This is a genomic window from Streptococcus sp. SV2 (assembly GCF_030440175.1).
Taxonomy (GTDB): domain Bacteria; phylum Bacillota; class Bacilli; order Lactobacillales; family Streptococcaceae; genus Streptococcus; species Streptococcus raffinosi.
This window is the reverse complement of record NZ_JAQFJQ010000004.1, coordinates 1-183,947: the sequence shown is the minus strand read 5'-3', so window position 1 is coordinate 183,947 and position 183,947 is coordinate 1. Positions and strand designations below refer to the sequence as shown.

General features: G+C 40.5%; 176 protein-coding genes, 2 tRNA genes, 1 rRNA gene and 4 pseudogenes. 148 read left to right on the top strand and 35 right to left on the bottom strand.

Going from position 1 to position 183,947, the window contains the following annotated elements; translation table 11 throughout:
* The first annotated feature begins 6 nt into the window (after positions 1–6).
* From rrf to PCY14_RS04010, 4 genes are all read left to right on the top strand, one after another.
* Positions 7–122: ribosomal RNA gene (gene rrf / locus PCY14_RS04025) — 5S ribosomal RNA — on the top strand.
* A gap of 5 nt (positions 123–127) precedes the next feature.
* A tRNA-Asn gene (locus tag PCY14_RS04020) sits at positions 128–201 on the top strand.
* 114 nt (positions 202–315) lie between these two features.
* Entirely contained in the window at positions 316–651 is a 336-nt protein-coding gene (gene traF / locus PCY14_RS04015; protein WP_008535651.1) for a conjugal transfer protein TraF, read from the top strand.
* A 24-nt stretch (positions 652–675) separates the two neighbouring features.
* Positions 676–1,089 (top strand): thioesterase family protein, encoded by a 414-nt coding sequence (locus tag PCY14_RS04010; RefSeq protein ID WP_021146522.1) that lies wholly within the window; start codon positions 676–678, stop codon positions 1,087–1,089.
* Between the two features lie 103 nt (positions 1,090–1,192).
* Here the strand turns inward: PCY14_RS04010 and PCY14_RS04005 are convergent, their stop codons facing one another.
* Positions 1,193–1,975 carry a protein-ADP-ribose hydrolase gene (locus PCY14_RS04005; RefSeq protein WP_008535650.1) on the bottom strand — a complete coding sequence of 261 codons (783 nt, stop codon included), beginning with the start codon at positions 1,973–1,975 and terminating at the stop codon, positions 1,193–1,195.
* Between the two features lie 195 nt (positions 1,976–2,170).
* Between PCY14_RS04005 and trxA the strand changes: the two genes are divergently transcribed.
* From trxA to rsmA, 5 genes are all read left to right on the top strand, one after another.
* Positions 2,171–2,485: a thioredoxin gene (trxA, locus tag PCY14_RS04000; protein WP_002889340.1), complete on the top strand. Its 315-nt coding sequence runs from the start codon at positions 2,171–2,173 to the stop codon at positions 2,483–2,485.
* Between the two features lie 63 nt (positions 2,486–2,548).
* On the top strand, positions 2,549–2,980 hold the full coding sequence (locus PCY14_RS03995) for a CoA-binding protein (RefSeq protein WP_021146520.1): 432 nt from the start codon (positions 2,549–2,551) through the stop codon (positions 2,978–2,980).
* Between the two features lie 52 nt (positions 2,981–3,032).
* The gene (locus tag PCY14_RS03990; protein ID WP_021146519.1) at positions 3,033–3,809 is read left to right on the top strand and encodes a TatD family hydrolase; all 777 of its coding nucleotides are present in this window, start codon (positions 3,033–3,035) and stop codon (positions 3,807–3,809) included.
* Positions 3,802–4,362: a ribonuclease M5 gene (rnmV, locus tag PCY14_RS03985; RefSeq protein ID WP_021146518.1), complete on the top strand. Its 561-nt coding sequence runs from the start codon at positions 3,802–3,804 to the stop codon at positions 4,360–4,362. Before PCY14_RS03990 ends, rnmV begins: the two co-directional genes overlap by 8 nt.
* A gap of 144 nt (positions 4,363–4,506) precedes the next feature.
* On the top strand, positions 4,507–5,379 hold the full coding sequence (gene rsmA / locus PCY14_RS03980; protein ID WP_021146517.1) for a 16S rRNA (adenine(1518)-N(6)/adenine(1519)-N(6))-dimethyltransferase RsmA: 873 nt from the start codon (positions 4,507–4,509) through the stop codon (positions 5,377–5,379).
* Between the two features lie 50 nt (positions 5,380–5,429).
* Here the strand turns inward: rsmA and PCY14_RS03975 are convergent.
* Positions 5,430–5,512, bottom strand: a tRNA-Leu gene (locus PCY14_RS03975).
* Between the two features lie 136 nt (positions 5,513–5,648).
* Here PCY14_RS03975 and rsgA point away from each other — a divergent pair.
* The 15 genes from rsgA to PCY14_RS03900 all read left to right on the top strand — a co-directional run bounded on the left by rsgA (position 5,649) and on the right by PCY14_RS03900 (position 20,625).
* Positions 5,649–6,521: a ribosome small subunit-dependent GTPase A gene (rsgA, locus tag PCY14_RS03970; RefSeq protein WP_021152599.1), complete on the top strand. Its 873-nt coding sequence runs from the start codon at positions 5,649–5,651 to the stop codon at positions 6,519–6,521.
* A 7-nt stretch (positions 6,522–6,528) separates the two neighbouring features.
* Positions 6,529–7,188 carry a ribulose-phosphate 3-epimerase gene (gene rpe, locus PCY14_RS03965; protein WP_002889333.1) on the top strand — a complete coding sequence of 220 codons (660 nt, stop codon included), beginning with the start codon at positions 6,529–6,531 and terminating at the stop codon, positions 7,186–7,188.
* Positions 7,181–7,813: a thiamine diphosphokinase gene (locus tag PCY14_RS03960; RefSeq protein ID WP_021146515.1), complete on the top strand. Its 633-nt coding sequence runs from the start codon at positions 7,181–7,183 to the stop codon at positions 7,811–7,813. Before rpe ends, PCY14_RS03960 begins: the two co-directional genes overlap by 8 nt.
* 1 nt (position 7,814) lies before the next feature.
* Entirely contained in the window at positions 7,815–9,089 is a 1,275-nt protein-coding gene (gene rmuC, locus PCY14_RS03955; protein WP_164376173.1) for a DNA recombination protein RmuC, read from the top strand.
* Complete coding sequence (locus PCY14_RS03950) at positions 9,079–10,020, top strand: 3'-5' exoribonuclease YhaM family protein (protein WP_021146512.1); 942 nt, start codon at positions 9,079–9,081, stop codon at positions 10,018–10,020. Before rmuC ends, PCY14_RS03950 begins: the two co-directional genes overlap by 11 nt.
* Before the next feature lie 92 nt (positions 10,021–10,112).
* A complete protein-coding gene (gene purR / locus PCY14_RS03945) occupies positions 10,113–10,928 on the top strand; it encodes a pur operon repressor (protein ID WP_008535638.1) in 816 nt (271 codons plus the stop codon).
* A gap of 226 nt (positions 10,929–11,154) precedes the next feature.
* Complete coding sequence (gene rpsL / locus PCY14_RS03940) at positions 11,155–11,568, top strand: 30S ribosomal protein S12 (RefSeq protein WP_002884809.1); 414 nt, start codon at positions 11,155–11,157, stop codon at positions 11,566–11,568.
* Positions 11,569–11,586: 18 nt separating this feature from the next.
* Positions 11,587–12,057 carry a 30S ribosomal protein S7 gene (gene rpsG, locus PCY14_RS03935; RefSeq protein ID WP_002884746.1) on the top strand — a complete coding sequence of 157 codons (471 nt, stop codon included), beginning with the start codon at positions 11,587–11,589 and terminating at the stop codon, positions 12,055–12,057.
* A 270-nt stretch (positions 12,058–12,327) separates the two neighbouring features.
* Positions 12,328–14,409, top strand: coding sequence for an elongation factor G (gene fusA / locus PCY14_RS03930; RefSeq protein ID WP_021152596.1), 2,082 nt, complete (start codon positions 12,328–12,330; stop codon positions 14,407–14,409).
* Positions 14,410–14,597: 188 nt separating this feature from the next.
* A complete protein-coding gene (gene gap / locus PCY14_RS03925) occupies positions 14,598–15,611 on the top strand; it encodes a type I glyceraldehyde-3-phosphate dehydrogenase (RefSeq protein WP_008535634.1) in 1,014 nt (337 codons plus the stop codon).
* Between the two features lie 422 nt (positions 15,612–16,033).
* Entirely contained in the window at positions 16,034–17,233 is a 1,200-nt protein-coding gene (pgk, locus tag PCY14_RS03920) for a phosphoglycerate kinase (protein ID WP_021146509.1), read from the top strand.
* Between the two features lie 131 nt (positions 17,234–17,364).
* Positions 17,365–17,868, top strand: a complete 504-nt coding sequence (locus PCY14_RS03915; protein ID WP_164376172.1) for an aromatic acid exporter family protein — start codon at positions 17,365–17,367, stop codon at positions 17,866–17,868.
* 173 nt (positions 17,869–18,041) lie between these two features.
* Positions 18,042–18,416: a MerR family transcriptional regulator gene (locus PCY14_RS03910; RefSeq protein WP_002889321.1), complete on the top strand. Its 375-nt coding sequence runs from the start codon at positions 18,042–18,044 to the stop codon at positions 18,414–18,416.
* Between the two features lie 50 nt (positions 18,417–18,466).
* Entirely contained in the window at positions 18,467–19,810 is a 1,344-nt protein-coding gene (glnA, locus tag PCY14_RS03905; RefSeq protein ID WP_002889319.1) for a type I glutamate--ammonia ligase, read from the top strand.
* Between the two features lie 179 nt (positions 19,811–19,989).
* Positions 19,990–20,625, top strand: coding sequence for a CHAP domain-containing protein (locus tag PCY14_RS03900; RefSeq protein ID WP_021146507.1), 636 nt, complete (start codon positions 19,990–19,992; stop codon positions 20,623–20,625).
* A gap of 101 nt (positions 20,626–20,726) precedes the next feature.
* On the opposite strand, the gene PCY14_RS03895 is transcribed toward PCY14_RS03900, so the two are convergent.
* Together PCY14_RS03895 and PCY14_RS03890 are read right to left on the bottom strand one after the other, a co-directional pair.
* Positions 20,727–22,409 (bottom strand): ribonuclease J, encoded by a 1,683-nt coding sequence (locus PCY14_RS03895; RefSeq protein ID WP_002889315.1) that lies wholly within the window; start codon positions 22,407–22,409, stop codon positions 20,727–20,729.
* Positions 22,410–22,413: 4 nt separating this feature from the next.
* Positions 22,414–22,644 (bottom strand): DNA-dependent RNA polymerase subunit epsilon, encoded by a 231-nt coding sequence (locus PCY14_RS03890; RefSeq protein WP_002889311.1) that lies wholly within the window; start codon positions 22,642–22,644, stop codon positions 22,414–22,416.
* 260 nt (positions 22,645–22,904) lie between these two features.
* On the opposite strand from PCY14_RS03890, the gene tsaB reads away from it, so the two are divergent.
* From tsaB to PCY14_RS03865, 5 genes are read left to right on the top strand one after another with little or no spacing between them, the layout of a single operon-like run.
* Positions 22,905–23,591 (top strand): tRNA (adenosine(37)-N6)-threonylcarbamoyltransferase complex dimerization subunit type 1 TsaB, encoded by a 687-nt coding sequence (gene tsaB, locus PCY14_RS03885; protein ID WP_021146506.1) that lies wholly within the window; start codon positions 22,905–22,907, stop codon positions 23,589–23,591.
* Positions 23,551–24,006: a ribosomal protein S18-alanine N-acetyltransferase gene (gene rimI / locus PCY14_RS03880; RefSeq protein WP_042767138.1), complete on the top strand. Its 456-nt coding sequence runs from the start codon at positions 23,551–23,553 to the stop codon at positions 24,004–24,006. Before tsaB ends, rimI begins: the two co-directional genes overlap by 41 nt.
* Positions 24,006–25,019, top strand: coding sequence for a tRNA (adenosine(37)-N6)-threonylcarbamoyltransferase complex transferase subunit TsaD (gene tsaD, locus PCY14_RS03875; RefSeq protein ID WP_021146504.1), 1,014 nt, complete (start codon positions 24,006–24,008; stop codon positions 25,017–25,019). Before rimI ends, tsaD begins: the two co-directional genes overlap by 1 nt.
* A gap of 50 nt (positions 25,020–25,069) precedes the next feature.
* Entirely contained in the window at positions 25,070–25,762 is a 693-nt protein-coding gene (locus tag PCY14_RS03870; RefSeq protein WP_164376171.1) for an AzlC family ABC transporter permease, read from the top strand.
* Positions 25,749–26,075 (top strand): AzlD domain-containing protein, encoded by a 327-nt coding sequence (locus PCY14_RS03865; RefSeq protein WP_002889303.1) that lies wholly within the window; start codon positions 25,749–25,751, stop codon positions 26,073–26,075. Before PCY14_RS03870 ends, PCY14_RS03865 begins: the two co-directional genes overlap by 14 nt.
* A gap of 54 nt (positions 26,076–26,129) precedes the next feature.
* On the opposite strand, the gene PCY14_RS03860 is transcribed toward PCY14_RS03865, so the two are convergent.
* From PCY14_RS03860 to rnhC, 3 genes are all read right to left on the bottom strand, one after another.
* On the bottom strand, positions 26,130–28,634 hold the full coding sequence (locus tag PCY14_RS03860; protein ID WP_293930110.1) for an ATP-dependent RecD-like DNA helicase: 2,505 nt from the start codon (positions 28,632–28,634) through the stop codon (positions 26,130–26,132).
* A gap of 61 nt (positions 28,635–28,695) precedes the next feature.
* A complete protein-coding gene (lepB, locus tag PCY14_RS03855; RefSeq protein WP_143566901.1) occupies positions 28,696–29,319 on the bottom strand; it encodes a signal peptidase I in 624 nt (207 codons plus the stop codon).
* 18 nt (positions 29,320–29,337) lie between these two features.
* Positions 29,338–30,228 (bottom strand): ribonuclease HIII, encoded by an 891-nt coding sequence (rnhC, locus tag PCY14_RS03850; RefSeq protein ID WP_042767137.1) that lies wholly within the window; start codon positions 30,226–30,228, stop codon positions 29,338–29,340.
* A gap of 319 nt (positions 30,229–30,547) precedes the next feature.
* Here rnhC and PCY14_RS03845 point away from each other — a divergent pair, with 319 nt between their 5' ends.
* Both PCY14_RS03845 and PCY14_RS03840 read left to right on the top strand, forming a co-directional pair.
* The gene (locus PCY14_RS03845; RefSeq protein WP_002889294.1) at positions 30,548–30,859 is read left to right on the top strand and encodes a hypothetical protein; all 312 of its coding nucleotides are present in this window, start codon (positions 30,548–30,550) and stop codon (positions 30,857–30,859) included.
* Positions 30,856–31,398 carry a CvpA family protein gene (locus tag PCY14_RS03840; RefSeq protein ID WP_008535618.1) on the top strand — a complete coding sequence of 181 codons (543 nt, stop codon included), beginning with the start codon at positions 30,856–30,858 and terminating at the stop codon, positions 31,396–31,398. The genes PCY14_RS03845 and PCY14_RS03840 overlap by 4 nt, the downstream gene beginning before the upstream one ends.
* A gap of 101 nt (positions 31,399–31,499) precedes the next feature.
* Here the strand turns inward: PCY14_RS03840 and PCY14_RS03835 are convergent, their stop codons facing one another.
* Complete coding sequence (locus tag PCY14_RS03835) at positions 31,500–33,848, bottom strand: endonuclease MutS2 (RefSeq protein WP_060933684.1); 2,349 nt, start codon at positions 33,846–33,848, stop codon at positions 31,500–31,502.
* A gap of 207 nt (positions 33,849–34,055) precedes the next feature.
* Between PCY14_RS03835 and polA the strand changes: the two genes are divergently transcribed.
* From polA to PCY14_RS03820, 3 genes are all read left to right on the top strand, one after another.
* On the top strand, positions 34,056–36,695 hold the full coding sequence (gene polA / locus PCY14_RS03830) for a DNA polymerase I (RefSeq protein ID WP_301363178.1): 2,640 nt from the start codon (positions 34,056–34,058) through the stop codon (positions 36,693–36,695).
* Between the two features lie 416 nt (positions 36,696–37,111).
* Complete coding sequence (locus tag PCY14_RS03825) at positions 37,112–38,209, top strand: DUF6287 domain-containing protein (protein WP_021146497.1); 1,098 nt, start codon at positions 37,112–37,114, stop codon at positions 38,207–38,209.
* Positions 38,210–38,478: 269 nt separating this feature from the next.
* Positions 38,479–38,679 (top strand): Blp family class II bacteriocin, encoded by a 201-nt coding sequence (locus tag PCY14_RS03820; protein WP_021143608.1) that lies wholly within the window; start codon positions 38,479–38,481, stop codon positions 38,677–38,679.
* A 143-nt stretch (positions 38,680–38,822) separates the two neighbouring features.
* On the opposite strand, the gene mutY is transcribed toward PCY14_RS03820, so the two are convergent.
* Positions 38,823–39,974 (bottom strand): A/G-specific adenine glycosylase, encoded by a 1,152-nt coding sequence (gene mutY / locus PCY14_RS03815; RefSeq protein ID WP_021146495.1) that lies wholly within the window; start codon positions 39,972–39,974, stop codon positions 38,823–38,825.
* Positions 39,975–41,124: 1,150 nt separating this feature from the next.
* On the opposite strand from mutY, the gene rpsF reads away from it, so the two are divergent.
* From rpsF to rpsR, 3 genes are read left to right on the top strand one after another with little or no spacing between them, the layout of a single operon-like run.
* Positions 41,125–41,415, top strand: a complete 291-nt coding sequence (rpsF, locus tag PCY14_RS03810; RefSeq protein WP_002884188.1) for a 30S ribosomal protein S6 — start codon at positions 41,125–41,127, stop codon at positions 41,413–41,415.
* Positions 41,416–41,436: 21 nt separating this feature from the next.
* On the top strand, positions 41,437–41,955 hold the full coding sequence (locus tag PCY14_RS03805) for a single-stranded DNA-binding protein (RefSeq protein ID WP_002889274.1): 519 nt from the start codon (positions 41,437–41,439) through the stop codon (positions 41,953–41,955).
* 41 nt (positions 41,956–41,996) lie between these two features.
* Positions 41,997–42,236, top strand: a complete 240-nt coding sequence (rpsR, locus tag PCY14_RS03800; protein ID WP_000068664.1) for a 30S ribosomal protein S18 — start codon at positions 41,997–41,999, stop codon at positions 42,234–42,236.
* Positions 42,237–42,391: 155 nt separating this feature from the next.
* Here rpsR and PCY14_RS03795 read toward each other — a convergent pair whose 3' ends face one another.
* The 3 genes from PCY14_RS03795 to PCY14_RS03785 form a co-directional block, all read right to left on the bottom strand.
* Positions 42,392–43,276 (bottom strand): DUF4300 family protein, encoded by an 885-nt coding sequence (locus PCY14_RS03795; protein WP_021152576.1) that lies wholly within the window; start codon positions 43,274–43,276, stop codon positions 42,392–42,394.
* 111 nt (positions 43,277–43,387) lie between these two features.
* Entirely contained in the window at positions 43,388–44,059 is a 672-nt protein-coding gene (locus PCY14_RS03790) for a DUF1129 domain-containing protein (protein ID WP_002889271.1), read from the bottom strand.
* 69 nt (positions 44,060–44,128) lie between these two features.
* The gene (locus tag PCY14_RS03785) at positions 44,129–45,073 is read right to left on the bottom strand and encodes a magnesium transporter CorA family protein (protein WP_021152575.1); all 945 of its coding nucleotides are present in this window, start codon (positions 45,071–45,073) and stop codon (positions 44,129–44,131) included.
* A gap of 303 nt (positions 45,074–45,376) precedes the next feature.
* On the opposite strand from PCY14_RS03785, the gene uvrA reads away from it, so the two are divergent.
* From uvrA to nusB, 9 genes are all read left to right on the top strand, one after another.
* Entirely contained in the window at positions 45,377–48,202 is a 2,826-nt protein-coding gene (gene uvrA, locus PCY14_RS03780; protein WP_301363177.1) for an excinuclease ABC subunit UvrA, read from the top strand.
* A gap of 95 nt (positions 48,203–48,297) precedes the next feature.
* Entirely contained in the window at positions 48,298–48,540 is a 243-nt protein-coding gene (locus tag PCY14_RS03775) for a DUF3923 family protein (RefSeq protein ID WP_301363176.1), read from the top strand.
* 241 nt (positions 48,541–48,781) lie between these two features.
* Positions 48,782–48,982 carry a hypothetical protein gene (locus PCY14_RS03770; RefSeq protein WP_021146487.1) on the top strand — a complete coding sequence of 67 codons (201 nt, stop codon included), beginning with the start codon at positions 48,782–48,784 and terminating at the stop codon, positions 48,980–48,982.
* Positions 48,983–49,251: 269 nt separating this feature from the next.
* A complete protein-coding gene (locus PCY14_RS03765; RefSeq protein ID WP_021146486.1) occupies positions 49,252–50,112 on the top strand; it encodes a thioredoxin family protein in 861 nt (286 codons plus the stop codon).
* 213 nt (positions 50,113–50,325) lie between these two features.
* Positions 50,326–51,387, top strand: coding sequence for a Xaa-Pro peptidase family protein (locus PCY14_RS03760; protein WP_021152567.1), 1,062 nt, complete (start codon positions 50,326–50,328; stop codon positions 51,385–51,387).
* Positions 51,388–51,405: 18 nt separating this feature from the next.
* Positions 51,406–51,861, top strand: coding sequence for a deaminase (locus PCY14_RS03755; protein ID WP_008535587.1), 456 nt, complete (start codon positions 51,406–51,408; stop codon positions 51,859–51,861).
* A gap of 115 nt (positions 51,862–51,976) precedes the next feature.
* A complete protein-coding gene (efp, locus tag PCY14_RS03750; RefSeq protein WP_002889261.1) occupies positions 51,977–52,537 on the top strand; it encodes an elongation factor P in 561 nt (186 codons plus the stop codon).
* A gap of 70 nt (positions 52,538–52,607) precedes the next feature.
* The gene (locus tag PCY14_RS03745) at positions 52,608–52,997 is read left to right on the top strand and encodes an Asp23/Gls24 family envelope stress response protein (protein ID WP_008535586.1); all 390 of its coding nucleotides are present in this window, start codon (positions 52,608–52,610) and stop codon (positions 52,995–52,997) included.
* Entirely contained in the window at positions 52,990–53,424 is a 435-nt protein-coding gene (gene nusB, locus PCY14_RS03740) for a transcription antitermination factor NusB (RefSeq protein WP_002889259.1), read from the top strand. The genes PCY14_RS03745 and nusB overlap by 8 nt, the downstream gene beginning before the upstream one ends.
* A 91-nt stretch (positions 53,425–53,515) precedes the next feature.
* Here nusB and PCY14_RS03735 read toward each other — a convergent pair whose 3' ends face one another.
* Complete coding sequence (locus PCY14_RS03735) at positions 53,516–54,481, bottom strand: LacI family DNA-binding transcriptional regulator (RefSeq protein WP_021146484.1); 966 nt, start codon at positions 54,479–54,481, stop codon at positions 53,516–53,518.
* Positions 54,482–54,489: 8 nt separating this feature from the next.
* Positions 54,490–55,932, bottom strand: coding sequence for a sucrose-6-phosphate hydrolase (locus tag PCY14_RS03730; protein ID WP_060933679.1), 1,443 nt, complete (start codon positions 55,930–55,932; stop codon positions 54,490–54,492).
* Positions 55,933–56,120: 188 nt separating this feature from the next.
* Here PCY14_RS03730 and PCY14_RS03725 point away from each other — a divergent pair, with 188 nt between their 5' ends.
* The 13 genes from PCY14_RS03725 (at position 56,121) to PCY14_RS03665 (ending at position 70,805) form a co-directional block, all read left to right on the top strand.
* Positions 56,121–58,022: a sucrose-specific PTS transporter subunit IIBC gene (locus PCY14_RS03725; protein WP_021152565.1), complete on the top strand. Its 1,902-nt coding sequence runs from the start codon at positions 56,121–56,123 to the stop codon at positions 58,020–58,022.
* Positions 58,023–58,197: 175 nt separating this feature from the next.
* Positions 58,198–59,091: a fructokinase ScrK gene (gene scrK / locus PCY14_RS03720; protein ID WP_021146481.1), complete on the top strand. Its 894-nt coding sequence runs from the start codon at positions 58,198–58,200 to the stop codon at positions 59,089–59,091.
* Positions 59,092–59,325: 234 nt separating this feature from the next.
* The gene (locus PCY14_RS03715; RefSeq protein WP_021146480.1) at positions 59,326–59,676 is read left to right on the top strand and encodes a hypothetical protein; all 351 of its coding nucleotides are present in this window, start codon (positions 59,326–59,328) and stop codon (positions 59,674–59,676) included.
* Positions 59,677–59,853: 177 nt separating this feature from the next.
* A complete protein-coding gene (secA, locus tag PCY14_RS03710; protein ID WP_008535577.1) occupies positions 59,854–62,403 on the top strand; it encodes a preprotein translocase subunit SecA in 2,550 nt (849 codons plus the stop codon).
* A 23-nt stretch (positions 62,404–62,426) separates the two neighbouring features.
* A complete protein-coding gene (locus tag PCY14_RS03705; protein ID WP_002889248.1) occupies positions 62,427–63,461 on the top strand; it encodes a 3-deoxy-7-phosphoheptulonate synthase in 1,035 nt (344 codons plus the stop codon).
* Between the two features lie 81 nt (positions 63,462–63,542).
* Positions 63,543–64,568, top strand: coding sequence for a 3-deoxy-7-phosphoheptulonate synthase (locus PCY14_RS03700; protein WP_021152564.1), 1,026 nt, complete (start codon positions 63,543–63,545; stop codon positions 64,566–64,568).
* 9 nt (positions 64,569–64,577) lie between these two features.
* Complete coding sequence (acpS, locus tag PCY14_RS03695) at positions 64,578–64,931, top strand: holo-ACP synthase (protein ID WP_008535572.1); 354 nt, start codon at positions 64,578–64,580, stop codon at positions 64,929–64,931.
* A 27-nt stretch (positions 64,932–64,958) separates the two neighbouring features.
* Positions 64,959–66,062 carry an alanine racemase gene (alr, locus tag PCY14_RS03690; RefSeq protein WP_021152563.1) on the top strand — a complete coding sequence of 368 codons (1,104 nt, stop codon included), beginning with the start codon at positions 64,959–64,961 and terminating at the stop codon, positions 66,060–66,062.
* 124 nt (positions 66,063–66,186) lie between these two features.
* Positions 66,187–68,205 carry an ATP-dependent DNA helicase RecG gene (recG, locus tag PCY14_RS03685; RefSeq protein ID WP_042772006.1) on the top strand — a complete coding sequence of 673 codons (2,019 nt, stop codon included), beginning with the start codon at positions 66,187–66,189 and terminating at the stop codon, positions 68,203–68,205.
* Positions 68,206–68,504: 299 nt separating this feature from the next.
* Positions 68,505–68,723, top strand: a complete 219-nt coding sequence (locus PCY14_RS03680) for a hypothetical protein (RefSeq protein WP_021146474.1) — start codon at positions 68,505–68,507, stop codon at positions 68,721–68,723.
* A gap of 620 nt (positions 68,724–69,343) precedes the next feature.
* A complete protein-coding gene (locus PCY14_RS03675; RefSeq protein ID WP_021152561.1) occupies positions 69,344–69,781 on the top strand; it encodes a hypothetical protein in 438 nt (145 codons plus the stop codon).
* Positions 69,782–69,974: 193 nt separating this feature from the next.
* Positions 69,975–70,583 carry a DUF2975 domain-containing protein gene (locus PCY14_RS03670; RefSeq protein ID WP_021152560.1) on the top strand — a complete coding sequence of 203 codons (609 nt, stop codon included), beginning with the start codon at positions 69,975–69,977 and terminating at the stop codon, positions 70,581–70,583.
* Positions 70,584–70,592: 9 nt separating this feature from the next.
* Positions 70,593–70,805 carry a helix-turn-helix transcriptional regulator gene (locus PCY14_RS03665; protein ID WP_002889236.1) on the top strand — a complete coding sequence of 71 codons (213 nt, stop codon included), beginning with the start codon at positions 70,593–70,595 and terminating at the stop codon, positions 70,803–70,805.
* Positions 70,806–70,855: 50 nt separating this feature from the next.
* Here the strand turns inward: PCY14_RS03665 and PCY14_RS03660 are convergent, their stop codons facing one another.
* Both PCY14_RS03660 and PCY14_RS03655 read right to left on the bottom strand, forming a co-directional pair.
* Positions 70,856–70,999 (bottom strand): hypothetical protein, encoded by a 144-nt coding sequence (locus PCY14_RS03660; protein ID WP_192805709.1) that lies wholly within the window; start codon positions 70,997–70,999, stop codon positions 70,856–70,858.
* Positions 71,000–71,002: 3 nt separating this feature from the next.
* Positions 71,003–71,971: an asparaginase gene (locus tag PCY14_RS03655; protein ID WP_164376166.1), complete on the bottom strand. Its 969-nt coding sequence runs from the start codon at positions 71,969–71,971 to the stop codon at positions 71,003–71,005.
* A gap of 72 nt (positions 71,972–72,043) precedes the next feature.
* Between PCY14_RS03655 and PCY14_RS03650 the strand changes: the two genes are divergently transcribed.
* The 15 genes from PCY14_RS03650 to addA all read left to right on the top strand — a co-directional run bounded on the left by PCY14_RS03650 (position 72,044) and on the right by addA (position 94,471).
* Positions 72,044–73,429 carry a Cof-type HAD-IIB family hydrolase gene (locus PCY14_RS03650; protein ID WP_008535564.1) on the top strand — a complete coding sequence of 462 codons (1,386 nt, stop codon included), beginning with the start codon at positions 72,044–72,046 and terminating at the stop codon, positions 73,427–73,429.
* Between the two features lie 192 nt (positions 73,430–73,621).
* Positions 73,622–74,779 carry a DUF6574 domain-containing protein gene (locus PCY14_RS03645; protein ID WP_021152557.1) on the top strand — a complete coding sequence of 386 codons (1,158 nt, stop codon included), beginning with the start codon at positions 73,622–73,624 and terminating at the stop codon, positions 74,777–74,779.
* Between the two features lie 49 nt (positions 74,780–74,828).
* Positions 74,829–76,559 (top strand): zinc ribbon domain-containing protein, encoded by a 1,731-nt coding sequence (locus tag PCY14_RS03640; protein WP_021152556.1) that lies wholly within the window; start codon positions 74,829–74,831, stop codon positions 76,557–76,559.
* 218 nt (positions 76,560–76,777) lie between these two features.
* Positions 76,778–77,224: a LytTR family DNA-binding domain-containing protein gene (locus tag PCY14_RS03635; protein ID WP_008535556.1), complete on the top strand. Its 447-nt coding sequence runs from the start codon at positions 76,778–76,780 to the stop codon at positions 77,222–77,224.
* Positions 77,225–77,228: 4 nt separating this feature from the next.
* Positions 77,229–77,924, top strand: coding sequence for a hypothetical protein (locus PCY14_RS03630; protein ID WP_164376179.1), 696 nt, complete (start codon positions 77,229–77,231; stop codon positions 77,922–77,924).
* A 345-nt stretch (positions 77,925–78,269) separates the two neighbouring features.
* Positions 78,270–79,868, top strand: coding sequence for an Hsp70 family protein (locus PCY14_RS03625; protein WP_301363175.1), 1,599 nt, complete (start codon positions 78,270–78,272; stop codon positions 79,866–79,868).
* Positions 79,865–80,377: a hypothetical protein gene (locus tag PCY14_RS03620; protein ID WP_021152553.1), complete on the top strand. Its 513-nt coding sequence runs from the start codon at positions 79,865–79,867 to the stop codon at positions 80,375–80,377. The genes PCY14_RS03625 and PCY14_RS03620 overlap by 4 nt, the downstream gene beginning before the upstream one ends.
* A 9-nt stretch (positions 80,378–80,386) precedes the next feature.
* Positions 80,387–81,172, top strand: coding sequence for an ATP-binding cassette domain-containing protein (locus tag PCY14_RS03615; RefSeq protein ID WP_008535543.1), 786 nt, complete (start codon positions 80,387–80,389; stop codon positions 81,170–81,172).
* Positions 81,173–81,180: 8 nt separating this feature from the next.
* Complete coding sequence (locus PCY14_RS03610) at positions 81,181–81,996, top strand: ABC transporter permease (RefSeq protein ID WP_060933673.1); 816 nt, start codon at positions 81,181–81,183, stop codon at positions 81,994–81,996.
* Positions 81,997–82,257, top strand: a complete 261-nt coding sequence (locus PCY14_RS03605) for a hypothetical protein (protein WP_301363174.1) — start codon at positions 81,997–81,999, stop codon at positions 82,255–82,257. It begins immediately after the preceding gene.
* A 9-nt stretch (positions 82,258–82,266) separates the two neighbouring features.
* Complete coding sequence (locus PCY14_RS03600) at positions 82,267–84,024, top strand: DUF6287 domain-containing protein (protein WP_301363173.1); 1,758 nt, start codon at positions 82,267–82,269, stop codon at positions 84,022–84,024.
* Positions 84,025–84,536: 512 nt separating this feature from the next.
* Positions 84,537–85,847 (top strand): hypothetical protein, encoded by a 1,311-nt coding sequence (locus PCY14_RS03595; RefSeq protein WP_301363172.1) that lies wholly within the window; start codon positions 84,537–84,539, stop codon positions 85,845–85,847.
* A 36-nt stretch (positions 85,848–85,883) separates the two neighbouring features.
* Positions 85,884–87,257 carry a GHKL domain-containing protein gene (locus tag PCY14_RS03590; protein WP_042772003.1) on the top strand — a complete coding sequence of 458 codons (1,374 nt, stop codon included), beginning with the start codon at positions 85,884–85,886 and terminating at the stop codon, positions 87,255–87,257.
* 250 nt (positions 87,258–87,507) lie between these two features.
* Entirely contained in the window at positions 87,508–90,828 is a 3,321-nt protein-coding gene (gene rexB / locus PCY14_RS03585) for an ATP-dependent nuclease subunit B (protein ID WP_021152547.1), read from the top strand.
* Positions 90,818–94,471 (top strand): helicase-exonuclease AddAB subunit AddA, encoded by a 3,654-nt coding sequence (gene addA, locus PCY14_RS03580; protein WP_301363171.1) that lies wholly within the window; start codon positions 90,818–90,820, stop codon positions 94,469–94,471. Before rexB ends, addA begins: the two co-directional genes overlap by 11 nt.
* A 354-nt stretch (positions 94,472–94,825) precedes the next feature.
* On the opposite strand, the gene PCY14_RS03575 is transcribed toward addA, so the two are convergent.
* Positions 94,826–95,557: a DUF554 domain-containing protein gene (locus PCY14_RS03575; RefSeq protein ID WP_021143649.1), complete on the bottom strand. Its 732-nt coding sequence runs from the start codon at positions 95,555–95,557 to the stop codon at positions 94,826–94,828.
* A gap of 273 nt (positions 95,558–95,830) precedes the next feature.
* Between PCY14_RS03575 and PCY14_RS03570 the strand changes: the two genes are divergently transcribed.
* From PCY14_RS03570 to PCY14_RS03510, 13 genes are all read left to right on the top strand, one after another.
* On the top strand, positions 95,831–96,562 hold the full coding sequence (locus PCY14_RS03570; protein WP_021152545.1) for an ABC transporter ATP-binding protein: 732 nt from the start codon (positions 95,831–95,833) through the stop codon (positions 96,560–96,562).
* A gap of 2 nt (positions 96,563–96,564) precedes the next feature.
* Positions 96,565–98,154 carry an ABC transporter permease gene (locus PCY14_RS03565; protein WP_164376159.1) on the top strand — a complete coding sequence of 530 codons (1,590 nt, stop codon included), beginning with the start codon at positions 96,565–96,567 and terminating at the stop codon, positions 98,152–98,154.
* 117 nt (positions 98,155–98,271) lie between these two features.
* The gene (proB, locus tag PCY14_RS03560) at positions 98,272–99,075 is read left to right on the top strand and encodes a glutamate 5-kinase (protein WP_008535530.1); all 804 of its coding nucleotides are present in this window, start codon (positions 98,272–98,274) and stop codon (positions 99,073–99,075) included.
* 1 nt (position 99,076) lies between these two features.
* On the top strand, positions 99,077–100,327 hold the full coding sequence (locus PCY14_RS03555) for a glutamate-5-semialdehyde dehydrogenase (RefSeq protein ID WP_021152543.1): 1,251 nt from the start codon (positions 99,077–99,079) through the stop codon (positions 100,325–100,327).
* A gap of 94 nt (positions 100,328–100,421) precedes the next feature.
* Positions 100,422–100,814 (top strand): DUF805 domain-containing protein, encoded by a 393-nt coding sequence (locus PCY14_RS03550; protein WP_164376157.1) that lies wholly within the window; start codon positions 100,422–100,424, stop codon positions 100,812–100,814.
* 99 nt (positions 100,815–100,913) lie between these two features.
* Entirely contained in the window at positions 100,914–101,312 is a 399-nt protein-coding gene (locus PCY14_RS03545) for a DUF805 domain-containing protein (protein ID WP_301363170.1), read from the top strand.
* Positions 101,313–101,453: 141 nt separating this feature from the next.
* The gene (locus PCY14_RS03540; protein WP_021146435.1) at positions 101,454–101,882 is read left to right on the top strand and encodes a hypothetical protein; all 429 of its coding nucleotides are present in this window, start codon (positions 101,454–101,456) and stop codon (positions 101,880–101,882) included.
* Positions 101,883–101,892: 10 nt separating this feature from the next.
* Positions 101,893–102,921 (top strand): hypothetical protein, encoded by a 1,029-nt coding sequence (locus PCY14_RS03535; protein ID WP_060933666.1) that lies wholly within the window; start codon positions 101,893–101,895, stop codon positions 102,919–102,921.
* A 114-nt stretch (positions 102,922–103,035) separates the two neighbouring features.
* Entirely contained in the window at positions 103,036–103,986 is a 951-nt protein-coding gene (gene rsmH / locus PCY14_RS03530) for a 16S rRNA (cytosine(1402)-N(4))-methyltransferase RsmH (protein ID WP_008535524.1), read from the top strand.
* Positions 103,987–103,988: 2 nt separating this feature from the next.
* Complete coding sequence (ftsL, locus tag PCY14_RS03525; RefSeq protein ID WP_008535523.1) at positions 103,989–104,309, top strand: cell division protein FtsL; 321 nt, start codon at positions 103,989–103,991, stop codon at positions 104,307–104,309.
* A gap of 3 nt (positions 104,310–104,312) precedes the next feature.
* Positions 104,313–106,580 carry a penicillin-binding protein PBP2X gene (gene pbp2X / locus PCY14_RS03520; protein WP_042767125.1) on the top strand — a complete coding sequence of 756 codons (2,268 nt, stop codon included), beginning with the start codon at positions 104,313–104,315 and terminating at the stop codon, positions 106,578–106,580.
* Position 106,581: 1 nt separating this feature from the next.
* The gene (gene mraY / locus PCY14_RS03515; RefSeq protein ID WP_021152537.1) at positions 106,582–107,604 is read left to right on the top strand and encodes a phospho-N-acetylmuramoyl-pentapeptide-transferase; all 1,023 of its coding nucleotides are present in this window, start codon (positions 106,582–106,584) and stop codon (positions 107,602–107,604) included.
* A 73-nt stretch (positions 107,605–107,677) separates the two neighbouring features.
* Entirely contained in the window at positions 107,678–109,021 is a 1,344-nt protein-coding gene (locus tag PCY14_RS03510; RefSeq protein WP_008535518.1) for a DEAD/DEAH box helicase, read from the top strand.
* A gap of 363 nt (positions 109,022–109,384) precedes the next feature.
* Here the strand turns inward: PCY14_RS03510 and PCY14_RS03505 are convergent.
* The 3 genes and pseudogenes from PCY14_RS03505 to PCY14_RS03495 form a co-directional block, all read right to left on the bottom strand.
* Positions 109,385–110,131 (bottom strand): annotated as a pseudogene (locus PCY14_RS03505) (XRE family transcriptional regulator); the annotation flags it as partial.
* 43 nt (positions 110,132–110,174) lie between these two features.
* Positions 110,175–110,513 carry a Cd(II)/Zn(II)-sensing metalloregulatory transcriptional regulator CadX gene (cadX, locus tag PCY14_RS03500; RefSeq protein ID WP_037612666.1) on the bottom strand — a complete coding sequence of 113 codons (339 nt, stop codon included), beginning with the start codon at positions 110,511–110,513 and terminating at the stop codon, positions 110,175–110,177.
* Between the two features lie 11 nt (positions 110,514–110,524).
* Positions 110,525–111,139 (bottom strand): CadD family cadmium resistance transporter, encoded by a 615-nt coding sequence (locus PCY14_RS03495; RefSeq protein WP_301363168.1) that lies wholly within the window; start codon positions 111,137–111,139, stop codon positions 110,525–110,527.
* A gap of 28 nt (positions 111,140–111,167) precedes the next feature.
* On the opposite strand from PCY14_RS03495, the gene PCY14_RS03490 reads away from it, so the two are divergent.
* Complete coding sequence (locus tag PCY14_RS03490; RefSeq protein ID WP_301363166.1) at positions 111,168–111,353, top strand: FanG protein; 186 nt, start codon at positions 111,168–111,170, stop codon at positions 111,351–111,353.
* A 408-nt stretch (positions 111,354–111,761) separates the two neighbouring features.
* Here the strand turns inward: PCY14_RS03490 and PCY14_RS03485 are convergent, their stop codons facing one another.
* Positions 111,762–112,880, bottom strand: coding sequence for a Fic family protein (locus PCY14_RS03485; protein WP_021152672.1), 1,119 nt, complete (start codon positions 112,878–112,880; stop codon positions 111,762–111,764).
* Between the two features lie 20 nt (positions 112,881–112,900).
* The gene (locus PCY14_RS03480) at positions 112,901–113,821 is read right to left on the bottom strand and encodes a helix-turn-helix domain-containing protein (RefSeq protein ID WP_301363165.1); all 921 of its coding nucleotides are present in this window, start codon (positions 113,819–113,821) and stop codon (positions 112,901–112,903) included.
* 534 nt (positions 113,822–114,355) lie between these two features.
* On the opposite strand from PCY14_RS03480, the gene PCY14_RS03475 reads away from it, so the two are divergent.
* The 5 genes from PCY14_RS03475 (at position 114,356) to PCY14_RS03455 (ending at position 118,356) form a co-directional block, all read left to right on the top strand.
* Entirely contained in the window at positions 114,356–114,811 is a 456-nt protein-coding gene (locus PCY14_RS03475) for a hypothetical protein (protein ID WP_021146624.1), read from the top strand.
* Positions 114,812–115,085: 274 nt separating this feature from the next.
* Complete coding sequence (locus PCY14_RS03470; RefSeq protein WP_002887471.1) at positions 115,086–115,517, top strand: hypothetical protein; 432 nt, start codon at positions 115,086–115,088, stop codon at positions 115,515–115,517.
* Between the two features lie 2 nt (positions 115,518–115,519).
* Positions 115,520–116,548, top strand: a complete 1,029-nt coding sequence (locus PCY14_RS03465; RefSeq protein ID WP_301363164.1) for a replication initiation factor domain-containing protein — start codon at positions 115,520–115,522, stop codon at positions 116,546–116,548.
* Between the two features lie 65 nt (positions 116,549–116,613).
* Positions 116,614–116,862, top strand: coding sequence for a hypothetical protein (locus PCY14_RS03460; protein ID WP_014632502.1), 249 nt, complete (start codon positions 116,614–116,616; stop codon positions 116,860–116,862).
* A 9-nt stretch (positions 116,863–116,871) separates the two neighbouring features.
* Entirely contained in the window at positions 116,872–118,356 is a 1,485-nt protein-coding gene (locus PCY14_RS03455) for a site-specific integrase (RefSeq protein ID WP_002887476.1), read from the top strand.
* Between the two features lie 94 nt (positions 118,357–118,450).
* Here PCY14_RS03455 and PCY14_RS03450 read toward each other — a convergent pair whose 3' ends face one another.
* Both PCY14_RS03450 and PCY14_RS03445 read right to left on the bottom strand, forming a co-directional pair.
* Positions 118,451–119,758, bottom strand: a complete 1,308-nt coding sequence (locus PCY14_RS03450; protein WP_021152667.1) for an FtsX-like permease family protein — start codon at positions 119,756–119,758, stop codon at positions 118,451–118,453.
* A 3-nt stretch (positions 119,759–119,761) separates the two neighbouring features.
* A complete protein-coding gene (locus PCY14_RS03445) occupies positions 119,762–120,502 on the bottom strand; it encodes an ABC transporter ATP-binding protein (protein ID WP_002887480.1) in 741 nt (246 codons plus the stop codon).
* A 358-nt stretch (positions 120,503–120,860) separates the two neighbouring features.
* Here PCY14_RS03445 and PCY14_RS03440 point away from each other — a divergent pair, with 358 nt between their 5' ends.
* The 11 genes from PCY14_RS03440 to PCY14_RS09870 all read left to right on the top strand — a co-directional run bounded on the left by PCY14_RS03440 (position 120,861) and on the right by PCY14_RS09870 (position 131,055).
* The gene (locus PCY14_RS03440) at positions 120,861–121,091 is read left to right on the top strand and encodes a hypothetical protein (protein WP_021152533.1); all 231 of its coding nucleotides are present in this window, start codon (positions 120,861–120,863) and stop codon (positions 121,089–121,091) included.
* Between the two features lie 270 nt (positions 121,092–121,361).
* A complete protein-coding gene (locus PCY14_RS03435; RefSeq protein ID WP_021146426.1) occupies positions 121,362–122,735 on the top strand; it encodes a bifunctional UDP-sugar hydrolase/5'-nucleotidase in 1,374 nt (457 codons plus the stop codon).
* Between the two features lie 29 nt (positions 122,736–122,764).
* Positions 122,765–123,493, top strand: a complete 729-nt coding sequence (locus tag PCY14_RS03430) for a YutD family protein (RefSeq protein ID WP_021152532.1) — start codon at positions 122,765–122,767, stop codon at positions 123,491–123,493.
* A 63-nt stretch (positions 123,494–123,556) separates the two neighbouring features.
* A complete protein-coding gene (gene rlmN, locus PCY14_RS03425; RefSeq protein WP_301363179.1) occupies positions 123,557–124,666 on the top strand; it encodes a 23S rRNA (adenine(2503)-C(2))-methyltransferase RlmN in 1,110 nt (369 codons plus the stop codon).
* 1 nt (position 124,667) lies between these two features.
* Complete coding sequence (locus tag PCY14_RS03420; RefSeq protein WP_037599119.1) at positions 124,668–125,195, top strand: VanZ family protein; 528 nt, start codon at positions 124,668–124,670, stop codon at positions 125,193–125,195.
* A 159-nt stretch (positions 125,196–125,354) separates the two neighbouring features.
* Positions 125,355–125,744, top strand: coding sequence for a hypothetical protein (locus PCY14_RS03415; RefSeq protein ID WP_293936996.1), 390 nt, complete (start codon positions 125,355–125,357; stop codon positions 125,742–125,744).
* Between the two features lie 49 nt (positions 125,745–125,793).
* On the top strand, positions 125,794–127,551 hold the full coding sequence (locus tag PCY14_RS03410) for an ABC transporter transmembrane domain-containing protein (RefSeq protein ID WP_301363163.1): 1,758 nt from the start codon (positions 125,794–125,796) through the stop codon (positions 127,549–127,551).
* The gene (locus PCY14_RS03405) at positions 127,544–129,289 is read left to right on the top strand and encodes an ABC transporter ATP-binding protein (protein ID WP_301363162.1); all 1,746 of its coding nucleotides are present in this window, start codon (positions 127,544–127,546) and stop codon (positions 129,287–129,289) included. Before PCY14_RS03410 ends, PCY14_RS03405 begins: the two co-directional genes overlap by 8 nt.
* A gap of 159 nt (positions 129,290–129,448) precedes the next feature.
* Entirely contained in the window at positions 129,449–129,679 is a 231-nt protein-coding gene (locus tag PCY14_RS03400; protein WP_037611928.1) for a bacteriocin class II family protein, read from the top strand.
* 477 nt (positions 129,680–130,156) lie between these two features.
* Positions 130,157–130,324: a hypothetical protein gene (locus PCY14_RS03395; RefSeq protein WP_021146418.1), complete on the top strand. Its 168-nt coding sequence runs from the start codon at positions 130,157–130,159 to the stop codon at positions 130,322–130,324.
* Between the two features lie 329 nt (positions 130,325–130,653).
* Complete coding sequence (locus PCY14_RS09870; RefSeq protein WP_134981453.1) at positions 130,654–131,055, top strand: hypothetical protein; 402 nt, start codon at positions 130,654–130,656, stop codon at positions 131,053–131,055.
* Positions 131,056–131,141: 86 nt separating this feature from the next.
* Here the strand turns inward: PCY14_RS09870 and PCY14_RS03390 are convergent, their stop codons facing one another.
* On the bottom strand, positions 131,142–131,891 hold the full coding sequence (locus PCY14_RS03390; protein ID WP_013991120.1) for a sensor histidine kinase: 750 nt from the start codon (positions 131,889–131,891) through the stop codon (positions 131,142–131,144).
* Positions 131,892–132,472: 581 nt separating this feature from the next.
* Positions 132,473–133,213 (bottom strand): response regulator transcription factor, encoded by a 741-nt coding sequence (locus PCY14_RS03385; RefSeq protein ID WP_013991119.1) that lies wholly within the window; start codon positions 133,211–133,213, stop codon positions 132,473–132,475.
* 258 nt (positions 133,214–133,471) lie between these two features.
* Between PCY14_RS03385 and PCY14_RS03380 the strand changes: the two are divergent.
* The 8 genes and pseudogenes from PCY14_RS03380 to PCY14_RS03345 form a co-directional block, all read left to right on the top strand.
* Positions 133,472–133,537 (top strand): annotated as a pseudogene (locus PCY14_RS03380) (ComC/BlpC family leader-containing pheromone/bacteriocin); the annotation flags it as partial.
* A gap of 8 nt (positions 133,538–133,545) precedes the next feature.
* Positions 133,546–133,938, top strand: a complete 393-nt coding sequence (locus PCY14_RS03375) for a hypothetical protein (RefSeq protein ID WP_003094909.1) — start codon at positions 133,546–133,548, stop codon at positions 133,936–133,938.
* 28 nt (positions 133,939–133,966) lie between these two features.
* Complete coding sequence (locus tag PCY14_RS03370; RefSeq protein ID WP_134981449.1) at positions 133,967–134,131, top strand: bacteriocin transporter; 165 nt, start codon at positions 133,967–133,969, stop codon at positions 134,129–134,131.
* A 277-nt stretch (positions 134,132–134,408) separates the two neighbouring features.
* Complete coding sequence (locus PCY14_RS03365; protein ID WP_002951792.1) at positions 134,409–134,663, top strand: Blp family class II bacteriocin; 255 nt, start codon at positions 134,409–134,411, stop codon at positions 134,661–134,663.
* Between the two features lie 201 nt (positions 134,664–134,864).
* Positions 134,865–135,053, top strand: coding sequence for a hypothetical protein (locus tag PCY14_RS03360; RefSeq protein ID WP_008535499.1), 189 nt, complete (start codon positions 134,865–134,867; stop codon positions 135,051–135,053).
* A 152-nt stretch (positions 135,054–135,205) separates the two neighbouring features.
* A complete protein-coding gene (locus tag PCY14_RS03355; RefSeq protein WP_021146415.1) occupies positions 135,206–135,466 on the top strand; it encodes a hypothetical protein in 261 nt (86 codons plus the stop codon).
* Positions 135,467–135,483: 17 nt separating this feature from the next.
* Positions 135,484–135,882, top strand: a complete 399-nt coding sequence (locus PCY14_RS03350) for a hypothetical protein (RefSeq protein WP_293937585.1) — start codon at positions 135,484–135,486, stop codon at positions 135,880–135,882.
* A gap of 712 nt (positions 135,883–136,594) precedes the next feature.
* A complete protein-coding gene (locus PCY14_RS03345) occupies positions 136,595–136,762 on the top strand; it encodes a hypothetical protein (protein WP_021146414.1) in 168 nt (55 codons plus the stop codon).
* Between the two features lie 864 nt (positions 136,763–137,626).
* Here PCY14_RS03345 and PCY14_RS03340 read toward each other — a convergent pair.
* Positions 137,627–139,894, bottom strand: a complete 2,268-nt coding sequence (locus PCY14_RS03340; protein WP_021146413.1) for a Xaa-Pro dipeptidyl-peptidase — start codon at positions 139,892–139,894, stop codon at positions 137,627–137,629.
* A gap of 123 nt (positions 139,895–140,017) precedes the next feature.
* On the opposite strand from PCY14_RS03340, the gene gla reads away from it, so the two are divergent.
* Entirely contained in the window at positions 140,018–140,884 is an 867-nt protein-coding gene (gla, locus tag PCY14_RS03335) for an aquaglyceroporin Gla (RefSeq protein ID WP_021146412.1), read from the top strand.
* Positions 140,885–140,972: 88 nt separating this feature from the next.
* Here gla and PCY14_RS03330 read toward each other — a convergent pair whose 3' ends face one another.
* Complete coding sequence (locus tag PCY14_RS03330) at positions 140,973–141,644, bottom strand: CPBP family intramembrane glutamic endopeptidase (RefSeq protein WP_204322908.1); 672 nt, start codon at positions 141,642–141,644, stop codon at positions 140,973–140,975.
* Positions 141,645–141,817: 173 nt separating this feature from the next.
* On the opposite strand from PCY14_RS03330, the gene PCY14_RS03325 reads away from it, so the two are divergent.
* The 3 genes from PCY14_RS03325 (at position 141,818) to PCY14_RS03315 (ending at position 144,178) form a co-directional block, all read left to right on the top strand.
* On the top strand, positions 141,818–142,573 hold the full coding sequence (locus PCY14_RS03325; protein ID WP_293937096.1) for a CppA family protein: 756 nt from the start codon (positions 141,818–141,820) through the stop codon (positions 142,571–142,573).
* Positions 142,573–143,520 carry a serine hydrolase domain-containing protein gene (locus tag PCY14_RS03320; protein ID WP_293923555.1) on the top strand — a complete coding sequence of 316 codons (948 nt, stop codon included), beginning with the start codon at positions 142,573–142,575 and terminating at the stop codon, positions 143,518–143,520. The genes PCY14_RS03325 and PCY14_RS03320 overlap by 1 nt, the downstream gene beginning before the upstream one ends.
* An 85-nt stretch (positions 143,521–143,605) precedes the next feature.
* On the top strand, positions 143,606–144,178 hold the full coding sequence (locus PCY14_RS03315) for a hypothetical protein (protein WP_239499717.1): 573 nt from the start codon (positions 143,606–143,608) through the stop codon (positions 144,176–144,178).
* Positions 144,179–144,194: 16 nt separating this feature from the next.
* Here the strand turns inward: PCY14_RS03315 and PCY14_RS03310 are convergent, their stop codons facing one another.
* The 3 genes from PCY14_RS03310 to pflB all read right to left on the bottom strand — a co-directional run bounded on the left by PCY14_RS03310 (position 144,195) and on the right by pflB (position 148,104).
* Complete coding sequence (locus tag PCY14_RS03310; RefSeq protein WP_021146407.1) at positions 144,195–144,647, bottom strand: GNAT family N-acetyltransferase; 453 nt, start codon at positions 144,645–144,647, stop codon at positions 144,195–144,197.
* Positions 144,648–144,738: 91 nt separating this feature from the next.
* Positions 144,739–145,521 (bottom strand): carbonic anhydrase, encoded by a 783-nt coding sequence (locus PCY14_RS03305; protein WP_021146406.1) that lies wholly within the window; start codon positions 145,519–145,521, stop codon positions 144,739–144,741.
* 270 nt (positions 145,522–145,791) lie between these two features.
* Positions 145,792–148,104, bottom strand: coding sequence for a formate C-acetyltransferase (pflB, locus tag PCY14_RS03300; protein ID WP_293937092.1), 2,313 nt, complete (start codon positions 148,102–148,104; stop codon positions 145,792–145,794).
* 267 nt (positions 148,105–148,371) lie between these two features.
* On the opposite strand from pflB, the gene dinB reads away from it, so the two are divergent.
* From dinB to PCY14_RS03225, 15 genes and pseudogenes are all read left to right on the top strand, one after another.
* Positions 148,372–149,481, top strand: a complete 1,110-nt coding sequence (gene dinB / locus PCY14_RS03295; RefSeq protein ID WP_021146403.1) for a DNA polymerase IV — start codon at positions 148,372–148,374, stop codon at positions 149,479–149,481.
* 100 nt (positions 149,482–149,581) lie between these two features.
* The gene (locus tag PCY14_RS03290) at positions 149,582–150,472 is read left to right on the top strand and encodes a hypothetical protein (protein WP_021146402.1); all 891 of its coding nucleotides are present in this window, start codon (positions 149,582–149,584) and stop codon (positions 150,470–150,472) included.
* 248 nt (positions 150,473–150,720) lie between these two features.
* Positions 150,721–151,503, top strand: a complete 783-nt coding sequence (locus PCY14_RS03285; protein WP_021146401.1) for a tetratricopeptide repeat protein — start codon at positions 150,721–150,723, stop codon at positions 151,501–151,503.
* A gap of 171 nt (positions 151,504–151,674) precedes the next feature.
* Positions 151,675–152,505, top strand: a complete 831-nt coding sequence (locus PCY14_RS03280) for a transporter substrate-binding domain-containing protein (RefSeq protein WP_037609049.1) — start codon at positions 151,675–151,677, stop codon at positions 152,503–152,505.
* Between the two features lie 596 nt (positions 152,506–153,101).
* Positions 153,102–153,848, top strand: coding sequence for an amino acid ABC transporter permease (locus PCY14_RS03275; protein WP_134954306.1), 747 nt, complete (start codon positions 153,102–153,104; stop codon positions 153,846–153,848).
* Complete coding sequence (locus PCY14_RS03270; RefSeq protein WP_021152498.1) at positions 153,848–154,591, top strand: amino acid ABC transporter ATP-binding protein; 744 nt, start codon at positions 153,848–153,850, stop codon at positions 154,589–154,591. The genes PCY14_RS03275 and PCY14_RS03270 overlap by 1 nt, the downstream gene beginning before the upstream one ends.
* 214 nt (positions 154,592–154,805) lie before the next feature.
* Positions 154,806–155,030, top strand: coding sequence for a DUF4059 family protein (locus PCY14_RS03265; protein ID WP_002888207.1), 225 nt, complete (start codon positions 154,806–154,808; stop codon positions 155,028–155,030).
* Positions 155,031–155,095: 65 nt separating this feature from the next.
* Positions 155,096–156,016, top strand: coding sequence for a thioredoxin-disulfide reductase (gene trxB / locus PCY14_RS03260; RefSeq protein ID WP_021146396.1), 921 nt, complete (start codon positions 155,096–155,098; stop codon positions 156,014–156,016).
* A 149-nt stretch (positions 156,017–156,165) separates the two neighbouring features.
* Positions 156,166–156,705, top strand: coding sequence for a 16S rRNA (guanine(966)-N(2))-methyltransferase RsmD (gene rsmD, locus PCY14_RS03255; RefSeq protein ID WP_021146395.1), 540 nt, complete (start codon positions 156,166–156,168; stop codon positions 156,703–156,705).
* 31 nt (positions 156,706–156,736) lie between these two features.
* Entirely contained in the window at positions 156,737–157,234 is a 498-nt protein-coding gene (gene coaD, locus PCY14_RS03250; protein WP_021146394.1) for a pantetheine-phosphate adenylyltransferase, read from the top strand.
* Between the two features lie 16 nt (positions 157,235–157,250).
* Positions 157,251–158,288 (top strand): SepM family pheromone-processing serine protease, encoded by a 1,038-nt coding sequence (locus PCY14_RS03245; protein WP_051176080.1) that lies wholly within the window; start codon positions 157,251–157,253, stop codon positions 158,286–158,288.
* An 85-nt stretch (positions 158,289–158,373) separates the two neighbouring features.
* Positions 158,374–159,318: a TIGR01212 family radical SAM protein gene (locus tag PCY14_RS03240; RefSeq protein WP_021152496.1), complete on the top strand. Its 945-nt coding sequence runs from the start codon at positions 158,374–158,376 to the stop codon at positions 159,316–159,318.
* Complete coding sequence (locus PCY14_RS03235) at positions 159,315–159,863, top strand: class I SAM-dependent methyltransferase (RefSeq protein WP_021146391.1); 549 nt, start codon at positions 159,315–159,317, stop codon at positions 159,861–159,863. The genes PCY14_RS03240 and PCY14_RS03235 overlap by 4 nt, the downstream gene beginning before the upstream one ends.
* Positions 159,860–160,102 (top strand): hypothetical protein, encoded by a 243-nt coding sequence (locus PCY14_RS03230; protein ID WP_021146390.1) that lies wholly within the window; start codon positions 159,860–159,862, stop codon positions 160,100–160,102. Before PCY14_RS03235 ends, PCY14_RS03230 begins: the two co-directional genes overlap by 4 nt.
* An 8-nt stretch (positions 160,103–160,110) precedes the next feature.
* Positions 160,111–162,178, top strand: a pseudogene (locus tag PCY14_RS03225) (cation:proton antiporter).
* Between the two features lie 32 nt (positions 162,179–162,210).
* On the opposite strand, the pseudogene PCY14_RS03220 reads toward PCY14_RS03225, so the two are convergent.
* Together PCY14_RS03220 and PCY14_RS03215 are read right to left on the bottom strand one after the other, a co-directional pair.
* A pseudogene (locus PCY14_RS03220) lies at positions 162,211–162,530 on the bottom strand (hypothetical protein).
* 340 nt (positions 162,531–162,870) lie between these two features.
* A complete protein-coding gene (locus PCY14_RS03215; protein ID WP_293941298.1) occupies positions 162,871–163,653 on the bottom strand; it encodes an ABC transporter ATP-binding protein in 783 nt (260 codons plus the stop codon).
* A 110-nt stretch (positions 163,654–163,763) separates the two neighbouring features.
* On the opposite strand from PCY14_RS03215, the gene PCY14_RS03210 reads away from it, so the two are divergent.
* The 4 genes from PCY14_RS03210 (at position 163,764) to PCY14_RS03195 (ending at position 168,456) form a co-directional block, all read left to right on the top strand.
* Complete coding sequence (locus PCY14_RS03210; RefSeq protein WP_301363159.1) at positions 163,764–165,095, top strand: hemolysin family protein; 1,332 nt, start codon at positions 163,764–163,766, stop codon at positions 165,093–165,095.
* 351 nt (positions 165,096–165,446) lie between these two features.
* Entirely contained in the window at positions 165,447–166,181 is a 735-nt protein-coding gene (locus PCY14_RS03205) for an LPXTG cell wall anchor domain-containing protein (protein ID WP_021146383.1), read from the top strand.
* A 441-nt stretch (positions 166,182–166,622) separates the two neighbouring features.
* Complete coding sequence (gene pflA / locus PCY14_RS03200; RefSeq protein WP_021146382.1) at positions 166,623–167,423, top strand: pyruvate formate-lyase-activating protein; 801 nt, start codon at positions 166,623–166,625, stop codon at positions 167,421–167,423.
* A gap of 280 nt (positions 167,424–167,703) precedes the next feature.
* Positions 167,704–168,456: a hypothetical protein gene (locus PCY14_RS03195; protein ID WP_021146381.1), complete on the top strand. Its 753-nt coding sequence runs from the start codon at positions 167,704–167,706 to the stop codon at positions 168,454–168,456.
* An 81-nt stretch (positions 168,457–168,537) separates the two neighbouring features.
* Here PCY14_RS03195 and PCY14_RS03190 read toward each other — a convergent pair whose 3' ends face one another.
* The gene (locus tag PCY14_RS03190) at positions 168,538–168,990 is read right to left on the bottom strand and encodes a universal stress protein (protein ID WP_002891687.1); all 453 of its coding nucleotides are present in this window, start codon (positions 168,988–168,990) and stop codon (positions 168,538–168,540) included.
* A 359-nt stretch (positions 168,991–169,349) separates the two neighbouring features.
* On the opposite strand from PCY14_RS03190, the gene PCY14_RS03185 reads away from it, so the two are divergent.
* The 13 genes from PCY14_RS03185 to gatB all read left to right on the top strand — a co-directional run bounded on the left by PCY14_RS03185 (position 169,350) and on the right by gatB (position 183,754).
* On the top strand, positions 169,350–170,564 hold the full coding sequence (locus PCY14_RS03185; protein ID WP_002884715.1) for a pyridoxal phosphate-dependent aminotransferase: 1,215 nt from the start codon (positions 169,350–169,352) through the stop codon (positions 170,562–170,564).
* 266 nt (positions 170,565–170,830) lie between these two features.
* Positions 170,831–171,616, top strand: a complete 786-nt coding sequence (gene codY / locus PCY14_RS03180) for a GTP-sensing pleiotropic transcriptional regulator CodY (RefSeq protein WP_002884784.1) — start codon at positions 170,831–170,833, stop codon at positions 171,614–171,616.
* A 66-nt stretch (positions 171,617–171,682) separates the two neighbouring features.
* Entirely contained in the window at positions 171,683–172,234 is a 552-nt protein-coding gene (locus PCY14_RS03175) for a cysteine hydrolase family protein (protein WP_070476179.1), read from the top strand.
* A gap of 121 nt (positions 172,235–172,355) precedes the next feature.
* On the top strand, positions 172,356–173,204 hold the full coding sequence (locus PCY14_RS03170) for a MetQ/NlpA family ABC transporter substrate-binding protein (RefSeq protein WP_070476176.1): 849 nt from the start codon (positions 172,356–172,358) through the stop codon (positions 173,202–173,204).
* A gap of 11 nt (positions 173,205–173,215) precedes the next feature.
* Positions 173,216–173,725, top strand: coding sequence for a peptide-methionine (S)-S-oxide reductase MsrA (gene msrA / locus PCY14_RS03165; protein ID WP_070476173.1), 510 nt, complete (start codon positions 173,216–173,218; stop codon positions 173,723–173,725).
* Between the two features lie 150 nt (positions 173,726–173,875).
* Complete coding sequence (locus PCY14_RS03160; RefSeq protein WP_070476170.1) at positions 173,876–175,315, top strand: 6-phospho-beta-glucosidase; 1,440 nt, start codon at positions 173,876–173,878, stop codon at positions 175,313–175,315.
* 194 nt (positions 175,316–175,509) lie between these two features.
* A complete protein-coding gene (locus PCY14_RS03155) occupies positions 175,510–176,718 on the top strand; it encodes a glycosyltransferase (protein ID WP_301363158.1) in 1,209 nt (402 codons plus the stop codon).
* Between the two features lie 3 nt (positions 176,719–176,721).
* Entirely contained in the window at positions 176,722–177,603 is an 882-nt protein-coding gene (locus PCY14_RS03150; protein WP_021147408.1) for a glycosyltransferase family 2 protein, read from the top strand.
* Between the two features lie 49 nt (positions 177,604–177,652).
* Positions 177,653–178,951, top strand: a complete 1,299-nt coding sequence (locus tag PCY14_RS03145; protein ID WP_301363157.1) for an accessory Sec system glycosyltransferase GtfB — start codon at positions 177,653–177,655, stop codon at positions 178,949–178,951.
* Entirely contained in the window at positions 178,932–180,404 is a 1,473-nt protein-coding gene (locus PCY14_RS03140) for a glycosyltransferase (protein ID WP_301363156.1), read from the top strand. The genes PCY14_RS03145 and PCY14_RS03140 overlap by 20 nt, the downstream gene beginning before the upstream one ends.
* A gap of 139 nt (positions 180,405–180,543) precedes the next feature.
* Entirely contained in the window at positions 180,544–180,846 is a 303-nt protein-coding gene (gatC, locus tag PCY14_RS03135; RefSeq protein WP_002884769.1) for an Asp-tRNA(Asn)/Glu-tRNA(Gln) amidotransferase subunit GatC, read from the top strand.
* Positions 180,846–182,312 (top strand): Asp-tRNA(Asn)/Glu-tRNA(Gln) amidotransferase subunit GatA, encoded by a 1,467-nt coding sequence (gene gatA, locus PCY14_RS03130; protein WP_064523870.1) that lies wholly within the window; start codon positions 180,846–180,848, stop codon positions 182,310–182,312. The genes gatC and gatA overlap by 1 nt, the downstream gene beginning before the upstream one ends.
* Entirely contained in the window at positions 182,312–183,754 is a 1,443-nt protein-coding gene (gene gatB / locus PCY14_RS03125; protein ID WP_014713787.1) for an Asp-tRNA(Asn)/Glu-tRNA(Gln) amidotransferase subunit GatB, read from the top strand. The genes gatA and gatB overlap by 1 nt, the downstream gene beginning before the upstream one ends.
* Positions 183,755–183,851: 97 nt before the next feature.
* Here gatB and PCY14_RS03120 read toward each other — a convergent pair.
* A partial coding sequence (locus tag PCY14_RS03120) for an IS3 family transposase (RefSeq protein WP_227248006.1) occupies positions 183,852–183,947 on the bottom strand: 96 nt, incomplete at its 5' end.

The following is a 183,947-nucleotide window of genomic DNA, read 5'->3' as shown; positions in this document are numbered from 1 at the left end:
TCAGAGTTAAGTGACGATAGCCTAGGAGATACACCTGTTCCCATGCCGAACACAGCAGTTAAGCCCTAGAACGCCTGAAGTAGTTGGGGGTTGCCCCCTGTTAGATATGGTAGTCGCTTAGCATTTATCCGCCATAGCTCAGTTGGTAGTAGCGCATGACTGTTAATCATGATGTCGTAGGTTCGAGTCCTACTGGCGGAGTATAGTACTTGTGGTCAGACTTTGTCTGACCTTTTTTGTTTTCAATTTATTTACTTGTTTATTAGGTCGAATTCAGCTATCATAGGACTATACTTTTATTTGTGAGGTGTCATTATGTCTATTTTTGCTTCGGATTTTACTCCAGCTTCAGTGTCTTTAGTTAAAGAGAAAATTGCTTCTGGAGAAAAGTTCATTTTATTTATTGGTAGACCTTCTTGTCCTTATTGTCAACGTTTTGAACCTAAATTATCGAATGTTGCTCATAGTTCTAATTTTAATATTTTCTACGTTAATAGTGAAAATGAGGAAGAACTTGAGGAAATTCAAGGGTTACGTAATCGATATGGTATTGCAACTGTTCCGGCACTTTTTGTATCAGAAAATGGTTCTGTCAAGGTCGTTTGTGATTCTTCACTTTCTGAAGAAGATATTTTGGATTTTATTTCCTAATTTTTAATGTATTGGGAGGTTCTTATGTTTATTTATAAACACGAGGTCCAGTATTATGAAACGGATAGAATGGGTATTACTCATCATTCTAATTATGTTCGATGGATGGAGGAGGCTAGAACATTATTTCTTAGGGAAATTGGTTGGCCTTATGAAAGAATAGAAGAGGAAGGAATAATTTCTCCGGTTACTTCTCTGTCTTGTGAATATAAAGCTACTTCGACTTTTGCGGATGAGATCTCTATAGAGATTACTGTTAAAGGAGTTAAATCTGCAAGACTTTCTTTTGAATATCGTATGCTAAATCAAGATGGGACTATTGTTTGTACTGCTGTTTCTGAACATAGCTTTATGTCTAAAGAAGGTAAGTTTGTTAATCTAAAACGAGATTATCCAATATTCTTTGATTTGTTAAAAGAACAGTCTGAGTTAAAATAAAAAAGTGAAGTAAGACAATTGTTTTAAATGATTGTCTTGCCTCACTGGCTGTTTTAAGTTTACCTGTTTAATACTTAAGGTTAGAATTTTTATTCTAACCTTTTTATTTTGTAAGGAGTTCTTGATAAATACTTAAATTATCATCATCAAATACATTAAAAATAACTTTTTTAACGGTTGTAGAGTCTTTTATAAAGTCTTTAACAGTCTGAATTGCAATTGTCGCAGCCTTTTGTTTTGGAAAATTAAAGTCTCCTGTTGAGATGCATGGAATTGCGATGGACTCAATGTTATTTTTTTCAGCTAGTGCCAATACAGATAGATAGCATTTAGCTAAAAGATCTTCATCAATTTGTGTTGGTTGGTTTTCTATCTTTGGGCCTACTGTGTGTATAACGAATGCAGAAGGAAGATTGTAAGCTGGCGTAATTTTAGCCATTCCTACTGGTTCCTCATATCCTTGCTCTAAAATGAGTTCGTAACAAGATTGGCGAAGCTGTACTCCTGCATAAGTGTGGATAGCATTATCAACACAATCATGAAGTGGCTTCATGCAACCCAGTAAGGTCTTATTTGCAGCATTTACGATAGCATCTACTTCGAGTTTTGTGATATCACCTTTCCAGATGTAAATTTGGTCATCTTGAGGAATTGGACGGAGTGTGTTGAGTTGTACAATTCCACGTTCTCCTTTTCTAACTTGTAGGTAAAGGTCTTGGATGGTCAAGAATTGTGTTGACGCTGCCATTGGTTTACGTGTATTAAAGAGTGCTCTTAGAAGTCTTTGCTTTTTCTCGAGCTCTTCTGGAACAATCAAATCATGTAATTCTAGATTTTCTTTTTTGAGTTCACCTATGAGATAGGTAATCATTGCATCTTTATCCATATGTACTCTTTTCTATTTTTTATAGTGTTTTTATTATTATACATCCAAGCTATGTTGTGGGCAAGCGATGTCTATGATAGGCAATGACTAATATTTGATATGAATTTTTTATGTCTGTATCAAATTCTTGCAATGCTCTGTAGAATCATATAGAATAGGTCTACAAATGTTTACTATATCTAGGAGGATAATGAAATGACGCAAGTAGTAACAGATGCTACCTTTGAAAAAGAGACAGCTGAGGGTCTGGTTTTGATTGATTTCTGGGCAACTTGGTGTGGGCCTTGTTTGATGCAGGCCCCTATTCTTGAACAGCTTTCTGAAGAGGTTTCAGAGGACGAACTCAAGATTGTCAAAATTGATGTTGATGAGAATCCAGAAACAGCTCAAAAGTTTGGAATTATGTCTATTCCAACTTTGCTCTTCAAAAAAGATGGTGAAGTTGTTAAGCAGGTTGCAGGTGTACATACGAAAGATCAAATTAAGGCCATCGTTGCTGAGCTTGGTTAAGTAATCGACGAAATCCCGTTCAGGGATTTTTATTTTAGTTAATTGAAATAGGAGGAGATTCTTATGACTTACACATTTCAAAATCCTAGTGAAGAGGTTATCGATTCTTATTTGAAATCGGCCAAAACGATTGCCATTGTTGGTTTGTCTCATAGAAAAGAAACAGCAGCCTACCAAGTTGCGCATTTTTTAAAAACTGCCGGCTATCGTATTGTACCGGTTAATCCGAAGCTTGAGGGGCAAGAAATTCTTGGAGAGCATGTCTATGGTCAACTAAAGGATATTCCGTTTTCGGTCGATATTGTTGATGTTTTTCGACGTAGTGAGTTTTTGCCAGATGTTGCCTCTGATTTCCTTGAAGCGGATGCCAAAGTTTTTTGGAGTCAGATTGGTATTGAAAATGAAGAAGCTGAAATCATGCTACGTCAGGCAGGACACCAGGATATTGTAATGAATCGCTGTACAAAGATAGAATATATGCGACTCTTTGTTTAATAAATGAAAGGATGAGTGAGCTAAGCTCGCTCCTTTTTGTTATAATAGACCTATGATTAAAATTTTTGATACGCATACCCATCTTAATGTGGATAATTTTGCAGGAAAAGAACAAGAAGAAATAGATTTTGCAGCGGAACTTGGTGTTACTAAAATGAATATTGTTGGTTTTGATAAACCGACAATTGATAAGTCTTTAGAACTTTCAGAGCAATATGATCAACTCTATAGTACGATTGGATGGCATCCTACAGAAGCGGGGTCCTATTCTCAGGAAATTGAGGATATGATTGTATCACAATTGGATAATCCGAAAGTAGTGGCACTTGGTGAAATTGGATTGGACTACTATTGGATGGAAGATCCTAAAGAGGTTCAGATTGAGGTCTTTAAGCGTCAAATAGGCTTATCAAAGAAATATAATTTACCTTTTGTTGTCCATACACGAGATGCACTTGAAGATACTTACGATGTCATTAAAGAAGTTGGAGTTGGTCCCCGTGGTGGTATTATGCACTCGTACTCAGGATCCTTAGAAATGGCTCAAAAATTTGTTGATCTTGGAATGATGATTTCCTTTTCAGGTGTTGTTACCTTTAAAAAAGCATTGGATGTCCAAGAAGCTGCTCAGAAATTGCCTTTAGATAGGATTCTGGTTGAAACGGATGCACCTTATTTGGCACCTGTTCCGAAACGTGGTCGTGAGAATCGTACCGGCTATACACGTTACGTAGTAGACAAGATTGCTGAGCTTCGTGGATTAACAAGTGAAGAAGTTGCAAGAGCTACTTATGACAATGCAATGAGGATTTTTGGGCTTAATGACTAAAATAAAAATTCAAGAAGTCATCGTTGTAGAGGGTAAGGATGATACGGCAAACTTGAGACGTTTTTATGAGGTGGACACCTATGAAACTAGAGGTTCTGCTATTAATGAAGATGACTTAGAGCGTATTGATAAGCTTAATGACTTACGTGGTGTTATTGTTTTTACTGATCCGGATTATAATGGAGAACGTATCCGTAAAATCATTATGGGAGCTGTCCCAACGGCCAAGCATGCTTTTTTAAATCGTGGTGAAGCTGTTCCCAAATCCAAGACAAAGGGGCGTTCTCTAGGGGTTGAGCATGCTAGTTTCGAGGATCTTCAAAAAGCTTTGGCAGGAGTCCTAGGTAGTTATGATGATGATAATCAGTTTGATATTAGGAAATCAGATCTTATGCGTTTAGGACTAGTAATGGGAGCAGACAGTCGAAAACGTCGAGAATATTTGGGAGAAACGCTTCGTATTGGTTATTGCAATGGAAAGCAGCTTTTAAAACGTTTGGAATTATTTGGAATTACATTAGAGGAGCTTGAAGAGGCTATGGCCCGTTACTAGAATATATCGGTGTTCTGATTAGGCAGGTGACTGCTGAGGTTGAATTTGAAATAGTTATTCCAGTTAATGAACTGTAAAAGTATCAACCTTATTTTTTGGCTCGAGTAAGCAGAATCGTAATATAACAATAAGAAGAGAGAAGAAATGAGAATTGCAGATTATAGCGTGACCAAGGCTGTTCTTGAGCGTCACGGCTTTACCTTTAAGAAGTCTTTTGGACAGAACTTTTTAACAGATACAAATATTTTACAAAAGATAGTAGATACGGCAGAGATTGATAAAAATGTCAATGTTATCGAAATTGGACCTGGTATCGGAGCATTAACTGAGTTTTTGGCTGAAAATGCTGCAGAGGTTATGGCTTTTGAAATCGATGAGCGTTTGGTTCCAATTTTGGAAGATACACTACGTGACCATGATAATATTAAAGTGATTAACGAAGATGTTCTCAAGGCAGATTTACAGACACGTGTCAAAGAATTTAAAAATCCAAACCTACCAATTAAGGTCGTAGCCAACCTACCATACTATATTACGACACCAATTTTAATGCATTTGATTGAGAGTAAGATTCCTTTTGCAGAATTTGTTGTTATGATGCAAAAAGAGGTTGCTGACCGTATTTCTGCAGAGCCCAATACCAAGGCCTATGGTTCGTTATCAATCGCTGTTCAGTATTATATGACTGCTAAGGTGGCATTTGTTGTCCCACGTACAGTTTTTGTACCAGCACCTAATGTTGACTCGGCTATTTTGAAGATGACGCGTCGTGAGCAACCTCTGGTTGAAGTTAAAGACGAAGATTTCTTTTTCCGTGTATCGAAGATTAGCTTTGTGCATCGTCGTAAGACACTTTGGAATAATTTGACAAGTCATTTTGGTAAATCTGAAGAAGTCAAAACTAAACTTGAGCAGGCTTTGGGAAATGCAAATATAAAGCCTTCTATTCGTGGAGAGGCTCTATCTATACCTGATTTTGCCCGTTTATCTGATGCTTTGAGCGAAGCAGGTTTATAGCTTAAAAATCCCACTGAACATAAATGTCAGCGGAATTTTCTGTACAATGATGCGGAGAAAGGGATTTGAACCCTCACGCTCGTAAGAGCACATGCGCCTGAAGCATGCGTGTCTGCCATTCCACCACCTCCGCAGATGTTATGCTTATTATACTGCAAATTAGTAAAAATGCAAGGAGCCCAAAGGAATTGAGCTCCTTACTTGTTTTGGGTCAGATATGCTTGCAGTTTTGTGGTATAATAAGGCTATTAAACGAATGAGGAGTTCACTTGCAAGGAAGAATTATCAAAGCGCTGGCAGGTTTCTATTATGTAGAGCATGATGGTGTTGTATACCAGACGCGTGCACGAGGAAATTTTAGAAAAAAAGGGCAGACGCCTTACGTTGGAGATTTTGTTGAATTTTCAGCGGAGGAAAATTCAGAAGGCTATATTCTTAAAATTGGGCAACGCATTAATAGTTTAGTGCGTCCACCTATTGTCAATATTGATCAGGCTGTGGTTATTATGTCTGCTAAGGAACCAGATTTTAATAGTAATCTTTTGGACCGTTTTTTGGTCTTATTAGAACACAAACATATAAAACCTGTAATCTATATTTCTAAAATGGATTTGATTGAAGATGATTCGGAAATGAAGGAGATTCAAAAAAAGTACCAAAAAATTGGTTTTGATTTCGTTTTCACTTTGGAAGAACTCTTACCTCTCTTGGCCCATAAAGTTACCGTATTTATGGGGCAGACAGGTGTGGGTAAATCAACTTTATTGAACCGTATTGCTCCTGAGTTGAAGCTAGAAACGGGTGAAATTTCCGACAGTCTGGGGCGTGGACGTCACACAACAAGAGCTGTGAGTCTTTATGATGTGCATGGTGGGAAAATTGCAGATACACCTGGATTTTCTTCCTTAGATTATGAAGTGGATAATGCAGAAGATTTGAGTGAATCTTTTCCAGAAATTCGTCAAGCCAGTCATGGTTGTAAGTTTCGATCTTGTACCCATACGCACGAGCCTTCTTGCGCTGTTAAAGATGAGGTGGAGAATGGACGAATCTGGCAAGTGCGTTATGATAATTACCTTCAATTTTTGAGTGAAATTGAAAACCGTCGCGAAACATATAAAAAAACTATCAAAAGAAAGTAGGTCTCTCATGTCATATAAAATTGCTCCTTCTATCCTAGCTGCTGATTACGCTAATTTTGCTTCAGAATTGGCTCGTGTTGATGCATCGGGTGCAGAATATGTTCACATTGATATTATGGACGGTCAGTTTGTTCCTAATATTAGTTGGGGAGCAGATGTGGTTGCTAGTATGCGTAAACACAGCAAGTTAGTTTTTGATTGTCACCTTATGGTTGTTGATCCTGAGCGTTATGTGGATGCCTATGCACAAGCTGGTGCAGATATCATGACGATTCATGTTGAAGCGACTAAACATATTCATGGTGCTCTTCAGAAGATAAAGGCTGCTGGTATGAAAGCAGGTGCTGTGATTAATCCAGGAACCCCAGTTGAGGCACTTATTCCTGTGCTTGATTTAGTGGATCAAGTGCTCATCATGACTGTAAATCCAGGCTTTGGCGGTCAAGCTTTCATTCCAGAAATGATGTCTAAAGTGGAACGTGTTGTCGAACTTCGCCAAAAAGGTGGCTATTCATTTGATATTGAGGTTGATGGTGGTGTAGATAATAAGACGATTGCTGCATGTGCCAAGGCAGGAGCTAACGTATTTGTAGCAGGTTCTTATCTCTTTAAGAATCCTGATTTAACTGCTCAAGTTCAAACACTTCGTGATGCTATCGATGCCTAAAGTAGCTTTGTTTGTCGGTGGTGAGCTAGATTGGTTCACTACCGATTTTGATTATTTTGTTGGAGTGGACCGTGCTTGTTTGTACTTATTGGAGTGGGGGTTACCTCTTGACTTGGCTGTAGGGGATTTTGATTCTGTCTCCGAGTCAGAATTAAACGTCATTCAATCGATAGCTAAATCTTGTAAGAAGGCTCCCGCTGAGAAGGATGACACGGACACTGAGTTAGCTTTAAAATTGATTTTTCAAGCTTTCCCTGAAGCTGAAGTAACTATTTTTGGTGCATTTGGTGGTAGATTGGACCATATGTTGTCAAATGTATTTCTGGCTAGTGATCCTGAACTAGCTCCCTTTATGAGTCGTATCTGTTTGAGAGATAAGCAAAATAAGGTTACTTATTGTCCAGAAGGAAAACATGATATTTTTCCTGAACCAGGGATGACTTACGTTTCTTTCTTACAAGAAGGAACTGGGGAATTGACGATTTTGGGCGCAAAGTACGAATTAACTGATAGGAATTATTTTCAAAAGAAAAACTATTCTAGTAATGAATTCCTTGATGGCCCCATTCATGTTGTAGTTCCAAATGGATACGTGATTGTCATTCAGACTAAAGATAGGAGTTAGTATGATTTACCTGCTTACACTTTTGACCTTGTTAAGTTTAGGAATTCTTGTTGTTCTTTTATTGAAAAATGCGGAGTTAAAGGGTCAGATTAATAAGAGTCTGGAGGGAAATGCAGATAATCTTTCAGATCAACTGTCTTTTCAGTTAGAAAGCTTTGCCAAGGCAAACCAACTTGAAACAACAAGGCAATTGAATCAATTGCAGAAAGAACTCTATCGACAATTAACGGATATCAGAGAAGTTTTACACCAAAACTTGTCTGATAATCGAGATCGCTCTGACCAGCGCCTAGAGCAAATAAACCAGAGCTTGACGAAGGCCGTTAAAGAAATGCAGGATTCCAATGAGAAACGTTTGGAACAAATGCGTCAGACAGTTGAAGAGAAACTTGAGCAAACATTACAGACACGATTACAAGCTTCCTTTGAGACGGTGTCAAGACAGCTGGAGTCTGTTAACCAAGGTCTGGGGGAAATGAAAAATGTTGCTAGGGATGTTGGAAGTCTCAATAAGGTCCTTTCAAATACAAAAACACGTGGTATTATGGGAGAACTTCAATTAGGACAAATTATTGAAGATATATTGACTGCTAATCAATACGAGAGAGAGTTTCCGACAGTGTCGGGTTCAACTGAGCGAGTTGAATATGCGGTTAAGATGCCAGGAAACCACAAGGACGAATATATCTATCTGCCTATTGACTCTAAGTTTCCTCTTGAAGACTACTATCGCTTGGAAGATGCTTATGAGTCCGGAAATAAAGAGCAAATCGAGAATCATCGTAAATCACTTTTGGCTAGCATTAAGCGATTTGCTAAGGATATTAACAAGAAGTATCTTAATCCACCTGAAACCACAAATTTTGGTATATTATTTTTGCCGACGGAAGGGCTTTATGCTGAGGTCGTACGTCAACCCTCATTCTTTGACGCTCTTCGTCGTGAGGAGAATATTGTTATTGCCGGGCCATCAACATTGTCTGCACTATTGAATTCATTGTCAGTAGGATTCAGGACCTTGAACATTCAAAAAAATGCGGATGATATCAGTAAGATTTTAGGCAACGTCAAACTGGAGTTCGGTAAGTTTGGAGATATGCTTGCCAAGGCTCAAAAACAATTAAATACAGCCAGTAAAACTGTTGATAGTCTGCTCAATACAAGAAGCAGGGCTATTGTTAGAGCTCTTGATACCATTGAAACCTACCAAGATAGTGCGACACAAAGTTTGTTAGATCTACCACAATTAGAAAATGAGGACAAGCATGAAAATTAATCAAATGAAAAAAGACGAGTATTTTGAAGGCTTTTATCTGATTAAGCGTGCAGAAGTACGTAAGACAAGGGCTGGTAAAGACTATATTGCCTTTACCTTCCAAGATGATTCTGGTGAAATTTCGGGAAATCTTTGGGATGCTCAGCCTTATAATGTTGAGGAATTTACAGCTGGTAAGGTAGTTCATATGGAAGGACGTCGAGAGGTTTATAATAATACTCCTCAGGTAAATCAAATTACTTTACGTTTGCCTGCATTTGGAGAACCAAATGATCCAGCTGATTTTAAGGAAAAACCACCGGTAAATCCGTCTGAAGTGCGTGAGTATCTTGAACAGATGATTTTCAAAATAGAGGAAGCTACATGGCAACGTGTGGTCCGTGCTCTTTATCGAAAGTATAACAAGGAGTTTTTTAGTTTTCCTGCTGCTAAAACAAATCACCATGCTTTTGAAAGTGGGTTGGCCTATCATACAGCTACAATGGTTCGTTTAGCAGACAGTATTGGGGATGTTTATCCGGAACTAAATAAGAGTCTGCTCTTTGCGGGAATCATGCTCCATGATTTGGCTAAAGTTATTGAATTGACTGGTCCGGAAAATACAGAGTATACTGTTCGAGGTAACTTGATTGGGCATATCGCCTTGATTGATGAAGAAATTACCAAGGTTCTCATGGAACTTAACATTGATGATACACGTGAGGATGTTGTTGTTTTACGTCATGTCATTTTAAGTCACCACGGACAATTAGAATACGGAAGCCCAGTTCGTCCTCGTATCATGGAAGCGGAGGTTATCCATATGATTGATAATCTTGATGCTAGTATGATGATGATGATGACAGCTCTTAACCTAGTTGGACCTGGAGAAATGACTAATCGTCTCTTTGCTATGGACAATCGTTCCTTCTATAAACCAAAATTTGATTAAAATCGAAAGTAAACGAGCATTAAGGCAAAAATGTTCGTTTTTTAATGTGTTATGGTATAATAGTAAAAAAGTACAGAAATTATAGGTGATTTATGAAATTAAAACGAAGTGAGCGCATGGTAGTGATTTCAAACTACCTGATTAATAATCCCTATCAGTTGACAAGTCTTAATACCTTTGCAGAGCGTTATGAAGCTGCAAAATCTTCAATCTCAGAAGATATTGCAATCATTAAGAAAGCTTTTGAAGAGAGTCAGATAGGTGAAATTGAAACAGTAACAGGGGCCTCTGGTGGTGTTATGTTTACACCAACCATTTCCGATGAAGATGCAAGAAGTTTAGTCGAAGGTCTCTGTGAGAGACTTTCTGAGAGTGATCGTATCCTACCGGGTGGGTATCTCTATTTGTCTGATTTATTGAGTACGCCTTCTATTTTGAAGAATGTTGGACGTATTATTGCTAGCGCATTTAAGGGTCAAAAGATTGATGCTGTTATGACTGTTGCAACAAAAGGTGTTCCTTTGGCAAATGCAGTAGCAGATGTCCTAAACATTCCCTTTGTTATTGTACGTCGTGATTTGAAAATCACAGAAGGCTCTACCGTCTCAGTGAACTATGTCAGCGGATCAAGTGACCGTATTGAAAAAATGTTTCTATCAAAACGTAGCTTGAAACCCAATAGTCGTGTGCTTATTGTTGACGATTTTCTTAAGGGTGGCGGCACCATTACCGGTATGATTAGCTTACTTTCAGAATTTGATAGTGAATTAGTGGGTGTAGCTGTATTTGCAGAGAATGCCAAAGGCGACCGAGATATTCATGAATACAAATCATTGCTTACTGTATCTGATATCGATGTAAAATCGCAAAAAGTAGAAGTTGAAGTAGGTAATATTTTCGATAAATAAAAAACTTAAAAGGTAATTCCTAATCTAATGCTTAGGAATTTTCTTTTTGGCAAGAAATTCTTGACAAGGTTCCTCAAAAAATGGTATTATATTAGACGGTACTTTTTACTTTTGGTCTCTCAAAAGTGTACAGAGACGTGCTGACATAAGTTGCAAAAGTACACCCAGATATGGGCTGTCACCAAGTGCCATATCAACCAAAAATAAAAAACACAGGAGAATGTAGATGCCTACAATTAACCAATTGGTTCGTAAACCACGTCAATCAAAAGTTGTTAAATCTAAATCACCAGCTTTGAACGTTGGTTACAATAGCCACAAAAAAGTTCAAACTAATGTATCTTCACCACAAAAACGTGGTGTTGCAACACGTGTTGGAACAATGACACCTAAAAAACCTAACTCAGCCCTTCGTAAATTCGCTCGTGTACGTTTGAGCAACCTTATCGAAGTTACTGCTTACATCCCAGGTATTGGACACAACCTCCAAGAACACAGCGTTGTTCTTATCCGTGGTGGACGTGTAAAAGACCTTCCAGGGGTACGTTACCACATCGTCCGTGGTGCACTTGATACTGCAGGTGTAGCTGATCGTAAACAAAGCCGTTCTAAATACGGTGCTAAACGTCCTAAAGGATAAGAAGGGAGATAAGATAAAATGAGTCGTAAAAATAGAGCGCCTAAACGCGAAGTATTGGCAGATCCATTGTACAATTCAAAAATCGTTACACGTCTTATCAACCGTGTAATGCTTGACGGTAAACGTGGTACTGCTGCAACAATCGTATACGATGCTTTCGAACAAATCAAAGAAGCAACTGGAAACGATGCTCTTGAAGTATTTGAAACAGCTATGGACAACATCATGCCTGTACTTGAAGTACGTGCACGTCGTGTCGGTGGTTCAAACTACCAAGTCCCAGTTGAAGTTCGTCCAGAACGTCGTACAACACTTGGCCTACGTTGGTTGGTTAACGCATCACGTGCGCGTGGTGAACACACTATGAAAGACCGCCTTGCTAAAGAAATTATGGATGCTGCAAACAACACTGGTGCATCAGTTAAGAAACGTGAAGATACTCACAAAATGGCTGAAGCTAACCGTGCCTTTGCTCACTTCCGCTGGTAAGAATAAGATACTGAGGGCGTTAAAAAAGCGATTGAAAATTAGGAAGCTTGACGTAGAATCAAAGATTCTAGGAAAGCTTATCTATTTTCCAAGCTTTTAGCCTGGGTTCAATTGAGCTCGGGTAGCTCTTGAGTTCTTTTTCAACTCATCTGCGAGTTGAAAGCAACAAATCAAAGACCAATGAGAACGGGTAGGTCCTGCCTATCCGTTTTTTGACAATAATGTTATAATAAATAAGTAAACTAAAATTTTTATAGGAGAATAAACCTAATGGCACGCGAATTTTCACTTGCAAAAACTCGTAATATCGGTATCATGGCCCACGTCGATGCCGGTAAAACAACTACAACAGAGCGTATCCTTTACTACACTGGTAAAATTCACAAAATCGGTGAAACTCACGAAGGTGCATCACAAATGGACTGGATGGAGCAAGAACAAGAACGTGGTATCACAATCACTTCTGCCGCTACAACAGCGCAATGGGATGGTCACCGTGTTAATATCATCGATACACCAGGACACGTGGACTTCACTATCGAAGTACAACGTTCACTCCGTGTATTGGATGGTGCCGTAACCGTTCTTGACTCACAATCAGGTGTAGAACCTCAAACTGAAACAGTTTGGCGTCAAGCAACTGAGTATGGTGTTCCACGTATCGTATTTGCCAACAAGATGGATAAAATCGGTGCTGACTTCCTTTACTCAGTAAGCACACTTCACGATCGTCTTCAAGCGAACGCTCACCCAATTCAATTGCCAATCGGTGCTGAAGATGATTTCCGTGGTATCATTGACTTGATTAAGATGAAGGCTGAAATCTATACTAACGACCTTGGTACAGATATTCTTGAAGAAGATATCCCAGCTGAATACGTTGATCAAGCTAACGAATACCGTGAAAAATTGATTGAAGCTGTAGCTGAAACTGACGAAGATTTGATGATGAAATACCTTGAAGGTGAAGAAATCACAAATGAAGAATTGAAAGCAGCTATCCGTCGTGCAACAATCAATGTTGAATTCTTCCCAGTTCTTTGTGGTTCTGCCTTCAAGAACAAAGGTGTTCAATTGATGCTTGATGCAGTTATTGATTACCTTCCAAGCCCACTTGATATTCCAGCAATCAAAGGTGTTAACCCAGATACTGACGAAGAAGAAACTCGTCCAGCATCTGATGATGAGCCATTTGCAGCTCTTGCCTTCAAGATTATGACTGACCCATTCGTAGGTCGTTTGACATTCATCCGTGTTTACTCAGGTGTCCTTCAATCTGGTTCATATGTAATGAACACTTCTAAGGGTAAACGTGAACGTATCGGACGTATCCTTCAAATGCACGCTAACAGCCGTCACGAAATTGAACAAGTTTATGCTGGTGATATCGCCGCAGCTATCGGTTTGAAAGATACAACAACTGGTGACTCATTGACTGATGAAAAAGCAAAAATCATTCTTGAATCAATCGAAGTTCCAGAACCAGTTATCCAATTGATGGTTGAACCTAAGACTAAAGCTGACCAAGATAAGATGGGTATCGGTCTTCAAAAACTTGCTGAAGAAGATCCAACATTCCGTGTTGAAACAAACCCTGAAACAGGTGAAACAGTTATCTCTGGTATGGGTGAACTTCACCTTGACGTCCTTGTTGACCGTTTGAAACGTGAACACAAAGTTGAAGCCAATGTTGGTGCTCCACAGGTATCATACCGTGAAACATTCCGTGCAGCTACACAAGCACGTGGATTCTTCAAACGCCAATCAGGTGGTAAAGGTCAATTTGGTGACGTTTGGATTGAATTTACTCCAAACGAAGAAGGTAAAGGTTTCGAATTCGAAAATGCTATTGTCGGTGGTGTGGTTCCACGTGAATTCATCCCTGCAGTAGAAAAAGGATTGGAAGAATCTATGGCTAACGGTGTCCTTGCTGGATACCCAATGGTTGACATCAAAGCTAAGCTTTACGATGGTTCATACCACGATGTCGATTCATCTGAAACTGCCTTCAAGATCGCTGCATCTCTCGCACTTAAAGAAGCTGCTAAGACTGCACAACCAACTATCCTTGAACCAATGATGCTTGTAACAATCACAGTTCCTGAAGAAAACCTTGGTGATGTTATGGGTCACGTTACAGCTCGTCGTGGACGTGTTGATGGTATGGAAGCACACGGTAATAGCCAAATCGTTCGTGCATATGTTCCACTTGCTGAAATGTTCGGTTATGCAACAACACTTCGTTCTGCAACTCAAGGACGTGGTACATTCATGATGGTATTTGACCACTATGAAGATGTTCCTAAATCAGTTCAAGAAGAAATCATCAAGAAAAACTCTGGTGAAGCTTAATTAGCACATATAAAAGTTAAGGTACTTATGAAAGTAAGTGCCTTTTCTATTTGCAATTTTTTGAAAAAAATTATATAATATGACTGTTGAAAGGTTAGATTGAAAGCGCTCAAGTTAATCTTTTCACAATAGGGAGAGCTTGCTCTCAAAATTATATTTATTTGATTTTCATAAGGAGGAAATCACTAATGGTAGTTAAAGTTGGTATTAACGGTTTCGGTCGTATTGGTCGTCTTGCTTTCCGTCGTATCCAAAACGTAGAAGGTGTTGAAGTTACTCGCATCAATGACCTTACAGATCCTACAATGCTTGCACATTTGTTGAAATATGACACAACTCAAGGTCGTTTCAACGGAACTGTTGAAGTAAAAGAAGGTGGATTTGAAGTTAACGGTAAATTCGTTAAAGTTTCTGCTGAACGTGATCCAGAACAAATTGACTGGGCTAGTGACGGTGTAGAAATCGTTCTTGAAGCAACTGGTTTCTTTGCAACTAAAGCAGCTGCTGAAAAACACTTGCACGCTAACGGTGGTGCTAAGAAAGTTGTTATCACTGCTCCTGGTGGAAGCGATGTTAAAACAATCGTATTCAACACTAACCACGATACACTTGATGGTACTGAAACAGTTATTTCAGGTGCTTCATGTACAACTAACTGTTTGGCACCAATGGCTAAAGCATTGCAAGATAACTTTGGTATTAAACAAGGTTTGATGACTACTATCCACGCTTACACTGGAGACCAAATGATTCTTGATGGACCACACCGTAAAGGTGATTTGCGTCGTGCTCGTGCTGGTGCTGCTAACATCGTTCCTAACTCAACTGGTGCTGCTAAAGCTATCGGTTTGGTTATCCCTGAATTGAACGGTAAACTTGACGGTGCTGCTCAACGTGTTCCAGTTCCAACAGGTTCTGTAACTGAATTGGTTTCAGTCCTTAACAAAGAAGTAACTGTTGATGAAGTTAACGCAGCAATGAAAGCAGCTGCTAACGAATCTTACGGTTACACTGAAGATCCAATCGTATCTTCTGACGTTGTTGGTATGTCATTCGGTTCATTGTTTGACGCAACTCAAACTAAAGTTCAAACTGTTGATGGACATCAATTGGTTAAAACTGTGTCATGGTACGACAATGAAATGTCATACACTTCACAACTTGTACGTACTCTTGAATACTTCGCAAAAATTGCTAAATAATTCAATAGTATATTAAGAAGGGCTTAGGCTCTTCTTTTTTGTACAGAAAATAATGGCTCTTTTGAAGCAAGTTAAAAAGCGTTTCAAAAACTGCAATGGCAAATTGCAAACTGGCTAATAGGATTAAACGTGTCCATAGTGAGACTGAGGTTTGGTTAATGTAGGAAAATAGTGTTTGTTTAAAAGTAAGAAAGAAGAAAAGAGGATTAAGTGTAAGTTTGAGGATTATATTAAAATCGTGATTAGCTTCTTTCTGAATTTTATTTAGTAGTTTTTTCATTACTATTCTACCTTTCTATTTTGATTATATGATAGATGTACTTGTACTAGTAATAAGCTAGAAATCCTTCTGATTTTGCTATCTCTTTTAGGTATTTTGTGATATAATGAAAACGTATTAAAAAATTAAGGAGTCTGATCAAATGGCTAAATTGACTGTTAAAGATGTTGACTTGAAAGGGAAAAAAGTTCTCGTTCGTGTTGACTTCAACGTTCCTGTAAAAGACGGTGTGATCACTAATGATAACCGTATCACTGCTGCTCTTCCAACAATCAAGTATATCCTTGAACAAGGTGGGCGTGCAATCCTCTTCTCTCACCTTGGACGTGTAAAAGAAGAAGCTGATAAAGAAGGTAAATCACTTGCTCCTGTAGCTGCTGACTTGGCTGCTAAATTGGGTCAAGAAGTGAAATTTATCCCAGGTGTTACACGTGGTGCTGAATTGGAAGCAGCTGTTAACGCTCTTGAAGATGGACAAGTTCTCTTGGTTGAAAACACTCGTTTCGAAGATGTTGATGGCAAGAAAGAATCTAAAAACGATCCTGAACTTGGTAAATACTGGGCATCACTTGGGGATGGCATCTTCGTAAACGATGCATTCGGTACAGCTCACCGTGCACACGCATCAAACGTTGGTATTTCAGCAAACGTTGATAAAGCTGTTGCTGGTTTCCTTCTTGAAAACGAAATTGCTTACATCAAAGAAGCAGTTGAAACTCCAGAACGTCCATTCGTAGCAATCCTTGGTGGATCTAAAGTATCTGACAAGATTGGTGTTATCGAAAACCTTCTTGCTAAAGCTGATAAAGTCCTTATCGGTGGTGGTATGACTTACACATTCTATAAAGCACAAGGTATCGAAATTGGTAACTCACTTGTAGAAGAAGACAAACTTGATGTTGCTAAAGCTCTTCTTGAAAAATCAAATGGTAAATTGATATTGCCAGTTGACTCAAAAGAAGCTAATGCATTTGCTGACTACACTGAAGTGAAAGACACTGAAGGTGAAGCAGTAGATCCAGGATTCCTTGGACTTGATATCGGTCCTAAATCAATTGCTGAATTCGATAAAGCCTTGACTGGTGCGAAAACAGTTGTATGGAACGGTCCTATGGGTGTATTTGAAAACCCTGACTTCCAAGCTGGTACAATCGGTGTGATGGATGCTATTGTGAAACAACCAGGTGTTAAATCAATCATCGGTGGTGGTGACTCAGCAGCAGCTGCCATCAACCTTGGACGTGCAGATAAATTCTCATGGATCTCTACTGGTGGTGGTGCATCTATGGAACTCCTTGAAGGTAAAGAACTTCCAGGATTGGCTGCTCTTACTGATAAATAATCTAATTAGAATGAAAAGAGTTGGGTAACCAACTCTTTTTACGTTGTCATTTTAAAAATATTTAGTGAAGAATATGTAATCAAAATCATTTAGAATAGCCAAAAGTTTCATAATCATGTTAAAATAGTTGAATGGGATTGAAATTTGAACCGAAAAAATTTAAATTTGGTATGCGTACACTGAAGACGGGGATTGCTGTCTTTCTTGTTTTAGGCTTGTTTTCTGCTTTAGGATGGGAAGGGCTTCAGATTGGTTGTTTAACTGCTGTCTTCAGCCTTCGTGAAAACTTTGATAGAAGTATTCAATTTGGGAAGTCACGTATTTTTGCAAACACGGTTGGAGGTCTGCTGTCTCTTTTATTTTATTTTGTGAATATGTTGTTTGATCATTCGGTTTGGGTGACATTGATATTGATTCCAATTTTAACCATGTTAACTATTGTGATTAATGTGTCTTTCAATAATTCCTCTGGTGTTATTGGAGGAGTTGCGGCACTGCTAATTATTACCTTATCTATCCCACCTAATGATACTTTTGTTTATGTTATTGCCCGGGTTTTTGAGACCTTTTGTGGTGTTTTTATTGCTATCCTCGTGAACTATGATTATAATTGGCTGATTAAATACCTAAAATAAGAATAATAGAGTTCTCAGGGGCTCTATTTTTCTGTTTTCAATGACAAAACTCCACAATTTAAGTAAATAAATGACGAAATGTTCGGGAATTACTCATTATGTTAGAAAAAGTAACATAAACGGTTGACATGTAGAAATATTCAGAATATAATTGTTAGGAAAGGAGGATAATCATGGCAAGAGAAAAAGAACTGAGACGTTCCTTGGCTGTTTTTCCGATTGGAACAGTTATGAAGTTGACAGATTTAACTGCTCGTCAAATTCGTTACTATGAAGATCAAGGGTTGATTCAACCTGAGCGTACAGCAGGAAATCGTCGTATGTACTCACTGAATGATATGGACCGTTTGTTGGAAATCAAAGATTTTTTAGATGATGGTTATAATATTGCAGCGATTAAACGTGAATACGAAGAACGTGAAGTTCGTGCACAACAAAAACAAGTGACCTTAACGGATGCAGATGTTCGACGTATTTTGCATGATGAACTCCTCCAGCAAGGCCGTTTTACGACCCCGTCACAACAATTTGGTAACTTGCGTATCTAATTACGCCTTGAACTTTTATTTTTTGGTTTTTTATAAAGGAGACCCCTATTATGGCAATCACAGCAGCTGATATTCGTCGCGAAGTCAAAGAAAAGAATGTTACTTTCTTGCGTTTAATGTTCTCTGATATCCTTGGAGTTATGAAGAATGTTGAAATTCCTGCGACAGATGAACAGTTGGATAAGGTACTTTCAAATAAAGCAATGTTTGATGGTTCATCAATTGAGGGATTCGTTCGTATCAATGAATCTGATATGTATCTTTACCCAGATCTTGATACTTGGACAGTTTTCCCTTGGGGTGATGAAAATGGTGCAGTGGCAGGTCTTATTTGTGATATTTATACTTCTGCAGGAGAACCATTTGCAGGTGATCCACGTGGTAACTTGAAAAAGGCATTGCGTCATATGGAAGAAGTGGGTTACAAATCATTTAACCTTGGACCAGAACCAGAATTCTTCCTTTTCAAATTGGATGAACTAGGCAATCCTACACTTGAAGTAAACGATAAAGGTGGTTATTTCGACCTTGCTCCAACTGACCTTGCAGATAATACACGCCGTGAAATTGTTAACGTTTTGACAGAAATGGGCTTTGAAGTTGAAGCTTCTCACCATGAAGTAGCAGTTGGTCAACATGAAATTGATTTCAAATATGCTGATGTTTTGAAAGCATGTGATAATATTCAAATGTTTAAGCTAGTTGTTAAGACAATTGCTCGTAAACATGGTCTCTATGCTACATTTATGGCGAAACCTAAATACGGTATTGCTGGTAGTGGTATGCACTGTAATATGTCTCTCTTCACTGATGAAGGAAATGCTTTCTTCGATCCAGAAGATCCACGTGGTATGCAATTATCTCAAGATGCCTATTACTTCCTTGGTGGATTGATGAAACACGCCTATAACTATACTGCCATTATTAACCCAACGGTTAACTCTTATAAACGTTTGGTTCCAGGTTACGAAGCTCCTGTATATATTGCATGGGCAGGTAGCAACCGTTCACCATTAATCCGCGTTCCTGCTTCTCGTGGTATGGGTACACGTTTGGAATTGCGCTCAGTAGACCCAATGGCAAACCCATACTTGGCACTTGCTGTTCTTTTGGAAGCAGGTCTTGATGGTATTATTAACAAGATTGAAGCACCAGAGCCAGTTGAAACAAACATTTATTCAATGTCTCCTGAAGAACGTAAAGAAGCTGGTATCATTGATTTGCCATCAACACTTCGCAACGCTCTTAAAGCCTTGGAAACAGATGAAGTGGTTCGTCAAGCTTTGGGTAATCATATCTATACAAACTTCCTTGACGCGAAACGTATGGAATGGGCAAGTTACGCAACCTTCGTTTCACAATGGGAAATTGATAATTATTTGGATATTTACTAATAATATTTCTTTGAAAACCAGGTTTTCCTGGTTTTCTTTTTGATTAATTAAGTTCTTGGACAAATTACGTACTTTTAACAGACTTGTTTATTTTTGTTATATTTCTTTACTCTTCCTTAATCGCATTAAAATATGAGAGTGTTACACTTATTCCATATTAATCTTATTCAGGGGGAATTATGAAAACTACAAAAAAAGCTGCTCTGGCAGCAGCTTCAAGTGCATTATTACTAGGTCTTACAGTCGCACAAACAGCCAAGGCTGATGCTTATACAATTCAAAATGGAGATTCGTTCTTTGGAATTGCCAGTCAGTATGGGGTAGACCCTTATCAATTAGCAGCTGAGAACGGTATGACTATCTGGTCAACTATTGTTCCTGGTGAAACTCTGGACGTTTCTGGGGCAACTGCTACTGTAGCAGATACAGAGGCAACTGAAACTTCTTCAGAGGTTACAGCTTCTGATTCAGACGCTACCTGGAATCGTTATCCAGTTGGTCAATGTACATGGGGTGTTAAAGAAGTTGCTCCATGGGCAAGTAACTGGTGGGGTAATGGTGGTGATTGGGCAGGAAGCGCTGCTAGCCAAGGTTATGCTGTAGGTTCGACACCTGCTGCTGGATCAATTGTATGTTGGACTGATGGTGGCTATGGACACGTTGGATATGTCACACAAGTCGGTCAAGATGGACAAATTCAAATCTTGGAATCTAACTATAACAATCAGCAACACATCGATAACTATCGTGGTTGGTTTGACCCACAAAATTCAACAACACCAGGTTCAGTATCTTACATTTATCCAGGTGCATAAGAAGAAGCGCTCATTGCGGCGCTTTTTTACTTGAGAAGAGTTGTACACTGGGTGAAATTAGAGCCGAAAAAATATGGTAGCGACAAAGCTACCATATTTTTTTATTTATCAGGAGTGAGAATCATTGGGATGATGATAGGCTCACGCTCTGTTTTTTCGTATAGGAATGGTCGTAACGCATTGACGATAGCTCCGTTAACGGATTGTATGCTAGCATCCTTATTTTTAAGGGCGATACGAATAGCATTAAATAGAATACGTTGGCTTTCACGAATGAGATCGCCTGATTCACGCATGTAGATAAAACCACGGCTAAGGATGTCTGGACCAGCCAAAATCATCTTAGATTTGAAATCAACAGTTGCTACGGCAAGGACAACCCCATCTTCTGAAAGATCTCGGCGGTCACGTAGGACTGCAGCTCCAATATCACCGACACCATTACCATCTACATAGATGTCTTGGGCATTGAAGTGACCTGCACGACGAGCAGAGTCTTTAGTTAGGGCAAGAACATCACCGTTTTCCATGATAAAGATATTATCTTTAGGAATATCACAGTCAATTGCAAGTCCTGCGTGGACTTTCTGCATACGGTATTCACCGTGAACAGGCATAAAGAATTTTGGTTTGATCAAACGAAGCATCAGTTTTTGCTCTTGTTGACCACCGTGTCCAGAGGTATGGATGTTGTTAATCTTACCATGGATGACATCTACACCAGCTTCTTGGATAGTATTAATCAAACGGTTAACGCTGGTTGTGTTTCCTGGAATAGGGCTAGATGAGAAGATGACAGTATCACCAGGTTGTAGTGTCACTTGTCGGTGCATACCATTAGCGATACGTGCTAGGGCTGCCATAGGTTCTCCTTGAGAACCGGTACACATGATAAGAATCTCACTAGCATGATAATTCTTCATCTCACTAGGATCGATGATAGTTCCTTTTGGAACCTTGATATAACCTAGCTCTACACCATTAACAATGGCTTTTTCCATAGAGCGTCCAAAGACAACAATCTTACGACCGGTTTTTACAGCGGCCTCAGCAGCTTGTTGAAGACGGAAAATGTTAGAGGCAAATGAAGCGAAGATAATACGTCCATGAATGCCTTCAATGATTTTCATGATGGATTGGCCAACCACCTTCTCAGAATTAGTGAAAGTTGGTACTTCGGCATTGGTTGAGTCGGAGAGGAGGCAAAGGACGCCTTCTTCACCAAGAGCAGCCATGCGATGAAGGTCTGCTGGTTCACCAACTGGAGTGAAGTCGAACTTAAAGTCACCGGTACAAACGACTTTACCTTGAGGTGTATGGATGACAATTCCGAGCGGCTCTGGAATAGAGTGAGTCGTACGGAAGAAAGTTACGCTAAGATTTTTGAAAGTAAGCTCTGTATTAGCATTAATTTCGTAGAGTTGTGCGTCACGAAGTAGTCCGTGTTCTTCCAATTTTCCTTTGATGAGGGCGAGGGCAAGCGGCCCTGCGTAGATTGGGATATTTGCCTGCTTAAGAAGGAAGGGGATACCACCGATATGGTCTTCGTGACCGTGAGTAATGACAAGAGCCTTGACACGGTCAACGTTTTCAACGATGTAAGAATAGTCTGGGATGACATAGTCAATACCGAGAAGATCATCCTCAGGGAATTTAATACCTGCATCGACGATGATAATCTCATCTTGGTATTCAATACCGTAGGTGTTCTTACCGATTTCTCCCAAACCACCAATCGCATAAACCCCAACTTCTTCAGGTTTTAGATTGATTTTTGATGTCATGGTCTTAGAACTCCGTTACTTCAAACACGCCTGTTTCCTTTTCGTATTCAAGAGCTTTTTCTGAAAGAAGCTCGATGTATTCGATGTTGTAGGCGGTGTTATTTTCAATAATTTGACGAGCTTGGATACGGCCTGCAAGCTCATTTTCTGCATCAATATCTAAGTAGAGTGATTTTGTCTGTTCACGGCGTGGGTTACGCTCTTTAGTTTCTTGGTAAAAAACTTTATAAATCATGGTTTTCCTTTCTTTACAAAAGGCTCTGCCATTCTATAAAAAAACCGGTCAAGTCAATCATTCAGGGATTCACTTGACGTTATGATATTCACTTTTATGAGTAATAGCTAGTAGCCTTGATTCGTTTGCAATTACTATTATTGTACCATAAGATAGGGGCTAGATAAAGAAAATGGCGGAAAAAGTTGGAAAATGTTCGTTTATGGGAAGTAGAGACTTGTGTTATAATAGAGAAGCATAAAAGGAAGCAAGGAAAAAAGATGAAAATATTAGCATTTGATACTTCTAGTACGGCTTTGTCAGTAGCTTTGTTGGAAGATGAGAACCTAGTGGCAGAGTCAACTGTGACGGTAAAAAAGAACCACAGCATTAGTTTGATGCCGACTATTGATTTTTTGGTTGCTCAGGCAGGATGGCAGCCAGCTGATTTAGAACGTATAGTAGTTGCCCAGGGTCCTGGATCCTATACAGGGCTTCGTGTGGCTGTCGCAACTGCCAAGACTTTGGCCTATGCTCTTGGTATTGATTTGGTGGGAGTTTCAAGTCTACAGGCCCTGACGGACCTTACGGCTGATGGCATTGTGATTCCTATTATGGATGCCCGTCGTAACAATGTCTACGTTGGCTTTTATGAAAATGGTCAAGCCATCGTTTCTGACCATCATGCCGCTTTTGCAGATGTTTTAGAGCAGGCTAAAGCTTATGAGAAGGTAACATTTGTCGGTGAAGTGGCTAATTTTGTGGATCAGATTAAGGAAAATCTTCCAAATGCAACTGTTTTGTCAAGCCTTCCATCAGCTCAGTTAATTGGTCGTTTAGGTTTGTATTTGCCTTCTGTTGATGTGGATGCTTTTGTTCCACATTACTTGAAGCGGGTTGAGGCAGAGGAGAATTGGCTCAAGACGCATGAGGAGACTAATCGTGACAACTACATCAAGCGCGTCTAGATTGAGTAGCCAAGAGCAAGCTCAACTGATTTATCAGATTTTGTCGGATGTTTATGACAAGTCTCCTTGGACGATAGAACAAGTGGCAGCAGACTTGGCTTTAGATACTACGGAATATTTCTATGTGTATGATCAGGAAGAAGTTGTTGGTTTTTTAGCTCTTCAAAATTTGGTGGGTGAGCTTGAGGTGACCAATATCGCCGTTTTAAAAGCTTATCAAGGGCGTGGTTATGCTAGTCAGTTGATGAAGCATTTGGAAGATCGTAGTGAGCCAATCTTTCTTGAAGTTAGGGCTTCAAATCAAGTCGCTCAGGCACTTTATAGAAAATTTGGTTTTGAAAATCTAGGAATTCGAAAAAATTATTATCATGAGCCTCAAGAGGATGCGGTTATCATGAGGCGAGAGGAAGTCTAATGGCAGATAGATATATTTTGGCAGTGGAGAGCTCGTGTGACGAGACTTCAGTTGCCGTTTTGAAAAATGAAAAGGAACTTTTAAGTAATATTATTGCCAGTCAGGTGGAAAGCCATAAACGTTTTGGTGGTGTTGTTCCTGAGGTGGCTAGTCGTCACCATGTGGAAGTGGTGACTCTTTGTATTAAGGATGCCCTTTCAGATGCGGGCATTAGTGCTGAACAACTAGATGCTGTAGCGGTAACCTATGGTCCAGGTTTGGTCGGGGCACTTTTAGTTGGCATGGCAGCGGCTAAGGCCTTTGCTTGGGCTCATGGTTTGCCTTTGATTCCAGTTAATCATATGGCTGGGCATCTGATGGCGGCGCGTGAGGTTCAAGAGTTAGAATATCCCCTCTTAGCACTTTTGGTGTCTGGGGGACATACAGAGTTGGTTTATGTGTCAGAACCGGGAAATTACAAGATTGTTGGTGAGACACGTGATGATGCAGTTGGTGAGGCCTATGACAAGGTCGGGCGTGTGATGGGCTTGACCTATCCAGCCGGACGTGAAATTGATGAATTGGCTCATAAAGGGAAAGATGTTTATGATTTTCCACGTGCTATGATTAAAGAAGAAAACTTGGAATTTTCATTTTCAGGTTTGAAGTCAGCCTTTATCAATTTACATCACAATGCAGAGCAAAAGGGAGAAGTTCTAGTCAAAGAAGACCTTTGTGCTTCCTTCCAAGCAGCTGTTTTGGATATTCTCCTAGCTAAGACCAAGAAAGCCTTGGACCGTTATTCTGTCAAGACATTTGTTGTGGCTGGTGGCGTAGCAGCTAATCAGGGATTACGTGAACGTTTGGCTGAAGAAATCACAGATGTGGATGTAGTCATCCCACCTTTACGTCTCTGTGGTGATAATGCTGGCATGATTGCCTTAGCAGCAGCTATTGAATGTGATAAGAAACATTTTTCTGATTTGGACTTGAATGCTAAGCCAAGTCTAGCTTTTGAAGGATTTGAAGAATAAGAAGAACCTCTTACTAGTCTGGTAAGAGGTTCCTTTAGAAAGGATTGTGTGTGTCTGACTTTCGTTTGGGTGTGAAAGCCGCAGTACCCACAGCTCTAGGTTATGTGGCTATTGGCCTTGCCTTTGGTGTGGTAGCAGCGGCTTCGGGACTATCAGCTCTTGAAGTTGGTCTTATGTGTGCCTTGGTTTACGGTGGTTCGGCTCAATTTGCCATGTGTGCCTTAGTGGTTGCAGGGGCCAGCCTGGGTGAGTTAACCTTGACTGTTTTCTTGGTTAATTTGCGTAACATGTTGATGAGTTTACATGCAACGACGATTTTTACAAAAACAAGTCTCTGGAATCAGCTGGGAATTGGTAGTCTGATTACGGATGAAAGTTACGGAGTCTTGTTGGGAGAATATGTGCATCATAAAGATATTTCCGCTAACTGGATGCATGGTAACAATATTTTCAGTTATCTGGTTTGGATTGTATTATCAGTAATTGGTTGCTTGATTGGTTCAATGATTCCTAATCCTGAGCTTTTTGGCTTGGATTTTGCCTTAATTGCTATGTTTATCGGCTTGTTAAGTAGCCAGATTGATGCCTTGTTAGGGGAAGGTGTGCGTAAGCTACTCTTGATTCTACTATCTATTGCGGTGACTTATCTGAGCTTTAGTATCATCTTATCAGAATCTTTGGCAGTTCTAGTGGCAACTTTGATTGGATGTAGTGTGGGGGTGATGTGTGATGGCCGTCAATAAGTTTATTCTCATTGCTATTCTACTTGGGTTTGTGGTCAGCTGGGTTCCTCGTGTTCTTCCCTTTGTCTTGGTTAAATACAAGGGCTTACCAGATATTATTGTTCGATTTTTGCACTATCTACCAGTTTCTATTCTCTTTGCCCTGATTCTCTCAAGCCTCATGACTGAGAAAATCGGTCACTTGCCGCAGTTTAAGTGGATGGAAATACTGGCTACGGTGCCAACGGTAATTGTAGCATTTAAGAGTAAGAATCTCCTCTATGCTGTGATCGTTGGTATTGTGTCCATGGCCCTGATTCGATTAGTATTTTAATAAATGAAAAGACTTGGAGTTGCTCTCAGTGAGACGCTTTCCAAGTCTTTTTCTTTAGTTGCTGTTAAAAAAGGCTGCAATATCATCTTCGCTGAGACCAATCATTGGGTCAATAGTGGCCCAATTGTCTTCAGTTAAACGATAGTTTTCTACTATTTGCACAGGTTTGTTAACAGACTTATCCACAGCTTGTGAATAAGTGTTGATAAGAGTTGTATCTGTATTGACATCTTCTGAGAATCCTTTATTTTCAAGGGTTTCTGAGGGGTCAGCCTTTTTCGTTTTTGTTTGATTGGAGGCGTCTTTTGCCTCGTTTTTAACAATCTTTTCGACAGACTTATCCACAACTTGTGTATAAGTTTGTTCAAATCGTTGGATGAGGTAGGTATTGCGTTTGGCGTCTTCGTTGTGAACGGCATAATCGAAGGCTGCAATTTCCCCTAACATGACTAGCTTACTCTTGGCGCGTGTGATAGCGGTGTAGATGAGGTTACGCTGTAGCATACGTCCACTTTGGCGTGTGATGGGAAGGATAACGACAGGGAACTCACTTCCTTGGGATTTATGGATTGACATGGCATAGGCCAGGGTAATTTTATGCCACTCGTTGCGAGGATAGATAACCTCATTACCATCAAAGGACATGTAAATTTCGTCCTGCTTGCTTTCAGTGTATTTACCGGGAATCAGGTCGGTAATGATACCGATATCACCATTGAAGACATTGAGTTCTGTATCATTAACCAGATGGAGAATCTTGTCATTCTTACGGAAGAATATGTCATTAAAGGCAAATTGATTGGCCTTTTCTTGGGGGTTGAGTAGGTCCTGCATAATGGTATTGAGATTGTTGATACCAGCCTGTCCTCGGTACATGGGGGCTAGAATCTGCACATCCTGAGCAGCAATCCCGCTCTTTATAGCGGCTGAGACAATTTTAGGAACCATCTGTGGAATATGATTGGCATTGGCTTCAAAGTAAGAGCGATCTGCCTTTTTCTCTGTGAAATCAGCAGGTAGTTGGCCTTGACGCATTTGACTAGCCAAGGTAACGATGGTGGAATCTTCGGATTGCCTGAAAATTTTGGTCAGCGAAACCTTAGGAATCTCATTAATTTGTAAGAGATTAGCCAAGACCTGACCAGGGCCTACGGAAGGTAGCTGGTCTTGGTCACCCACAATGATAACCTGAGTAGAGTCCGCAATGCTCTCAAAGAGTTGATTGGCCAACCAAGTATCAACCATAGAGAACTCGTCAATAATAATCAAATCGCAATCAAGGTAGTCCTCTAAGGTCTTGAAATCATCCTCGCTATTGAGGCCTAAATGTCTATGGATAGTGGCGCTAGGAAGATTGGTTAGTTCCTTCATCCGACGCGCAGCCCGTCCCGTTGGTGCTGCTAAAATAATGGGTAAATCAGTTTTTTTGAGATCTAAACCATGAAGGTCAGCATAGGTTTTAATAATTCCGTTGATGACAGTTGTTTTTCCTGTTCCAGGACCACCCGTCAGGATGAAGACCTTGCTTTGTAGTGCTTTAATAATGGCATCTTTCTGAACCTTGTCATAAGTAATACCAAGGTCCTCTTCCACTTCTTCAAGGCTTGCAAGGATTTTGTCTTCAGTACTGATGTTAGGCTGGTCTTTTATGATACGACTCAGGTGGGTATAAATGCCCTGTTCCGCAAAATATAGGGTATTATCAAAGATTTTAGTCTCTATATTTTGAACCTTGTCTTCTTGGATGAGGTTGGTTAATTGGTGAGCAACCAAGGCAGGGTCAAGCTCAATCTGGCGGGCACCCTCCAAAAGGGTAATCGTCCTTTCAAGCAAAGCCTTGGCTTCGATGTAGGTGTCCCCCTCTTCCATACAGGCCTCTAGCAGGCAATGTATTAGGGCGGCTCGTAGACGTTCAGGGGCATCGCTAGCAATCCCCAGACGTTCAGCCAACTGATCGGCCATTTTAAAGCCAATACCCTGAACTTCCTCTACTAAGAGATAGGGATGTTCTTCGATGAGGCTGAGCGATTCTTCCTTGTATTGATTGAAAATTTGTGAAGCAGCCTTTGGTGTCAGTCCATAGCTGGAAAGCTTGGACAAGATTTGCTCGGTTCCATAGTTGATTTTTAACTTTGCAACGAAGGCTTCTCGGTTAACCTTTGAAAGGTTAGGAATCTGTTCTAACTTGTTCGGGCCCTCGAGAATTTTGTCAATAGGATCTTCTCCATAAAGATCGACAATGCGCTCAGCTGTTTTCTTACCAATTCCCTTAAAATTGTCGCTAGAGAAATACTTGATAAGGCCACTGGCAGAAGGTTTTGAACGTTCGTAGCGAGTCATTTGTAGCTGTTCGCCATATTTTGGGTGGTTGGTTAGCTGCCCCCAGAAGGTATAATCTTCCCCCTCCATGACATCTCCCATGGTTCCCGTGACAATGATTTCAAAGTCTTCAAAGTCACTGTCAGTTTCGTCAATCTCTAAGAGTAGGATACGAAAGAAATTACTGGCATTTTCAAAAATGACACGTTGAATAGTTCCTGAAAAATAATATTCTTGCATGTGTGTTTTCCTAGATACATAATAAGGCTGGGTTTCCCCAACCTTATCTTATTTAGTGTGATTAGTTGTCCTCAACGCCACCGATTTTATTAAGTGGCCAGAAGCGGAATTTGACTTCTCCTACAAGAGCACTTTCATCAAAGTAACCAACTGCACGGCTATCTTTAGAAACGATACGGTTGTCTCCAAGTAGGAAATATTTGCCTTCTGGAACAGTAACCGTGAAGGTCGTATTGCCCTCAGCATTGACTGTGAAGGCCTTGGCATCCTTGGCTAACTGTTGGAAGTAATCGCGGTAGTCATATTCTTTTTGTAATTTGTCCTTAGCAAAGGCAGCCTGAAATTCCTTGAGATATTTCTCTTTAACTTCCTTGCCATTGACGGTAAGTTTATCATTTTGATAGGTAATGGTATCACCTGGCATCCCAATGACACGTTTTACAATTTGTTTGGTCTTACCTTCTTCAACTTCCTTGGCAACGACAATGTCAAAACGTTCAATAGACGTGTGCTTCAAAACGATAACACGCTGTCTATCTGCTAGGGTTGGATCCATTGAGTGGCCGTCAACTTGGACAGGGAGCCAGAGGAAAAGACGTGTCAAGAGGAAGAAGGTGATAAAGAGGATGAAAACTCCCCATTCACGAAGGAATTTGAGGAATAATTGGGTCCATTTGTTTTGCATAGTTAAGGCCTTTCAGGATTATTTTAAGCGTTGGTAGGCTTTTTTAGTATTGGCGAAATGATATTTAGCAGTTGCTTGGAGAGCCTGATCTCCATATGCTTGTAGGAGCTTGGCAGCGACCTGATCGGACTTGGTTCCTGCTCCCGAAGGCAGGGTATAGCCCACTTCTTGGCTGAGTTTATCCAGATTTTCCAGGAAGAGATTGCGAGCGATGATAGAACTTACCGCCACAGCTAGGTATTTGCCTTCAGCTTTCTCTTCTAAGGTGATGGGATTGTCAAAGCGATTGCGCTCCTTCTTAAGGTATTTTTGATAATTTTTCTCACTGGTAAAAGCATCGATGACAATCTTATCTGGTTTCGCTCCTGCTTGTAACAGTAGGAAAATAGCTTGATTGTGGAGGGCTACTTTGACTGATACAGCATTGTGTGCCTTGCCGTCTCCTACCACTTCATTGTACTTCTGGGGTGAAAGTAGTAGTGCCTTGTGAGGAATCTTCTCCTCCAAGAGCGGGGCAAGCTGACGAATCTTGCTATCATTGAGATTTTTAGAATCATCGACCCCCAAGGACTTCAATAAAGCATGGTCGGCTGGTGTCACTAGACTAGCTACGACCGCTAGTCCACCAAAATAGGAGCCATTTCCCACTTCGTCTGATCCAATTAGGGCTAGATTTTGCCCTTCAGGTGACTGCTTAGGCTCAGCTTGGTAGCCAAAACGGCTAGCTAGAACCTCTGGTTTAGCACCCTGGAAGGTTACCTTACCTGAAGTATAGGCAATAACACTTGTGCCATTGACCTTGGCTGAAAAACTAGCATAGGGATTGTTAGTCGCAGTCGCATAGCTTGCCAGGTCTTTCTGAAGTGTTGAAATCTGCTTTGCTGTCATTTTTAATACGATTGTGCCCATGGAATCTATTTTAGCACAAAAAAGGAGAATTGGCAGATATTTTACAGGGACTAAGTCTTGAAAAATGATTTTTCTGGGGAAGTGCAAAGTCTAAAATTTACGAAAGTTAAAATTTAGGATATAATGATTAAAAAGAGAATGCCGATTTTTGCCTTTTTTTCTAAATTGTAAAAGAGTGTCTGGCATTTGAGTATCAAATACGCCCCAAGGCAAGTGTATAAATCTTGTTCGGTAAGAAGGAAATCTACTACACTAATAAGTAAGGAGAAGCTGCGGTGGACAATCTATGACCACCATTAATTAGGCAGTTAATAAGCAAATGGCAAGTAAAAACCGTTACAAATTTCATTTTGGAGAGAAAAAACTGACGCTAACGACTGACAAGGATAATCTATTCATGGAAGAAGTAGAGCGTGTTGCTCATGAAAAATATAATATTATCAAGGAGCAGATGAAAAAGGCTGACAATGAAACCATCGCTATTTTAATGGCTATTAATTCATTGTCAACGCAATTAGAACGTGAAATCCAAGTGGAAGATATGGAAAAAGAGTTGGAAATCCTAAGAGCTAAGCAACTCGAACAACTAAAAGGCAAAGCAACGGCTAAGCGTAATGGGGATGACGCATGATTGGGCTTCTTGTCTTAGCCATTGTAGCTTGGAATTTTTACATTGGCTACCGTCGTGGTCTCTTTATGCAAGCCTATTATGTGGTTTCAGTCATTATCGCCATGGGTGTGGCTGCTTATTTTTATCAACCGCTAGGCGAGGCTATTAATCTTTGGGTACCTTATACCAATCCGACTAGGGATGCTAGCATAGCTTTCTTTACAGACCAGAATATTTTTTCACTTGACCGTGTCTACTATGCTGGTGTCGCTTATTTCGCCATCTACTGTGTGGCTTATTATGGTTTGCGTTTTCTTGGGATTTTCTTTCATTTTGTGAGAATTGAGCGACTTGACCAGAGACGTTACCAAGTGGTAGGTGGTGTCTTGGCTTCATTGGTGAGCCTTGTTCCCGTGACCATGTTAGGTAACATTCTTGCAACTGTGCCTATGAACAACATCCAAACACTCCTGTCATCAAGTTGGGTATTACGTTTTTTGATTAATTACTATTTTCCAGTGAGTCAAATCATCCAGCACTTGTGGACCAGTGTGATATAGAAAAAAGAAGTCTTCCTTGATTGAGGGAGCCTTTTTTTTGTTACTGGATTTGGAGCGTATGAAAAAGACTGGACATAGTGTCTCAGTCTTTCTTATATTGCTTACCCTAGAGTTGCAATGGTACATCCAGAACCACCGGCACTTTGTGGGGCATATTCAAAACTTTTAACATGGCGATGACGGCGGAGATATTTGGTAACAGCATCACGGATAACACCTGTACCAATACCGTGGATGATGTCCACCTGACTCATGTTATTAAGTAGGGCTTGGTCAATAAAGGCATCAAGCTCTTGCATAGCTTCTTCGTAACGTTTCCCACGAAGGTCTAGACGGGCACGAGGACCACCAGATGCCTTCTTGGCTTTTTTAACCACGTTAATCTGTTTCTTCTTAGGTTGTTGGGCTTCAGCTTGGGCACGAACCAGAGTGAATTCATCCGCTTTGAGTGTCATCTTGATGAGACCTACTTGAGCTTCCCAGTTACCATTTTTGGTCTGACTGGTAAGAGTACCACGTTGACCATAGGCGGTAACGATGATATCATCTCCAACACGAGGGGCACGCGCAGCCTTTTCTTTCTTAGCCTTACGAAGGACCTTATTCTTAGAGAGGTCCACTTGTGGGGCAAGTTTCTTGAGTTTTCCTTTGGCATCGATAACTTCATGAGGCTTGAGTTGACTCTTATCATGGAGATTTTTGAGAATACTATCGCTCTCAGCCAAAGCTGTATCAACCATATCCTGAATTTCTTTTTGAGCTTTTTCGAGTTCCTTGTCGTACTCATGGGAGAATTCATTATAGAGTTTCTTAACCGCACGGTTGAATTTAAGGTTCTCTTGCTCAACGTCCTTGATGTGTTCCAGACGTTTTTGTGTTTCCACAGTTTGGGCCTCAAGTTGCTCGATGATACGGTTGACATCACTATCAGTATCCGTGAGGTTTTCTGCCTCCTTGACAATAATCTCATTCAAACCGAGGCGTCGAGCAATTTCAAAGGCATTAGAACGACCAGGAACCCCTTGCATAAAACGATAGGTAGGACTTAAAGTCGCTGTGTCAAACTCCATGCTGGCATTTTCCACATGTTGCGTCTCAATCCCATAGGCCTTAAGCTCAGGATAGTGAGTAGTAGCCATGGTCTTAATCTGGCTCAAACGGAGGTGCTCTAGGATTGCCATGGCTAGACTAGCCCCTTCCTGAGGGTCGGTACCAGCCCCAAGCTCATCGACCAAGACCAGACTGTTACTGTTGGCAGCATTCAGAATCTCAACAATGTGGGTCATGTGACTAGAGAATGTTGACAAACTCTGTTCGATAGACTGTTCATCTCCGATATCCGCAAAAATCTCTTGGAAAATGGCGACACGGCTGCCCTTATCAGCTAAAATTGGTAGACCAGATTGAGCCATTAGTTGTGCTAGTCCTAGCGTTTTAAGCATGACCGTTTTACCACCAGTATTGGGACCTGTGATGACAATGGCCGTAAGGTCCTCATCAAAGTGCAAATCGTTGGCTACAGGATTGACCAAAAGAGGGTGACGAACGTTAAGTAGTTGTAGTGTTTGGTTGTCACTAATCTTTGGAATAACCGCTTTTTTATCATGGAGATAGAGGTATTTTCCTCGAATGAAATCCATGTGGCCCAAAATCCAAGCGTTGTTGGCGATAGCAGTCGCTTGTGGACGGAGTTGGTCAGACAGTTCATGCAGGATGCGGGCCATCTCGTGGCGTTCGTCTGCACGTAATTGTGTAATTTCTTCGTTAAGCTGGATAACGGCGCGTGGCTCGATATATACTGTGTTTCCAGAGCTTGAGATGTCATGCACAACTCCAGCAATACGGTTACGGTAGGTGTTTTTGACAGGAAGCACCGAACGACCGTTACGACTAGCAATCAAACTCTCAGCCAACATGTGGCCAGATTTCTTGAGAATGTCTTGCAAGGTCTGGCGAATGGCATCATCACAAGATTTAAGTTGGCGACGAATATTTTGCAACTCTGGGCTAGCAAAATGCTCAATAAAACCACCGTCATTGATGCTCTGAAGACTGCCTTGTAGACTTGGGAAGGCTTCAATCTTATCAAAAAGACGTTTAAGGGCGATGAGCTCTACATTTTCAAGGTCAGCGTAGAAACGACCTAGGTCAGCTGAAGCTTGTAGCACCCTCTTGATAGCAATGAGCTCCTGAATGTTGAGGTCAGCATCTAGCTCTAAGCGACGCAAGGGCTCAGAAATATCTCGCAAGCTACCAATGGCAAAGCCATGGTGCTCTACGAAAATCTCAGCCATTTCTTGAATTTCTGTAAATTGATTTTGAATTCTTTCTGGATTGGTCATAGGCACCAAGTCACGCAACTCTGCCTGAGCCTGTTCAGTCTGCAGGTATTCTGTGAACTGGTCCTTGACCTTGTTAAATTCTAATTGGTCTAAAATCTTTGTGTTCATAGCTTCTATTATAGCATATTTGGATATGGGGGAGTGGAGCTTGGAAATACTTGTAACAATATTGCTGACTGATTATTTCTAAAGTTTATCTCTGAACAATTTTCCTTGAAGTTTTTTATTTTTGAACGACTATTTTACAAAAGAGTCTCCCTAAAATAAGAGATTTTCAATTAAAACCAATGCTCCCATCTATGCTATAATAAACCTATGACTAATCAGAAAAAATTACTCCTAATCGACGGTTCATCCGTTGCCTTTCGTGCCTTTTTCGCACTTTATAATCAAATTGACCGTTTTCGTAACAATAACGGACTTCATACCAATGCTATCTACGGTTTCCACCTCATGTTGGACAACCTGCTTGAGCGTATCCAACCGACCCATGTTTTGGTAGCCTTTGATGCTGGTAAAACAACTTTCCGTACAGAGATGTTTGCGGACTATAAGGCTGGTCGTGCCAAGACTCCAGAGGAATTCCGTGAGCAGTTCCCTTATATCCGTGAGATGTTGGCTGCACGTGGCATCGCCTATTATGACTTGGCTCAGTACGAAGCAGATGACATTATCGGTACCTTAGCTAAGATGGCTGAAAATACCAGTGAGGACTACCAAATCACAGTTGTTTCTGGGGATAAAGATTTGATTCAGCTGACTGACGAAAATACAGTCGTTGAGATTTCTAAAAAGGGTGTGGCAGAGTTTGAAGCCTTCACCCCTGACTATCTCATGGAGAAAATGGGGATTACTCCAAAGCAATTCATCGACCTCAAGGCCCTCATGGGTGATAAGTCCGATAATATTCCAGGGGTTACTAAGATTGGTGAAAAGACTGGTCTCAAGCTCCTCTTGGAACACGGTTCCCTTGAAGGTATCTATGACCACATTGATGAGATGAAGAAGTCCAAGATGAAGGAAAATCTCATCAATGATAAAGATCAAGCCTTCCTTTCTAAGACCTTGGCGACCATTGATACCCAGTCTCCAATTGAAATTTGCTTAGATGATACGGCCTTTACGGGACCTGACCTTGAAAAATTGTCAGCCTTTTATGATGAAATGGGCTTTGTTCAGTTCAAAAATGCCCTTGGTGGGGAGGCTGTGCCACAAGATTTTGATGTGGCCTATACCGAGCCTAGCCAAGTGACAGAAGATCACTTTAGCCCTGATGATTTCTTTTATTTTGAAATTCTTGGTGAGAATTATCACACGGAGCCTATCATCGGTTTTGCTTGGGGAAATGACAAGCAGATTTATGCGTCTACAGATACTGACCTACTCAAATCAGAAGCCTTCCAAGCAGCTCTTTCTAAAGCTGTTAATATCTACGATTTCAAGCGTAGTAAGGTGCTCTTGAGCCATCTAGGTATTGACTTGCCGACGGCCAATTTTGATGCCCGTCTGGCCAAGTATCTCCTCTCAACCGTTGAGGACAATGAATTGTCAACCATTGCCCGTCTCTATACGGACCTACCGTTAGAAACAGATGAAGTGGTCTATGGTAAGGGAGCTAAGCGTGCCGTACCTGAAAAAGAGGTCTTGCTCAGCCACCTAGCTAAAAAAGTCAAGGTCCTTCAGGTTGCTAAACCGGTCATGCTAGAAAAACTAGCTGAACACAGTCAATCAGAGCTTCTTTTTGACATGGAATTACCACTGGCAAATGTGCTAGCTAAGATGGAAATTGCCGGTATTAAGGTTAAGGGACAAACCCTTAATGAGATGGCAGTGGAAAACCAAGTGGTTATCGATAAATTGACCCAAGAAATCTACGAAATGGCGGGCGAAGAGTTCAATATCAACTCGCCTAAACAGTTGGGTGTTATCCTCTTTGAAAAGATGGGGCTACCTTTGGAATACACTAAGAAAACCAAGACCGGTTACTCGACAGCTGTGGATGTCCTTGAACGATTAGCGCCAATTGCTCCAATCGTAGCTAAGATTTTGGAGTACCGCCAAATCACCAAGCTTCAGTCTACCTATGTCTTGGGGCTTCAGGACTATATTCTTGAGGATGGCAAGATCCATACCCGTTATGTGCAAGATTTAACACAGACAGGTCGCCTCTCATCAGTGGACCCCAACTTGCAGAATATCCCCGTTCGCTTGGAGCAAGGGCGTCTCATCCGTAAGGCCTTTGTCCCATCGACTGAGGATGCAGTGCTTCTCAGCTCGGATTACTCACAGATTGAGTTGCGCGTGCTTGCTCACATTTCGGGAGATGAGCATTTGATTGCTGCCTTTAAAGAGGGGGCAGATATCCATACCTCTACAGCCATGCGTGTTTTTGGCATTGAAAAACCAGAGGATGTCACACCTAACGACCGTCGTAACGCCAAGGCTGTTAACTTTGGTATCGTTTATGGCATTTCTGACTTCGGACTTTCTAATAACCTTGGCATTAGCCGTAAAAAGGCTAAGGAGTATATCAACACCTACTTTGAGCGCTATCCAGGTATTAAGGCCTATATGGAAAATGTGGTTCGTGAGGCCAAGGATAAGGGTTATGTAGAAACCCTCTTCCACCGCCGTCGTGAGTTGCCAGATATCAATTCTCGTAACTTTAATGTTCGCAACTTCGCAGAGCGTACAGCCATCAACTCGCCTATTCAGGGAAGTGCTGCTGATGTCCTCAAGATTGCTATGATTAACTTAGACAAGGCTTTGGTAGAAGGTGGCTATAAAACTAAGATGCTCCTCCAAGTGCACGATGAAATCGTCCTTGAGGTGCCAAACGATGAACTTGTAGCGATGAAAGCCTTGGTTAAAGAAACCATGGAAGCTGCAGTCGAACTCGCTGTCCCACTCATTGCAGATGAGAATGACGGCCGTACATGGTATGAGGCAAAGTAAAACATGAAAGAAAATTTTCCATTTACCTATTTTCTCTTGCGTTACATGCTAGGATTTCTGGCTGTTATCCTAGGTATTGTAGCAGTATTGGTGATTATCACCTACTTTATGACCAAGTAGAAATAGACAGATGAAAGCTGGACTGAGGTTCGGCTTTTTTTGATGCAGATATTTGTAATTGTAAAAATAATCACTAATCAATATCTAGACATTTTAATCAAAACTCTAATTTAATTGAGGATGGAATTGTTGGATTATAGTGAAAGCTATGATTATATAAGTGTTCTTGATAAATAAATATAAATTAATTTTTCAAAAAATACTTGACTTATCAACCATACAATTGTTAACATAATGTCAGAGAGATTTAAATGATTTAATATTTATATTAGGTCGTTTCTTATGAAAGGATAGTTATGAAAAAGAAATTAACAGGATTTGCGCTCTTATCAAGTTTGTTCTTGTTGACAGCTTGTAACGCAACAAATACGGACGTTCCAGGTTCAGGCGACAGTACTTCTAAGTCTGAGCAAGTGAGTAGTGATTCATCTGAGACTGGGGAAGTGAGCTACGATGAACTCTACGCTTCGGTCTTGGACCTCTATCGTCCCATTGCTTTGAACGGCGATACATCAGCTGTTCCAGGTGATCTTTCGTCTGACGAAGCTTATGCGACTAGCACTATTTTTGATGCTAAAAGAGCAGGAGAAAACGTGCAATATAGCTATGTAGACATCAACGATGATGGTTCAGCTGAGCTTTTGATTGGTACCCCTGACAGTGTTCACGCGCTATATTATCTTGATAATGATGATAAGCCTGTATTTGCAAAAAGTGCTGGAACCTTTGCCAAGGGTGGTTACTTGAGTACCATGAAATTTTATAAAGATGGTACGATTTACTGCCAACAATTCCAGCGTATGAGACCTGAGGCCAAGGCTGAGACCTATGAAATCAAGGATGGCGCCTTTAACCAACTTCAATCGGTTGATTTCAGTATGTCTGAGACAACAGACGGTGCAAGTAAGGTTGGTCTCGGTGACGCTCAGACTCTTGATTTGTCTGTCGAGGATTGGTATGACTTTGACGACTCAAGTAGTGACGAGACAGAAGCAAGCAGTAGCGACAGCAAATCAAATAAAGAGACTGGTATGGACATCAATGCTATTCAGAATGGTGATTTCTCAAGTATCGCTGGAACTTGGAAGAATGGCAAAGGCTATACGATGACCTTTGATAAAAATGGGTTAGTGAGTGATACTGAGAAAGTAGCAATTGAATATGGTAAAATTGCTGATGGCTTTTTTAAAGCAGGACTTGTGCCAAAAGAAGTTGGTCCTGGTGGTGGAATGATTGCATTCTTACCCAAAGGAGTAGCCTTGACCGGTTCTGTAACATCATCACCAAATGAGAAAGCTGATGATCAGTCAGATAAAAGTAAGGACCGCATCTGGAGTGGTCAGTCAATTTATGGAACCACTGACGACAGTTACTTCTTCTATAAAGTCGATTAATAATTTTCAAGCCGAAACTTAAACGTTTCGGCTTTTTTGTCCTCCATAGTGACATTTATGTCACTATTTTTTATTGGCCATCTTACCTATAATAAAAGCATAACTTAAGGATATAACTGAGAGCTAGCGACAGTTGTCTTTAAAATGAAAGGAGATAGAATAGACAGTTAATTTTAGGATATCTCTTAGTGATTAGTGAGGACACTAAGAGATTTGCAACTCACAATTACCATAAATAGAAAAATTAGTATTAATAAGGAGAAAATATATTGAAAACATCAGAAATGACACAACAAGTATTGACACATCAGGAATTATCAGTGGTTGTAGGTGGTGGATGTAGTTGGAACAATGCAGCTAAGGCAGCCCTCGGAACAAGTATCACGGGTCTTATCACTAGTGGCCCAGGAGGAGCTTTATTGGGATTAGCTGGAGGAGCAGTAAGTTACGGAGCGTTGTGTTGGGTATGATTGAATTTTTGATGTCAAAAAATGTGACTTATTTGGAATTGTTTTATATCTTTTTGGGAGTAGTTCTTTCAAAAGTATACCTTGCTTTGCGAGGCCGTAAGCACGATAAACTTGATGTATAAGAAAAAGGGTAGCACACAATGCTATCCTTTTTTACTGTCTTCATAAGTTTTAATCATCTTCTTCTGTGGTGTGGCCATTGGGAACTGGTCAAAGTCTTGACTAGCCACCCAGCGTAGCTCCTTATCGGAAGTAGGTTTACCGTTCTTAACGTTGCCTTCCACCATTTCGATGGTCCATTTTTGATGGCTGAAGGTATGCTTTACGGGTGCAAAATTATTGCTAGACCACTCTGGTTTGAGGGAATAATCTTTCTCAAAAATAGCTTTTTGAGAGACTGTCTCGAGAATACAATCATCCTTTTCAAAAAGGCTGAGTTGTTGGCCAATAAAGTCTGTTTCCACGATAGGGAAGGACCAGAAACCACCTAGCAGACGCCCTTCGATATTTTTTTCGAGCAGAAATTCACCCTTCATATTTCTGATAACAAAAGCCTGAATTTGCATTGGCTTGGGCTTTTTCTTAGGTAATTTGATGGGGTATTTGTCATAGGTTCCGTTGAGATAGGCTGCACAGAAAAAGCGAATAGGGCTTTCGTCTGGTCTTGGATTTTTGGCAGATTCAATATCGGTCCCGAGGTCCATAAGGGCCTGATTAAAGTCGCCGGGTCGGTTAGGGTCAATTAGAATCTCCATGATTGCTTGGAAAATTTTACGATTTTTGGGGTCTCCGATATCGTAGTTAACCTCAAAGAGACGGGCCATAACCCGCATAACATTACCATCAACAGCGGGCTCTGGGAGTCCAAAAGCGATGCTAGAAATAGCACCAGCAGTATAGGGTCCGATGCCCTTGAGTTTGGCAATGTTTTCATATGTATCTGGAAACTGACCATCAAAGTCATCCATGATTTGCTGGGCAGCCTTTTGCATGTTTCGGACACGTGAATAGTAACCCAATCCTTCCCAGGCCTTGAGGAGTTTTTCTTCTGGAGCTTCAGCCAGATCCCTAACGGAAGGGAACCAGTCTAAGAAGCGCTCGTAATAAGGAATGACAGTCTGTACCTGGGTTTGTTGTAGCATGATTTCACTGACCCAGATATAATAAGGATTTTTGGTCCTACGCCAAGGTAAATCACGTTTTTCACGATCGTACCAGTCGAGGAGCGTGCGACGGAAGGAAGCAATCTTCTCAGCATCCCACATGATGATGCCGTAATCTTTTAAATCTAACATGTCTCTATTGTAGCAAAGAAATCTTTTTTCAAAAAATCTTGCGTTTTCGAGTTAAAAGATTGACAAAAGTAAGCGTTTACATTATAATAAAACTGTAAAGAAGATAAGGATTCATCAAGGAGGTAGTAGCCATGGTGACGATCAATATTTCAAGGTATAAAAATGGAGACTGAGCTCTCTAATAAAACAGTAGGCAAAACAAAAACTTTACAATTGGTCTCTAAGGAGTGTAGCAGTATGACAGTAGGGCGTTACAAGAACGGAGATTAAGAGAGTCGCATAAAATAGCTACAAGGGAGTGATACCACCAGAAATCGCAAGCTAAATTTTAAAAGATTAACGTCAAAAAGTGAGGTAAAGCTCATGAGAAATGTTAGTAGATATAAAAATGGAGATACTTAAGTTGTTGTTTAAGATGGCTTAAGAAGTGATATCCATGCGAGTAGAATAATTTATCGGAAGCATTTAATACTTAAATCTTGTTACAAAGTACCGAGGTGACGCTTATGTTGATGTTTGATGTGAGTCGTTATAAGAACGGCGATAAATAAGTCTCATTGAGTGGTCAATAGGAAGATGGGTCCCAGATGATAAGAATCAGAGGTGATTGCTATGATGATGAATCTAGGACGTTATAAAAATGGAGACTCTTCAGGTTATTGCACAAAATAGCTTAAGGAGTGATACCAATGTAATAGAAAATCGTGACTTAGTTACAATTCTTTTTTAAGTTAATGGAGGTAATCTATGATTGCTAGATTGAAAAATGGTGACACACAGTGACACCTCCTTATGAAAAAATATTTTTACAAAAATTCTAAAAGGAATAGTCTGATGACAATAGAAGATTCTTAAAAAGCTCATTCTAGCGTGTAAGGATGAGCTTTTTGTTAGCTCTCATTTCAGTTTTTTATGACGCTTGTTGGAAGTTTTTAACGTTATTTGAGGTGCCATACGATAGAAAGGTAAGGGGGCTGTGTTCCTACTCTCTTGGTGATTTTAGTTTCTCCCAAAAAAGGACACATACTACTTACTCTTTTTTCCTTGCATTATCCTTTAATCTTTGGTAGAATTATATCCTGTGAGTGCACCTCACTTACTCGTGGCGAAAGACCATGAGTCATTAGACCAAAAGAGGAGGAAAATATCAATGGCTAAATACGAAATTCTTTATATCATTCGTCCAAACATTGAAGAAGAAGCTAAAAACGCTTTGGTAGCACGTTTCGATTCTATCTTGACTGACAACGGTGCAACTGTTGTTGAATCAAAAGATTGGGAAAAACGTCGTCTTGCATACGAAATCCAAGATTTCCGTGAAGGACTTTACCACGTTGTTAACGTTGAATCTGATAACGATTTTGCTCTTAATGAGTTTGACCGTCTTTCAAAAATCAACGGTGACATTCTTCGTCACATGATCGTTAAACTTGACGCTTAAGAAGGTAGATGAAGGTAGATTATGATTAATAATGTCGTACTCGTTGGTCGCATGACCCGTGATGCGGAACTTCGTTATACACCAAGTAATGTTGCAGTAGCAACTTTTAGCCTTGCAGTTAACCGTAACTTCAAGGGTGCTAATGGTGAACGTGAAACAGACTTTATTAACTGTGTTATCTGGCGCCAGCAAGCTGAAAATTTGGCTAACTGGGCTAAGAAAGGCGCATTGATTGGCATTACAGGTCGTATTCAGACTCGTAACTATGAAAATCAACAAGGTCAACGTGTTTACGTAACAGAAGTAGTCGCTGACAATTTCCAAATGTTGGAAAGCCGTGCGACACGTGAAGGTCACAGTGGTGGTTCATACAACGCTGGAGGGTTTGATAATTCAAACTCATTCGGTGGTGGAGCTTCAGCTGGTGGTTCATTTGGTGGATCACAACCTGCACAATCTACACCAAACTTCGGTCGTGATGAAAGTCCATTTGGAAACTCAAATCCTATGGATATTTCAGATGACGATCTTCCATTCTAAGGATGGACAAAACGAATTAAATATATAAAGGAGAAATAAACATGGCTCAACAACGTCGTGGCGGATTCAAACGCCGTAAAAAAGTTGATTACATCGCAGCTAACAAAATCGAATATGTTGATTACAAAGATACTGAGCTTCTTAGCCGTTTCGTTTCAGAACGTGGTAAAATTCTTCCACGTCGTGTAACAGGAACTTCAGCTAAAAACCAACGTAAAGTAACAACAGCGATTAAACGCGCTCGTGTTATGGCACTTATGCCTTTCGTAAACGAAGACTAAACATAATGCTCTCGCTTGAGAGCATTTTTTTATGGCTGAATTTAGGTAATCACCTCATGATTTCGAGATGTTATGGCTCGAAAAGTTTCATTTTATTCAATTTTTAAGCCTTCTTAGCTGTATGGAAATAAAGAAAAACCAACTGGTCTTTTCAATTACTCTTGAAAAGCTAGTTGGTTGTTTTTGGGTATGAGGATAGAGTCTTTTAAGAAATCATCGAATTTCTGGTCGTTAACGAGGATATCAAGGTTATCTTTGAAGACCTTGAAACGGTTAGACAACCAGTGTGTTTTGATGTCTGCCCAGGTGTTGAAGCGACTCCAGCGGTAAGGAAGTGTGGGATCTTGTTTTTCAAAGACATAAACGCTACCGTCTTTCTCATAAGCTATAGCAGTATAGATATTGCTAACATTATCGGAGCTATTTTGAAAGACTGATAGGAGTTTAACTTTTTCTGGAAACTTGAGTCCAGCTTTTTTCCAGGCTTTGAGGAGTTCATCTGTAGATTGGTAGTTGGGGTTATCCCCAAATAGGAGACTATAGAGGGCTTGGTCCTTGGCAGTTAACTCCTTGTGGTGAGATTTTAAATTCAGGTACTCATTTTGCAGGGGGAGATCTCGTTTAGTAAGATCGCTTGAGCTAGTCAGGAGGCTATGGAGGAGAAGAAAGGATGCTTGTCGGTAGTTTAAGTCATCGGTGAAGTGAGACTTATTATCTTCAACTATTTTCTCATCTAGGGAGGTGACAAACTGATTCTTATCCTTGCCAATTTTACTTTGCGTCCATTTTTTGACAACTGGTTGAATGCCTGTGTTTTCCTGGTTGTAGTGGCTGATATAAGGTTCTAGAGTATCCCAGTTTTTTGTGGGAATACCTTTGCTTCTTAAGTCTTTGGCTAGTTGCTTTTCCTGAGATGAAGTAGTTACGTTATTGAAGCTATAGTAAGCTTGATAGTTTTTTAGAGTAGTCTTATGCTTGTGGCTGCAAGCCATCAGTAATAGGCAACAAGCGATGATAAGTAGGGGGAATTTGATACGCATTTATTGGGGTTCTTTCTTTTGTCTGTTAGCTTTAATATTTTAGTATAGAAGAGCCAACTGTGTCAAGATTTCTGGTACAAAAAGACACCCCTCAGGGTGCTTAAATACTGCTTAAGATGCAGGTGCGTAAGTGCTTTGTACGTTGTAGCGACGTTTGAAGAAATATTTAGCAACACCCGCGACAATACCAATGATGAGAACGACAATTGGTGACAGTCCTGGATTGAGATAGCTAGGAAGAAGTGCCGTAAGGCTGAAGAGAGCAAACCATGCGATGAAAGAAAGTGTGATGATGGTCATGCTGAACCACCATTTTGGACGTTCTTCTTTTGGTTTGTTACTGTGGCGGTAAATATAGTGGTAAGGGGTATACATAGCAAGACCACCAATGAATGATACGGATAGAAGAGTTGTGAGGCCGTAGCTTGTTTGCGTACCAGAAAAACCAAAGACTGCATTCATGATGGCAACAATGGCGAGAAGGAAAAGTGAGGTATCAAGCCACATCTTCCAAGGTGTTTTGTCTGTTTCTGGGACTTCTTTGCTGGTCTTGTCTGAGTTAGGTTGTGGATGTTTTTCAGGAGAGAAACTAGCTGCCCAGACCGTTGGAGCACCAAGGAGACTGCGTCCTGTGATTCCTTTTTTCTGATTTTCAAGGAGTTCAGGAATGACATTGCCAAGGATGTCTTTGATTTCTTGGTCTGACTTACCGTCTTTGATAAGCTGATTGGTTGCGATGTGGATGAATTCTTGGTTTTTCTTGGTGAGTTTTTGGATGTCCATGAGATGACCTTTCGATAAATAGTATTAATTTTTTAGTTTAGCAGTTTAGGGAAAAGAAGAGGTTCTATGTTAGAACCATTTTTTCCTGATAAAGTAGATAACAACGCAGGATGACCCGAGGGCTGCCATGAAGAAGATGACCCAAAAGGCGTTATCTAAATCGTTTAGGGGCATAGAATTGTTTTTAAAGTTCATACCGTAAGCGGAGAAGATAACGGTTGGGATGTCCAGAGCCATAGTCATAAGAGCCAGTGTTTTCATGATAGTGTTCTGGTTATTACCGATGATAGAGGCAGACGTTTCAGCCATGGCGTTCAAGACATTTTCATAGATGCCTGCCATCTCAATGGCCTGTTGGGTTTCGACCAAGGTGTCTTCCAAGAGGTCTTCGTCTTCGATGTATTTTTTCAAGCTAGAGGCGTTACCTGTTAGCTTTTTGACAATTCGTTCATTCATCTTAAGTGAGGCTTTTAGATAGACAATGGATTTTTCCAATTCCATCATGTCAATCAGATGCTCGTTCTTTGTCGCATTTTCCAATTGAGCTTCCAATTTATCGCTCTGACGGTCGATAGAACGTAGGGCAGTTAGGTAAAGTTGGGCATTGCGGTAAAGAATCTGAAAGACGAAGCGTGTCTTCATGAAGGTGTAGAAGTTGCGCACACGGTGATTGAGGAAATTATCCATGAGACTGATGTCCTCGAGACAGGTGGTAACAACAACTTCATCCGTAACGATGATACCCAAGGGAATGGTGACGTAGTAGCTTTTGTTATTACGCTCTTCTTGGGTTGGAACGTCGACCAGAATCAAGGTATAGTCGTCTTCGACATCAATACGTGATGTTTCTTCCACGTCTAGAGGGGCGCGGAGGTCTTGGATATCAATGTCAAAACGTTCAGCGACCTTCATGGCCTCTTCCTGAGAAGGGTTTACCAAATGAATCCAAGCACCCGGCTCGAATGTCTCAATTTCTTTGAATTCTTTTCCAGTGGATAAGAACATTTGTTTCAATGGGAACCCCTCCTTTGTCATTCGTTAAGTGTTGGCATGTTTATCTCAAAATGTCTTGTCCGTTCTTGGACCAGAAAAAGTCAGATAAATCAGCAGCACTTAGCTTTTTAGTGATGTCAATTGAGGCCTAGAGACGATGTTCTTTGCCTATTTTACATACTCAACCATTATACTACATTTGAAACATTTTTGGGCTGGATAAATTGAAATTTTGTTATAATATGAGAGAAAGTCGGGATGGCGTTTCCATCCGTCTGTAGAAAGGAGTGGCAGTGGCTTTAGGGCTGGGGCCTCTTGAAAAATATGCAAGATAAGTTAGTGATTCATGGAGCAAGAGCTCACAATTTAAAAAATATTGATGTGGAGATTCCTCGTGACAAGCTCGTCGTCGTAACGGGGTTGTCGGGGTCTGGTAAGTCTTCTTTGGCTTTTGATACCATTTATGCAGAGGGTCAACGCCGTTATGTGGAGAGTCTTTCAGCTTATGCCCGTCAGTTTTTGGGAAATATGGAGAAACCTGATGTGGATTCGATTGACGGTCTTAGTCCTGCCATCTCCATTGACCAGAAAACAACGAGTAAGAACCCTCGATCAACTGTAGGGACAGCAACGGAGATTAATGATTATCTTCGTCTTCTTTATGCTCGTGTGGGTGTTCCCTATTGTCCTAATGGACACGGAGCTATTCAGTCATCCTCTGTGGAACAGATTGTAGATGAGGTTTTAGCCCTTCCTGAACGGACACGTATGCAGATTTTGGCGCCGATTGTTCGTCGCCGAAAGGGGCAACACAAGTCTATTTTTGAGCGCGTGCAAAAGGATGGGTATGTTCGTGTTCGTGTGGACGGTGAGATATATGACGTGACGGAAGTCCCTGAATTATCTAAGTCTAAGATGCACAACATCGAGGTGGTTGTAGACCGCTTGGTGAATAAGGATGGTATCCGTAGCCGACTCTTTGATTCAGTAGAAGCAGCGCTGCGATTAGCGGATGGCTACTTGATTGTGGACACTATGGATGATAACGAATTGCTCTACTCAGAGCATTATTCTTGTCCGGTTTGTGGCTTTACAGTTCCTGAGTTGGAGCCTCGTCTCTTTTCATTTAATGCGCCATTTGGCTCTTGTCCGACCTGTGATGGTTTAGGTAATAAACTGGAAGTTGATATGGATTTGGTCGTTCCTGATGCTAGTAAGACCTTGCGTGAGGGTGCACTAGCACCTTGGAATCCGATTTCATCCAACTACTATCCAGCCATGCTTGAGCAAGCCATGGAGCAGTTTGGCGTGGATATGGATACGCCATTTGAAAACCTGAAAAAAGAAGAGCAGGATTTGATTCTTTATGGGTCTGGAGATCGTGAATTCCATTTCCATTATGTTAATGATTTTGGTGGGGTGCGTGATATTGACATTCCTTTTGAAGGGGTTGTGACCAATATCAATCGCCGTTACCACGAGACCAATAGTGATTTCACTCGCAATGTTATGCGTGGTTATATGAATGAGTTGTCATGTCCAACTTGTCATGGCTATCGTCTCAACGAAGCGGCTCTCTCGGTTCGTGTTGGTGGTGAGAATGGCCTAAATATTGGTCAAATCTCTGATTTGTCTATTTCAGATCATCTTGAGGAAATCGATAGCTTGGAATTGGGTGAAAATGAAGGAATGATTGCCCGTCCAATTATCAAGGAAATCAAGGATCGTTTGACCTTCCTAAATAATGTCGGCCTTAATTACTTGACCCTTTCTCGTATGGCTGGTACCCTCTCAGGTGGTGAGAGCCAACGTATCCGTTTGGCGACACAGATTGGTTCTAACCTTTCTGGAGTCCTATATGTTTTGGATGAGCCTTCTATCGGGCTTCATCAGCGTGATAATGACCGCTTGATTTCAAGTCTTAAGAAAATGCGTGACTTGGGCAATACCTTGATTGTGGTAGAGCACGATGAAGATACCATGCGTGAAGCTGACTGGCTCATTGACGTGGGACCTGGTGCTGGTGCCTTTGGTGGGCAAATCATGGCCTCGGGAACCCCAGAGGAAGTGGCTAAAAACAAAAAATCAATTACTGGTCAATACCTGTCAGGTGCTAAATCAATTCCTGTACCGACGGAACGCCGTGTAGGGAATGGTCGTTTTATCGAAGTTAAGGGTGCCAGTGAAAATAACCTTAAAAATGTGTCGGTCAAATTCCCACTTGGGAAATTAATCTCAGTGACAGGTGTCTCTGGTTCAGGAAAATCGACTTTGGTTAATGGTATTCTCAAGAAAAAAATTGCCCAAGAGCTGAATCGAAATAGTGAGAAACCTGGAAAACACAAATCCGTGACTGGCATCGAGCATATCGAGCGCTTGATTGACATTGACCAAAGTCCAATTGGCCGTACACCTCGTTCTAATCCAGCCACTTATACAGGTGTTTTTGACGATATCCGTGACCTTTTTGCTCAAACCAATGAGGCCAAGATTCGTGGTTACAAGAAGGGGCGTTTCTCTTTCAATGTCAAGGGTGGCCGTTGTGAAGCCTGCTCTGGTGATGGTATTATCAAGATTGAGATGCATTTCTTGCCCGATGTTTATGTGCCTTGTGAGGTTTGTCATGGCACACGCTATAATTCTGAGACTTTAGAGGTTCGTTATAAGGGAAAAAATATTGCTGAAATTCTGGATATGACAGTTGATGATGCGGTTGATTTCTTTGCGGCTATTCCTAAGATTGCTCGTAAGGTGCAGACTATCAAGGACGTGGGACTTGGCTATGTGACCTTGGGACAACCCGCAACAACCCTATCAGGTGGTGAAGCCCAACGTATGAAGCTGGCTAGTGAGTTGCACAAGCGTTCTACTGGGAAGTCTTTCTACATTTTAGATGAACCTACGACTGGTCTTCATACCGATGACATCGCACGTCTTTTGAAGGTGCTTGAGCGTTTTGCGGACGATGGTAACACAGTTCTCGTGATTGAGCACAATCTAGATGTTATCAAGACCGCAGACCACATCATTGATTTGGGTCCTGAAGGTGGTGTCGGTGGAGGTACCATCGTAGCTACAGGGACTCCAGAGGAAGTAGCAGCTGTTTCAAAAAGCTACACAGGACAATATTTGAAAGAAAAATTGACATAAAGGAAAAAGGGCTCTCTGAGTCTTTTTTTGCTTTAGGCTGGTTTAAGTTGAGTTTGCTATTCTATGGTTAAGAAAAAAGATACAGGAGTCAGACTATGGTTAAAAAGCGTTTTTTTATAGGATTTAATAGTATTCTTCTAGCCTTATTTCTAGATATTTGTCTTTTAATCAGTATTCGCACAGTGGATCATCATGGTCATTTTCAATCAACTACGGATAAATGGGAAACCTTACTTTATGTTATAGGTATTTATGTTAGTTTCCTCCTTTTTGAGATGATTTTGTTTCTTATTATGAGATACCGTAAAAGTAAACACATTTTAGGACAAGTCTTATAGCGACTGGTCCTTATCATGTCTGATTATGGTGACATTTATGTCACTATTTTTTTGAGACAGGAGATTCTATAATAGAGGCAAGCCCTGTAAAGCTAACTACTAAAGGTTAGAAAATTAAGAGAGTAGCCGTATCTTTCGGCCTCAAATCTTATCTAAAAAATTGCTCAAGAACAGCTGTTTTTAGAGTTATTAGGGGTTAGAATGACCAGCTTTGAAAGGACCAGATATGGAGAAGAAAAATATGGATAAACAAAAAGCAAATCTTATTAATGGGTTGACCCTTGTTATTGTGATTGTATGGCTATTTATTGTAATGATGAACGCTACTTTAAGTTTTACAGAAGGCATCGCTTTTATTGACCATAGCCTTGTCTGGGCAACTCTTTCATTGGCTGTCTCTTTGTTTGCACTTAGACTAGCTAGTAAGGACAAAGAAAGATGATTTTCGCTAGTTACCTCTATAAGCTTAGACTGAGCTCATTGGCTCAGTTTTTTTGTGTCTTGCATTATTCTAGTGGGATGGTGACATTTATGTCACTATTTTTTCTTTGGATTCGCTTATATAATGAATTCATAGCTTAAACAAGGTTGTAAAGGCCTTGATTCTTTAATAACGAAAGGAGACGGATATGGTTATCAGTGTAATGGTTCCCTTGTTATTGTTTTTGGGTAGATAGAAAGGTTTAATACAGTCTTAAAAAAGGAGAATAGATGAAAAAAATACAATTTGTTTTGATGTCAAGCTTCGTTTTGGGAGCTTGTCAACTAGCGGTAATTAGTGGATCAGCAGATGAGCTAAATGCTAAGGAGGCGACTACCGAACTAGCCAGTGGTTCTGTTGAGAATGGTGAAGCGGGCAATGTAGAGGTTTCTTCTGAGAAAGCTTCCGAGCAAGTGTCTGAGAAGGTTGATTCTAGTAGTGAAAGCAAGGAAAATTCACTCTCTCACTCAGAACAGACAGAAGTGATTGAGGAGAAAGTTAGCTCCGAAGAGATTTCGGTCGAAACTTATGAAAAGAATCTTGAAAATGTGACACAAATCTCTTACAGCGACGTCACCAATATGCTAACTGAAGATGGTGGTGATCATATTCTGTATATTGGTCGGCCAAGCTGTTATTATTGTCGCCAAAATTCTCCCGTTTTAAAGGATTTTAATGCTTTAATCAATGGTCAACTCCTTTATTACAACACGGATTCGGATCATTTGGATCGTGATTCTCGTAAGGTTTTGTTTGATAAGTTGGGAATTCCGGGTACTCCGAGTGTGATTCACCTAAAAAATGGTCAATTGGTTTCTGGTTACTTGGGTAGTGCACCAGATGCTCAAGCTATTTATCAGGCCGTTTTTGCTGGCGAAAATGATAAAACTGAGTTGTCAGAGGTAAGGGAAGAGGCAGCAAAATCTGAAAATCCATTACCCGAGCCATCACCCGAAAGTCCGATTAAAGAAGCTGATAAGTCTTTAAACAGTATTTCTGAGCCATCAGTTACTAGCGTGATGTCTCAACTTAAACAGGTATTTTGGAGCCTGACAACTCTTCTTAAAAATTTTCTAGGGAAAATATTCTAATCTAATGTGTTTTTATTAAGAAATCAATCGATTTCTTAAATAAGATTATCGATCATTTACAAAAAGCGAGCCTATGTGTAATGCTTATAAAGTCAGAGTTTGATCTGGCTTTTTCTTTATGACCTCAAAAAAACAAGCTAAAATGTCAATTTAATCCTTTAAAATCTGAAAATTTGGTATAATTAACCTAAAATACCAAAGGAGTAATTCATAATGCAACGTAGACTTGAACGATTTGATGCTAAACTTGCCCAATCAGGGCTTGATGCCTTGCTTGTGACAGGACAAAATAATATTTACTATTTGACGAATTTCTGGGGAACAAATGCGACTGTTTTCATTACGAAAAATCGTCGTCTCTTTTTAACAGATTCACGTTATACGCTTATTGCTAAACAATCTGTGCATGGTTTTGATATTATTGAAAGTAAAGACCCCCTTAAAGATATTGTTAAACTGATTGAAGCTGACAAACTTGAAACAATCGGTTTTGATAATCAGGTGTCATTCGCTTATTATCAAGGGCTCCAAGCTATTTTTGAAGGTTACACTTTGTCACCACAAAATAACTTTATGGAAGAGTTACGTATGATTAAGGATGATAAAGAATTGGCGACTATACGTAAGGCTTGTTCTATTTCAGACCGTGCTTTCACAGATGTTCTTGATTTTATTAAGCCGGGTCAAACGACTGAACTCCAAGTGGCTAACTTCCTTGATTTTCGTATGCGTGAGTATGGGGCTTCTGGAACTTCCTTTGAGTCTATCATTGCTTCAGGCTATCGTTCAGCCATGCCTCACGGTGTAGCTTCAGAAAAGGTTATTCAGTCAGGTGAGACCTTGACGATGGACTTTGGTTGTTACTACAATCACTATGTTAGTGACATGACTCGTACCATCCATATTGGGGACACGACTGATGAGGAGCGTGAGATTTACGATATTGTTTTACGTTCTAATCAGGCTTTGATTGATGCTGCTAAGGCTGGTATGACACGTCGTGACTATGATAAGGTTGCGCGTGACGTTATTGTTGAAGCGGGCTATGGTGCCCACTTTACACATGGTATCGGACACGGTATTGGCCTTGACATTCACGAAATTCCTTACTTTGGAAATTCTGATGAGACCATTAAGGCTGGTATGGTCTTGACGGATGAACCAGGTGTCTATTTGGCTGATAAATATGGTGTTCGTATTGAAGATGACATTATTATCACTGAGAATGGTTGTGAGTTGATTACACTTGCACCTAAGGAATTGATTGTGCTCTAAGATTTGGAGGAAAGATTTATGCCAAACCGTCTTTCTTGGCAAGACTATTTTATGGCTAATGCTGAGCTAATTTCTAAACGTTCTACCTGTGATCGTGCTTATGTTGGGGCTGTTTTGGTCAAGGATAATCGTATTATTGCTACTGGTTATAACGGTGGGGTTTCTGAGACTGATAACTGTAACGAAGTAGGTCACTATATGGAAGATGGCCACTGTATCAGAACGGTTCACGCAGAGATGAATGCCCTCATTCAGTGCGCTAAAGAAGGTATTTCAACTAAAAATACAGAGATTTATGTGACGCATTTTCCTTGTATAAACTGTACTAAAGCTCTCTTGCAGGCTGGTATCGTTAAGATTACTTATAAGGCCAACTATCGTCCTCATGGCTTTGCTATGGAACTGATGCAGCAAAAGGGTGTTTCTTATGTCCAACATGATGTTCCAGAGGTTCGTTTGGGAATGGATGACTAGTTCTTTTCTTTGTAAAGAGCTTAGGGCTAGGGCCTGATTCTATAAAACATTTGAGCCCTACTGTCATTTATGGTAGAATAAACTGATAATAATTTTTACAAAGAGGTATTTAATAATGATTGAAGCAAGTAAACTCCGTGCGGGTATGACTTTCGTAACTAATGATGGCAAATTGATCAAAGTTCTTGAAGCTAGCCACCACAAACCTGGTAAAGGTAATACTATCATGCGTATGAAATTGCGTGATGTGCGTTCTGGGTCAACATTTGACACTAGCTACCGTCCAGAAGAAAAATTTGAACAAGCAATCATCGAAACAGTACCAGCACAATACTTGTACCAAATGGATGATACTGCATACTTCATGAATACTGAAACATATGACCAATATGAAATTCCAGTAGCTAACGTTCAAGAAGAATTGAAATACGTCCTTGAAAACTCAGACGTCAAAATTCAATTCTACGGAACAGAAGTTATCGGTGTTCAAGTACCAACAACTGTTGAATTGACTGTTACTGAAACACAACCTTCAATCAAAGGTGCGACAGTTACAGGTTCAGGTAAACCTGCAACACTTGAAACTGGTCTTGTGGTTAACGTTCCAGACTTTATCGAAGCTGGTCAAAAATTGGTTATCAACACAGCTGAAGGTACTTACGTATCACGTGCCTAAGCCTAACTAAGTCTTTCAAATCACTGGTTTGAAGGCCTTATTTTCCAAACTAACGGAAAGGAAACATGGGATGACTACAGAAAATATCGGTGAAATCGTTATTGCCCCTCGTGTGCTTGAAGTGATTACAGGTATCGCTGCAACTAAAGTGGAAGGTGTTTACGCCCTTCAAAACAAAAATGTCACTGACAGTCTTAGCAAAACAAGCTTGGGCCGTGGTGTTTACCTCCAAACGGAGGAAGATGGTACAGTAAACGCTGATATCTACGTTTCTCTTCAGTATGGCGTTAATGTTCCTGCGGTTTCGATTGAGATTCAAAAAGCAGTCAAAGCCGCTGTCTATGATATGGCCGAAGTGGCAATTTCAGATGTTAACGTCCACGTTGAGTCTATTGTCACTGAGAAATCACAAAAACCAGACTTGGCTGAATTGTTTAACGAGGATTTTTTGAATGACTAATATCTTTAAAGATTCACGTCGTGACCTTCGTGAGCGTGCTTTTCAAACGCTCTTTGCTCTGGAATTTGGTGGTGAAGTCCTAGAACAAGCGCATTTTGCTTATACCTTTGACAAACCAATTGGGGAAGAAACTGAAGTTGATGTACCAGCTTTTCTTCTTAACTTGGTTACTGGTGTTCGAGGAGATTTGGCTCAACTTGACAGTCAGATTGAAGCAAAATTGAAAGAAGGTTGGAGTCTCTCACGTCTGATTGTGACTGACCGTACCCTTCTTCGTTTGGGACTCTATGAAATCACGTCTTTTGAAGAAACACCAGGACGTGTGGCTATTAATGAAATTATTGAAATTGCTAAAAAATACTCTGATGAAACATCTGCTAAGTTCATTAACGGTGTGCTTAGCCAGTTTGTGACAGATGAAGCCTAAGACAAGGAAGTTGAAGCACTGTTTCAACTTCTTTTTTCTACAAATTAGACAAGAAAAAAATCGCAAGTGGAGATTTCTTGCGATTTTTTCTTTATATACTACCACCAGAAATGAGGTTTACTGGTAGTACATAATCACGATTAACGGGTTCGCCTTTAATTTTCTTTAGGAGAATTTCCACACACAACTTGGCGATTTCTTCCAAGGGTTGCTGGATAGTGGCCAGTTCGGAGTGGAAGTGACGGATAAAGGCAGTACCGTCATAACCAATGATTTTTAAATCATCTGGAATAGAAAGTCCTAGATGCTTCGCCACCTTCATAACTAGGATAGCTGTTAAATCATCAGAAACAAAGATGCCATCTGGTTTTTCACGAGAAATAATCGATTTGATTTCCATCTCACGACGCATGAGCGACAAATCATTTGGAACAGGACAGATAATACCTTGTTTGTCCAATTTATAATTAAAACCAAGCTGTCGAAGTCCCGTTGGAGAGTCAGAATTATCATAGCCTGTAATCATGACAATACGCTGACAGCCAGCCTTTAGCAGAGCTCTTGCGGCTAATTTTCCCCCTTCAAAGTTATCGGATGAGATAATGGGGATCTTTGGAGCCAGATTACGGTCGAAGGCGACAATAGGAGCTTCAACCTTCTCATAATCTTCGATACCAAGATTGTGACTGGACGAGATGATGCCATCACATTGGTTGGCGGCAAGCATCTCCAAATAGTCCTTTTCCTTGTTAGGATCATGCTCACTGTTACAGATGATTGTTTTGTAACCTTGTTTAAAGAGTTCGTCCTCAAGGCGTTCGATAAGCTCAGCGTAAAAAATGTTGGAAATATTTGGAAAAATCAAGCCAACGAGTTTGGCCGATTTTCCTTGAAGACCTCGAGCCAGGTTGTTAGGTTTATAGTTGAGTTCTTGCATAGCAGCGTGAACCTTGTCAATGGTCTTTTGTGAGAGGTAGCCCTTTTTGTTTATGACGCGGGAAACTGTGGTTGGGCTTACACCAGCAAGTTCGGCAACGTCAGTAAGCTTTGCGACCATAAATCACCTTAGTATTTTAAATCGAAGTAGTGACCAGAAACCTTTCCTGATACCACTTTGATACCAGTTTGTTCTGCACTTGGGAAGACACGGCTGGTGAAGACCTTTTCACCTTTGTTAAAGAAGATTTCAATGATTGAATTATCTACAAAGATGTTAGCTGTAGCAGCTTGACCGGCCTCAAGAGTACATTCACGGCTTGTGCCAAAGTCTGTAGCATACTGTTCACCAGCTTTAGAACGGTCAAGAATAACTTTTCCGTTTTCAGTATCAACGATAAGTGACAAGCCATTTCCTTCTTGGTCTGCGAAAAGAACAAGCTCGGTTTGACTATTAGCTTGGAAGTTAAGTTCAAGCTCGTAAGTATTAGTTGTAGCTGTTTTTTCAGCGAAATCTTCTTGGTTAGCACGTAAGCTTGTAATAGCTTCTACTGGGTATTGGTAAAGTTTGCCATCTTTAATAGACAACTCTTTAACCAAGCTCATAGCACCTTGGTAGTCGTATTTGTCAGTTGGATAGTCCACGTCTGGGAGACCAATCCAGCTAACAATAAGGGCACGACCATCAGGAGTGTTAAATCCTTGAGTAGCATAAGCTTCGAACCCGTAGTCCAAGTTAATAATTGACGTACCATCAACAAGGGCAGGTTTCTCAGGGTCGAAATCTTGGAAAATCTTATAAGTATTAGGGTAAATATTGCCATAGTCAAGTTCTTCTTTATCAAGACCTTGTGGGCTATAAAGAAGAACAGGTTTGCCATCTACAAAGACAAGGTTAGGACACTCAATCATGTACTCTGACCCAGTGCCACCAAAGTCAAGATTACCAACCTCAACCCAGTTTTCGACATCATTGTCTACTGCCTTGTAAAGTTTGATATAACCTTGTTTATCGTGGTTTTGAGCACCTACGATAGCGTAGAATTGTCCCTTGTAATCGAAGATTTGAGGGTCACGGAAGTGCCCAGTAGCGTCAGCAGGTTGTTTGATAAGAACCTTGTCGAATTTTTCGATTTTGCCGTCTTTATCCATCCAAGCGCCGATTTGACGTGGGTCACGAATCCAGTTTTCATCACGAACGTTCCCAGTATAGAAGATAAAGAGTTTATCACCGATTTGATAAGCAGAACCTGAGTAGGCACCGTGGCTATCATTTTCATGGTCTGGCAAGAGTTTGACACCAGTTTCTGTAAAGTGAACCAAATCTTCAGTTTCAGTATGCACCCATTGTTTCAAACCATGAGCAGCTCCAAATGGCCAACTTTGGTAGAAAAGTTGGAACTTACCATTAAAGTAAGAAAAACCGTTTGGATCATTAAGAAGCCCTGTTTCTGGTTCGATATGGTAACTTGCACGCCAAGGTGATTTAGCGACATTTTCTCTAATCTTTGTTTTTTCTTCGTCTGTCCAATCTGCGTATGGACGGTAACGAACTTCTGTTGGTAGATTCATATTTAGTAATCTCCTAATCTATTTGTTAATAATATAGTAAACGTTTTACCTATAAAAATCAACGATTTATAACAAAAAATAAAAAAATATGCTAAACGGTTGACATATGGCAGAAAGATGCTAAAATAGTTATCGTAAAGAAAAGCTAAACGCTTTCATACCAAATTTTATTAAGGAGAATTTTGCAAATGGATAACAAACAAATTGCAAAAGAAGTCATCGATGCCCTCGGTGGACGTGAAAACGTCAACAGTGTTGCTCACTGTGCGACTCGTCTACGTGTGATGGTCAAAGATGAAAACAAAATCAATAAAGAAAAGGCTGAGAACATTGAAAAAGTTCAAGGTGCTTTCTTTAACTCAGGTCAATACCAAATGATTTTTGGTACAGGTACTGTTAACAAGATTTACGACGAAGTCGTTGCTCAAGGTCTTCCAACAGCATCTAAAGACGAACAAAAAGCAGAAGCTGCTAAACAAGGGAACTGGTTCCAACGTGCTATCCGTTCATTCGGTGACGTTTTCGTTCCATTGCTTCCAGCAATCGTAGCGACTGGTCTTTTCATGGGTATCCGTGGAGCAATCAATAACGATACAGTTCTTGGTTTGTTCGGTACAACATCAAAAGCTTTTGCTGCTACTGATTTCTATACTTACACAGTTGTATTGACAGATACAGCCTTCGCCTTCTTCCCAGCCTTGATTTGTTGGTCAGCCTTTAACGTATTTGGTGGTTCACCACTTCTTGGTTTGGTTCTTGGTTTGATGATGGTTAACAACGCCCTTCCTAACGCTTGGGATGTTGCATCAGGTGCTGCTAAACCAATTTACTTCTTTGATTTTATTCCAGTAGTAGGTTACCAAAACTCAGTGCTTCCAGCCTTCTTCGTAGGTTTGCTTGGTGCTAAGTTCGAGCAATGGGTTCGTAAATGGGTTCCAGACGTTCTTGACCTTCTCTTGCGTCCACTTATCGTCTTCGCAGTAATGTCAGCTTTGGCCCTCTTTATCATTGGTCCTGTCTTCCATACTGTTGAAAGCTATGTTCTTGCTGGTACAGAGTGGATTCTTAACTTGCCATTTGGTCTTGCAGGTCTTGTTCTTGGTGGAGTTCACCAAGTTATCGTCGTTACAGGGGTTCACCACGTCTTTAACTTGCTTGAAGCTAACCTCATTGCTAATACTGGTAAAGACCCACTTAACGCTATCATCACAGCTGCTATGACTGCCCAAGCTGGTGCGACACTTGCAGTGGGTGTTAAAACTAAAGATGCTAAATTGAAAGCACTTGCTTTCCCTGCAACTCTTTCAGCGGTACTTGGTATCACTGAACCAGCTATCTTCGGGGTTAACCTTCGTTTCGGTAAACCATTTATCATGGGTCTTATCGCTGGTGCTGCTGGTGGTTGGTTGGCCTCAATCCTTAACCTCGCTGGTACAGGATTTGGTGTAACAATCGTTCCTGGTACTCTTCTTTACCTTAACGGTCAAGTGCTTAAGTATGTGATCATGGTACTTGTAACACTTGCTCTTGGTTTTGCTCTTACTTGGATCTTCGGTTACAAAGAGGAAGAAGTTGAAGCTCAAAAAGAAGTTGTTGCTGAAGATATTGCATCTGCAGAATCAGCTCCAGTTGCATTGCAAGCCGAAACAATCGCTGCACCACTTAAAGGTGAAGTTGTAGCTTTGGAAAATGTTAATGACCCAGTCTTCTCATCAGGAGCTATGGGTAAAGGTGCCGCTATTAAACCTTCAGGAAACCAAGTAGTCGCACCATTTGATGGTGAAGTGCAAATCGCCTTCCCAACAGGTCACGCATACGGTCTTAAATCTGATAAAGGTGCTGAAGTGCTTATCCACATCGGTATCGACACTGTCTCACTTGACGGTAAAGGATTTGATGCTAAAGTTCAAGCAAATCAACGTGTTAAAAAAGGTGATGTCTTGGCTACCTTCGATAGCTCAGTTATCACAGGTGCAGGACTTGACGATACAACTATGGTAATCGTTACAAATACTGCAGACTTCGAAGATGTTTCATCAGTAGCAACTGGATCAGTTGCTGAAGGTGCAGACTTCATCGCAGTTAAATAATAATCTAGAAAAGTCGAAGCTATTTCGGCTTTTTTAGTTAAATATCAGATAAAGAAAAGAGATAAGTTCGGGTGTCTAAGACTGGTGAATCGAACGGAATATAGATTGTCTTTTGCGCCACTTTTCTTTATATTAGGATAGTAATTTATAGATCACAAAAGGAGATAGCTTGCATATGGCTAAACTTTACGGAAGCTTGGAAGCTGGTGGTACAAAATTCGTTTGTGCTGTTGGTGATGAAAATTTCCAAGTCGTTGAAAAGACCCAATTCCCAACCACTACACCATACGAAACAATCGATCGTACCGTTGCCTTCTTCAAACGTTATGAAGACCAATTAGCTGGAATCGCCATTGGTTCATTCGGTCCCATTGATGTTGATCCTAACTCAGAAACATACGGTTATGTTACCTCAACGCCAAAACCACACTGGTCAAACGTTGACCTTCTTGGTTTGATTGCAAAAGAGTTTAATATTCCTTTCTATTTTACGACGGATGTTAACTCATCTGCCTATGGTGAGACACTTGTTCGTAAAGGTGTTAAGAGTCTTGTTTATTACACTATCGGAACTGGTATCGGTGCTGGTGCCATTCAAAATGGTGAATTCATTGGTGGTGTAGGTCACACGGAAGCAGGTCACGTTTATGTGCCTCTTCACCCTAATGATGTTACTAATGAATTTAACGGAACTTGTCCTTTCCACCGTGGTTGTTTGGAAGGATTGGCTGCTGGTCCATCGCTTGAAGCTCGTACAGGTATTCGTGGAGAATTGATTGAGCAAAATTCTGAAGTGTGGGATATTCAAGCTTACTATATTGCTCAAGCTGCTGTTCAGGCAACTGTTCTCTACCGTCCTGAAGTTATCGTCTTTGGTGGTGGGGTAATGGGTCAAGAGCATATGCTTCGTCGTGTTCGTGAAAAATTCACAGTTCTTTTGAATGGATACCTCCCAGTACCAGATGTGACTGAGTATATTGTTACCCCTGCTGTTTCAGGTAATGGCTCTGCGACACTTGGTAACTTTGCCCTTGCCAAAGATGTGGTTGATAAACAAGCAAACAAGTAAGAATTGTCGAATCGCTTTAAGAGATAATCTTAAGGCGTTTTGTGCTATTCAGGAAGAGTTATAAGGTCGGTGGTTTGACACTTGCCCGGGTTTAGAAAATCTAGGTAGGGTCGTCTGAAGACGGCCGTGGTATATGATATTTTAAGTGATTATATCGGTTAATAATGATGTTGCAGTTTGGAGAATTGATGGTCAAATGGAGGGTGCTGTCAATCCATCTAAAGAGGCTTAAATATGAGTAGAGAACAAGTTTTAGCAGACCTTTTTAAAGGCATCGAAGTTGGAGAGACCTATTATTTTGAAGGAGCTTATTACCGTTTGAAAGATTATGGCGACCACATTTATGGCTTGCAACGAGCGGTTCCAGGCATGTGTGGTGAAAAGACGGCCTCTCCCAGCCTTAAATTTCACTGGGAAAATGGGGCTTTGGACTATCAATTTTATGTGGATTTTGAAGCTAGTCCAATGCTTATGACGGCTTATAGCAGTTCTGACCGAGCTTTCTTTGATCGAGCCTTTGATAAGCTCTTGCAGGATTTTCAGAAAATCCAAGAGAAGCAAGAACTATCTGAGGAAAAATTCTAAAGTGATATTGTCGTTATTTTCAGTGAATCTAATAAAAAAGTTTTAGTTTATTTGTCAATCCGTTGTGAAAGGCTTTAAACTAGGGCTTTTTTCTTTTGTCAATCCTTGTGTGATTTCTTGTTTAAAGGGTGTTTTTGTGGTAAAATATGGAGATAAAGACTGTCGAAAGGAAATAAGATGGCAAATATATTACGCAAAATCATTGAAAATGATAAAGGCGAAATTAAGAAACTAGAAAAAACTGCCAAGAAAGTTGAGGGCTATGCAGATGCAATGGCAGCCCTTTCAGATGAAGAACTTAAGGCAAAAACAGATGAATTTAAAAAACGATATCAAAACGGAGAAAGCCTAGACCAACTCTTGCCAGAGGCATTTGCGGTTGTTCGTGAAGGGGCAAAACGTGTCCTTGGACTTTTCCCATACCGTGTGCAAATCATGGGTGGTATTGTTCTTCACCATGGTGACGTACCAGAAATGCGTACAGGGGAAGGGAAAACCTTGACGGCGACAATGCCTGTTTACCTTAACGCTATTTCAGGTGAAGGTGTACACGTTATTACCGTTAACGAATACCTTTCAGAGCGTGACGCAACTGAAATGGGTGAGCTTTATAGTTGGCTTGGCTTGTCAGTAGGGATTAACCTTTCTGCCAAATCACCAGCTGAAAAGCGTGAAGCCTATAACTGTGATATCACTTACTCAACCAACTCAGAGGTCGGTTTCGACTACCTCCGTGATAACATGGTTGTTCGTAAGGAAAACATGGTACAACGTCCTTTGAACTATGCCTTGGTCGATGAGGTTGACTCAGTTCTTATTGATGAAGCTCGTACACCATTGATTGTATCAGGTCCTGTAAGTTCAGAGACTAACCAGTTGTATCATCGTTCAGATGCTTTTGTTAAGACATTGACTGAAGATGATTATGCTATTGATGTTCCAACCAAAACCATTGGTTTGAATGACTCTGGTATTGATAAGGCCGAAGAATTCTTCAACTTGGACAACTTGTACGATATTGACCATGTAGCCTTGACTCACTATATTGATAATGCTCTTCGTGCCAACTATATCATGTTGCATGATATTGACTATGTGGTAAGTCCGGAGCAAGAAATCCTTATCGTTGACCAATTTACTGGTCGTACTATGGAAGGTCGTCGTTTCTCTGATGGACTTCACCAAGCTATTGAAGCTAAAGAAGGCGTACCAGTTCAAGAGGAAACCAAGACATCTGCCTCAATCACTTACCAAAATATGTTCCGTATGTACAAGAAATTGTCAGGTATGACTGGTACAGGTAAGACTGAGGAAGATGAGTTCCGTGAAATCTATAACATGCGAATCATTCCGATTCCAACCAACCGTCCAATTCAACGTATTGACCATGATGACCTTCTTTACCCAACCTTGGATGCCAAATTCCGTGCGGTAGTGCAAGATGTCAAACGTCGTTATGAAAAGGGTCAACCAGTTCTTGTTGGTACCGTTGCCGTTGAAACATCTGACTTGATTTCTAAAATGTTGGTTGAAGCAGGTATTCCTCACGAGGTGCTTAATGCCAAGAACCACGAAAAAGAAGCCCATATCATCATGAATGCGGGTCAACGTGGTGCCGTTACGATTGCGACCAACATGGCCGGTCGTGGTACCGATATCAAACTTGGTGAAGGTGTTCTGGATCTTGGTGGACTTTGTGTCATTGGTACAGAGCGTCACGAAAGCCGCCGTATTGATAACCAGTTGCGTGGTCGTGCGGGACGTCAAGGGGACCCAGGTGAATCTCAATTCTACCTCTCACTTGAAGATGAATTGATGCGTCGTTTTGGTTCTGATCGTGTCAAGCATGTCTTGGAACGCTTTAATGCTGATGATGAAGATATTGTCATCAAATCACGTATGTTGACTCGTCAAGTGGAATCAGCTCAAAAACGTGTTGAAGGGAATAACTACGATACACGTAAACAAGTCCTTCAATACGATGACGTTATGCGTGAACAACGTGAAATCATTTACGCTGAGCGTTATGATGTTATCACAGCAGAGCGTGATCTTGAACCTGAAATTAAGGCTATGATTAAGCGTACAATTAATCGTACGGTTGAAGGTCACAGTCGCAATGATCAAGATGAAGCTCTTAGGGCAATCTTGACGTTTGCCCGTCAGGCCTTGGTTCCTGAAAATGCCATCTCACTTAAAGACTTGAAAGAAGTGGGTGAAGTCACTAAACGTAGTGTTAATTATGAAGCTATTAAAGTTTACTTGAATGAATTAGCAGATGATGTTTATGATCGCCAAATCAAGAAATTACGTTCAGAGGAAGCTATCCGTGAGTTCCAAAAAGTTTTGATTTTGATGGTTGTTGATAACAAGTGGACAGATCACATTGATGCCCTTGACCAATTACGTAACGCTGTTGGTTTGCGTGGTTATGCGCAAAACAATCCAATTGTTGAGTATCAATCTGAAGGGTTCAAGATGTTCCAAGACATGGTTGGAGCGATTGAATATGATGTGACACGTACCATGATGAAAGCACAAATCCACGAACAATCTCGTGAAAATGTGAATGAACGTGTTTCAACAACAGCAACAGGTAATATCCAAGCACAACAGACAGATGCGAATGGTCAGGATATTGACTTTAGTAAAGTTGGTCGTAATGATTTCTGTCCATGTGGCTCAGGTAAGAAATTTAAAAATTGTCACGGTCGTAAGCAATTTTAGGAAAAAAGAAGTAGGTAATTATTATGGTTTTTAAAGCAGTAAGTAAAAAAATTGATTTTGATGCAGTTAAAGAATCAACTACATTGACAGGTGAAGCTCTTGCCAAGAAACAAGCACGTGATAAAGAACTTGAAGCAATCATTAAGGGTGAAGATGATCGTACGCTAGTGGTTATCGGTCCATGTTCATCTGATAATGAAGAAGCCGTTCTTGATTATGCTCACCGTTTGGCTAAACTTCAAGAAGAAGTTAAAGACAAGGTCTTTATGGTGATGCGTGTTTATACAGCTAAACCTCGTACAAATGGTGATGGTTATAAAGGGCTTGTGCACCAACCTGATGCTGAAGGAAAACCAAACCTTATTAACGGAATTAAAGCTGTGCGTAACCTTCACTACCGTGTTATCACTGAAACTGGCATTACGACTGCCGATGAAATGCTTTATCCAGAAAACCTTACATTGGTAGATGATCTTGTATCTTACATTGCCGTTGGTGCACGTTCTGTAGAAGACCAACAACACCGTTTTGTGGCTTCAGGTATTGATGTTCCAACTGGTATGAAGAATCCAACATCAGGTAACCTTAACGTGATGTTTAACGGTATTTATGCTGCACAAAACAAACAAGATTTCCTCTTTAACGGTGAAGAAGTGCAAACTTCAGGTAACCCATTGGCACACGTTATCCTTCGTGGTTCAACGAACGAATATGGTAAAAACGTGCCTAACTTCTACTATGATGATGTTCTTGATACAATTGAACATTATGAAAAAATGGGTCTTGAAAATCCGTTCATCGTTATTGACACAAACCATGATAATTCAGGTAAACGTTACTTGGAGCAAATCCGTATCGTTCGTCAAACCTTGATTAACCGTGATTGGAATGAAAAAATCAACAAAGTTGCACGTGGCTTCATGATTGAATCTTACCTTGAAGATGGTCGTCAAGATGCACCAGATGTTTATGGTAAATCAATTACAGACCCATGTCTTGGTTGGGCTAAGACAGAAGAATTGGTTCGTGAAATTCACGACACTTTGTCAAAAAAATAAGATAACAGAAACCATATGTGGGGAGTGAGCCGTTTGGGTGACCAAACGGTTCGCTCTCTTTTCGCAAAGAGAGGGAATTAAATGGGAATTCACCAAAATAGTCCGCTTATTGATGCGGCGGAAGTTAGAAAATTGCATGCCCTTACAGGAGATGCCTTAGCAGCCAAACAAGCTAATGATGAGGCTTTGGCAAAAATTATCAAGGGGGAGGACAAACGTCTCCTCTTGGTTATCGGTCCATGTTCATCTGATAATGAAGAGGCTGTTCTTGATTATGCCCATCGTCTGGCTCAGCTTCAGGAAGAAGTGAAAGACAAGATTTTCATCGTTATGCGTGTTTATACAGCTAAACCACGTACTAATGGAGATGGTTATAAAGGTCTTATTCACCAACCAGATGCAGAAGGTGACGTTGACCTTCTTGCAGGAGTTAAGGCTGTTCGTCACCTGCAATCACGTATTATTATTGAAACAGGTTTGCCTATTGCAGACGAGATGCTTTACCCATCAAACCTTGACTTTTTTGAGGATTTACTTAGCTACCATGCTATTGGCGCACGTTCGGTTGAAGACCAAGAACACCGTTTCGTGGCTTCTGGTATTGACGTACCAACCGGCTTTAAGAATCCAACATCAGGTAATTTGAATGTGATGTTTAATGGTATCTATGCTGCGCAGAACCAACAGCATTTCATTTTTAATGGAGCTGAAGTCAAGACAGATGGGAACCCATTGGCGCATGCTATTTTGCGTGGGGCTAACAATGAAAATGGTCAGAATCTTGTCAATTACCACTATGAGGACTTGGTTAAGGCTTTGGATAAATACAGTACCTTTGGTTTGGAAAATCCATTTATTCTTGTTGATACCAACCATGATAACTCTGGTAAAAACTTTATTGAGCAGGTTCGAATTGTGCGTGAAGTCCTTCTTAACCGTGAGTGGGATGAGCGTATTGCAGATACTGTGCGTGGCTTCATGATTGAGTCTTATCTTGAGGATGGTCGTCAAGATACGCCTGAAATTTACGGAAAATCAATCACAGATCCGTGTCTTGGTTGGGCTAAGACAGACAGTCTTATTCGTGAAATTCACGACCGACTATAGTAAGCAGCTATGATTATTGGACATGGTATAGACTTGCAGGAAATTTCAGCTGTGAAAAGGGCTTATGATCGCAATCCACGTTTTGCAAAGAAGGTCTTGACGTCAAAAGAATGGGAGCGCTTTGAGTCTCTTTCTGGGAGTCGTCAGATGTCCTATTTAGCAGGACGTTGGGCCGGTAAGGAAGCTTTTTCAAAAGCTTGGGGAACTGGAATTGGAGCGGTCGGTTTTAAGGATATTGAAATTTTGAACAATGACAAAGGAGCTCCTGTGGTAACCCAGTCACCTTTTGAGGGGAAAGTCTTTATCTCGATTTCCCATAGTGGTGATTTTGTTCAGGCAAGTGTCATTTTAGAAGAAAATTAAAAGATAGGTGTTGTAAGAGGATAGCTTATGATTTCAAGTTTACATCGACCAACCTTGGCAAAGGTTGATCTATCAGCAATTTCAGAAAATATTGAACAAGTGGTTAGTCATATTCCTAAAAAGGTGAAGACTTTTGCAGTGGTTAAGGCAAATGCTTACGGTCATGGAGCAGTCGCAGTGGCTAAGCAGGTGTCTGAACAGGTAGATGGTTTTTGTGTGTCCAATCTGGACGAAGCGCTTGAACTCCGTCAAGCTGGCTTAGAGCAGCCAATACTCATTTTGGGAGTGGTTTTGCCGGATGGTGTTCCCTTGGCTATTCAAGAAAATATTACTCTAACGGTGGCTTCACTTGATTGGTTGGAAATAGCCAAGGAACAAGGACTTGATTTGACAGGCTTGACCTGCCATATTAAGGTTGATTCAGGTATGGGTCGCATTGGGGTACGTAGCCTAGAAGACGCAGATAACTTGATTGCTGGTCTGAAATCACTTGGTGCCGATGTTGAAGGTATTTTTACCCATTTTGCAACGGCTGATGAGGCGGACGATAGTAAATTCAAGTGCCAATTGGCCTTCTTCACAAATTTGGTGGAAAATTTGGCTGACCGTCCTCGTCTGGTACACGCAAGCAACTCAGCGACAAGTATCTGGCATGCCGAAACCGTCTTTAATGCGGTACGTTTGGGTGTTGTCATCTATGGTCTCAATCCTAGTGGTAGTGCTTTGAATCTTCCTTATAAGATTCGTCCTGCCCTAAGTTTGGAAACAGCTCTTGTTCATGTTAAAACCTTACCAGCAGGTCAAGATGTCGGTTATGGTGCCACTTACACAACGACGACTGACGAGGTTATTGGAACGATTCCAATCGGATATGCGGATGGTTGGACTAGAGATTTACAAGGTTTTCACGTTATTGTGGATGGTCAATTTTGCCCGATTGTTGGGCGCGTGTCTATGGACCAAATTACCATTCGCTTGCCTAAAGTCTATCCCCTAGGTACTCCTGTTACGCTTATTGGCGAAAATGGGAGAGCAAGCATCACTGCGACAGAGGTGGCTGAAAAACGTGGTACTATCAACTACGAAGTTCTTTGTTTACTTAGTGATCGTGTCCCTCGCAGTTATGAGTAAAAAAGAGGAATCCAGCTTTCGGCTGGATTTTTTGCTTTTCGTGAAGACTCATCCCATGTGATATAATAGCTGGTAAGACTTCCTCTTTTACGAGGGACAGAACACGATAGAAATGATAGAGGATATGATTCAATTAGATTCACCAATTGCGGATTTGAAAGGGTTTGGGCCTAAGTCCGCTGAAAAATTTACCAAATTAGATTTGCACACGGTTGGGGACCTCTTGCTTTATTTTCCTTTCCGATATGAGGATTTTAAGAGTAAATCTATTTTTGAACTGATGGATGGCGAGAAGGCTGTTATTACGGGAACAGTGGTGACGCCTGCCAATGTGCAGTATTATGGCTTTAAACGTAATCGTCTGAGCTTTAAAATCAAGCAGGGTGAGGCTGTGATTGCCATTAGTTTCTTTAATCAGCCTTATCTTGTGGACAAGATTGAGATGGGGGCAGAAGTGGCTATCTTTGGCAAGTGGGACCAGAAGAAGTCGGCTGTGACTGGTATGAAAGTCTTGGCTCAAGTTGAGGACGATATGCAGCCGGTTTACCATGTGGCTCAAGGTGTCAGTCAAGCTCAGCTGATAAAGGCTATAAAGGCGGCTTTTGAAAGTGGGGCTATTGAGTTGTTGAAGGAAAGTCTTCCTCGGGTGCTGATGGACAAGTATCGTCTCATGGGACGTCAAGAGGCTGTGCGTGCCATGCATTTTCCGAAAGATTTAGCTGAATATAAGCAGGCCCTACGCCGAACAAAGTTTGAGGAACTCTTTTATTTTCAAATGAACTTACAGGTGTTAAAGGCTGAAAATAAATCGGAGACTAATGGTATAGCAATCGCTTACGATGAAAGTAAAATCAAAGCCAAGATTGCTGCCTTGCCTTTCCCCTTAACAGAAGCCCAACAGCGCAGTTTATCGGAAATCCTAGCTGATATGCAATCTGGAGCTCACATGAACCGTCTCTTACAAGGAGATGTGGGTTCAGGGAAAACAGTTATCGCTAGCTTTGCCATGTATGGGGCTTACACGGCAGGATTTCAGTCTGCCCTTATGGTACCGACGGAAATCTTAGCAGAGCAGCATTATCAGAGTTTGCAAGGCCTTTTTCCTGAGCTAGAGGTGGTCCTCCTAACTTCTGGGATGAAGGCAGCGGATAAGAAAGTAGCTCTTTCCAAAATTGAATCTGGAGAGGCTCAGATGATTGTAGGGACTCACTCCTTGATTCAGGATGCTGTGACTTATCATAAACTTGGGTTGGTTATAACCGATGAGCAACACCGTTTTGGGGTTAATCAACGTCGTATTTTCCGTGAGAAGGGAGACAATCCCGACGTTCTCATGATGACAGCGACCCCTATCCCTAGGACCTTGGCTATCACTGCCTTTGGGGAGATGGATGTATCTATCATTGACCAGATGCCAGCTGGTCGTAAACCCATCATTACTCGTTGGGTTAAACATGAGCAGCTGGACACCGTACTGACTTGGATCAAGGGTGAGTTGGAAAAAGATGCTCAGGTCTATTTTATTTCTCCTTTGATTGAAGAGTCTGAGGCACTTGACTTGAAAAATGCCGTTGCTCTTCACCAGGAACTCACAGAGTTCTTTGGGGATTCAGCTACAGTAGCTCTGATGCACGGACGCATGAAAAATGATGAAAAAGACCAAATTATGCAAGATTTCAAGGACAGAAAATCTCAGATTTTAGTATCAACCACAGTTATCGAAGTAGGTGTTAACGTGCCAAATGCTACAGTTATGGTTATTATGGATGCGGATCGTTTTGGACTTAGCCAGCTTCACCAGCTTCGAGGACGTGTAGGTCGTGGCGATAAGCAGTCCTACTGTATTTTGGTGGCTAATCCTAAAAATGATACTGGTAAAAAACGCATGCAGGCCATGTGTGAGACCACGGATGGCTTTGTTCTAGCTGAGGAGGATCTTAAAATGCGTGGCTCAGGTGAAATCTTTGGGACACGTCAGTCAGGTATTCCTGAATTTCAAGTGGCCGATATTGTGGAAGACTACAATATCTTAGAGGAAGCCAGACGGGTGGCTAGTCAAATTGTCTCTGACCCTAACTGGCGAGAGAATCCTGAATGGCAGGTGCTAGGAGCTTATTTGAGAAGCCAAGGAGAGTTTGATTGAGGAGAAAACTAATGAACAAAAGACGGTTAAAACTAGATTTTTTTGTTATCTTGCATCCCTTGTTTCTTATAATGTTAGGTCTCTTATTTTATTTGTTCGCCTTCATCTTGATTTGGTTTATTACTGGATTGGTAGAGATGATACAAGGAAAGATGGACTTTCATACCTTATATTTTTATTCACTTTTGATCTCTCTACTGTGTTCAGTACTATTCATTATGTATGTAGCTGGTTTCATAGCTCAACTCATTATTCATCTTTGTCATCAAAGGGAAAAAACGCTTCTACCGGTTTGGTGCATGCTTACGGCTGTCCTAGTGCTAGTGCCAGTCTTTGAAGAATTTAGTCTTCTAGGTTCCACTTTGAATTTTAAAGGTTATTTTCTTTCCATAGTTGCCTACATTGCCTACCTCTTTACAAAAATACCTAAGGTTATCGAAGGTTATCGCTACCATGCGACAATTCGTTATGCTGTCTGGGTGGCTTTGGTGCTGGGCATTATCTTATCGATGTTATAGACATATCAACTCTCAGTAAACAACTGAGAGTTTTAAGTTTCCTTCAAGCTTATTAAAAGCTTTTTTTAAGTTAGGGAACCTATAATAAAACCATCAAAACGAGATAGGTTTTGAAAATAAAAGGTTTTGGCTAAGCCAACTCATTCCTAAAATGGAGGACATCATCATGACAGTAAAAATTAAAGTAACCTACAATCCAAATTTCCAAAAGCATCCTCAAGACTTTAAGGTTTATCAAGACTAGTATTGAGCTAGGAAGAGGCAATATTTTCCACTATTCTACGGCTTTCATTCCTCAGTTTCCCAAAATCCCTTTTTCCTTTTTTCATAAACGTAGAATCCCTTTTCCTAAAAAACGAAAAAGCCTAGACGTATGAACGACCAGTCTAGGTGACTAAAATAAGAAGTGCAACCAGTTAAGATTTTCTTAACTGGTTTTAGTGTTTTTATGGATTTTGGTTAAAAAATATCGAAAAACGATAAAAATGTGTTGACAAGGAGAAATAAAGAGTGTAATATATAATTATCGAAAAACGATAATAAGTTTTCGATAAAGATAACCTTATTCGCGAAAAAGAGAAATTATTTACTAAAACTATTTAACAAAGGAAATACTTATCATGAAAACACTTAAACCAATCATCAACGCTCTTCTTATTCTTCTTATGGCAATCTACGGTCTTGCAATGCTTGCTTTACTTATCCTTCCTTTTGTGAACGTGGCCAATCTTTTCCCAGGTGCAGAGGTTCAATACCTTTCTGGCTGGGGTTACTGGCTGGTCGCAGAGCTACAATTTGCCTTCTATCTTGCCTTGATTTGGCTCCTTCGTAAAGAGCTTAAAGACTTTACTTGGAAGGCACTTTGGACAGAAGATTTCTCTCTTTTCTTGAAAAAGTCTGCCCTTCTAACTTTTGTGCCATCAGCCTTGAATATCTTCTTGCAGTTGGGAACGACAGATCACCTAGTAATGGACTTTAGTACATCAGTTTGGCTCTTCTTGGTCTCTCTAGCTTGTGATGCTATCCGTCTTCGTAAGGGACAAACAGCTGTCAAATAATTGAATGTATCTTAGTTGAAAAGTAGTAAAATCTTATCTATAAACTAGTATTTTATATTGATATTCGATATAATTGATACTGTTAATAGTTAGCTACTGATTTAGTATAAGGTCAAGGGCTCCTAGAGGCACCTTGGCTTTTTATAGTCTATGCTCCTAAAAAATCAAAATGTCTTTACAATAGAGGTAACACATGACAACTATCTTATTCTATTTTTTAATCGTCCTAGCCTTGGCTGGCTCTAGTTATTATGGTTGGAAATCGGCTAAAAGTGCTAAAAATCGTCAGGAGACGCAAGAACAAAAACGTCTGCGTAGTGTTCTTCTGTTCGTTAATGTCCTCCTTTTTGCGGGCTTTTTAAGTCTTGTTATTACCATTCTTAATGACGCCTTTATTTTGATTGGTCACGAAGGACTCTTACAACAAGGTTTGCGTATGCTTCTTGGGTCGGGAGTTACCGTGAAAAGCAAGGGTCCTAGTCTGACGCTTTTTGCAGCAACCATTGATTTCCTTCGTATGGTAGTCAACATAGGTTTCTTGTTGTGCCTACGTGCCTTTCTGATTAACCTTTATCGTTCTGATATTTTCATCGCTAAAAATGCTAAGTTGGTTCGTTGGTCAGCGCATTTGCTAGTTCTTGGGGCTTTTATCAATAATGGTATCTTTACATTTGGAACTGGCAACCAGAGTTATAGTTTCTTTAACATCAGTTATTTGCTAGTTAGCTTTGTCCTCTATGCTGTCGCTATGATTTTGACTAAGGCTAATGCCGTTGCTGAGGAAAATGAGTACACGATTTAGGAGGGGCTTATGATTATTGTCAATTTAGACGTTGAACTTGCCAAGAAGAAGATGCGCTCGGGTGAGCTGGCAGAACGCATTGGCATTACCCCAGCCAATCTCTCGGTTCTTAAAACAGGCAAGGCCAAGGCAATCCGTTTTACGACTCTGGATGCCATTTGTAAGGAATTAAATTGTCAACCAGGGGATATTCTTGAATATAGACCAGACGAAGAAAACTAAAAGCCTGAAGCAGTTAAATCACCTTTCTAGTGACCATGCTTCAAGCTTTTTTATTTTTTCTTCATCCATGCAATCAGGGCTAGACTGGCTAATACAGTACCACAGACCATGGCGACATGTGTCTGTGAGACGGTTAGTTCATAGTGGAAATCTTTATTTTCCAATTTATCGGTTGCTTCAATGCTAAGTTTCATGTCTTATCCCTCAATATAATCTTTCAATTCTTGGCCTTCTAGTCCTGCACTAAGTGCAATGAGGAGTTTGAGGCGAGCCTTTGGTGCATTGAGTTCCTTAACAAACATAACGCCTGCTTCTTGGAGTTTAACGCCACCACCTTCATAGGCATAGACAGGTTCGGCGATACCGTTAAAGCAACGGGATACGAGTACAACTGGCACTCTCTTGTTCATAAGTGACGTAATTTCTCTTGCAGCTAGTGGTGGTAGGTTTCCGGCGCCTAGTGCCTCAATGACTACCCCGTCAATTTTTTCAGGATCTAGGAGGCTGATGATGCCATCGCCAATTCCCATACCAGCGTAGGCCTTAATGATTGGCACAGTTCCTGAAATTTGTTGCAAGTCAAAGCGAACACGAGGTTCAGCCGTCTTGAACCAAAGAATGTCGTGTTTCATGATGATTCCTAGAGGGCCATGAGTGGGCGTGTGAAAGGTTGCTACGTTTGTGGTATGTGTCTTGGTCACATACTTGGCTGCATGGATTTCATCGTTCATAACGACTAGGACGCCTTTATCGGCAGCCTCGTCATTGCTTGCGACACGAAGGGCTGAGAGATAGTTGTAAACGCCATCGCTTCCCAGTTCGTTTGATGAACGCATGGCACCTGTTAGGACGACTGGAATCTCAGGAACAGCCATAGTATCTAGAAAATAGGCTGTCTCTTCAAGGGTGTCTGTGCCGTGGGTAATGACCACACCATCATATTGTCCAGCTGTTTCCTTGATTTTTTTATAAATATCAAGCATGTGGTAGGGGGTGATATGTGGACTAGGAATGTTAAGAAAATCCAGAACGGTCAGTTCTAGGTTGTCCAAATCAAGTCCAACATGGTTCATGGGATTATCAGTGTTTTGACTGACCTTGCCATCGTCATCTGATGACATGGAAATGGTTCCTCCAGTATGAAGGACGAGAATTTTTTTTGTCATTTGGATACTACTCACTATCATATTTATGTTATAATTTATTTTAGCATAAATGTTAGACGGAGGGGGAGCCAAGTGGCGATTAAAGCAGTCTTTTTTGATATTGATGGGACTTTTTTAAATGACCGAAAACGTGTGTCAACTTCAACCAAAAAGGCTATCAGTCAGATGAAGGAAGATGGCATTTTGGTTGGTTTGGCGACAGGCCGTGGGCCAGGATTTGTTCAGCCTTTCATGGATAATCTAGGTCTGGATTTTGCGGTGACGTATAATGGTCAGTATATCCTTACTCATGACAAGATTCTCTATCAAAATCAACTCCCTAAATCAACGATTTACAACTTGATTCGTTATGCGACCAAGCAACGTAGAGAAATTTCTCTAGGTACAAGTACGGGTCTTGTCGGTTCTAACATCATCAGTATGGGGACTAGCAAGTTTGGTCAAATAGTGAGTCGTATCGTGCCCAAATCTTGGGCTAAGATGGTGGAACGTAGTTTTAAGTCTCTCATTCGTCGTTTTAAACCACAGAGCATGGAAGCTCTCAAAACCATTATGCGTGAACCGGTCTACCAAGTAGTTATGGTAGCGACAGTGGGTGAGACTCAAGCTATTGAGGAGAAATTCCCACACGTTAAGATTACTCGCTCAAGTCCTTATTCTGCGGATATTATTTCTGCTGGGCAATCTAAGCTCAAAGGGATTGCTCATTTAGGTGAGGTATTTGGTTTCGAGCTCAGCGAGGTTATGGCCTTTGGAGATTCGGAAAATGACCTGGAAATGTTGTCTGGTGTCGGTATCGGTGTTGCCATGGGAAATGGTGAAGATGAACTGAAGGATCAGGCGACCCATGTCACGGACACCAACAACCAGAATGGGATTGCCAAAGCCCTATCACACTATGGCCTGATTCACTTTGAAACAGAAAATTCATTTACCAGTGATGATGACAACTTTAACAAGGTTAAGGATTTCCATCACTTGATGGATGGCTCTACCAATGATATGCCTCGTGTCTATAGTATTGAGGAAGCTAGTCATCGTTCGGATTTCAAGTTGGAAGAAATCGTCGAATTCCTTTATGCTTCATCAGGTGGGGACAAGCGTGTCTTTGGACAGGCTGTTTTGGACCTACATGCTGCTCTTGATAAGGCAGCTCTCAAGGTTAGCTCTAAAGAACATTCAGAGTCAACGATGGTTGGTCAGGTCGATGCTTTGACGGATTTGCTTTACTTGACTTATGGCTCCTTTGTCCTTATGGGTGTGGATCCTAAGCCTTTCTTTGATACGGTTCATGAGGCTAATATGGGTAAAATTTTCCCAGATGGTAAGGCTCATTTTGATCCAGTGACCCACAAGATTCTGAAACCAGATGACTGGGAGGAACGCTTTGCGCCAGAACCACATATTAAACTGGAGCTGGATCGTCAGATTCAAAAATCTCTCCAAAGAAACAAGTAAAATGATTGAGTCTTAGTAGAGGTCTACAGATATTTTTGCCTGTGCTAATAAGGTTACATAAAGAATTTTATATCGTATTTAATAAAGGTTTGGACAACTTGTACCAAACCTTTTTCTAATGAAAATGGCATTTAATAATGTTGCTATTTGTGATAAAATAGAATCATTCTATGTATTTCTAAGGAGATTATTATGACTAAAGCAGATTGGTTAGATTTTTTTGAAGCCATCAATGGTCGTTCAGCGACTGAAGAAGAAATTGCTGCAGCACTTGCAGCTGGAGAATTCCAAGACGATGCCCCAGCTCAGGGAGCTCCAGCGCAACCAGCATTTGCCAATGTACAAGAAGCGCCAGTTCAAGGAGCTCCAGCCCAACCAGTCTTTGCAGCTGCTCAAGAGACTCCAGCTCAAGAAGCGCAACCACAACCAGCATTTGCTGGCACTCAGGAAGCTCCAGTTCAAGGAGCTCCAGCTCAACCAGGTTTTGCAAGTGCTCAAGCAACCCCAGGACAAGCTGTACCGAATCAAGCATTTCAACCTCAAGCAGGTTTTGCGAATGCGCAAGCTGGTCAACAAGCAGCCTTTGCTAACGGTCAACCTCTTCAACCAGGTCAAAATGTTCAATTCATTAATGGTCAAGCAGTAGTTGTTCCAGCCCAACCATCAGCATTTGGAACAACTTTCAAAAACTATTGGACATGGTTGCTTAATGCATGGCGTCGTCCAGCAGATATGACAGATTATGGTAAGCACAATGGTTGGCTTAACTACATCTTCTTGTCACTCTTGACTGGACTTGCATTCTTTGCAATTTTGAGCGCAATGGCACGTAAAGTGGTCAACACTTTAGAGTCAACAGCGAGTGCCTTCAGTAGTGTCTTTGGATCTTTCGGATCAAATGATTACTCATCATCCGTTTCAAGTCATGCCTCTAGTATTGGTTTTGCGGCTTTCTTTGCAAGTATTTTAGCTGCCTTCCTCTTTATCTTTGCCTTCATCTTGGCAGGATTTGTGACACGTAAGGCCATCTTCCGTGACCCTGCAACAACTTTCTTAAATAGCTTTGACCGTTTTGGTCGTTTGACATCATTAGCCTTGCCAGTATTGCTTGTAACTATCTTGTTGGGAGCTATTGGACTTGTTGTCTTCCCAGGCTTCTTGTTCTATGTTGTTTACTTCTTGTTTGCACTTGCTAACCTCTTTACAATTGTTCCTGTAACAACTGCGTGGAAGGCTGATAAGTTCTATCAAATGATCTTGGCAGCACTTTTGAATGGTGTCATTTTGTCTATCTTGTTTGCAATCGTATTTACTATCATGTCTTCATTTACGGTAGGTCTTCTATTCTAAGTAAACCTTTAGCATTTTTTGAAAAAGCAATTTTATAGGAGTAGTCCTTATGGCAACAAAAGAAAAGTGGATTAATTTGTTTGAAAAGGCAGTTGGTCGTCCGCCTCATGTTTTGGAAATTGAAGAAGGTCAAAAAGCAGACTTTGATTTAAAGGCTATTAAAGGCATTGCGGCTATGGGTCTAAATCAAGAAGTTGCCGCTCCCGAGCCAACAGAAGAAGTTGATGAGTTCGACGTTGCTGAGGAAGTGTTTGATGATGTCTCACTTGACGATCAAGAGGAAGCGTCTCCTTCAGAAACGGAAGAGTTTACACCAGTATCTCAAGTAGGTCAGAATCAATCTGAAGAAAAGTCAGAGTCTGCTTCTAAAGAAGCACAAGCAATTTGGATGAAGGCTTTTAAGACCTATGTTGGTCGTCAGCCTCTTCCAGAGGAATTTCTTCTAGGTAAGTCTTCGGGATATGATGTGTCAACCATCCATAAATTCATCTCAGATGGCAAGGCAGCCAAACCAGCTAAGCCAGCCATGGCTAAGAGTAAAAAAATCTTGATGATTGCTGGTATTGTTGTTGCAGTCTTGGCCCTTACTGGCTACAGCTTTGGATCTTATTATTACTCACGAGGTCAAGTAGCAGAGCGTTATGAAACAGCTGCTAAGAAGAGCTTTAAGGATAGTTTGGAATACCAGGTGTGGTCTGATACTAAAAAAGAAATTAAAACATCTGAAGTTAAGTATACAGACACCAAAAACACAACAACCTATAGCAAGAGCCAACTCATGTCTGGTGAACGTATGCAAAAGGTTGGACGCCAGTTCCTTATCTTTCCAAAGTGGAGAGTCGTGGTTGATCCTGGAACAGTTGATTTGACGGTTAATACAGCTGATTTGAATCTGACAATCAATGGTGTTTCTTATGGTACTACAGATGGAAATAACTACACCGCTGAGCTGAAACACCTCTATCCAGGAACTTACAATTTTGTGGCTTCTGGTAAGGTCAATGATCAGGATATCACGGTGTCATCTGAAGAAAATGTCACATCTAGGACCGAAGTTAACCTTTCAGTGAAGTATCTCAGTTTTACTGTTAAATCTAATCTTAAAGATGGGGACCTTTATGTTGGTGGTACCAAGGTTGGAACCCTCAGCTCAGGAAAATTGGATGTCAACAAGGTAGCAGTAGCTGGCTCTTCAGCTGTTTACGTTAAGAAGAATTTCGACGATGGTAGCTCTATCAAGACTGAGACACTGTCTATTAAGAAAATCTCTGAAGGTCAAACAGTTACTCTTGATGCTGATGGAGTTCTTGACCGTGATACGGCAGACCGTCTTTTGACAGCAGCCTACGGTAAATTTGGCAGTTATGCCTCAAACCATAACACGACTCCAGATGGTGTTTCCGACATTTTCCTTAATGGTACTGATGATACCATGTATAAGGATGTTATCGCTGATATTGATAAAAATACTACGGGAGCCAAAAACCGTTCCGCTGATAGTATTACCTTCTCAGATGTTGATGTGACCGATGTTGTTCAGACTGGTGAAAAGACCTTTAAAGTAACTTTCACGGCAGTCTATGATTTCTATTATGGCTATGATTCTAAATTCAAATCATCAGGAGATATTAAAGATAAAATCTCTTGGACATGTAATGTGGAATACGTTGGCGATGATGATAGTGATTCTAGCAGCAGTAGTTCTGACTACAGTGATTATCGTATCAACGGTAAGGCTGGCGAATCACAACATGTGAGCCGTGAAGATACCGTGAAATAGCAACTTCTTTTGCGGTTGACTAGTCAACCGTGAACTAGAAAATGATTAAGGCGTTCGAACCTCAATCTAACAAGTGGAGAACTTGGCTATTGCCAAGTTCTTTTTGCTTGCCTTAACTAACCTCTTAGGGGTAAAACTGAGCCACTTACCTAAAAAGCCTTGTTTTGTTGAAAGCAGCTGTTATAATGAAACCATCAAAAGGACAGGAAAGGAGTATTATGAAAGTTAGCATCGAACTGGACCCATCCATGGATGAGCCTGAAATCTTGATTCGAGCTCCTCAATTAACAGAAGAAATAGCGCGGCTCCAGGAGTCCATTTTAAAGCAAAAGTTGACCCCTTTAGCTTTTTACAAGGATCGTAGTGAGTACTTTCTAGATTTGGAAACGATTCTCTTTTTTGAAACAGATGGGGAGAAGATTTATGGGCATACCAGGGACGAGGCCTATGAGGTCAAGCAGAAGCTCTATGAGCTAGAAGAACTGCTTCCGATTGCCTTTTGTCGGATTTCCAAATCAACCATTGTCAACGTAAAGCAGATTTATTCTTTAGAGAAGTCTTTTTCAGGGACCAGCACGGTTAATTTCTATCAGACCCATAAGCAGGTTCATGTATCAAGACGCTACTATCCGGTCTTAAAAGAACGATTAAACGAAATGAGGTAACATGATGAGAAAAAAATTAATTGGGGTTTTCTTAATCCTTTTAGCAGCTTTGGTAGTTTTACAGGGCTATTTTGTAAAATGGGAAATTAGCATTTGGATGCTGGCTTGGGTGGTCTTGTTGGCCGTTCTTTCCCTTTCTAGTTTTTTGAAACGCCACTTTGGTTGGGGCTTCATCTATGGTGTTTTGGCCCTCTTTTCACTCAATGGACAGTTTCATTTTCTTCCAGTATCCAATTCTGTCGTTATCCTTTCTTCTATCCTTGCAGTTATTGGCTTGAATATTCTCTTCAAACCTTCAGGTAAAGCGAAAAACCGTTTTGGTTCTTATGCCGCCGGCTCAGACGCTCAAAATGGTGGTAATGATATTGATGTGACTTTTTCAACGGTGACCAAATATCTCAATGACCAACACTTTACTCATGGAAGTGCGGATGTAAGTCTGGGAGAAGCATCGGTCTATTTTGATAACTGCCGTATTGAAGGGCCGTCTGCCCAGTTTGATGTGGACGTTTCTCTGGGAAGTCTTAGTCTCTATGTGCCTAGTGATTGGCGAGTTCATGTTAATGTGGACAACTCGCTTTCGGCTATTCAACACCAGGAAAATCCAAGCAATTTGACTAGCAAGGATTTCTATATCAAAGGAGATGTTTCCTTAGGTAATCTAGAAATCATCTATGTTGGAGAGAATGTGATTGATTAAGTTAGGAGAGAAGTTACGACTAGTAAAACAAGTACGAGCTATAAAGCAAGACAATTAGTGAAATAATATCTCCTATATTTCTAATTTCATCCAGTCTATCAGATTAATTGACACTCAAGGGAGTGGGACAAGGAACAATTTTTGAAAAGTTGTTCGGTCTCACTCCCCTTTTCCTATTTTATAGTCTCTTTATTTGTGATAATATAGTATAGTGAAAAACTAGACTGGAATGACTATACTCTATTGGCGTTTTATGTGACGAAAATGACATTAAAAAATCTAGGCGAATACCTGCTAAGACTGACAGTCAGATAAACTCAAGATGAGACTAGAAGGGAAATTGTTATGAGAAAAAAAGCAATTGGTATTGATTTGGGAACAACCAACTCGGTCATGGCTGTTGTTCGTGAAGATGTACCAGAGATTATTCCGATGGGAACGAATGACGATCAGGTCTTGCGTTCAGCGGTCTACTTCTCAAATATCGGTGGTAAAAACCATGTGTCCTTTGGTAAGGAAGCTATCGAGCGTGGAACAGAAATCGGAAGTACAGAAAACTTTAAATTTGACTTCAAACGTGATATTGGTCGTCCGATTGCCAGTGACACACCGGATCACACACGTGTTAATTCTATTATTCTTTCAGCCTTGGTTTTGAATGAATTCCGTAAACGTGCTTATGTGGTTGGTCAAGAAATAGGTCAAGCAGACGGCATCAAGGATGCTGTCATCACTGTTCCTGCCTACTTTACGTCAGATCAACGTGCGGCCACTAAGAATGCTGGTCGTATTGCAGGATTTAACGTCTTGCGTATTATCAATGAGCCTACGGCTGCGGCTATTGCCTATGCCCACACTAAAAATGCTCAAGGAAATGTCTTGGTCTTCGACCTTGGTGGGGGAACTTTTGACGTTACCACCATGCGCGTGGCTGATCATGCTTATGATATTTTGGCAACTGACGGGAATTCACGTCTTGGTGGGATTGACTTTGACAAACGTCTTGTTGGCTACATCATGCAGGAGTTGGAAAAACAAGGGGTCAATATGACCAACCTTTCTGAGAAGGAAAAAATTCAACTTCAGTATAAGGCTGAGCAAATTAAGACTAGCCTATCTGTTAATGACCAAGCTCTCTATGAGCACTATGTCAATGGTCAAGGTTATGGTGTCTTGATTACCCAGGCGATTTTCAATGAACTTACCTTGGACCTCCTCAAAGATACTGAAATTAAGGTACAGTCTACCCTTCAAGCGTCCGGTTTGAAGTGGGAAGAGATTGACCATATTCTCCTTGTGGGTGGGTCAACACGGATGCCAATGATTCGTCAAATGATCCGCTTAATGAGTGGTTTGGAACCTAAGTTTGACCTTAATCCAGATACTATCGTGGCACAGGGAGCATCTATTCTAGCCGATCTTATTGTCAACAATGAGGTTAGTTTCTCTGAGCATCAGGACGGTAAGACAACTGAGACAGATAGGGTTGTTGTCAAGGATGTGACCTCTCAGGGAATCGGTCTGCTCTTCAAGAAAAATCCTAACAGGAACTATAGCTTTGTGGGTGACTACTACAATAGTGTCGTGGTTCCTCGTAACTCTGTCTTGCCTTTGGCCGTTACTAAGGACCTCTTTGCGGTTGTAGATGGACAGAATAAGTTCAAGCTACGTATCACAGAAGGTAATTATGAAAATCCTTTTGCCGTTAAGATTTTAGGAGAAGTGAAAGGCCAGGTTGCACAGCCACGTCAGAAAGGTGAGCTCTTGGCTCAAGTTACTTATGCCTTTGACTCAGAACAAATTGTTACAGTGACAGTGTCTGATCCGAGAAGCAAGACTGTTGTGGCACGCTTTTCAGTCAACGCACAAGTCAGTCAAACCCAAGAAGTGGTTAAGGAAGACTTGTCAGAACTTCAAGCTATTTTTGCTAAATTCATCTCATGATAGACTATTACAAAGCAATTGATACAGAGACGGGACAAGAATTGTCCTATTTGAGAGCGGTCAGCAATCGTATTTCTCCCGAAATGTCGGCCCAAGACTGTTTCGTGGCCCTATCCTTTCTACGTGAGGAACTAGAGGAGCTTTGGACCAATGGAACCCTGGACCAAGAAGGAGAACGTCTGCGCAACGAACTTTACACGATTCGCCAGCTCTTTTTCTCAGATTATGAAAAATTTCAATACGATCGAAAACTCAAACAAGCTAGAAGAAAGGTTTTAGAAGTTGAGCAAAAGCCGATTCCTAAGAGGGTAGAGGTGTCTGCTAAAAAGGAAATCCCTTTTGCACCTGTTAGGGTGACTCAGGCTAAAGAGTCATCTTTAAACAATTACCTATTTGCGGCCCTATCTTTTGTGATTCTATTAAGCCTGATTCTCTTCTTCAACATCAATGTTATCGTTCTTATCATCGGAGCCGTCCTTATTGTGGCCCTGATGTTACTTATGTCTTAGGAGATTTTAATGGAAACCAATCAATTAACATTTGAACATATTTGTTTTAAATATAAGGGAAATGATAACCAGCTCTTTACAGATTTGGATGTTACGATGGAGACTGGTCAAGTTGTCGGCATCCTTGGGGCTTCTGGTTCTGGGAAGACAACCTTAACGGAGATTCTCCTTGGTCAGCTCAAACCGACTTGTCAACAATTTCGTATCTTGGAAAATGGAAAACCTGTGACAGCAGGCTCACGTTCCTGGTCTTATGTGCCCCAACAGAATCTGCTTCGGGAGTATCTTAAGGTGTCCGAGACTTTTGATTTTTATGCGGCCCACCATCTTAAAGGAAGCAGTAAATCGACTAAAAGGCAACGAATCGCTGGCATCATGGAAGATTTGGGCTTAACGGAATTTGCCAACAAGAAAATTTCCGAGCTTTCTGGTGGGCAAAAACGCCGTGTATCCATTGGTATCGAGCTTCTTAGCCCTAGTCCTTACTTTATTCTGGATGAGCCGTCTTCCGGCTTGGATGCCCTTAGTGACCGTAATCTCTTACGTACCTTGAAAATCTTGGCTAAGTCGGCCCATAAGTCTATTGTGGTTATTACCCACAATACGGAAAATTTGGCTATTTTTGACAAAATTATTTTCTTGTCTAAGGGACGTCCGACTTTTGCAGGGACTTATGAAGAGTTGCTTTTGGAATATAAGACCAGCGATCCTTACATGATTCGTAAATACATGGACATGAATATCGCAGATGTCTATCAAGAGCTCAATGCTTCAACACGCATTTACAAAATTTAGGGAGACTTATGAACGCAGCATTACGATTAAGTTGGTATAAATTTAAACACCACTACATGGATTTTGTTAAGGTTCTTCTAGGCATCATTGCTTTTGAAGGGCTAATCCTCTACATTCAAGATAAGGGATTCTTGAAAGATTTCGAAACAACTCGAATGACGCTCTTTCTCTTACTTTTTTCAACCAGTCTTTTGATTGTGGTTCAAAACAGTATTTATATTTCCAAGGAGCGATCGGTTCTCAACCGTGACTTTTTCTCAGGCCTGAGTCGTTCGGCCTTTGCCATAGCCAGCATGGGGATTCACGCTTTCTTTGCTGTTTTGGAAACCATTGTCTTTATCCTTTCTTACTCTATCTTTAGTAAGTACTTTGACAAGGAGTTTCCAGATGCTGGTCATATCTTTTCTTCCTATCGTTGGGAAGTTGGCATTACAGTGCTTTTGGTTTTCTTGGCCTCGCACTTTATTGCCCTCTTCATCTCAGCCTTAGTTGGAAAATCTGAAATTACATCTGTTATCCTAGCAGTTGTTGTGGGTATCATGCAATTTTCATTGTCAGGGACTATCCTATCATTGCCTAAAGCCATTGATTGGGTGCAAAAATTTATCTATCTGGGTTATGGCCACAAGCTGTTTGGGATTTCTAGTGATTTGTCAGACCTACCATCTAGCTTGGCTAAGTACGGTGTCCCTGTACCCAAGAGTCAGCTAGAGGCCTTTCAAGGGTCTACAGGTGATTTCCGGGGTCAATGGTGGGCCTTGGTGCTTCATTGTCTGGTTTATGCCCTACTCTTTTTCGTCACACTTCAGAAGAAGGAGAAATAAATGCAACAATATGATGAATGGCTGATTGATTTCCAAGTGCAGCATGGTCGCAAGCCAAGTGATAAGGAAGTGGCAGAAGCTGCTAAGTCTGGCTTTGCCCTCTCTAGTGGTTTGAGCAGACAGAAACAGTCCAAATACAGACAAGTCTTGTCTAAGCTTGGTTTGGGGGATCTCAAGTTTAGTTGGTTTTTAGTTTTAGAAATTTTGCTTTTGATTTGTATTGCTCTTTTTGGCTATGTTGTCGGCTATCTGTTTATCTAGGAGGACCTCATGAAACAATTTAAACATAAAAAGTTTATCGGTTTGGCCTTACTTGTCTTTTTGGTCTTCATGGTACTTGGGAAATACACTCAGAGCACGGCTTTTACGTCCTCTTCTAGGGTTTATGCCACAACCGTGGTTGACAAGAAGACAGGAAATAAGGTACGTTTTGAAGTTCGCAAGGTCAAGGGAGACAAATACGAAGTCAAAAATACGGAGACTGGGGATACCTACCAGGCTAATGCCCAAGCTGGCGAAGACCGTTCTTTGAGCTTTAAGTTGGCCGGAAATGACGGAAACTCAGACGGCACTATCCGTATCACACCAAGTATGGTGCCTGGGGGTGACGCTAAGGTTGAAATGACCGATTCAGATACCTATACTCAGGTTGAAGGAGGCTCTGAAGTTATTCAGTCTAGCGAGGCTTCATCAACTTCTTCAAGTAGTGAGGTTAAGAGTATCATTAAGGATATTTTGGAATCAAGCAGTTCCTCTTCAGGTAGTGATGCCAGCTCAAGTACGTCTTCGAACGATACCAACAAGCCAGATGCAGATATCAAGACCAAGACTGATGTCAACGGTGATAAGGAAACCACTTATGTTGCGGACTATTCGACTGAGGATATTAAGTCCATCACGGAAGCTTTTGGGAAATGGCTTTATCAGTCTGACTATGCTAAAGATGCCGTCTTGGTTCAAAGCAGTTTTGATAGCATCACCAAGGTCAACGATGGTAGCCCGACCTTCCTTTCGTTTAAGGCACCTAAAGAAGAAGGCAGTAGCCAAAACATCATTATTTTAGCCAACCTCATTAATGCGGATGGTTATGAAAATATCTCAGGTGTTCCTAGTGGTATCGTCAATGGTAAAGAAGCTTCAAACTATGATTTCAAGGACTATAAAAATAGGGTTGATTCCTTTGCCCTTGGAATTAATGAAAATAGTGGTAAGACTGCAGATTATAGCCCAACGTCATCCTTCCGTCTCTATACCTTGAAGGATAAAAAACATGCCATGTATGAGGACAATGATGCGGAACAAAAAGCCCTCTTCAAGGACTTTTCAGCTGATGACAAGACGGGTGGCAATTATAACGGCTATAACAAGCTCTATAAGGATTTGGTTGATCAAGACAAGGACTCTTACCAAATTGTTCTAGGTTCTAATGGTACCGTTTATTATGTGACTAATTACTGGATTGGCAATTACGATAAGAAGGCTGTTCAGACCTATAAGGTAGCACCAGATGATATGCAAGAGGCCTACCAAGAGTTGCTCAAGCATTATTCTAGCGCTGGTAAGTCTGAAAGCTCAGAGTCATCAAGTTCTTCACAAAGTTCAACAACATCATCAACATCAACTTCGTCAAGCTCCTCAGAAGCTAAGACAGAATCAAAGACAGACGCTAAGACTGAGCAAACTGGCATGGATGTTACTGCTATTAAGGACAATAACTTCCAAAGCCTTGAAGGTACTTGGAAGAATGAGAATGGTAACACTTTGACGTTTTCTAAGAATCAAGTAACGTCACCGACAGATTATGAAGTTCAAAATGCTAATTCTAGTCTTGAAAATGGGTACCTGAGAGCGAGTCTAAGAACAGGAATGTATGGTGCAATCATCTTTTTCATCCCGAAAGGTACGACCTTGCCGAATGTGTCAGGAAATTATCCTGATGCTTCAGATAATACTAAAGATCGTATCCTAGTGACTCAATCAGGAGGGACACAATCAGATGCCAAACAATTCTACTATAAGGCTGACTAGGCCTATTAAAGCTACAAGCTTGAGATAAGATTGAAAACGTAGACTGACTGTCTATTAATTACAATTGGCGATGGCACATGATTAAAAAAAGTCAATTATCATGGTTTATGCCAGCAAAGCAAGCATTTTAAGAAACTTTCTGCTGTGAGTAAAGTGGCTGAAATTAGATTTTTTCAGCCACTCGGAATTATTGAGATCTTAGGCTCAAAAATTAGTCTTGGAACTTCTAAGAAGGTCGCAGACGTCCGTACTCATTTAAAAAAGTTTCTAAAGGAATATGTCAGGAATTAACAGGTTGAGATAAAATTATCTCAACCTTTTATGTTACATTTGTAACTTTAATTTAATAAGTCAGCTCTTCTTACATGAATAAGTGGATTATTAGACGTTTCATAGACTTTCTTTAAAAATTAATTATTGTGAAAACTTCTAAAAAGCTATATAATGAGTAGTGTTGTATAGATGCTTTCTGAGAAAGTTTCTTAATTCATGTTAAGGGAGGGGGAAAAAGAATGACTTTTATTGTCGAATGGCTGCTTGCTGTCTTAAAAGACTTACAATGGTTGATAGTTATTGATACACTCTTGATCTTCTTGGTGAATTACCTGATGTTCAATGCGGCCGGTCGAGTTAAGGTCTCTTGGCGGCTACTTTTGGTGGGTGGCCTTATTTCAGTTGTTCTAACACCAATTCTTCCTATAGGATTCAAATTTTTGCTTAATCCTCTCATTCTATTTTGTTTTAGTTATTACAAACGTCCTGATTTGCCGTGGATTGAGCCAGTATTTAACAGCTTCTATGCCTGGGGAACGACTAACATCATCATGCGGGGACTCTCGTTTTTTATCCTCCCTCTGCTTTTAGGGGATGATTTGGTCAGTCGCATTCCAGAGCCTCTAACGACTTTCATGTGTGTGGTAGCTACCTACCCACTCTATCTTTTGATTCACCGTTTTATTGGTTATGACTATTTGCAAGTTGAAGATAAGGAACGCTTACGTTTGCACTTTACTCCGATTGTTATCGGGGTTAGCTTTGCTTTTCTGTCATATGGCCTTTTAAATGATTTTTTGCCTTATTTCGCTACTATCTGGCCTGTGGAAGTGGTTAACAATTATGCTAAGCTGGTTGTTTTATTAGCTACAGGGGCCTTCTTCCTAGTCGTGTCTTATGCCAACCAATGGGTTAAGGATGAACTTTTTATAGAGTTGAAGGAAGAACAGGAACGTCATTTCCAAAGTTTGCAGGAGTCTAGTAGGCATATCCTTCACCTTTATCAGGAACTTTACCGTGATGGTGTTCCAAAGGTAGCTGTGCCTAAAAAGGTTAAGACTGTTCTGGCAACTAGTCAAGAAGGGGATTCTCAGAGTCTATCTGAGGAGGAAGTTCCTTTCAAAAAAGTTATACCAGATATTTCCAATATCCATTCTCAATTGCTACGGTCTGTGATTGAGAGTAAGTATATGGAGTTTCACGCTGTGGGACTTGAGTTTATCCTAGAAATTCCGGATCCTATCTCACCAGTTCATATTGATGTGGTGGATTTATCGGGGGTTTTGTCAACTTTCTTGGACAATGCCTTGCTAAAAGCGCATGGTCAAGAAGAGTGCTTAGTTCGCCTGTCGTATTTTCAAAAAGGTGAGGAGCAGGTTCTCTCTGTAGAGGTGACTCTTGGTCAAGGTGAAGCAAGGGGAGCTTATAAGGAAGGTGAAGAAGGCTTGTCAATGAATGAACAACTTGAGGATATTATGGAACGTTATCCTCAATCTAAGTTTAGTTTTAAGGATGACAAGTTGATTTATAGACAGCAATTTGAATACTAAACGAGTCATTGGAAATTTTTTTGGGGAAGAGATTAAATGTTTGAATCGTTTTTAGGAATTAATTTTTTAAATCTTTATGATACAGATGCCTTTTTGGCTGTCCAGATTATTCTGACGCTGACAATTAACTGTATCATTTTCAGGCGGATGACGGATATTCGTATCTCCTGGACGGTATTTTTGACTTTGGCCCTGCTTGATGTGGCTATTCAATACAATATTACGAATCTGACGACTGTTGTGGATGTCTTTCTTCTGATGATTTTGGCAGTTCTTGCCAAGGGGAAGACCTGGTCGTTAACGCAGTATGCCTTTCATACCTTGTTTCCGGTGGTGACATCGGATTTACTCTTTCGTTTATTGGGACTTTTCTTTTTCCCGCTTCTCTTGAATATTCCTATAGCTGAGGTGGGGAGTAATGCTTTCTTTTATCTCTTGACCTATAGTATGATTCTGCCACTCTATTTCATTTTTAACCGTTTTTTGGGCTTGGATTTGAAACGTTGGAAGGTCTATAGCGATGATTCTCTCCACAATATTCAGATTTCTCGACGTGTTGCCTTGGCAATGGCGATTTATTTGTTGGGCATCTATCTTTGCATGAATTTGGATGTTTGGTTTCCGTTCTATTCTCCAGAGTTGGAATTGCGGCTGCGTATGTTCTGGGTTCTCTTGTCAGCAATAGCCTTTATTTTTCTTATTGCCCACCTCAATCAATTGTCTAGGCAATATCTGGAAGAGAGCTTGGCTATGGAGGAAAAAAGGCATTTGAATAGTTTGACCAAGGCTAATCAGAAAATCGATGTTCTCTATAATGAGTTGTTACAATACAGGCAGTCTTATCAGACGGTTGTGGAACAATTTTCGGAAGAAGTACGTGATCAGGAAGAGGCTCTTGCTGAACAGGTTTATCAAAATGTTTTAAGAGAGAGTGCCAAGGAGTTTGAACGTTTCCGTGTCGTTGAGAATCCTAAGCTGGAAAATATTCATTCTCTACCTCTGCGTAGCCTTCTTTCGGCTCGTATGATGGAGGCTAAACGTAATAATATTCCAGTGACCTGTGACATTCCTGAGGAAATCAAGGGATTTGCTATGAATGTGGTTGATTTAACCTTGCTAGTGTCTATTTTCTTTAGTAATGCGATTGACGAGAGCAAGCAAGTACCAACCGCTCAAATCAGTTTTAGTTTTCACCAACACGATAAGGATGGAAGCTACCACTTCGTCATGGAAAATCGAACGCAGGAAGAAAGAGTTGACCTTGACGCTATTATGCAGGAGGAAAATCAGAAGAAGACCTCTGGACTTAACCTCCACTCGGCCAAGGATATTCTTAAGAAATATGGGGATGCCAACTTGGTAACAAGTAGTGGTGATTACCTCTTTAAACAGGAATTAATTTTTAAATAAAGATTTTGAGTCAAATCAAAGGATTTGGCTCTTTTTTTGGCTATAGGATCATAAAGGAGGGCTCTTTGCTGTCGTGCTTGTGCTTATGTCTGAAGCTTAGGACATTGGAGGAGAAAGGTGACAAGGGAGGGTTCTGATTGTTGCTTGATTCTGTGTTATAATAGCAAGGATTAATGGTTGTTAGTGCTAAGTAAATGATAATTTTTGCTTAGCCCCAACGACTGGCAGATAGATAAGAAAGGGACGTCTTATGAAATTACTTTATACGGATATGTCTCAGGATTTAACAGAAATTCTGACGGAGCAGGCGACCAGCCATGCTCAAAAGGGAAAGAGAGTCTTTTATATTGCTCCTAATGCCCTGTCATTTGAGAAGGAGCGTAAGGTCTTGGAGTACCTGCCTCAATCAGCATCCTTTGAGATTACGGTGACTCGTTTTACACAGATGGCTAGGTATTTTATTCTCAATACGAGTAATCCTAAAACCCAGTTGGATGATACCGGTCTGGCCATGATTTTTTATAAGGTGCTGTCGCACATGGGTGATGATGAGCTCAAGGTTTATGGTCGTTTGCGTAAGGATAGTAATTTTATTAACCAATTGGTGGATCTTTACAAAGAGTTGCAACAGGCCAATATGACGATTCTGGATTTGCAGTATTTGGACCAAGCAGAGAAGCAGGAGGATTTGGTAAAGATTTTCAGTGCGGCTCAAGACCTTTTGTTGGCAGGAGATTTTGACAATCAATCCAAGCTTAGCTCCTTCTTTGAGGAAATTAACTCGGGACATTTAGATAAGGCATTGAGCCATATGGTTTTGGTCATTGATGGCTTTACCCGTTTCTCAGCTGAGGAGGAAGCTCTGATTGCCCTCTTGAATGAGAAGTGTCATCAGATTGTTATTGGGACTTATGCCAGTCAAAAAGCCTATAAGGCTAACTTTGTCTATGGCAATGTTTATCAGGCCTCAGTGGATTTTTTGAGGACTTTAGCTCAGACCTATAAGGTGACACCAGATTATGTAACGACGGACAAGGAGGGCAATCCTTCTTTTGCACGTATCAGTCACCTTTTGGAGAGTCGTCATGATTTTAGTACCATAGATGAACAGCTGACTGATCAGGACAAAGAAGCTCTGCAAGTTTGGGAAGTGGTCAATCAAAGGGAAGAAGTGGCTCAGGTTGCCAAGAGTATTCGTCAGTTACTAGCGGATGGCAAACGTTACAAGGATATCTTAGTCTTGCTTGGTGATGAGGAGAGTTACAAGCTTCAAGTGGGTCAGATTTTCCGAAAATTTGACATTCCCTATTATTTTGGTAAGGAAGAAACCATGTCCAGCCATCCTTTGGTGCAGTTTGTGGATTCGCTAGAGCGTATCAAGCGCTATAATTATCGTGCTGAGGATTTGCTTAACCTTGTAAAATCTGGTCTTTATGGTGGATTTACTCAGGAGGACTTGGACCTTTTTGAATATTATGTCAATTTTGCAGATATCAAGGGGCGTCACAAGTTCTTGTCTGATTTTACGGCCAATAGTCGTGATAAGTATGATTTGGATCGTATCAATGCCTTGCGGTCACAACTGGTAGCGCCTCTGGACAAGTTGCTTAATAGTCGTAAACAAAAGGGTTCTAGTCTACTCAAGAAACTTGTGGCCTTTTTAGAGACTGTGCAAGTGCCAAGTCAGATGGCTGCTTTGACCGCCAAGGCCAGTGAGGCTGAAAAAGAACAGAATGAACAGGTCTGGAAGGCTTTCACCCAACTCTTGGAGCAGGTTGAGACCATTTTTGGAGAAGAAACACTGTCAGTGGACGACTTTTTGTCTATTTTGTGTTCGGGAATGTTGGCCTGTGATTACCGTACGGTTCCAGCCACTGTTGATGTGGTCAATGTGAAGAAATACGATTTGATTCAACCACATTCAGCTCCTTATGTTTTTGCCTTAGGCATGACTCAGTCACATTTTCCTAAGGTCGGGCAAAATAAGAGTCTCTTGTCTGATGAGGAACGCAGTCGTATCAATGAGGCAACGGATGAGCACAGGAGTTTGGATATTGTCACGCAGAGCAACAGTCAGAGAGGGCATTTCGTGGCCATGTCGCTTTTCAATGCCGCTAGTGAACAATTGGTGCTCAGTCAGCCACAAATTCTTAATGAGACGCTGGATGACATGTCGGTTTATTTGAAGGAAATCATTGACCTTGGTCTTCCGTTGCTTGAGAAGGGACGCAACCGTTTTGAAGCTAAGGGTGACCAGATTGGGAACTATAAGGACCTACTATCGACTGTTATTGCCCTTAACAGTAGTCATTTAGATACTGATTTGGACAAGGAAACGCAGACGTTTTGGTCAGTTGCCGTGCGTTATCTCCGTAAGCGACTTGATAAGGAACAGGTTTTGATTCCAAAGGTAATTGACGATGTGACGACAACCAAGGTCGATGATCAGGTCATGCAGCTGGTCTTTCCGGGAGAAGAACCACTTAAATTGTCAGCTTCGGCTCTGACGACCTTCTATAACAACCAGTATCTTTATTTCTTGCGCTATGTTTTGGAACTTGAAGAGTTGGAATCTATCCATCCGGACGCCCGACACCACGGAACTTACTTACACCGTGTCTTTGAGCGTGTGATGGGTGATTCTTCGTCAGAAAACTTCGACGAGAAACTGGAAAAGGCTATTAGTCAGACCAATCAGGAGCAACCCTTTGAGATTCTCTATACGGAGGATCAAGAGAGCCGCTTGTCTCGTCAGATTTTGGAAGATATCGCCCGTTCAACTGCCAGTGTTTTGCGTGACAATGCAGCGGTTAAGGTTGAGCGTGAGGAAGCCAAGTTTGACTTGCTTTTAGCAAATAGCATCAAGATTACAGGGATTATTGACCGAGTGGACCGTTTAACGGATGGGGCTCTGGGTGTCGTTGACTACAAATCAGGTAAAAATGTCTTTGACATTCAGAAATTCTACAATGGCCTTAGTCCGCAATTGGTGACCTATCTGGAGGCTCTCCGCCAAACCTATAAGGTTGATGCTGACCAGCTTTTTGGGGCCATGTATCTTCACATGCAGGATCCACAGCTTAATCTGGCCCAGTTTGGTCTGGATAAGCTAGCAGCTCAGGCTCATAAGGAATTGACCTATAAGGGGCTCTTTGTAGCTTCAGAAACAGAGCATCTGGCTGGTGGAAACTATGATTTACAAAAGACTGTCACCTATGACAAGGAGGACTTAGAGACCTTGTTGGATTATAATCTTAAACTCTTTACAGGTGCTGCGAAGATTATCCGAAGTGGGAATTTTGCAGTCAATCCTTATACTGAGGATGGCAAGTCTGTTCAAGGGGATCAGATTAAGGCTATTACTCATTTTGAGGCTGACCGCCACATGGGACAGGCTAGGAAGCTCTTACGTTTACCAAAAAAGGGTAAGAAGGAAGCCTATTTGGAGTTGATGGCAAAAGCTGAGGATAAGAATCAGATGCAAGTTGCTGAAAATACCATCCTTTTTTCAGCCGCTGATAAAGCTGTAAAAGCAGACAAAAAAGACCAGGAGGACAACCATGTTGACTAAAGCTTTTTTAAGTCCAGCAGAGATTAAGGAACGTATTGCCCAAGAAGCAGCTTCTGACAAGGAACGTAAGTTAACACCTGAGCAGATTGAAGCCATTTACAGTAATGGTACTAATATTTTGGTATCAGCTTCGGCTGGGTCAGGAAAAACCTTCGTCATGGTTGAACGTATCCTTGATATGATTGGACGTGGCGTTGGTATTGATCAGCTCTTTATCTCAACCTTTACGGTAAAGGCTGCAGGTGAGTTGAAAGAGCGTCTGGAAAAGCGTTTGACAGAGCAGCTGGGACAGGTAGAGACAGATGAAGAACGTGCCTTTCTTTCAGACCAGATTGCCAAGATTGGGACGGCTGATATTGGAACCATGGATGCCTTCACCCAGAAGTTGGTCAATCAGTTTGGCTATCTCCTCGGTGTGTCACCTATTTTCCGCATCATGACGGACCCTGCCGAGCAGACACTGATGAAAAATGAAGTTTATGCCGATCTCTTCAACGATTACATGCAGGGAAAGGATGCCCAGCTTTTCCAAAAATTAGTCCGTAACTTTGCTGGAAGTGGCAAGACCAGTAAGGCCTTTCGTGAGCTAGTTTACGATGTCTATAGCTTTTCTCAGGCTACTGCAGGTCCTGAAAAATGGCTACGTCATAATCTCTTGAAAGGACAAGTAGAAGCTAACCCAGAACAAGCTAAAGCCGATCTTTTAGAGGGTCTCAAAGATGGCTTGATTGCTGATTTTCTAGCTTTTTTGAGTGACCATCTAGGCCTAGCTCAGCGTGAATTTGCCAAGGCCAAGTATCTGAATAATGTATCAGATGCCATTAGCCTTCTGGAGGGAGCCTTGGCCAATGACCAAACCGATATGGAGGACTTGCTCAAACAACTCTTGACTCTGTCAGGAGGGACTGGCTTGACAAATATGACCCGTCCTAAAGACGAGGAACTCAAGGCCTACAAGGAAGCTTACAACAAGACCAAAAATGAGTTTGTGGCCCAGTTGCGTGAGATTGATACCCAACTAACGGTCCTCGAGGTTTTGACCAAGCATAATGATGACATCCTGCCTCTGTTAGAGCTGCTTCAGGCCTTTGTACTTGATTTTTCAGACCAGTATTTACAGGCCAAGATTCAGGAAAATGCCTTTGAATTCTCAGATATTGCCCACTTCGCCATCCGTATTTTGGAGGAAAATCCTGAGGTGGCAGCCAGCTACCGTGACCGTTACCATGAAGTGATGGTGGATGAGTACCAGGACAATAGCCATACCCAAGAGCGCATGTTGGGGCTCCTCTCTAACGGTCACAACCGATTCATGGTGGGAGATATCAAGCAATCCATCTATCGTTTCCGTCAGGCAGACCCTCAGATTTTTAATGGCAAGTTTCAGCTCTTCCTTGACAATCCAGATGCTGGTAAGCTGATTCTCCTTAAAGAGAACTTCCGTAGCCAATCTGAAGTTCTTGATGCGACCAATGGTGTTTTCAGACACCTCATGGACCAGGAAATCGGGGATATCCTTTATGACAAGACGCATATGTTGGTAGCGGGTAGCGAGAAGCAAAAAGAGCCCCATCCTGAAAATGAGACTGAGGTTCTGATTTACAATAGTGATGAAACCGGTGCAAATCCTGACGAGGAAGGTCCTGATCAACCTATCAGCAGTGGTGAGATTTCTTTGGTTATCAAAGAAATCATTAAACTTCACGAGCAGGGAGTCCGTTTTGAGGACATTACCCTCCTAGCACCAACCCGTAACACCTATCTGGACTTGATGGCGAGCTTTGAGGAGCACGGAATTCCCTTGGTTCCTGACGAGTACAAGTCAAGTTATCTTGAGTCACTAGAAGTCATGATTATGTTGGACACCCTTCGTGCTATCAATAATCCTCTTAACGATTATGCCTTGGTTGCCCTCCTTCGTTCACCAATGTTTCATTTCAACGAGGATGATTTGGCTCGTATTGCTGTCCAGGCTGACGAAGGACAATTCTATGACAAGCTTCTTGTAGCTTGCACTAAAACAGGGCTTCATCCGGAAGTCGTGACGAAAGGACTTGATGCCAAGTTGACTCTTTTCACTGAGACTCTGGCAGATTGGCGTGATTACAGTAAGTGGCATTCGCTCTATGACCTCATTTGGAAGATTTACAACGACCGTTTCTATTACGACTATGTTGGTAGCCTTCCACGAGCCGAGCAACGTCAGGCTAATCTCTACGCCCTTGCCTTGCGTGCTAATGCCTATGAAAAGACCGGCTTTAAGGGACTTTCTCGTTTTATCGGTATGATTGATAAGATCATTTCTAGCGGTAACGACCTAGAAGAAGTGACAGACTTGGTTCCTAAAAATGCCGTTAGCCTCATGACTATTCACAAGGCTAAGGGACTGGAGTTTAAGTATGTTTTTGTTTTGCAGATGAATCGCAAGTTCATCGGTCACAGCAAGGATGGACTGAGTGGTAAGTACATTATCAACCGTGAAAAAGGACTTGGCATTAAGTACCTAGCTGACCTTAAAGACCAGATAAACACCAATTTGCCCAAGTTAAATGTTGTTCTGGAGACCCTAACCTTTCAGGAAAATCGTAAGGAAGAGCGCCGAGCAAGTATCTCTGAAGAGATGCGTCTGCTCTATGTTGCAATGACTCGTGCAGAGCAAAAGCTCTACCTGGTTGGGAAGGGTAGTAAGGAAAAATTAACCCAGCAATATGGCACTGATGTTGAAAATAATCGCCTACCAGTAGTTCTGAGAGACCAACTATCTACTTATCAGGACTGGATTATGGCCCTGGATACTGCTTTTATGAGAAAGGACCTCAAGTTTACTGTTAGCTTTGTTGAGGCTGAGGAGTTGACCCCAGAAGCTATTGGACAGGTTGAAGTTCAAGCAGCAGTAAATGCTGATGATTTATCTAACAATCGCCAGACGGAAGACATTAAGCGTGCCCTAACGGTCTTAGAAAGCGTTGAAAAACTCAACCAACTCTATGCACCAGCAATTGACCTACCATCGGTGCGTACTCCAAGTCAGCTGAAGACTTTCTACGAAACAGTTATGGATACAGAAGGTGTAGATATCATGGACAAGAAAGAGGAAGTCCAACCTCTTGAAACATCCACTACTTTTGAGCTACCAGACTTTGGCCAAAAAACGAAAGTTACAGGAGCTGCGGTTGGTTCTGCTACCCATGAACTCATGCAACGCTTGATTCTTTCTGATACTGTGACCCTCCAAGACTTGACTCAAGCTCTTGGGCGAGTATCTGCTGATGACCAAGTCAAGGCGCGTGTGCAGTTAGAAAAGCTACTAGGCTTCTTTGACACCGAACTTGGGAAGCTCATTCTAGCTAACCGTGGTAAGTTGCGTCGTGAAGCACCATTTGCCATGTTGGCAGAAGATCCCGCTAGTAAAGAAGATTTTGTTGTCCGTGGTATCATCGATGGCTACCTCCTTCTTGAAAATCGAATTGTCCTCTTTGATTACAAGACGGACTACTTTACTCACCCAAGTGAGATTAAAGAGCGCTACACAGGCCAAATGAGCCTCTATGCCAAGGCTCTCAGTCAAGCCTACCAGGTGGACAAGGTCGATAAATACCTTATTCTTCTAGGAGGCAAAGACTTGGAAGTAGTAGAAGTATAAGTATAAGTTATTGCATAACCATTCTTTCATAGTGAGAGAATGGTTTTTGTCTCCCAAACCAAGTAAAAAAGACCGGTGTCTCCACCAGTCTTTCCGATAAATTTCCATCAGTATTGTAAGTTCATTAAAATATTAGAGGATGGAAACGGTTATGAAAAAAAGTATCTTGTAGGTCGCTTAGACCTACGAAGGTTATTATAACAAACTCATCTTAATCTAAACAAGGTTAGAAAAATTAGAAATAAACAGCATAAGTGTTACTAGTTTTTAATAGATGAACTCCATAATGACAGTAAATACAGACAAAAACCGCCGGTACTAGACTGACGGTATTTGTTCCTTTTAATCGTAACATCAACTAATCAAAGGCACTACCCAATTGACCCAGGCCCAGGAAATCGGCATGACCAGTATCATGGCTGGAATCATATCGGCGGTTGGAAATTGACGAAGTTTCATAATACGAAAACCAGTCGCAATCATAAGGAAGCCTCCACAAGCTTTAAAATCTCCAATCATAGCCTTTGTCGTCAAAGGGAGAATGAAACCAGCACTCACAAAGAGGAGGAAAAAAATGATGAATTGTGGAATGGCAATCATGGAAACAATGTAACCCAGACTACAAGAGAAAATCATAGCCGTGAAGAAATCTAGGATAGACTTGGAAATTAAGATAGAAGCATCGCCTGTCATCCCAGACTCAAGGCTCCCGTAAATCCCTGTCCCACTTGCACAAAAGAGGACGATTACTGTCAAGAGTTGCGCATAAAACTCATCGTGAGCCAGTCCGGTTTGCTTACTTGGCGTAATTTTGGACAAGCCTTTTTCCATAAGCCCAGCTCCCTTGTTGATGAGGTTTCCGAACTTTAGGGCCAGTCCAATAATAGTACCGATAACTACCGCAAAGATAACCGCAGGCATGTTAACCATATTCATAATAGCACTAATCCCCATAACCATAGAGGCTAGGCCAAAGATAAGGTTAAGATTTTCCTTGAAATCGTCTCTGAGATAGTCCCCGAAGAGCCCTCCAGCGATTCCTCCTAAGATAATAGATAGCGAATTGATGATAATTCCAGTTGGCATTAGTGCTTTACCCCTCTTGATACTAAATACTATAAGTCTATCATTATCAAAGGATGAATGCAAAAACAGGAAGTAATATCAAAGACTTTCTTGAAATTGTACCTTTGAAATGATACAATAAATGAGAAATTAGTGGAAAACGCTATCCAATCTTTTATTTAGCGGTTTTTAAGTTATTGTTTATGAAAAATAAGCTTATAAATCTAATTTTAACCCTAATAAAAACAACAAAATGGCATTATGATTAAATAAGTGCTCAAGGAAGGATAAAAGATGATTCGATTTGAACAAGTGACTAAGCGTTATGAGGATAAGGATGCCCTCTCAGATCTTAATCTAGAGATTCGTGATGGGGAAATTTTTGGCCTGATTGGCCACAATGGTGCTGGAAAGACCACGACCATTTCTATTTTGACATCTATCATTGAGGCCAGCTACGGAGAGGTTTATGTTGACGATATGGCTCTTAGTCAGCACCGAGATGCTATTAAGAAAAAAATCGCTTATGTACCAGATTCACCGGACCTATTTCTAAATTTGACTGCCAATGACTACTGGTACTTTTTGACACGTATCTATGATTTGGAAGCTAGTCAGGTTGAGGAACGTTTAACAGCCCTTATGACGACCTTTGATTTGACTGAAAATCGCTATAATCTCATTTCTTCCTTCTCACACGGTATGCGTCAGAAAGTTGTTGTTATTGGTGCTCTTTTGGTTAATCCACAGATTTGGGTTTTGGATGAGCCTCTGACAGGTTTGGACCCACAGGCATCCTATGATTTGAAAGAAGCCATGCGTCATCATGCCAAGGAGGGAAATAGCGTCCTTTTCTCAACCCATGTCCTGAGTGTAGCTGAGCAACTCTGTGAGCGCATTGGTATTTTGAAGAAAGGAAAACTCATCTTCCAAGGTTCCTTAGCTGAGCTGAAAGCTAAGTACCCTGACAAGGATTTAGAATCCATCTATCTAGAAATGGTTGGACGCAAGGTCGAGGAGGTGTAGTCATGAACTGGAACCACGTTTGGGAGCTTTTTAAAATCAATCTCCTCTATGCGAATCCTCAAGCTGTCACTAGCCTTCAGAAACGTCAGGAGAAAAAGAAAAAAGCTAATTTCTCCATTGTAAATGCCATGCTCAGGCAGCAACTCTTGATTTTAATTCTTTTTACGGTGCTCTATAGCTACCTTTTTATCGGTGTTGATTACAAGGCCAACCCTGGTGTCTTAACCTTGTATCTTTTGACCTTTACGGTTATGGGACTAGTTCAGACTTTCACCGCCCTTTATAGCACCTTTTATGACAGTAAGGATAGCAAGGTCTATCTGCCCTTACCTTTGAAACCATCGGAAGTCTTTTTGGCCAAGACCTTATCAGGTTTTATGACTGGGATGACTTTTATGGTTCCACTTCTTAGCTTGCTCATCTTAGCTTACTGGCAATTTATTGGTCCACTGGGGATACTTGTAGGGCTATTTGCCTTTGTCCTTTGTCTTTTTGTCAATCTCGTTCTGTCAGTCCTTCTCGCCAACAGCATTGGGACTTTGATTGTTCGTAGCTCTCGTCAAAAGCTCTATTCGACTATCCTGATGACCCTATCAACCCTATTACTCATGCTGCCTATTATGTTGGTTAGTTTTATAAATGGTTATATTAAGGGTGTTGGACATGCCGATTTTCCTTTATCCCCTTACTTGCGAGGCTACTATGATCTCGTAACTGCCCCGCTGTCTATGGAGGCCCTCCTAAATCTTTACCTTCCTCTTGCCTTGGTGCTCCTCTTAGCCTATTGGTTTTATAAGGTCAGAATGCCTCGCTATTTCCACGAGGCCCTCTATAGTCAAAAAGCTAGTAAGGTAAAGACCAAGACTGTGACTCGTAGCCAGCGACAGGTCCTGGTTCGTCACCATTTATCTACCTTGGGAAATCCAACCCTTATTATTAATACCTATATGGTGCCAATCTTATATATGGTTATGATGGGTGGTGGAGCAGTCTTTTTGAAAGATTTAGGACCGGATTATTTTGGACTCCTGCTTTTAATCGGGATGGCCTTTGGTTTCTTTTCAGCACAACCAACCAGTTTTCTAGGGGTGGCGACTTCCTTGGAGGGGACAAACTTTGATTTTATTCGTAGTTTGCCAATCAATACGGGTGACTACCTTCGTCAGAAGTTTTGGCTATTTTATAGCTTGCAAGTTGGTATTTCCCTCTTGTTAGGAGGACTTGGCTTGCTTTTCCTTGCTCACCTTCATCCCGTTTTAGTCCTTAGTTTCATCCTTGGATTCCTTGTCTCGACCTATCTGCTAGGAGGCTATTTCTTCGAGAGGGACCTTAAACTGTTGGAATTGAATTGGCAGGAAGTCACCCAACTCTTTAATCGAGGTGGTGGACAGTGGCTTTTTGTGGGAATTTTCATTTTTACCCTCATCGTTGCTGCCTTGCTAGGAGGTATTGTCTTCTTTGTCAGCAAGGTTTGGATAGCCTTTGCAGTTAATGCGATAACAGCTGTGGTTCTAACCTTAATTGCCCTAATGGTTTACCTTTTTGGAGACCGTAAGCGTTGGAAACGCATTAGAGCTATGTTTTTTGCTTAGACTAAATTGTTTAAAGAGTTTTTCCAAATAGGAGGGACTCTTTTTATGACAATTCCTTATATGCAAACTTATACATTAATATGTTAAAATACCTGAATTTAGTGTATAATCATAAATATGAAACGAAATTTTGACTCAGTAAAACGCCTGGTTATCAAAATCGGGACTAGCTCTCTGGTTTTGCCATCAGGAAAAATTAATCTTGAAAAAATCGATCAACTGGCTTTTGTGATTTCCAGCCTGCATAATAAGGGGATTGAAGTCGTCTTGGTATCTTCTGGTGCTATGGGCTTCGGTCTTAATGTCCTAGACCTTGACAAGCGGCCGGTAGAAGTCGGTAAGCAGCAGGCCGTCTCAAGTGTTGGACAGGTTGCCATGATGAGCCTCTACTCTCAGGTTTTTGCACATTACCAGACTAAGGTTTCTCAGCTTCTTTTAACTCGAGATGTGGTTGAGTATCCTGAGAGTCTCTCTAATGCCATTAACGCTTTTGACAGCCTTTTTGAACTGGGAGTGGTTCCAGTCGTTAATGAAAATGACGCTGTCAGCGTAGATGAGATGGATCATGCGACTAAGTTTGGTGATAATGACCGCTTGTCAGCTATCGTAGCTAAGATTGTAGGTGCAGACCTTCTGATTATGTTGTCAGATATTGATGGGCTTTTTGATAAGAATCCTAATATCTATGAGGATGCAACCCTTCGTAGCTATGTACCAGAGATTACAGAGGAAATTCTGGCCTCGGCTGGTGGTGCTGGTAGTAAGTTTGGTACGGGTGGTATGATGAGTAAGATTAAGTCTGCCCAGATGGTTTTTGAGAATCATAGCCAAATGGTTTTGATGAACGGTGAAAATCCACGTGACATCCTTCGTGTCCTTGAAGGAGCTAAAATCGGTACACTCTTTAAACAGGAGGACTAAGATGACATATATTGATACACTTGGCCAACAGGCCAAAGTAGCAGGTCGTCAGATTGCTAAATTATCAACAGCAGCCAAAAACGACCTTCTAAATCAGGTAGCTAAAGCTCTAGTAGCTGAAAGTGCCTATATTATCACTGAAAATGCTAAGGATATGGCCAATGCCAAGGAAAATGGTATCTCCGAAATCATGCAAGATCGCTTGCTCCTAACGGAAGATCGTATTGCAGGGATAGCAGAAGGTGTCCGTCAGGTCGCAGACCTCCAAGATCCTATCGGTCAAGTGGTGCGTGGCTATACGAATCTCGATGGCCTTAAAATCGTACAAAAGCGTGTCCCTATGGGAGTTATCGCCATGATTTTTGAAAGCCGTCCCAATGTCTCAATTGATGCTTTTAGCTTAGCCTTCAAGACCAATAATGCCATCATTCTCCGTGGGGGACGTGATGCCATTAATTCGAATAAGGCTCTAGTTACAGTAGCCCGTAAGGCCTTGGAAACTGCAGGAATTCCAGCAGATGCCGTTCAGTTAGTTGAAGATACCTCTCACGAAGTAGCAGAAGAACTCATGGCGGCGACTGAGTACGTAGACTTGCTCATCCCTAGAGGTGGGGCCCGTCTCATCCAAACGGTTAAAGAAAAAGCCAAGGTTCCAGTCATTGAAACAGGTGTCGGTAACTGTCATATTTATGTGGATAAATATGCTAATTTGGATATGGCGACACAGATTGTCATCAATGCCAAAACGCAGCGACCAAGCGTTTGTAACGCTGCAGAATCGCTGGTCGTTCATGCTGATATTGCGGAAGACTTCCTACCTCAATTGGAAAAGGCTATTTCTAAAGTTCATGCTGTTGAATTTCGTGCAGATGAGCGTGCTTTGAAAGTAATGGACAAAGCTGTTTCAGCCTTACCAGAAGACTTTGCGACAGAGTTTTTGGACTACACAATGTCTGTTAAAGTGGTAGATAGCCTTGACGAGGCTATTGGCTGGATTAACACTTACACGACATCGCATTCAGAGGCTATCGTGACTCAAGATATTAGTCGTGCTGAGCAATTCCAAGACGATGTTGACGCTGCAGCTGTCTATGTTAATGTTTCAACCCGCTTCACAGATGGATTCGTCTTTGGACTAGGTGCTGAAATCGGAATTTCAACTCAGAAGATGCATGCCCGAGGTCCAATGGGACTGGAGGCCCTTACCTCAACCAAGTTCTATATTAATGGCCAAGGACAAATTAGAGAATAACCCATCAAGCTCCAGGAAGGAGCTTTTTTAGTTAGTTTGCTAGACGACAGGTCTTCTGATATACTGGTGGTATCAAGAATGAGGAGATTTTGCCATGTTTAAAGCTTATAAAAAGTATTGGATGGGCTATGTCGATTTTACAGGACGTTCAAGCCGCTCAGACTATTGGTTGGCAGTTTTAGCGAATGCGATTGTAACTATCATTTTATTTACCGTGGTTATAGTTGCCATTGTATTTGATAGTCCAGGTAGTCATTATCATATTATTTTTAAATTATTGTATGGGCTTGCAATGGTATATTTCTTTGCTAACTATATTCCATCTTTTGCCCTTCAGGTGCGTCGCTTACGTGATGCCGGTTTTCACTGGGCATTGATTTTCTTACGCTATGCGCCTGTTATAGGCGATATCGTTCTGTTGGTTTTGTTTTGTCAACCCACAAAAGTAGAATTTCCTTTCAACCAGTTCAATAATCCACAACAATGATAAGTATTTAGCAGCCTAGTAAGGCTGCTTTTTAGTCAATTTGTCAAATTCTTTTTTTATTGCTATACTATAAGTATCAAAAAATGAGGAGATTTTATTATGATCGAAGCTTATAAGAAGTTTTGGAAGGGCTACGTAGATTTTGAGGGACGTTCAACACGTTCAGATTACTGGTTTGCATATTTGGCAAATATGTTAACAGTTATTGCTTTTTATGTGTTGCTAGCAATCTTTGGAGGTATTGCAGGTGCGACAGAATCAAGCTTTTTAGCTGTTATTTCATTTATCATCCTATTTATCTTTTTTGCCTTTGGTATTGCTGCCATCTTACCTGGTATTGCTGTAACAGTTCGTCGTTTGCGTGATGCTGGCTATAATTGGGCATTTATTTTTATTCCTTTGATTCCATTTGTCGGTGGTATTATCTTCATTGTTCTACTATGTCAACCAACAAAAGTAGAAGTGCCATTTAACAACTTTAATAACCCACAGCAATAATGACAACCAGCCAACTCTTAGAGTTGGTTTTTCTGATGCCAAAAAAGTTTTATGTCAATGTTGCACATTTTAATATTTCTGATATAATCTTATCTGAGACTAATCAATACTAAAATATAATTTAAGAAATGTGAATAACTTATGAAACTATTTCGTCACTTAAAAGAAAAACGTTACCTTATTTTGGCATTTACCCTACCAGCTCTTTTATTGGCTTTGGCTATTGTCTTTTTCCGTCCTACTCATCATCATGCCGAGGTAGGAGTGAGGGTCAGCACCAAACAGTCGTCATCAAAAGCTAAGGCTTCCTCTAAATCATCTAGCTCTAGCATGTCATCGTCGGCATCAAGGTCTAGCGAGTCATCCAGCTCTAGCACGGCATCTGTAGCAGCTAGTCAGACACAGGCAGCCACAACGACTACGGTGACACCAGCGCCTTCCTCAGCCCAAGGGACTTACCAAGCACCACAGTATAATTATGCTCCCCCAACAACTTATACCGAATCACAAAATGATGCTTCAACATCTACGATTTATAACGGGGATGTTAACTCTACTGTAGCCGAATAGAAAGATTATTATGAAAAAGAAATTATTGTTATTAGTAACTGGCTTATCTAGCCTAGCCCTATTAGCTGCTTGTTCAAATCAGTCTAATCATTTATCATCTACCAATTCTTCCTCATCAGTAGAGCAGTCCCAATCAGACAGTAGTGAAAGCTCAAGTGAAGAGGAAAAAGTAGATACCTCTGCTTATGATGACATCATCAGCAAGTATCAAACAGCTGTAGCTGACAATCAAACTGACGCTTCAATTAACCCTTTGGTGGTGACCTATGCCAATTCTAAAATGAATCCGGCATCTACTGTCTATACTTACCGTGATTTGGATGGTAATGGTGTTGATGAGTTGATTCTTGCTTTTAAGCCAGGTAAACTCTTTAAAGACTATATGATTACGGATATCTATACTATTTCTAAGGATGATGGTCAGGTCATTCGTCTGACAGAAGGTCAACAACTGGGTATGTTGGGTGAGCGTATGACCTTGGCTTACCTCAAGGATAAGACGTTTAGCTACTATGGTAGTGCCGGTGCCACAGCAGGTGGCGGTTCAGGTTACCACTTTAATAATGACGGTCAGTCTCTTGTCAAAGACGACAGCGATTCAGGTGCTGAAAAAGCAGATCTTTCTGATTGGGATTGGAAGGACTTGGACAGTGCTTCAAGTAATAGTAGTTCTAAAACATCGTCGGAAGGTAAAACAAGCTCAACCTCACTTAAGGCTGATGAACTGAAAAATGGTAACTACAAGTCAGCTGTAGGGACATGGAAATCTTCAAATGGAATGACCATCAAAATTACTTCGGATGGACAATTGGAACTCTGGGGCTCTACTTACCCAATTGATAAGGTCTCAGAAGAGAAATATGATTCTGGGATATATAGTCTAACTTATATTGATTCCAATCCAACAGGTAATACCCCAATTGAGTTTTGTCTTAAAGGGGTTAGCGATCGAGGTGATGCGGGAGATAACAGTAAGGACCGAATTTTAGCGACGCAAGGGATTCCTACAGAGGAAAATTATTATTACAGAGTAGACTGATTTTTGATAACCAATCTATAATTCATCAAGCCAGGCCCTGGGTCTGGTTTTTTTGCCGTCCTAACAACTTTCAAGGCGAGACAATTTCTCTATTCTTGTGCTATAATAAAAGTTATGACTAATGAATTTCACCATGTAACCGTTCTTTTACACGAAACTGTTGATATGCTTGATATCAAGCCTGATGGCATCTATGTCGATGCGACTTTGGGTGGCGCAGGACATTCGTCCTATCTATTGTCACAATTGTCTGAAAAAGGGCATTTGTACTGTTTCGACCAAGACCAAAAGGCTATTGATAACGCCCAAGGACGTCTGAAAGACTATATTGACAAGGGAATGGTGACTTTCATTAAGGATAATTTCCGTAACCTCAGGTCTAACCTTGAAGCTCTGGGAGTGTCTGAAATTGATGGCATTCTCTACGATTTGGGTGTGTCTAGCCCACAGTTGGATGAGCGTGAGCGTGGTTTCTCCTATAAACAGGATGCCAAGCTGGATATGCGTATGAATGAGGAAGCTAGTTTAACGGCCTATGAGGTGGTTAATACTTATCCTTACAACGATTTGGTGCGTATTTTCTTCAAGTATGGTGAAGACAAGTTCTCTAAACAGATTGCACGTAAGATTGAGCAAGCACGTCAGGTCAAACCTATCGAGACGACGACGGAACTGGCGGAAATTATTAAATCTGCTAAGCCTGCCAAGGAACTAAAGAAAAAGGGCCATCCAGCCAAACAAATTTTCCAAGCCATCCGAATCGAAGTCAACGATGAGCTTGGTGCTGCGGATGAGTCTATTCAGGAGGCTTTGGACCTATTAGCTGTGGATGGTCGTATCTCGGTCATTACCTTCCATTCTTTGGAGGATCGTTTAACCAAACAGCTTTTTAAGGAAGCCAGTACGGTAGATGTGCCTAAAGGCTTACCCTTTATTCCCGAAGACCTCCAACCTAAGGTAGCATTAGTAAATCGCAAGCCTATCCTGCCTAGCCAGGAAGAATTAGAAGCAAACAACCGCTCGCATTCTGCTAAATTGCGTGTGGCTAAAAAAATCAGGAAATAACTATGGAAAATCAGGAACATCAGGTTGTTAATAGAGCCCTTAGAAACCATATTCGTTTTATGACACGTATGGAAAAGGCCTTCTATTCGGCAATTGTTTTGACAGCTGTTGTGATGAGTATCTCGGTTGTCTTTTTACAGGGACGTAATCAGGCCATCAAGCAACAAATCACAGACCTTAATAGCAAGATCAGTGATAAGAAGACAGAGCTTAACAATGCAAAACAGGCAGTGAATGAGTTGACTAACTCTGATCGTATCAAAGAGATTGCTAATAAAGCAGGCCTGTCTATTAATAACGATAGTATTAAGAGTGTGAAATAGCCAATGAACAGACTAAGAAAACTTAAACATTTATTTCTAAATTATGTCGTAAAGGATAGGCGAAAACCTGCCCAGAATCGACAGCATGTTGGTCAGAACCTTATGGTTCTTAGTATCTTTATCTTTTTCGTCTTCATTATCAACTTTGTGGTAATCATTGGGACAGATAGTAAGTTTGGTGTTGATTTGTCCACACAAGCTGCTAAGTCATATAACACTAAAACCACAGTGGCTGCCAAACGTGGGACGATTTACGACCGAAATGGAAATGTTTTGGCTGAAGATTCAACCAGTTACGCCATTTACGCTATTGTGTCAACCAGCTATGTCTCAGCAACGCAGGAGAAACTCTACGTTCAAGAAAGCCAGTTTGATAAGGTTGCCGATATTTTAAAGGACAAGCTAGGAATTAAGAAAAGCGATGCTCTAGCTCAATTGCGTACTAAAGGTGCCTATCAGGTTTCCTTTGGTCTAAAGGGTAAGGGTATCACCTACTCAGTTAAAGAGGAACTTGAAAAGGCTTTTAAGGATGCAGATATCAAGGGTATGGCTTTTGAAGCGACAACCTCACGTATGTATCCTAATGGAACCTTTGCTTCAGAGTTTCTTGGCCGTGCCGAAGCTGTTGAGAACAAAAAAGACGGTTCTTATTCATTGGTCGGTCAAACCGGTTTAGAGCGTTCGCTGAATAGCCTTTTGACAGGGAAAGACGGCGAAGCCATCTACGAAAAGGACAAGGACGGTAATACTCTTCTTGGAACGGAAACTGTTACCAAGGAAGCTATTGATGGTAAGAACATCTATACGACCTTATCAGCGCCTCTTCAAACCTTCTTGGAAACGCAGATGGATACCTTTATGGAGGAAACCCAAGGGGTTAATGCTTCAGCGACAGTTGTCAATGCAAAAACAGGTGAAATTCTTGCGACGACACAACGTCCTACCTATAACTCTGATACCCTCGAAGGACAAGCCAAGAAAAGTTATGACTGGGTTAACCGACTTTATGAGGCCCAATATGAACCAGGGTCAACCATGAAGGTGATGCTCTTGTCATCGGCTATCAATAACGGAAGTTTCAATCCTAATGCGACCTATAGCAATGCCAATGGTATCAAGGTTGATGATGTTGAAATCAATGACTGGTCTATTAATGAAGGTATCTCGTCAGGTCGAACCATGTCATTTGCCCAAGGCTTCTCTTATTCAAGTAACGTTGGGATGACCATGTTGGAACAAGAGATGGGAGACAAGGTTTGGTCAAACTACCTATCACTCTATAAGTTTGGACTTCCAACCCGTTTTGGGATGGTAGGTGAATCTTCAGGGGTTGTCTCAAGAAACTCTGTGAATATTGCGCAATCATCCTTTGGACAAGGGATTTCAGTGACTCAGGTTCAGATGCTCCGTGCTTTTTCAGCTATCTCTAACAACGGTGTTATGTTGGAACCTCAATTTATCAAACAAGTTGCGGATGTCAACCAGGGCACTGTTCGTACGGCTAAGAAAGAAGTTATTGGTAAGCCAGTTTCCAAGCAGGCTGCTTCTGAGACCCGTAATTATATGATTTCTGTTGGTACAGACCCAGAGTTTGGTACCCTGTACAACAAGTCTGAAGGTTCGCCAATCATTAAGGTTGGTAATTATGATGTTGCGGTTAAGTCAGGAACAGCCCAAGTGGCTGATGAAAAGACAGGAACCTATAAAGTTGGGACCAACGAAACGCTCAACTCAGTTGTAGCTATGGTTCCTTCTGATGATCCACAATATGTCATGTATGTAACGGTTCAGGAACCTAAGACCTGGGATAATAATTTTTATGCGACGGTGGTTAACCCTGTCCTAGAAGAAGCCATGTCCATGGGTGATACGCTTGATAGCTCTGTTTCTGAAGGTAGTGGAAAGACCGATGAAACGAGCTATCAAACGGGTGATATTATTGGAAAACGCCCAGGTGAGACGGCTAATACCCTTCGCCAAAACTTGACTCATCCCATTATTCTGGGTGTTGGTGATAAGATTGAAAAGGTTTCTGTAGGTGCTAAAGAAAATATTAAAGCTAATCAGCAAATCTTAATCATGACCAATGATTTCACCGAACTTCCAGACATGTATGGATGGACCAAGGATAATGTTGAAACCTTTGCTAAATGGAAAGGTATTAAGATTACATACAAGGGTGGCAAGTCAGGAACTGTTACCAAACAAAGCGTTGCGGCAGGAAAAGCCCTGTCTAAAACTAAGAAGATTACCATTACTTTAGGAGATTAAGATGACTATGAGTCTGATAGCGGGCGTGATTGCCTTTGTGTTAACGGTACTAGCCATGCCTCACTTTATTACTTATTACAAAATCAAAAAAATTGGTGGCCAACAGATGCACGAAGATGTGAAACAGCACTTGGCCAAGGCTGGAACACCAACCATGGGAGGAACGGTCTTCCTCGTAGTTGCGATTTTGGTTAGTTTGATTTTTAATTTCCATGTCTTTAGTAAGGGACACCAAGCCTATGGTGCCCCAGTAGGGATACTCTTTGTACTCTTGATTTATGGTATCATTGGATTTCTGGATGACTTCCTTAAGATTTTCCATCAAATCAATGAGGGGCTTAAACCTTGGCAAAAGATGGCCTTGCAAATTATTGCCGGTTTGCTTTTCTACTTTATTCATGTCCTTCCGAGTGGTACAGATAGTCTAGCTATTGGTGGTTTGACCATTCATTTAGGTGTTTTCTATATCATCTTTGTCCTCTTCTGGATTGTTGGTTTTTCAAATGCGGTCAACTTGACAGATGGTATTGATGGTCTGGCTTCCATCTCTGTGGTTATCAGCTTGATTGCCTATGGGATTATCGCTTTTGTTAAGGGTGAGTTCGCTATTTTAACAATCATCATCACTATGATTGGGGCCCTTCTTGGTTTCTTTGTCTTTAACCACAAGCCAGCCAAGGTCTTCATGGGAGATGTCGGTTCCTTGTCACTTGGTGCCATGCTTGCCGTTATCTCTATCGCCCTACGTGTAGAGTGGACATTGCTTTTGATTGGTTTGGTTTATGTCTTTGAGACAGCTTCTGTCATGTTGCAGGTCAGCTATTTCAAATACACTAAGCGTAAGTATGGTGAAGGTCGTCGTATTTTCCGTATGACACCATTCCACCATCATCTCGAATTGGGTGGTCTCTCAGGTAATGGAGAGAAATGGTCAGAATGGAAGGTTGATGCTTTCCTTTGGACTATTGGAGCTCTTGCAAGTGCCCTTACCCTTTGGATGGTTCTCGGGAACGTAATGAAATAAATGAAAAGAGCAGAAATGCTCTTTTTCTGTTATAATGGTAAGGATAGACTAGATAGAAAAGAAGTAAGTAAAGATGTCATTTAAAGATTTTAATTTTAAAACATTTATTCAGGAGGCCCTTGACGAGATTAAGTTTAAGGAGCCAACGCCTGTTCAGCAGAAATTGATTCCCGTAGTCCGTTCAGGTCGTGATTTGGTGGGTGAATCAAAGACGGGGTCAGGGAAGACCCATACCTTCCTCTTGCCAATTTTTGAAAAGCTCAGCCCAGAGAGTGGGGATGTGCAAGTAGTGATTACTGCGCCGTCACGTGAATTGGCAACACAAATTTACCAGGCGACAAAACAGATTGCCAAACACTCTGCGACAGAAATTCGTGTCGTTAATTACGTAGGTGGTACGGATAAGCAACGTCAGATTGAGAAACTTAAGGTAGCCCAACCTCATATCGTTATTGGGACACCTGGGCGTATCTATGACCTCATTAAGTCTGGTGACTTGGCAATTCATAAGGCCCATACCTTTGTTGTTGACGAAGCTGACATGACTATGGACATGGGATTCTTGGATACTGTAGATAAGATTGCGGCAAGCCTACCTAAGGAAGTTCAAATCTTGGTCTTTTCTGCGACGATTCCTCAAAAATTGCAACCGTTCTTGAAGAAATACTTGACCAATCCAGTCATGGAACAAATCAAAACTTCAACAGTTATTGCGGATACCATTGATAACTGGTTGGTATCTACTAAGGGGCGTAATAAGAATGAACAGATTCTTGAGATGCTTAAGGGCATGCAGCCATATCTGGCAATGATTTTCGTTAATACCAAGGAACGTGCTGACGATTTGCACAGCTACCTAGTGTCAAATGGTCTTAAGGTTGCGAAAATTCATGGCGGTATCCCACCACGTGAACGTAAGCGTATCATGAATCAAGTCAAGAAGCTTGATTTTGAGTATATTGTAGCGACTGACCTTGCAGCGCGTGGGATTGATATTGAAGGGGTTAGCCATGTTATCAATGACGCCATTCCTCAAGATTTGTCATTCTTTGTTCACCGTGTGGGACGTACAGGGCGTAATGGTTTGTCAGGAACAGCCATCACCCTATATCAACCAAGTGACGATTCCGATATTCGTGAGCTTGAAAAGATGGGTATTACCTTTGAGCCTAAGGTTTATAAGGATGGTGAGTTTCAAGATACCTATGACCGTGACCGTCGTGCCAACCGTGAAAAAGCCTATCAAAAACTTGATACAGAAATGATTGGTCTGGTTAAGAAGAAAAAGAAAAAAATCAAGCCTGGCTATAAGAAGAAAATTCAGTGGAAGGTTGACGAGAAACGCAAACGTGAACGCCGTGCAGCCAACCGTGCTAAGGGCCGTGCTGAACGTAAAGCTAAGAAGCAAAGTTTCTAAGTTTGGCTTTTAGGTAAAAGCAAATTTTAATTTAAAAATTCAAGAGGTTGAAACTATAAGGTTTCAGCTTTTTTGATTATTAACGAACTTTTGAGAAAGTCAAAAGACCTTATTTAGTTTGAAGATAAATTCTTCTTTTGAGCCTAAGGTCTCAAAACTTCCCAACGCTTATGACTACAAAGTTTTAGGCGTTATTATCACAGCGGCAAGTCTCAGTATATGCTCACTACACTCGCAAAATAATTGGCTGTCTTAAGGACTGGAAATGTGATGAATAAATAGTTTTCTACTATTTACTACAAAAAAACTAACAAAATGATACAAAAGAAAGTTGATTTTGATAATTTAAGCTAAACTAAATCTGATATTGAATAGTGGATTTTCTTTGAGTTTTTTTATTAGATTAGGGATAATTTCTGTCGAAACATTATCATACCACCATTTATTGATGAGGGAATCAATGTTTTCTTGCCTAAATGTTGAGGGTATGCCGTTTCCGTCTGATTCAATTAGTATACCACAGACATTAACTTCAAATGATTTAATTAAATTATCCCCTAACATCAACCAAAGAATATCAAACATTTCTTCAAAATCAATGACAGTCAATTCATTGATGGTACTGGTTCTAAAACTTCTAGCGAGGTTATAACTTTTTTCACCAACAGTAATGTCAATGTCGTCTTTTTTGTGAAAAGTATCCATTTCAGTTTCATCAGAAGCCAAAACATTTTTCTTTGAATATTGAAATTTGCGAATGTCTTGGAAAGTCTAAGACATTTAGATTGTATTGAATTAAGTCATCATCCGACAAAGAATTCATTCTTTTATCTACAGTTTCCAAATCTCTAAATAAAATAGAGCTGAAGCAGTGGTAAAACATATTTTCAAAAAACTTGGCAATATCTCCAAAAATAATTTCTTTATAGTCTAAGTCGGTTTGAGTATTCAAATAAAGCAATATTGAAGCGGTAACTTGTCGCTTTCCCTTTTCAACTTGGCTAACTTGACCTGCATTACCTAAGTCACTTTGCTTTAAATTATACTTTTTCTTAAACATTTGATACGAGCAGGTATTTCTTGTGAGTAATTTTCATCAAAAAATTTCATAGATAAGCCTCCTATAATCATGGAAAAGTAGTAAAAATAGTTGTTATCCTAGTTGATTAAAAAAATCTCTGATTTCCTCATCTTTTATAAAATAATATATAATTTTCCCCTCTCTTCTAGTGTCCAAGATGTTTTGATTGGCTAGTTTACGAAGATGGTGGGAGGCAGATGCCATACTGAGTTCTAGTAAAAAGGCTATATCGCAGACACAGAGTTCTTCGACGGCAAGGAGATAAAAGATGATATTTATCTGTTTATTATCGGTAAATTTTGATAAAATGCGAAGTGATTTTTGGACTTTTTCCTTTTTAAGGTAGTTCGTTGCGGTTGTAACATTTTGTTGATTTATAACATCTACTTGACAGATACTATCTTTTTTCATAATTTTTTCTCCTAGCCTAACATAGTCCATAGCATGTCAAAAATGTTGTTTTCAATCAGGATATATATCCCCAGTCCTAAATAGACAACGGCAATAAACCATCTGCTATATTTTTCCAAAGTTTCTCCAACAGAAGGGACTTGTGCCAATTTTTGGGCAGAAAAAACCAAGAGATAAATCATGACTAGAAAAGTAAGTAAAGTCACTATCAAATTCGCTAAATTTAAGGTGGTAAAATATGGGACAAAGACACCAATATTGTCAGCGCCACAACTTGCAAAAGTAATCATAGCGACTAGAAAAATCAGGTTTTTATTGTCTTTTCGCAAACCATCTTTTGCAATAGCTTCTCCATCAGAATCTCCTAAAAGCAAAACTTTGAGGCCTAGGAAAATTGGAATCAAACCGAGTAAACCTAAAATCTCTTTACTAGGAATATAATTTAAGACAAATGCAAAAAGCAAACTTAGCAATATTAGACTAACAGAGCCTAGAAATTGTCCTAAATAGATGTTAATGATGTCTTTTCTGCTTTTTCTTTTGGCAAAAAATAACATTAGGATAATAAGTAAGTCTACGGCTGTCCCAGAATACAGGATTATTGAAGTAACAATATTTTGAATCATAAAACACCTCATTCAAATATATTTTTGAATGTATTCTAACATTAAACTTTGTAGATGTCAACTCCAACTCCACCAAAATATAGATAAGAAGTCAGTGTACCAAATATTAAAAAGCCCTGTCATCGAAATGATAGCAAGGCTTAACTTCAATATCCAAATGATATATTTATCTAAAAAAGGTAGAGTAAAAGGTAGAGTTTTTATTGATTTGTAGTGCGATATAATGAGTTTCAAAAAATCAAAAATCGCTTAAAATTAATATTTTGATGTCTATTGGTGTGTACTGAAACCCTTACTTAACCTCAGTGAGCGTAATGCATGGTTTAGTAATATTCATGAATGACAGAAACGTTGATTTTATGGGCTTTTTAACTTTTCAATTGTTGATGAAATTGGGTTATTTTGACCTTTCTTTAGTTTTAATCAGATAAAAATCAGATAAAATCCTACTCTTTAACTAAGTGAAGTGAAAACCAGCTCTGCTTCATATAACAAAAAATAAGTGAAGCCAAAACGGGTTTCACTTCACTAAAAAATGAATAAGTGAAGTAAAAGTGGCTTTCGCTTCACTAAAGAAGAAATAAGTGAAGCAGGAATGAGTATTGCTTCAATAAGAGATAGCTTATTGAACGATTGAAAGAAGTTGAGGACAATAGTAGGTTCTATTCCTTTGAGCGTTATCAGTTAAAAGATAGCCTTCCTCAATCAACTTGTTTAGTAAGGTATAAGTGGTTCGTTCAGAAATTTTTAGGTGTTCACTAACTTGTTTCGCCTTAAAAATTGGAGCTGAGAATATAAAGTCAAGAAGCTGGATACCTGATACAGAATGAAGTTTGGGGATGATTTGTTCCTTCATGATATTATATAGGCTCAGTATATCTTGAGCTTTTTTTGTACTCTCTTCTGCAGACAATATCACTCCTTCTAGATAGTATTTAAACCAGTCTTTCCAGTTGTTATTTTTTGAAATATTTGACAGGTGAGATATGTAAAGAGACCTATCTTTTTCAAAGTATGAACTCATATAAAAGGTTGGATAAGAAAGGAGTTCTTGATAGTATAGGAACAGTGGTATGAGCAATCGTCCAATTCGTCCATTACCGTCTTCAAAAGGGTGAATCATTTCAAATTGAGCATGAATAATTGCCGACTGGACCAATAGGTCTAAATCATCATAATGGATATATTGCTCTAAGTTAGACATATATTCTGGTGTTTGTTCCGCAGGGACAGGAGTGTATGATATCGAAGCTATGCTACCGATATAGTTTTGGTTTCTCTTAAAATTACCAGGATTTTTACTGCTACCTCTAACATTATCCAGAAGAATTTTGTGCATTTCTTTAATAATTCTATTAGATAAAGGCAAGCCTTTAGAATCATTATTATTGATGATAGAGATGTTTTCTAAAGCGTAAAAGAGTGCTTTTCGATAGTTAATAATCTCATGCAATTCGTCACGCTCAATATCAACTTTATTACCCGCTTCATAATTAAGTAAGTCTTCCAAAGTAGCATGAGTTCCTTCAAGTTTTGAGGAGAGAACGGCTTCTTGGCTAAGCAAGGGAGAAATCAGCAGCATAGGATTAATGATGGATTCTAAAAATCCTTCATAAGTACCAATAGCAATATTGGCTTTAGTGACTAACTTAATAATTTGAGGGTCAGTGTATATTGAAGTATAGTCAAAAGGGAGTTTTTTTGGTAAATGTGGTTTGGGTATATTTTTAAATCTATCCATTTTCTTCTTCCTATCTAAAGTTATTTCTCCGCCCAGTCAGTCCAATCATCAAAGGTTGTATTATGGTAAAGTTCTATCAGTCGAGGTCTGATAGATTGGATAATATCGACTAATTCATGACCTTCATAAAATTGCGAAAAAGGCATACCAACTGTTGCTTGGGATATATCTGAAAGTAGCTGTCTTGTTGTTTGGCTATCCGCAAGTGTATTTATCAGAAAACCAAGTAAGTAATTGGAATCATAGCTAACTTCTACGCCTACTTGAGGTGAATCTTTAAGTAGGCGTTCATAGCCTTTTTTAACTTCTTGTTTGATTTTATCTTTGGTAAGATTTTCTAGATTTCCGATAAAATCATATGAAGTATAGATTTGATTGGCAAAGTAATCAGAAAGTTCTTTGACTTTAGTATCATCAAGTCCCCTTTGCTGACTTAGATAGTTCTGAGCTTCCTGTCTAATTGAATTTTTTAGCGTGTCATAGAGCATTTCAAAGAAGATGTCGTCTAAGTAGCCTTCACTTGGGTAACCAAAATGATTTTCCCAGTCAGGATTTTCAAATGTTCCAATGCTTACCCCTCCGCTAATTGTGACGGATTGTATTGGATTTGTTTTAATCCTAAAAAGCTCATCTTTTATCTTTAATGGGGTTTCAGGATATTCGTCTAAAAATTTACCATAACCGAGTTTTCTAAGATAAAGTTCAATGTATTCTTCTAGTTCTCCATAGTAAAACCAACCTACAGGTTTCCCATAGATTTTTGATACTTTCTCTAAAACTTCAAGAGGAGCTAAGTTATCTCCTCTAACATATGCATTAATGGTTGATTTTTTGAGTCCTAGACGATTTCCAAAATCTGTAAAGGATAAATTCAATTCATCCTTGACTTGTCTAAGTCTTCGCCCCACAGACTTTTTATCAGGTTTAAGTATTTCAAACATAAGTTACCTCTTAGACCATTATAACACAGGAGTTTATAAAATCGTACATTTTTTGGAGATAACACTTGACGCCGTGTATGATATCGTATATAATTATTGGTGAGCATTAGGATTGCTCAAAAAATTTTACACCATTCGTACATAAAAACGTATATGTTCGATAGAAAGGAGCTAACCTAACAATCAAAAAAGAAAGGAAGGTACAAAAAATCCTTGAACAACCTAGTACATCGTTCAAGGACAGTAAATCTAATTATTGTAATTATACCATCTATTTCGGATAAATGCTAGTTATCCAAAATCAGAAAAGGGGGTAATTATGAATTTAACAGGTATGGGACTACAAATAATAGAGTGGGTAGTCTACTTACAAGAGACAAAAGAGATAGTCTTAATCAAACCAGAGTATTGTAATGATTTGGATGCCAGATAACTCTATCACCTTATCAAGGGTACGGGATCTGAGCGATTAATTGAATCTAGAGCTTTGCAGATTGCGACTGACTTTCTCAATCAGAAAACACAGGTAAGCTAATGAATGAATACGATTATCAAGAAGTTGTGGACAGGGTTGACGGTCTTAACTCAGTTTCAACACTGAAAAAGTGGCGATTAAAAATTGAAAGCCTGACCGATACTCAATTTAAAGAAAGTAGGGTGAGAACGGGTCGAAACTCATATTCTAAAGTTTATCTTTTTACAGAAGATGACCTAAACCATTTTCAAGCGATTGCTGATAAGAAGTCTTCGTTGGGGCTAGAAAGTGCAATTCTAAGCGCTTATGAGTTTTCTAAAGAAAATGATTCTCAAAAGCCTATTAGAGAACTTGTTGATGAGCTAGAGGTCTCCTTTAAGGAAATCCAAGAAGATTATCGAAGGAACCTAGCAAAGTTGAAACAGGAGTTAGAAGTGCTTCTGGCTAGAATCCAGACCTTGGAGAAAGAGACGGAAGAGAAATCATCTAAGAGACTTGGATTCTTTCATCGATGAAGACGGTTCGCCACCCCACCGCTGGGCGAGTGGTCAACACGGTAGCCCAGAGCAGGTGGGGAAGGTGGCAAACGGCTGAACTCGATTTGACATTTGCACCCCAGCCCCTATTAGGGGGTGCACACATACATGAAATGTGGTCAAATCCCTTGATACGCAAGGAATTTAGTGATTTGAAGCAAAATTCACGAAAGAACCTTTATAAAGCCCATGATATCAATGGTTTACGACAGATTTCATGTAGGCGTAGTTTTTATGAACAGGAGAAAAATACATGACAAAATTTAACTTAACAGACGAAACTGTAAAAGTAGGCGATTTGAAATTGGATAAATCACAATTTGACATTCCAAAGAAAGTGACTATCCTTTCTTCACGGGTTGCTCCAGTCTATAAAAATATCAATGGCGAAAGCATTGCGACAGATGAAGTGGCTAAAATTACTTGTTCTGTACAAGATACAGACAAAATTCAGGCCTTGAAAGACTTGGGTTATTCCCCTGATGACCTTAAGAGCATTCGTTTGGAGATTGTAGATAATCTTGACAAGTTAGTTAAATCCGTTGAGAAGGATGAGCTGAATTCTCTCGTAGTAGAACTTGTAAATCCAGAAGTCCACCTTGGTTGGCGAGCTAACAGTAATGGTGGTGGAAATTGGGGTGGCTTAAAGCTAGTGGCAACCGATATTAAATTTATTGGAGCCTAAACATGGATAACTCAGTGATGTTAGACTATTTAGCTGTAACGATTAAAGGCTTAGCCCCAGATGATGTCATTGAGAAAATCCTCCTTCTTCCTAAAGACAAGTTTGTCCTCAATGAATGGGGTATAAACAAGTACCAACGGCATTATGCCTTCTCAGAGATAAAGGTTTATTTCAATAAGGATTGGGAATCGAAAATGGGGGTCTTTATCGAACTGAGAGGGCAGGGGTGCCGTCAATATGAAGAATACATGGAAAGCAATGTCAATAATTGGGTAACATTAATGAAGCGTATTTCTGAATATCATAGTAACGTCACAAGGCTAGATATCGCCAATGATATCTTTGACGACAGCCTATCCGTCCCACTTATTTACAGTTACTGTAAAAGGCAACTCTGCATATCAACTGCTAAAACCTTTGATTACCATGAAAAGAGTATTCTTGAAAATGGTGAAAAGGTTGGTAAGATGGTAACGCTTGGTGTTAGAGGTACTCAGCAATGGTGTATCTATAACAAGCTGTTAGAGAAAAAACTAGACAAAGATTTACCAGAAACGCCATCATCATGGACAAGAGCAGAGCTTAGATGTTGGCAAGAAAAGGCAAATTTATTAGCTAAACAGATAAAAGATGGGCGACCGCTCAAAGAGATTTACTTTGAGGCAATTAACGGACATTATCGTTTTGTCAGTCCGAGAGACAAGGATTCTAACCGTTGGCGAAGAAAAAATGTAAAGTGGTGGAATGACTACCTAGAGACAAAAGAAAAGACTGTCTTGAGTGTTAAGCGAACGAAGCCAACTCTAAAACAGTCTGAGCTATGGACAGAAAAACAAGTCTCACGAACACTCGGGAAACTCTATGTGGCAAAAGCAGAATCACATGGACAAGAAAAGGCAGATAATTATATTCAGCACCTACTTGAGCTTGGTATATCTAAGCTAACGAAAGTAGACGAAACAGACATTCAGCAGTACAAACAAGAGCAATTAAGCTCAGCCTATTGGGGCATAAGAAAAGACGACTTGTAAAACGCTACAATCCGCCTTTCTAAAAATAACTATCTTGACTATAACTAGAATAGAAGGAGAATTCAATGGCAATATTAAAAACAGAACATGATTTTGACTTGACCCGTAACTGGTACCGAAAATCCGTCTTTTTAGATGAACTCTGGCATGGCATGACAGTTGCAACACTTAATAGCTATATTCGTCAGATGAAAGACAGTCCATACGCCTTCGGCATCAAAGGAACGCATGGCAACGTCTTTATCCACTCAGAAGTCTTTGTAGTATGGTTTGACTACAAAATTACTAACCAGTATGTTGCAAAGATAGTGTAGGGGGTACCTATGAGAGATAATGGTTCAAGAGTACTCATCATCAGTTCTTGGCGACCAGACCCTAATAAGGCGGGTAACGTCTTGGTGAAATTCGCTATGCGATTTACCCACCCTATTACTAAAAAATCTCACAAGAAATACCTTTCTACAGGTGCTAGTAAAGGGTGGTTTACTACTAAGGCAAGACCAAGTAAGAAAACATCATCTGGGAAAGAGCGTCTCTTGGTCAGTGATATAAAAAACTCGCAACTGATTACACAGGTCACGCAAGAACTAAATAAATTAGTTGATGACTATATTGCTGAGGTAACAGGCGTAACACCCAAGAAAGCAAAGAGGATTTTAACCCTAGAAGAAATCGCCAAGCCCTTTGATGAAGATGGAAATCTTTATGGTAAAGCCTTTAGAGCATGGCATGAGAGGGTCAAGCCAGCCAATAATACCCTTAAAACAAGAGTTACTATCTACAACCGTTATATTGAGCCTAACTTTGATACAAGAATATCTATCACAAAATTTGCCTCTATGACAGATGAAATTCAAAATCTTATCAATGTTTCTTCTATGCACATGGCAAGAAACCTGCATATCTACCTTAAGATGATTTTTGACTGGTCAGTGGAAAATGGACAAATTACTCTTACACAAGACCCGATTACTAATAACAAGGTTAAAAGGCGAGTTCTGACAAAGAGTGAGGAGCAGAATAAGAAACGTGAAGACATTGCGGAAAAATACTTAGAAGCAAGCGAAGTTAACTATGTTCTCCGCCTGATAGAAAGCTGGACAGATAGGTCTGATAATCAACTTATTGCAGACGTGTTGAGAATGATTTTCCTAACAGGCATGAGACCAAGTGAGGTTTTGGGTTTGAATGAAGATATGCTTGATTTTGAGGGAAAGTGGATAAAGGTTCATTGGCAGAGGGCAAGTAAAAATAAATCAGATGAGGTTATGGAAGCTCTTAATCTTGATGAAAAGGAACGTTACCGAGCAGACCTTAAGACTAAGGAAAGTGTCCGTACGATTCCAATGAGTTCTGAGGTAGAGAAAATCTTGCGACACTACATTGACAGAAATAAGTTTCAAGCTCAATTCAATCCGACTTACCAAGACTTGGGCTATCTCTTTACTAGAACCTATATCAGGGCAGGTAATAGGCAAGGTTCTCCGCTTTATCACAACGAGCTATCACAATTCCTGAGAGGTGGTTCTAGTCAGTCAGTAAAGTATAATAAGAAGGCAGGTAAGTCCTATAAGGATATTGATAATTTCCTAGACTTTGGGAGACCGATTCATGTCATTCCTCATATGTTTCGCCATAGCTTTATTTCCATTATGGCAAGTGAAGGCATTGATCTCCCAACCATTCGAGAATTTGTCGGACACTCGGAGGATTCTAAGGAGATTGAACGTGTCTATCTCCACGTGATTAAGAAACAAAAAGACACCATGAGAGGAGCGGTTGAAAAGCTAGAGAAGTTGATTGAGTAACAAAAGTTAAACTTTAATCAGATAAAAACTAGATGAAATAGAATTTTGAACATTAGAAAAAAGCCTAGAAACATGCGTTTCATAGGCTTCTTTCTTAAAATGTTTGTTTCTTAATATGGCTTACTTTAGTGATGAAAGTCAAAAGAAAGAGTAGTGTAGATAGGATGATAGCTGGAAGGAAAAGACCTGTCCAATTAGTCATTCCCATTTTCAACAATCTGAGTGAATGGTTCATCAGACCAATCATTGCAAGGTTAATCACTAGGGAAATAAAGAACGCTAGTCCCGTTATAATAAGACTTTCCCAAAGTTTTGTATGCAACAGTTGAGCAGGGGAAACTCCTAATGTGGCTAACTGTTCCTGCTCTTTGGCCTCCTGGCGGACAGACAATAATGTCATGGAGACTACGTTTGCTAATATTAATAGTACAGGAGCTAGGAAAAAGGCAATAAAGGAAACTAATAATTCTAATTCACCGTCTTCTTGAAAGAAAGAAAAGATATTTTGCGAGAGTAGTTGAAAACTCCCAACCAATGTAATTCCAGCAACAACCGAAGCATTAATGGCTTTAAGATAAGATTTTTGACTTAGAATTTGCCATTTTGCAAGGATTGGGGCATACCTGTGGCTAAGTAGTACGGGTGATAAAAGTTTGATAATACCAATTTGAAGATAGGGAGATAGAGCATAGATAGCAAAAACATTGACTAGCATGAGATAAAGCAAGGAACCAGTACCCAATAGTGGTTCTGAATGATAAAACATAAATAAAAGGGAAGCATATAGGGCAACTAAAATAGCCCATGGGACTGCTTTCTTAACAATTATCCAAAATTTAAAAGTTTTTCGTTCGACTTTCTGTTTAAGGAGTTTACTGGTATAGAAGTACCCACTAACAAAAGCGAGACTAGAAATTAAAGCTACGGTAGCAAGCAGTGCCAACGGTTGAGAACCAAAGTTTAAATCTGGCATCATACCTTTGCCAAAATACTTCTGTAAATAATAATAGTAGTAACGGCTTATCGGTGTTGCAATGAGAGCACCAGGTATACTGGAAATAAATGCCATTAAACTAATTTGTCCAGCAACTAAAATTGACAACTGCCAGCGGTTAGCACCTAAAATTTCCCAAAGTTGATAATCCGATTTGAAATAATTTAAAAGACTAGCAATGAGACTGGAAATAATAAGAAAAAGAGTTAGCCCGCCAAAGAAAATGGGCATAAGGAATACTGGGCTTGGGTCTGTTTGAACACTGAGTAGTACGTCCTTGTTTGCTATAATATTAAAGTCGCCTGAAAGGGATATCCCTGAAATGAGACTTGCCATAAAAAAGACAGGTACAGTTGCGGTCCATTCTTTCCAACTATATCTCCATTGGTAATAAATGAGTTTTAACATGATTTATCTCTCCCTTACATCAGTCTCTATACCTAAAGCCTTAGTTAATTCTTCAGACTTAGGTTTTATAATTTCTTGGGAAATCAAACCATCCTTAAGGATGAGTGCTCGGTCAGTTTTTGAAGCTAGCTCAATATCGTGAGTAACCATGAGGATACATTTCCCCTGATTAGCTAGTGTTCTTAAAATATCAAAAACAATTTGACGAGAGGTACTATCAAGCGCACCAGTAGGCTCATCTGCAAAAATAATCTGACTATCTGCTAAAATAGCTCGTGCAATAGCTATTTTTTGTTGTTCACCACCAGATAAGGTTGAAGGGAAGGCTTTGCTATCTGCCTTGAATTGCAATTTTTCCAGTAATTCAAGTATCTCTTGGTTGTTGACCTTTTTGCCTGATAATCTTAAAGGTAAGGCGATATTTTCAATAATAGGTAGTGCAGGTACCAAATTATAGGATTGGAAGATAAACGCTAAGGACTCACGTCTTAGTTTAGCAAGTTTATTAGGACTAGTTTGATAGGGATCTAAACCTTGAATCTCAACCTTTCCTTGACTTGGTTGCAATAGACCTGACATACATTTTAATAGTGTTGATTTTCCAGAACCACTGACACCTAATATAGATATAAATTCACCATAGTTAGCTGATAAACTGAGACCGTTTAAAATCTGAACAGTCTTACCCTTGCTTAATTCAAACGACTTAGCAAGGTTTGTTACTTCGATTGCCTGTGTTTTCATAGTCATTCTCCTATAAGTTGACTTTTTTCTATTGTATCATTTTTAATAAGCTGTTGTAAGTGAATAAATAATAGTTTGGTAAATAAAAGTTAGAAATAATTCAATCAGATAAAAATCAGACAAAACCGCAATTTAAGCACGAAAAAAGCCTAGAAACATGAGTTTCATAGGCTTTTCTTATCTTAATTATTTTACCTCAGTAAAAATAAAATAAATTGTAATTCCAAAGCTGAATCCACCCCCCAACAAAAAAGTAGTGACATTGATGTCACTATTTTTTTGTTGGCTTCTGACTTATAATCAAGTCAAAGCTTGAAATAAAGAGCTATGATTTGATTTTTTTGAGGAGGTTGCTTTAATGACAATACAAACTATTGATAAGATTGACATGCTTGATTTCAAAGATCTTTCTACCATTGTGGGTGGAGCATGTAGTTTTTGGGGAGCTACAGCTGCTGTAGGTGTCGGGGCTGTTGGAGGAGCCGTTAAAGGTGGTATTCAAACAGGTACTTGGCAAGGTGCAGCCTTAAAGGGTATTGGTTATGGTATTAAAGGTGGGATTACTTATGGGCTTACTTGTCGTTATTAGGCGATTACTGAGTCAATTTTTTGGCCAAATAGTACTTGCGCTCCTGATTTATGGGCTTATATTCCTTGCTTGGCAACACTTTAGAGGAGGTGTTTTCTCAATTGTGTGCATCTATGTCAGTATATCCCTGGCAGATGACGTTTATCATCTCGCAGAAGAATATTTAAAAAAGAAAGTTAACTAGGAATACCTTCCTGTTTGAAAAATAGTTAAAGGCTTGGCAGATTGAATGTCAAGTTTTTTTATGGTAAAAGTGCTAAAATAGAAGTCATGAAAGACACGATTCGAATTCTCCATATTAACGATTTACATTCTCATTTCGAACAGTATCCACAACTCAAGCGAGCTGTGGATGATTTGAGTCAGACGGATAGAGAGCTGATTAAGGTAGATCTTGGGGACAATGTGGATAAGTCCCACCCCTTATCCGATGCGACAGCTGGGCGTTTTAATGTCGCCCTGATGAATGAGTTGGGAATAGATTATGCGACTATTGGAAATAATGAAGGGATTGGACTGGCTAAGGCTGAGCTAGACTGTCTTTATGAGCAGGCTAATTTTCAGCCTATCATAGGAAATCTCAAGGACAAGGGCCGACAGCCTGACTGGGCTAAGCCTTATTTGATTTATCAAACTAAAGCGGGAACAAAGATTGCTTTTCTAGCTTATACGTTTCCATATTATGTCACCTATGCTCCAAATGGTTGGGAGGTTTTGAATCCGCTTACGCAGTTAGAGGAGGATTTGGCTCGTCCTGAGGTTCAGGATGCAGACCTAGTCGTGCTGCTTAGTCATTTAGGAATACGCTATGATGAGCAGATTGCAGAGACTTACCCTCAGGTGAATCTTATTATCGGGAGCCATACCCACCACCTGTTTGAAGAGGGTAAATTGATTAATGAGACTTATTTGGCGGCTGCAGATAGGTATGGTTATTATATCGGCTGCATTGACTTGACTGTGGAAGACGGGCAATTAAGGGAGTGTCAGATTGTAGCTATTCCTACCAAAACCTATCTTTTAGATTTGGACAAGGAAGACCAAGTCTTTATTCAGGCCATGCGAGAGGAAGGCTATCGTCGATTAGCTCAGGAAAAGGTGGCCGATTTAGGTCGAAAATTGAGTTTTGATGAGACTTGTCAGGTGGTGCTAGAAGCTGTTTGTCAAGAGACAGATAGTCAGTTAACGGTTTTAAATACTGGACTCATCATGAAAACACTAGGTCCTCAAGTGACCATGGCAGACCTACAAGAAGCCCTGCCCCATCAAATGCGAATGGCCCGTCTGGTAGTGACCGGCCAAGAGCTCAAAGAAATTTGTCAAGAAGTTTTCACCAAGGCAGAACTCCTCAGAAATCAAACCATTAAAGGCATGGGCTTCCGTGGAAAAACATTTGGTCAGGTAATCACAGGGAATTTTGCTTACAAAAACGGTAATTTATTGTATAATGGTAGGGTTGTAGATTCTCATGAAAAGTTTAGTTTGGTCCTTGTGGATCAGTACTACTATGCTGCTTATTTCCCTACCATCAAGGAAAAGGATGCGACTCTTCTTTTTCCAGACCTGTTAAGGGAACTTGTGGCCAAATATTTGAGAAAAAATGGTGCCAATTGGGATAAGAGCATTATCACAGCATCAAGATAGAAAATAAGAGTCAGCAGAAAGGATGGCACATGCGTAAAGAAATCTTGCCAGAAATGTTTAATTATAATAAATATCCAGGGCCAGACTTTGTGTATGTGGCCGACCTTCTGAAATCAGATGCCTGTCAGTTTACGGTTCTTGAAAATCATAAGGATGCCTTAGACGCGACCCGTTTTGGGCAACGTTTTTCTGAAATCATGCTCAAGTATGATTATATTGTTGGAGATTGGTCAAATGATCAGCTTCGCCTTAAGGGATTTTACGAGGACGAACGCCCAAATACTCGAAAGACGGAGCGTATTAGCCGTTTGTCAGAGTATTTGCGTGAGTACTGTGCCTTTGGTTGTGCCTATTTTATTTTGAAAAATGAAGAACCACAGCTAATTGTCTTTGAAGAGGAAAATGAGCCTCGACGCAAGCGTCGTCGTTCGAATAGTCGTCGCAACTCTTCTCAAGAAGCTAGAGAGAAAGATCGTAATGCTTCGCAAAAGAATAAAGGACAGAAGGCTTCTGGCAAGCAAAAGTCGGATAAGCCCAAACGAAGAGACAGGGATCAAGAGGGGCCAAGCTTTGAGAAAATCAAGCGACGTCCTAAGTTTAAATCAAGACCAGAGGATGGCGGCCGTGAGCGCAAGTCAAACTTCAAGAAAAGTCAGAAGCAGGCCTCAAAGTCTAAAATCCCCAATAACGTATCGAAGAAACCAAGCAAGACCAAGTCAGATGGTCATCATTTTACAATCAGAAAAAAAGGAAATTAAAGGATGTCAGAAGTAACAAGACAAGCAAAGCCAGAACGTCGTAAACGCCAGAAGTTGGAAGATATGGAAGGTTACAAACCATCTATCTATGGTTTTACTCGTGAGGAGTTGATTGACTGGGCTATGGAACATGGTGAAAAGAAATTCCGTGCTACTCAAATTTGGGATTGGCTCTACAAGAAGCGTGTGCAATCTTTCGAAGAAATGACCAACATTTCAAAGGATTTCATTGCTAAATTGAATGAGAATTTCTGCGTAAACCCATTGAAACAACGTATCGTTCAAGAATCTAAAGATGGTACCGTTAAATATCTTTTTGAATTGCCAGATGGTATGTTGATTGAGACGGTTTTGATGCGTCAACACTATGGGTTGTCTGTCTGTGTGACAACTCAGGTTGGATGTAACATTGGTTGTACTTTCTGTGCCAGTGGTTTGATTAAGAAACAACGTGACTTGACTGCTGGTGAGATTGTGGCGCAAATCATGTTGGTACAAAAATACTTTGATGATCGTGGCGACGGTGAACGTGTCAGCCACGTGGTTGTTATGGGTATAGGTGAGCCATTTGATAACTATGACAATGTGCTTCGCTTCTTGCGTACCATTAACAATGACAATGGTCTTGCTATCGGAGCGCGTCATATCACCGTGTCAACATCAGGTTTGGCACCAAAAATTAAGGAATTTGCTAACGAAGGTGTTCAAGTTAACCTTGCCGTGTCACTTCACGCGCCTAACAATGACCTTCGTTCAAGCATCATGCGTATCAACCGCTCGTTCCCACTTGAAAAACTCTTTGAAGCTATCGAGTATTACATCCAGACAACCAACCGTCGTGTAACTTTTGAGTATATCATGCTTAATGAGGTCAATGACCATCCTGAAAATGCACAAGAGTTGGCTGATTTGACGAAGAAAATCCGTAAGTTGTCATACATCAACTTGATTCCATATAACCCAGTATCAGAGCACGACCAATATAGCCGTTCAACGAAAGAACGTGTGGCTGCCTTCTACGATGTGCTCAAGAAAAATGGGGTTAACTGCGTGGTTCGTCAAGAGCACGGTACAGATATCGATGCTGCTTGTGGACAATTGCGTTCAAACACTATGAAACGCGACCGTCAAAAGGCAGTGGCAGAAGCTTCTGGTAAATCAGAAGGTAAGTAAGATGTTTCAGCTTAAGACTTGGGTAGATAAGGATGGAGAACTAACACCAAAAGGAAGAAAGCTAAGCCGAGTTTTGGTCTGTGCTTATCTCCTTTGTTTAGTGCTCCTATGTTGGACACCCCAGTACGGGCTAGTTGAAGGTGTTGAAACCCCTGGTATTCAACATTTTGGTCGTGTCGTGGTCCTATTAACCCCATTCAATAGTTTGACCAACTTTTATCAGCTAGATAGTCTTAAAGAGATTGTCTTTGTGCTTGGGCAAAATGTGACCAACATTTTCTTGCTGAGTCCGCTGATTTTAGGGCTTTTAGCCTTGTACCCAAGATTCAGGTCTTGGAAAAAGGTCCTTTTAGCGACTTTTGCCATGTCTTTGGCGATTGAGGTCGGACAAGTGATTCTAGACCTTCTCATTGATGCTAATCGTGTCTTTGAGCTAGATGATTTATGGACCAATACTTTGGGTGGTTTGGTGGCACTAGGTGCCTACCGCCTTCTTGTAAAACTGATTCAAACGCATTTTAAAGAGTAAAAAACCTGGGAGCTTACGCGTCTCAGGTTTCACTTATTTTCTATCATACAAATACAACACATTCAAAAGAGGGAAAAATGAATAAACACGTTTGGAGAAACAATGAAACACTTAATGATGACAGTAGTCACCGTATTAACGTTAGGAGTAACAATGACGATGGTTAAGGCAGATACTTATCAAAGTGGTCGTGATGCCGATATCATGCGAGAAAGAGGACAGGTTTGGAATTATTCTGAGTCTAAGAGAGAGGCTCAATTAGCCAACTACAACACCGATGGTCGCTATCTCAGTGAGGCAACTAACTTTGAATTGTACAATTTTGTCAGAGAGTATAAGACGTCTGATGACATCAGACGCATTTGGAGCCCTAAGAAGGATGCGTCAGTCATTCATGACAAGGAAAGATACTCTATGGATGGTGGGCATAAGGTCTATAATTTTGATTCCTTTGCCTATCAATTGCCAGAGTCTACTGACTTTGGCAAACTGACTTATATTGGCTATTTTGAGCTAGAAGATGGGACAATCTACCGTTATTGGAAGTAAGCTGTCGTTAGACTAATAATCACCCATTTGTAAGGATAGGAGGAGTAACTTGTCTTTTAAAGAATCAATCATTGCAAAACTTTGGTGGTTTTTCAAGTTGGAAAAACGCCGTTATATTGTCGGGATTTTGGCACTGAGTCTGGTTTCGGTTCTCAATCTTATTCCTCCTATGGTTATGGGGCGGGTCATTGATGCTATCACATCGGGAAAATTGACCAATCAGATCTTGCTTCTGAATCTCGTTTATTTGCTTTTGGCAGCTCTGGGGATGTACTATTTGCGCTATGTTTGGCGCATGTATATCTTGGCGACTTCTTACCGCTTAGGCCAGATTATGCGTTCACGCCTTTTTGAGCATTTTACCAAGATGTCGCCTTCTTTTTATCAAAAGTACCGAACTGGGGACCTCATGGCCCATGCAACCAATGATATCAACTCTTTAACCCGCTTGGCTGGCGGGGGTGTCATGTCAGCCGTGGATGCCTCTATCACAGCCTTGGTAACCCTAATCACCATGTTTTTCAGCATTTCCTGGCAGATGACACTGGTGGCTGTTTTACCCCTCCCCTTCATGGCTTTTGCGACTAGTCGTTTGGGCCGTAAGACCCATAAAGCTTTTGGAGAATCCCAGGCAGCCTTTTCAGAACTTAATAATAAGGTTCAAGAGTCGGTATCAGGAATCAAGGTAACCAAGTCTTTTGGCTATCAGGAGGCTGAGCTTCAGTCCTTCCAAGAGACCAATAAGATGACATTTAAAAAGAATATGCATACTATGAAGTATGACAGCCTTTTTGATCCTTTGGTCTTACTCTTTGTTGGCTCATCTTATGTTTTGACCCTTCTTTTCGGTGCCTTTATGATTCAGGCTAATCAGATAACGGTCGGAAATTTGGTAACCTTCATTACCTATTTGGACATGCTGGTTTGGCCCCTGATGGCTATTGGCTTCCTCTTTAATATCACACAGAGGGGAAATGTGTCCTACCAACGTATTGAAAATCTTCTGGAACAGGAATCAGATGTTCAAAATCCTACACATCCTCTTCCAAGCATTGAAAATGGTCGTTTAGAATATGCGATTGACCGCTTTGCGTTTGAGGATGAGGATACTTTGCTAGATATTCATTTCACCTTGGACAAGGGGCAAACCCTTGGTTTGGTTGGACAGACTGGCTCAGGGAAGACGGCTCTTGTCAAGTTGCTCTTGCGAGAGCACGATGTCAATCAAGGAGCCATCTATTTGAATGGTCATGACATCCGAGACTATCGCCTATCAGACTTGCGTAGCTTGATGGGTTATGTTCCTCAAGACCAGTTTCTCTTTGCTAGTTCTATTTTAGACAATGTCCGTTTTGGTAATCCTGACCTCGCCTTTGATAAGGTGGAAGAAGCGACTAAGTTAGCTCAAGTTTATGATGATATCAAGGATATGCCTGAGGAATTTGAAACGATTATTGGTGAAAAGGGTGTCAGCTTATCAGGCGGTCAAAAACAACGTTTAGCTATGAGCCGAGCCATGATTTTGAATCCAGACATTTTGATTTTAGACGACTCCCTATCGGCAGTTGATGCCAAGACAGAACATGCTATTATTGAAAATCTCAAACATACCCGCAAGGACAAGACGACGATTATTACCGCCCATCGTCTGAGTGCGGTGGTGCACGCTGACCTCATCCTAGTCATGCAGGATGGTCGCATCATTGAACGTGGCCGTCATGAGGACTTGCTAGCTCAGGGTGGTTGGTATGCCAAGACCTATGAGTCTCAACAGTTAGAAATGGAAGGAGGAGAAGCCGATGCCTAATCAAAACCAATGGTCTGTGTTTAAGCGTCTCTTGACCTATCTCAAGCCTTACAAATTCTTGACCTTTCTAGCTTTAGCCTTCCTCTTGTCCACAACGGTTATCAAGAGTATCATTCCCCTTGTGGCCTCTTATTTTATCGACCACTATCTTCATGATATGAATCAAGCGGCAAGCTTGATTCTGATTGGGTACTATGGTCTTTATCTCTTGCAGACGCTAGTGCAGTATTTGGGAAATCTCTTTTTTGCGCGCGTGTCCTACAGTATTGTCAGGGATATTCGCCGAGATGCCTTTGCCAATATGGAAAAACTGGGGATGTCCTACTTTGACAAAACTCCAGCAGGCTCTATTGTTTCCCGCTTGACCAATGATACAGAGACTATTAGCGAGATGTTCTCAGGGATTCTGTCTAGCTTTATTTCGGCTATCTTTATCTTTGTGACCACCCTTTATACCATGATGATTTTGGACATTCGTCTGACAGGTCTGATTGTTCTCTTTCTTCCTCTGATTGTTCTTTTGGTTAACCTTTACCGCAAAAAATCAGTGGTTATCATTGAAAAGACCAGAGCCTTGCTTTCAGATATAAATGCCAAACTGTCAGAGAGTATCGAAGGGATTCGAATTATTAAGGCCTTTAACCAAGAGAAACGTCTCAAAAAAGAGTTTGATGCCATTAATGAGGAACACCTGATTTATGCTAGCCGTTCCATGTCACTAGATTCTCTCTTTCTACGCCCAGCTATGAGCTTACTGAAGCTCCTAGGCTATGCTGTTCTCATGGCTTATTTTGGCTATCGTGGCATCTATCTGGGTATCACAGCGGGGACCATGTATGCCTTTATCCAGTACATTAACCGTCTCTTTGACCCCTTGATTGAAGTGACGCAAAACTTTTCAACCTTGCAAACCTCGATGGTCTCAGCAGGTCGGGTCTTCGCCTTGATTGACGAGCGCACCTATGAACCTGAGCAGAGAGACACAGATGCCAAGGTTATCGAGGGGAATATTCGCTTTGAAAATGTCTCCTTCTCCTATGATGGCAAGCACCAGATTTTGGATAATATTTCCTTCTCTGTCAATAAAGGAGAAACCATCGCTTTTGTCGGTTCTACAGGTTCCGGGAAATCCTCTATTATCAACGTGTTTATGCGTTTCTATGAGTTCCAATCAGGCCGAGTTCTTCTTGACGGTGTGGATATTCGCGATTATAGTCAGGCAGAGCTGCGTAAGAACATTGGTCTTGTTCTTCAGGAACCCTTTCTCTATCATGGCACGGTTAAATCCAATATTGCCATGTATCAGGATTTAACTGATGAAGAGATCAAAGCCGCTGCTGAGTTTGTGGATGCCAACCACTTTATTGACAAACTTCCAGAAGGTTATGATGCTCCAGTTTCCGAACGAGGTTCAAGTTTTTCAACCGGTCAACGTCAGCTTCTAGCCTTTGCTAGGACCGTTGCTAGCCAGCCTAAAATCTTGATTTTGGATGAAGCGACAGCCAATATTGATTCGGAGACAGAGGCTATTGTTCAAAACTCTCTAGCAAAAATGCGTCAAGGACGTACAACCATTGCCATTGCCCACCGCCTATCGACTATCCAAGATGCCAACTGCATCTATGTTTTAGACAAGGGCCGCATCATCGAACACGGTAGCCACGAGGAGCTCTTAGCCCTCGGCGGCACCTACCACAAGATGTACAGCCTACAAGCAGGCGCAATGGAAGGGGCGTAAGCTAATCTAGACCATAGCTTCTATATTCGAAAAGATTTCTTAAAAATCAAAATCGAGTAGTGACATTTATGTCACTACTTTTTTGTAGACCTACAACTTATAATAAAACCATAGCTTGAGAGAAAAAGCTAGAAAATAATATTTTAGGAGGTTATTAGAATGACAACACAAACAATGAACAATTTTGAAACACTCGATCTCGAGACACTTGCAAACGTTGAAGGTGGTGGATGTAGCTGGGGAGGTTTTGCTAAACAAGGAGTAGCTACAGGAGTTGGTAATGGTTTACGATTAGGTATCAAAACACGTACTTGGCAAGGTGCTGTCGCAGGAGCAGCTGGAGGTGCTATCGTAGGGGGTGTTGGTTATGGAGCAACATGCTGGTGGTGATGGATTATGTTTGATTTGAAAAGTTATATTTTAGGGATGGTTTGCATGGCCTTGATGACTTTTTTGGATAAGCCTATTATGTCATTGCTTGAAAAACACAAATCTACCAATTCCATTAAAAAGAAATCTTAATTGAGATACCTTGTCAATTGCTAGTCTGTGAATAGTGGTTGAAAACTTCGATATAAAAGAAGAGGTATTTGTACTTATGACTAAAAAACGTCTAGTGTCTCTAATGATGTCTATGGGCTTCATCCTTGTTGCCTTACATAACTTGGGAGAAAAACTGAGTTTTGGACTTCAATGCCTAAATCTTATTGGGTTATGTCTTTTTCTCTTTCTTATGTGTACGATTATCAAGGATATAAAATCAGACAAGTAGTGACATTTATGTCACTACTTTTTTATCGGCTTCCAATCTATAATAAAATTCATAGCTTGTGCACAGATAGCTAAAAACACTTTAAGGAGAAAAGTATGTTCAAAAGCTCAAAACCGTATTTACTGGCTACCATTCTCATCGGAATGGGCCTTGCTAATCTATTTAGAAGTTTGGATGCAGTCCACCATACCATTAACTTGTTGGGGCTAATCTTGCTTCTTTATAGTCTGCTTTTTAAAAAATGGGCACAGTTTAAAAAGTAACTTGTGGCCCCTTTGAACGTGAGGTGCTTGCAAATGCTTATTTTTGATGTTCCCGAAGTAAAATTATTCTTGCTAATGATAGCGGAAATTGTATTATATTTGATTGCTTATCTTTGTAATAGAAAGAACAAAGATATGTATATTCGCTTATTTAAAATATCAGTGCTAATGACGCTATTGTATTACGTCTCCAGTAGAATTTAGTTGCTAAGGGCTTTCTTGAGATCTTACAGCAGTATAAAAAAATACAGAAAGGAATATAGTTAAATGTAATAGCTTATTCAGTTTACAAGACTGACTGAGGTTATTCATAGCTTAATTGTTTTATCATGAAGTTAAAGAATATTAGTTCAAGAGTATTGCGATTTTCTAGGGTCGTCACTGCTGTACTGGCAGTTTTCCTTATAAGTACCAGTATTTCTCTCTACAAAAGCAAGACCTCTCCAGAGATTTGGTTAGCAGTCGGAGCACTAGCTTTAGTAGTCATTTTTGTTAATGGACTGCTCTACCGTTTGCTTAAGAAACGTCCAGATTCAGTAAATCCGTTAACAATACGGCAGTCCTTCATTGTCTTTCTTGTCATCTCATTTCTTGTGCTTTGTGTAGAGTTTTACACATTACTAACATTCAGTGATACCACAGACCGCATAGTACTAGCCGTATTAATGCTTTTGTTAATCCTCTGTGATTTTCTAGCTTACTTGCAAGTCAAAAACTATTTTAAACAATAAATGATTTCACTTGATTATTCTGTAGGTAATCTAGAAGATACTTTCATAAGTAGTAAGATGGAGCAACAGAAAAAGCTTGAAACTAGTCAAGCCTTTTTCGATATATTAAGTTCCTGTGTAAATGCAAAAGTCATACTTTCAGTTTTTAAAGAAATATTTTGATAGTTGTCTAATATATTCCTAACGTTGGCCAAACCTATACCGCGATGATCCCCTTTACTGGAGACACCTCTCTCAAAAAGTGATGAGATAGGAATAAATTCTTCCTGGGTTGAGTTTTGGACAATAAAGATTTGCTTATTACCATGATTGAAGTAGCCAATATGCATTTTTGGTATGTCAGACTGAATCGATGCTTCCATCGCATTGTCTAGAAAGATAGATATTACAGTAATAAAATCGACCATCTCCATACCCTCGAGTTTGATAGTTTCAGGAATATCTAAGGAGATATCAATGTTATTTTCTTCTGCCTCTAGGAACTTAGCTGCAAGTAGGCTTTTGATAGTGTTATCTTCTATGTTTATTAAGCGAGTTAAATCAAATGTTTTCGATTTTAAATGCTTATCGGAATCTTTTAGAACTGAGTCGTAGACTTCTTTTACAATAGCCATATCATTTTGATCGATACCAAGTTTGAGTGTTGTTAAAATATTGGCATAATCATGACGAAAACTTCGAACCGACTGATAGAGGTTTTCAATCTGTTTGTTATAATTCGTAAGATGCGATAGTTGAATATCTTTTTGAAAGTCCAACTGACTTTGTATTGTTGCTCGGATATTTCTATCTAAGAAGATAAGCATGATAAAGAACAAGACTAGATAAATAACCACAATTAACTTCCTGATTATCAGAGTGGATGTATGAGTAGTGTTTTCGAGGTAGACGAGATATTGCTGGGTAAATGTATAAGCAATCATAATGATATCAGCAATAATAATACTCTTTGATATGAGAGGGGCTAATCGTCCTTTTTGTATAACTCCAAAGCTTTCCTTGAATAATTTTATTAAAAGAAAGGATAGTAAAATAGTTAGGAAAGAAGATGAGACAGCTATAAGATAATTAACTTTTATTGTTTCAACACTGATTCCAAACAAAGGAAATATAAAGAAAATGATTACTCTAAAACTGATATTATTAAGAGTTGTGGGGAGAAGAGCATTGAATATTTTAAGCTTTGATTGTAAGTAGGTCTTTCGTGATATAAAAAAAGATAATAAAAGATAGAATATTTCTTCGTTAAAGTAGAATAAGAATTTCCAGGATAGACTGTTACATATTTTGGTATATGCTATGCGACAAAATAAGATAATAAGAAAATGCCCAATTGAAACTCTTTTGTTTATTAAGTAAAGAAACAGGCAAATATTGAAACATTCAGAGACAACAGTAAGCAAAAATAAAAAAATAATCATTGAAGGTTCCTTCTTTTAAAAGTATCCATCAGCATTTTAGCTTTGGTACGTGAAAAAGGACAGATACTACCATCAGTCATTTCGACTTCACGTTTTAATTTGTTGATTCTTATAATGTTGTTAGGGTTAATGAGATACGAACGATGGCAAGATACGAGTGAAGGACTAGCTTTTTCAAGGTCCTTTAGATTTGCACGAAAGGTCATTTGATTGTTTGTACCATGGAGTATCACATAATGCTTTTGCGGAGAAGTTTCAATATAGATAACTTGGTTTAAAGGGATGTGAATAGCTGTATGTTGTGTTTGAAAATCAAAAATCTCGTCATTCTCTATTCCAAGTGGTTTCATAGTTATAGCTAAAGCTCTGGTTATCTTTTTCCTAAATTCTATTTCAGAGAGACTTTTATCGATATAGTCTAGGGCAGATACTTGGTAATCAAAAACTAGTGGCATAAACTCTGAGTGGGTAGTGACAAAGATAATAGTAGCGTAGGGATTTTTTTCCCTAATGATTTTAGCAATATCGAGCCCTTTTAATTTTTCTCCCTTAATTTCGATATCAAGAAAAAAGAGCTGGTTAGAAGTTGTTGAATCAATCGCTTCTATAAATTGCTGAGGCTTATCAAAGGTGTGTACAATAGATAAGTCTTTATTGTATTTTTTTAACTCTTGAGACAATACCATCTCCAGTCGTCCTTGTTGAATGAGATTGTCCTCTAAAATATAAATTTCCAAGGGGAGCTTCCTCCATCTTTACTAGCTGTAGCTTTTCTGAAAATATTCATAAATTATGTAATAGTATATCATAATATGACTTAGTTATACAATGAGATGAAAATAAGATTAAAATATCATGTGATATTTATAGTATGAATTTACCATTCGGGACATATAGCCACTTTTTGGGACGCTAGCTCTGATAGAGACACTTGAATGCTATACTAAAGATGTAATTGAGAGATCACACGATAAAAATTTTAGGAGGTAGTTGCCATGGCAACTCAAACAATTGAAAACTTTAACACCCTCGACCTTGAAACACTTGCTAGTGTTGAAGGAGAACAACAATGACACATAGAGTTTCAAAAAGGGATATAGTGCTATTTGTCATTGCCCAAGTAGTTAGCATATCCTTACTGGTACTTTTTTTTAGTCAATTACTTCATAACTTATCATCCGTATTCCAATTGGTCTACATCGTAGCAGCCCTCTTAGTGGTTGTGGTTGATATATTGCTCATTCGAAAAATAATGACAAGAAGAGAAGAACCAACTGTGTTAAATCAATTAAAAGCTTCCCTAGCTTGTTTCTTGTTACTGACACTTAGTTGCCTTCGTTTTTTGACAACAGATTTCTATTATCAAAAAGTTATCGCTATATTTGTAGGTTTTTTTTCATTATTGGGTTTCGTACTATTTTTATGGGGCATCAAGTATATCAACCATAATATAGAGAAGTAAGTAATTGACAAAATAAGGAGTATAAGCAATGTTTATAAAATTAACTCATAACGACCTTGAAGTAATTCAAGGTGGTGCTGTTTGTCTTATGCCAAATGTGAATAACAAGGAGGGTGACCCCCTTGAGATAGGTGATACAAATGAAGAAATACCTAATCATTTTTTCGACTATTGCGATGATATATTTATATAGCAAAGTACTATTGTCATCAGGAAATATCTATCAACTTTTGTTAGCATCAATAGGATTCTTTTTCTTTTTATTTGGAGTCTATAGGCAGTATAGAAAGAATTAGTTAAAGCTTTTTCAATAAGATATGGACTGAATCAAAAATGATATTCAGTCTTTTTTTTACTACTCGGGACGTATAGCCACTTTTTGGGACGCTAGCTCTGATAGAGACACTTGAATGCTATACTAAAGATGTGATTGAGAGATCACACGATAAAAATTTTAGGAGGTAGTTGCCATGGCAACTCAAACAATTGAAAACTTTAACACCCTCGACCTTGAAACACTTGCTAGTGTTGAAGGAGGTGGATGTAGTTGGAGAGGCGCAGGTGGAGCGACTGTTCAAGGAGCTATCGGAGGAGCTATCGGAGGAGCGTTTGGAGGTAATGTAGTTTTACCAGTTGTAGGCTCAGTTCCTGGTTATCTAGCTGGTGGTGTTCTAGGTGGTGCAGGTGGTACTGTTGCCTATGGAGCAACCTGCTGGTGGAGCTAATCTATGGTATATTTTATTATAGGTTTTGTTGTTGCTTTGTTAGGTAATATCTTTTTCAACAAGGTCAATAAAAAATAAATATAAAAAATCATCTTGAACATATACGGGTATTTTCATAACAATTTTTAATAATTTGTTTATAAGATAGTGTTATTTTCTTTGAACAAATAGTTTATTTTTATGTAGATGGGGAGTTAACTAATGATTACAGAACTAACATATAACGATCTTGAAACCATCCAAGGTGGAGTATCTTGTATTATGCCTAGAACAAATAATAAAGCTGGTGGTAGCTACGACCCCTTTATAGACGGTAGGGTATCGCCACCTAGATATCGAAGTGGTGAAGCCTATCCCATGGTATATCTTCCTATCTGTGTTCTTATGTAGGAAGTTGAAATCAAGGTTCTTATTCGATAATGACTATTAAGATCACTTTATCATCTTAAAGTGGTCTTTTATATTTTTTTACCGTTCGGGACATATAGCCACTTTTTGGGACGCTAGCTTCCAAACAACTCCCCGAGTGCTATACTAAGGATGTGATTGAGAAATCACTTAAGGAGGTCTTGTCATGGCAACTCAAACAATTGAAAGCTGTAACACTCTTGACCCCTTCAACACTTGCTAGTGTTGAAGGGGGAAAAGTGGATTGGGGACGTTTACTAAGTGGGGCTAGTGGTGCTGCTGAGGGAATTTATTTCTGTGCCGCATCAGGTGCTCCACTCTTTACGCTTGCATCTTATGCTATTGTAGGGTGTGGAGTTGTCGGAGCTGGTCTTGGTTATGCTTTCCCACATTAATTAAAAATTTACTAATCATGAAACTACAAAATAATGCAGTAGCATTACAGTTATTAAGACTAGGTAGTGCTGCAATAGTTGTTCTTCTCATTAATTTAGGTTTTTACCTTTATGAGAAAGAGACTCCGGTATGGGTTCTGTTTGGATTAGGCTTGCTTACTATATTTGTAGGAGTGATCAACATTATTTTTTACCGGTTATCAAAAAAACAATCAGTAACAAAAAGCTATTTGACGCTAAAACAATCATTTGGTATTTTCCTTAGTGTTTCATTGTTTGTCTTGTGTGTCGAGTTTTTCAAACTACTAACACTAACGGACTTTACGGATAGCATTGTATTATTTATTTTAATGCTTTTATTGATTTTATTTGATATTCTTACTTATTTTCAAGTTAAAAAATATTTCAAAAGGTAAAAGGTATCCATACTCATGACCAAAAAACGTCTAGTGTCTCTAATAATGTCTATGGGCTTCATCCTTGTCGCTGTACATAATTTGGGAGAAAAACTGAGTTTTGGACTTCAATGCCTAAATCTTATTGGGTTATGTCTTTTTCTCTTTCTTATGTGTACAATTATCGAGGACATAAGGTCAGACAAGCAGTGACATTCATGTCACTACTTTTTTATCTCAAGCTATAATAAAATTCATAGCTTGAGATAAAAAAGCTAAAAAATAATATTTTGGAGGTTATTAGAATGACTACACAAACAATTGACACTTTTGAGACACTCAACCTTGAGTCATTTGTAACCGTTGAAGGTGGTGATGGATTATGTTTGATTTGAAGAGTTATATTTTAGGGATGGTTTGCATGGCCTTGATGAGTTTTTTAGATAAGCCTATTATGTCATTTCTTGAAAAACACAAAGTCAACAATTCCGCTAAAAAGAAATCTTAATTAAGATACCTTGTCAATTGCTGGTCTGTGAATAGCATGTGAAAAATGGTTGAAAATTTCGATATAAGAGAAGAGGTATTTGTAATCATGACTAAAATACGATTATCAAGTACATAAGGTCATGCGAGTAGTGACATTTATGTCACTACTTTTTTTTCGGATTCCAGCCTATAATAAACTCATAGCTTGTGCACAGAACGCTAAAAACACTTTAAGGAGAAAAGTATGTTCAAAAACTCAAAACCGTATTTACTGGCTACCATTCTCATCGGAATGGCCCTCGCTAATCTATTTAGAAGTTTAGATGCAGTCCACCATACCATTAACTTGATGGGGCTAACTTTGCTTCTTTATAGCCTCTTTTTTAAAAAATGGGCACAGTTTCAAAAGTAACCTTTGAATACTTTGAACGTGTGAGGTGCTTGCAAATGCTTATTTTTGATGTTCCCGAAGTAAAATTATTCTTGCTAATGATAGTGGAGATTGTATTATATTTGATTGCTTTTCTTTGTAACAGAAAAAACAAGGATATGTATATTCGCTTATTTAAAGTATCAGTACTAATGACGCTACTGTATTACATCTCCAGTAGAATTTAATCGCTCTCGAGTTTACTAGTGATAGCAATGGTTAAACCAAGTATGAAATAGAGAAAGGAATAGATTTAAATGTAATAGCTTATTCAGTTTACAAGACTGACTGAGGTTATTCATTCATAGCTTAAGTGTTTTATCATGAAGTTAAAAAGTATTAGTTCGAAGGTATTGCGATTTTCTAGGGTCGTCACTGCTGCCTTGGCAGTTTTCCTTATAAGTACTAGCATTTCTCTCTACAAAAGCAAGACCCCGCCAGTGACTTGGCTAACAGTCGGAGTGTTAGCTTTTGTAGTTATTTTAGTAAATGGACTGCTCTACCGTATGCTTAAGAAACGTCCAGATTCAGAGCATCTATTAACACTAAAGCAGTCCTTCACAGTCTTTCTTGTCATCTCATTTCTAGTGCTTTGTGTAGAGTTTTACACATTACTCACATTCAGTGATATGACAGACCGCATAGTGTTAGCCCTATTAATGCTTTTATTAATCCTCTGTGACTTTCTAGCTTACCTTCAAGCCAAAAAATATTTTAAATAATAAATGATTTTGCTTGATTATTCTGTATGAATCGTAACAATTGAAGCCTAAATCTTGCTTGTTTCCACACAATGAAAAATTCCCATGGGACTCATCATCCTATGGGAGTTTTTTGCGATAAAGATTAATAAGGCAATGTCATTTGACTTTGGCTTAGGTCCACAGTCACTTCATAGTCACTATTATCACGAATAGTGTGCTCGAAGTCTGTAGTATAGAGAACGAGTCGGAGTTTGTCGCCCTTGTTGAGTTTGTAGATGGTTGGTTGTAAGTCCAAACCGATAGACATCCATTCATTTGGTGTAACATTCTCAATGGTAAGAAGGTCTTTACGATTTTGCAGGTTAAGGTGTCCTTTGGTAATGACACGGTATTTGGCCTGCTTGAATGGCAATTCACGTAAGGCTTCCTCCTTGAAGAGACGGCCGTTGTCTAAATTCATGCGTTTGAGTGCGGGAATAGGTGCTAAATATTTCTTGTCACCCATTTCCAGAACCTGAGCCGAAATAAGACCACGGTTTGTGCTAGATTTGACCTTGAGCTCTAGGTGGACACGACCATTAATCTGTATGTCTTGGTCCAGTTCAAAGTCCAAGGTAATGGCGTTGGCTTTGTCTGCAAAAAGGTCATCCTTGAAGCTTTGGTATGCTTTACCGTATTTGGCAAAGGTTTCCTCTTCATAATGGTTAGCGATACTAGCTTCAGTCTCATCAAGCTGAATGTGTTTACCATTGTAGTGCCCAAAGGTATCGAGAACTTCCCAGGTCTGTTCAGACTGGTTGTTTTGCCAGATAACAGTAGGCAGTGTGTAGCCATTATCTAAGCCAAGGAGTTTCTGACAAATCAAGGCATTCATACTTTCTCGGAAGTCAATAGACTGCCAAGCATTCATGTAAACGTGGGCACCATTGTGGAAGAAGAGGTGTTTTTCAAGAGAGTCTGGAAGAGCATTGAACATTTGATAGACGTTAATCGGTTTGACGTTCCAATCCTGGCTACCGTGTGTAAAGACTACAGTAGCTTTGACACGGTCTGCGAATTGGACATAGTTGCGGTCATGCCAAAATTGGTTATAGTCCCCATGCTTACGGTCAATAGCCGTGCTTAGCTCCTTAAGGTAGGTCTCATAATCTTTTTGGTGGCGTAGGTATTCTCCAGCTAATAGGGCACGAGAATAGGTGAATTCAGTCAAGGTATCGAGATCCTCACCAGGGTAGCCTCCAGGGCTGACGAGGAGCCCATTTTCACGATAGTAGTCGTACCAGGAAGAAATACCTGCTTCAGCGATTACCATCTCCAAACCGTCAACGCCAGTTGTAGCAAGGGCGTTGGACATGGTACCCAAGTATGATAGTCCAGTAGTAGTCACTTTACCAGAAGCCCAATCTGCAGTGATTGTATGCTGTCTGTTGCAGCTAGTAAAGGCGCGTGCACGACCATTGAGCCAGTCAATGACAGCTTTATAGGCCAGAACCTGTTGATAGTCTCCGGAGGTCATGAAACCTTCAGAATTGAAGGTACCGACACCCGATACATAGATAGAAGCCACGCCACGAGCCAACATGTAATCATTGAGCGTGTAGGTATCTGTGTGAGCAAAACGCTCCTGAGCCTTTGTGACAGGATTGATAGGCGTAAGGTCTGCTTCAGGTGCCTTGATTTCAGGGTGGCTAAGAGAGATATCACCAGCTGTTTTGACGAGCAAGTCTCCCTCCATCTTGTGGGTGAGCTTATCTGAAGCAGGTTCATTAGTCCCTTGTTGATAAGGACTTGCGGTCATCATGGCTGGAACTGGGAAGTTCACATTAGGGCGTAAGATAGTTACTTTGACCAAGTCTAGCTGCCCATCTTTGTCGGTATCTACTGGTGCTTCCACATAAACCACCTCACGGTGAAGTTGGTTAGTGTCAAATGTAGCCAAGCTCTTACCATTAAAGAAGACGTAATCATTACTTACAGGGATTAAATCTTGGGCTACCAACTGATCAATTAAGGTATTGCCAGACTGTGTGCGTGTCGCCAACAATTGATGCAGGTTATTAAGACTACCATCAAAAGTGATTGGGAAGGCCATTTTCTCTAGGAAAGCCGCACTGTCTGTAAAGTCTACATTAGGGACAAATCCTAGCAGTTGAAGAGCTACCAAACCAAAGACGTCAGCAGTCAAAGGACGGTCTGATTGGAAGAAGGTTAGGAGGTCAGTCTCCCCATCAGCAATCCAATTTTTCAAAGCTAAGTCGGTGTCTTCAAAGAAGAGGAAGGACTTACGAACAAAGGCTTCAAAATTATCCTTGGCACTAGCGTTTAAAGAGACTTCAAAGCCCAAAGAACGGAGTTCCTGACAAGCCATTTCAGGACTTACTGGGATGTAACTAAACTGATTAAATTTCATACTTTAAAACCTCAAAAAAAGAATACGTAAACATTTCAGAAATATCTTTACATCAGACATTATACTTGATAAAATGATAGATGTCTAAATTATTGTAAAATGTGAAAGGAAATAAAGAGACAAATGAATGATTTTCTAAAAGAAGCGCTCAGTCATGATTGGATTATAAAGTACATCACTGAGTTTATTGGGACAGCTTTGATGGTTGCACTTGGTAATGGTTCGGTTGCCAATGTTGAGCTTAAAGGGACTAAGGGTAATAAGTCTGGATGGCTTGTTATTGGTTTTGGTTATGGTTTTGCGGTAATGATGCCAGCACTTATGTTTGGTGATGTTTCTGGTAACCACATCAACCCAGCCTTCACAATTGGTCTTGCGGTTGCAGGTATCTTCTCTTGGGTAGCCGTTCCAGGTTACTTGATTGCTCAACTTCTAGGAGCTTTCGTTGGTCAAGCTATCGTGGTTTGGGTTCACCAACCTTATTACCTTCAAACTGAGAATCCTAACAACATCCTTGGTACTTTTTCTACAATCTCTGCTGTTGATAATGATGATGAAACTCCAGAAAATCACAAACGTGCTTGGCTTAATGGTTTTGCCAACGAGTTTGCAGGTTCATTTATCTTGTTCTTCGGTGCGCTTGCTATGACAAACAACTATTTTGGTCATAAGTTGATTGCACAAGCCACACAACTTGGCTATGATAAAGAAGCTATCGCAGGTCAAATGGCTAATGGGGCACTTGCGGTTGCCCACATCGGTGTTGGTTTCTTGGTTGCAGCTTTGGTTATTTCATTTGGTGGTGCAACAGGTCCAGCTCTTAACCCAGCCCGTGACTTGATGCCACGTCTTCTTCACCACCTCTTGCCAACATCAGTTCTTGGTGAACACAAAGGTGATTCTAAATGGTGGTATGCTTGGGTTCCAGTTGTAGCTCCAATTGTTGCGGCGATTTTGGCTATCTGGTTGTTCAAATCACTCTACCTTTAATAATACTTAAAAATCTGAAGTTTAAGCTTCAGATTTTTTTTATGCTTAAAATATTGAAAGTAATAAAAAACTGAGAAAATATTCTCAGTCACATCGGATTAGTCATTACTAGAATGGTAGCACCTAAGGTGTAAAGATTCCATAAAACATGAAGTGTGATACTTGCAGATAAGTTCTCTCTTTTTTGGTAGACCATAGAGAGAGCCAAGCCCATTCCGATATAAAGAGTGAGGTAGGCAAGATTAGTTGGCATATGAAAGAGACAAAAGAGCCCAGTGCTGACTAGCACAGCTGTTTTCGAATAGGGGGCCAACCAGGTGAAAATCCACTTGCGAAAGAGGATTTCTTGGAGGAAGGCTGTCGTCATCATACCAATCGCTACAGGTAGGATAGGAATTGTTGTGAGCGTCTTTTGAAGTTCTGCATGGTAGTTGGTATGGGTCAGTAACATGAGGTTACTTCCGATGAGTTCCATCAAGAAGATAATGGCAAAGCCCCAGATAATGGCTTTAATATCCTTTCGATTTAAGCTAAAGTTGTGAATCATACCCTCACTCTTAGCCCAGAGATAGGTAAGGTAAAAAATGATAAGATTGATAGCAATGATTCCCCAGCTTTCAGGGTTCGTAAAAGTCAATCCAGTCTGACTATTGTAGGAGGTCATCAGACTCAAAGCAAAGTTTGGGATAACAATCATTAGCATTAAAAACAAACCTTGATAGGTCCGCCTAAATACTATGTGATTAACGAGAATTTTCATACTCTCAATTATACCCTAAAATGAGGAAATAGCTACTCAAAAAGTGAATAAACTATAATGTTTTTCACAATTTATGCGAAAGAAAGTGAAAAAATTACAATCCTATTTTTTCTTTGGAAAATCCTTGTCACACAGCCTCTTTTTGGATAAAATAGAAAAGAATGGAGGTTGTCATGACGCAATCAGGGAATTTTAAGTTTCACACACCAATCTTTCGTGTGAATAACAGACAAGAAAATATTGAGTTTTACCAAAATACACTAGGATTTAAACTATTAACAGAAGAAAATGCTCTTGCCGTCTTCACAGATTGGGCAGACCACCAATCACTCTTTGTGATTGAAGAGTCTCCAGCTTACCGTTGTCGTGCAGTTGAAGGCCCTAAGAAAATTAATAAAGTGGTTATTAAGGTTTCAGATCCACTTGAGATTGAGTACCTTTTGGCGCGTGACGATCACCAAGCCAAGGCTATTTTCCAAGGGGAAAATGGTTATGCCTTTGAAACAGTCTCACCAGAAAATGGTCTTATTTTGATGCACGCTGAGGATGACTTGTCAACGCTCAAGACAATCGAGTATGCAGATGTTGAAGAAAATGAAGACTTTAAAGGTGTTTCAGACTTTACCGTTCAGTCCTTGACTCTGAATGTTGTGGATACGGTTAAAGCAGCCTTCTTCTATGACAATCTTTTTGGTGAAGAACTACCTTTATCTATCCACTTTGAAAAGGCGGAAGGTCCTGACCTTCAAGTAACTCCTGATCAAACTTGGGATTTGGAAATTCTCGAGTTTGAGGTGGCAGAAGACTATGACTTAGTTGCCTTGCATGATAAACTCGAAGAGGAACAGTTCTCAAGTTACTTGGATAGCAAAGGGCACCTACTTGCGTTGACTGATATGAGTAATATTGAGGTTTGGCTAACAAAATAATGACTGATTTTCAACAAACATTAGCAACAATTACAGACTACATCAAGGCTGACATCTTTCCGGGTGCCAGCCTTGCCCTTTATGATGGAAAGGCTTGGCAGGAGTACTACCAAGGGACTCAAGATGGCTATGTTCCAGTAGTTCCAGGTCTCACCTATGACCTAGCCAGTGTATCCAAGGTGGTCGGGGTTGGAACCCTCTGTCTTTTCTATCTCCAGGCCGATAAATTGGACTTGGATGAGAAGCTGTCAACCTACTACCCCGCAGTAGAAAATAAGACGTTAACATTACGTCAACTCTTGTCTCATAGTAGTGGGATTGATCCTTTCATTCCTAATCGTGATGAATTAGATCAGGAGGGTTTGATTGCTGCTATAAACGCCATCAAGGTTAGGGATGATAAACCTTTCTTGTATACCGATATTAACTTTATTCTCTTGGGGCTGATGCTCGAAAAGTTGTCTGGACTAAGTCTGGATAAGCTCTTTGACTCCGAAGTTTTTCAACCTTTTGGTATGTCTGAGACACAGTTTGGGCCAGTTGGGATTGCTGTTCCGACGGTTAAGGGCATTCCGGGCGGAACTGTTCACGATCCCAAAGCTCGTGTTCTCAAAGAGCATACAGGTTCAGCAGGTCTCTTTTCAACCCTTAAAGACTTAGAAATTTTTGTTAATCATTATTTGAAGGATGATTTTGCTAAGAATCTGACGAAAAATATCAGCCAATCCAAGAAGGAACGTAGTGTCGCTTGGGACCTCCAAGGAGATTGGATTCTTCATACTGGTTATACAGGGACCTTTGTTCTGATTAACATCCCAGCTCAACGTGCGGCGATTTTCCTAAGTAATCGTACCTACTACAAGGATGAGAGAGCTCAATGGATTAAGGATAGAGATGCCTTGATTGAGATAATAAAGGAAGAGTTGATCAGTGAAGCGGTCAAGTAGGCACTCCAAGGAAAGAAAGCTTGTCTCTTGCTTTCTGAGTCTGCTCTTTTGCATACTTAATGGGAGTAATCTCTTCGTCTGTGGTATGTTTTTTGTAGTGATAGAAGGCTTGTTAGCGTTTGATAAAGATTCCTTTTCTTTATCTTCTTTTCTATTTTTAAGTATAGTGTCCGCTGTAACCGCTTCTTCCTATATTTTGATAAGAGAGCTACTATACAAACTGATTCATTACCTTGGTTATCGTGCCCAACCTGATTTGAAAGTCATTCGTATGAGAAGAGGGCTTGATATTTCCTTTCCTGTATTTGAAAAGTACGGTCAAGACTATAGGTTACTGTATAAGAAGCGTTTCAAGAAACTTCAAATAGGGTATTTGCTGATATGTTTAGGATACTTTAGTGGACTTAGTCTTATAATGATCATCTGTACAGTCCTATTGAGAGGAGTGTTCGAGCTCCTAGAACTAGAATCAAAACTGTCATCTTCTGAATATAAACAATTTCTTGGTTTTTTGGTCTACATGGGAGTGTTTGTCCTTCTTTTTACAGGGCAGAAATACTGGAGAAAAATCGTAGAGGCTTTAAAGAAAAGAGAAAATGTGACAGTGCTTGCTGTCGAGCATGGTTATCCGATATTTGCGACAAAAGAAGAAGCTTAAGCAGTTGCTATACTGCTTAAGCTTTTTTACTTATTAAGGATTTTTCAACAGTAATATGTTGGATTCCAGCTTCTTCAAAGATTTGACCGACTTCTTGATAGCCATTATTAAGGTAGAACTTAAGTGCCCCGAGTTGAGCATGGAGAGAAATAGATTTAAAGCCCTGTTCTTGGGTAAAATCTTCAGCCTCTTTTAGGAGGATGCTCCCTAGCCCTTGACTTTGGTAGGCATCAAGCACAGCCATGCGTTGGAGGGTGACCTGAGTCAAATCCTTGTTGGGCAGTAAGCGCACGGTTGCAGCAGCCTGACCCTTATCATCATAGAGGACAAAGTGAATGCAGTAGGCTTCATTGGCATCAATTTCGATGGAGCGTGGGACTCCTTGTCCCTTAACAAAAACAGTGTTTCGAATGGCTACGGCATCTAGGTAAGTTTCTGAAAGTGTATCTCTTGTATGTTTAATGATCATAGGGTCATTGTAACAAAGCTTATAGCTAATCGTCAATGGAAAAAAGCTTGATGAGAAGAGGGGACAGGGACATCAAGCTTTCTGTAAGACTTTATTCTTTGATTTTTCGACCGTTTGTTTCTTGGATAGGACGATTATTTTCAAATCCAAGGGTTTGTGTGAATTTTTCTACCTGTTCCTTGCTGACAGTTTCTTGGTTTTTGAAGACAATCCAATTAACACCTTCAGTACATGGTGGGGTTGTTAAGGAGCCTTCAAAGTTGTAGTAGCCTTTGTCTTCAGGATAGAAATCATCTAGTGAGATAGGCTGAGACAACTCAGTTTCAGTATTAGCAGCCTGAGGCATCTTATCCCAGATTTGTTTCAAGGCTTGGTTTTCATCCCCATAATTATAGAGAACAGAGACAACAGTGATTTTGCCAGTATCGGTTTTGTAGACGAAGTGTCCTTCAAGAGGATAGGTTTTGCCGTCAATTTCATTTTCACTGGGTGCGTGAAAATGAAACTGTTGCAATTTATAGACATCATCACCAATCGTTAGACTATTCTTGGGATTTTTAAAGCTGACTTCAATCGTATGACCATTGTTTTCAACTTGGCCTTTTGATTCTTGATTATGAAGGTTTAGTTCTGGAAGATCGACATCTTCAGCTCCTGTGATATTGATTGGAGATTGTTCTTTACCATTTTTGCTGAGTTCATAATCTTTGGAGAGGTCACCCCAATGTTCAGGACCAGTTGCACCAGTATACCCCCATGGAACATCTTTGGATTTAGAGGTTTCAGTGTCAGTCTTGGATTGGCAGGCTACGAGTAGAACGGCACTAGCCATGAGTGATAGTACTCCAGTTAAGGTTGAACATTTCTTAGTCATCTTTCCTCCTTGTTGTCCCTAGTCCCATCACAAAGAGCTATACTTGTCATTAGTAAGGTCTCTTTATTGTGACAGTAATTCAGGCTGATGTAATGATAGCTCTTCTGAGAAAGAAGTGTTTGGAAATTCCAAACGGAAATGCTTATATTCTATAGCTTATCTAATAAAATGTCAATATATATTATAAATTAGTTATAATAATATGATAAAATAACATGATTTTTTATAAAAATAAAAGAACTCGCACTAGCGAGTTCCTTATTATTTAGCTTATCCCAAAGCATCGTCCATTGAAAGAACTTCGTGGAAGACACGTTGAGTCAATTCAGTTTTTTGTTCTGGAGTGAGGTATTTAGTGTTTACACAGTAACCAGAGATACGAACGATAACGTCCTCACCATTCATAATCTTTTCGTAAACGTCTGACAAGTCCATAACGTTCAAGTTAACGTGTTGTCCACCGTTTTCGAAGTAACCATCAAGGATTGTTACCAAGTTGTCGACTTGTTCGTCACGAGTTTTACCAAGAGCACGAGGTGATACTTGAGTTGTCAATGAGATACCGTCAGCAGCATAACCGAAGTCAAGGCTAGCAAGTGAGTTCAAGTTTTGCAACCATCCACCTTTAGCTTTGTTAGATGGGTTAGCACCTGGTGAGAAGAATTCAAGTTTAGACAAGTTCACTGAACCATCTTCGTTGAGGTATACCCCTTTGTGAACTGGAGAGTTACCAGTTTGTTTAGAGTAAGCAACGTTAGAAGTGATTGTAAGAAGTGAAACTGTAGCTTCTGCATCTTTGTAGAGTTTGTGGCTACGAAGACGAGTAGTGTAAGCTTCAATCAACCATTCTGCCAATTCGTTTGAACGTGGGTCATCTTCACCCCAACGTGGGTATTCACCGATTGTTTCGTAGTCGTAGATGTAGCCATCTTCGTCACGGATTGGTTTAACTGTAGCGTATTTGATTGCTGACAATGTATCAACAGTATTTGCGAAACCACAGATACCGAATCCCATGTTAGCACGTTGTTTAGTTGGCAAGAAGGCCATTTGAACAGCTTCGTAGTTGTACTTATCAGTCATGTAGTGGATGATGTTAAGGGCATCTACGTAAGTATCAGTCAACCAGTCAAGAGATTTTTCGAAGTTAGCTTTAACAGTGTCAAAGTCAAGAACTTCATCACGGATTGGATCGATATCAAATACTTTGTAGTCTTTATGAACATCGTCGTAACCACCGTTCAAACCAGTAAGAAGGGCTTTAAGTACGTTAACACGAGCACCGAAGTATTGGATGTTGTGACGTTGTTCTTCGTTTTCTGGGTCAAGTGGTGATACACAACATGAGATACAGCTCATTTCACCGTATCCGTCTTTAGCCATAGTAGTTACACCTTCGTATTGGATAGAAGAGTGTTTGTGGCTCATGTGCATACAGTAACGACGGAATGAGTAAGGCAATTTGTCAGTCCAAAGAACTGTCAAGTTTGGTTCTGGAGAGTTACCGATGTTGTCAAGAGTATTCAAGAAACGGTAGTCCATCTTAGTAACACGGTGACGTCCGTCAGCACCCATACCAGCCATAGAAGTTGTGATGAATGTTGGGTCACCTGAGTACAATTGGTCGTAAGCTTTTGTACGAGCAAACTTAACTGTACGAAGTTTCATAACGAAATCATCAACGAATTCTTGGATTTCTGATTCAGTGTAAGTACCACGAGCAAGGTCACGTTCTGCATAGATATCAAGAACGATTGGCACACGTCCAAGAGATGTAGCGGCACCGTTGATCACACGACATACTGCCATGAAGGCGATGTTTGTCCATTGGATAGCTTCTTTAGTATCGAAGGCTGGGCGACGAACATCTACACCGTAAAGGTCACCAAGGCGAACAACGTCTTGAAGTGCTTGATATTGAAGGTTAACTTCTTCACGAAGACGGATTGTTTCTTCGTCGATTTCTTTGATAGCATTCCAGTCGTTAACTTTTTCTTGCATCAAGTAGTCAGCACCGTAAAGGGCAAGACGAGCATAAACCCCGATGATACGTCCACGTGAGTATGCATCTGGAAGACCAGTAACTGTGTGAGCGTGACGTGCACGACGGATGTTTGAAGTGTAAGCACGGAAGATACCATCGTTAACTGTAGTTACGTATTTTGTGAAAATTTCGTGTACAGCTGGATCTGGTTCATAACCGTGTTCTTTCAAAGCAGTTTCCGCCATACGGATACCACCTTTAGGCATGAAGTTCAATTTGAAGAGCTCATCATTTTGGATACCATAGATAAGTTCATCTTCTTTTGAAATGTATCCTGCGTCAATGTCAGCGATTGAAGTTGGACGAGTATCCATTGGGAAGCGTCCTTCAGCTTCATAGCCAGCTTTAGTTTCATCTACAATTTTTTTAATTTTTAGAGAGCGTTCAGTTGGTCCTGCAAGGAAGCTTTCGTCACCATCATAAGGTGTGTAGTTTGCTTGAACGAAACGTGAAACGCTAGCTTTTTCTTTCCAGTCAGTTCCTTTAAAGCCTTCCCACGCTTTTTCAAAAACATCTGTGTTAGTTTTAACCGTTGCCATAGTTTGGATCTCCTATAATTCTAGTAACAAAATCATCTGTTACATTCTCTAGAAGTATTCTATCACACAGTAACCGCTTACACAACTTTAAAACTGCGTTTTTAGTGACATTCTTTTATAATACAGTTTTGAAAACAACAAATCTGTATTATAAATTTCTGTTTTTTGGTAGATTTTGGTATCATAAGGGGAGAATGCTTTGTAGTCCCAAAGTTTTATGTGAAAAGCTTTACAATGAGATAAATCTGAGAAAGGAGGCAGGGAGCCATGTTAGAGTTTCCTTTAATAAATGATACCAGTCGGAAAATCATCCATATTGACATGGACGCCTTTTTTGCTCAAGTCGAGATGAGGGATGACCCCAGTCTTAAGGACAAACCGGTTATTATCGGTCACGATCCTAGAAAAACAGGGGGACGTGGTGTGGTATCAACCTGTAATTACGAGGCTAGAAAATATGGTGTCCATTCAGCCATGTCTTCTAAGGAGGCCTATGAACGTTGTCCCAATGCTATCTTTATCTCAGGAAATTATAGCCATTACCGAGAGGTAGGGATGCAAATTCGTGAGATTTTTAAACGCTATACCGACTTGGTAGAGCCTATGTCTATCGACGAAGCCTATCTTGATGTGACGATAAATAAGCTTGGTATCAAATCCGCGGTTAAGGTAGCTAAACTTATCCAGTATGACATCTGGCAGGAACTTCACCTGACTTGTTCAGCAGGCGTTTCCTACAATAAATTTATCGCCAAACTAGCTTCTGATTTTCAAAAGCCTGCTGGTTTGACGGTGGTGCTTCCAGAGGAGGCTCAGGAATTTTTGGAAAAGCTCCCTATTGAAAAGTTTCATGGAGTAGGTAAAAAGTCAGTTGAACGTCTTCACGACATGGAAATATACACCGGTGCCGATCTTCTGAAGATTCCTGAGATGACGCTGATTGATCGTTTTGGACGCTTCGGATTTGATCTCTTTCGTAAGGCTAGAGGGATTTCCAATAGTCCTGTCAGGCCCAATCGTGTCCGTAAATCTATCGGAAGTGAGCGAACCTATGGCAAGCTTCTTTATAATGAAGATGATATCAAGGCTGAGTTGACAAAGAATGCTAGACGGGTGGCTGAAAGTGCCAAGAAAAATAAAAAAGTTGGTCGAATCGTTGTCATTAAGGTCCGTTATTCGGATTTTTCGACCTTAACCAAGCGTATGACCTTGGACAAATCAACCCAGGGTTTTGAGGCCATCGAAAGGACTGCCCATACCATTTTTGACCAACTGGAGGAAAATAGTAGTGGTGTTCGCCTGCTCGGTGTGACGCTGACGGGTCTGGAAGATCAAGAAGGCAGGCAATTGGACCTAGATGATTTGGAGTCATTATAATAGTAGAGTTTTGATTTTTTCTTTTGGAAAGTGACCTTGAAGAATCATCAGACCTATGCTATCTTAAATAGTAACTAAAAGAAATGAGGGAATAATCTTAATGAAAAAAGTTCTTACCTATTTAGGACTGATTCTGGCAGCTTGCTTGCTTCTCGTAGCTTGTGCTTCCAATAAGCCAGCTGAGAAGAAAAAAGCGACACCAACTCCGACAGAACGTGCCAAGGCTGATGCGACAGTTTTAATTGATACTATGCTTGGAAAATCTAGTAACGGTTTTTCAAAACTCTACGGTGAAAATTACGAAGCCTGGACTGAAACGAAAGTCTTTGAAAAACAAGTTGCAGATACTATCGAAGAAAAGGGGTATACACCGGAAGACAAGTATACGTTTAAATACATTGAAGGTTATGATGCTAAGACACCAACCCAAGTGCTTTCTAAGTTCCTCAAGGTCCGTCGTAATATGATTGGTAAGATTCAGGACTATAAGCTGAAAGATGTCAAAGTTAAAGGAAATGAAGCGACAGTTACCTTTACTTCACGCTCTGTTAGTGCCTATGGTGCTGCAGCTGCTGTTCGTACTCTCCTTATGAGTCTCTATGATAACGACATTGACAAGTTGAAACAGTGGAATCAAGCTGATAACAACGATGTAGAAAAAGGTAAAGCCAAAGATCTCACAACGAAATTCCTTTATGGTGAAAACTTTAACGGCGATTTGACACAATTTAAGGATATTGATAAAGAAATGGCCTATACACCTTTGACAGGTGCTGATGATCTAGAAAAGACCTTCAAGCTAACCAAAGATGATGGGGGTAACTGGACTATTTCTGTAGAAGATTATAAAGAGCTTGCCGAAGCCTTGGTTGACCATGATGAATCAGGAAGCAGAGCTGTTTACGCTGAACGCATCCATAAGAATTTATCAGATTATCAACCTGAAGACAGTAGCGACTCAAGCAGTAAGTCATCAGATAAGGATAAGTAGTGTTTTAGCACAAATTGATTTTATCCATCACCACCCCAGCCTCTCGCTGGGGTTTTCTAATACCTAAATCCTAATAATTTTGTCCCTCTCATAATGTCATGAAAGCTTATTTTCCATGCTATAATGGATATTGTAGTCTTTATTCAGAATATTTTGATAAATGATTTGTCGAGTATTTTGGAAAGAATAGGTTGTGACAGCAAACTCTCATCTCTCGATGACAAAGATGTATAAGGACAATATTGATAATGAATTTAACTAATACTAAGCATGAAGATATTTTCAAGAGAGTTTATGCTTTCAAGCTAACTATACTTATTTTAGGAATAGCTATTTTTTGTCTTGCAACATATAGTTACTTAGCTGATAACTTAGTGCTTCTCTGCTGTTGTGCTGTGTTGATGTATTTTCTTTTGGCATTAAAGATTTATGCAAATTATTTGATTACTTCTCAAATGAGGGAGATTCTATTTACTCTGACTGAACTTGATAAGTATCAAAAATATTTTGAATATGCTTATCGTCATACATTTAAACAGGATAAAAAAGCAGTACTACAAGAATCCTACCTAGCAGATGCTCAGTATCACTATTTTCGAGGAGAATTTGATCAGTCCTTGCAGTCACTGAATGAAATTAATATAAAAAAGGCGAGGTGGAAGCGACGCAAAGTATTGTTAACAAGCCTTTCCTACTATCGTATACTTAACAAAATTAATCAAAAAGATTTTGCTGATTTTGAGGATAGCCTTGCCTTGTATCGCAAAATGAAAGGTAAGAATGTTCCAGAACGTTCTGCAAAATTGTTAGCTATCTATAGGGTTGTTTCAGGTCAACCGACTGATTATTTTGAGAGGCTAGCACCAAAATATAAGCTTTACCAAATTGAAGCAAAGTATTACGCTGGTCTCAGTTATCTCAACCAAAACCAACCCGAAGAAGCCAAAGCCTGCTTCCAAGAAATCGTAAACGAAAATCCAGAGCTCTTTTACGTGAAAGAGGCTAAGAAGTATTTGGAAGAGACGGTGTAGTTATCGCTAGAGTTGTCACATGAGTGGCAGCTTTTTTCTATCTTGTTATTTATCCCCTTCCTCCTATAATCTTTATCTATCACCTCTTAGTTTTTTAGTATTAGACGACTAGGGGTGAAGGTGGTACACTACTATCAAAAACTATTGAAGAAAGTATCGAGGATTATAGATATGAAAAAATGGCTTGCAGGTTTAGGGATTCTTGGCTTGTCAGTTTTGACTTTGGCTGCTTGTGGAAACAAGAGTGATGGTAAGGCATCTGGTGAAAAGCAGACGATTACTGTTGCGACGGATTCTGATACGGCGCCTTTCACTTTCAAAAAAGGTGATGACTTCAAGGGTTATGATATTGATTTGGTCAAGGCTATTTTCAAGGATTCAGACAAGTATGAGGTCAAGTTTGTGACGACACCTTTTGATTCTATCTTGACAGGGGTGGATTCTGGACGTTATCAGATTGCGGCTAATGATTTCAACTACAATGAAGAGCGTGAGCAGAAATATGGTTTCTCAGATCCGATTTCACGTTCTAACTATGCCATCACTAGTGCTGAGGGGACCAAGTATACTAGCCTAGACGATCTGTCTGGTAAGACGACAGAGGTGCTTCCTGGTTCTAACTATGCTCAGTTGCTTGAAAATTGGAACCACGCCAATGAAGATAAGAAACCAATTACAATCAACTATGCATCTAGCTCAACTGGTCTTTCAACACGTATCCAACACATTCAAGAAGGCAAAATTGATTTTATCCTTTACGATGCTATTTCCTCTGAATACATTGTCAAAGATCAGGGCTATAAGTTGGCTGTAAACAAGATTAAAGACGATATCGGTATGAAGACCGATGGTCTTGAATATCTTCTATTCTCAAATGATAAGCAAGGTAAGGAACTCAGAACCTTTACCAACAAACGTATCAAAGAGCTCAAGAAGGATGGAACCCTTGCCAAACTCAGCAAGGAATATTTCGGTGGCGATTACGTCAGTGATTTGAAATAAGACTGTTAAAAGTTGAGACTGCCGTCTCAGCTTTGGATTGAAGACAAAGCTTTCTTTTGAGGCTTTCCTGAGGTGATGACGGACGTCAGCGACCTTCTTCGAAGTTCCATGACTAAGTTTTGAGCCTAAGGTCTCAAAACTTCCGAACACCTGAAACTTTAAAGTTTCAGGTGTTTTTCTCACGTCGGAAAGCCTCGGTTTATGCTCACTTTGTTCGTGAAATAAGGAATGAGTTCAAATCTTTTTAGTCTTAATAAGGTATTGCTATCAGTGATACGATTTTCTTATCACTATGATAAGAAAAGACTATTTCACAGACTTTCTGAGTCGTGCTAAAATGAATACTATAAAATTATGATAAGATATTTGAATGGTTAGCACTAGGCTAACCTACTTTTTTAGAAAGAAAGGGCGACATTGTGAAAAAGAGTATAGAAGCATTTAATCGGTCACCTTGGTATCTCCAAGTTATCATTGGCTTGGTTGGTTTGGCAGTAGCTGTTGCTTTAGCCATTCCCTTGTCTTGGCTAGTAGAAATTCTTTGGGGTTATATTTTGCAACTGGTTACGGTTGTCTTCAAATGGATTTCATCTTGGATGCCAGCTGGTAAGCTCTTCTCATGGAAGGCTGTCTTCGATGCTGTTCCTAAGATTGTGGAACGCTTGCCTTTAACTTTGGGATTGACTATTGCAGGTGCCTTCTTTGGGTTGATTTTGGCCCTTGTCTTTGCGGTTGTTAAAATTAATCGAGTACGTATCCTTTATCCAATTCAAGCCGTTTTTGTGAGCTTCTTGCGTGGGACACCAATCCTTGTACAACTCATGTTGACTTACTATGGTATTCCACTCTTCCTTCGTTACTTGAATGGTGAGTTCGGCTTAGATTGGAACATTAATGAGATTCCACCAGCTATCTTCGCTATTACAGCCTTTGCCTTTAATGAAGCGGCTTACATGAGTGAAACCATTCGTGCAGCGATTCAAGCTGTGGATGCTGGAGAAATCGAAGCTGCCCGCTCTCTTGGGATGACATCAGCACAGGTCTACCGTCGTGTCATTATTCCAAATGCGGCGGTTATTGCGACACCAAGTCTGATTAACAGTTTGATTGGTTTGACTAAGGGAACATCACTTGCCTTTAGTGCAGGTATCGTCGAAATGTATGCGCAGGCTCAAATCTTGGGTGGTGCTGACTACCGTTACTTTGAACGTTATATCTCAGTAGCCCTCGTTTACTGGGGCATCTCAATCTTGATTGAAAATATTGGTCGTTCGGTTGAAAATCATATGGCCATTAAGGCACCTGAAGTAACTGACATTTCTGGAATTGGAGGTGACCGCTAATGATTAGCATCAAAAATTTGACCAAGGAATTTTCAGGTCAAAAGGTTCTTGATGGGATTAACTTTGATATCGAAAAAGGCGAAGTGGTAGCGCTTGTCGGTGCCTCTGGTGCAGGTAAGTCAACCATCCTTCGTAGCTTAAACTATTTGGAACAACCTGATTCTGGCACCATTGCCATTGATGACTTTAAGGTGGATTTCGAAGCAATTACCAAGGAGCAAATCCTTACCCTTCGTCGTAAGTTGGCCATGGTATTCCAACAGTTTAACCTCTTTGAACGTCGCACAGCCTTGGATAATGTTAAGGAAGGTCTTAAGATTGTTAAGAAACTTTCTGACGAAGAAGCTACCAAGATTGCGAAAGAAGAGCTCGCTAAGGTTGGGCTGTCTAATCGTGAAAATCACTACCCACGTCATTTGTCAGGTGGTCAAAAGCAACGTGTGGCCTTGGCCCGTGCCCTTGCCATGAAGCCTGATGTGCTCTTGCTTGACGAACCGACATCTGCCCTTGACCCTGAGTTGGTTGGTGAGGTTGAAAAATCAATCGCTGATGCAGCTAAGTCAGGTCAGACCATGATTTTGGTTAGTCACGACATGAACTTTGTTTATCAAGTGGCTGACAAGGTGCTCTTCCTTGAGAAAGGGCATATCCTTGAACAAGGAACACCTGAAGAACTTTTCAACCACCCAAAAGAAGAAAGAACGAAAGAATTTTTCGCTTCTTATTCAAAACAATATCTTTAAGATGGGATTTTTGTTACAATAGAAAAAGGTGATACGACAGGACTCCATTTATAGTCCGTAGTCGGATCCTGTAAGGATGATTAGGAGCTTTTGGAATTTTTGAAGATGCCCCGAAAGTCCAATCAGATACTGCCTTCGGCAGTTATTACTAATCGGATTCAGAGGTTGGAGAATGTTGTCTCAGCCTTTTCTATTTCTCACTTTAGGATGATTTATGTTATTAAATATTTTTAAATTTTACCTTTTGGGCCTTGTGATTGCTTTCTTTATGTGCTTGGTGATTGGTGCCTTTTGGCTTGGATGGCGTGCCCTACGTCGTGCTGACAAGACGGTTAAGGAGCGTCAAGGTGCCCTCTATGATGCTATCATGATGTCGATGGTTTCGATTCCTGTCTTGGCTTTTGCTTTTATGGCAATCCTCATCGTGCTGAATGCATAATACTAGCTTTGATGGCCTATTAGGTGTAAGATATCTCTACAAGAAATGCGTAAAAGGAGTGACTCATGTACGATACGATTATTATTGGAGCTGGTCCTGCAGGGATGACAGCAGCGCTATATGCAGCCCGTGCCAACCTTAAAGTGGCAACTTTGGAGCAAGGTGCTCCTGGCGGACAGATGAATAACACGTCTGAGATTGAAAATTACCCTGGCTTTGAAAATATCTCTGGTCCAGAATTGTCTATGAAGATGTTCGAACCTTTGGAAAAATTGGGCGTTGAAAATCTTTACGGTATTGTGTCTGGTATCGAGGACAAGGGTGACTATAAAGTCGTCAAAACTGGTGACGAGGAGTACCAAACCAAGACAGTTATCATTGCGACGGGGGCCAAGCACCGCCACATCGGTGTTGCTGGTGAAGAAGAGTACAACAGCCGTGGGGTTTCTTACTGTGCGGTATGTGATGGGGCTTTCTTCCGTAATCAAGACCTCTTGGTCGTTGGTGGTGGTGACTCTGCCGTTGAAGAAGGAATTTATTTGACACGCTTTGCCAATAGCGTAACCATTGTTCACCGTCGTGACGAGTTGCGTGCCCAAAAGGTCCTTCAAGACCGTGCCTTCGCCAATGAAAAGGTCAAGTTTATCTGGGATTCTGTCGTTGAAGAAATCAAGGGTGATGACATCAAGGTTCGCAGTGTTGATATCAAGAATGTCAAAACTGGTGAAGTGACTAATCACGAATTTGGTGGTGTCTTTGTTTATGTCGGACTTGATCCGGTTTCAGATTACGTGACAGGTCTGGGTATCACTGACCAAGCTGGTTGGGTTATTACAGATGATAAGATGGCGACAAGTATTCCTGGTATCTTTGCCATTGGGGATGTCCGCCAGAAAGACCTTCGCCAAATCACAACAGCCGTAGGGGATGGTGCCACAGCTGGTATCGAAGCTTACAACTACGTGACTGCACTTGCTGATAAGTAAAATAAATGAAAACTCGGGAGGCTCTCGAGTTTTTTGTGTTTGCTTGATGGTTTTCAGCTTGTCTAGCATCCTTTGAAGCAACATCTATGTGTGGTTTTTTGGTATAATAGAAAAGTCTTACTAAAATCAGTAAAAATGAGGTGACCAACTTGCGTGTTGTAGCAGGTGATTTTGGCGGGCGTCCGCTTAAAACGTTAGAAGGCAAAACGACTCGTCCAACAACGGACAAGGTCAAGGGTGCCATTTTCAATATGATTGGTCCTTTCTTTGATGGAGGGCGTGTTTTGGATCTTTTTTCTGGGAGTGGTAGTCTGGCCATTGAGGCTATTAGTCGTGGCATGTCGTCTGCTGTTCTCGTGGAAAAAGACCGTCGGGCACAAGCTATTATTCAGCAAAATATTAAGATGACCAAGAGTGAGAAACAGTTTCAGCTTTTGAAGATGGATGCGGCGCGTGCACTGACCCAATTGACAGGTCAGTTTGACTTGGTGCTTTTAGATCCGCCTTATGCCAAAGAGCAGATTGTGGCTAATATTACTCAGTTAGAGGATCAAGGGCTCTTGGCTAAAGAAGTGATGTTGGTTTGCGAGACAGATAAGGCTGTAGACCTGCCTGAAGAAATTTCAAACTTTGGGATTTGGAAGCAGAAAACCTATGGTATCAGTAAGGTGACGGTTTACGTGCGCTAGGTACCTGTAGCGGGTGTAGAAAGGAAATGCGATGACCCAAATTGCTATGTTTACGGGGTCTTTTGATCCGATTACCAATGGGCATATGGATATCATTGCCAGAGCCAGCAAGCTCTTTGACGAGCTTTATATTGGCCTTTTTTATAATAAAAACAAGCAGGGCTTCTGGGATGTTGCGACTCGCAAGCGTATCTTGGATGAGGTTGTGGCAGATTTTCCCAATGTCAAGGTCATAACGGCTCACGATAGTCTGGCTGTAGATGTTGCCAGAGACCTTGGCGTGACCTATTTGGTTCGAGGCCTTCGTAATGCGACAGATTTTGACTATGAGGCCAATATGGACTATTTCAATAAGGGGCTGGCGCCTGAGCTTGAAACGGTTTATTTGATTGCTAGTCATGAGGTGACACCAGTCTCCTCAAGTCGTGTGCGTGAGTTGATTTATTTTGAGGGGGACATTAGTTCTTATGTTCCTCAAGCAGTTGTTAAGGAAGTGGAGGCCAAGCGTGGCAAACAAGACAAAATCTAAATCGCTATTAGGGAAAATGTGGCGGATTAAGTGGTGGCTCTTAGGTATTTTTACAGTACTTTTCCTCCTTTTTGCCCTCTTTTTCCCGCTCAATAATTACTATGTAGAGCTTCCGGGTGGTGCTTTTGATACCAAGGAAGTCTTGACTGTGGATAAGAAAGCCGATGATTCAAAAGGTTCCTACAATTTTGTGGCGGTGGCCCAAACCAAGGCGACCTTGGCCCTCATGCTCTATGCTCAGCTCAATAATTTCGCTAAGCTTCAAACGGCTGAAGAGGCAACGGGTAATTACTCTGATGAAGATTACATGCGTATCAACCAATTTTACATGGAGACTTCCCAAAACCAAGCCATTTATCAAGGCTTGACGCTGGCTGGTAAAAAGGCGAGCTTGGACTATATGGGTGTCTATGTGCTTCAGGTCAATGATGATTCCAGCTTCAAGGGCGTTCTTAATATTGCGGATACGGTGACGGCTGTCAATGACAAGACCTTTAATAATTCGGCTGATTTGATTAAATACGTTCAGGGACTTAAGTTGGGTTCAAAGGTTAAGGTCACTTATACGACAGATGACAAATCAAAGTCGGCCACAGGTAAGATTATCAAGATCGCCAATGGTAAGAATGGTATTGGTATCGGCTTGACGGACCATACTGAGGTCAAGAGTTCTGAGAATGTGAAGTTTAAACTTGATGGTGTCGGTGGACCAAGTGCGGGTCTTATGTTTACCTTGGCTATTTACGACCAGGTTTCTGGTCAAAACCTCAAGGATGGTCGTAAGATTGCTGGAACGGGAACCATTGAAAAGGATGGTTCTGTCGGTGACATTGGTGGTGCCTACCTTAAGGTGAAATCAGCGGCCGATAGCGGTGCAGACATTTTCTTCGTGCCAAACAACCCAGTAACCAAGGAAATGAAAAAGGCTGATCCGGATGCCAAAACCAACTATCAAGAGGCTAAGGAAGCTGCCGAGAAACTGGGAACCAAGATGAAAATCGTTCCTGTAAAAACAGCTCAAGAAGCCATTGATTATTTGAAAAAGACGAAATAAGAAGAGAGAGTAGGACAGGCAGAAATCCTTGATTCTTGTCTCTGTCTTACCCTCTTTTTTAGGTCAAAGTGTTATAATAGTCCTTATGAAAAAACGTTATAGAACAGTTAATGATTACTATCGTGAGCTTTTTGGCGAAAAGATTTTCAAACTACCAATAGATGCGGGCTTTGATTGCCCCAACCGTGATGGTACGGTGGCTCACGGTGGCTGTACCTTTTGTACGGTTTCGGGATCTGGGGATGCCATTGTAGCTCCTGAGGCACCGATTCGTGAGCAGTTTTACCATGAAATTGACTTCATGCATCGCAAGTGGCCAGAAGTTCAGAAATATCTGGTTTATTTTCAAAACTTTACCAATACCCACGCGCCGCTTGAGGTTATCAAGGATCGCTACGAACAGGCTATCAATGAGCCTGGTGTTGTTGGCATCAATATCGGTACCCGCCCAGACTGTTTGCCTGACGATGTGATTGATTATCTGGCCGAACTCACAGAACGTATGTACGTGACCGTTGAACTTGGACTGCAGACCACTTATGAAGAAACGTCAGAGCTCATTAACCGAGCACACAGCTATGATCTCTATGTAGAGACGGTTAAGCGTGTGCGTGAGCGTGCGCCCAAGGCTGAGATTGTATCGCATTTGATTAATGGTTTGCCAGGAGAAACCCACGAGATGATGGTGGAAAATGTTCGCCGTTGTGTGACGGATAATGACATTCAGGGGATTAAACTCCACCTCCTCCACCTGATGACCAATACCCGTATGCAAAGAGACTACCACGAGGGGCGTCTGAAATTGCTGAGTCAGGAAGAATATGTGTCCATCATCTGTGACCAGTTGGAAATCATTCCTAAGGATATCGTCATTCACCGAATCACTGGTGATGCGCCCCGAGACATGCTGATTGGTCCTATGTGGAGTCTCAACAAGTGGGAAGTTCTTAATGCCATTGACAAGGAGATGGAACGTCGTGGCTCATGGCAAGGCTGTAAAGTAGCTAAGGAAAAGGAGAAAGAAGCATGATGAAACGTCCGATTCAGATGTCTCATGATTTTCTAGCTCAAGTGCTAGATGATGGGAGTATCGCTGTTGATGCGACTATGGGAAATGGCAATGATACCGCCTTTTTAGCTGGTCTTGCCAAGAAGGTCTATGCCTTTGACGTGCAGGAGCAGGCGCTTGAAAAGACCAGTCAACGCTTGTCAGATTTGAAAATTGACAATGCAGAACTCATTTTAGATGGGCATGAAAATCTGGACCGATATGTCACGGAAACTATTCGAGCAGCTATTTTCAATCTGGGCTATCTGCCATCTGCAGACAAGACTGTCATCACCAAGCCCCACACGACTCTTGAAGCTATTGAGAAAATTCTTGACCGCTTAGAAGTTGGTGGTCGCTTGGCGATTATGATTTACTACGGTCATGATGGTGGTGATATGGAAAAGGACGCTGTTCTTGAGTATGTCATTGGTTTGGACCAACGTGTTTTCACAGCCATGCTTTACCAACCCCTCAATCAAATTAACACACCACCATTTTTGGTGATGCTGGAGAAATTACAATGATTACAGACATTAAAGAAAAATTGGCGGAGATGCAGGCCAAATATATCGATAAGCAAAGTGCCGAGGACACCTTGAAAAAAGTCGAAAACCGTAAAACGGCAAAAATTAAGAAAAAGCTGGCTAGTCTTGAGGTCGAACGTTGCCATAAACTTTTGGCCAAGGAAGATGTGACGGCTATTGATAAAAAAATCAGTAAGCAAAAAGAATTATTTTCAAACTGTTGCCATAAAGAAGATTAGGAGGAGCTATGCATCTATCATCGGCTTTACTGGTTCTTCTTTTTAGCTTGATCTTATCGAACGTTATCAACCGTATCTTTCCACGACTTTCTCTGCCCTTGATTCAAATTATTTTTGGAGTGGGCATTGGTTTACTTTTCAAAGGTCGTGTTTTTGAGCTTGAAACAGAACTCTTTCTAGCTTTTATCATCGCTCCCTTGCTTTTCCGAGAGGGGGAAGAGAGTGATATTACCAGCATACTACGTAACTGGAAATTGATTCTATTTCTGATTTTTCCAGTCATCTTCGTATCGACATTGGGAATCGGTTATCTGGCTAAGTCCATCCTGCCTGTATCAGTGCCTCTATCTGCCTGTCTAGCTATCGGGGCGGCCCTTGGACCGACTGATTTTGTGGCCTATTCAGCTATTGCCAAACGCTTCAGTTTTCCAAAGTGGATAGGTTATATTTTGCAGGGTGAAGGGCTTTTGAACGATGCTTCAGGTCTGGTCGCTTTTCAAGTAGCGGTGACTGCCTTGACAACGGGAGCCTTTTCGCTCCTTGATGCTAGTTGGAATTTGTTCCTTTCCGTTATGGGGGGGCTTTCTGGTCGGCCTAATCACGGCCCTCCTTAATCGGCTCTTCTTGACTATCCTGGACAATATGGATGCAGCAGATGTCACTGGGGCACTCCTACTAGAACTTGTGCTCCCTATTGCCTCTTACTTTGTTGCGGAGGAGATTCATGTCTCGGGCATTATTGCCGTAGTAGTGGCTGGTATTTCTCTAGCCAGCCGTTTCAAAAAAATTACGGTTTTTGATGCCAAATTGGATAGTATTTCGCATACCATTTGGGGAACCATTACCTTTATGCTAAATGGTATGGTCTTCTTCCTTTTGGGGACGGAATTACCAACCTTGGCCATGCCCGTTCTGCAAAGTAGCACCTACGATAATCTCTGGTTGCTGCTAGCAATCGTGCTTTTGACAGCGATCATGTTTGCCATTCGATTTGTCATGATTAGTGCGGTATTTGCCCAAAGAGCCTGGAAAAACAAAAGACCCCTAAAAAGAATTTGGAAGAGTGCCACTCTTCTGACCTTCTCTGGGGTTAAGGGAACAGTGTCCATTGCGACGATTCTCTTGCTTCCTCTTGCCAATATGACGACTTTAGAACATAGCCTTCTCCTCTTTACAGTGGCGGGTGTCACCCTCTTAAGCTTTTTAACAGGCATTTTAGTCCTACCAAAATTGGCAACGGGGGCAGCCCATACAACCAACCACTATATGCAGATTGCTATTTTGAATGATGTCGTTGGGGAACTTGGAAAGGACCTGAAGCAGTCTAAGCATCAGGGTGCTGTTTACGCTACCATTGACAATTATAATCAACGTCTGGAAAACCTCATCTTGGAGCAAGAGTCCAATGATGTCAAAGAAGAGCTGGCCAATATCCGTGTCATGATTATGGAAATCGAGAGTGAAGGGTTAGAGTATGCCTACAAGAAGGGGCAACTTTCAGAACTTGAATACAATCTCTATCAGCGTTATATCAAGGGATTGGAGCGTCGTATTAACCGTGGCTTCGTCTCCAGCCTTTCCTATGCCTTCGTTGTCTTTGTACGAGGCCTACGTAGGCTCCTACACCTTGCCTTTACCTTTAAATTTCATCTTGGCAAGGAGGAGACGTTACGAGCTCCTCGTTTAACAGAGGAAAATCGTGATCACATGGCGGAGCTTTATTTGACAAATACTGAGCAAGTATTGGAAGCCCTGAGTAATCTGGAAGGTGTCTATCACTCCGACCTCTTGTCTTATCTAAAGCGTGGCCGTTTACAAGAGGCTGAGATTATCCAGTCAGGAGCCTTTGTTGAACGGGTTATTACCCACCTTAGTCCTGACAATATCGACGAGATGTTGCGAGGCTACTATTTGGAACGTAAAGTAATCAACGAATATGAACAAGATGAGTTAATCTCTAGCCGCTACGCCAAACAGCTTCGTAAGGAGGTCAATACTTTGGAGGATTATTCTCTCAAAGAGACCAGCAATACCTTGACCTATGATATGATTAATCTAGCCCGAGGGCGAGTTTAAGTGAAGAAGCCAAGATTTTTCTTGACTTCTTTTTAATGTTTCTCTTTTTCATTACCGTGATTTGGAAAAAGAAAGCCTAGACCAAGGCATGTTAAAATTCCTGCAACAATCAGGATGCTATTTGATATAGGGAGCACGCCATAGATTGCATTAGCAATCATTAAACCAATCAAAGTACTCATGAGGCTAGATTTATAATCTTTTTTGATAAGATTTTCTATTGCAAAGAAAGCAAAAAGAGCGACTGGAAAGAGTGGCCAAAGCGACATCTCAATTTTGGGAAGCCGAGAATACTGTAAGTGATAACTGTTACTGCTGTACCGATTAATCCAATACCTATTACTTTAGTCATGTTTCTACCTCGTTTTCTATATCTGAAAGATATTTTGCTTTAACACCTACTAAATTATCAAAAGGTTAACTTACGGACAATATTATTTGTCTATGTGGTTCATTCTAGAAGCTATTCGGTCAAAAAGGACAGTTTTGACTGAATCGGTAAAAGTCAAAAGATTTTATCACATGGTGAAATCTTTTGACAAAAGTCGTCTATAGTACAGCTCATCGTTCCAGCCTTAATTTTGTATGGCGTATCTCAAATAAAAGAGTAGTGGTGATAAAAGAACAAGTCCCCCAGTCTATGGTCTGAGGGACTTGTTTCTATGATGTTGTTCATAAATAGTGATTAATTCTTAGAGAAGTGGGTTAATGTAAAAACGATGGTCATCAATGGGAATAATTTGAACAGGATTTTGGTAGAAATCAGCCAAGACTTCCGGTGTGATGATGTCATTTTTAGCCCCTTGAGCCACAATTTTTCCTTGGCGGAGCAGAAGGATGTGGTCCATATTTTCAGTGATTTCCTCAGCATGGTGGGTGACATAAAGGACTAGTGGAGCATGAGGAAGTGAAGTGATGCGATCAATCTGACGCAAGAGTTTTTCACGAGCAAAGAGGTCTAAGCCAACAGTCGCTTCGTCTAGGATAATGATGTCAGGGTCTTCCATAAGGCTACGAGCAATCAAACAAATTTGTTTTTCCCCTTGAGAGAGGCCGTGATATTGGCGGCCAATCAGTTCCTCAGCTCCAAGTGATATCAGCATGTCCTTAGCTTCTTGTAATTCTTTGTCGCCGTATGCCTTATAGAGGATTGAACTCTTGTACTTACCGGTAAGTACGATCTTTTCAGCGGTCATATGCTTGGGCAGACGCTCGGTGATAAAGGAACTAACAATACCAATCTGTTTGCGGAGGCCTGTGATATCGCCATTACCAAAGCTATAGCCAAGGATCTCAGCTTGACCTTCACTTGGGAAAAAATCAGCGGTCAAAAGACGTAGGAGGGTGGATTTTCCAGCACCATTAAGACCTAGAATGGCCCAGGTTTGCCCTTTCTCCACTGTCCAGTTTAAGTTGGACAAGAGTGTTTTTCCTTGGCGAGTCAAACTGACATTTTCTAATCGTATAAGTGACATAAGTCTCTCCTTTGATGGTAAATTACTCTAATTATAGCATAAAATAAGGGCTTTTATTGGAAAACTGTGGTATAATGAAAGTCAGAATTTTTTTAGAGGAGAAGAAAAAAATGGAAGACTCTAGTGGTCAGTCCTTATTATTTCAATTTATTTTACTAGTCATTTTAACCCTGCTTACAGCCTTTTTCTCAGCGTCTGAGATGGCCCTAGTGTCACTCAATCGCTCTCGTGTCGAGCAAAAGGCAGAAGAGGGTGATAAGAAATTTATTCGCCTACTTAAGGTTCTTGAAAATCCTAATAACTTCTTATCAACTATTCAGGTTGGTATTACGTTTATCAGTCTTTTGCAAGGGGCCAGTCTCTCTGCTTCACTAGGGGCAGTTATAGCAACTTGGTTTGGTCACGTAGCATGGGCTAAAACAGCTGGTAGCCTGGTATCTTTGGTAGTCTTGACCTACATTTCTATCGTTTTTGGTGAGCTTTATCCTAAGCGTATTGCCATGAACCTTAAGGAGAATCTGGCCATCTACTCAGCACCTGTCATTATCGTAACTGGTAAGATTGTCAGTCCTTTTGTATGGATTCTTTCGGCATCAACCAACCTTTTGTCTCGTTTGACACCTATGACTTTTGATGATGCGGATGAGCAGATGACACGTGACGAGATTGAGTACATGTTGACCAAGAGTGATGAAACACTTGAAGCTGAGGAAATCGAAATGCTTCAAGGTGTATTCTCTCTTGATGAATTGATGGCGCGTGAAGTTATGGTTCCTCGTACAGATGCCTTCATGATTGATATTGAAGACAACACTCAGGAAAATATCCAAGCCATTCTTAAGCAAAGCTTCTCTCGTATCCCCGTCTACGAAGATGATAAGGATAAGATTATCGGTGTTATCCATACCAAAAACCTCCTTCAAGCAGGTTATGAGCTCGGTTTTGAGAATGTTAAGCTTCGTCGCATCATGAACGAGCCCCTCTTTGTTCCAGAAACAATCTTTGTTAACGATCTTTTGACGGCATTTCGTAATACCAACAATCAAATGGCTATCTTGCTTGATGAATATGGCGGTGTGGCTGGTCTAGTGACCTTCGAGGATTTGTTGGAAGAAATCGTCGGCGAGATTGATGACGAAACAGATAAAGCTAGTGTAGAAGTTCGTGAAATTGGAGAAAATACCTATATTGTTGAGGGAGTTATGACCCTTAACGACTTCAACGAATACTTTGACACTGAACTTGAGAGTGATGATGTTGACACTATCGCAGGTTACTATTTGACTGGTGTAGGAGCTATCCCTACTCAAGAAGTCAAAGAACACTATGAAGTGATTAATAAAGATAAACACCTTGAATTCATCAATGACAAGGTTAAGGATGGTCGAGTAACCAAGCTGAAAGTCATCATCACAGAAGCTCCAGAGGAAGTAGAAGAATAGCATTAAGAGTATTTTGATTAGAAAACCCTAGAGCTATTAGAACAGAAAATGATAATTGAGCGTTCCATCTCTTTATGAGAGGACGCTTTTTTCTTATCTTCATTTTAAATTTTCTTTAGCTAAATGATAAAATGAAAAACTGCCTTAGAGCATGATATTAAGCCATTTTTACTTACTTGAGGAGAAACGTCTTTATCAGACTTGTCATTTTTGTTTAAAGAATTTTAAACACATTTAGCTCTTTTGATAGGCTTAGAATATAAAATGATAAGATTTTGATTAAAATAGTCTTTTATACCTTTTTTATGGTAAAATATAAATTAACTGACAAATGAAAAAAGGAGAATTTTAATGGCTTCTAAAAAATCTATTTATAGTGGATTGCTTTTCCTTACCCTAGGAGCTTTAGTACCAGTAACTTCTTTTGCGGATGATGGCATTGCTACAAATGATGCTTTGATCACGCAACCAACAGCAGAGCGTGGAACAACAGGCTCTTCTACAGCGCCAAGTGATGGCGATTTGGCTCGCAGTAATGATTCAAATACAGGAGCGACAACGCCAACTGCTCCTGCTGTCCCTGAAGTACCAGCGACGCCTGAAACTCCTACGACGCCAACAGCGCCAGCGACTCCAGAAACGCCAGCAACACCAGCTCCAACAACTGAGTCGTCAGATAAACCTGCTGAAAAACCAGCTGATAAGCCTGATACAGCAGCACCAGCGGCTAATACTGAAACAAAAGAGAACCCTCAAACACCTGAGGTTCCTTCAGTGAATGTCAATGGACAACCTGTTGTGACTGTTACACCTGCAGCTCCAGTTGTGACAGCAGCTGGCCAAACAATTGTTTCTACACAAAATAGCCAAGTTGTTATTGCAAATACTGATGGTACAACAAGTGTCGTTGCTCCTGAAGCGGTAGGATTTAAGGTTAACACTGATGGAACATTGACAGGTAAAGATGCTAAAGGGAAAGAAGTAACCCTTCCTAAGACCGGTGAAGAAGCAGCAACCTTCTTGACAATCGCAGGGACTTTCTTCCTTGCAGCAGCAGCCTTTTTGGGCTTCAAAAAACGTGCTTAACCTATCAGAGAAGACTGGATATCTTCTAGTTTTAGATTTAACATAAGCTCTTATTTTGAGATTTTCCTAAGGTGATAATGGACGTAGGCGAACTTTCTCGAAGTTCCATGCCTCATTTTTAAGCTTTAAGTCTCAACATTATGAACGCCTGAAACTTTTTAGTTTCAGGCGTTTTTGTCGTAGCGGAGAGTCTCAATTTATATTTTTTGTGCTTACACTAAAGACTTTACAGAAATGCTTATTTATGGGATGTTCAGATGCGTTTGTCTGTGTTCTAAGACTGGTTTATTTCCGATTTTTCTTTCTGGTATAGTATAGTTTACACCTTACTAGAGATGTATTATAGTATAACCTTTGCTTTAATTCGGGCAGATAAGAAGCATGTTTTTCGTAAAAAAGGTATAATGAGTTTATGTAAAAAGCGTTTTCAAGGAGGCTGCCATGGCAGAAATTGATTACAGTCAGGTGACTGGACTGGTTCATTCGACTGAAAGTTTTGGATCCGTAGATGGTCCGGGTATCCGTTTTATTGTTTTTATGCAAGGCTGTAAGATGCGTTGCCAATATTGCCATAACCCAGATACATGGGCTATGGAGTCAAATAAGGCTGTTGAGCGTACTGTCGAGGATGTCTTAGAAGAAGCTCTTCGTTTCCGTCATTTCTGGGGAGAGCAAGGTGGTATCACTGTATCCGGTGGTGAGGCCATGCTTCAGATTGAGTTTGTTACGGCTCTCTTTACAGAGGCTAAAAAGTTAGGCATTCACTGTACACTTGATACCTGTGGTTTTGCCTACCGTAATACTCCTGAGTATCATGAAGTCGTTGACAAACTCTTGGCTGTGACTGATTTGGTTCTGCTTGACATCAAAGAGATTAATCCAGAGCAACACAAATTTGTAACTCGCCAACCTAATACGAATATCTTGGCCTTTGCAAAATATCTGTCTGATAAACAAGTGCCAGTCTGGATTCGCCATGTCTTGGTACCTGGATTGACCGACTTTGATGATCACTTAATTAAGCTGGGTGAATTTGTTAAAACCTTGAAAAATGTTGATAAGTTTGAGATTCTTCCTTATCATACTATGGGCGAATTCAAGTGGCGTGAGCTGGGTATTCCATATCCTTTGGAAGGGGTCAAACCACCAACTATGGACCGTGTTAAAAATGCTAAGGCCCTCATGCATACTGAAACCTATCAAGAATACAAGAACCGTGTTGGTGTCAAAACTTTGGACTAAAATGATAACTGTTTGAGATTTAGGATCAGCCTAAAACAGTTTTCCTAACGGTTTTAAATATTATGGAGTGCTTGAAACAGACTGTTTTAAGCATTTTTATCATAAGAAAAATTCTAGACCGATGTTCACTTTGCTTGTGAAATAAGTTCTTATTTCACGTTTTTTGCAGAAGTTCTTAGTCTATGACGTATTTAAAATTGTTTGTATCCATTCGACAAGCTCTTGACAAGAGCTTTTTAACTTTGCTATTATTTATGAAGTACTAAAAAGCAGGTAAATTATGTTTCGTATATTAAAAATTGATGATGATTTTGTCTATCTTAGTCATCCTGATGGGCGCTTAAAGAAAATAGATAAAGCCCTATTTGATTTTGCTATCAATTTGGGAGACCGTGTAGAAGTCTACCAAGATGGCGAATTGACCGTGGTTACTCCGGCAGAAGTCCAAACAGACTTGAGTCTTGATGGAGATAAGTCTGTTAAGTCTAATCTTTTGCAAGGTATTTTGGATCTTTTCCTTGAGACCCTTAATATCCACAATAATCACTTAGGTGATTTGAAGAAGATTTTCACGCAGTTGTTGATTACACTCTTCATGGCTTGGAGTTTGTTGGGAGTCATTATAGTAGAGATTCTACTTTTTGCAGAGTCCATTGTTGTCTTCCTTTGGAGACTTTTGGTTCGTCTTGTTAAGTTGATGCGTATTAAGGACAACACAAAGGTCTTGATTGATGAGACGCAAAAACGCCATGCTAAACGTGAGCGTCAAAGAGCTCAAAGACGTGAGCAAGAAAGACGACGTCAGGATGAACTGGAAGAACGTGAATACCAACGTGAGACTGAGCGCCAAAAAGAATTGATGATTGTTGAAGCTAGCCTTAGTCAGGAAGCTGAGCATGCGAGCCTTTCAACTAGCCTTGCTTTAGAGCAAGCAGGTGTTTCAAGCCAATCTGCTAGTGAAGAGTCAAAAGAAAAAAGTCAAGCAAGTTCAGAGTCTGAAGAGGTATCTAAATCGGCTAAGTCTGAAAAATAGAATAAACAAAAGAACTGAGACAAAAGGGTCCCAGTTCTTTTTCGTATGAAAAAAAGCACCGTAGGTGCTTGTGAGAGGCGACTAAAGTGTTTTTTCTGAGTCACGAACAATGAGCAAGTCAACTTTTGCGTGACGGAGAATGTATTCAGAAGATGAACCAATAAGCAAGCGTTCAAAAGTATTGAGACCTGTGGCACCAACCATAATAAGGTCAACATTTTCCTTATCAGGGATATCAACAGCCAAGAGGCTCTTAGGATTACCGAACTCAATAACTTTGCGAATCTTGGTTAAACCAGCTTCTCTGGCTTGGCGTTCAAAGTCAGCCAAAACAGCTTTAGCTTCGTCTTCTAGTTTTTCATAGATGTAAGAGTCGAAAGTCGCAACGCTTTGAAGGGCGCGTGTATCGATAACGTGTACCAATAGTAACTGAGCATTATTACGTTTTGCAACGTGCACACCTTTAATAAAGGCCAGTTCTGATTCGTAAGAACCGTCGATAGCTACCATAATACGTTCATATTGTTGAGACATAAGCTCTACCTCCTATCTTTAGCTTTATTATACTCCTTTAATCTAAAAAATGAAAGCGTTGTTATAGATTTTCTGAAATCTTTTTTTGACTGCTTACTTTAGAATGCTCTTCGTAATGTGAAGATTTCAGTATTATCTAAAAATTGAAGATTGCTTGAAAAAGAGGTATAATACAATCTGTTATTAGCTTCGTAAGAAACATGATAATTAAAAAAGAGGAAGACAAGTCTTCAGAAATGATACCAAATGGCCAAGCCTAAAGTTGGTGTCAATAAAAGTGGAAATCCCCATCAGGTGTTGAATTTTCTTATTTTCTGCTAGATGTATCTACTTTTAGTATCTTTTGAAAGGATTAACTTATGAAAACATTTGATAAATCATCAAAGTTGGATCACGTTGCCTATGATATTCGTGGACCAGTTTTGGATGAAGCCAACCGTATGATTGCCAATGGTGAAAAGATTCTTCGTCTTAATACAGGAAATCCTGCGGAATTTGGCTTTACAGCACCGGATGAAGTCATTCGTGATTTAATTATGAATGTTCGTAACAGTGAAGGGTATTCGGATAGTAAGGGGATTTTCTCAGCTCGTAAGGCGATTATGCAGTATTGCCAGCTAAAGGGATTCCCAAATGTAGATATTGATGATATTTATATTGGTAATGGAGTTTCAGAGATGATTTCCATGTCAATGCAGGCTTTGCTTGATGATGGAGATGAGGTCTTGGTCCCAATGCCAGACTATCCTCTTTGGACAGCTTGTGTCAGTCTAGCTGGCGGTAATGCCGTACACTATGTCTGTGATGAAAAATCTAACTGGTATCCAGATATTGATGATATCAAATCAAAGATTACGTCAAATACTAAGGCAATTGTAGTCATCAATCCCAATAATCCTACAGGTTCGCTCTATCCTAAGGATGTTCTTGAACAGATTGTAGATATTGCTCGACAAAATGATTTGATTATCTTTGCGGATGAGATTTATGACCGCTTGGTTATGGATGGTAAAAAGCATACTGCGATTGCTAGTCTTGCACCAGATGTTTTCTGTGTGTCTATGAATGGTCTTTCTAAGTCTCACCGTATCTGTGGTTTCCGTGTAGGTTGGATGGTTCTCTCTGGACCTAAAAAGAATGTCAAAGGCTATATTGAAGGGCTTAATATGTTGGCCAACATGCGTCTCTGTGCCAACGTGCTCTCTCAGCACGTTATTCAGACTTCACTTGGTGGCTACCAATCCGTGGATGAACTCTTGATTCCTGGTGGTCGTATCTATGAACAACGTGAGTTTATCACGAATACCGTAAACGCTATTCCAGGACTATCAGCTGTTAAGCCAGATGCAGGGCTTTACATCTTCCCTAAGATTGACCGTAACATGTATGATATTGAAGATGATGAAGAATTCTGTCTTCGTCTCTTGAAGAAGGAGAAGGTTCTCCTAGTTCCAGGTAAAGGCTTTAACTGGAATGAACCAGATCACTTCCGTATTGTCTACCTTCCTCGTGTTGAAGAGTTGGCTGATCTCGGTAACAAAATCGAACGAGTCTTGTCATATTACAAGCGTTAATTTCTTAAAAAACTGGACAAAAAGGCTTGTCCAGTTTTTATTGTCTCTAAAAAGGGATGTATTTGAGCAAGATCTGAACATTTTTCCTAAAAATGCCATAATATACTTAATATAATGAATAGTAGAATAATAAATAATTTTCAGACAATTGTTTGCAATTTCTGGGTTAAGTGTGCTATAATGATAGGGCTAGTAGGTCTTGACGCAGAAGATTAGTACAAGGCTTGATATTATTATGATTACAATAGAAAGTGAAGACAATAAATATGGCAAATTTGCTGGCTAAAACACGTAAAATTACATCTATCTTGCAACGCTCAGTAGACAGCTTGGAAGGAGATCTTCCATACAACAATATGGCTGCTCAATTGGCGGATATCATTGATTGTAACGCTGCTATCGTTAATGGTGGTGGTGCTCTCCTTGGTTTTGCCATGAAGTACAAAACCAACAATGATCGTGTGGAAGAGTTTTTTGAAGCCAAACAACTTCCAGAAGAATACACACGTGGTATCAGCCGTGTTTATGACACTCAAGAAAACATTGGTATTGACAGTGACTTGACCATTTTCCCTGTGGAATCAAAAGATGACTTCCCAGATGGTTTGACTACAATTGCCCCAATCTATGGTGGTGGTATGCGTCTTGGTTCTTTCATCATTTGGCGTAACGACCATGATTTTGTGGATGAAGATCTTATCTTGGTTGAGATTGCCTCTACAGTAGTTGGGTTGCAGTTGTTGAATCTTCAAACAGAGAACTTGGAAGAAACAATTCGTAAACAGACAGCTATTAACATGGCTATTAATACCTTGTCTTACTCAGAAATCAAGGCAGTTTCAGCTATCTTGAATGAGTTGGACGGTTTGGAAGGTCGCTTGACAGCGTCTGTTATCGCTGACCGTATCGGAATCACACGTTCAGTTATCGTTAATGCCCTTCGTAAGTTGGAATCAGCTGGTATTATTGAGAGCCGTTCACTCGGTATGAAAGGGACTTATCTTAAAGTCCTTAACGAAGGTATCTACGATAAATTGAAAGAATACGAATAAGAAGAATACTGAAAGAAAGTGAGGTAGGAGGAGCCTGCCCCACTTTTTTTAAAAGGAGAAAGTAATATGACAAAGGCATTGATATCAATTGATTACTCTTATGATTTTGTGGCAGATGATGGGAAGTTGACGGCTGGAAAGCCTGCCCAAGCCATTGAAGACCGCATTGCCCAGGTAACTCAAGAGGCCTATGATAATGGGGACTATATCTTCGTTGCTATGGACCGACATGATGAAGGAGATACCTTCCATCCTGAAACCAAGCTCTTTCCACCTCACAATATTGTAGGGACGTCTGGGCGAGAACTTTATGGTAAGTTGGCTGGTGTATATGATGCTATTAAGGATGATAATCGTGTCTTTTGGATGGATAAGCGACACTATTCAGCCTTTTCGGGAACGGATTTAGATATTCGTTTGCGTGAACGTCGTGTGACGACAGTTGTCTTGACAGGAGTTTTAACAGATATTTGTGTGCTACATACAGCCATTGATGCCTATAATTTGGGCTATGATATTGAGGTTGTAGCGAGTGCAACAGCTTCCTTGACGCTTGAAGCTCATGACTTTGCTATTGGGCATTTTAAGAATGTTCTTGGAGCAACAATTGTGGAGTAAGAGATAGTTCTTACTCTTTTTTTGATAGCTCCTCTCTATCAATTGATTAAGAATATGAATTAGTCAAGCAAGTTTTTTCGTGTTAGACTAGAACCACTTATTTATTTGAGAGGAGACAATTATGAAGATAAAACGTTTATTAGGTATCGTAGCTCTTGCTGTTGCATCTGTAGGGATTTTAGCAGCTTGTGGTAAGGATGCTGCTAAGGATAAGAACGTGGTACGAGTGGGAACCATGGCTAAGAGTGAGTCTGAACAAGCACGCTGGGATAAGGTTGAAGAAATTCTGAAAAAAGAAGGCATTACGCTGAAGTTTAGTGAGTTTACGGACTATTCTCAACCTAACGTAGCTCTAAATAATGGTGAGATTGATATCAATGCTTTCCAACACTACAATTTCCTTGATAACTGGAATGCGGATCATAAAACTGACCTAGTACCAATTGCTGAGACTTATTTTACGGCCTTCCGTGTTTACTCAGGAACACAGGGTGGTAAGAATAAATACAAGGATATTAAAGAATTACCAGATGGTGCTACGATTGCCATCCCAAATGATGCTGTTAATGAAAGTCGTGCCCTAAACCTTTTGCAGTCTGCAGGGTTGATTAAGCTTAGTGTCGATGCTGACGATAAAGCTAAATTGACTGATATCAGCGAAAATAAGAAGAATCTAAATATCAAAGAAGTTGATGCGGCTCAAACAGCTGCTAACCTAGATTCTGTAGATGCGGCTATCATTAATAATGACTTCGTAACAGAGGCTGGAATTGATCCTAAGACAGCTATCTACGTGGAACCTGCAAGTAAAAATACTAAGCAATGGTACAACCTACTTGTTGCCCAAAAAGGTTGGGAAAAATCAGACAAGGCTGATGCTATTAAGAAAGTCATCAAAGCCTATCATACTGACGAAGTGAAAGAAGTCATCAAGAAATCGTCTCAAGGTTTAGATGAGCCGGTTTGGTAAGAGAGGAAGCTATGGAAAGAGCTATTTTTGCTGGAGGATGTTTCTGGTGTATGGTACAGCCTTTTGAAGAACAGTCTGGTATTTTATCTGTTCGTTCTGGTTATACAGGGGGACATGTACCTAATCCATCTTATGAAGAGGTTTGTCGAAAAACGACAGGTCATACAGAGGCGGTAGAAATTATTTTTGATCCAGAAATTATTTCTTTCTCTAAATTAGTTGAGATTTATTGGGCTCAGACAGATCCAACGGATGCGTTTGGTCAATTTGAGGATCGTGGTGATAACTATCGTCCTGTGATTTATTATTTTGATGAGCGTCAAAAGGAAATTGCTGAAAAGTCTAAGGAAAATCTTCAGAACTCAGGACGTTTTGATCGTCCTATTGTGACGAAGATTGAGCCTGCAGAGACTTTCTATGAAGCAGAAGCCTATCACCAGGGATTTTATAAGACTAATCCTGAACGTTATGCACAGAGTAGTGCCATTCGTCACCAATTCTTAGAAGAAAATTGGAAATAAAATATAATCGAGAGTGGGAATCTGGCCTACTCTCGTTTTTTGTCAAAATCATAGGATAGTATCAGTTTTTCGTAGTTTACTATAAGAAAACGATTCCAGATTAGTATATACTATTACTGAAATAATCTTGAATCATAAAGAGGTAGAACAATGACTAAAAAAATGACTTTTCCTGATGGATTTTTGTGGGGTGGGGCGACAGCGGCCAATCAATGTGAGGGTGCCTATGATGCTGATGGGCGTGGTCTAGCCAATGTTGACGTGGTGCCAATTGGTGAGGATCGCCTTTCTATTATCACTGGACGTCGTAAGATGTTTGATTTTGAGGATGGCTATTTCTATCCAGCCAAGGAAAGTATCGACATGTACCACCGTTACAAGGAAGATATTGCTCTCTTTGGTGAAATGGGCTTTAAGACTTATCGTCTTTCTATTGCTTGGTCACGTATTTTTCCTAAGGGGGATGAGGCTGAGCCAAATGAAGCTGGGCTTGCCTTTTACGAGGACCTCTTCAAAGAATGTCACAAGTATGGTATTGAACCTTTGGTAACGATCACACACTTTGATTGTCCCATGCACTTGATTACCGAGTATGGTGGCTGGCGTAACCGTAAGATGCTTGGTTTCTATGAAAATCTTTGCCGTACCCTTTTCACACGTTATAAAGGTTTGGTTAAGTACTGGCTCACATTCAATGAAATCAATATGATTCTCCATGCACCATTTATGGGAGCAGGACTCTGCTTTGAAGAGGGTGAGAATGAGGAGCAGGTTAAATACCAAGCAGCTCACCATGAGTTGGTAGCTTCAGCTATGGCGACGAAGTTGGCCCATGAGATTGATCCTGAAAATAAGGTTGGTTGTATGTTGGCAGCAGGTCAATATTATCCAAATACAGCCCACCCACGCGATTACTGGGCAGCCATGCAAGAAGATCGTAGTAGCTATTTCTTTATTGATGTTCAAGCTCGTGGAGAGTATCCAAATTATGCTAAGAAGCAGTGGGAACGTGATGGCATTGAGCTTGAGATGACGGAAGAAGATTTGGCCCTTCTTAAAGAACATACTGTTGATTTTATTTCCTTCTCTTACTATGCAAGTCGTGTGGCTTCAGGTGATCCAGAAGTTAATGAAAAGACTGCCGGCAATATCTTTGCCTCTATTAAAAATCCCTATTTGGAAGCTTCAGAGTGGGGTTGGCAAATTGACCCACTAGGTCTTCGTATTACCCTCAATGCTATTTGGGATCGTTACCAAAAACCGATGTTTATCGTTGAGAATGGGCTTGGTGCTGTGGATACGCCAGATGAAAATGGTTATGTTGAAGACGATTATCGTATCGACTACTTGGCAGCCCACATCAAGGCTATGCGTGATGCTATCAATGAAGATGGTGTAGAGCTTTGGGGTTACACAACCTGGGGCTGTATCGACCTTGTTTCTGCTGGAACTGGTGAAATGAAGAAACGTTATGGCTTTATCTATGTGGACCGTGACAACGATGGTAATGGTAGCCTGAAACGCTCTAAGAAGAAATCATTTAACTGGTATAAAGAAGTTATCGCAAGTAACGGTGCCTCTGTAGAATAGTCTATGAGTTGAGAGGTGTTCGGTGTTTTAAGCCACGTGCTAGTCGGAATTCTATTTTACGTGTTTAACGAGCACTAAAAGAAAATTGATCTCCAATTAAAGTCAGCCTTAGGGCTGGCTTTTTTTGTAAGGGATAGAAATTGTAATGTTTTCTAAAAAATGATATTCTTATTAGAGTTTGAGAGGAAGAAAACATGGGTAAAAAATCAGTTGTATTTGTAGCAGAGTTATCCTACATGGAAAAGTTAGAGGTGGCTCTTAAATCTTTGTGTGCACATAAAGGGCAGTGGAAAATTTATGTGCTAAATGAGAATTTACCAACAGAATGGTTTACGCTGATGAATCGTCGCCTAGAGGCTATTGATTCTGAAATTCTCAATTGCCGTGTGTCTGCCGAAAGCTTTAAACAATTTTCGCTTCCAAGTGCGCATATTCATTATGCGACTTTTTTCCGTTATGCGATTCCCGAGTTTGTTCAAGAAAATCGTGTTCTCTATTTGGATTGCGATATGATTTTCACGCAGGATTTGTCACCACTTTTTGAGGTTGATTTGAATGGTCTTGGTATTGGAGCAGTAGTGGATTGTCCGACGACGACGGAAGGTTTCAATGCTGGTTTGATGGTTATTGACACTGCCTGGTGGCGCCAACATAAGGTAACAGAATCTCTCTTTGATTTAACGCAGAAACATCACCAAGAAGTCTATGGTGATCAGGGAATCTTGAATTTGTATTTTAAGGATGCTTGGCTCAGACTTCCTTGGACTTATAATCTTCAGGTAGGTTCTGATAAGGACCAGTATATATACGGGGATCTGGATTGGTATGATGCGTTTAAAGGGGTACCTGCAGTTATCCATTACACCTCTTACAATAAGCCTTGGACTGCTAAACGTTTTAATCGTTTCAGGGATATTTGGTGGTTCTATTACGCCCTATCTTGGGAAGATATCTTATTGAGAAAGCCAGCTGTAAAGCTCAACTTTAGTGATATGGTAGGTGATTTTCCTTACCATACGGCGATTTATACTAATACTGCAGACATCTTTGAATTGGAACATTTGCTGCAGGCTCTTCCAGATGTAGCTTTTCATGTTTTGGCTCATTCTCATTTCGGGTTTAATTTGGTGAAGTTGGAGCAGTATCCAAACCTTATTCTCTATCCATCCTTTGATCCATTGACTAGTCGAAAGGTCTTGGAAAAAATAGATTTCTATATGGATATCAACCCATTTGATGAGGTTGATCATATCACAGAAACGATTCATCAGTTGGGACTTCCGATTTTCTCTTTTGAAGGAACAAATCACGACCAAACTGGGAAAAATCAAGTGTTCAAGAATGACCAAGTAGACCAAATGGTAAAAGCTGTTCGAGATTATATAGATACGATTGAGAGATAGACCATGGAAAATAAAGAAGTAGTTAGTATTGTTATTCCCATTTATAATGTGGAAGCTTATTTAAAGCAGTGTTTGGAAACGATAGTGAATCAGACCTATCCAAACCTTGAAATCATTCTTGTCAATGATGGCTCTCCTGATAAGTCAGAGGAGATTTGCAAGGAATTTTTCAAGCGAGATTCACGTATTCGCTATGTGCGACAAGTTAATGGCGGCCTATCTGCAGCCCGAAATACAGGGATTGACCTAGCCACAGGTGATTACATCACTTTTGTAGACCCGGATGATTGGGTAACAGAGGATTATGTGGAGACCTTGTACACTCAGCTTAAAAAGTATGAGGCAGATGTTTCTATTGCCAACTATAACTTGTTCAACGAGAGTACCAGTAAGTTTTTGATTAAGGTAACGGAGAATGATTACTCTGAGACTCTCTATGAGGGGAGAGACATCATTGACCAAGATGCCATTCAAGAGACAAGAGATATGGCTTGGGCATGCGCCATGATGAAACTCTATAAGATTTCTTTGTTCGAGGACCTTCGTTTTCCTGTTGGGAAGAACGTCGAGGATAACTTCCTTATGTACAAACTCTTGTTAAAGGCCAATCGTGTTGTCCATACCGAAAAATGTATCTATTGGTACCGAGTGGGGCGTAAGGATACGCTGTCGCAGGTCTGGACCGAGAAGCGTGTCTTAGATGAGATGGAAGCTAAAAATGAAAAACTAGCTTTGCTAGGCATGTTGGGCTATGATTTGACTTGGCACCGTTATATTTACAAGACGCGTCTGAAGCGGGCAATTGAAAAAATGGAAGAAGCTAATCTTCAAGATACTGAGACCTATAAGACGGCGCAGGTTAACTTGAGATTTTTGGAGCAATAAAGGTGAAGGTTAAGCTATTTATTGCTTGGATTAGTCAGAAAGGATAACTATGCTTATTATTGCACAAGAACCTAGTCAGGCAACGGAAAAACTGAGAAGATTACTAGACTCCTTTGGTATCCAATCCCGTGTGTTTTACACGAATTTTGAAACGGATGTTGATAAGGACACTATTAGTTTAGCATCGTCATTTATTTATTCCTCAGAGGAAGATTATCAAGGGACACCACTCTTTTTTAACGATTTGTCGGTTCCACTATACTGGGAATTGTGGACTTTGGGGATTACGACCTACATTTTTGATGGTCAAGACCGCCGTGCCAGTGTTGTTTTTCGTGACAATCTAAAGGAACGTACGGTCAAACAAGTCCAATGGTTTGGACAAGGGGAAAAAGTTGTTGCGGTTGATGATTATAATCGCTATGGCTGGCGTACCAAACAGCGTCTTCTGGATGATCAGGGGCAAGGCATTATGGATATTTACTTTAATCGTAACCAAGAAGAAGTCTTGCTTCACTATATTCAAGATGGATACCTGATTGATCAGGGGTCTGAAGGAAGAGATAGAATTTTCTCAGGTAGGGAAGAATTAACTAAGGCTGTTTTGAATCAAATCCTGAAGTCAGACGAAGCTATCATCTGTATGGATTCCAATCTAATCCCGACATTGCAGACCTTGAATGTTAATCGTCTGGTTTATTGCTCCGACACTCAGGATGGTCTTGAGTTTATTCAAAATCAAGTGAATCATGTTTTGGTTACTAATTATTATCCCCAAGAGGAACGTAAGTCAGGCATGATTTATTTAGCTGGTGCAGAACAAGACGGTTCTCAGACTTTTGTGCCTCAAGCCATGGTGATGACTGCTTCTGAAAATATTGAGGGCCTAGATGATCTGGTTGATACTTTTCCGGATATTGACTTTCATATCGGAGCCCAAACTAGTATGGGGCCAAAATTGACTTGTCTCAAAGATAAGAGAAATGTCCATCTTTACCCAGGGATTCGTCAGGGGAAATATCAAGATCTACTGAGGAATTGTTTCATTTATTTAGACTTGAATTATGGAAGCGAAGTGTCTGATGTAACTTTGGATGCGATTGAAAATGGACAGTTGCTTTTTGGCTTAGAATCAACGGTTCATCGTCACTACTATAAGGACTTACCAACGGTTTATACTTCCTTAGAGGAACTAGAACAGGGATTCCGACAACTCATACAGCAAGCAGAGTTTTACCCTAAGGCTCTTGAAAGTCAGAAAGAGGTTTTGAAACTCACCGAGAGGGAAGAAATCTTAGCTTTCTTTACTAGATTGGAGGGGGAAAAAGATGACGATTTACACCTTTAACCTATTGGTGGGCTATGAACCTAATGGTGTCGATGTGGCTCAGGCGTCTAGAGCTTTGATGCTACGTGAATTAAATGAGCCTGCTAAGTTTATCTTTACGACCTGGCCACAACCCTATAAATTAGATTACTATCTTTCTTTGGGGCATCGCTACGAGGAACTCCTCCATGCCTACCTTGGCTTTACAGATCAAGACAGTCATATCCCATCTTTGACAGTGGGGGCCTTGCAGCAAAAATTTAAGTTGACACGTCTAGATTTGAAGAGCCAAAGCGAAACAGACTCTGTTTATGCCTGTTCTGATGGTACTTCTTTAGTCTTTAAGATGGATCCCTACCAAAAAGGTAGTGTGCGGTATGTAGACTACCACGTTAATGGCATGCTATTGAAGCGTGAGTGGTATGGAACAAGTAAATTGGTTACAGAATACTTTGAAAAAGGCATCATCATCAGGAGAAGTTATCACAATAAAGATGGTCGCATTGCCTTTGAAGAACTCAAGCAAGGAGCCAGCTGGTTATATAGGCTAGGCACTGAGATTTTAGTGACCAAGACAGAGGTCATGCGTCGTTTTCTAGCAAGGCTTCCTTTGACAGCTGAGGATACCTTGTTGCTGGATAGGGCTTCCTTGATGGAATTTATGCGACCGATTTATGAACTGGACTCACCTGCAAAGCTAGGTTTTGTTTTTCATTCAGAGCATGAGTTTGAAAATGGGGACCTCTACTATGAGTATTATTACATCTTTAAGTACGCCCAACGCTTTGACTTCTTTATCACAGCTACTGAGTCACAAAAGGCTGTTTTAGAGAATACGCTGCAAAAGCAAGGTGTCACAGACGCCGCTATTTATGCCCTAGCAGTGGGACATTTGGAGAATCTTAGTTTTCCAGAGGGGCATAGAAAGCCTCTCAGTTTGATGACGGCTTCGCGATTGGACCCACGTAAACGCTTGGATTTGGCTATAAGAGCCGTTGCCCTTGCCCATCAAAAAGAGCCAAAACTTCGTTTTGACATCTACGGTAAAGGTGGGGAACAAGAGAATCTACAAGATTTAATTGATACTCTTGGGGCGAATGATTACATCAAACTTAGAGGACATGCGGATTTACGTGACGTCTACCCACAGTACGAACTTTATGTCACTACCTCTCAATGGGAGACCTTTGGTTTGACTCTGATGGAAGCGGTAGGAGCAGGTTTAGCCCTGGTTGGTTTTGATGCCCGTTATGGCAATCCAACCTTCATCAAAGATGGTGAGAATGGCTATCTGGTTCCTTATAGCGAGACTATGGATGAGGACCTGCTTGTTTCTCAGATGGCTGACAAGATTCTATTTGCCTTAGAAAGTGATCTTGAGTCTATGCACCAAGCCTCATATGAGTTAGCCAAACAGTATTTGAAACTTGAAATTCTAGAAGCTTGGAGAAAGCTCTTGATAGCCATACGATAAGTGTTTAAAAAAAGCTCTATCTCTGTAAACTGTAGTGACAAAAAAGTTACTACAGTTTTTTTATCCTCCAAGCAAAATAGGCTAAATTATGGTAAAATAGAAGGTATTGAAAAATCATCATTTCACGAAAGGAAGCAAGATGAAAATTACGCAAGAAGAGGTAACCCACGTTGCCAATCTTTCAAAATTGAAATTCTCTCCAGAAGAGACAGCTGAGTTTGCGACAACCTTGTCTAAAATTGTCGACATGGTGGAATTGTTGGAAGAAGTGGACACAACAGGTGTTGCCCCAACAACGACCATGGCTGACCGCAAGACCGTATTGCGTCCGGATGTTGCTGAAAAAGGGACTGACCGTGACCGCTTGTTTAAAAATGTACCTGAAAAAGATAACTACTACATCAAGGTACCAGCTATCCTAGAAGATGGAGGAGATGCCTAATGTCATTCAACAATAAAACCATTGAAGAGTTGCACGACCTCCTTGTCTCTAAGGAAATTTCAGCAACGGAATTGACACAAGCGACGCTTGATGATATCAAGGCGCGTGAAGAAGCAGTCAATGCCTTTGTAACGGTGGCCGAAGAAGCTGCCCTTGCGCAAGCTAAGGCCATTGATGAAAAAGGAATCGATGCAGACAACCTCTTATCAGGTATTCCACTCGCTGTCAAAGACAATATCTCAACAGATGGCATTTTGACAACTGCGGCTTCAAAAATGCTCTACAACTACGAGCCAATCTTTGATGCGACAGCTGTTGCTAACGCCAAAGCCAAAGATATGATTGTCATCGGGAAGACCAACATGGATGAATTTGCCATGGGTGGATCTGGTGAAACATCTTACTATGGCGCGACTAAAAACGCTTGGGACCACAGCAAGGTGCCTGGTGGATCTTCTAGTGGTTCAGCAGCTTCTGTAGCTTCAGGTCAAGTCCGTTTGTCCCTTGGTTCAGATACAGGTGGTTCTATCCGTCAACCGGCTGCTTTTAACGGGATTGTTGGTCTCAAACCTACTTATGGAACGGTTTCACGTTTTGGTCTCATTGCCTTTGGTAGCTCACTTGACCAAATTGGTACTTTCTCACCAACGGTTAAGGAAAATGCCCAATTGCTTAATGTCATTGCCAGCGAAGATGCCAAGGATTCAACTTCTGCACCTGTTCGTGTAGCAGACTTTACTTCTAAGATTGGTCAAGACATTAAAGGCATGAAGATTGCCCTTCCTAAGGAATACCTCGGTGAAGGGATTGACCCAGAAGTCAAAGAAACCATCCTCAATGCGGCTAAACACTTTGAAAAATTGGGAGCAACTGTCGAAGAAGTTAGCCTTCCACACTCTAAATACGGGGTTGCTGTTTACTACATCATCGCTTCATCTGAAGCTTCTTCAAACTTGCAACGTTTCGACGGTATTCGCTATGGTTTCCGTGCAGAAGATGCTAAAAACTTGGATGATATCTACGTGAATACTCGTAGTCAAGGCTTTGGTGATGAGGTCAAACGCCGTATTATGCTTGGTACCTTTAGTTTGTCATCTGGTTACTACGATGCCTACTACAAGAAAGCTGGCCAAGTCCGTACCCTCATTATCCAAGACTTCGAAAAAGTCTTTGCGGATTACGACCTTATCCTTGGTCCAACAGCTCCAAGTGTAGCCTTTGATTTGGATTCGCTCAACCATGATCCGGTTGCCATGTACTTAGCTGATCTCTTGACCATTCCAGTCAACTTGGCAGGTCTTCCAGGGATTTCGATTCCTGCAGGTTTTGCGCAAGGTCTTCCAGTTGGTTTGCAGTTGATCGGTCCTAAGTATTCTGAAGAAACCATCTACCAAGCTGCAGCTGCCTTTGAAGCAACGACGGATTACCACAAGCAACAACCCCTTATTTTCGGAGGTGACAATTAATGAACTTTGAAACAGTCATCGGACTTGAAGTCCACGTTGAATTGAATACAAACTCAAAAATTTTCTCACCAACCTCTGCTCACTTTGGGAACGAGCAAAATGCTAATACCAATGTGATTGACTGGTCTTTCCCAGGTGTGCTTCCTGTCTTGAACAAGGGTGTTGTGGACGCTGGGATCAAGGCTGCTTTGGCCTTGAATATGGATATCCATCAGCACATGCACTTTGACCGTAAGAACTATTTTTACCCTGATAATCCAAAGGCTTACCAAATTTCACAATTTGACGAGCCAATCGGTTACAACGGTTGGATTGAAGTGCAATTGGAAGACGGCTCAACGAAGAAAATCGGGATTGAACGGGCCCACTTGGAAGAAGATGCTGGTAAGAACACGCACGGAACAGATGGATTCTCTTACGTAGACCTTAACCGTCAAGGGGTTCCATTGATTGAAATCGTGTCTGAAGCGGATATGCGTTCTCCAGAAGAAGCCTACGCCTATTTGACAGCTTTGAAAGAAGTCATCCAATACACTGGTATTTCAGACGTCAAGATGGAAGAAGGATCTATGCGTGTGGATGCCAACATTTCCCTTCGCCCATACGGTCAAGAGGAATTTGGTACCAAGACTGAGTTGAAAAACTTGAACTCCTTCTCAAACGTCCGTAAAGGTCTTGAATACGAAGTGCAGCGCCAAGCGAAAATCTTGCGTTCGGGTGGTGTCATTCGTCAAGAAACACGCCGTTATGATGAAGCTAATAAGAGTACTATCCTTATGCGTGTCAAAGAAGGAGCAGCGGATTACCGTTACTTCCCAGAACCAGACCTTCCCTTGTTTGAAATCTCAGATGAGTGGATCGAGGAAATGCGTACGGAGTTGCCAGAGTTTCCAAAAGACCGTCGTGCTCGCTACGTGGCAGAGCTTGGTTTGTCTGACTATGATGCCAACCAATTGACAGCGACGAAAGTTACTTCTGACTTCTTTGAAGCAGCCGTAGCCCTTGGTGGCGATGCTAAACAAGTGTCTAACTGGCTCCAAGGTGAAGTGGCACAATTCTTGAATGCAGAAGGCAAGACGCTTGAAGAAATCCAATTGACACCAGAAAACTTGGTCGAAATGATTGCCATCATCGAAGATGGAACGATTTCATCTAAGATTGCCAAGAAAGTCTTCGTTCATTTGGCGAAAAACGGTGGCGGTGCGCGTGAATACGTCGAAAAAGCTGGATTGGTACAGATTTCAGACCCAGAAGTCTTGATTCCAATCATCCACCAAGTCTTCGCAGACAATGAAGCAGCCGTAGCTGACTTCAAGTCAGGTAAACGTAACGCTGATAAAGCCTTCACCGGCTTCCTCATGAAAGCAACCAAAGGCCAAGCCAACCCACAAGTAGCCCTCAAGTTACTTGCTCAAGAATTGGCTAAGTTGAAAGAAGAGTAATAGATAAAGAACCAGCCGAAAGGTTGGTTTTTTCTTTGCAGGGTATACAAAAACTCCTACGAATCGTGTACTGACCCCAAAAAGTTAGACAATTAATTTATCCAAAGGATTTAGTTCTGTATTGCACAGGGCTAAATCCTTTTAATTTTACCTTAATGCGTTTGTTGTTGTAATAATCAATATAGTCTACAAT

Bases quoted from the DNA above. Each gene is read 5' to 3' on its own strand.
- PCY14_RS03170 (WP_070476176.1), top strand. From the start codon at position 172,356: ATGAAGATAAAACGTTTATTAGGTATCGTAGCTCTTGCTGTTGCATCT.
- gatA (WP_064523870.1), top strand. From the start codon at position 180,846: ATGTCATTCAACAATAAAACCATTGAAGAGTTGCACGACCTCCTTGTC.
- PCY14_RS03765 (WP_021146486.1), top strand. From the start codon at position 49,252: ATGAAAAAAATACAATTTGTTTTGATGTCAAGCTTCGTTTTGGGAGCT.
- trxA (WP_002889340.1), top strand. From the start codon at position 2,171: ATGACGCAAGTAGTAACAGATGCTACCTTTGAAAAAGAGACAGCTGAG.
- pflA (WP_021146382.1), top strand. From the start codon at position 166,623: ATGGCAGAAATTGATTACAGTCAGGTGACTGGACTGGTTCATTCGACT.
- PCY14_RS03680 (WP_021146474.1), top strand. From the start codon at position 68,505: ATGCTTACGGCTGTCCTAGTGCTAGTGCCAGTCTTTGAAGAATTTAGT.
- mutY (WP_021146495.1), bottom strand. From the start codon at position 39,974: ATGTTAGATTTAAAAGATTACGGCATCATCATGTGGGATGCTGAGAAG.
- PCY14_RS03865 (WP_002889303.1), top strand. From the start codon at position 25,749: ATGGCCGTCAATAAGTTTATTCTCATTGCTATTCTACTTGGGTTTGTG.
- acpS (WP_008535572.1), top strand. From the start codon at position 64,578: ATGATTATTGGACATGGTATAGACTTGCAGGAAATTTCAGCTGTGAAA.
- PCY14_RS03450 (WP_021152667.1), bottom strand. From the start codon at position 119,758: ATGTTAAAACTCATTTATTACCAATGGAGATATAGTTGGAAAGAATGG.
- PCY14_RS03775 (WP_301363176.1), top strand. From the start codon at position 48,298: ATGGTTAAAAAGCGTTTTTTTATAGGATTTAATAGTATTCTTCTAGCC.
- PCY14_RS03435 (WP_021146426.1), top strand. From the start codon at position 121,362: ATGAAAGACACGATTCGAATTCTCCATATTAACGATTTACATTCTCAT.
- tsaD (WP_021146504.1), top strand. From the start codon at position 24,006: ATGGCAGATAGATATATTTTGGCAGTGGAGAGCTCGTGTGACGAGACT.
- PCY14_RS03365 (WP_002951792.1), top strand. From the start codon at position 134,409: ATGGCAACTCAAACAATTGAAAACTTTAACACCCTCGACCTTGAAACA.
- PCY14_RS03910 (WP_002889321.1), top strand. From the start codon at position 18,042: ATGGCAAGAGAAAAAGAACTGAGACGTTCCTTGGCTGTTTTTCCGATT.
- PCY14_RS03725 (WP_021152565.1), top strand. From the start codon at position 56,121: ATGGATAACAAACAAATTGCAAAAGAAGTCATCGATGCCCTCGGTGGA.
- PCY14_RS03795 (WP_021152576.1), bottom strand. From the start codon at position 43,276: ATGCGTATCAAATTCCCCCTACTTATCATCGCTTGTTGCCTATTACTG.
- purR (WP_008535638.1), top strand. From the start codon at position 10,113: ATGAAATTAAAACGAAGTGAGCGCATGGTAGTGATTTCAAACTACCTG.
- PCY14_RS03715 (WP_021146480.1), top strand. From the start codon at position 59,326: ATGAGTAGAGAACAAGTTTTAGCAGACCTTTTTAAAGGCATCGAAGTT.
- PCY14_RS03645 (WP_021152557.1), top strand. From the start codon at position 73,622: ATGACTAAAGCAGATTGGTTAGATTTTTTTGAAGCCATCAATGGTCGT.
- PCY14_RS03540 (WP_021146435.1), top strand. From the start codon at position 101,454: ATGAAACTATTTCGTCACTTAAAAGAAAAACGTTACCTTATTTTGGCA.
- PCY14_RS03375 (WP_003094909.1), top strand. From the start codon at position 133,546: ATGACACATAGAGTTTCAAAAAGGGATATAGTGCTATTTGTCATTGCC.
- codY (WP_002884784.1), top strand. From the start codon at position 170,831: ATGGCAAATTTGCTGGCTAAAACACGTAAAATTACATCTATCTTGCAA.
- PCY14_RS03210 (WP_301363159.1), top strand. From the start codon at position 163,764: ATGGAAGACTCTAGTGGTCAGTCCTTATTATTTCAATTTATTTTACTA.
- addA (WP_301363171.1), top strand. From the start codon at position 90,818: ATGTTGACTAAAGCTTTTTTAAGTCCAGCAGAGATTAAGGAACGTATT.
- gatC (WP_002884769.1), top strand. From the start codon at position 180,544: ATGAAAATTACGCAAGAAGAGGTAACCCACGTTGCCAATCTTTCAAAA.
- PCY14_RS03440 (WP_021152533.1), top strand. From the start codon at position 120,861: ATGACAATACAAACTATTGATAAGATTGACATGCTTGATTTCAAAGAT.
- PCY14_RS03570 (WP_021152545.1), top strand. From the start codon at position 95,831: ATGATTCGATTTGAACAAGTGACTAAGCGTTATGAGGATAAGGATGCC.
- PCY14_RS03160 (WP_070476170.1), top strand. From the start codon at position 173,876: ATGACTAAAAAAATGACTTTTCCTGATGGATTTTTGTGGGGTGGGGCG.
- PCY14_RS03190 (WP_002891687.1), bottom strand. From the start codon at position 168,990: ATGTCTCAACAATATGAACGTATTATGGTAGCTATCGACGGTTCTTAC.
- PCY14_RS03185 (WP_002884715.1), top strand. From the start codon at position 169,350: ATGAAAACATTTGATAAATCATCAAAGTTGGATCACGTTGCCTATGAT.
- pgk (WP_021146509.1), top strand. From the start codon at position 16,034: ATGGCTAAATTGACTGTTAAAGATGTTGACTTGAAAGGGAAAAAAGTT.
- PCY14_RS03395 (WP_021146418.1), top strand. From the start codon at position 130,157: ATGTTCAAAAGCTCAAAACCGTATTTACTGGCTACCATTCTCATCGGA.
- PCY14_RS03470 (WP_002887471.1), top strand. From the start codon at position 115,086: ATGACAAAATTTAACTTAACAGACGAAACTGTAAAAGTAGGCGATTTG.
- PCY14_RS03455 (WP_002887476.1), top strand. From the start codon at position 116,872: ATGAGAGATAATGGTTCAAGAGTACTCATCATCAGTTCTTGGCGACCA.
- PCY14_RS03660 (WP_192805709.1), bottom strand. From the start codon at position 70,999: ATGAAACTTAGCATTGAAGCAACCGATAAATTGGAAAATAAAGATTTC.
- PCY14_RS03575 (WP_021143649.1), bottom strand. From the start codon at position 95,557: ATGCCAACTGGAATTATCATCAATTCGCTATCTATTATCTTAGGAGGA.
- PCY14_RS03900 (WP_021146507.1), top strand. From the start codon at position 19,990: ATGAAAACTACAAAAAAAGCTGCTCTGGCAGCAGCTTCAAGTGCATTA.
- PCY14_RS03835 (WP_060933684.1), bottom strand. From the start codon at position 33,848: ATGAACACAAAGATTTTAGACCAATTAGAATTTAACAAGGTCAAGGAC.
- PCY14_RS03320 (WP_293923555.1), top strand. From the start codon at position 142,573: ATGACTGATTTTCAACAAACATTAGCAACAATTACAGACTACATCAAG.
- PCY14_RS09870 (WP_134981453.1), top strand. From the start codon at position 130,654: ATGAAGTTAAAGAATATTAGTTCAAGAGTATTGCGATTTTCTAGGGTC.
- PCY14_RS03890 (WP_002889311.1), bottom strand. From the start codon at position 22,644: ATGATTTATAAAGTTTTTTACCAAGAAACTAAAGAGCGTAACCCACGC.
- PCY14_RS03760 (WP_021152567.1), top strand. From the start codon at position 50,326: ATGCAACGTAGACTTGAACGATTTGATGCTAAACTTGCCCAATCAGGG.
- uvrA (WP_301363177.1), top strand. From the start codon at position 45,377: ATGCAAGATAAGTTAGTGATTCATGGAGCAAGAGCTCACAATTTAAAA.
- tsaB (WP_021146506.1), top strand. From the start codon at position 22,905: ATGAAAATATTAGCATTTGATACTTCTAGTACGGCTTTGTCAGTAGCT.
- secA (WP_008535577.1), top strand. From the start codon at position 59,854: ATGGCAAATATATTACGCAAAATCATTGAAAATGATAAAGGCGAAATT.
- PCY14_RS04010 (WP_021146522.1), top strand. From the start codon at position 676: ATGTTTATTTATAAACACGAGGTCCAGTATTATGAAACGGATAGAATG.
- recG (WP_042772006.1), top strand. From the start codon at position 66,187: ATGATTCAATTAGATTCACCAATTGCGGATTTGAAAGGGTTTGGGCCT.
- PCY14_RS03640 (WP_021152556.1), top strand. From the start codon at position 74,829: ATGGCAACAAAAGAAAAGTGGATTAATTTGTTTGAAAAGGCAGTTGGT.
- PCY14_RS03675 (WP_021152561.1), top strand. From the start codon at position 69,344: ATGAAAACACTTAAACCAATCATCAACGCTCTTCTTATTCTTCTTATG.
- PCY14_RS03350 (WP_293937585.1), top strand. From the start codon at position 135,484: ATGAAACTACAAAATAATGCAGTAGCATTACAGTTATTAAGACTAGGT.
- PCY14_RS03155 (WP_301363158.1), top strand. From the start codon at position 175,510: ATGGGTAAAAAATCAGTTGTATTTGTAGCAGAGTTATCCTACATGGAA.
- proB (WP_008535530.1), top strand. From the start codon at position 98,272: ATGAAACGAAATTTTGACTCAGTAAAACGCCTGGTTATCAAAATCGGG.
- PCY14_RS03550 (WP_164376157.1), top strand. From the start codon at position 100,422: ATGTTTAAAGCTTATAAAAAGTATTGGATGGGCTATGTCGATTTTACA.
- PCY14_RS03615 (WP_008535543.1), top strand. From the start codon at position 80,387: ATGGAAACCAATCAATTAACATTTGAACATATTTGTTTTAAATATAAG.
- PCY14_RS03415 (WP_293936996.1), top strand. From the start codon at position 125,355: ATGGTTAAGGCAGATACTTATCAAAGTGGTCGTGATGCCGATATCATG.
- PCY14_RS03330 (WP_204322908.1), bottom strand. From the start codon at position 141,644: ATGAAAATTCTCGTTAATCACATAGTATTTAGGCGGACCTATCAAGGT.
- PCY14_RS03620 (WP_021152553.1), top strand. From the start codon at position 79,865: ATGATAGACTATTACAAAGCAATTGATACAGAGACGGGACAAGAATTG.
- PCY14_RS03555 (WP_021152543.1), top strand. From the start codon at position 99,077: ATGACATATATTGATACACTTGGCCAACAGGCCAAAGTAGCAGGTCGT.
- PCY14_RS03700 (WP_021152564.1), top strand. From the start codon at position 63,543: ATGGGAATTCACCAAAATAGTCCGCTTATTGATGCGGCGGAAGTTAGA.
- PCY14_RS03315 (WP_239499717.1), top strand. From the start codon at position 143,606: ATGTTTTTTGTAGTGATAGAAGGCTTGTTAGCGTTTGATAAAGATTCC.
- rpsR (WP_000068664.1), top strand. From the start codon at position 41,997: ATGGCTCAACAACGTCGTGGCGGATTCAAACGCCGTAAAAAAGTTGAT.
- PCY14_RS03140 (WP_301363156.1), top strand. From the start codon at position 178,932: ATGACGATTTACACCTTTAACCTATTGGTGGGCTATGAACCTAATGGT.
- PCY14_RS03465 (WP_301363164.1), top strand. From the start codon at position 115,520: ATGGATAACTCAGTGATGTTAGACTATTTAGCTGTAACGATTAAAGGC.
- PCY14_RS03240 (WP_021152496.1), top strand. From the start codon at position 158,374: ATGAAAAAACGTTATAGAACAGTTAATGATTACTATCGTGAGCTTTTT.
- PCY14_RS03290 (WP_021146402.1), top strand. From the start codon at position 149,582: ATGAAAAAAGTTCTTACCTATTTAGGACTGATTCTGGCAGCTTGCTTG.
- PCY14_RS03460 (WP_014632502.1), top strand. From the start codon at position 116,614: ATGGCAATATTAAAAACAGAACATGATTTTGACTTGACCCGTAACTGG.
- PCY14_RS03420 (WP_037599119.1), top strand. From the start codon at position 124,668: ATGTTTCAGCTTAAGACTTGGGTAGATAAGGATGGAGAACTAACACCA.
- PCY14_RS03195 (WP_021146381.1), top strand. From the start codon at position 167,704: ATGTTTCGTATATTAAAAATTGATGATGATTTTGTCTATCTTAGTCAT.
- PCY14_RS03990 (WP_021146519.1), top strand. From the start codon at position 3,033: ATGATTAAAATTTTTGATACGCATACCCATCTTAATGTGGATAATTTT.
- PCY14_RS03790 (WP_002889271.1), bottom strand. From the start codon at position 44,059: ATGGACATCCAAAAACTCACCAAGAAAAACCAAGAATTCATCCACATC.
- PCY14_RS03490 (WP_301363166.1), top strand. From the start codon at position 111,168: ATGTATTCTAACATTAAACTTTGTAGATGTCAACTCCAACTCCACCAA.
- polA (WP_301363178.1), top strand. From the start codon at position 34,056: ATGACTAATCAGAAAAAATTACTCCTAATCGACGGTTCATCCGTTGCC.
- PCY14_RS03430 (WP_021152532.1), top strand. From the start codon at position 122,765: ATGCGTAAAGAAATCTTGCCAGAAATGTTTAATTATAATAAATATCCA.
- PCY14_RS03805 (WP_002889274.1), top strand. From the start codon at position 41,437: ATGATTAATAATGTCGTACTCGTTGGTCGCATGACCCGTGATGCGGAA.
- rmuC (WP_164376173.1), top strand. From the start codon at position 7,815: ATGATTTACCTGCTTACACTTTTGACCTTGTTAAGTTTAGGAATTCTT.
- rsmA (WP_021146517.1), top strand. From the start codon at position 4,507: ATGAGAATTGCAGATTATAGCGTGACCAAGGCTGTTCTTGAGCGTCAC.
- PCY14_RS03670 (WP_021152560.1), top strand. From the start codon at position 69,975: ATGACAACTATCTTATTCTATTTTTTAATCGTCCTAGCCTTGGCTGGC.
- PCY14_RS03590 (WP_042772003.1), top strand. From the start codon at position 85,884: ATGTTTGAATCGTTTTTAGGAATTAATTTTTTAAATCTTTATGATACA.
- rimI (WP_042767138.1), top strand. From the start codon at position 23,551: ATGAGGAGACTAATCGTGACAACTACATCAAGCGCGTCTAGATTGAGT.
- PCY14_RS03860 (WP_293930110.1), bottom strand. From the start codon at position 28,634: ATGCAAGAATATTATTTTTCAGGAACTATTCAACGTGTCATTTTTGAA.
- pbp2X (WP_042767125.1), top strand. From the start codon at position 104,313: ATGAACAGACTAAGAAAACTTAAACATTTATTTCTAAATTATGTCGTA.
- PCY14_RS03915 (WP_164376172.1), top strand. From the start codon at position 17,365: ATGGGATTGAAATTTGAACCGAAAAAATTTAAATTTGGTATGCGTACA.
- PCY14_RS03475 (WP_021146624.1), top strand. From the start codon at position 114,356: ATGAATGAATACGATTATCAAGAAGTTGTGGACAGGGTTGACGGTCTT.
- lepB (WP_143566901.1), bottom strand. From the start codon at position 29,319: ATGCAAAACAAATGGACCCAATTATTCCTCAAATTCCTTCGTGAATGG.
- PCY14_RS03480 (WP_301363165.1), bottom strand. From the start codon at position 113,821: ATGTTTGAAATACTTAAACCTGATAAAAAGTCTGTGGGGCGAAGACTT.
- scrK (WP_021146481.1), top strand. From the start codon at position 58,198: ATGGCTAAACTTTACGGAAGCTTGGAAGCTGGTGGTACAAAATTCGTT.
- cadX (WP_037612666.1), bottom strand. From the start codon at position 110,513: ATGAAAAAAGATAGTATCTGTCAAGTAGATGTTATAAATCAACAAAAT.
- PCY14_RS03325 (WP_293937096.1), top strand. From the start codon at position 141,818: ATGACGCAATCAGGGAATTTTAAGTTTCACACACCAATCTTTCGTGTG.
- rpe (WP_002889333.1), top strand. From the start codon at position 6,529: ATGTCATATAAAATTGCTCCTTCTATCCTAGCTGCTGATTACGCTAAT.
- PCY14_RS03950 (WP_021146512.1), top strand. From the start codon at position 9,079: ATGAAAATTAATCAAATGAAAAAAGACGAGTATTTTGAAGGCTTTTAT.
- nusB (WP_002889259.1), top strand. From the start codon at position 52,990: ATGACTAATATCTTTAAAGATTCACGTCGTGACCTTCGTGAGCGTGCT.
- rpsF (WP_002884188.1), top strand. From the start codon at position 41,125: ATGGCTAAATACGAAATTCTTTATATCATTCGTCCAAACATTGAAGAA.
- msrA (WP_070476173.1), top strand. From the start codon at position 173,216: ATGGAAAGAGCTATTTTTGCTGGAGGATGTTTCTGGTGTATGGTACAG.
- PCY14_RS03145 (WP_301363157.1), top strand. From the start codon at position 177,653: ATGCTTATTATTGCACAAGAACCTAGTCAGGCAACGGAAAAACTGAGA.
- efp (WP_002889261.1), top strand. From the start codon at position 51,977: ATGATTGAAGCAAGTAAACTCCGTGCGGGTATGACTTTCGTAACTAAT.
- fusA (WP_021152596.1), top strand. From the start codon at position 12,328: ATGGCACGCGAATTTTCACTTGCAAAAACTCGTAATATCGGTATCATG.
- PCY14_RS03215 (WP_293941298.1), bottom strand. From the start codon at position 163,653: ATGTCACTTATACGATTAGAAAATGTCAGTTTGACTCGCCAAGGAAAA.
- PCY14_RS03705 (WP_002889248.1), top strand. From the start codon at position 62,427: ATGGTTTTTAAAGCAGTAAGTAAAAAAATTGATTTTGATGCAGTTAAA.
- PCY14_RS03235 (WP_021146391.1), top strand. From the start codon at position 159,315: ATGATGAAACGTCCGATTCAGATGTCTCATGATTTTCTAGCTCAAGTG.
- PCY14_RS03655 (WP_164376166.1), bottom strand. From the start codon at position 71,971: ATGACAAAAAAAATTCTCGTCCTTCATACTGGAGGAACCATTTCCATG.
- PCY14_RS03245 (WP_051176080.1), top strand. From the start codon at position 157,251: ATGTGGCGGATTAAGTGGTGGCTCTTAGGTATTTTTACAGTACTTTTC.
- PCY14_RS03400 (WP_037611928.1), top strand. From the start codon at position 129,449: ATGACAACACAAACAATGAACAATTTTGAAACACTCGATCTCGAGACA.
- PCY14_RS03895 (WP_002889315.1), bottom strand. From the start codon at position 22,409: ATGACATCAAAAATCAATCTAAAACCTGAAGAAGTTGGGGTTTATGCG.
- gap (WP_008535634.1), top strand. From the start codon at position 14,598: ATGGTAGTTAAAGTTGGTATTAACGGTTTCGGTCGTATTGGTCGTCTT.
- rsmH (WP_008535524.1), top strand. From the start codon at position 103,036: ATGACTAATGAATTTCACCATGTAACCGTTCTTTTACACGAAACTGTT.
- PCY14_RS03735 (WP_021146484.1), bottom strand. From the start codon at position 54,481: ATGGTCGCAAAGCTTACTGACGTTGCCGAACTTGCTGGTGTAAGCCCA.
- traF (WP_008535651.1), top strand. From the start codon at position 316: ATGTCTATTTTTGCTTCGGATTTTACTCCAGCTTCAGTGTCTTTAGTT.
- dinB (WP_021146403.1), top strand. From the start codon at position 148,372: ATGTTAGAGTTTCCTTTAATAAATGATACCAGTCGGAAAATCATCCAT.
- glnA (WP_002889319.1), top strand. From the start codon at position 18,467: ATGGCAATCACAGCAGCTGATATTCGTCGCGAAGTCAAAGAAAAGAAT.
- PCY14_RS03535 (WP_060933666.1), top strand. From the start codon at position 101,893: ATGAAAAAGAAATTATTGTTATTAGTAACTGGCTTATCTAGCCTAGCC.
- trxB (WP_021146396.1), top strand. From the start codon at position 155,096: ATGTACGATACGATTATTATTGGAGCTGGTCCTGCAGGGATGACAGCA.
- PCY14_RS03610 (WP_060933673.1), top strand. From the start codon at position 81,181: ATGAACGCAGCATTACGATTAAGTTGGTATAAATTTAAACACCACTAC.
- PCY14_RS03150 (WP_021147408.1), top strand. From the start codon at position 176,722: ATGGAAAATAAAGAAGTAGTTAGTATTGTTATTCCCATTTATAATGTG.
- rnmV (WP_021146518.1), top strand. From the start codon at position 3,802: ATGACTAAAATAAAAATTCAAGAAGTCATCGTTGTAGAGGGTAAGGAT.
- PCY14_RS03205 (WP_021146383.1), top strand. From the start codon at position 165,447: ATGGCTTCTAAAAAATCTATTTATAGTGGATTGCTTTTCCTTACCCTA.
- PCY14_RS03825 (WP_021146497.1), top strand. From the start codon at position 37,112: ATGAAAAAGAAATTAACAGGATTTGCGCTCTTATCAAGTTTGTTCTTG.
- PCY14_RS03285 (WP_021146401.1), top strand. From the start codon at position 150,721: ATGAATTTAACTAATACTAAGCATGAAGATATTTTCAAGAGAGTTTAT.
- rpsL (WP_002884809.1), top strand. From the start codon at position 11,155: ATGCCTACAATTAACCAATTGGTTCGTAAACCACGTCAATCAAAAGTT.
- PCY14_RS03445 (WP_002887480.1), bottom strand. From the start codon at position 120,502: ATGAAAACACAGGCAATCGAAGTAACAAACCTTGCTAAGTCGTTTGAA.
- PCY14_RS03495 (WP_301363168.1), bottom strand. From the start codon at position 111,139: ATGATTCAAAATATTGTTACTTCAATAATCCTGTATTCTGGGACAGCC.
- PCY14_RS03600 (WP_301363173.1), top strand. From the start codon at position 82,267: ATGAAACAATTTAAACATAAAAAGTTTATCGGTTTGGCCTTACTTGTC.
- PCY14_RS03405 (WP_301363162.1), top strand. From the start codon at position 127,544: ATGCCTAATCAAAACCAATGGTCTGTGTTTAAGCGTCTCTTGACCTAT.
- PCY14_RS03360 (WP_008535499.1), top strand. From the start codon at position 134,865: ATGATTACAGAACTAACATATAACGATCTTGAAACCATCCAAGGTGGA.
- PCY14_RS03605 (WP_301363174.1), top strand. From the start codon at position 81,997: ATGCAACAATATGATGAATGGCTGATTGATTTCCAAGTGCAGCATGGT.
- ftsL (WP_008535523.1), top strand. From the start codon at position 103,989: ATGGAAAATCAGGAACATCAGGTTGTTAATAGAGCCCTTAGAAACCAT.
- PCY14_RS03310 (WP_021146407.1), bottom strand. From the start codon at position 144,647: ATGATCATTAAACATACAAGAGATACACTTTCAGAAACTTACCTAGAT.
- rexB (WP_021152547.1), top strand. From the start codon at position 87,508: ATGAAATTACTTTATACGGATATGTCTCAGGATTTAACAGAAATTCTG.
- alr (WP_021152563.1), top strand. From the start codon at position 64,959: ATGATTTCAAGTTTACATCGACCAACCTTGGCAAAGGTTGATCTATCA.
- PCY14_RS03275 (WP_134954306.1), top strand. From the start codon at position 153,102: ATGCCAGCTGGTAAGCTCTTCTCATGGAAGGCTGTCTTCGATGCTGTT.
- PCY14_RS03995 (WP_021146520.1), top strand. From the start codon at position 2,549: ATGACTTACACATTTCAAAATCCTAGTGAAGAGGTTATCGATTCTTAT.
- PCY14_RS03960 (WP_021146515.1), top strand. From the start codon at position 7,181: ATGCCTAAAGTAGCTTTGTTTGTCGGTGGTGAGCTAGATTGGTTCACT.
- PCY14_RS03370 (WP_134981449.1), top strand. From the start codon at position 133,967: ATGTTTATAAAATTAACTCATAACGACCTTGAAGTAATTCAAGGTGGT.
- PCY14_RS03755 (WP_008535587.1), top strand. From the start codon at position 51,406: ATGCCAAACCGTCTTTCTTGGCAAGACTATTTTATGGCTAATGCTGAG.
- pflB (WP_293937092.1), bottom strand. From the start codon at position 148,104: ATGGCAACGGTTAAAACTAACACAGATGTTTTTGAAAAAGCGTGGGAA.
- PCY14_RS03745 (WP_008535586.1), top strand. From the start codon at position 52,608: ATGACTACAGAAAATATCGGTGAAATCGTTATTGCCCCTCGTGTGCTT.
- rlmN (WP_301363179.1), top strand. From the start codon at position 123,557: ATGGAAGGTTACAAACCATCTATCTATGGTTTTACTCGTGAGGAGTTG.
- PCY14_RS03630 (WP_164376179.1), top strand. From the start codon at position 77,229: ATGAGAAAAAAATTAATTGGGGTTTTCTTAATCCTTTTAGCAGCTTTG.
- coaD (WP_021146394.1), top strand. From the start codon at position 156,737: ATGACCCAAATTGCTATGTTTACGGGGTCTTTTGATCCGATTACCAAT.
- PCY14_RS03175 (WP_070476179.1), top strand. From the start codon at position 171,683: ATGACAAAGGCATTGATATCAATTGATTACTCTTATGATTTTGTGGCA.
- PCY14_RS03345 (WP_021146414.1), top strand. From the start codon at position 136,595: ATGTTCAAAAACTCAAAACCGTATTTACTGGCTACCATTCTCATCGGA.
- PCY14_RS03595 (WP_301363172.1), top strand. From the start codon at position 84,537: ATGACTTTTATTGTCGAATGGCTGCTTGCTGTCTTAAAAGACTTACAA.
- PCY14_RS03340 (WP_021146413.1), bottom strand. From the start codon at position 139,894: ATGAAATTTAATCAGTTTAGTTACATCCCAGTAAGTCCTGAAATGGCT.
- PCY14_RS03270 (WP_021152498.1), top strand. From the start codon at position 153,848: ATGATTAGCATCAAAAATTTGACCAAGGAATTTTCAGGTCAAAAGGTT.
- PCY14_RS03510 (WP_008535518.1), top strand. From the start codon at position 107,678: ATGTCATTTAAAGATTTTAATTTTAAAACATTTATTCAGGAGGCCCTT.
- PCY14_RS03840 (WP_008535618.1), top strand. From the start codon at position 30,856: ATGATTGGGCTTCTTGTCTTAGCCATTGTAGCTTGGAATTTTTACATT.
- PCY14_RS03635 (WP_008535556.1), top strand. From the start codon at position 76,778: ATGAAAGTTAGCATCGAACTGGACCCATCCATGGATGAGCCTGAAATC.
- mraY (WP_021152537.1), top strand. From the start codon at position 106,582: ATGACTATGAGTCTGATAGCGGGCGTGATTGCCTTTGTGTTAACGGTA.
- PCY14_RS03265 (WP_002888207.1), top strand. From the start codon at position 154,806: ATGTTATTAAATATTTTTAAATTTTACCTTTTGGGCCTTGTGATTGCT.
- PCY14_RS03305 (WP_021146406.1), bottom strand. From the start codon at position 145,521: ATGACTAAGAAATGTTCAACCTTAACTGGAGTACTATCACTCATGGCT.
- PCY14_RS03485 (WP_021152672.1), bottom strand. From the start codon at position 112,880: ATGGATAGATTTAAAAATATACCCAAACCACATTTACCAAAAAAACTC.
- PCY14_RS03280 (WP_037609049.1), top strand. From the start codon at position 151,675: ATGAAAAAATGGCTTGCAGGTTTAGGGATTCTTGGCTTGTCAGTTTTG.
- PCY14_RS03730 (WP_060933679.1), bottom strand. From the start codon at position 55,932: ATGAATCTACCAACAGAAGTTCGTTACCGTCCATACGCAGATTGGACA.
- gla (WP_021146412.1), top strand. From the start codon at position 140,018: ATGAATGATTTTCTAAAAGAAGCGCTCAGTCATGATTGGATTATAAAG.
- PCY14_RS03845 (WP_002889294.1), top strand. From the start codon at position 30,548: ATGGCAAGTAAAAACCGTTACAAATTTCATTTTGGAGAGAAAAAACTG.
- PCY14_RS03230 (WP_021146390.1), top strand. From the start codon at position 159,860: ATGATTACAGACATTAAAGAAAAATTGGCGGAGATGCAGGCCAAATAT.
- PCY14_RS03625 (WP_301363175.1), top strand. From the start codon at position 78,270: ATGAGAAAAAAAGCAATTGGTATTGATTTGGGAACAACCAACTCGGTC.
- PCY14_RS03770 (WP_021146487.1), top strand. From the start codon at position 48,782: ATGGATAAACAAAAAGCAAATCTTATTAATGGGTTGACCCTTGTTATT.
- rpsG (WP_002884746.1), top strand. From the start codon at position 11,587: ATGAGTCGTAAAAATAGAGCGCCTAAACGCGAAGTATTGGCAGATCCA.
- PCY14_RS03665 (WP_002889236.1), top strand. From the start codon at position 70,593: ATGATTATTGTCAATTTAGACGTTGAACTTGCCAAGAAGAAGATGCGC.
- gatB (WP_014713787.1), top strand. From the start codon at position 182,312: ATGAACTTTGAAACAGTCATCGGACTTGAAGTCCACGTTGAATTGAAT.
- rnhC (WP_042767137.1), bottom strand. From the start codon at position 30,228: ATGGGCACAATCGTATTAAAAATGACAGCAAAGCAGATTTCAACACTT.
- PCY14_RS03565 (WP_164376159.1), top strand. From the start codon at position 96,565: ATGAACTGGAACCACGTTTGGGAGCTTTTTAAAATCAATCTCCTCTAT.
- PCY14_RS04005 (WP_008535650.1), bottom strand. From the start codon at position 1,975: ATGGATAAAGATGCAATGATTACCTATCTCATAGGTGAACTCAAAAAA.
- PCY14_RS03545 (WP_301363170.1), top strand. From the start codon at position 100,914: ATGATCGAAGCTTATAAGAAGTTTTGGAAGGGCTACGTAGATTTTGAG.